We start from the raw sequence: 230686 nt of genomic DNA, 5'->3' as shown, positions 1-230686 counted from the left end.
CCACGCGTTAAAGCGGCGGTCGCCTGATTTGTTGTCAGACGCCGCTCTTTTTCTTGTCAGCCATTGCTCGGGTCAGGCAGCGCGGTACTGGCGCCGAGCTTGTTCAGGAAGAACAGGTACACCAGACCCAGTGCGATCCAGATCAGGCCGAGTTTCTGTGCATCGACGCCCATGTTGTACATGATGGCCGCAACGATGATGAAGCCGATCACCGGGCAGATCAGGTGACGGATCACCTGGCCGGATTTCTGCCTGCGCCAGTAGTAATTGATCACGGTCAGGTGCAGCAGCATGAAGCCGCTCAGGGCACCGAAGTTGACCAGCGAAGTCAGGGTGTCCACCGAATTGATGAACAGGTAGCAGATCACCAGCGACAGCACAGCCACCAGATAGATGCTCAGGTACGGCGTGTTGTGTTTCGGATGCACCTTGGCCAGCACTTTCGGCAGCTTGCCGTCGCGGGCCATGCCGAACAGCAGGCGCGAGACCGCCGCTTGCGAAGTGATCGCCACCGCCACGCCCCAGGCCAGGGCTGTGGCCACGCCGGTCAGGGTCGCCAGCCAGCTGCCGGCAGCGATTTCGGCGATTTCATAGAACGCGGTGTCGGCGGACTTGAAGCCCATGCCCGCTGCCAGATCGGTAGCGATCCAGGTTTGCGCGACGAAAATCACACCCATCACTACCAGAGTGATCAGTGCCGCTTTGCCGACGCTGCGGCCCGGATCGCCCTTGATCTCTTCGGCGAGGGTGGAGATCGCATCGAAGCCGAGGAACGACAGCACCGCAATCGACACCGCTTGCATCAGCAGGGCGAAGTTGAAGGTTTCCGGGTGATACAGCGGCGCGAGGGTCAACTGGCCGTTGCCGCCACCGTTGTGCAGGGCATTCCAGGCGTAGAACAGGAAAATCCCCAGGACAACAAGCTGCGCCAGCAGGAACACAATGTTCATGCGAGCGGTGAAAGTGATACCCCGCAAGTTGACGAACGTCGCGCTGACCAGGAACGCCAGAATGAAACCGACTTTCGGGATGTCCGGGTACAAATGGTTGAGCGCCATCGCCGCATAGACGTAAAGCAGCGGCGGAATCAGCAGGTAATCGAGCAGCATCAGCCAACCGGCGATGAAGCCGACGTGTTGATTCAGGCCCCGTTGCGCGTAGGAATAAACCGATCCGGCAATCGGAAAGGCTCGGGCCATGCTGCCGTAACTCAGCGCGGTGAAGACCATCGCCACCATGCCGATGATGTACGCCAGAGGCACCATCCCCGGTGCCTCGGCGTTGACGTAGCCATACACGCCGAACGGGGCGATGGGGATCATGAAGATCATCCCGTACACCACCAGATCGGTCAGTGTCAGGCTACGTTTCAACTCCTGTTTGTAGCCGAACTCTTCTATTTCCATGAAGCGCAACTCCTTGTCAGCCAATCGGTCGTTTTAGTTGTTATATCGGTCCGTCGTTTACAGCGTCAGCAGTGGTTACAGCAATCCTTACAGCAATGGAGCCAGATAATTCGCCCAGCGGGTCACCGCTTCCGGGCTGCGCAGCAGATCGTTGCGCACTTCGATCAACACCGACTCCAGGCCCCGGGCATCGCCGTGCACCGGCACGGTCATGTCGCCCAGCGGGTCGATCCTGTACGGCTGGTTGCCGGCGACTTTCAGCGGGTGTCGTTCCAGACCGTCGAGCATTCGTTGGGCATAGGCCCTGGCCTGACCGAACAGCACGCCGACTTCCAGCTCGCGCGGCTGGCCGTAGTACACCGGGGTGAAACTGTGAATCCCTACCACCCGTACCGGCCGACCTTCGGCCAGACGTGCATCGATCAGTTGTTGCAGCCGCGTGTGAAACGGCTTGAACAGGCACTGGCGACGGTATTCGCGAGTGGCCTCGTCGAGCTCGCGGTTGCCCGGCACCTGATAGATCTCGCTCTGCGCCGGAATGCTGTCGGGCGCATGCCGGGGGCGGTTGAGGTCGATCAGCAGGCGCGAATAGTTGGCGCTCAACAGCGTGGCGCCCAGTTGCTCCGACAGTTGCTCGGCCAGCGCCAGGGCACCAATGTCCCAGGCAATGTGTTCGCGCGCAGCCACGTCATCCAGGCCCAGATTGTTCAGGGCCTCGGGGATGTAGCGGCTGGCGTGTTCGCACACCAGAATCAGTGGGTGCGTCGAATCTTCACGGCTCAGGTTGTAGACCGGTCGGGTGTACAACCCAAGCTCGGCGGATTCAGTACAGGCGTGCATAGTGCTCACAAAGGTCAGCGGGCGAGAGCTGTTCCGTCAGCGCCAGTTCCTCGGTTTTAAGGGCGAAAAAGGTTTCGAGCAACGCGCTTGGCAGCGCTTCGACCAGCGCTTCACTGCGACGCAGGCAATCCAGTGCCTGGGCCAGAGAGGCGGGCAGGGCAACGATGCCCCGGGCCTTGCGTTGTTCGTCGTTGAGTGAATCGGGGATTTCATCGGTGATCGCGTTCAGCGCCAGACGCTGCTCGATCCCCAGGCGTCCGGCGATCAGCAGCGCGGCCATTGCCAGATGCGGCGAGGCGGTGGCGTCCATGGCGCGGAATTCCAGGTTGTATTGCTTCGCCACGGGCTTGTTGCCCAGGCTCACGGTCGGGCAGATGCGCAGCGCCGCTTCGCGATTCTGCTGGCCGAGGCAGGCGTAGGACGCGCTCCAGTGGTGCGGCTGCAAGCGTTCATACGACACCGGCGTCGGTGCAGTGAACGCGCACAGCGCCGGCAAATAATGCAGCACACCCGCCGCCCAGTGCTGGCCGAGCGTCGACAAACCATTGCTGGTGCCGGCGTCGTAAAGCATTGGCTGACCGGCCAGATCGAGCAGGCTGATGTGCAGGTGTACCCCGTTGCACACCGCGTCGGCGGCGGTCTTCGGCGCAAAGCTCAGATCCAGACCCATCTGCCGCGCGATTTCGCGGGTGATCTCGCGCACGTTGACCGCGCGATCCGCAGCCGCCACGCCAAGGGTCGGGCGGCAGGTGATTTCGTATTGGTGTTTGCCGTATTCGGGCAGGAACATTTCCGGCTCGACACCCCCGGCGCGTAACGCGCTGAGCAGCCAGCCACCGAATTCGGCGCCCTGGCGTTGGGCTTCCAGCGAAAACGCCAGGTGTTCGGCAAACCCGGCGTGCAGATTGAATTCGTGTTCGAACGCGGCGTTGACCTGTAAGCCGAGCTCATCGCGATAGCGCTCGACCTCGTTGCGCAACAGTGTGCGCGGGCACGCCGCCCATGGCCGGCCATCGGTTTCGCGGATATCGCCGTGAATGAAATCCAGTGCTGGTGCTGCGGCGTCCGGGCCATTGCCGACGGTGACGCGGCTGGCCAGATCGGGAATCAGCCGCAGGTCGCCATAAGCGCCCCACGGACTGGTCGAAGCGATGATGTCCTGCGGCGTCAGCGCGCTGTTGGCTGGCACCCAGCCGCAACCGGCGGCCTGATAGTGCTCCAGCTCATCGGTGGGAAACGAACGGCCACGGGTGACACCGATCAGGTCGGTGGTGACGATGGTGGTCATTGGCAACGGCAACAGGCGTTCGCTCATGGCTGCATCTCCTGCAACCGGCCGAGCACGATGTCGGTGTCGGTGATCCAGCAGTAGCCCTTGATCGCGTTCAGGCAGGCGTCGTGGCGTGCTTCGGTGTAGGTCGCGCAGGCGTCCGCCACCAGTGTGACGAGATAGCCACGGTCGGCGGCGTCGCGCACGGCCATGTCCACGCACTGGTCGGTGACGATGCCGGCGATGATCAGATGACGGGTTTCCAGATTGCGCAGCACGTAGTCGATGTTGGTCGAGTTGAAGACCCCGGAGGATGTCTTCGGCAGCACGATTTCGTTTTCCGCCGGGGTCAGTTCAGCGATGACCTGTGCCTGCGGGCTGCCCTTGGGCAGGTGCATGTCCGACAGCTTGTGATCCAGCGAGCGGTCACGGCCGTCGGCGGTCAGGCTTTCGATCAGGGTGTGCAGTACGTTCTGCCGTGCGTCACGGAAAGCGTTGAGCAGGCGAACCTGATTGGGCACCACTTGCGAGAGCGTGCGGTTGAGGAAGTACGCGGCGTCCGGGCCTTCGAGGTGCGGGTCGAACTGCGGCTCGAGCCAGGCGCGCTGCATGTCCACCAGCAACAGGGCGGTGTGGTCGGTGACAAACGGCAGGTCCCGTGGCGAGCGATGGGGAAGGCTGAACATCCTTATTTATCCTCCAGCAAGTGGGTGTCGAAGTCGTTGCGCAGGGCATCGATGCCTTCCAGGCGATCGGCCAGGTCCGGGCTGCGCAGGGTCAGGCAGGCAATCAATGCCTCGACCTGGGCCAGCGCCGGGACCATGGTGTCGAACGGCGAGGCCGACTCCACCGGAGCGCTGATGATCATGTCGGCCAGTTCGCGCAGCGGCGAGGCATAGATATCGGTGAACAGCACGACGCGGGCGTTGCCGTTCTTCGCCGCACTTGCCACGCGCAGGGCCTGGGTCTGGTAGCGGCGATAGTCGAACACCAGCACCACGTCCTGACGTTGCAGGTCGAACAGGCGATCGGGCAGTTGCGCGTTGTCTTCCAGCGCAAAGCAACCGGGACGCAGCAGACGCAAATGATTGAGCAGGTAAGTGGCCATCAGGCTGCTGAAGCGCCCGCCGAAGCAGTAGACCTGATGTCGGGTGTCGAGCAGCCAGTCAGCGAGGATCCGCACGTCTTCGGGCTGGGTCAGGGCCTGGGTTTCGGCCAGCAGGTTGTGGCTGTGAGCCAGGTAATGACTCCAGGCATCGTCCTTGTTCTGATGCGAGCGCGGTTGCAACAGGGTGCGCGGCGAGCGCAGGCGATGGTCCATGTCGCTGAGCAGGGCGTCCTGGAATTCGGCGTAACCACCGAAGCCGAGCTTTTTCACCAGCCGCACGATGGTCGGATCGCTGACACCGGCATGTTCGGCCAGGCGCGCCATCGGGCCAAGCCCGTTGCGTGGATACTGATCGAGCAAGGCGCGAACGACTTTGCGCTCCGACGGCGTCAGGTCAAGGCCGGGGTCGGTGATCAGGTCTCTGAGAGGGGGCATCCGGGCTCCTGCTGGATGGGGTGTTGAATTCGCTTCACAATCCGTTAAAACAGTATTTATGTAACTGACGCTACATGTCTAGCGAATTTTTCGGCGTTTAAACCAGGCCCCAAAATGGGGCGGGATGCCCGTAACGCAAGGGTTACACGGATGTCGATCAGTGTTGTAGTCCATTGCCCATAGTGGTGTCAGACATTGCCGCTTTTACACGCTCGGGTTGCCCAATCGACTTGCCCGGAACCTCCCGGTTTACGGCACAATTGCCGCTCCATCAGCTCTTTCACCGATGACCTTCACCTATTCCGACCGAGTGACCTACCCGTGCAGACCACCCGTTTGACATTGATCTGCCATGCCAGAACCGTCGCACAAAAATTGGCGTGTTTTCCTACGAACGAACCTGTTGAAGAAACGGCGCTGGCGTCCTGCTCGCTGGCTTCGCGTTTCGACACGGCATCCCGTCTGATTTGCGGCCCAGAGCTGCGCACCCGCCAGACGGCGGCATGGTTTGGCCCTGAAGCGCACATCGATCAGGCCCTGCGTGATTGCGATTGGGGACGCTGGCAAGGTCAGTCGATCAAGGACTTGCAACGAAACGAACCCGAGGCATTGCAAGCCTGGCTCGAAGATCCGCACGCCGCCCCCCATGGCGGTGAATCGGTGGCGCAACTGCTTGAACGGGTGGCGGCGTGGCTGGTTGCACTGCAAGCCACGCCGGGCCACGTGGTGGCGGTTACCCATCCGTTCGTGATTCGAGCTGCATTGATGCAGGTCGTGCAGGGCGAGGCGTTTCACAGCCTTGATGTCGAGCCGCTGGCGGCGGTCGATCTGCGGTTTACCGGGCGCTGGCGGCTACGCTTGTCATGCATCAACCTCGAAGGAGCGGAGCAATGAAGCGATTGCTGGTGATCGGCATCGGTGCCGGCAACCCGGACTACATCACGATGCAGGCGGTGAAGGCGCTGAATCGGGTGGACGTGTTTTTCCTGATGGACAAGGGCCAGAGCAAGGACAAGCTGATCGACCTGCGGCGAGAAATCTGCGAGCGCTACATCACCGATCGTACGTATCGTTTCGCCGAAGCCCACAGCCCGGAACGCGAGCGCGGCGATGTGGACTACAGCGCCAGCGTCGATGATCTGAACCGCGCCAAGCAGCAAACCTTCGAACGCCTGATCAATGACGAATTGGCTGACGGGCAGTGCGGCGGTTTTCTGGTGTGGGGGGATCCGGCGTTGTACGACAGCACCATTCGTATTCTGCAGGTGATTTTGGCCTCGGGGCGATGTGAGTTTGAATTCGACGTGATTCCCGGCATCACCAGCGTTCAGGCCCTGGCGGCGCAGCACAAGGTGCCGTTGAACACCATCGGCCGCTCGATTGAAATCACCACTGGCCGACGCCTGGCGGCGGGGCAGGTGAGTGACACGGACAGTCTGGTGGTGATGCTCGATGCCGAAGACTCCTACCACCGAGTGGCGGATCAAGAGACCGAGATTTACTGGGGCGCCTACCTCGGCACGCCGGACGAAATCCTCATCCATGGCAAGCTCGGCGACGTTGCCGATGAGATCGAACGGGTCCGCAAGGCTGCCCGGGCCGAGCATGGCTGGATCATGGACACCTATCTGTTGCGCAAGCCTTGATCTCACGACCAAAGCGCTCGCGATACACCGACGGCGGCACCCCGACCACGCTGCGAAACGCCACACGAAAGCTTTCCACCGAGCGATAGCCACAGCGCAGGGCGATCTGCTCGGTGTTCTGCGGTGTGCTTTCCAGTAGTTCCCGGGCCCGGGCCAGCCGTTCGTGTTGCAGCCAGGCCTTGGGTGACTGGCCGCTGGCTTCGGTAAATTTGCGCAGGAAAGTGCGCTCGCTCATCGCCGCTTCGCTGGCCAGATCGCGCACTTCCAGTGGTTCGTGCAAGCGCTCGCGGGCCCACTGCATCACACGCGACAGGTCGCTGCGCGGCGTCGGGCTGACCGGTGTCGGAATGAATTGCGCCTGGCCGCCGGTGCGTTGCGGCGACATCACCAGCCGTCGCGCCACCGAGTTGGCGATCTGGGTGCCGAAGTCCCGCGCCACCAGATGCAGGCAGGCATCGATCCCGGCCGCGCTGCCGGCCGAAGTAATCAATTGGCCGGAATCGACGTAAAGCACGTCCGGGTCGACATCGATGGCCGGGAATCGCTCGGCCAGCTCCGAGGTGTAGCGCCAGTGAGTGGTGGCGCCGTGTCCGTCGAGCAGGCCGCTGGCGGCCAGCACAAACACGCCCGAGCAGATCGACAGCAACCGGGCGCCGCGTGAATGGGCACCACGCAATGCTTCCAGCAAGGCCTCGGGCACCGGCGCACTGCGGTCGCGCCAGCCGGGAATGATGATGGTGCGCGCATCGGCCAACAATTCCATACCACCGTCCGCCAGCACCTGAATCCCGCCCATGGCGCGCATCGGGCCTTGATCCACCGCTGCAATGCAGTGCTCGTACCACGGAAAATCGAACTCCGGTCGGGCCAGGCCGAAGATCTCCACGGCGATGCCGAACTCGAATGTGCAGAGGCCGTCGTAGGCCAGAATCGCGACCAGTCCAGGTGAATCAGGCATTTGGCGGAAAATTCCCGGTGAGTGTCTTGTGCGCCACTTTAGCGGCAAGCGGCGGCTCGATAAAGTCTGTTCATCCCTTCACAGACGTAGGAGCAACACAACATGCCCAGCCTGGTTCGCGAAATTCCTGCCGCCCCTTCGGCGATTGCCCTGATGCACTTCAGCAACCGTCTGACCTTCGAAACCGATTGTTCCGACGTCTTCAGCAGCCAGGAAGCCGGCGAGATCGATTTCGTGCTGGTGGACGTGCGCGGGCCACTGGCCTTCGAGCGCGGCCATGTGCCGGGGGCGATCAATATTCCCGGGCGTTTGCTGACAGCGGAAGGGCTGGTGGCCTACTCGAAAAACACGCTTTTCGTGGTTTATTGCGCCGGCCCCCACTGCAATGGCGCCAACAAGGCTGCGGTGAAGCTGGCGGCGCTGGGTTATCCGGTCAAGGAGATGATCGGCGGGGTGACCGGGTGGCTGGATGAAGGCTTTCAGTTGAGTATCGCGACACCGCGCGTCGCCACCGCGCCGATCGCTTGCGACTGCTGATAGCTGGAGGGTTGCCGCTTCGGCGGCACCTTTTGTCGGCTTTGTCCTACAACCCTTGCACCGCTCTGGCGCACACTTTTCCCACGTGATGGTACTCGCCGATTTTCTGTAAGTATTTGTCGCTTAAACACAATTTGCCCCGTGCGCGCCGCCATAGACTGCCGGCCACTTCGGTTTCTTTGCGCTACACAGCCCAAGGCCGAACCTGACAATCGAAAGCTGCCAATAAAAGCCTCCGCACACGGGAGTAATAAATGAAAAAGCTGGTTATGTTCGGTGCCCTGGCACTGTCGATGTTGTCCCTGACCGCCGTGGCCGAAGACGCCAAACCGATCCGTATCGGTATCGAAGCCGGTTACCCGCCATTCTCGATGAAAACCCCTGACGGCAAACTGGCCGGTTTCGACGTGGACATCGGCGACGCGCTGTGTGAGCAGATGAAAGTCAAATGCACCTGGGTCGAGCAAGAGTTCGACGGCCTGATCCCGGCGCTGAAAGTGAAGAAGATCGACGCGATCCTGTCCTCGATGACCATCACTGACGACCGCAAGAAAAACGTCGATTTCACCATCAAGTACTACCACACCCCGGCGCGCTTCGTGATGAAGGCAGGCTCCGGCGTGAAAGACCCGCTGGTCGAGCTCAAAGGCAAGAAAGTCGGCGTGCTGCGTGCCAGTACCCACGACCGTTACGCCACCGAAGTGCTGGTACCGGCCGGCATCGAACTGGTGCGTTACGGCTCGCAGCAGGAAGCCAACCTGGACATGGTTTCCGGTCGTATCGACGCGATGCTGGCCGACTCGGTCAACCTGAGCGACGGCTTCCTGAAAACCGACGCCGGCAAAGGCTTCGAATTCGTCGGCCCGACCTACGAAGACGCCAAGTACTTCGGCGGCGGCGCCGGTATCGCAGTGCGTAAAGGCGATACCGAGCTGGCGGAGAAATTCAACACCGCCATCAACGAAATCCGCGCCAACGGCAAGTACAAGCAAGTGCAGGACAAGTACTTCGACTTTGACGTGTACGGCCATTAATACGCCGTAGAAAAAAGTGGCCCCGTTTGCGCGGTGGCCACTTTTTTTTCGCCCGTGATTTATCCTGTCAGCACATTTCCAATGCGGTCACTGCGTTGGCAGCGACCACAGAATTTCCGGAGTTCCCCATGCAACGCATCGACCATCTTCTGCCCTGGAGCCACCTGGGCAGCGAACGTTCCCTGAGCGTGTTCCGTTATGGCGCCGGCCCGCGCAAGGTTTACATCCAGGCCAGCCTGCACGCCGATGAACTGCCGGGCATGCGTACCGCGTGGGAACTGAAAAAACGCCTGGCCGAGCTGGAAAGCAACGGTCAGTTGCAAGGCGTGATCGAACTGGTGCCGGTGGCCAACCCGATCGGCCTCGATCAGCACCTGCAAGGTAGCCACATGGGGCGTTTCGAGCTCGGCAGCGGCAAAAATTTCAACCGCTCCTTCGTCGAACTCAGTGGGCCGGTGGCCGAGCGCATCGGGAGTCAGTTGGGTGGTGATGCCCAAGCCAACATTGCGTTGATTCGCCAGACCATGGGTCAGGTCCTCGACGAACTGCCAGCCCCGGCCTCTCAACTGGAAGCGCTGCACCGCCTGTTGCTGCGCCACGCCTGCGAGGCCGACATCACCCTCGATCTGCATTGCGATTTCGACGCCGCGATTCATATTTACGCACTGCCGCAACACTGGCCGCAGTGGCAATCCCTCGCCGCACGCCTGAAGGCTGGCGTGGCGCTGTTGTGTGAAGATTCCGGCGGCAGTTCGTTCGATGAATCCTGCTCTTCGCCGTGGTTGCGCCTGGCCCGGGCCTTCCCGAACGCGGCGATTCCACCGGCCAACCTCGCCACCACCCTGGAACTGGGCAGCATGGGCGACACCCGCGTCGATCAGGCTCAGGCCAATTGCGAGGCGATCCTGGGCTTCTTGGCTGAGCAGGGTTTCATCAGTGGCGAATGGCCGAAAGCGCCGGAAGAATGCTGCGAAGGCATGCCGTTCGAAGGCACCGAATACCTGTTCGCCCCGCACCACGGCGTGGTGAGTTTCCTGCGCGATGCCGGTGAGTGGGTCGAGCGCGGCGATGCGCTGTTCGAAGTGGTCGATCCGTTGAACGATCGCGTGACCACCGTGCGCGCCGGCACCAGTGGCGTGTTGTTCGCCATTGATCGCGGACGTTACACCCAGCCGGGCATCTGGCAGGCGAAGGTGGCGGGGCGCGAGCCGATTCGAGTCGGGAAGCTGATCAACGACTGATACCCCATCCTCCGGATCACAGTGTTAGGCTCTGCCCCGAACCCTGCACTGTGTGAAGGAAGGCTTATGTTGAAGGTGTTTGCGCTGTTGACGCTGCTGGCGTCCACTGCCGTTCAGGCTCAGACCTCGCTGCAAAACGATCTGCCGCTCAATTACCTGGCCCAGGTGCACCCGGACGCCGAACCGCGTCCGCTGGTGATTTTCCTGCATGGCTATGGCAGCAACGAAGCCGACTTGATCGGTATGAAATTTCAGCTGCCCAAGCAGTACAACTACCTGTCGGTGCAGGCACCGATGGCGTTGGGGGAAGGGCGTTTCCAGTGGTTTCGCAAGAAAGGCGAAGGTGCCTACAACGGCGAGACCGATGATCTGAAGGCCAGCAGCCAGAAACTGCGGGCCTTTATCGCCGCTGCGGCGCAGAAATATCACGCGCAACCGGAGAAGGTGTACCTGATCGGCTTTAGCCAGGGCGCGATGATGACCTACGAGGTCGGGCTGCGGCAGCCGGCGGCGGTGGGTGGCATTGCCGCGTTGAGCGGGCGGGTGTTGCCGGTGCTCAAGAGCGAGCTGAAGTCGGAGCAACAGCATCCGCCGCTGGAGATCTTCATCGGCCACGGCACGGCGGATGACCGGGTGCCGTACAGCGGTGGCACCGAGGCCGATGCTTTATTGCAGAAGTTGTCGTACAAACCGCAATTTCATGCCTATCCCGGCGTCGGCCACAGCATCAGCGCGGCCGAACTTCGGGATCTGAACGACTGGTTGCAGCAACTCAACCCGTGAAGATCACTTTTCCTTGAGAATGGTTTTCACCAATGCTTCGTGACCGCTCTTGTCGCTGGCCCGGGAAATCACCTGGACCAGCGCCATGCGCGTGCCGGAGCCGGCCAGCAACGTGGTGTTGAGGGTCTGGCCGCCGCCCTGGGTGGCGGTGCTGTCGACCTGGCGCAGGCCCAGGCCATTGCCTTTCTGGGTCAGGCTCTTTTCGCTGAGTTTGTTGAAGTCCGGCAGGGCCTTGCGCTGGGCTTCGATGAAATCGGAGACGGTGCCGTCGAGGAACGTGCTGTCGTTGTCCTTGACGTTGTTGCCTTCGGGAATCTGGTTTTCGGCGACGATGACCACCGTCTTGGTGGCGTCGTTGCTGTACATGGTGCCCTTGGCACCGGTCGGACCGGCCGGCAGCGGGTCGCCGACAAAGCCCTTGGGCAGGACAAAACTGAATTTGCCGTCGAGCATCGAGACTTTCTCGGTGACAGCCTTTTCTTTGGCCTTGGCTGCCTGAGCATTGATGGCGCCGAAACCGGCCACCGCCGCCAACAACAGGACGACGGCTTTCTTGCTAAGCAATGACATTCGAATCTCCGAGGGATGGTCGCGCTTGGGCGGCGATCATCCCATGGAGCGTGCATGGCACTCCAGCGCGGTTTGTCCGGTCGGGATCAGTTCGGCGACGGTGCCGGCGCGGGTTTGGCCAGCAACTGCCGGGTGACGCCCAGCATCGCCACCGAAACGGCCACGGCCACGACGAAGCCGCCAAAACCCAGGCTTGGGACTGTCAGCGCCAACACCAGGCAGAACGCCGAAAACGAATACATCCCCGTCGCCGTTGCCCGCAACAACGCAGCGGTGAACGCCGGACCACGGGTCTGCTGGGAAAACACTGCCATCACGCTGCCGAGCACCGGGAACACCGCGAGCAATCCGCTCCAGCGTTCGCCGACGGTGCTGGCCAGCATGGTTACCACCAACGTCAACGCCGCCCCGGCGATCATCCGCCACACCAGTTTGTCCGACTTCGGCGCCGGGCCGCTGACCACCGGTTGCACCTTGGGAAACAGGTATGGCGCGGCAAGAAGGGCAGTTGCAGCGGCGGCAATCGAGAAGGGCAGAGAGGCCGGTATCACCGACAGAATCAACGCCAGCACGGCCCAGACCGATAAGGAAACCAGCAATGCCAGCGGCCAGTTCGTCCGCTGGGCCACCTGCGCATAAGTGACGCAAAACGCGATCATCGCAAACATGGCCGACAGCGCTGCGACCGCCGATTGCGCGGCAAATGCCGGGCCTTGCTCGATGGCGAGGAAAAACAGAATCGGCCCGACCACCACCGGCAACCCCGACAGCCACCCGGCAACGCTGGGGCCCCAACGCTTGCCCGCGAGGGAAATCAGCAGCAGGAAACCGGGAATCAGCAGCAGTTTGAGGATCAGCACGCAGGTGTCTCCGTGGGGGTGAATGAGGGCCACGTTAGCATTGTCGTTCACGGATTGCTGCATATGCATGCAAAACATGTATGCAAAATGCCGGGGGCGATAGCGGACTATGCTCTGAGTATCAGGGTTTACCGGAGTCGATGCCGCGATGAGCAGTACACCGAAGGTGTTGCGTGGATGCTGCGGAATTGGCTTGTGGGCCTTGTTGCTGACACCCACCTGGGCCAGTTGGCAGGACGCGGTGCCCGGCGCACAGATCATCGGCACCGGTGATTTCAGTGTGTTCGGTTTCGACGTCTACAACGCCCGGTTGTGGAGCGCGGCGCGACCGCTGGCCGATGGGCAACCCTTTGCTCTGGAGCTGATCTACCGGCGTTCCATTTCCCGCGATGACCTGGTGAAGGCCAGCGTCGACGAGATCAGGCGCCTGGCCGGTGCCTCCCTCAGCCCGGTGCAACTGGCCGTGTGGCAAACCCAGATGCAGCAATCGTTCGTTGATGTTCAGGCCGGCACGCGGATCACCGGGGTGTATTTGCCGGGGCAGGGCGCGCGGTTCTTTGTCGGCCAACAGTTGCAGCATGAAATCGATGACCCGCAGTTTGCCCGGGCGTTTTTCGACATCTGGCTCGACCCGCGCACGCGCAGTCCCGAGCTGCGCCAGCAACTGCTCGGCAACGGCAAACCCTGAGCGCAGCACATCGGCGCTTGGGCACGTCGACTGAAACGTCTAAGCTGCGTCTTTCGACTTGTTTCTGGATGTGTGCGTGAAATTCAGCTTGCCCAAAATCGCCACCGCGCCGTTCTGCCCGCCGGAAGTGGCCGGCAGTGTTCCGGTCGATCCCAACGCCTCGTTCTTCAAACGCGTGCTGCGCTTTGCCGGCCCCGGTTTGCTGGTGTCGATCGGTTACATGGATCCGGGCAACTGGGCCACCGCGATCGAGGCCGGTTCGCGCTTCGGCTACAGCCTGTTGTTTGTGGTGTTGCTGGCGAGTCTGGCGGGCATGGTCGTGCAATGCCTGTGCTCGCGGCTGGGCATCGCCACCGGGCGCGATCTGGCGCAGCTGTCCCGCGAACGCTACAGCACTCCGACGGCGCGGTTGCAATGGGTGCTGGCGGAAATCTCGATCATTGCCACTGACCTGGCTGAAGTGCTCGGCTGTGCGCTGGCGTTTCACCTGTTGCTGGGCTGTTCGCTGACGTTCGGCATCGCCCTGACCGCATTCGATACGCTGCTGGTGCTGGCCCTGCAAAACCGTGGTTTCCGCCGGCTGGAGGCGATCATGCTGGTGCTGGTGGGCACCATCGGCGCGTGTTTCTTCGTCGAGCTGTTGCTGATCAAACCGTACTGGCCGGACGTCGCCCAAGGCTTCAAACCGTCGCTGTCGGCGATCAGTGATGCCGCGCCGTTGTATCTGGCTATCGGCATCCTCGGCGCCACCGTCATGCCGCACAATCTGTACCTGCATACTTCGATCGTGCAGACGCGGCTGATCGGCAAGGATCTGGCCAGCAAGCAGGACGCGGTAAAACTGGCGCGCATCGACACCATTGGTTCGCTGGCGCTGGCGTTGCTGGTCAACGCGGCGATCCTGATTCTCGCGGCGGCAGCCTTTCATCAGTCCGGGCACACCGACGTGGTCGATATCCAGGATGCCTATCACTTGCTCGACCCACTGGTGGGCGGCGCGCTGGCCAGTGTGCTGTTCGGCGTGGCGTTGCTGGCGTCGGGGCAGAGCTCGACCTTCACCGGCACCATCGCCGGGCAAGTGATCATGGAAGGCTATCTGAACCTGCGAATCCCATGCTGGCAGCGGCGCCTGATCACCCGTGGGCTGGCGCTGATTCCGGCGTTCATCGGCGTGTGGCTGATGGGCGACGGCGCGGTGGGCAAGTTGCTGGTGCTGAGTCAGGTGGTGTTGAGCCTGCAACTGCCGTTTGCGCTGTATCCGCTGATTCGCATGACCAACGACAAACAGCTGATGGGACCGTTTGTGAACCGGTTACCGACCAAGGTGCTGGCGTGGGGATTATTTGTGGTGATCAGCGGCGCGAATGCCTGGCTGATTCTGCAGTTGGCCGCCTAACGGCCGAAGGCATCCACCACAAAATCAATGAACACCCGAGTCTTGGCCGGCAGCAAGGTTCGGCTCGGGTAGTACAGCGATATCGCCCCGGCATCGCACTGCCAGTCGGGCAGCAGCCGCACCAGTTCACCGCGTTCGATCTGGGCGCTGACATCGGGTAGCACCAGCATCGTCACGCCCAGACCCAACAACGCAGCGGTGCGCATGGCCATCGGATCATTCAGCACGATGTTCGGGTTGAGCAGGGCGCTGGCCTGTTCGCCGGCTTCGTTGTGCATCTGCCATTGGCGCAGGCGCCCGGTGCGCAGGCCGCGCATGACGATGCCGTGGTGATCGGCAAGATCAGCCGGATGTCGCGGCAGGGCGCGTCCGACCAGATACGCCGGCGACGCCACCGCCAGCACTTCGGCGGACGACAATGGCCGGGCGACCACGCCGGGCGTCAACTCGAATCCGCCGCCAATCGCCACGTCATAACCCTCGGCGATCAGATCCACCTGACGATTTTCGAAGTGCCATTCCGGGCGAATCAGCGGATAGCGCGCCAGAAACTCCGGCAGCAGCGGCAGCATGTGATCGATGCCGAACGTCGGCGGCAGGCTGATCTTGAGCACACCCGCCGGCTCGCCGCGCTCGGTCGCCACCGTCGCGATCGCGGCCTGCAAGGCGTCGAGGTTGCCGCCGATACTCGCCAGAAAACCTTCACCGGCCTCAGTCAGCGACAGCTTGCGGGTCGAACGCTGAAACAGCCGCACGCCGAGGTTGCGTTCAAGAATCGCCACGTTACGGCTGACCGCCGCCGGAGTCAGCGCCAGCAACCGTGCAGCGGCAGAGAAGCTGCCGGTCTCGGCGCTGCGGACGAAGGATTCAAGATTGGCAAGGGTTTCCATGGGTTCGACCTGATAGCGATGCTTGAAGATCATTCAAGGCATTACCGGCTAATCAAGTGGGAATGGCAAGCGCAAGATTCGTTTCGAGTCTTACCCCACTTTGAGGAAAACATCATGAGCACTATTGGAATCATCGGCGCTGGCGCCATCGGTTCAGCGTTTGCCAAAGCCCTTTCGCGTCAGGGCATCCCGTTGGTCATCGCCAACAGTCGCGGGCCGGACACTTTGTCCGGACTGGTCGCAGAACTCGGCCCGACTGCCCGCGCCGTTACCCGTGAAGAGGCCGCCGCTCAGGACATCGTGCTGGTCGCAGTGAACTGGTCGAAACTGCCGACGGCGCTGGCCGGGTTGCCGGACTTCGGTGGACGGATCGTCATCGATGCCAACAACTCGATTGAAGCGCCATCGTTCAAACCGGTGGATTTGCAGGGGCGGCCGTCCAGCGAAGTGTTCGCCGAATGGGTGCCGGGCGCGCGGGTGGTCAAGGCGTTCAACCATTTGCTGGCGCGTTTGCTGGAAGCGGATCCGGCGTCGGAGGGCGGCAAGCGTGTGCTGTTCCTGTCCGGGGATGATGCGCAGGCCAAGGCTGAAGTCGGCGCGCTGATCGATCAGCTAGGCTTCTTCGGTATCGATCTGGGGGAGTTGAGCGTAGGCGCGCGGCTGGTGCAGTTCCCGGGCGGGCCGTTGCCAGTGCTGAATCTGGTGAAGTTCGCCTGACCTTCAGGCAAAAAAATACCCGGTGCGACGTGAGTCGTACCGGGTTTGTTGCCAACGGGCAGTGGATGTCGTGGATCCGCCGCCCGCTGTTGAACCTCTTTTGCGTTTAAGCGCGTTCCAGCGCCAGAGCCACGCCTTGACCGCCGCCGATGCACAGGGTCGCCAGACCCTTCTTCGCATCACGCTTGATCATTTCGTGCAGCAGGGTCACCAGCACACGGCAGCCGGATGCACCGATCGGGTGACCGAGGGCGATGGCGCCACCGTTGACGTTGACCTTGTCCAGATCCCATTGCAGATCCTTGGCCACCGCCAGCGATTGTGCGGCGAAGGCTTCGTTGGCCTCGATCAGGTCGAGCTGGCCGATGTTCCAGCCAGCCTTGTCCAGGCAGCGGCGGGTGGCCGACACCGGGCCGATGCCCATGATCGCCGGGTCAACGCCCGCGTTGGCGTAAGCAGCGATTTTCGCCAGTACCGGCAGGCCCAGGGCCTTGGCTTTTTCGGCGCTCATCAGAATCACGGCAGCCGCACCGTCGTTCAGCGACGAAGCGTTGCCGGCGGTGACGCTGCCGTCCTTCTTGAAGGCCGGACGCAGTTTGGCCAGGGATTCGGCGGTGGTGTCGCCGCGTGGCTGCTCGTCGACCTTGAACGCCACCGGATCGCCTTTGCGCTGCGGGATCAGGATCGGGGTGATTTCATCGACAAAACGACCGGCCTCGATGGCCGCGGCGGCTTTCTGTTGCGACGCGGCAGCGAAGGCGTCCTGCTGCTCGCGGCTGATCTCGTACTTCTCGACCAGGTTCTCGGCGGTAATGCCCATGTGGTAATCGTTGAATGCATCCCACAGGCCATCGCTGATCATGGTGTCGACGATTTGCGCGTGACCCATGCGCAGACCGGTGCGCGCGCCCGGCATCACATAGTTGGCCAGGCTCATGTTTTCCTGGCCGCCGGCAATGATCACGTCCGCGTCGCCGCAACGGATCGCCTGGGCGCCGAGGTGCAGGGCCTTGAGGCCCGAGCCGCAAACCTTGTTCAGGGTCATGGCCGGTACGGCGTGGGGCAGACCGGCCTTGATCGCCGACTGGCGCGCCGGGTTCTGGCCGGCGCCGGCGGTCAGCACCTGGCCCATGATCACTTCATCGACCTGAGCACCGTCCAGACCGGTCTGCTCAAGCAACTGGCGGATGACCGCTGCGCCCAGATCCACGGCGGAGACGGTGGCCAGCGAACCCTGGAAACTGCCGATCGCGGTACGCGTGGCGGCAACAATGACGACGTCTTGCATTTTCGAATTCCTCACTCGGCAGCGAACTGCATTTCCGGTACGTGATCCGGGACGATCAGTTTACCAGCGGTTTTGGCGACGATTTCCTCGACGCTGACGCCAGGTGCGCGTTCCTTGAGGACAAAAGCGCCATTTTCGATTTCCAGGTAGGCAAGGTCAGTCAGCACGCGCTTGATGCAACCGGCGCCGGTCAGCGGCAGGCTGCACTGGCTCAGCAACTTGGACTCACCGTCCTTGGACGCGTGGGTCATGATGACGATGATGTTGTCGGCGCCGGCCACCAGGTCCATCGCGCCGCCCATGCCCTTGACCAGTTTGCCGGGGATCATCCACGAGGCGATGTTGCCTTGCACGTCCACTTCGAACGCGCCCAGCACGGTCAGGTCGACGTGACCGCCACGGATCATTGCGAAGGATTCGGCCGAGGAAAAGATCGAAGCGCCGATGCGCGCAGTCACGGTTTGCTTGCCGGCGTTGATCATGTCGGCATCGATGGTTTCTTCAGTCGGGAAAGGGCCCATGCCGAGCAGGCCGTTTTCCGATTGCAGCATGACTTCCATGCCTTCGGGGATGTAGTTGGCGACCAGGGTCGGAATGCCGATGCCGAGGTTCACGTAGTAGCCGTCCTGCATTTCGCGGGCGACGCGTTGAGCCATTTGTTCGCGGGTAAGTGCCATGTTCTTGTTCTCCGTCAGCCTGGATTATTTGCGGATGGTGCGTTGTTCGATGCGTTTTTCGAACGTGCCGCAAATGACCCGGTCGACGTAGATGCCGGGCGTGTGGATGTGTGCGGGATCCAGTTCGCCGGGTTCGACGATTTCTTCGACTTCGACCACGGTGATCTTGCCGGCGGTGGCGGCCAGCGGGTTGAAGTTCTGGGCGGTGTGGCGATAGATGACGTTGCCGAAGTGGTCGGCTTTCCAGCCTTTGACGATGGCGAAGTCGCCGGTGATGGATTCTTCCATCAGGTACTTGCGACCGTGGAATTCACGCACTTCCTTGCCTTCGGCGACCGGGGTGCCGACGCCGGTTGCGGTGAAGAACGCCGGGATGCCGGCACCGCCTGCGCGCATTTTTTCGGCGAGGGTGCCTTGCGGGGTCAGGACGACTTCGATGTCGCCTTTGAGCAGTTGCTCTTCGAACAGTTTGTTTTCGCCGACGTAGGAGGCGACCACCTTGCTGATCTGGCGGTCGGTCAGCAGAACGCCGAGGCCGAAGCCATCAACACCGCAGTTGTTGGAGACGACGGTGAGGTCGCGGGTGCCCTTGCGCTTGATCTCGGCGATCAGATTTTCCGGAATGCCACAAAGGCCGAAGCCGCCGGCGATCACGGTCATGCCGTCTTCAAGACCTGCCATGGCTTCCTCGTAGGAATACACGCGCTTGTCGAAACCTGCCATATGCACCTCTTTTATTGTTTGTCGGGCGGCTGGCTAGCCGAATGACTGGAGTGTCGCGCTGAAGGATATATTTGTTAAGTTGATTTTTAAGGTTGATTGATTGATAAAGCTCATTAAATGTCCGCCATGGCTGGCGGGCGGATATTCAGCTTAGCCCTTCAAGTGACACGACCATGACCATCAAGCAGATCCGCGCGTTTCTCGCCGTCGCCCAGAGCCTGAGCTTTGCTGTGGCCTGCGAGCGCCTGCACCTCTCGCAATCGGCGTTGAGCCTGACCATCAAGGCGCTGGAAGAAGGCCTGGGCGGGCGCCTGTTCAGCCGCAACACGCGAAACGTGGCGCTGACTCCGGAAGGCGAATCGCTGCTGCCGCTGGCCCGGCGCCTGATCGCCGACTGGGACAACGCCGAAGACGAAATGCGCCAGCGCTTCAGCCTCCAGCGCGGACGGGTCACGCTGGCGGCGATGCCGTCGTTTGCCGGCAACCTGCTGCCGCCGATCCTCAAGACCTTCCGCGCGCGTTATCCGAACGTCAACGTCACGGTCAACGACGTGATCAATGAGCAAGTGCTGGAGATGGTCCGCGATCGCCAGGTCGAACTCGGCGTGGCCTTCGAGCCGATGCAGAACACCTCGCTGACGTTCACGCCGCTTTACCGGGATCGTTTCGTCGCCGTGGTGCCGCAGGATTCGCCACTGGCCGATCGGAGCGACATTGATTGGCAGACCTTGCTGCAGGAACCGTTCATCACCCTGCAACGACCGTCCACGGTTCGGGTGATGCTGGAAGAACACTTGCAGGCCCGAGGGATGAAGCTGCCGGTGGAGTTTGAAAGCCATCAACTGGCGACGGTGGGGCGGATGGTGGCGAGCGGGCTGGGCGTCAGTGCGGTGCCGGCGTTGTGTGCCGGGCAGATGCGAGAACTGGGCGCGCATTGCCTGACCTTGCACGAGCCGGTGGTGGAGCGGGCGATTGGCGTGCTGACGGATCCGGGGAATGAACTGTCGGCGGCGGCGCAGGCGCTTTTTGACATTCTCAAGGCTGAGGATTTTGAGTGTCAGTGAGTCCGCTACCCTCACCCCAGCCCTCTCCCGGAGGGAGAGGGAGCCGACCGAGTCGTGCTGTTAAATTCATCGACCTGAAACACCGAGTCGATTATGGATTCAGCCTTTCAACTCTTGAGTTCAACTCGGTCCGTTCCCTCTCCCCCAAGAGGGAGAGGGGAAAGGGAGCCGATCTTCATGCCTTCCAAAACCTGAGCTCAACTCGGTAATCCAGGTCGATGTACTTCGAAAGTAAAACACGGTCAGTTCCCTCTCCCTTGGGAGAGGGCTAGGGTGAGGGGTTGGGATCTCAAGCCGGACACCTCCCTCCCGGCATCAACCATTCATCGCTTGAGCCAACAGCGGCAATAACGCCTCACAAGACGCTTCAATCTTCAAATCCAGCAACTCATCCGCCCGCGTTTTCCCTAGGTTGATCGCAATCAGCGGCTTGCCCCGATCCGCAATCACCCGGCACAGGCGAAACGCCGAATACGCCATCAACGACGAACCAACCACCAGCATCCCGGCGGCATTTTCCGCCAGCGCCATGGCCCGCGCCGCCGTTGGCTGCGCCACGTTCTCCCCAAAAAACACCACGTCCGGTTTCATCCGTTCGCCTGCGCAATGCGGGCAGTGCGGCACCTGAAAGCGCGCCTCGAAGGCCGGGTCGAGCAAGGTGTCGCCGTCCGGTGCCTGGACGGCATCGACACCCGCCAGATACGGGTTCTGCGTTTCCATCAATTGCTGAATCGAATCCCGCTCGCTGCGCTGCCCGCAATCCAGACACAGCACCCGGTGCAGGCTGCCGTGAAGTTCGATGACGTCGTGACTGCCGGCCTGATCGTGCAGGGTGTCGACATTCTGGGTGATCAAACCGCCGATCCGGCCGTGGCTTTGCAGACTGGCCAGCGCCTCATGGGCGGCGTTCGGCTGCGCCTGGCGCACGCGCGGCCAGCCGAGCATCGCCCGGGCCCAGTAGCGGCGGCGCGATTCCGGGGCGGCGAGGAATTCCTGGTACATCATCGGCTGCCGGCCACGGCGCACGCCGTCGGTATCGCGGTAGTCCGGAATGCCTGACGGCGTGCTGATGCCGGCGCCGGTCAGCACAATGAAGTCGCCGTCGGCCATGACCTGTTGCAGATAGTCGAGCGGGTCGGGGAGGGGACGGTCGAGCATGATCAGCGCTCCGCAGGCGGTAAGTGCCTTGCAGGTTAGCACCGACGGACGCCTCTTTTCAGAGGCGTCCGCTGCCCGAGGTTACTTGCGTGCCTCCAGAATCAGGTTGAACGGCGTCTGCGTCGCCCGCCGAAAGTGTTTGAAGCCTGCTTCGGTAAACACCTTGCGCAAGCGCGACTCGCCGGCCTGCGCACCGAGGCCGAGTCCCACTTCCTGGGACAGCGAGTTCGGCGTGCAGATGAACGTTGACGCGGCATAGAACAAGCGCCCGACCGGCGTGATGTTTTCGTCCAGGGTGTCATTGGCGAACGGCTCGACCAGCAGCACCGTGCCGTCGTCTTTCAGGGATTCAAACGCATGCTTCGCCGCCCCGACCGGATCGCCCATGTCGTGCAGGCAGTCGAAATAGCAGATCAGGTCATAGTCATCGCCGGGATAGCTTTTCGCCGTGCCCTGGAAGAACCGCGCGCGACTGCTGACGCCGCCTTCTTCGGCCCGTTGGGTGGCCACGGTGATCGAAGGCGCGTGATAGTCGAAGCCGACGAACCGCGAGTTGGGATAGGCCTGGGCCATGATGACCGTGGACGCACCGTGACCGCAGCCGATGTCGGCGACCTTGGCGCCTTCTTCGAGTTTGGCCACCACGCCGTCCAGCGCCGGCAGCCATTCGGCGATCAAATGCCCCTTGTAGCCGGGACGAAAGAAGCGCTCGGTGCCAGTGAACATGCACGGATGGTGATCACCCCAGGGCAGGGCGCCGTTGCCGCGCATGGCTTTGACCAGTTTGTCCTTGTCATGGAAAAACGACGCCACCACGCCGAGCCCGCCGGCCACGTACACCGGCGAGTCCTCCTTGGCCAGGGCCAGCGCCTGTTCTTCCGGCAGACGAAACTTGCCGTCGTGATGTTCCATGTAGCCGGACGCCGCGTGGGCGCTCAGCCATTCGCGCACCAGGCGCGGGTTGCAGGTGGTTTTTGCTGCGAGGGATTCGGCGCTGATCGGCTGGCTGTCGGCCATTGCCCGATACAGGCCGAGTTCTTCGCCGACAATGACATTGGCCAGCATCGCCGCGCCGCCCATGTCGTTGACCAGTTTGCCCATGAATTCGTTGAGTCTGGCCTCGTCCATTTCATGTGCTCCTTTGACAGGATCACAGTCCGGTGGCGTTGGGGGTCGAGGCATTCACCACCGGGCGGTGGTCGTGGAAACGGGCAGGGCGACACTGCTGTCCTGCGTCCCCCTCGACTGGGTACTGATTGAGTCTAGCCGCTGTTGGCGCCGGCGGGAGCGGGCTGTGTGGATTTCGAGGCTGTGAATCGTTGTGTGTCGCGATGGTGCGCTCTTCCACCTTAGCGTGGGCTCCCGAATTTGATTCCGCTAAGAGGCCAAGACAAAGCGCCGGCCCATGTCCGCCTGGAGCAAATGATGGGCGAAAAAAAACCGCCTTGCGGGGCGGTTTTTTAGCAAGCCTCAGATTGCGGCTGAGGCTTAGTGCGTCTCACCGGAAGCACTGGCGTAGAGGTCATGTTATTGAGCTTTGCCTATCCTTGCAACGTAATTTTTACCCGCCATGAGTGGGTGTATTTGAGATCCTGGACCGTGTTTTCAGTGCCTGATGTAGGAGAGCAGTGCTGACAGAAATAACGGTTTACAAAATGCGCGCTTCTTTCATTTAAGAATCACTGGGCCGAGACTTACCACCTGCGATTCTGGGTTAATATGCCCGCGCTCACACCCTGGTGCAGCGGTAGGGTTTGGCTGGTGGCCTAACGGTTTCACGCCCTCTGACACGGTTTTGCACCCGTGCCGGAATGATGATTCGGAGGGATTTCAACCGGCCGCCTCACCGGAAGTACTGGCGTGTTCTTCCGAAGGTACGCGTGATCCGGTAAGTGCGCTGGAGGTTTGGCCCCCAACCTTGGAGGCCAAAACGTATGAAGCTTTTGTTGCGTACGTTGAGCCTCGTATGGAGATTGTTGAAAGCGTTTCGCTTTTACGAGTTCCTGCGAGACCACTTTGACGACCTGAAGTAACTGTCGTTGATGTGGGGGAGAACCCGTGTCAGTTTCGGCTGATACGGGTTTTTTTTTTTGCTTCATTAATCTGTCAAAAATGATAATTCAATCAGCCGGTTCTCGTGTGAGGGTAGGGCATTTCGCCGGCATCTGTAGGTGCCTTCCGTAAGCTCTGGATAAACAGGGTTGTATGTGCAGTTTTTGAGTTGGTTTAAACCGATGAATTCGCCGCTCACGAAGAAGGCAGCGAGTCTGTATCCCATTGTGTACAGGCCTGCCGCCGATACAAAACCCGCCACTTCCTGCGCATTGCCCACACAGCCGCGATACACCCGCCGGTTTAACTGAGCCTGTCAGTCGCCGCACCAGGCGGCTCCTCAGCAGAGACCTTGCCCATGCAGATTCCCCACCCCTCCTTGCAGGCCAGCGTCGGGCTCGGCCTGCGTCGCGGCCTGATGAAAGACCTGCAGGCCGCTCGCACCGGCGATTTCGACTTTCTTGAAGTCGCCCCGGAAAACTGGATCGGCGTCGGCGGTGCCCATGGCGCCGCGCTGCGCGAGCTGGCCGAGCGATATCCGTTGTCCTGCCACGGGCTGTCGTTGTCGCTCGGTGGCTCGGCGCCGCTGGACGTCGGTTTTCTCCGGGAAGTGCGGACCTTTCTCGATCATCACAAAGTGCCGCTGTACAGCGAACACCTGAGTTATTGCAGCGACGACGGCCACCTCTATGACCTGCTGCCGTTGCCGTTCACCGAAGAGGCGGTGCACCACGTCGCCGCGCGGATCCGCCAGGCCCAGGACATTCTCGGCCGGCGGCTGGCGGTGGAAAACGTTTCCTACTACGCCGCGCCCCGGCAGGACATGGACGAAGTGACCTTCACCAACGCCGTGCTGCGCGAGGCCGATTGCGACCTGCTGCTGGACGTCAACAACGTCTACGTCAACTCGATCAACCACGGTTTCGATCCGCAGACATTTCTGGCCGCCATCGAGCCGGGCCGGGTGGTCGGGATGCACGTGGCGGGGCACTTTGATGAGTCCGACACGCTGAAGATCGACACCCATGGCGCCTCGGTCAAACCGGTGGTCTGGGCGTTGCTGGCCGACGCCTATGGCCGATTCGGCGCGCAGCCGACCTTGCTGGAGCGGGATTTCAATTTCCCGGCGTTTTCTGAACTGGTGGCCGAACTGCAAACCATCCGCCGCCTGCAAACCGAAGGAGGCTCGCGTGGATAATCTTCTGCTGCAACAACAGGCGCTGACCCGCTATTTGCGCGATCCAGAACATGAAGCGCCGCCCGCCGACATGAACGCTGCGCGGGTCAATGTCTATCGCGACCTGGTGTTCAACAACGTCACGCAACTGCTGGGTAGCACATTTCCGGTGTTGATCCGGATCATCGGTCAGGAACGCTGGCGCACGTTGATCCGCGGCTTTCTGCGGGACTACCGCGCGCAGACGCCGAAATTCGGTGAGATCGCCGAGGAGTTCGTCGGTTACCTCGCGTCGGAGCCGGCGGTGTTGAATGACGGAAAATGGCCGACGTTTCTGGTGGAGCTGGCGCACTACGAGTGGGTGGAAATGGTGTTGCAGCAGTCCGACGCCGAACCTTTGCCCGCGAGTGATCCGGCGCGGTTGCTGGATCAGCCGTTGCAGGTTTCGGCACTGGCCTGGCCGTTGGCGTACACATGGCCGGTGCAAATTCTCAGCCCTGACCATCAACCGTCTACACCACCGGCCCAGCCAACGTTGTTGCTGGTACGGCGTGCGGTAGATTTCAGTGTGAAGTTTTCCGAGCTGAGCCCGCTGGCCTGGCGGTTGTTGCAGCGCATTGGCGAGTTCCCTGCGCTGAACGGTCGTGAACAATTGGAAGGGCTGGCGATGGAGGCGGGTTTGCCGGTAACGGCATCGTTCATGGACAGTGGTTTGGCGTTGTTGCGGCAGATGCATGAGGACGGTGTGTTAGGCATTACCTGATTTCGCAAACACCGCAAATCCTGTGGGAGCGGGCTTGCCCGCGAAGAGGCCGGTACAGCCAATATATTCATCGACTGAACGGACGCCTTCGCGGGCAAGCCCGCTCCCACAGGGATTTATGTTTTCTTCAGGTGTGCAGGGGCAACTTCAGCTCCGCACACAACCCGCCACCGTCGCGATTGCTCAACGTCAGCGAACCACCCAGCGCCATCGCCAGTTGCTGGGCAATCGCCAGCCCCAACCCGGTGCCGCCGGTGCTGCGGTTGCGCGAGTTTTCCACGCGGTAGAACGGCTCCATCACCTGGGCCAGTTCCTCTTCGGCGATGCCCGGGCCGCGATCCATGACCTTGATCGACAGGCCGCTTTTGTCCCGCTGAATCAGCAACTCGGCAGCCCCGGCGAATTTCAGCGCGTTGTCGGTCAGGTTGACCAGCACCCGGCGCAACGCGTGGGGGCGCGTGTCGATGACCGCCTCACTCTTGCCGCTCAACTGCACCTCCTTGCCCATGTCCTGATAGTCGAACACCAGGCTGTCGAGGAATGAATCCAGGTTGGTGCGCCGGCTTTCTTCGGTCGAGCCGTGGATGCTGCGGGCGTAGGCCACGCCTTCGCGCACCAGATGCTCCATCTCGCCGAGGTCGTTCCACAGTTTGTCTTTCTCGGCCGAATCGTCCATGAACTCTGCCCGCAGTTTCATGCGGGTGATCGGGGTTTGCAGGTCGTGGGAGATCGCCGCCAGCAGTTGCATGCGTTCCTTCAGGTACGCGGCGATGCGCGCCTGCATCGAGTTGAAGGCGCGGGCGGCGTAGGCCACTTCGTTCGGGCCTTTTTCGTCGAGGTTGATCGGGTGGGCGTTGGGGTCGAGGGTTTCCACCGCGTTGGCGAGGCGGGTGAGGGGGCGGATGGCGATGCGCACCGCCAGCCAGGTGCACGCGAGCATCAGCGCCAGTTGCCCGAGCAACACCACCGGCAGCCACGGCGACAGCGGCACCATCGACGGACGCACATCGATGGTCACCGGGCTGCCGTCGCTCAGGCGCAGGTGGCCCTGAAAGTGTTTTTTCGGGCCGGGAATGTCGGTGAAGGTCAGCGGGTACGCTTCGCCGATCGCATCAGTGATCGAGGTCACCGCAATTGGCACTTCACCCGGACCGATCGGGGTGCCCGGTTCGCCTTCGCTCAGCAGGTAACCGTAGTTGTTGCGGGCCAGGCGCTTGAGCCACATCGGGCGCTCTTCGGCGGGCAGGCGGTCGAGGATGGCAATCGAGGTCGAGACGTCGGTTTCGAGGTTGCCGAGCATGGTGTTCTTCGCACTTTCGTAGCGCTCGTAATATTGCGCACCGAACGACAGCGCCTGAGCGAGGATCAGGCCGATCAGGAAAATCAGCGACAACCGGGAGGCAAGGGTGCGCGGCCAGCGCAGGGCGACATTCATGCGGGGGCTCCGAGGACTTCGACCGGCAGCGAGAACACATAGCCTTCGCTGCGCACGGTCTTGATGTAGGCCGGTTCGCGGGCGTCATCCAGCAGGCGCTGGCGCAGACGGCTGACCAGCAGATCGATGGAACGGTCGAACAGATCAGCGTCGCGGCCCTGGGTCAGGTTGAGCAATTGATCGCGGCTCAGCACCCGTTGCGGATGGTCGAGGAACACTCGCAGCAATCGGTATTCCGCGCCACTGAGCGCGACCATGGTGCCGTCCTTGTCCAGCAGATGCCGGGCCGACGTGTCGAGCTGCCAGCGACCGAACGCCAGCAGCCGGCCGCTTTCGGTCACCACCAGATTCGGCGGCAGCATCCGTGTGCGTCGCAGCACGGCATTGATCCGTGCCAGCAGTTCGCGGGCGGCGAACGGTTTGGTCAGGTAGTCGTCGGCGCCCATTTCCAGGCCGAGGATGCGGTCGGTTTCATCATTGCGTGCGGTGAGCATCAGGATCGGCGTCGCCCTGTGTTTGCCCGAGCGCAATTCGCGGCACAGCAGCAGGCCGTCGTCGCCGGGCATCATGATGTCGAGCACGATCAGGTCGACGGTGTTGGCTTCCAGAAAACTGCGCATCTGCCGGCCATCGGCAACTACCGTGGTGCGCAGGCCGTTCTTCTTCAGATAATTGCCGACCAGTTCGCGAATCTCGCGGTCGTCGTCGACGATCAGGATGTGATCGACATGTTCCATGGGGCCAAACCTCAATCAAAGGGGATTGCCGGGCAGTCTATCGAGCCTGCGTGAGGCCGCCTGCCTGCCTTTGTATTGCAGTGTATCCAGCGCTGTGACGGATACACGCCGACGCAAAAAGCGGATTTTTACAGGGTTTTGTATCGCTGTGTATCCCGGGCGCGCGCGGATACGTAGCGATTTATACACGGCATTTGCCGACACATGCGCGATACCTCGCGAGCTTTAAATGAGCTCCATCGAGGCACACACAGAACGCCTCGGCCCACTCAACGATTCAACCATTGAAGCCCCGAGGAAAACGCCATGAACACCAAGACCAAATCGATCGCTGCCGCCTGCCTGTTTGCCGCTTTGAACATCTGCACCCTGTCGGCCCGCGCCGAAGCCGATGTCACTCCGCAAACCTACTCCTACGGCAATCATCTGGACATCCAGAAAGTGGTGTCGCTGAAACAGGACAACTCGATGACCTGCGGCATCGTCGACGCTCGCCTGACCTACCTCGATTCGGCCGGCAAGACCCAGGTGCTCGACTACCGCAAATTCGCCGACGGCTGCAACGAAGACAACTGATTACCCACCTCTATAAAAGGAACATCGCCATGAACAACGTATCGCGCTATCTGACCGCTGTTGCCTTCTCCCTCGCCGGTGTCGCGGCCCACGCCAACGCTGCCGTCGAACAGAACAGCTGTGGCAGCAGCACCTGCTTCCAACTGGCCCCGGTGGCCAAGCCGGGCAGCGACGGCCTGATCGCTGCCGACGGCGCCAGCCGCACACCGCAGGGGCAGAGGGTCGCCGCCGACGGTTCCAGCCATACGCCGCAAGGTCAGATGGTGGCTGAAAACGGTGCCAGCCGTACGCCGCAAAGCCAATGGCTGGACAGCCAGACGGCTTGAGGATTGAAGGGGGCTGCTCGTAACGAGCGGCCCCCGACCCAGTCAACAGACCACCCCTCATTCAAAAGGTGAACCTCATGTTTCTCATCGCTTTCCTGGGCGGTCTGTTGACTGTCCTCAGTCCGTGCATTCTCCCGGTGGTGCCGTTTCTGTTCGCCGGAGCCGACCGTACCCGTTCTTCGATCCTGCTGACCCTCGGCGGCATGGCCCTGACCTTTGCCCTGATCTCCAGCCTGGCGGTGGTCAGCAGCGAGTGGGTGATCGAGGCCAGCAACACCGGTCGCCACATTGCGCTGGCGGTGATGGTGCTGTTTGCGTTGTCGCTGATTTCCGCGCGCATCGGTGACTGGCTGGCCCGGCCCTTCGTGCTGCTGGGCAATCGCCTCGACCCGGACAGTCGGAAAAAGGCCGGCCCGATGGCGTCGATCATGATTGGTGTCGCCACCGGTCTGTTGTGGGCGCCGTGCGCCGGCCCGATCCTCGGCGTGATCCTCACCGGCGCCATGCTGCAAGGCGCCAACGCCCAGACCAGCCTGTTGCTGCTGGCCTACGGCGCGGGCAGTGCGCTGTCGCTGGGGACGCTGATCTTCGCCGGTCGCGGCCTGGTCAACCGGCTGAAACCGTCGATTCCGTTCACCGGCTGGTTCCGCCGCGGTGTGGGTGTCGCGGTGCTGGCGACGGCGGCGGTGATCGCCACCGGTGCCGATAACCTGCTGTTGGCCAACACCTCATCCCAAGGCGTGGCGTCGGTCGAGAAAAGCGTGCTGGAAAACGTGCCGAAGGTGGTGGACTACTTCGTCAGCAAAGTCCGTGCGGACTCGACCGAAGACGAAGCCGGCAAAGGCGCGATGCCGTCGCTGTCCGGCGCGGTGCAATGGCTGAACTCGCCGGAACTGACGGCGCAATCCCTGCGCGGCAAAGTGGTGCTGGTGGACTTCTGGACCTACGACTGCATCAACTGCCAGCACACCCTGCCGTACGTGAAGGAGTGGGAGAAGAAGTACGGCAAGGACGGCCTGGTGGTGATCGGCGTGCACACCCCGGAATACGGCTACGAGCGGATCATCGACAACGTCAAGGATCAGGTGCAGAAGCTCGGCATCACCTACCCGGTGGCCGTCGACAATAACTACGCGATCTGGCGCAACTTCGATAACCAGTACTGGCCGGCGCATTACCTGGTCGACGCCAAGGGGCAGGTGCGTTACACCCACTTCGGCGAAGGCAGTTACCAGGCGCAGGAGCAGATGATTCAGCAACTGCTCAAAGAGGCCAAGGCGCCGGCTGCGTAAACCGCAAAATTCAATGGCTCACAGGTCGCGCACCATGAGCCATTGTTCGTTGCCCCAGGCGTGAAAACGCTCCAGCACCGTCCAGCCGCGTTTGGCGTAATAGTCCTGTTTGCTTTGGGTGTGCAGGTAGAAACGCGGCAGGCCCCGGTGTTTCGCTTCTTCAGCAATTCCCTCGATCAGCCTTTCTGCCAGACCCTGGCCGCGTGACTCAGGGCTGACCAGCACACAGGCCAGCCACGGCCCCAGATCCGGTCGAAGGGCAAGGTCCGCCCGTGCCAATGCCGCACCGCCCAGCAGTCGATCCCCGTCCAGCGCAATCAGGCAATGCCAGTCGCCATTGGTCTGGCCCTCGGCAAATTCGCGCTGCCATTCGGCCAGGGGCTGCTCGGCATATTCGTAATGAAACTGTTGGTGGATCCACGCCGCGTAAGTGTCGCTGTGTTGCATGTGATCGGCGAGCCATTCGATGCGCAAGGACATGATCGAATTCCGTTCCGGGGGAGGGCCTGCATGAGAGCCGATCCTCCGGCGCGTTGGCAACCCCCCGGCAGTGTTTCGGGGCCTTTACAAAATCCCGCCATTCATCGGCCAGCGCCCGGTTTTACGGGCTCTCCGGACGATTGGCAGGGACGCCGCACAGCGCCCGCGCGATAGTGGGCGAGCAGGGCCGCCACGGCTCTGACATCCATAAAAAGAAAGCGAGGTTGCCATGCCGAAGTTCGTGATTGAACGCGAGATTCCAGGAGCCGGAAAGCTATCGGAGCAAGAACTCAAGGCCGTATCGCAAACGTCCTGCAACGTGCTGCGTGAACTGGGGCCGGAGGTGCAGTGGCTGCAGAGTTATGTGACTGCCGACAAGATCTATTGCGTGTACATCGCACCCAACGAAGAGCTGGTGCGCGAACACGCCAAACGTGGGGGATTTCCGGCCAACAGCGTGTCCCGGGTGACGAGCATCATCGACCCGACCACCGCCGATTGACCCCTCTGCCGCGGAGCACCTATTCATGAGTACCCCCATTGATCTCACTGCCCTGAAGGAACGCCAGAAAGTCGCCTGGGCCAGTGGCGACTACGCCGTGATCGGCACCACCTTGCAGATCGTCGGCGAAACCCTCGCTGAAGCCTGCGACCTGCGCTGCGATGAAGAAGTACTGGACGTCGCCGCCGGCAACGGCAATGCCACGCTGGCGGCGGCACGCCGGGGTTGTCTGGTGACGTCCACCGACTATGTCGCGGCGCTGCTGGAGCGCGGCCAGGACCGGGCGCGCGCCGAGCATCTGGACGTGACCTTTCAGGTCGCCGATGCCGAAGCGCTGCCGTTTGCCGACTCCAGTTTCGACGCGGTGCTGTCGACCTTCGGCGTGATGTTCGCCCCGGATCAGGCGAAAGCGGCCAAGGAGCTGGCGCGGGTCTGTCGCCGTGGTGGCCGGATCGGTCTGGCCAACTGGACACCGGAAGGCTTCGTCGGCCAGATGTTCAAGACCCTCGGCCGGCACCTGCCACCGCCACCCGGTGCGCAACCACCCTCGAACTGGGGCGCGGAAGCCTGGCTGCATTCGCACTTCGACGATCGCCAGTTCCAGGTGCAGGTGACTCGCCGCCACTTCAACTTCCGCTATCGCTCGGCGGCGCATTTCATTGATGTGTTTCGCCACTGGTACGGCCCGGTGCACAAGGCGTTCGCGGCCTTGCCGCCGGAGAGCGGGCAGGCGCTGGAAGGGGATTTGACGCAACTGATCGACGGACTGAATCGGGCGGGGGCGGAATCGATGGTGCTGCCGAGTGAGTATCTGGAGGTAGTGATTACCAAACGCTGAAGCCATTGTGGGAGCGAGCCGGCTCGCTCCCACAGGTTTTTCTATTTCAGATGCGCACTGTCAAACCACTCCAGCGCCGTGCGCCAGATGCAGATGCCGAGGAAGTACGCCGACGCCAGCAGCCACAGGCCCATCACCAGCGGGTTGATTACCGGGTGGTTCAGCACCAGCGACAGACTGCACAGCAGCCAGATCGCCGTCACCGCAATGTTGATCGGCATGAACCGGCGTACCCGGAACGGGTGCAGGAATTTCATCCGGGTCACGGTCAGCAGCGCCAGGCCAATCACCGTCAGGAAGGTGATCCACGGCCCCGGATCGATGATGTACAGACACAAGGCAACCACGTTCCACGCGGCAGGGAAGCCGACGAAGTAGTTGTCCTTGCTCTTCATGTTGACGTTGCAGAAGCAGAACAGCGACGACACCAGAATCAGCGACACGGTCAGCAGCAGGGTGTAGTCGGGCAGGGGAATGTAGCGATAGATGAACAGCGCGGGAATGAACACGTAGGTCAGGTAATCGATCACCAGATCGAGGATCGATCCGTCGAAACTCGGCAGCACCGACTGCACGTTGACCTTGCGCGCCAGCGCCCCGTCGAGGCCGTCGACGATCAGCGCCACGCCCAGCCACATCAGGCAGTGGGTCGGCTGGTTTTCCAGCAGGGCAAGGGTGGCCAGAAAGGCGGTGACCACGCCGGTCGCGGTGAAACCATGGGCGCCCCAGGCCTTGAGCCTGGCGATGTGGACGGTCGATATCACGAAGGCGTTCTCCAGAAAGTGCAGCAAGCCGCATAAACCCTTGGGCAGCAAGGGTGGCGACTAACCGGGTCGGGGTTGCAGCTATCGACCGGTCGGGCCGGGTCAAGGTTCACCCATTCTTGAAGATTAGCTGGCCCTGAAAAAAATACCCCGACAGGGCCGGGGCATTTTTATGTGACATCGGTAACCGTCAGAGCGCGGCTTCCGGACTGCGCCCGAACACCCGATTGTATTCAGCCTTGGCGGTCTGCTCGGTGAACTCGCCTGACCACTTCGACACCACCACGGTGGCCACACTGTTGCCGATGGTGTTGCAGGTGGCGATGGCCATCGACATGAAGCGGTAGACGCCGAACAGCAGCGCCAGACCTTCCACCGGCAGTACGCCAATCGCCGTAACGGTCGCGGCGAACACCACGAAGCTGCCACCGGATACCGCCGCCGCGCCTTTTGAGGTCACCAGCATGATCGCGATGGTGCCCAGTTGTTGCTCCCAGCTCATCGGCACCCCGTAGGCATTGGCGATGAACAGCACGCACAGCGACATATAGATGGACGTGCCGTCGAGGTTGAAGGCATAACCGGTAGGCAGCACCAGACCGACGCTCTGTTTCGAGCAACCGAACTTCTCGAGTTTCTGCAGCAGGCGCGGCAGGGCGCTTTCCGACGAAGCAGTGCCGAGCACGATGAAAATCTCATCCTTGATGTACTTGAGGAACCGCCACAGGCTGAACCCGGAAATACGGCAGACCGCACCCAGTACGACAAAGATGAAAAACGCCACGCCGACGTAGAACATCAGCACCAGATTGGCCAGTGACATCAGCACCGCCGAACCGTTGCTGCCAACCGCGTACGCCACCGAACCGAACGCACCGAGCGGAGCGAACTTCATGATCAGGTTGATGAACTCGAAGAAGCACTCCGAGACCCGGCTCAGGCCATCCTCGATCACGCTGCGGCGTTCCGGTTTCAGCGCCAGCAGGGCGAAGCCGAACAGCACCGAAATCACCAACACTTGCAGCAATTGACCACCGGCAAAGGCGCCGACGAAGTTGTCCGGGAAAATCCCGTAGATGAAGTCCAGGGTCGACGCCGGGGCATGGCCCTTGGCGACGGCGGCACTGGCGGCTGCGGCGGTGGCGCTGCTCGGGTGAGCGTCGTGCATGCCGGAGCCGATGTTCAGCAAATTGCCCCAGAGCAGGCCGATGGCCAGGGCGATGGTCGATACCACTTCAAAGTAGATCAACGCACGCAGGCCGACTTTGCCCACGCGTTTGATGTCGCCGGCCGAGGCGATGCCGTGGACCACGGTGAAAAACACCAGCGGCGCGACGGCGGTCTTGATCAGCTTGAGGAATATGTCGCCGAGGATCTTGAAGCTGGCCGCCAGTTCCGGCGCGAGGAAGCCAAAGGCAATCCCCAGCAGCATGGCGGCGATCACCTGAAAGGTCAGGTCCTTGTACAGCGGTTTTTTGTCGGGGGTGGTCATGTCTGCGGTCTCGTTGTTGTTATTGGCGAGCGATGGGCAGAGGGCTCGCGCGCGGCGAGCCCGGTGAGGATCAGCGTTTGACCGAACCCTCACGTGCCAGGGCGATGTCGACCATCTGCGGCGCAAGGCCCAGGTAGTTGGCCGGATCGGTCAGGCGCTTGAGTTCCTCGACATCCAGTTGCGCGGTGGCTTCACCCTGGGCCAGCAGCGCGTCGAGCAGGCTGGTGCCCTGATCGTTGGCCATGCGGCAGGCGGCATAGACCACGTCATGCGCAACCTGACGACCGAGTGCCGGCGCCAGCCCCATCATTACGGCTTCGGCGACGATCAGGCCCTGGGTCATGTCGAGGTTTTTGCGCATGCGCTCGGTGCGCACTTCAAGGCCGGCGAGCATGAACTTCGCCTGACCCAGCGAGGCAGCGCTGAGGGCAAAGGCTTCCGGGATGGCGATCCATTCGGCTTGCCATGGGCCGGTGGAGCGCTCGAAGTCCTGAATCATCGCGTCGAGCATCAGACCCGCCTGCTGGCGTACGCCTTTGGCAGCGGCATACATCAGCTCGCAGGAAATCGGATTGCGCTTTTGCGGCATGGTGCTGCTGGCGCCACGGCCCTTGACGAACGGCTCGTACACTTCGCCCAGTTCGCTGGTCATCATCATCATGACGTCGAGGGCGATCTTGCCCAGCGAGCCGGTGACCAGACCGAGGAAGTTCAGGGTTTCTGCCAGACCATCGCGGGCGACGTGCCAGGTGGCTTGAGGCACGCCCAGGCCCAGTTCGGCCATCAGTGCTTCCTGCACTTCCAGGCCTTTGTCGCCAAGGGAGGCGAGGGTGCCCGCCGCACCGGCGAACTGGCCGAATTCCACTCGTGGACGCAGCTCCACCAGACGTTCGGCGTGGCGGTCGAACATGCTCAGCCACACCGCGCACTTGTAGCCGAAAGTGATCGGCAGTGCGTGCTGCAAATGCGTGCGGCCGGCCATCGGCGTGTCGCGATAGCGCTTGGCAAGGTCGGCGAGCAAGCCGCGTACCGCTTGAATGTCGCGCTCGACGATGGCCAGCGCAGCGCGGACTTGCAGGACGACCGCAGTGTCCATGATGTCCTGGGTGGTCGCGCCCCAGTGCACGTAACGGCCGGCTTCACCGCAGGTTTTCGACAGCTGCTCCACCAGTGGCAGGATCGGGTAGCCGACGATTTCGGTCTCGTGCTGCATCAATGCCAGATCGAGCGAGGCATAGGTCGCCAGCTCGGCAATCTGTTCGGCGGCATCCGCCGGGATCACGCCGCAGCGCGCTTCGGCCCGGGCCAGGGCGACTTCCACTTCAATGTAGCGTTCGATCAGGGCTTGGTCGGAAAACACGCTGCGCATCTCGGCGGTGCCGAACATGTCGCGGAACAGGGCGGAGTCGAAGACAGTGCTGGACATGAGGGAATCCTGAATATGTTTGTTATTGATCGGACATATTTATTATGTCCGTACATAATTCTTGCGCCCTCGCTGATACACTGTCAACTCGCTTAACCATCGGGACTGATGAAAGGTATGAACACGCGCTATGCGGTCGTTGCAAAAGACTTGATGGAGGGCATCTCCAGCGGTCGCTATCCGCTCGGATCGCTGCTGCCGACCGAGTTCGAACTGTGCGAGCTGTACGACGTGAGCCGGCACACCGTGCGGGCGGCCATTACGCAGTTGCAGAATCAGGGGCTGGTCTCGCGGCGCAAGCGGGTCGGCACCCGCGTCGAGTCCGTCTCGCCCAAGGGCGGGTACTCGCAGTCGCTGGCCTCGGTGTCCGACCTGGTGCACCTGGCGGAAACCCAGATGCGCAGCATTCAGAACGTCTCCCGTTTTGTCGCCGACATCGCCCAGGCCCGACGCCTGGGCATGGAGCCGGGGGAGCATTATTTTTGCGTGTCGAGCATTCGCGTCGACGAACAGAACCGGCGGGCGCCGCTGTGCTGGACCGATGTCTACGCGCAGGAAACCTACGCCGAGGTCATCGAACTGGCCGAACAGCATCCGGACGAACTGATCGCCGCCCTGATCGAGCGCCATTTCGGCCGGCACATCGACGTGGTCGACCAACAGGTGCGCGCGGTGTTGCTGAGTCCGGAGATCGCCAAAAGCCTTAACGCCGAAGCCGGGTCGCCGGGGCTGAACATCATTCGCCAGTACCGTGACGAGGACGGCGCCCTGATGGTGGTATCGGAAACCACGCACCCCGAAGACCGCTTCACGCTGGTGACACAGATGCGCCGGGAAAAGAGTCCGGGTTGATGCCCGGTGTCAGCCCAACGGTGCTGGCACATCGCATCAAGAGGACTATCGTTGCCTGACGCAGTCATACCCCTTTGCCTGAGGACGACGTCATGAACACCAGTGATCTACTCGAACAACTGCTGCGAGGCCAGGCCTCGGCGGGACAACAAGGTGGCGCGTCGGCCGGCGGGGGACTGGGCGGGCTGGGTGGATTGCTCGGTGGTCTGCTGGGCGGTGGCGGCACCAGCGGCGGCGGTTCTCCCGCTGGCGGGCTCGGTGGTCTGGGTGGGTTGCTCGGTGGACTGCTCGGCGGTGGCGGGGCGTTGGGCGGCGGGACGCAGAGTCGTTCCGGCGGCACCAATTATGCGGCGCTGGCCTCGCTGGGCATGATGGCGTTCCAGGCGTATCAAGCCTGGCAACGCAGCCAGGCGTCCGCTGCGCCGCAGCAAACCCCGCAAACCGCGGATCTGCTGTCTGGCCCGCAAGTCGAAGAACACAGCCACGCCGTCCTGCGTGCGTTGATCGCGGCGGCCAAGGCTGACGGGCGGATCGACGAGTCGGAAAAGCACCTGATCAGCAGCGAAATCGGCAAGCACACCAATGACCCTAACCTGCAGCAATGGCTCGACGACGAAGTCGCCAAACCGCTGGACCCCACCGAAGTGGCCCAGGCGGCACAGAACGATCCGGCCATGGCTGCTGAAATGTACCTGGCCAGCGTGATGCTGGTGGACGATCAGCAGGACGCCGAGCGCAATTATCTGGATGAACTGGCGGCGGCGTTGCAGATCGACCCCGACTTGCAGGTTCACCTGGAACAGCAGGCCAAGGGCACGGCCTGACCGCAAAACCTCGCAGCCTTCGACCGCTTCTGTTCAAACCAGTGGCGTGCCGAAGGCTCCGTCCGTCCGGGCAAATTTAACGTCGATTGAATTTTCGGCAGGCGCCGCCTCTCTGCTGCAGTAGAGGCGAGTGACTCAGCGTCCTGCCAATCGATCGAGAACATTGCCATGACTGTCCTGACACGCCTGCAAGGTGCATCTGCCCAATCGCAACCGCTCGATTCACTGGGTGAGTGGCGACGTATCCATGAAGCACTTCTGTCCGACGAGCATCCGCAGCCGCTGGCACGCGCCTTTCTGCAACACCATCTCCAGCACGCCGCGCAATTGAAGGAAGAACTGCCGTCAGATCCAGCGCTCTGGCACGCCTGGGTGGCGCAGCACTGTGCCAATGTTGCCCGGCAATATGCCGACTACCTGCAACAACGCAAGGCTGGAGGAGCTCGGCAGTTCTTCAGTTGCAAGGCTCATGCGCTGTATTTCCTGCAAGCGGTGGCGCCCACCAAACTGGTTGATGGCGCCTGGCTTTACGGCTTGCTGGCCCAATGGCGCGATCCGCGATTCAGCAGTCTGATCAGCACTTATCTGGAGGAACTGGGCGAGGGCAATCCGGCGCAGAATCACGTCGTGATCTACCGGCAGCTGCTCGCCGAAAACGGTCTTGAGCCCGGCAGTCCTCTGCCTGACGAGCGCTACCTGCAAGGCGCGCTGCAATTGGCCCTCGGTGCCGGCGGCATGGATTTTTTGCCGGAGGTGATAGGTTACAACCTGGGTTACGAGCAACTGCCGTTGCATCTGTTGATCAGCAGTTACGAACTCAGTGAACTGGGGATCGATCCTTACTATTTCACCCTGCACGTGACCATCGATAACGCCAGCACCGGCCATGCGCAAAAAGCCGTTCAGGCCGTGCTTGATCTGCTGCCTCTGGAGGCTGATCGCAGTGATTTTCTGCGCCGGGTCTCGCTGGGCTATCGACTCAATGATCTGGGGCAGGGCAGCCGCGCAATCATCGAGGGGTTCGATCTGGAGCGCGAATTGTTGGCGATGCTTGAGCGCAAGTGTCCGTTCGCTCAGCACATGCACTCCGACTATTGCCGCTTCGAGGGCAAGACCGTCAATCAATGGCTGGCCGATCCGCAGCAGGTGCCCGGGTTCCTGCAAGCCTTGCAAGACAAGGGCTGGATCAAACGCAACGAAGATCCGCAGGGCAGCCGCTTTTGGCAATTGATCGATGGCGATGGTGCGGCGATGTTCGGCGTGTTCAGCGCCTATGAAAAGCAACTGGTTCACGACTGGATTGCCGGTGACTGGGTTTCTGCAGACAAACCCGTCGCGTTCCGCCGCCGTCCCTCAGTCCCTGCGCCGATCGAAGTGCCCGAACAGGACCCCGATGTGCAGCGCCTGAATGCGGCACTTCAGGAGCAGGACGCTCACACCCAAATCGCAACGTTGATCCCGTGGCTGGCACCGGCACGCCATGCGCATCCGGCCGGACTGCTCGCCACTCGCCGATTCATCCAACTCAAATCCGGCCTGCGCTAAGGAAGTCATCAATGAATCAGGAAGAACAACTGTCCGCCAACGATCGGGTGCTGCTGCAACTGGGGCGGCGCTTGCAGGCCGACGGCTATCGTTTCATCACCCCGACGCCGCTGACCCATCAACGGGTCAACCAGCGCGACGAAGGGCAGACCGCGGATTGTCTGCGGGATGTGTTCGGATGGTCGCGGCCGTTCGAACCGGGCCTGCTGTCTGCCGATGAACAGCGGCAATTGCAGGAAGCTCAGGTGATCGATGAGTTCGACGGGCGCTTGAAGAGCCGGGTGCGCTGGTCGAGCCTGGATGACCTGCTTTTCGTGCATTCCGGATTTCCCACCGACGCATCCGACTCGGTGTTCTTCGGCCCGGACACCTATCGCTTTGCTCAACTGATTCACAGCCATTTGCAGCAGAACTTTGCGCCCATCCAGCGGGCGGTGGACATCGGTTGCGGCGCCGGAGTGGGCGCGATCCTGATTGGCCGTGCCCGGCGAGAAGCGCAAGTGCTGGCGGTGGATATCAATCCCGCCGCGTTGCGCCTGACCACGATCAACGCGGCATTGGCTGAAGTGGCCAATGTCGAAGTGCGCGCCAGTGATGTGCTGCAAGGCGTCGACGGCGAATTCGACCTGATCGTCGCCAACCCGCCCTACATGGCCGATCCGGCCGGGCGAGCTTACCGCCACGGTGGCGGGACGCTGGGGGCGGGCCTGTCGCTGCGGATCGTCGAACAGGCGCTCAATCGCCTGACGCCCGGCGGCTCGTTGCTGCTGTACACCGGTGTGGCGATGGTCGATGGCCGCGATCCCTTCCTCGACACCGTATTGCCACGGCTGGATGAAAAACGCTTCGGCTGGACCTACCGCGAACTCGATCCCGATGTGTTCGGTGAAGAGTTGCTCAATCCAGGCTATCAGCGCGTCGACCGGATTGCCGTGGTCGCACTGGCTGTGACTCGAACAGGCTGAAACAAGGCAGGTGCAGGATGAGCAGGAATCTCGACGACTACAACCGGATGCGCGACTTTTCGGCGACCTCTGAACCGGCGGCTGAACGTCGTCGGGGCAAGAAATCCGCCGGCGACCATGCCCTGCAATTCTGTATTCAAAAGCACGATGCCTCGCACCTGCATTACGACTTTCGCCTGGAACTCGACGGCGCGCTCAAGAGCTGGGCGGTGCCCAAGGGGCCGTCGCTGGATCCCAAGGTCAAGCGGCTGGCCGTGCACGTCGAAGACCATCCGCTGGACTACGCGACGTTCGAGGGCAGCATTCCCGAGGGGCATTACGGCGCCGGCGATGTGATCGTCTGGGATCGCGGTGTGTGGATTCCGCTGGAAGACCCGGAGAAAGCCTACGCCAAGGGCAAACTCAAATTCGAACTGCAAGGCGAGAAGCTCGCCGGGGTGTGGAACCTGGTGCGCACCCACATGCCGGGCAAGAAAGAGCAGTGGTTTCTGATCAAGCATCAGGACAGCGCTGCGCGCCCGCAAAGCGATTACGACGTGCTGGTCGCCGAGCCCGACAGCGTGCTCAGTGAACGCACGATCGTCGACAAACCCAACCTCAGTGCGAAGCAGGTCAAGCCGCTGAAAGCCTCGCCGAAAGCATCTCGCAAGCCAGCCTCGGGAAAACTTGCCGGGGCGCACAAGGCCAGGATTCCCGCGCAGCTCAAACCGCAACTGGCCACCCTGGTGGAGAGTGCGCCGGAAGGGGATTGGCAGTACGAAATCAAGTTCGACGGCTATCGGATCATGGCTCGCATCGATCAGGACGAGGTGCAGTTGTTCACCCGCAATGGTCATGACTGGACGCACAAATTACCGAAACAGGCGCAAGCCCTCGCGGCACTGGGTCTGGAGTCGGCGTGGCTTGACGGTGAGATGGTCGTCGCCGACGCGGACGGCGTGCCGGATTTCCAGGCTCTGCAAAACGCGTTCGATGCGGGCCGCAGCGAAAACATCCTTTATTACCTGTTCGATCTGCCGTATCTCAACGGTGTCGATCTGCGTGAAGTGCCGGTGCAGGAACGGCGCGCTGCGCTGGCCACGGTGCTGAAAGCCCATGAAGATCCGCTGCTGCGCTTTTCCGAAGCGTTCGACGAAACGCCGCAGGCGTTGCTCAACAGCGCCTGCCAGATGCGCATGGAAGGGCTGATCGGCAAACGTCTCGGCTCGCCTTACGTGTCGCGCCGCAGCAGCGACTGGATCAAGCTCAAGTGCAAGCATCGGCAGGAATTCGTGATCGTCGGCTACACCGATCCGAAAGGCGCGCGCAGTTCGTTCGGCGCGTTGCTGCTGGGTTTGCATGATCGTGACAGCGGCGAGTTGCGGTACGCCGGCAAGGTCGGCACCGGGTTCAACGAAACCACCCTCAAGAGCATCCTCGCGCAACTCAAACCGTTGCGTGTGAAGAAACCGGCGGTGGTCAATCCGCCCACGGGGTTCGAGGCCAAGGGTGTGCACTGGCTCAAGCCGAGTCTGCTGGCGGAAGTGGCGTTTGCCGAAATGACCCAGGACGGCTCGGTGCGCCACGCCGTGTTCCATGGCCTGCGCGAGGACAAACCGGCCAAGGACATCACCGAGGAGCGCGCCAAACCGATGAAGACTTCAAAGGCTCAATCTACCGCGCCGTCCCAATCCGATCTGGCCGACGGCAAGGTTCGGATCACTCACCCCGACCGGGTGATCGACGCCAGCAGTGGCACCACCAAAATGCAGCTGGCCGAGTATTACGCCAGCGTCGCCGAATGGATTCTGCCGCAGCTCAAGGATCGCCCGGTGGCGCTGGTGCGTGCGCCAGACGGTATCGCCGGTGATCTGTTCTTCCAGAAGAACGCCGAGAACCTGGCGATCCCCGGCATCCGCACGCTCGACAAGGAGCTGACCGGCCAGCCGGTGATGCTGATCAACAACGCCGAAGCCTTGATCGGCGCGGTGCAGATGGGCACGGTCGAACTGCATACCTGGAACGCCACCACGACGGATCTGGACAAGCCCGACCGCTTTGTCCTCGACCTCGACCCTGATCCCGCGCTGCCCTGGAAAAGCATGGTCGAAGCCACGGCGCTGACCCTGACCGTGCTGGACGAGCTGGGCCTCAAGGCGTTCCTCAAGACCAGCGGCGGCAAGGGCATTCATCTGGTGGTGCCGCTGACCCGCAAGCATGGCTGGGACGAGGTCAAGGATTTCAGCCACGCCATCGTCACTCATATGGCGAAGTTGTTGCCGGAGCGTTTTTCCGCGGTGTCCGGGCCGAAAAATCGGGTGGGGCGGATCTTCATCGATTACCTGCGCAACGGTCTGGGCGCCACCACTATCTGCGCCTACGCAGCGCGCACCCGCGAAGGGTTGCCGGTGTCGGTGCCGCTGTTTCGAGAAGAGGTCGGGGAGATCAAGGGCGCCGATCAATGGAACGTGCGCAACGTTCACGAACGACTGGCGGAAGTGGGCGATAAACCCTGGGCGGACATGAAGAAAACCCGGCAAAGCATCACGGCCGAGATGCGCAAGCGGGTGGGCATGAAGAAATGATCAGGTGCCGCGCAGCAAGTCGTGGGCGTTGAGCAGGTCGAAAGCGACTTGCGGATTGTTTTCCAGGCCACGGCGGATGGCGGCGGGGATGGTTTTGCGGGTTTTGCGGCAAAGTCCCGGCAGGTCCTGGACCTCGATTTCGATACCGCCGCGCACTGTCCGCACTTCACCGAACTTGGGTGCGATCAGCACGCGAATCCCCAGCTGATCGAACATCTTGCCCTGCAGGCGCTCGAGGTCGGCGAGGTCTTTCAGGTTTTCCAGACGCTCAAGCAGACGCTTCTCTTCTTCGCGGGTCAGCAGCAGGATGCGCACGTCCGCGCCGGGTGTATCCAGCAGCGGATCACGCCCGCAGATGCAAAGACCCGGCGGGCAAGGGGAGCGAAGGGAGGCGGAAATCGTCATGGCCTCCATCATAGAGGCCGTTCGACGGTTTTGCCCATGGTCGTTCGCCAGCCGTCCATCGGCAGGGCACAACGGTGGCGAGTCCGTCAGCCACCATCATCGAACGTGCCGTGGTTACTGCGACAGACCTTCGTAGTGAACCAGGATGGCATTGGCCAGCTCTTCATCGCTGGCGTTCAGGCCGGGATTGTCCTGACGCACCTGTTGCAGCACCGATTCCAGATACACGCCACGGATCGTTCCGCCGCTGGCGACGAATGCGGACAAGTCGTCACGGGCCGGAATCACCATTTTGTGATCCTTGAAGGTCGAGTACAGCGAGGCCGAAACCCCCGCCGAAGTGGCGACATCCCCTGCGTCCACGCGGGCAAGGGCCGAGCCGAACGGCAGGCACAGCATGAGAGACGAAACGAGTAATAAACGGCGCATGACGGTGTTCCTCCAGCAGCGTAAAGCGAAAAGGAAGTACCACATAATGTGAGAGGTGCCGGACAGCGCGGGAGTTCCATGCGCCGGGCCGGGCGGTAGCGGGCACAGAACGAGAACCGCCGCACAGTCCTCATTTTTACCGGATGTAACGACACACCCTGCGACGCTCTAAAGCGGCGGATTCACCCAAATAGGCTTAACTGAAGCGTTGAAAGGCGCCGTGTGGCGCGACCAGGGAGGAAATCACGGTGTCGATCAAACTGCGTTTGGTGTTGCTGATTGCGACCAGCCTGCTGACGGCGCTGATCGTGAGCCTGGTCAGTTATGTCGGCAATCAGCGGATGGCTTCGGCGGTCAGTGACAACGCGGTCAGCATGAGCGCGCTGCGCAACCACATGGAAGCCGACATGATGCACGACGCCCTGCGTGCCGATGTGTATTCGGCAATGCTGGTGGGGCTGGGCAAAAGCACGAGTACGGCGGAGGAGGTGCGCAGTTCGGTCGAAGAGCATGCGGCGCATTTTCGCGAGGTGCTGGGTGAAAACCTCAAGCTGCCGGTGAACCCGACGATCCGGTCCGCGCTGGAGCAGATCAAGCCCAGCCTCGACACCTACATCAGCGCCGGCGAGCAGATCGTCGGTCTTGCACTGGAAAACCCGGACAGCGCCCAGCAGCATCTCGGCACCTTCAGCACCGCGTTCAGCCAGCTCGAAGAACAGATGGCCGCCCTCAGCGAGCTGATCGAAACCAATACCCGCCAGACCAGCGAAGGCACCGAGGCGGCGATCCACAACGCCAATGTCGCGCTCGGCATCGTTCTGATCGCCAGCCTGTTCCTGCTGTTGGCTCAGGGTCGCTGGGTGATCCTGAGCATCATGGGGCCGCTGAAATCCGCCAGCCGCATCGCCGAAAGCATCGCCCACGGCAACCTCAGCGAACCGATCGCCGAACCATCCGGCAAGGACGAAGCCAGTGCGCTGATCCGCACGCTGGCCACCATGCAGCGCGACCTGCGGGACATGATCGACGTGGTGCGACGCAACGCCCATGGCGTCAGCGGCATGAGCGAACAACTGAGCCACGGCTGCCATCAGGTGGCCGACAGCAGCCAGCAGCAAAGCACCGCCGCCGGGACCATGGCTGCCGCTGCGAGCCAGATGACCGCGAGCATCGAGGAAATCACCCGTCACGCCGAGCGCGCGCTGAACATGGCCAGCCAGGCCGAGTCACTGGCGAAAAATGGCGGGCAGGTGATCCATCAAGTGGTCAGCGACATGGACGATATCGCCCGTTCCGCCCAGCAATCGGCGCAGGTGATCCGCACCCTCGATCAGGAATCCGAAGGCATCTTCAACATCATTCAGGTGATCAAGAGCATCGCCGACCAGACCAACCTGCTGGCGCTCAACGCGGCCATCGAGGCAGCCCGGGCGGGCGAGCAGGGCAGGGGCTTTGCGGTGGTGGCCGATGAGGTGCGCAGTCTGGCTGCGCGCACCAGCGCCTCGACCCAGGAAATCGCCGCGATGGTCGCGCGCATCCAGAACAGCACCCGCGAGGCCGTCAGCAGCATGGAGGCCGGTGTCGCCCAGGTCGACAAGGGCATGGCGGTCACCGCCGACGTCGAACGCGCCATCCGCGAAATCCTCGACGCCACCCTCAGCACCACGCAACTGGTCAACGACATCACCCGTACCATCGGCGAACAGAGCCAGGCGAGCAACGAGATTGCCCATCAGGTAGAGATGATCGCGGGCATGTCGGAGGGCAACAGCAAGGTGATCGGTCAGACGGCCAATACCACGGACGAACTGTCGAGTCTGGCGGGGCGGCTGGCGCAGTCGGTGGATCGGTTTCGGTTGTGAGAGCAGGCTCTGCCGCCGCATTGGCGGCAGAGCTCATGCATCAGAACTTGTACGCCTGACGCCCCACCAGCAGCCACTTGCCAGCCTGCTTCTGCCAGATCTGGAAATTCTCGATTTCAGTCGGCACGACTTCGGTGCCTTTGATGGCCTGTCCCGAAAAGTGATGGCGTACCAGCGCGGTGTCTCCGGACAGGGTGATGGTCTGGTTTTGCATTTCCAGGGTCTTGAACGCGCTCTTGCCGGTTTCGATATCGGCAATGAAGGCTTTCTTGTCCTGGATCTTGCCGCTGGAGTGACCGTAGGTGAGGTTGTCGGCGGTCAGGGCGTTCAGTTCGGCGACGTCCTTGTGCAGCATCGCCTGGGTCAGGTGGTCGACGGCCTGGGCGACGTCCTTTTCCGCCGGGGCGGCGGCGACGTAGCCGCTGAAGAGGCAGACGAGACTGAGTAGAATTCTGTTTTTGTTCATGGGTATTCCTTGTTGTTGTAGGTAATGAGCACGACTGGATAATTTGTCAGTCGTCGTACAACTTAACAGGAAAGCGTTGGCGTTAGAAAGCGCCTGAGGAACCTATTGAAAACTATCCGGTCGCGAACAGACGCGCGGGTTTGCCATGACGTGATATTCTTCGCCCCACTTGGTTTGACCTAATTCAGTCTGGCGCGCTTTTCGGCGGGCCAGACAGAACCCCTGTCGCTCAAGTAGCTGAAGCCAATAATGATAAGAAGTCAGTTCAGAAGGGACATATAACTGAGGTCGACGCAGCCTGTCGGCCTTGTGTGCCCACCCGTCAAAATTGAAGTGTGCCGGAACCCGCGATGCTGGCCTGAGTGTCGCGCAAAAGGGGACCTCATACGTACAACAGCGGCGGGCGGAAGGCGTTTTATCATAGGTGCAACAGATGTTTAAAAAAGTGAACACAGCCTTGCTGGGGCTGGCTTTGGCGATGGGGATGTCGTCTGCCAATGCCGAAGAAGCAAAGAAAGTCGACGTCCTGCTGATCGGCGGCGGCATCATGAGCACCACCCTCGGTGTGTGGATCAATGAGCTGGAACCGACCTGGTCGATGGAAATGGTCGAGCGCCTCGACGGCGTCGCCCTCGAAAGCTCCAACGGCTGGAACAACGCCGGTACCGGTCACTCCGCCCTGGCCGAGCTGAACTACACCCCGGAAGACGACAAGGGCAACGTCACGATCCCGAAAGCGGTCGAGATCAACGAAGCGTTCCAGGTCTCCCGTCAATTCTGGGCCTGGCAGGTTCGTCAAGGCGTCCTGAAGGACCCTCGTTCGTTCATCAACACCACTCCGCACATGAGCTTCGTGTGGGGCGATGACAACATCAAGTTCCTGAAAAAGCGCTACGAAGCCCTGCAAGCGAGCCCGCTGTTCGCCGGCATGCAGTACTCCGAAGACCCGGCTGTGATCAAGAAGTGGGTTCCGCTGATGATGGAAGGGCGTGACCCGAACCAGAAAATCGCGGCCACCTGGAGCCCGCTGGGTACCGACATGAACTTCGGCGAAATCACCCGCCAGTTCGCCGGTTACCTGCAGACCAAGCCTAACTTCAGCATGAAGTTGTCCAGCGAAGTACAGGACATCACCAAGAATGCCGATGGCACCTGGCGCGTCAGCTACAAGAACCTGAAAGACGGCACCAAGACTGAAACCGACGCCAAGTTCGTGTTCATCGGCGCCGGCGGCGGTGCACTGCACCTGCTGCAGAAGTCCGGTATCGAAGAAGCCAAGGAATACGCTGGCTTCCCGGTAGGCGGCTCGTTCCTGGTGACCGATAACCCGGCCATCGCCGAACAGCACCTGGCCAAGGCCTACGGTAAAGCTTCGGTTGGCGCGCCTCCGATGTCCGTTCCGCACCTGGACACCCGTGTCCTGGACGGCAAGCGCGTCATCCTGTTTGGCCCGTTCGCGACTTTCAGCACCAAGTTCCTGAAAGAAGGTTCGTACCTGGACCTGCTGACCAGCACCACCACCCACAACATCTGGCCTATGACCAAGGTCGGCATCAAGGAATACCCGCTGGTCGAGTACCTGGCCGGTCAACTGATGCTGTCGGATGAAGACCGTCTGAACGCGCTGAAGGAATACTTCCCGAACGCCAAGGCCGAAGACTGGCGTCTGTGGCAAGCCGGCCAGCGCGTGCAAATCATCAAGCGTGATGAAGCCGCTGGCGGCGTGCTGAAACTGGGCACCGAAATCGTTGCTTCCAAGGACGGCTCCATCGCCGGTCTGCTGGGCGCATCCCCAGGTGCGTCGACCGCTGCACCGATCATGCTGAGCGTGCTGCAGAAAGTCTTCAAAGACAAAGTCGCCAGCCCTGAGTGGCAAGCCAAGCTGCACCAGATCGTTCCAAGCTACGGCACCCAGCTGAACAACGATCCAGCCAAAGTGGCTGAAGAGTGGGCCTACACCGCCAAGATCCTGCAACTGCCAACCCCTCCGGTGATTGGCCAGGCTGCAGCTCCGGCGGCGGACGCCTCGGCTGAAAAAGCCCCGGCTCCGAAAGAAAGCGCTGCACGTGACATGGCTCTGTAACCAGACGCCTGACACACGAAGCCCACTGAACCGGTGACGGTCAGTGGGCTTTTTTGTGTCCGGATTTCAGGCCTTGGCGGCAGCCAGATAAGCCCCCAGCCGCCGGCCCATTTCCTCGCCCAGCGCCTGCAACCCGCTCAACGGCCGCACCATCACCTCGAACTCGACGATCTTGCCCTGTTCATCGAAGCGGATCATGTCGATGCCCTTGAGCTCTTTCGTTCCGACTTTGGCGCTGAATTCCAGCACCACATTCAAGCCATCGGCCGTCGCCAGTTCACGGTGATATTTGAAATCTTCAAACACCTCGAACACGGTATTCAGGATCATCGAGACCACCGGTGCGCCGGGATAAGGCGTATGGGCCATCGGCGAGCGGAAAACCGCTTTGGAATCGAGCAGCTCGGGCAGGGCCTTGAGGTTGCCGGTGCGGATCATCTCGTGCCAGCGGTTCAGGGATTCGGCGGCGTTGGGGTGCAGCTTCAGGTCGGACATGGTTTTACTCCTGTATTTTTTGTTGTTCTTTGCGCGGCGCCCATGACTCTAGATCAAAGCGGCGCAATGGAAACCATCTGTACCGATCTGAATATCGACCCATGCGCCAGCCCGATCCATCTGATCCGCTTTTTCCTGTCGAATCTGCATCTGTAACCATCTCAGCCACGGGCCCAAAATACCCCTGCCGTTCGGCCATACGCGACGCGCTTCATTCCGGAGCGCCCGGTGCGCCGGACATTCAGTATTCAGGAGGCCTTCATGGCTAAGATGGCGATTTTCCTCGGCGGCTTTCTTGTGTTGACCATCATGATTGGCGTCCTTGCCACGATTTCTCCGGTCTGAGATCAACTGCAGCGCGATCCCTGTGGGGTGTGATCTAATCGCCGGCCTTTTTTCCAGCAAACGGATTTCACCCCATGGCCGAGCAGCGTATCCGCGCACTTGCACTGTGTGTCTTTCACCATCAGGGCAAGATTCTGGTTAACCGGTTCCACGACCCGGTCGCAGACAAATCCTTCTATCGGCCTATCGGTGGCGGTATCGAATTTGGCGAAAACAGCCGCGAGGCGATCGTGCGCGAAGTGCAGGAAGAGCTGGGGCTTTCAATGAAGGATCTGCGCCTGCTCGGTACGCTTGAAAGCCTCTTCGTCTACAACGGCAAGCCGGGGCATGAAATTGTCCAGGTGTATGACGCCCGTTTCGAAGACGCGCAGGTGTACGAGCAACTGCAGATCGACGGCCACGAAAGCGACGGTGCTCCGTTCACCGTGAGCTGGCAGGACAGTTCAAGCTTCACGGAGCAGTCGCCGCTGGTGCCGGTGGGTTTGCAGGCGCTGCTCAAGAGCGCTGCGATCCTCGACTGAGCGTGCGAAGTAACACGACCCACCAGACAAAACCGCATTCGGTATTAGACTCCACTCACGTTCTGATACCGGAATGCCTTGCATGTCGGACTTCCCATGGACTCGCTGATCAACGCCGCCGGCCGCGCACTGGCGGTGGGGGATCCGTTGGCGGCGCTGAATTTCGTTGCCCTGCGCGAAGACCCTCCAGCGCTGGCCCTGCGTGGGATCGCGATGGCGCAGCTCGGCGACATGACGCGGGCCAAGACGTTGTTGCAACGGGCAGTAAAGGCGTTCGGTGCCAACGAGCCTCTGTCCCGGGCGCGCTGCGTGGTGGCCGAGGCCGAGGTGGCGCTGGCGGCGCGGGATCTGGGCTGGCCGGTGGAAGCGCTGGAAGCGGCGCGACAAGTCTTGCAGGATCATGGCGACGGCGTAAATGCAGCCCACGCACGCTGTTTGCAGATCCGTCGGCTACTTCTGATCGGCCAGTTGGAAAAGGCGGAAGATCTGCTCGGTGAACTTGATCCTGCACCGTTACCCCCGGCCCTGCACACCGTCCATGAATTGATGACCGCCGGAATCGCCTTGCGCCGGGTGCAGGCACACAAGGCGCAGGCGGCGTTGGAACGCGCGCAACGGGCGGCGCAGCAGGCTGCCATTCCATCGCTGTCGGCAGAGGTCGCTCACGCCCTGCAATTTCTTCATGAGCCGGCAGCCCGATTGATCGTTGCGGGCCAGGAGAAAGCGGTCACGCTCGCACAAGTGGAAGCGTTGTTCGCCTCGCCGACGCTGGTGGTTGATGCCTGTCGTTACAGCCTGCGCGGTGCTGGAATGACCGTGGCGCTGGCCACGCGGCCGGTGTTGTTCAACCTCGCTCGGCGGCTTGCCGAAGCCTGGCCCGAAGAGGTGTTCCGAGAGACGCTGATCGCCGAAGCCTTTCGCTTGAAACTCGATGATGAATCCCACCGCGTCCGATTGCGGGTCGAGATCGGTCGGTTGCGTGCGGCGCTGCGCCCGCTGGCCGGAATCATCGCAACCCCTCGCGGCTATGCGCTGGTTGCACAGGACGTCGCGCTGCTCACGCTACCAAACGAGGACAGACACGCCGGGTTGCTGGCCCTGTTGTCCGATGGCGAGGCATGGTCGAGTTCAGCACTGGCGCTTGCGTCGGGAAGCAGCCAGCGGCAAGTCCAGCGAGCGCTGGAAACACTGGCGGCACAAGACAAGGTCCAGGCGTTCGGTGGTGGCCGTGCACGGCGTTGGCTGACGCCGCCGGTGCCGGGTTTCGCGACGATCTTGTTACTCCCGGTGTCGTTGGGCAATGGCTAGGCTGGACTCACCCACTCAACGAGGAAACCAGCATGAAACAGGCAAACGCAGAAATCCTTCGGGAATACGGCCCGTTTGAAGGTGTCGACGGTATTCACGGCGTGACCTTCGATGGCCGGCAAGTCTGGTTCGCCAGCGATGGTCAGCTCAATGCACTCGACCCGGCCAGCGGCGAAACCGTGCGTACGATCAAGGTTGGCGCCGATGGCGGGACCGCGTTCGATGGCCAGCACCTGTACCAGATTGCCGACCGCCGAATTCACAAGATCGACCCCGCCACCGGGCGCGTACTCCATACCATTCCCGCTCCGGGCGACGGCGGCGACTCGGGCATGGCCTGGGCCGAGGGCTCGTTGTGGGTGGGGCAATACCGCGACCGCAAGATTCACCAGATCGATCCGGACACCGGGAAAATCCTCCGCACCCTCGAATCCAATCGTTTTGTCACCGGCGTCACCTGGGTCGACGGCGCGTTGTGGCATGGCACCTGGGAAGGCGATGAAAGCGAGATTCGGCGAGTCGACCCGAGCAACGGCGAGGTTCTGGAAAGCCTGGCGTTGCCCAGCGGAGTCGGCGTCTCCGGACTGGAGGCCGATGGCGCTGAGCGCTTCTATTGTGGCGGCGGGAACAGCGGCAGGGTGCGGGCGGTGCGCCGGCCGAAATGAGCGCTCAAGGCGCCCCGAACAGCATCGTCCAGTAAACCCCTTCATCACTGCGCGCCTCACTGGCATACCCGGCGCCGACCTGGGTGAACATCGGGTTCATCAGGTTGGCGCAGTGTCCGGGGCTGGCCAGCCAGCCGGCCATGGCCTTGCCCGGTGAGCTTTGCCCGGCAGCGATGTTTTCGCCGATCTGCCGGCCACGGTAGCCGGCCGCCCGGGCGCGATCTGCCGGGCCGTCGCCGTCCGGGTCGCGGTGGGCGAAATAGTTGCCGTAGGCCATGTCCTTGCTGTGCCCCTGGGCGGCGGCGCCGAGTGCCGGGTTCCAGCTCAAGGGGCGGGCGGCGGCGAAGCGCTGGCGACCGCACATGCGCGGTCGGGCGCGGGCGGCGTTGACCTCGGCCAGCAAGGCCTTGCCGACACTGCGGTTGTCGCCGACGCGGCTGTCGAGCACTGGCCGCGCCAGCACCACTTGCCATTCGCTGCGGGCGCGGCTGATGCCGATGTCGGCGTATTGACCGTCGAGCAACGCGCCGCAGTAATCGCTTTGCAGCAGATCGAACGCCTCTTCGGCGTCCTGTGCGCCGACGATCCGGATGCTGCGCACCGCCACGGCCGCGTAGCCGGAGTCTTTCAATCGTTCGCGCAACCCACCGCCGTAGCCATAGCCGACCGGCAACGCCAGGTTCGACTTCAGCGTCAGCGGCGCCAGCCGTTGGGCCGGGCGCCGGTCACAACGTTGCGGATGGGCGCGGTAGTCGTTGATGGCGGCCACCAGTTGCCGCTCGGCACCGGCGTGGGCAGTGGGAGAAAGCAGGGGAGAAAGGATCAACAGGCACAGCGAAACGAAGCGAGACGAACGAACGGCGTGGCGCATGGGACGCAAAGCTCTGAAAAAGGACAACACAGAAGGGGAGTGAACCGCAGAACGCGGCGCGGGTAGGACTGGCCTTTTTGCACTTGGTTCACGAAGCAGCGCCGGGTTTTAACGGCCGCCGACGAAGTGCTCAGCGATTCAACACATCCTCGATCCATTGCAGGTATTGCGGCCGTTCGGAAATCGAATTGTGTGCCGAGTCCTTCACCACTTTGAGCGTGGCCACTCCGTCGGGAAAACTGTGCAGCAAGCGTTCGGTGCTGGCCCGAGGAATCACCTCGTCATCGCTCGCCGCCAGCAGCAGCGTCGGCACGCGGATATGCGCCGCGTACTGGCCGGAACGGAAGCGATCCTTGAGTAACCACTGCACCGGCACCCACGGGTATTGGCGGGCGGCGATTTCTTCGAGGCTGTTGTAGGGCGTGACCAGAATCAGCCGCTCCACCGGCCGCTGGCTGGCCAGCCGCACCGCGACCCCGGAACCGAGGCTGCGCCCCAGCAGCGCGACCTGCGGATGACTGGCATACACCTGATCGAACAGCGCCAGCGCATCCTCGGCGATCGCCTCTTCGGAGGGCGAGCCACCGCTGCCGCCAAAACCCCGGTAATGCAGCAAATACAACGAATAGTCAGGAAACGCCTCGGAAAACTCCGGCAGATTGCGCGAAACGTCCTCGGCATTGCCGCCGAAATAGATCAGCGCCCTGGGCCCGGCGCGCTCGCGCACCGATACGCGGATCTCGGCGTCGGGCATGGCCAGCGTCAACCGAGACTCCGGTGAATCAAGGCTGGCGGGCTGGGGGAAATAGATCAGCGCGCGCTGAAACACGAACAGCGCCGCGCACAGGATCAGGTACACGGCGACGATCAATGCGACGAGTGACAACAGGGTTCTGGACATTCGACTAACTTTAACCGGGCGCGCAGGTTGGCTGTCGCAGTGTAGTCCAACGGTTTTGCGGGCTGCGTCAAAACACAAGGTGCAACAGATCCACAGGGCAAGGGCGCCAGCATGAACCACACTGAGGGATATTCCCGCCGCCGGTTTCTGACGCTGGCAACCGGGGTGTCAGCGGTTTTCACCTTTGACCGGGCGCTGGCCGCCATTACGTCGCCGAACGCCACAGGAGCCCAGACCATGCAGACCCGCGCCATCCCTTCGAGCTCCGAGCCACTGCCGCTGGTGGGGTTGGGCACTTATCGCGGTTTCGACGTCGCCCCCGGCGATCCGGTCTACAAACAATTGCCGGCGGTGCTCGGCGAGCTGTTCAAGAAGGGCGGAACGGTAATCGACAGCTCGCCCATGTACGGCCGCGCCGAGGAAACCACCGGTGAATTACTGTCGATCCACGAACCGCGCTCACCGGCGTTTCTGGCGACCAAGGTCTGGACCCGTGGCCGCGAGGAGGGAATCGCGCAGATGGAGCAGTCGTTCAGCCTGCTGCGCACCGAGCGCATCGATCTGATGCAGATCCACAACCTGTTGGACTGGCAAACTCATCTGCCGACCATTCGCGACTGGAAAGAGCAGGGCCGCATCCGCTACATCGGCATCACACACTACACGCCGTCGGCCTATGAGGAGGTGGAAGCGGTGCTCAAAGCCGAGCCGCTGGACTTCCTGCAAATCAACTACGCCCTGGATGATCGCGGGGTCGAGAAGCGCATCCTCCCGCTGTGCCGCGAGCGTGGGGTGGCAGTGATCTGCAACCGGCCGTTCGGTGGCGGCGACCTGCTCGCGCGGCTCAAGGGCAAACCGCTGCCGGGCTGGGCCGCGCAAGTCGGGGCCAAGAGCTGGCCGCAACTGGCGCTGAAATTCCTGCTGGCGCACCCGGCGGTGACCTGCGTGATTCCCGGCACCAGCAATCCGCTGTACATGGCCAATAACGCCGGGGCCGGGTTCGGGCTGATGCTGACCGATGCACAGCGTCAGCAGTTGATTGCGCTGGTGAGTTAGTCATCTCCCGGTGTGAGTCGCGCACCAGCACCCCCATGCTGGGGGCTGAAGCGACCTAACTACCTGTTTTACAAGAATATAGGCCCATTCAAGGCCTAGCAAAACATCCGTTTTTTTATGCTTATGCAAACGGAAACACGCGGCCCCCAGGGAAGGTTTTGCGCACAACTATCAGCGCGCGTGCGCAGCTAGTCCCGCTTACAAAACAACGCCTATGCTTGTTAGCCAGATCGGTCAAAACAAGAAAAGGAAAAAATCATGAAATTAGTCGCAGGTTTTCTTTTTACCGCTTTAAGTATGGGCATCGCTCACGCTGAGACGGTGGTGGTGCGAGCTCAGGATTTTGTAAGCAATCAGAATGTCGAATCTGGCGGACCGTATGGCTATGGTGATTGCATTGTCACTAGGAGACCGGGAAATATACCCACATCAGCCGAGTACAGATTTAGTGTGAAGGACGGCGGCCAGTATCAATTGACGATTAGCTATGCAGCTTTGGATCCGCGACCAATATCCATCACCGTAAACGGGCAAAATATTTCGAGCAATGCTGCAGCCGCCTCAACGGGAGGCTGGTTTGAAGGCAATCGTATTGACTCTAATGAGGGGATGATTTCGCTGAAACCAGGAGAAAATCGAATCTTAGTTTCACGCAGTTCCGACATTCCCCATATCCACACACTGACCGTTAAGGGCCCCTAGCACCTTGCCTGTGAGAGCGATTCGCGATGGCTCATGAGTCTGCGATTGTCGGCGCGCAGACCTCAATGAGCACCACCATGTCAAGGTGACCATTAAATAGGTGCAAGATATTGATTTTAAAGGGAAAAATAGCAAAATCTGCATGATAGAAAATAGGTATTACTGCCTATAAGAATCAACAATTTAGCGCTGGATTTTCCTACGGTGCCTTGCCCCTACCCGGCGTTCTGCCGATTGAGCACCAGTCTAAACTCCTACACCTCGTCGTCTCACTCTCGCCGCTCCCCGGGGTCTCGATTACTGTGTATATAAGCAGTATTGAGCAAGGCGCTCCTCGTGGATCCCCTCTATATAGAAGAAACCGACGACTGGCTCGGATGCCCGACACCGCTTGAAAGCTTCCGGCAACAGCTCAGGCTCTACGAAAATGAATTCGAGGAATTGAACCGGCAACTGCGCGAAGAGCGGGAGTGAATATTCAAGCTGGTCACGCGATTGTTCTTTTGGGTCCATACACACAACCAGCGTCCGGCCATTTCTTCCCTGAAGGGTGCAGTTCGCAGTCTTCCCCAGCAAAAGCGCCAAGAAAGCATCCGAAGGCGTTCCCTTTGTCGCTGAGGATACCGGGGAAGTTTTCGCAGACGACAACGCAAGCGGGTTTTCGCTGGCCGGCGCGAACATAGTCAACTGCATCTGCAAGCTCCACGTATTTGATTGTGAGGGAGCCGCGCGGGTCGGTGAGGCCTTCGCGCATTCCGACTACGCTGAACGCCTGGCATGGGGTGCCGCCGACGAGGATGTCCGGTGCGGCGATCTTGCCGGCCAGCACCTGGGCACCGACTTTGGTCATGTCGCCGAGGTTCGGCGTATTCGGGGAGTGGTGGGCCAGTACCGCGCTGGGAAGGCTTCGATCTCGGCGAACCAGGTCGCCCGCATGCCTAGCGGCTTCTATGCAAGTGTTGCCGCCTCGATGCGGGCGCAGACCGAGCCGTAAGTGATGGCCATATGTTGTATCCTTCGCCAAAAGGGAGGCGTGATGGAAATATTTGATAAATTCGAGCTAGACGCAAAGGGGTTAAGCTTTAGCGGCCATCGCTTAATCGATGATCATAAGGTTGAAGCTCAATTCGGATCAAAAGAGCAGCCACTTTACGTATTCACTCAATCCGATACCGATTGGGCAACCGTTTCACCTTCAATTGCTGGTGTAGTGGTTGCAATAATTGTTGCTTGGCTCACAGTAAGAGTGCAGAAGAATCAGATTAAAGCGAACCTCAGTGGCTTTAGAAATCAATGGATGAGCGAGCTACGAGCGTGCGGATCAGAATATCTGATGGCGATGCTTGATATGGCACTAAAGACTGAAATGGATCCGAAGTTTTATAATTCAGGAGAGCGCTTTCAGGCTTATCGGCAAGTAAATTCGTTAGGTTTAAAGTTTGAGTTGCTTCTTACAAGAGATGATAAGGATGCAACAAAAATTAGAGATTTGGATGAAGTGACTGCGAAAATTCTTTTTGCTATGAAGCTTGGCGATGACAGTCAGCCTGTGATTGATAATATTAATAAATTAAAGTCACTTCTTAGGGTTGAGCTTGAAGATGCATGGACTGACATTAAGAGAGATGTCGGTAAGATTAGATAAACATCGTCGAATATTTCTCCAGTCAGGCGTCGCCCTCCGTGACTGGTGGTGGCAATTTGGTTTGGGTTGGGGTATTACGGGTGACCGGCATGGGGCCGGCTCAAGGAGGTAGCAGATGTTCGAACCATATGGTCAAGACGGTCCCACTAACGCCTTTCGGTATCGAAGTGTCCCGGTCCGCTTTACTTATCTTTTAGATGCTGGCGCGGATCATGTAGCCCAGGTCGATATCGACGGGGTTCTTCCGGAAGACACGGAAGAAACAAGATTCCATCGTCTGCGCGGTCCTTGGAAAACACGAGAGGAAGCCTTGGCGGCTGCTCAAGACTGGGCAAAAACTTGGCTCGACATCGTGCTAGGGAAGGGTGCTAAAGAGGTGTAACTACCTCGTCGTCAGGCTCTGGCGGATCGTCGGCGAGCAACTTCATGCCTGCGGCCCGAATCATGCGCGACACCTTTTCAGTAACAACAGAAGGTGTCGTGACACACTTTAGCATCTTGGCCTTGGTTTCGAAGTCGGCCACGATCAGGTTCCGCAGCAAGTTCTGATACGCCTGCTGCTGGTTGTTGAAGCCGTGGGCGGCCATGACCCGCTTGAGGTCTGGCTTGAACACGCCGGTGACCTCAACCGTAAACTTCTCGATGCCCAATGCAGCGTCCTTCGCAGCTGCCTTCTCGCGCTTCTTGCGCTGCTTGATGGCTTCCGCTGTCAGTTCCAGCTCTTCGGCCATGGTCTACTTCTTAATTCCGCTGGCCGGCAAGTTGTCAACTGATGTATTTATCTTTCAACTCACACTGGCAGGAGGCCGACATGAGGTTGCAAAGCGGTGTGGATGCGCTAGCGGTTATCGAATACGACGCTAAAGCTATGCTGAAACGGATATGGCTACCGGACGACGCATTGAAGCTGGAGATGGCCGTGTTCCTTCGGGAGGTCATCGACCTAGCCGGCTACATGGAGTCGTGGCATCGAATCGTTGAGCCGCCGAGCTTTGCCTGAGCTGGCGCAACGCCGGTATTTGCGGTATTCGTGTTCGGCTCGGCATGGAGTCGGAAGAGGAGATTCAGATGGCGGATTCGCCTTGGGATATGTGGTCGGCTATCGGCACCTTGGCCGCGGTTGCTGTTGCCTTGGGCGTTTCTGGGCACGCGGCATACGTAAGCCGACGGGCGGACAAGGATCGCGCCGAACTGGTCGCTGCTAGGATGCTGAGTCCGATCACGGCACTGGAGCAAAAAGCTTCTTACCTATTCGCCTGGTTTTGCTTCAATGACGAGGAGCCAGCTGACGGACATATGAATGTCCTGCGGGGCATACAAGAGCTTGATGTCATGGCCAACGCCATTTCGATTGACGATCTGTATCCGTTACTACTTTTGAAAGGTCACGCCGCCAAAAGATCAGCGCGAGCGCTAGGGCTAATCCAAAGTTTTTCCGCCGATGCAGTTGCGACAATTTCACACCATTCGTGGAGCGATATCGGGCGGCGAAAGGTTCACTATGAAAGGTGGGTCGTGACGCTTTCTGAGATTAAAGATCATCTTGCTATCGCCGCGCTTGCTTGTGAGTCGGCGGCCTCTACTGGCGCACCACGACCAACCGCAGAAGAAATACAAGGGTGACCGCCGCCCTCCGTGACCGGTCGTGGTAATTTGGTTTTATTGGTAATACGTTTATAAAAACCTATCAAGGAAATTGAATTGAATAAACCTTCTGGTGTTGGATTCTTAATACTTATTGCTGTTCTAGCCATTTTGGGGCTGTACGGATGTTATTACTATTTTTTAGTTCAAGGGTTTTCTGAAGCAAACCAGCAAGGATTAGTTGGAGTGAGAGCGGGTACATTCGGTGATGCTTTCGGTACATTAAATGCGCTTTTTTCCGCGCTTGCCTGTTGTGGCGTCGTGGCAACACTTCTGCTGCAGAGGCGTGATCTGAAGCAGACACACGAAAAAGCAGACCGGCAGCAATTTGAATCTCATTTTTATAGCAGGCTATCTTTGCAGCAAAATATTGTGGATCGACTGGATTTGGTAAACAAAGAGTCGAAACAAACTGTAGCGACTGGTAGGGATTGCTTGAAACAAATTTATAAAAGCATGTCGGAAAGATGTTTAGGTGACACGAAAAGGACTGATCAAAAGACCAAGATCGACTATTGGTATGACTGGGTCTGGGTTAATTTTCATAGTGATCTTGGCTTGTATTTTAGATCCCTATATAGTCTTTTGAAATTTTTATCTGAAAGTGAGTATCAGGATAAGGCAAAGTTGGGAGTTGTGGTTAGGTCGCTGTTGTCCGATTACGAGTTGGCTATAATTTTTTATAATTGCATGAGCTCTCGGGGGGAAAATTTCAAAAAATATGCAGAAGAGTACGCATTGTTTGATAATTTGGATGTCAACATATTGATTGATCAAAAAGATTTGCTAAGAGTGTCTAGAGTGTCATTCGGCAAAAATAAAGTAGCTCTGGATATATTTGATAGACATTGCCTTGATGAAAAAACCTCTCTTAGCTAAGTGAACAAGAGCCTCCCGCAGAACCTGTACTTCGATTCGCGGCGCTCGACCTATCGCTACCGCCGGCCTACCGACGGTAAGTGGTTCCAGTTCGGATTCGATCGAATCAAAGCGATCGATGCTGGAAGCAGTTGAACCTGGAGTTCATGCGCGGCGCTGACCTGATCGGCGCCGTAATGGGCAGCACATCCGAATCGTTCGCCGGCTTCCTGGACACATACGAGCGCGAAGTACTGCCGCTGCGCGAACTGGCCAAGGGCACGCTCGGGCTTTACGCCTCCCACTTCCGCCGTTTCCGAAAGCAGTTCGAAGGCAAGCGGTCGACCAGATCACTATCCGCATGATCGCCGAGATGCTGGACGCCCTCACGCCGCGCACTGCCAACCAGTGCCGCGCCCTGCTAATCGACATCTTCAACCACGCAGCGGCCGAAGGCCTTTTTCCGGTTAACCCGGCGGCCAGCACCATCAACCGAATTGATAAGAAGCAGCGCAAGCGGCACACCATCAAAGGCCTGAAAGCCATTCGGGAAAAGTCGCCGTTCAGGCTGCAGAACGCGATCGATCTGGCGTTGATCACCGCACAGCGGCGCACCGACATTCTCAACATGCGATTCGACGGGGTTCGGGAAGGGTTTCTGTATGTGGTGCAGCAGAAGACGACCAAGGCCAGCGATGCAGCGTGGATCCGGTTCAAGGTGACCGAAGAACTCTAGGCCGTGATAGCCGGTGCTGGGATGACATCGTTTCGCCTTACCTGATTCACCGCCGGCCCGATCGCAAAAAGCAAAAGCAGGCGCAGACGAAGGATCACTGGACACAGGTCGAAGAACGATATTTGACGCGGGCCTTCAAAGAGGCCCGGGAAGCGGCGGGTTGTTACAAGGGATGGAAAGAAGAGGAAATGCCGGGCTTTCACGAAGTGCGTGCTCTATCGCTGCACTTATACCAGAAGGCCGGAAAAGACGGTCAGAAGGTCGCCGGCCACGCCAGCGAAACCATGACCAAAAACTACCACAAGAACCACGCCGAAATGGTCTGCTCAGAGGCAATTTCAGACCTGAATATCAGCGAAATTATCGGGTAGTTTTGCGCAAATTTTGCGCAGGAACAAAAAAGCCGATTCAGTTGATCGGCTTAACTGTATGATTTTAATCAGGAATAATGGTCGGGGCGGAGTGATTCGAACACTCGACCCCTAGCACCCCATTCTAGTGCGCTACCGATTTCAGATCATCGGCGGCAATGCATCGAGAATCTTGTCCAAGGTAATCGGATACTCCCGCACCCGCGCACCCGTGGCGTTGTAGATCGCATTCGCTACCGCCGCACTCACGCCGCAAATCCCCAGCTCACCGACCCCCTTGGCTTTCATCGGCGATGAAATCGGGTCGGTTTCATCAAGGAAGATCACTTCCTGATGCGGGATGTCGGCATGCACCGGCACTTCGTAGCCCGCCAGGTCATGGTTAACGAAAAAGCCCTGGCGCTCGTCAACCGCGAGTTCTTCCATCAGTGCCGCGCCGACGCCCATGGTCATCGCGCCGATCACCTGGCTGCGGGCCGATTTCGGATTGAGAATCCGCCCGGCGGCGCAGACTGCGAGCATGCGCCGCACGCGGACTTCGCCGGTGGCGGCATCGACGGCGACTTCGACGAAGTGCGCGCCGAAGGTCGATTGCTGGTACTGCTTGGCGAGGTCGGCGAATTCGATGCTGTCCTCGACTTCGATTGCGGCGTGTTGCGCGGCCTCACGTAACGGCACGTGCTTGCTGCCCAGCCGCACGTGGCCGTCGGCAAACTGCGCTTCACCTGCGCTCATGCCGAGTTTGGCCGTGACCGCTTCGCGCAGTTTCATGCACGCCGCGTAGACCCCGGCGGTCGAGCAGTTGGCGCCGAACTGGCCGCCGGAGCCGGACGACACCGGAAAATTCGAATCGCCCAAATGCACAACCACATCGTCGAGACGCACGCCCATCACTTCGGCGGCGGTCTGGGCAATGATCGTGTAGCTGCCGGTGCCGATGTCCGTCATGTCGGTTTCAACGGTGATCTTGCCGTCGCGCTCCAGCCGCACTCGCGCACCGGACTTCACCAGCAGGTTGTTGCGAATCGCCGCCGCGACGCCCATGCCGATCAGCCAGCGACCTTCGCGACGGCTGCCAGGAGTTGCATTGCGCTTGTCCCAGCCAAAGCGCTCGGCGCCGGTTTGCAGGCATTCGACCAGACGCCGCTGGGAGAACGGCCGCTCGGTTTTCACCGGATCGACCTGGGTGTCGTTGAGGATGCGGAACTGGATCGGATCGAGTTTGAGCTGTTCCGCCATCTCGTCCATGGCGATCTCCAGCGCCATCAACCCCGGCGTTTCACCTGGCGCGCGCATGGCGTTGCCTTCCGGCAGATCCAGCGGTGCCAGGCGCATGCTCACCAGGCGATTTTCTGCGGCGTAGAGCAACTGGCTCGGCTGCGCCGCGACTTCGACCTTGCCGTCGGCGAGGTTGCCCGACCAGCCTTCATGGGCGATGGCGGTGAGTTTGCCGTCCGCCGTGGCGCCCATGCGGATGCGCTGGACGGTGGCGGGGCGGTGGGTGGTGTTGTTGGCGATCTGCGGGCGCGCGAGGGCGACCTTCACTGGCCGGTTCGCCAAGCGTGCGCCAAGGGCGGCGAGGATCGCGTCGGCGCGAATGAACAGCTTGCCGCCGAATCCGCCGCCAATGTACGGCGAGATCAACCGTACGTTTTCCTTGGGCAGGCCGAGGGTGGCGGCGATGTCGCCGACGCTCCAGGCGATCATCTGGTTGGAGGTCCAGAGCGTCACGTGATCACCTTTCCAGGCGGCGAGTGTTGCGTGGGGCTCCATCATCGCGTGGGACTGATCCGGCGTGGTGTAGGTCTGGTCGAACTGCACGGGCGCGGCGGCAAAAGCGCTGGCGAAATCGCCGTGGGTGACGTCCGGCAGTTCGTCTTTGGGCTCCACACCCTGGTCGCGCACGCTGGCCAGATCAAACTGACCTTTGTCGGCCGCGTATTCGACGTTGACCAATTGCGCGGCGGCCCGTGCCTGTTCGAAGGTTTCGGCGACCACCAGCGCCACGGCCTGGTGATAGTGCTGCACTTGCGGCCCGGCCAGCAGGTGCGCGGCGTTGTATTTGCCTTTGCCGAGCTTGCCGGCATTGGCGGCGGTGACGATGGTCAGCACCCCCGGCGCGGCGCGGGCGGCATCCAGATCGATGCGGGTGATGCGGCCCTTGGCGATGGCCGAACCGACCATCACGCCGTAGGCCTGATTCTTCACGGCTTCATGTTGCTCGTAGGCGTAAGGCGCCTGGCCGCTGGTCTTCAGCGGGCCTTCGATGCGGTCGGTGGGTTTGCCGATGACGTTCAGCTGATCAATCGGGTTGGTCGTGGCGGGCGTGTCGAATTTCATGCTTCGTCCCTCGCTTGGGCCAGCACCGAGGCAATCGTGCGCTCGACCAGCGTCACTTTGAACTGGTTGTCCGGGGTCGGCGTGGCGCCGTCGAGCAGGCGCGCGCTGACAGCTTTCGCGCCTTGCGGCAACAGCGCTTCCGCCGCTTCGACCCGCCAGGGTTTCGGCGCGATGCCACCGACGGCGAGGCGACCGCTGCCATCCTTCTGCAGGATCAGACCTACGGAAACCAGGGCGAAGGCGTACGACGAGCGGTCGCGCACCTTGTGATAGACATGGGTGCCGCCCACCGGCGAGGGCAGGGTGACGGCGGTAATCAGTTCGCCGGGCGTCAGATTGGTTTCGACATTCGGCGTGGTGCCGGGCAATTGATGGAAATCCACCATGGCGATGCGCCGGGTGCTGCCATCGGCCTTGATCGTTTCGACCTGCGCATCCAGCGCACGCATCGCAATCGCCATGTCACTCGGATGGGTCGCAATGCAGGCGTCGCTGACGCCGATGATCCCGAGTTGTCGACTGACGCCGCCAATCGCCGCGCAACCACTGCCGGGACTGCGTTTATTGCAGGCCTGATTGGTGTCGTAGAAATACGGGCAGCGGGTGCGCTGGAGCAGATTGCCGGCGGTGGTCGCCATATTGCGCAACTGGCCCGATGCGCCGGCAAGCAAGGCGCGAGCGAGCAGCGCGTAGTCTTTCCGGACGCGGTTGTCCGCTGCCAGATCGGTGTTGCGCACCAGTGCGCCGATGCGCAAGCCGCCGTCGTCGGTGGCTTCGATCTGGTCGAGGCCCAGGTGGTTGACGTCAATCAGCTGCTGCGGCGTTTCGATGTCGAGTTTCATCAAGTCCAGCAAGTTGGTGCCGCCGGCGATGAAACGCGCACCTTCGATTTGCGCAGCTTGGGCAGCGGCTGCGGCAGGGGAGTCAGCGCGGCTGTAATTGAACGCTCTCATGCTGGCACCTCCGCGACTTCGCTGATGGCTTCGATGATGTTCGAGTAGGCGCCGCAGCGGCAGATGTTGCCGCTCATGCGTTCCTGCAATTCACTGGCGATCAGTTGCGGCGGTTCGGTGAGGCTGGCGCTGGCGTGGCTGGGGATGCCGTCGCGGATTTCCTGAAGCACCGCCACCGCCGAACAGATCTGCCCCGGCGTGCAGTAGCCGCACTGGTAACCGTCATGCTTGATGAACGCCGCCTGCATCGGATGCAGGTGGTCCGGCATGCCGAGGCCTTCGATGGTGGTGACGTTGGCGCCGTCCTGCATCACCGCCAGGGTCAGGCACGAATTGATTCGCCGGCCATCGACGATCACCGTGCAGGCGCCGCACTGGCCGTGGTCGCAGCCCTTTTTGCTGCCGGTCAGGTGCAGGTGTTCGCGCAGGGCGTCGAGCAGGGTGGTGCGGGTGTCGATCTCCAGCGTCTGCGGCTTGCCGTTGACTTCAAGGGTCACTTTGGCCATGGCCGGTTGCTCCAGAGTGGCCGCGTAGGCCTTGAGGCTGATGAAGGGCGGCATTGCGAACGCAGTCGCGGTCACGGCCCCGAGAATCAGGAAACGGCGTCGGGAAATCGCCAACGGCGGATGGTCGTTCATGGCTGGGCTTCCTCTGATCAGGTCGGCAGGCTGCAAATGACCCGCCAGGGCACGCCGGCGTGGTTGCCAGTCTTGGTCTGTTCTAGGAGTGACCGCAGGGGGGAGGAAAAGGTTTTGTCGGATTTCGCCCCACTCAAAGCCATCAAACGGCCACTGGATGGACAGGAAGGGCGCGGCAAACAGGGCGATGAACGGTCGTTGATGGCCACTGAATCAAAGCCTTTTTCCCCGGTCGTATCTGCGCCAGCGCGCACCCGCGCTGACAGTTTCCGTCGTCAAGACCTTGGTTTTAGGGAAAATCTGAATGATGCGTGCAACAAGCCTGCTGCTGACTGTTTCCGCCGCCGTATTGCTGGGCGGCTGTGTGGCGGATTTCGATGATGACCATCGCCATGGCCGGCATTACGACCGCGATCATGGCCGTTATTACGATCACGACCGACGCTGGGACGACCGCGACGACGACCGCCGCGACGGGCGTCGTTATCACCGCGACCGGGATGATGACTGATTGAAACGAAGAGGGCGTTCCCCGACGGGAACGCCCTCTGGCATTAAAAATGAGCGCTCGCCCGGACGCTGGATCGCGCAGGCACGGAGGCCTCGATGTCCAGCAAATGGGTGGCGAGAATGTCGCTCAGAAAACGGAACTGATCGTTGAGGCCGACCACTTCATTGCTGAAATGATTGCTGGCGGCGGGCATCAACAGATCTTCGAAGGCTTCGTCGAACACCAGCGCCTGAGTCTTGCGCGACACGGCGTGCTGATCGTAATAGTTGCTGCCGAAGACCGGGAAACTCACGGCGAGGGTGACGTTGCTGATCATGATGTGAACTCCTCGTGCTGTGTGTTTCGGATGGGTTAATCGTGCCTTTGGCGAGCGGTCGGCGGAAGGCAATCGTCGCAATGGTGAATATCGACGCCATTGATGGTTGGACGGATGCAGCCCTGACCAGCGGATAAACGGCGCACCGCACGCACCTATACTCATGTCATCTCCCCCGGATTCTTCAGGTTCCCGCCCGAAGAACAGATAAGGACCGCCACCGTGAACCTGCGTGCGCTGCTCGTCGCCGCACTGGTGTTGCTGGCCGGCTGCGCCACCACGGCGCGGGCCCCGGTGAGCGCGCCGGCAGTGGTGGTCTCGCCGGCCACCTGGCAGCAGATCGACCGGGAAATCGTCAGCGCCTCGAAGCAGGCCACCGAGCAGGTCAAGCTGTTCGCCCGTGGCTCGATGGAACATTGGCGCATTCGGGTCTATGAGCAAACTGAAGAAAATTTCATCCCGTGGTTCAGCAGTTACTGGACCCAGGAATGGCTGTCGATGAAGGTCAGCTGGTACACGATCAGTGCCAGCGGCGAGCAGGATGCCTCGGCCAAACGTCTGGCGGCCTATCTGCTGGAGCAATATCAGGAACGGGTGCTGGCGCCAGTGGCGGTGGAGATCGACCCGGACGCGATCCTCGGCCAGTCCACCGCGTTCTACGCGCAACTGATGGCGCAGCAGATGCCGGTCATCGCCCAGCGTCACGGCGTGCCTATCGCCCAGCTCAACGGGCGGTTGCAGAAAATCCCCGCCATCGCCCTTGGGCCGCCGCCGGCCCGGGACGCTTCGCTGTACCAGATCGTCAGCACTGAACCGTTGAACACGCTGCCGGCCTACGCCGCGTTGATCGACAAGATCCACACCGACGGCGGCTCGAAAGGCGTGGCCTCGACCGATACGGCGATGGCGCCGGTGGCCAAACGCGCCAGCCAGCGCATGGAGGCGGAAATGGCCCCGCGCGGTGCTGCCAGCGCGGTGGCGGCAGCGGCAGGCAAACTGGCCGGGGCGCTGATTTCGGTCGGTGTGGCGGGCATCCGCGCGATCATTCAGGCCAACGACCGCCCTGACAGCGAAGCCCTGATCCGCAGCAGCCTGGGCAACACCTTCGACAAGGCCTGGGTGAAACTGGTGCAGAACCCGACCACCGGCGTGATGGCCGGCACGCTGCACATGGCGGCGCAGGTCGAGGGCAATCTGGGCGGGCGGGACGAGCCGTCGGTCGGGTTGGGCGTCAACCGTGTCGAATGGCGGCCCCCCGAGTCGACTACTCAGCAGATCGAACCCACCCTGCAAGGAGAATGATCATGGCTTACATCGATGTTTTCGTGGCGCCCGTGCCGAATGCCAATCGTGAGCAGTACAAAAAACACTGCGAAATTGCCGCCAAACTGTTCAAGGAATACGGCGCGCTGGAGGTGATTCAGGGCTGGGGCGATGACGTGCCGGACGGCAAGGTCACCTCATTCCCGATGGCGGTGAAACTAAAGGAAGGCGAAACCGTATCGGCGGGCTGGCTGGTCTGGCCAGACAAGGCCACCCGCGACGCCGGCATGGCGAAAATGATGGAAGACCCGCGCATGCAGCCGGACGTGAATCCGATGCCGTTCGATGGGCAGCGGATGATCTTCGGTGGCTTCAAGGACATTCTCGAGCCTTGATGCCTCGTTGCCGGGTCACTCCGCCGACGGGGTGATCCGGCAGCCTTTGCGGTTGCGGATCTGCTCGTCCGTCGGCCGCTCGCGGACGAATTCGAAACGCGGCTCACCTTCGCTGTAATGCACCAGCCAGCCCCATTCCAGTTCGCCTTCATCCTGTCCGGGATTCGGCGGTCGGGCCCACCAGGGTTCTTTGCTGAGGATCTCGCGCATGACGTCCTCCGGTTGATGGCAATCGTTGAACTATAAACCCCATGCCGAGAGTCGCCAGAAAACGGGCGTGTAGAATCCACGGATCTCGACGAACGAAGGAGCGTAGCCATGACGGACGAAGCGCGCGGGGATCAACCGTTCAAGCGGCTGTTCTTCGCCCTGGACTGCCCGCCGGCGCAGCGCAAGGCGATTGCTCAGTGGCGCAGCGAACTGGGTTTGCGCACCTGCAAACCGGTGCCAGCGGACAACTTTCACCTGACGCTGCTGTTTCTCGGTGCGGTGCCGTTGGCGCAGATTGGCGAAGTCTGTGAGGCGGCGGCGAAAGTGCGCACGCCGGGCGAGGCGCTGAGGATTTCACTGGATCGGTTGCAGGTCTGGCGGCGCGCCGGGGTGTTGTCGCTGGCGCCGGAGCAGGCGCCGCAAGGATTGCTGCGGTTGGTGTATGCGCTGGAGCAGGCGATGTTGCCGTTCGGGTTTGAAGAGGCGACGCGTGAGTATCGCCCGCACCTGACATTGGCCCGGGACTATCGCGCGCCGGAGCCGGAATCCGCCACGCCGCCGGAGTTTTTCCTGCGGGCTGAACGCTTTGCGCTGTTCGAATCCCACAAGGGCCGCTACCGCTCGCTGGCCGACTGGCCACTGATCTGAGCCCACAAAAAAAGGCGCCCGAGGGCGCCTGAATTCACCTGAACCGAGGAAGCCAGGTGAGGCCGTTCAGAGCAGGGGGCAGCGGTGGTAAGGCGCTGCATGAACGGAAATTTGTAACTGTGATCGTCTGACTCTGATCGTTCCCACGCGGAGCGTGGGAACGATCGCGGTGAGGTTATTTGCCGAGTTTCACCCGGGTCCAGCCCCGGGTCATGATCCGTTGCGTGGCAATCGGCTGATCCGGCACCGCATACAGCGTGGCCATCACCGCTTGCGGCGGGTACGAGCCCGGATCGTTGCGGATCGCTTCATCCACCAGCGGCGTCGCGGCTTCGTTGGCGTTGCTGTAACCGATGCTGTTGGTGACTTCGGCGATGATGTCCGGGCGCATCAGGAAGTTCATGAACAGGTAGGCGTTCTCGACGTTGGCGGCATCGCGCGGGATCGCGACCATGTCATAGAAACTGCCGGCGCCTTCCTTGGGAATGCTGTAGTCGATCTCGACCTTGTTACCCGATTCCACCGCGCGGGCCTTGGCCTGCAACACGTCGCCCGAGTAACCGACTGCCACGCAGATGTTGCCGTTGGCCAGATCGGAGATGTACTTGGACGAATGGAAGTACGCCACCGACGGCCGGATCTTCATGAACAGCGCTTCGGCTTCGGCGATGTGCTTCACGTCCTTGTCGTTCACCGGGTAGCCCAGGTAGTGCAGGGCGGCCGGGAGCATTTCGGTCGGCGAATCGAGGAAGCTGATGCCGCAGGCCTTCAGCTTCTCGGCGTTCTCCGGTTTGAACAGCAGGTCCCAGGAATTGGTCGGCGCATTCTTGCCGAGCACTTCGCGGACCTTGTCCGGGTTGAAGCCGATGCCGATCGAGCCCCACATGTACGGGAACGCGTGGGCGTTGTCCGGATCACTGGCGGAGGCGTTTTTCAGCAGCACCGGGTTGAGGTTTTTCCAGTTTGGCAGCTTCGATTTGTCCAGGGTCTGATAGACCCCGGCCTTGATCTGCTTGGCCAGGAAACTGTTGGACGGCACCACGATGTCGTAGCCGGATTTACCCGCGAGCAAACGTGCTTCGAGGGTCTCATTGCTGTCGAACACATCGTAGGTCACGCGAATGCCGGTCTCGTCCTCGAACTTCTTGACGGTGTCCGGGGCGATGTAATCCGACCAGTTGTAAACGCGCAGCACCTTGTCGTTGGCCTGGGCGCCCGTGGCGATTGCGCCCAATAAGGACAGTGTCAGCAGAGTCCTGCCAAACATTTTCATCGGTGAAACTCCATTCTTTTTATTCAAAAGCTTTTAAGCAAAAGCGCAAAGCCGTAAAACGCGACGGCCCTAGGCCGTCGCTGCCACTCGTTGAGGTTGCGGTTGCTGCCACGATTCGTTGGCGGTCTGATCCATCGCTTCCTGAATCGCACGCTTGCGGTTGGCTTCTGCCTTGCGGCCGAAGTACCAGACCAGGAAAGTCACCAGCGACACTGCCAGCAGAATCAGGCTGGCCACGGCGTTGATCTCGGGCTTAACGCCCAGACGCACGGCCGAGAACACTTCCATCGGCAGGGTGGTGGAACCCGGGCCGGATACGAAGCTCGCGAGCACCAGATCGTCCAGCGACAGGGCGAACGACATCATGCCGCCCGCCGCCAGCGACGGCGCGATCATCGGGATGGTGATCAGGAAAAACACCTTGAACGGTTTCGCGCCCAGATCCATCGCCGCTTCTTCGATCGACAGGTCCAGCTCGCGCAAGCGGGCGGAGACTACCACCGCCACATAAGCGGCACAAAACGTGGTGTGAGCGATCCAGATCGTGACGATGCCACGCTCCTGCGGCCAGCCGATCAGTTGCGCCATCGCCACGAACAGCAGCAACAGCGACAGACCGGTGATCACCTCAGGCATCACCAGCGGCGCGGTGACCAGACCACCGAACAACGTGCGACCTTTGAAGCGTGTTACGCGGGTCAGCACGAACGCGGCGAGGGTGCCCAGCGCCACGGCGGCAATCGCGGTGTAGCAGGCGATTTCCAGCGAGCGCACCACCGAGCCCATCAGTTGGGTGTTGTCGAGCAGGCCGACGTACCACTTCACCGACCAGCCGCCCCAGACCGTTACCAGTTTCGAGGCGTTGAACGAGTAGATCACCAGAATCAGCATCGGCAGATAAATGAACGTCAGGCCGAAGATCAACATGAACTTTGCAAAACCGAAGCGTTTCATCCCCGTGCCTCCATCTCTTTGGCCTGGCTGCGGTTGAACAGCAGAATCGGCACAATCAGGATCAACAGCATCACCACCGCCAGAGCAGACGCCACCGGCCAGTCGCGGTTATTGAAGAACTCTTGCCACAGCACGCGACCGATCATCAGGGTCTCCGGGCCGCCCAGCAGTTCCGGAATCACGAACTCGCCCACCACCGGAATGAACACAAGCATGCAGCCGGCGATGATGCCGTTCTTGGCCAGCGGCACAGTGATTTTCCAAAAGTTGTTGAAGTTGCTCGAACCCAGATCCTGCGCGGCTTCCAGCAGGCTGCCGTCGTGCTTCACCAGGTTGGCGTAGAGCGGCAGCACCATGAATGGCAGATAGGCATACACGACCCCAATGTAGACCGCCGTGTTGGTGTTGAGGATCTCGATCGGGTGATCGGTGAGCCCGGTCCACATCAGGAACGCGTTGAGCAGGCCGTTGTTGCTGAGGATGCCCATCCACGCGTAAACGCGGATCAGGATTGCAGTCCAGGTCGGCATCATGATCAACAGCAGCAGGACGTTTTGCGTTTCCTTGCCGGTTTTGGTGATCGCGTAGGCCATCGGGAAACCGATCACCAGGCACATCAGCGTACTGAGCAGCGCCACCTTCAGCGAACCGAGGTAGGCCGACAGGTACAGCTCGTCTTCGCCGAGCATGGTGTAGTTGCCGATGTTCAGGAACAGCTGGAATTTCTGTTCGGCGTAGGTGTAGATCTCCGAGTACGGCGGGATCGACAGCGCGGCTTCCGAGAAGCTGATCTTCATCACCAGAAAGAACGGCAGCATGAAGAACAGGAACAGCCAGATGAACGGGATGCCGATGACGAACTTTCGCCCGCTGGGCACCAGGCGCAGGAATTGCTGATTGAAGGTTCTCATGAGCGCAGTACCACGCCGCTGTCGTCTTCCCACCAGACGTAGACCTTGTCGTCCCAGGTCGGACGCGCGCCACGGCGTTCGGCGTTGGCCATGAACGACTGGACGATCTTGCCGCTCGGCAATTCGACGTAGAACACCGAGTGACCGCCGAGGTAGGCGATGTCATGCACCTTGCCTTCGGACCAGTTGTAGCGGGTCTCTGGCTTGATCGTGCTGACGAGCATTTTTTCCGGGCGGATCGCGTAGGTGATCGACTTGTCCTGCACCGAAGTGCTGACGCCATGACCGACGTAGATCTTTTGCTGCAAGTCCGGGCTGTGAATGATCGCGTGACCTTCGAGGTCCTCGACCACGGTGCCGTCGAAGGCGTTCACGTTGCCGATGAATTCGCAGACCATGCGGCTGACCGGCGCTTCATAAATGTCGACCGGGCTGCCGATCTGGGCGATCCAGCCCAGGTGCATGATCGCGATGCGCTCGGCCATGGTCATGGCCTCTTCCTGGTCGTGGGTCACCATCACGCAGGTCACGCCGACGCGTTCGATGATTTCCACCAGTTCCAGCTGCATCTGCGAGCGCAGCTTTTTATCCAGTGCGCCCATCGGTTCGTCGAGCAGCAACAGCTTCGGACGTTTGGCCAGGGAGCGGGCGAGGGCCACGCGCTGCCGCTGGCCGCCGGACAGTTGATGGGGGCGGCGCTTGGCGTATTGGGTCATGTGGACGAGGCGCAGCATTTCTTCGACGCGGGCGTCGATTTCGCTGGCCGGCAAACGGTCCTGCTTGAGGCCGAAGGCGATGTTCTGCGCCACGGTCATGTGCGGGAACAGGGCGTAGGACTGGAACATCATGTTGATCGGCCGCTCGTACGGCGGCATGTCGGTGATGTCGACACCGTCGAGCAGAATGCGTCCTTCAGTCGGCCGTTCGAAACCGGCGAGCATGCGCAGCAGGGTCGATTTACCCGAGCCGGAGCCGCCGAGCAGGGCGAAGATTTCGCCCTGATGGATCTCCAGGGACACATCGTCCACCGCAGTGGTTTCGTCGAACTTCTTGGTGACTCGATCGACCTTCACCAGAACCTTTTTCGGTTGCTGATGACCTTCAAGAGCCTTCCTGTAAGTGCTGGAGGCGTTTGCCATGTGAAACTCCCAACAGGTTTCAGTCGCCGGGCCAACGCGGCCTGGCTTAAGAGTGGATTGCAGACCCGCACCGTGCGGGTTGTTCGGCGCCGCCGTCCTGGCTGCCGGGTGGTGCTTTTTGTTTTCGCGGTGTGTTGCTGATCGCGGATGACGGATGCGCAAACGCGCAGCCGCCGACCCCGCGGGGGCAGTAAATGGTTTTGCAATCGTTGGGTGGCGTCAGCGCTGGTTGCGTCGCGCCGCACGCTGGCGGCAGGCCTCGCCGAACGCCTGGAAAATCCGCAGGTAGTTCGGGTTGTCCAGCACTTGCCATTCGGGGTGCCATTGCACGCCGAGGGCGAAGGTCGGGCTGTGCTCCACCGAGACCGCCTCGATCAGGCCGTCCGGCGCCACGGCTTCGGCGCGCAGGCCGGGAGCGAGGCGGTCGATGCCCTGACTGTGAATCGAGTTGACCTGGAATTCACCCGGCAGCTCCAGCGCTTCGAACACGCCGCCGGCCAGCACCGTCACGGCATGGGCCGGGGCGTACTGCACGGCGACATCCGGGCTGTCGGCTTCGCGGTGATCGAGCATGCCCGGCAGCTCATGCACCTTCTGGTGCAGGCTGCCGCCGAACGCCACGTTCATTTCCTGGAAACCCCGGCAGATGCCGAGTACCGGAACGCCCGCCGCGATGGCTGCACGCAATAGAGGAAGGGTAGTGGCATCCCGCGCCGGATCGTGATCCGTGCCGGGAGCGCTGTCCGGGCCCTGATAGTGGAAAGGTTCCACGTTGGACGGCGAGCCGGTCAGCAACAGACCGTCGAGTTGACCGAGCAGGTCTTCGATTTCAGTCAGTTTGCCAAGGGAAGGAATGACGACGGGCAACCCCAGCGCCGCAACGCTGACAGCGCGAACGTACTTGTCGCCGCTGATGTGATAGGGGTGCAGGCCAATCTGTTTGACGCACGCAGTAACGCCGATCAATGGCTTGAATGCCATTTTTATTCACCTCGAAGTTTGACACTTGAACGAGCTTTTCCGGAGCTTAGCCTCGTTGATTTTAATTAACAACTCCCATGTAAAAAATTCTAAACGCCGTTCATCAAATCTTCATCAAGACCGGGGCTCTGGCGCCTGCTTTGGCATGAGAGTGTTAAAAAAAGCCCGAAAAATAAACGCTGAGCGGCCCTATGTTCGCTATTGACTTCACTTTGCCGTTCGGGTTGACTGGCTCGGCGAAACAGCAGTGAACATAATAATTAACAGCTAAATAGGTGCATCATGTCGGTCCCTCTGCGTGCCGTTCAACTCAACGAAGCAAACGCATTCCTTAAGAAACATCCTGAGGTTTTGTACGTCGACCTTCTGATTGCAGACATGAACGGTGTGGTGCGCGGCAAGCGCATCGAGCGCACCAGTCTTCATAAGGTTTACGAGAAAGGCATCAACTTGCCGGCCTCGCTCTTTGCCCTCGACATCAATGGCTCCACGGTGGAAAGCACCGGTCTGGGCCTGGACATCGGCGACTCCGACCGTATCTGTTACCCGATCCCCGGCACCCTGAGCATCGAGCCCTGGCAGAAGCGCCCGACCGCACAACTGCTGATGACCATGCACGAACTGGAAGGCGAGCCGTTCTTCGCCGACCCGCGTGAAGTGCTGGCCAACGTGGTGCGCAAGTTCGACGAAATGGGCCTGACCATCTGCGCCGCGTTCGAACTCGAGTTCTACCTGATCGACCAGGACAACGTGAACGGCCGTCCGCAATCGCCGCGTTCGCCGGTTTCGGGCAAGCGTCCGGTGTCGACCCAGGTCTACCTGATCGACGATCTCGACGAATACGTCGACTGCCTGCAAGACATCCTTGAAGGCGCGAAAGAGCAGGGCATTCCTGCCGACGCCATCGTCAAGGAAAGCGCCCCGGCGCAGTTCGAAGTCAACCTGCACCACGTCTCCGATCCGATCAAGGCGTGCGACTACGCCGTCCTGCTCAAGCGTCTGGTGAAGAACATCGCCTACGACCACGAGATGGACACCACCTTCATGGCCAAGCCGTATCCGGGCCAGGCGGGCAACGGTCTGCACGTGCACATTTCGATTCTGGACAAAGAAGGCAACAACATCTTCGCCAGCGAGGATCCCGAGCAGAACGCTGCGCTACGCCACGCGATCGGCGGTGTGCTGGAGACCCTGCCTGCGCAAATGGCTTTCCTGTGCCCGAACGTCAACTCGTACCGCCGCTTCGGCGCGCAGTTCTACGTGCCGAACTCGCCGAGCTGGGGCATCGACAACCGTACCGTGGCCGTCCGCGTGCCGACCGGTTCGCCGGACGCCGTGCGCATCGAGCACCGTGTCGCCGGTGCCGACGCCAACCCGTACCTGCTGATGGCTTCCGTGCTGGCCGGTATTCACCACGGCCTGACCAACGAAATCGAGCCGGGCGCCCCGGTCGAAGGCAACAGCTACGAGCAGAACGAACAGAGCCTGCCGAACAACCTGCGCGACGCCCTGCGTGAGCTGGACGACAGCGAAGTCATGGCCCGCTACATCGACCCGATGTACATCGACGTGTTTGTCGCGTGCAAGGAAAGCGAGCTGGCCGAGTTCGAAAACTCGATCTCTGACCTTGAGTACAACTGGTATCTGCATACCGTCTGACGCTCAAGCGCTCACCTCACAAGCATCGCCGCTCCCATGTGAGCGGCGGTCACCTCTTTCTCTGTGTGAGTCACCCCCATGACCATGACCCGCAACGACTGGGAACAACGCTTCCAGTCCCTGACCCTCGAATCCCGTGCCTTCATCAACGGCGAATACCGCCCGGCCATCAGCGGCGAAACCTTCGAATGTCTGAGCCCCGTCGACGGCCGTTTCCTGGCCTCCGTCGCCAGCACCGATGAAGCCGACGCCAACCTCGCCGTCGAAGCCGCGCGCCAATCCTTCAACTCCGGCGTGTGGGCCAACAAAGCCCCGGCCGAGCGCAAGCGCATCCTGATCCGCTTCGCCGACCTGATCCTGCAACACCAGGAAGAACTGGCGCTGCTCGAAACCCTCGACATGGGCAAGCCGATCAGCGACTCGATGAGCATCGACATCCCCGCGACCGCCAACGCGATCCGCTGGAGTGCCGAAGCCATCGACAAGATCTACGACGAAGTCGCCGCCACTCCGCACGACCAGCTCGGTCTGGTCACCCGCGAGCCGTCCGGCGTAGTTGCTGCGATCGTGCCGTGGAACTTCCCGCTGATCATGGCCAGCTGGAAATTCGCCCCGGCGCTGGCGGCGGGTAACTCGTTCATCCTCAAACCTTCGGAAAAATCGCCGCTGACCGCGATCCGCATCGCTCAGCTGGCGCTGGACGCGGGCATTCCGAAAGGCGTGTTCAACGTCCTGCCAGGCTTCGGCCACACCGTCGGCAAGGCGCTGGCGCTGCACATGGACGTTGACGTGCTGGCCTTCACCGGCTCCACGGCGATTGCCAAGCAACTGATGATTTATGCCGGCCAAAGCAACATGAAACGCGTCTGGCTCGAAGCAGGGGGCAAGAGCCCGAACGTGGTGTTTGCCGACGCACCGGACTTGCGCGCGGCAGCACAAGCGGCGGCCGGCGCCATTGCGTTCAACCAGGGCGAAGTCTGCACCGCCGGTTCGCGCCTGCTGGTGGAGCGTTCGATCCGCGAGCAGTTCATCCCGCTGCTGGTGGAAGCGCTGCAAGCGTGGAAACCGGGTCACGCCCTGGATCCGGCGACCACCGTCGGCGCCGTGGTCGATCAGCGTCAACTGGACAACGTGCTGCGTTACATCAGCATCGGCCGCGAGCAGGGTGCCGAGCTGATCGCCGGCGGTCAGCGCACCCTCGAAGAAACCGGCGGCACCTACATCGAGCCGACGATTTTCGACGGCGTGACCAACGCGATGACCATCGCCAAGGAAGAAATCTTCGGCCCGGTGCTGTCGCTGATCACCTTCGACACCGTTGAAGAAGCACTGCACATCGCCAACGACAGCATCTTCGGCCTCGCCGCCGGGGTCTGGACCAGCAACCTGAGCAAGGCTCACACCTTCGCCCGTGGCCTGCGCGCCGGCAGCGTGTGGGTCAACCAGTACGACGGCGGCGACATGACCGCGCCGTTCGGTGGCTTCAAACAGTCGGGCAACGGTCGCGACAAATCGCTGCACGCGTTCGACAAGTACACCGAGCTGAAAGCGACCTGGATCAAGCTCTGACTCTTTTACAGCGGTGGTCGCCTGCAACCGGCGACCCTCGGAGAATAAAAAAATGAAACAACAACACGTGAACAGCTACTACGCCGCCACCCGCAACGAAGTGATCGATTTCCCGGTCCTCGAAGAGTCGGTGGAGTGCGATGTCTGCATCATCGGCGCCGGCTACACCGGCCTGTCTTCGGCACTGTTCCTGAGCGAAGCCGGCTACAAGGTGACGGTGCTGGAAGCGGCGAAAGTCGGCTACGGCGCCAGCGGTCGCAACGGCGGTCAACTGGTCAACTCCTACAGCCGCGACGTCGACGTGATCGAAGCGCGCTACGGCGACAAGACTGCCGAAATCCTCGGCAGCATGATCTTCGAAGGCGCCGACATCATCCGTTCGCGCATCAAGGAATACGACATTAAATGCGACTACCGCCCGGGCGGCATTTTCGCAGCGATGAACAACAAACAGCTCAAGGGACTCGCCGAACAAAAACGTAGCTGGGAACGTTACGGCAATAAAAACCTGAAGATGCTCGACGCTGCGGACATCCGCCGCGAAGTCGGTTCCGACGCCTACGTCGGCGGTCTGTTGGACATGCAGGGCGGCCACATCCACCCGCTGAACCTGGCCCTCGGCGAAGCCGCGGCCATCGTGCGTCTGGGCGGCAAGATCTACGAGCAATCCGCCGCCGTGGAAATCAAATACGGCGAGCCCAACGTCGTGCGCACCGCCAAAGGCCAGGTCCGCGCCAAGTACCTGCTGATCGCCGGCAACGCCTACTTGCCGCAAGGCCTCGACAACCGCGTGACGGCCAAGAGCATGCCGTGCGGTTCGCAGATCTGCGTCACCGAACCGTTGACCGAGAAACAGGCCCGCAGCCTGATCACCAACAACTACTGCGTCGAGGACTGCAACTACCTGCTCGACTACTACCGCCTCACCGCCGACAACCGTCTGCTCTACGGCGGCGGCGTGGTCTACGGCGCCCGTGAACCGGACGACATCGAAACCCTGATCCGCCCGAAGATCCTCAAGACCTTCCCGCAGCTCAAGGACGTGAAAATCGACTACCGCTGGACCGGCAACTTCCTGCTGACCATGTCACGCATGCCGCAATTCGGCCGCATCGAGAAAAACGCCTACTACATGCAGGGCTACAGCGGCCACGGCGTCACCTGCTCGCACCTGGCCGGCAAACTGATCTCGGAAATGATCCGCGGCGACGCCGAACGCTTCGACGCCTTCGCCTCCCTGCCACACATGCCGATGCTCGGCGGCCGCACCTTCTCCGCGCCACTGACCGCCCTCGGCGCCGTGTACTACTCGCTGCGCGACCGTTTCGGCATCTGATTAACCTCGCCGGCGACGCCCCCAAAAAGGGCGCCGCCGGCTTTTTCATGTGCCGTCCATCGAACCTGCTGAGCAACACCAACAAACGTGATTTAATAGCCGCCTTTCACGGTTCCGGGACACGGGAGCAACGTGATCCGCGCGACCTGCGCGGCACCCGCCACCCACCCCCATTGCCCTTAAGTCGTTCTCACATAAGGCTGTCATGGATACGGGTTCTCGACTCAAACTAGTACGCGAAAGCTACAAACTCTCCCAGCGCGAGCTGGCCCGGCGTAGCGGCGTGACCAATGCCACCATCTCCCTGATCGAACAGAATCGTGTCAGTCCTTCCGTCAGCTCACTGAAAAAGCTGCTCGAAGGCATCCCGATGTCCCTGGCCGACTTCTTCACCTTCGACCAGCCCCCCCGCGAACACCAATACGTCTTCCGCGCCAACGAACAACCCGACCTCGGCCGCCACGGCCTGCGCCTGCTGCTGATCGGCGCCTCGGTCCCCAGCCGCCAGATGCGCTTGCTGCGCGAGCAATACGCGCCGGGCGCGAGTTCGGGGGAAGAGCCGATTGTTCACTCGGAAGGTGAGGAGTGTGGGTTGGTGACGCGTGGGACTGTGGAGTTGACGGTGGATGGGCAGGTGAGTGTGTTGAGTGCGGGGGATGGTTATTACTTTCCGACGACGCTGCCGCACAAGTTCCGGAATATTGGAGCGGATGAGGCGGAGATTATTAGTGCGAATACGCCGGCGAATTTTTGAGTTCGGATTTTATCAGTCCGTAGTGCATGTAATAAGTACTCTAGAGAAACCGCAAAAGTGCGGTTTCTCTTTTTCGTCTATCGTTATTTTTGAGTACATTTTCCGTCGATTTTGTCCTCTTCTGCGCATTGCTCTGCATAAATCACTTTTTGCTCTTTCACAGACAACTCGGTGCTTGCAAGGCTAGCCAATGCTGTGCCTGCGTAGCCGATACCACTCATTGCGAAGAAAAGTGAGGGAAGGATGATAGATTTTTTATTGATTTTCATAATTTTTCCTTAATTAGAATTATCCTGCTTTTTGCGAAGTGATCTTGTTATTCGCCAATATAGAGTCGATGAAGTTGGTAGAGATGGCACCTGTTGGAACTGACAGGTTTTTAGAGTTTTTTATAATTAAAGAGTAATTTTTAAGATGTTAATTGACGTTGTGACGTGCGCTCGTATTTCAAGAGGGCTGTTTCAATAGAAAACTTTCTTGAAACGTTGTGAGTTAAATGTCAAATCCGCCTTCGCTCAATCACCCCAAAAACATCCTTCACTTCTTGCACAATGATTCTTGCGAGGGTGGTGACGGTGTTGATGTCTTGTTCGGCATGGTCTTGGAGTTGAATGCACAACCATGATTTGCGCGCTCGGCTTGAATCCAAACGCAAAAGGGACACCCAACGGTGTCCCTTTTTTGTGGCCGACTGAAACGGATTTCCCGGACTACCCAGTCAAACCTTTCACTTGTCACAACCCGGCTCATCACCAAAGGTTCCCCCCATCGGCACCACGTCGTAGACTGCGAAACAAGTTGTAACGCCTCTCCCACGGACGGAACCGCGCATGATTCACATCGGCAGCCGCAACAACGCCCCCACGCCGCAGCACAAAACCCAGGACATCTACATCTTCAGCATCGATCTGTCCCGCCCGGCGACGCCGTTCTGCTTCGAGCAATCGATTGGCGGCGGGCATGTCGAGCAGGGCGGTGCGCGGTGGTTGGCGCTGGATGAGCTGGATGGCTGGCCGGGCGAGTGGCGGGAGCATTTGAAGAAGGCTGGATGCGCCTGGGTGGCCGAGTTGATGGACGCGCATTCGGGAGAGAGTCAGGCTGATCTGGTCTCGCTGATCCTCCAGCGCTATGCCGAGCCGGCGCAGCCAGCCGGGCGTTTGCAGGCGATTGGGCGCTGGTTCAAGCGTCACTTCTACATTGGCGGCCGGTACGGCGTCTGACCCGAGGAATCCCCCCATGACTCAGACTCTGGAACGCGCCATCGCGATTGCCGCCACGGCCCACGCGGGGCAGGTGGACAAGGGCGGCGCGCCGTATATTTTGCATCCGCTGAAGGTCATGTTGCGCATGAGTAGCCTGGAAGAGCGCATCGTCGCGGTGTTGCACGATGTGGTCGAGGACTGCGGCATCAGCCTTGAGGATTTGCGCAAGGAAGGCTTCAGCGAGGAAGTCTTGTCAGCCATCGAGTCGGTGACCAAAGTGCCGGGTGAATCCTACGAGGACTTCGTCGAGCGCGCGGCGCAGAACCCGATCGGGCGGGTGGTGAAGCTGGCGGATCTGGAAGAGAACAGCGACCTGTCGCGGATTGCCTCGCCGAGTTGGGAGGATCTGGAGCGGATCGAAAAATACCGGCGGGCGATCGGACGGCTGCGCGCCTGACTTAACTGAAAAGCACCTTGAATAGCCAGGAAGGCGACCATGAAATCGATTCTGTGTTTGTTGATTGCTGCCGGCTTCGGCGCACTGTTGCAGTTCGAAGGCGTGCCCCACGGTTTGCTGTTGGGCTCGATTCTTGTGACGGCACTGGTCGTCACCAAATTCAAATTCGCGCCAGCGACGCCCTATGGCCTGGGCTACATCCAGGTAACGCTGGGCATCGCCACCGGGTTGATGTTCGAAGCCTGGGACAGCGCGACGGTCTCGACGATGTTGCCGAGCCTCGGCGTGTTGCTGCTGTGTCTGGCAGTGCAAGTGGCGCTGGCCGCGTGGTGGCTGTCGCGCGGGGCGGGGTGGAATCGCACGGATGCCTTGCTGGCGGTGTATCCGGGCGCGCTGGCGGCGGTGTTTGATTTGCTGGAATCGCATCAGGCGTCGAGCAAGGTGATCATCGTGCACTTGATGCGGCTGCTGCTGATCACGGTGCTGGTGAGTTTGCTGATTCCCGGAACGGCACCGGTTGCGGCGGCCGAAGTTGGTCCGCTGTCGACGGGCATGGCGTTGACCGTGCTGTCGGTGATCGGTTTGAGCGTGGTGGTCGGGCGTTTGCTGCTGGCCGTTGGCGTGCCGGCGCCGTTCATGTTGACGGCAATCATCATCACCGCCGTGTTCGTGAAATCGGGATGGCTTCAGGGTTTTCACATGCCGGACTGGAGTTTGAATCTGGCGGCGCTGATTCTCGGAGTACGGATCGGCTCGCGATTCCAGGGATTGGGTCTCGCGGAACTGGGACGTCATGGCCGCACGGCATTGGTGTCGGTGGGTTTGATGATTCTGGTCGCGGCGGTTTTTGCATTGGCGGCGGCACGGTTGCTGGGCAGCGATGCGTTGTCGCTGTGGCTCGCCTACATGCCGGGGGCCATCGAAACCATCGCAATCGTGGCGTTCGCCGGCGGGCTGAATGTGGTGTTTATCCTGACTCACCATCTGGCACGAATGGTGGTGCTGCACTTTGCGCCGGCGTTGCTGGTGCAGGTGCGGCGGGTGCGGGAGGACGCTTGAACACGGGCATTGCGCCCCGTGAACTACACTCCCAGATTACCCCGCCCCACAGGCAACCCCGCCGCGTCGGAGGTCATCATGTTCCGCCATTCACTGTTCATCGCAGCTTGCCTGTGCGCCACACAGGCCAGCGCCGAATCCGTCGTCCCGCTCAAGGGCCAGACTTCCCAGCAAACCCAGATCGACATCAATGACTGCCACTCCATCGCGTCCACCTCAACCACGTCGACACCTCAGGCCGGCGGTCGGTTGAAGGGCGCTGCTGTGGGTGCGGCTGCCGGCGCCACCGCCGCGGAAGTGCGCGGTCGTCAGCACGACGAGTTCTACGAAGCTGTGGACGATGACCGCAAGCAGGATTACCGCCAGAACCGAGCCAAAGAGACGGCTGCCGCCGGTGCGGTAGTCGGCGGTGCGCGGCAGCGACAGGATCGGCGCGAGCAGCGCCGGAACGATGCTTCAGCCAGTTCAAGCGCCTACACCGGTTGCCTGCAAGGGCGGGGTTATCAGGTCACGCCCTGACGGCTTTCCCGGTGCGCGACGAGCAGGTGCATCATCACGCCGCTGTAGAGCGTCACCAGAATGAACAACCCCATGCGCACCGCGAAGGCGGTGTAGACGTCCTTGCCCGCCGCGCTGTCCTCAACGGATTGGCCGAGCAGGATGATCATGGTGATCAGGGTGTTGAGCCAGAACCCCGGCGTCAGTTGCGTCGGGTGCAGCCGATAGAGTTTGCGCGCTACAAACAGCCCGAACAGCAGCATCCACAGAAAGAACATCCACAGGTGCACGAACAGGCTCAACGCACACCAGAACAACACCGCCAGCAGTCCGCCCAATAAAGTCGAGCCGAGCAATTCGCGCCCGGCGTGATGGGTGCGGGTGGTGGTACTTTGCTGGCCGAGGCTGACGGCTTTGAGAATGATCGGCAGGTAGCTCGCCGGGTCGATCAGCACCAGCAGGAAGGTTGGCAGCACGATCAATGTTGCGCGCATCGCTACGCGGGGCACGTCTTCGGCGGGCAGGGCGGGAGCGGATGGTGGCGCGGGGCTGTTGGCCGGTTCCGGGAACAGGACGTGGCTCAGGCCGACGATGACGACGGCCAGCAACAGGCCTTTGACCAGCGCGCCGATCACCGCCATCGCCAGCTCGAATGAGGCGTAGCCCGCGGCGGAGATCATGGTCATGCCGATCACCAGAAACGTCATGATCAGCACGTTGCCGCCGCGCAAGCCGTAGGTAAACACCAGAAACAGCCCGACACCGATCAGCAGCACGCCGCACACCGGGTAATAACGCAGCAACGGCACCAGCAACAGGCCGAGACTGGTGGTAAACGCGGCGACCAATGTCAGCACCAGCGCCATTTTGACTGGCAACGGTCGAGGCATGCTGGCCAGCAGCAACAACGCTAACACCGGCGATAGAAACGACAGCGGCAGAGCGAGGCCGTAACTGGCGGCGGTGCACAACGCCGTGCCGCAGGCCAGGCGCAAGGCCCGTTGCGCCGGGATTCTGCGTTCAATAGGCATACGACAGCCAGCTCATCAGCCAGACAAACACCCGCCCCAGCGGATTGAGCAGATTGCCCTCACTGGGAAACGCCATGACTTCCGCCTGCCCGCCGGCACGAATCGAACGGCTCTCGAACAGGCGCTTTTTCGCCTCTTCGCTGAACTCGATGATCACCGGAAAACGCTGGGCCGGACGCAACCAGTCGCGGCTGTTCTGGATCGTCGGCAGGGTGCCGGGCGGCGGCGTCTGGCCGACGCTGACGCCATACCCGACGCTGCGCACCCGGCCGTCGAGCACTTCGCCGGGCAGGGCGTCGAGGATGATCGACACCGGCGTGCCGGGCTTGATCCGGCCAAGATTGTTTTCGGTGAGGTCGGCGCTGACCCACACGTCCTGGATCGTGATCAGCGTCATCACCGGACTGCCGACAGCGGCGAACTGGCCGACGTCGGTGCGCAGGTCGGTGATCAGGCCCGCCGAACGCGCGCCGATGCGAGTGTTGGCCAGATCCAGTTCGGCCTTGGCCAGCGTGGCGGCGGCGCTGAGCAGTTTGGCGTTGGTGTCGGTATTGCCGCCTTCCTGCTCCTGCGCACGCAGCACTTCGGCCCGGGCGGCGGCGACCTTGCTGACCGCCGCTTCGTGGTTGGCCCGGGAGACTTCCAAAAGCCTTACAGACACCGTGCCCGGATCCTCTTTGTACAGGCCCTCAAGCCGTCGATTGTCCTGGCGCGCCTTGAGTTCATTGGCTTGCGCGGCCCGCAAGGACGCCTGGGCCGACGCGATGCCGGCGGTGCTGGCGCCGACCGTACGCCGGGTGTTTTCCAGATCGGCGCGAGCCCGGTCGACGGCGATTTGCAGCGGCTGTGGATCGAGCTCGAAGAGGATATCGCCGGCCTGCACGTCCTGATTGTTGCGCACGTTGACCTTGATCACCCGGCCCGCGACTTCCGCCGCCACCGGGATCACGAATGCGCCGACCCGCGCCTGCTGGGTGTAGGGCGTAAAGCGGTCGGCCAGCAGATACCAGACCAGGCTCAGCACTATCACCAACAGCACCCAGCGGATGCCTTTTTTCGCCGGATCCGGCGGCGCTTCATCACTCATGGCGGTCTACCTGCGAGGGAATCGGATAGGTCGGTTTCGGCGGCGGGGCGCTCAACAGATCACCCCAGTCGGTGCGTTGCTGCATCTGCTGCCGGGTCGCTGGATCGATCTGCGGCCCGGCGCTTTGCCAGCCGCCACCGACGGCGCGGTACAAAGCGATCAGATTGCTCACGGCGTTGCTGCGGCTGACCAGATAGTTGTCCTGTAGCTCCAGCAACGCACGCTGGGCGTCGAGCACCCGCTGAAAGTCTGAATAACCTTCGCGATATTGGGTGTTGGCCAGCACCAGCGAACGCCGCGCCGCGCCTTCGGCCTCGCCGAGAATGCGTTCGCGTTCCAGCGCTTTGGTCAGGCCGCTGGCGGCGTCGTCGGCCTCGCGGGCAGCCTGGCGAACCTTGTCGCGATAGGCCTCGATCAGTTGCTGCAAGCGCGCGTCCTGCACGCGGATGTTGTTGTGGATGCGGCCGTAATCGAACAGGTTCCAGCGCAGGCTCGGGCCGCCGATCAGGTCGAGGCTGCGCGGGGTGGCGCCGAGGGTGTCGCTGGACCAGACGATGCTGCCGAGCAAGGTCAGCGAGGGGTACAGGTCGGTTTCGGCCACGCCGACCAGCGCCGATTGCGCGGCAACGTTCAGCTCCGCGGCGCGCACATCGGGACGGCGCAGCAGCAGGTTGGCCGGAACGTCCTGCAACACGGCGCGATCCACCAGCGGAATCAGCCCCGGTTGTTCGGCCAGAAACGCCGCACCACCGGGCGGCTGGCCGACCAGCACCGCCAGCGCATTGCGGGTGCGCAGCAATTGGTCTTCGAACGCCGGAATGCTGCTCAGGGTGCCGAGGTATTGGGTTCTGGCCTGTTGCAGGTCGAGTTCGGCGGTCTGGCCGCTGCGGAAGAGTTTTTCGGTGATCTCGAAATTGCGTTTTTGCTGGGCGGCGTTTTCCCGGGCGACCCGCAGCCGGGCTTCTGTGGTGCGCAAGGCAAAGTAGGTGTCGGCCACTTGGGCGCGCAGCAGCACGAGGGCGTCTTCGTAGTTGGCCTGGGCGGCGAAGTAGCTGGCGTCGGCGGATTCGATGGCGCGGCTGAAACGGCCCCAGAAATCCAGTTCCCAGCCGACATCGAACGCGGCGCTGTGCTGCCAGAAGTGCAAGTCCTGCGGGTTGTTGCCGCCGGACTGATGGCGGTCGATGTACAGGCTGTCGGCGCTGGCCTGTTGCAGTTGCGGGTAGCGACCGCTGTCGGCGATGCCCAGTTGCGCGCGGGCTTCGAGGACCCGCAGGCCGGCGATTTTCAGGCTGCTGTTGCGGGCTTCGGCGTCGCTGATCAAGCGGTCGAGCACCGGATCGGCAAACACCTGCCACCATTGGCGCAGGTCCGGCAGCGTGCCGCGTTCGCTGGCCTGCTCCAGTGCCGGACTTTGCCATTGCTTGCTCCAGTCCTCGGCCGGCGGCTGGAAATCCGGGCCCAGCCGCAGGCAGCCGCCAAGGCTCAGCACACCGAGCAGCAGCAGGTGGCCGGGACGGATCAGCAGGGCTGGCGTTGCAGGCATACCGGGAGGCCCCAGCGGGAAATGTCACTGGAGCATAGACCGCAGATTGCGGGTTGATCGAAGCAATCAGCTGCTACGCTTTTTCAGGCGAACTCCCCTGAACCGCCCCCGACGAAAAGGTAGGAAGCCATGGACACTGCTCAAGAACCGCTTGCCCCCACCAGCGCCAGCTGGCGTTTCAAGGTCGGCGTGGCAATCATCTGCCTGATGCTCGGTTCGTGGCTGATGGTGCCGATTGCCGCCGCCCTCGATGTGCCGGGCTCGAAAGTCGCGGCGCTGACCGGGGTGTTGTTCATCAGCAATAAAGTGCTGTTGCTGCTGGTAATCGCGGTGATGGGCAAGGCCGGGTTCGCCGAGCTCAAGCGCACGATCGGCCACTATATTTCCGGCGTGATTCCGACCCCGGTGGCCGAAGTCAGCCCGATGCGCCACAAGATCGGCGTGGTGATGTTCTGCCTGCCGCTGCTGTCGTCCTTCCTGGAACCGTATTTCGACAACTTCTTCCCGGGCGTGCGGCCCAACCTCTGGCAGATGCAGGCGCTGGGCGACCTGATGTTCGTCGGCAGCTTTTTCGTGCTGGGCGGCAATTTCTGGGACAAGGTGCATGCGCTGTTCGTGCGCAAGGCGCGGGTGGTGGTGGAATAAAAAAAACAGGGGGCCATGCCCCCTGCTTTTTTGAGGGGAGCGGCTATTTCAGGTGGGCGGCGAAGCCTTCGCTGCCCGGCGCAATATCGTCCTTCAAGGTCAGCGCCGGAATCTTGTAATCCCCGGCATTCTGCCGCCGAAATCCGATCGGCCGCGTACTCCACAACTCATCCAGCCGCGCGCCCAGTTCTTCGCACGTCTGGGCAAACCGCACCTCATCCATCTTCCCGGTGCGATACACCACGAACGGCGGCAGCACCTCGAAGCCCGGGTAATACAGAATCCCGTGATGAATCGGGAACAGCAGATCATCGATCGGGCCGTTGATTCCGCGCGGGCTGTAGTGCGATTCCCAGCCGCCGGCGGTCACCATCAGCATCGCCCGTTTGCCTTTCAAGGTGCCTTCGCCGTAGCGGTCGCCCCAACGAGAATCGGAGTGTTCGCCGACACCGTAGGCAAATCCGTAGGCGTACACGCGCTCGACCCAGCCCTTGAGGATCGCCGGCATGGAAAACCACCACAGCGGGAACTGCAGGATCAGGGTGTCGGCCCACAGCAGTTTGGCCTGCTCGGCGATGATGTCGGCGGCTTGCCGGCCTTGCTCGAAGGCGAGTTTCGAATCGAGGGACGCGTCGAACGGGCGAGTGCTGTCGCGACCCGGGCTGTCATCGGCGTCGAGGCTGGCTTTCCAGTTCATGGCGTAGAGATCGGAAACCTGCAAGGTGTGGCCGGCGGCTTCCAGGCGCTGGACGGTGAAGTCCTTGAGCGCGCCGTTGAGCGATTGCGGTTCGGGGTGGGCGTAGACCAGTAGCACATTCATGGTGAGACTCCGTTGCTGAGTGACAGCAGGATCGGCGCCCGGCAGGTATATTGGAAATGAATGTCTGATATGTCTGGTATAGCCATGAATAATTTGAGACGGCTGGATATCAACCTGCTGCTGACCCTCGATGTGCTGCTGTCCGAGCACAACGTCACCCGCGCCGCGCAACGGCTGCACCTGTCGCAGCCCTCGGTGAGCGTGCATCTGGCCCGGTTACGGGAGATTTTTGGCGATCCACTGTTGCTGCCGGGCCCCCGTGGCATGCGCCCGACGGCGCGGGCCGATGAATTGCGCGAACCGTTGCGCGAGGCGCTGGAAGCGTTGGAGCGGGCGGTGGCGCCGGCCAGTCCGTTCGATCCGGCGCAGGCGACCCATACCTGGAAAGTCGCAGCCTCGGATTACGGCGAGTCGACCATTCTGCTGCCGGCCCTCGGCGGGCTGCGCACCCAGGCGCCGGGCACGCGGCTGGCGGTGCTCGATCTGTCGCCCCGGCAATTGGTCAAGCAGGCGGAGCAGGGTGTGATCGATCTGGCGCTGCACACCAGCGAGGACGCGCCGCTGGAACTGCACCGGCGTGCACTATTCACCGAACGCTATGTGCTGGCCGGTCGCGCCGGGCACCCGAAACTGCAACGCAAGCCAACCCGCGCGCAATTCTGCGAGCTGGAGCATGTGCTGGTGTCGCCGGAGGGCGGAGGTTTTTTCGGGGTGACGGACAAGGCGCTGGCGGAGGTGGGGCTTACGCGAAAAGTGGTGCTGTCGGTGCCGCACTTTCTGTTGCTGATGTCGGTGCTGGCCAGCACCGATCTGGTGGCGATGCTGCCGTCACGGCTGGCGCGCGGCAATGCCGCGCTGCAAGTGGTCGAGCCGCCGCTGGAAGTGCCGGGCTACGAAATGGCCATGCTCTGGGCCGAGCGTTCGCACCGCGACCCGGCGCACAAATGGTTTCGCGAGCATCTGGCGGCGTCGGTCTGATCAGGCATGCCCGAGCGCGATGGCAAACGACACGACGACCATGCAGGCGAAAGCGAAATTGAGGTTCATGGGGTGTTCATCCTGGTCCTTTTGAAAGTGGGGCCATTCTGCCGGGGGCGGGTCAAAAGAAAAAATTCGGCTTCGTGATTCCAATGATCGAAGCCATTGATACCGGCATTGTGTTTGCAGGTTTGCTTGGCTAAGCTCGCGCAAACCTGCAATTAAAAGCACAAACAGGCAAAACCATGCACGACCATTCCGCTTCCGAGCTTCCTTCCTTGCGCCGGCAGAAAATCCTGCTGATCCTTGAACGTGACGGCAAGGTCATGGCGTCCGAGTTGAGCCAGCATTTTGCGGTGTCGGAAGACACCATCCGCCGCGATCTGGCCGAGCTGGACAGCGCCGGACTGGTGCAGCGGGTGCACGGCGGCGCGCTGCCGAGGCCCAAGGACACCGGCAAGGATTACTTCACCCGGCTGGACGAGATCGACGAGGTGAAGATTCGTCTGGCGCAGTTGGCGGCGCAGCAGATTCGGAATGGGCAAACGGTGATGTTCGACTCCGGTTCCACTTCGTTGCAGGTGGCGCGCTCGTTGCCCAGGGACATCAGCCTAACGGCGGTCACGGCCTCACCGATGACGGCGATCGCGTTGTCCGAATATCCGGGCATCAAGGTGATTCTGGCGGGCGGGCAGTTGAACCCGAAAACCATGTCGGCTGGCGGTCATGAGGCGTTGCGGCTGCTGTCGGGGATCAAGGCGGATCTGGCGATCACCGGGGTCTGCGCGATTCATCCGGAGGTGGGCATCACCTCGCTGCATTTCGATGAGGTGCCGGTCAAGCAGGCGCTGCTCGACTGTGCGGCGCGGGTGATTGCCGTGACCACGGCGGACAAGCTCGGGGCGGTGGAGCCGTTTGTGGTGGCGCCGTGCGAGCGCTTGCACACGCTGATCACCGAACGGCATGTGGCGTCGGGGAGTGTCGAGGATTATCGGCGGTTGGGGATTGAGGTGGAGCAGTTGCCTGACTGAGGTTTTGCGGCAAAAAAAGGGCCCCATCACTGGAGATGGGGCCTGTTCGATCAGCGCAGTTTTTCGAGCATCTGGTAGTACCACATGCCCGCCGCCAGCATTGGATTCCCCAGCAGATCGCCCATCGGCACGCGAATGTGCGAGCACGCGGCGAACGTGTCGAACTGCTGCATCTGCCCGGTGATCGCCCGACTCATGATTTCACCCATGATGTGGGTCGTGGCGATGCCGTGGCCCGAGTAGCCCTGGCAATACCAGACGTTGTCCGAGAGCTTGCCCAGTTGCGGGATGCGGTTGATGACGATGCCCATCGCGCAGCTCCACTGGTAATCGATCTTCACCCCTTTGAGCGCCGGGAAAGTCTGTTCGATGCATGGCCGCAGTTCGCCGGCGATGTCCCGTGAGTCCTTGCCGCTGTAGTTGGCGCCGCCGCCGAACAGCAGGCGGCCGTCGGCGGTGAGGCGGTAGTAGTCGAGGACGAAGCGGCAGTCGTAAACGGCCAGGTCTTCAGGGTTGATCTGCTTGGCTAGATCCCCCAGCGGTTCGGTGGTGACGATGCCGCCCATGGCCGGGAAGATCTTGCCCTTGAGCTGGCCCGGTTCGAGCTTGTGGTAGACGTCGCCGGCCAGCAGCACCTGATTGGCGTCGATCCGGCCGTGAGCGGTGCGCACGCCGGGGCTGTCGCCATGAATGATCTCCAGCACTTCGCTGTTTTCGAAGATCAGCGCGCCGAGACTTTCCGCCGCCCGCGCCTCGCCGATGCACAGGTTGAGCGGGTGCAGGTGCATGTTGCGGGTGTTCTTGATTGCGCCGTGATAGAGCTCGCTTTGCAGCAGATCGCGCACCTGGCTGCGGTCGAGCAGGCTGACTTCATCACCCATGCCGCGACGCACGGCTTCGTCGTAATCGCTGCGCAAACCGGCCATGTGGCTCGGCTTGTACGCGGCGTGCAAGTGGCCGTGCTTGAGGTCGCAATCGATGGCGTATTTCTCGACCCGCTGCTTGATGATTTCGTGGCCGCGCCAGCGCAGGTGCCAGATGAAATCGTCGACCTCATCGCCCAAGGTGTTGCGCATCTGTTTGCGCATCGCACCGTCGCCGGACAGGCTGCCGGTGACCTGCCCACCATTGCGCCCGGTGGCGCCCCAGCCGATCTTGTGGCTTTCGACGATGGCGACTTTCAGGCCTTTTTCGGCCAACTCGACGGCTGTGGCGACGCCGGTGAAACCGCCGCCGATGATCACCACATCGACCTTGTGCCGGCCTTGCAGGGTCGGGTAGTCGGTGTCGCGGTTGAGGGTCGCGGTGTAGTAGGAATTGCTGCGTTCAGTCATGTCGGTATCCAGGGCAAAAAGAGGAAAAAAGGATCAGGCTTCGGTCAGATACCAGCGCCAGTCCTGCTCACCCACTTCGGCCATGAACTGCCGGTATTCCGCACGTTTCACCGCCAGATACACGCCGAGGAATTCCTGCCCCAGCGCGTCCCGTGCCCACACCGAATTTTCCAGTGCTGTGAGCGAAGTCAGCCAGTCGGTCGGCAGCAATTCTTTCGCCTGCGCGTAACCGTTGCCTTCCACCGGTTCACCCGGATCGATGTCTTCTATTATCCCGCGATGAATGCCCGCCAGGATCGCCGCCGCTGCCAGATACGGGTTGGCATCGGCGCCGCAGATGCGGTGTTCGATATGCCGGGTGTTGGCCGGGCCGCCGGGCACGCGCAGGCTGACAGTACGGTTGTCGACGCCCCAGGTCGGCGCCAGTGGCGCATAGCTGTTGGCCTGGAAGCGGCGGTAGGAGTTGGCGTTCGGGCAGAACAACAGCAGCGAATCGAGCAACGAGGCGAGCATCCCGCCAATCGCCGTGCGCAGCAGCGGGGTGCCGGCCGGGTCTTCGGAGGCAAACAGATTGCGTCCCTCGGCATCGGCGAGGCTGACGTGCATGTGCATGCCGGTGCCGGCCAGGTGATCGAACGGCTTGGCCATGAACGTCGCCTGCATCCCGTGCTTGTGCGCCACGGCTTTGACCAGCCGTTTGTAGCGCACAGCCTGGTCCATCGCCTCCAGTGCATCGCCGTGTTCGAGGGTGATTTCCACCTGGCCCGGCGCGTATTCCGAGATCGCCGTGCGTGCCGGAATGCCGTGCAGTTTGCAGGCGCTATAAAGATCGGCGAGGAACGGTTCGATCTGTTCCAGCTCGCGCAAACCGTAGACCTGCGTGTGTCTCGGTCGACCACCGTCGGCATCCAGAGCCGGTTGCGGGCGACCGTTGTGATCGCGTTTGGCGTCGAGCAGATAGAACTCCAGCTCGCAGGCCATTACCGGGTGGTAACCCTCGGCTTTCAAGCGGTCGATGACCTTGATCAACAGGTGACGCGGGTCGGCAATGCTCGCCGGCATGCCTTGTTCCGGGTGCATGCTGACCTGCACCGCAGCGGTCGGAATCTGCCGCCACGGCAGGCGCACCAGACTGCCTTCCAGCGGATAGGCGCGGCAGTCGATGTCGCCGACGTCCCAGACCAGACCGGAGTTTTCCACGTCTTCGCCATGCACGGTCAGGCCGAGAATCGTGCTTGGCAGCGGGCGACCGCTTTCGTACACGGCGAGCAGTTCTTCGCGGTGCAACAGCTTGCCGCGCGGCACGCCGTTGGCGTCGAGGATGAACAGCTCGATCATGTCGATGTCGGGGTTCTGCTCGAGAAAGCGACGGGCGTCTTCAATGGCTGCGAATTTCATAATCAATCACTCACGATGGCGCCGCACAGGCGCGCAGATTCGGGCCGGACGCAGCTCGGCAAAAGGCGCGGGCGTCCTGGCAGGGATATCGAAAAAAAGGGGGAGCTGTCGCGGTTTTTAACGGCGCGATCAGACGGGCAGGCAGATATCCGGCGGGCGTGCGGAGTGACGCAGCTTGGAGCGGCTCAGGGCCATGGGGAGATTGACGATGCGATTCATGCGCGGCCCCTGTGAAGGAGGGCGCACAGTGCAGAGACGTTCAACGATTCTGATTGTTGTAGTGACGTGCTCATGACGCGTGTTTCCGTTGGCGGAAAACGTCGGCGGCGGGAGAGTCCCGCCATGCCGGTGTGGCTGGATAGTAAGGGGGAATCCCCGGATAAGTAAACGCCTGATTCCGCGAGCGGTGGCATGCCCCCCGGTTCAGCGCAGCAGGTAAAACCCCAGCCCGACGAGGGCGCAAACGATCAACACCTCGATCACACCGCGCTTGAAAAAGAACAGGGCGAGGGCGGCCACGAGGGCCAGTACGATCGAGAAAACATCGGGCTGACCGGCAAAACCGACGGGCCAGAACACGTGATAAGCAAAGAAACACGCCAGATTGAGGATCACCCCGACCACCGCTGCGGTGATCGCGGTCAGTGGCGCAGTGAATTTCAGTTCGTTGTGCGTCGACTCCACCAACGGCCCGCCGGCGAGGATGAACAGGAACGAGGGCAGGAAGGTGAACCAGGTCACCAGCGTCGCGGCCAGCGCGCCGGCGGCGAACGCGTGTTCCGGGCCGAATGTCGGTTGCACGTAAGCGCCGACAAACCCGACAAACGCCACCACCATGATCAACGGCCCCGGCGTGGTTTCGCCCAGCGCCAGGCCGTCGATCATCTGCGTCGGCGTCAGCCAGCCGTAATGCCCGACCGCACCTTGATACACGTAGGGCAGGACAGCGTAAGCGCCGCCGAAGGTGAGCAGCGCCGCTTTGGTGAAGAACCAGCCCATCTGCGTGAAGGTGCCGTCCCAACCGAACAATATTGTCAGCAACGCCATCGGCAGGCACCACAGCAACGCGCCGATCAGCACCAGACGCAGCAGCCTCGGCAGGCTGAACCGTGCATGTTCGGGTGGCGGGGTGTCGTCATCGATCAGGGCCGGGCCGAAGGACTTTTCGCTGCCACGATGACCGCCGTTGCTGAACCGCTGCGGTGCCCAACGTCCACCGAAATAGCCGATCAATGCCGCGCCGAGGACGATCAGCGGGAACGGCACGTTGAAAGCAAAGATCGCCACGAACGCGGCCCCGGCAATTGCCCACAGCCAGTTGTTCTTCAAGGCTCGCGAACCGATGCGATGGGCCGCGTGCAACACGATTGCGGTCACCGCCGGTTTGATCCCGTAAAACACACCGGCCACCGCTGGCAGGTCGCCAAGCGCAATATAAATCCAGGAAAGAGCGATCAGGATCAGCAGCGACGGCAACACAAACAGCGCCCCGGCCAGCACGCCGCCACGGGTGCGGTGCAGCAGCCAGCCGATGTAGGTCGCCAGTTGCTGGGCCTCGGGACCGGGCAGCAACATGCAGTAGTTGAGCGCATGCAGGAAACGCCGCTCGGAGATCCAGCGCCGGCGCTCCACCAGTTCCTGATGCATGATCGCGATCTGCCCTGCGGGGCCGCCGAAGCCGATGCAGCCGAGTTTCAGCCAGAAGGGCCAGGCCTGGCGCAGGGTGATGGGTTGAGGGCGGGGCAAGTCCTTTGGCGTTTCGCTCAAGTGCGGCTCCACGTTCGAATCGGCGGGAGTCGCTATCTAATCAGGCTTTTGTTGCATTCGACAGTACCCGGTCAGGCATGCGCCAGACTCCAGCGAAACGCCGCATTCTGATCACTCTCCCGCGCCTCGACCCAATGCGAACCCTCCTGCGTAGTCTCACGCTTCCAGAACGGCGCCCGCGTCTTCAGCACATCCATGATGAACGCACAGGCCTCGAACGCTGCATGCCGATGCTTGCTGCTGACGCCAACAAACACGATCGGCTCGGTCACCGACAGCGCGCCGACCCGATGCACAATCTCCACCGCCAATAGCGGCCACCGCTCGCGAGCCTGCTCGGCAATCTGCTCCAAAGCCTTCTCGGTCATGCCCGGATAGTGCTCCAGAAACAGCTCGGTCACCGACTGCCCGACGTTCAGATCCCGCACATAGCCAATGAAATTCACCACCGCGCCGACCCGTGGATTGCGCGCATGCAGGTCGGCAATCAACTGACCGGCATCGAAGCCTTTACGCTGGACTCGAACACCCATGCCTCAACCCCCCGTAACTGGCGGGAAAAACGCAATCTCGTCGAAATCCTCGATCGCCTGATCCGGCTGACACAGCTCCTGATTCACCGCGCACATCAGGTTGCCGGCGCCGAGCACTTCACGCCAGACATCGCCGCGCTGCATCAGCATCTGCCGCACGTCCTCGACACAAGCGAGGGTGCCGCTGGCCGGAATCTTTTCACCGCCCAGGTTGAGCCGGTCACGGTAGCTGGCGAAGTAGTTGATCAGAATCATTGCGGGTTCTCCCATTGAAAGTGGCCGGAGCGGCCGCCCTGTTTGCTCAGCAGGCGGATGTCGCCGATGACCATCGCCCGGTCCACCGCTTTGCACATGTCGTAGATGGTCAGCGCGGCGACGCTGGCGGCGGTCAGGGCTTCGAGTTCGACGCCGGTCTGGCCGGTGAGGCGGCAGGTGCTGGTGATCTGCACGCGGTCCGGTTCGCAGGCCTTGAGCTCGACGTGGATCGAACTGAGCAGCAGCGCGTGACACAGCGGAATCAACTCGTGGGTACGCTTGGCGGCCTGAATCCCGGCGATCCGCGCGACGGCGAACACATCGCCCTTGGGGTGGCCGTTGGACTGGATCATTTGCAGGGTTTCCGGGCGCATCTGCACCCAGGCCTGCGCAGTGGCTTCGCGGCGGGTCGCGGCTTTGTCGCTGACGTCGACCATGTTGGCTCGGCCCTGATCGTCGAGGTGGGTGAGGGTGTTGCTCATGCGGTGGGCTCCTGGATCGGACTGTAGATTCGGGGGGCATTGCGGTGCGGGACGTGGATCAGGTTCAAGCGGTGTTTGAGCGCCCAGCGCACGGTCAACGCGGTGGGGGCGGACAGGCTGACGAGGGTGCCGAGGCGGGCGCGCACGGCTTTGTGGATCAGTTCGAGGCTGCAACGGCTGGTGACCACGACGAAGCCCTGACGCGCATCGAGGCCTTCGAATTGCAGGGCGCCGATCAGTTTGTCGAGGGCGTTGTGGCGGCCGATGTCTTCGCGGCACAGCAACGCTTCGCCGTCGGCATCGAAGTACAACGCCGCGTGCAGGGCGCCGCTGCTGCGGGCCAGTTGCTGGGCCTGTTCGATGCGCTGGCGGATGCCCTCGAAATGCGCGGCCGGTGGCAGCAGCGTCGGGTTCAGAATCTCCAGTTGCGGCAGCGCCTGCTCAAGGGCTTCCACGCCGCAGAGGCCGCAACCGCTGGTGCCCGCCATCTGCCGTCGGTGATCTTTCAGAGCCCAGAACGCACGGCTGGAAATCTGCACGTCGGCCTGGCAGGCCTGGTCGAAATGGGTCAGGCGAATGTCGTGGATATCGTCGAGTCGGTCGACGATGGCGTTGCTGAGGCTGAAGCCGCGAATGAAGTCCTCGATGTTGCCTGGCGAGACCATCATCACGGCCTGATTCAGGCCGTTGTAGCTGATGGCCAAAGCGATTTCGGCCGCCAGCGCCGCGTGGGACACCGGCGCATCGTCGAGGTATTCGCGGTAGGCCACTTGCGCCGGTTGTGGCGCGGGGGCGTTGGCGTCGCCCGGTTCGATGAGTTGTTCAACTTGGCACAGCATCTTGAAAAGTCCCCGAAGCGCTGAAGTGGGTTCAGGCTACGGGGCAGGGAAAAGTGCGTCCAATCGCTTGTTCCGATGCAGTGATTGGATTGGTCGATGACCGCAGGCGAACCTGAAGACGCTGCACCGAAGTGCAACGTTTCAGGCAACGTGGGGAGGGTTAAACGGCAGGCGCCTCGATCCCGAACATCTTGCGCGCCTCGGCAAAACACTTCTCGGCAATCGCCGAACGCGGTTCGGTCTTGCGCATCACCAGCCCCAGCGGCGCAAGTACGCTGGCATCCGGCAGGTTGATAAAGGCCAGATGTTCGATTGGTTCTTCCAGACCGCTGTCCAGCGGCATGATCGAGCAGCAGAAGCCTTGGTGAATCGCCTGCAGCAATTGATAGGTCGAATCGCTTTCCATGATCGGCTGCGGATTCAGTCCGCGGCTGCGGAAACTCAGGTCGATGGACTTTCGGTAGTGCATGCCGGTGGTGATCATCCCCAGCGGCAGTTCGGCGGCGTCTTCCCAGCTCATTTCCGGGCCTTCGAAATGAAAGTGGCGGGTGTCGTAGAGCAGGCCGACGCGGGTCTCGCCGATCTCGAAGAACTCGAAATAGTTCGGGTTGACGTGGTCCAGATAACACACGCCCAGGTCCAGCTGATTGTTGCCCAGGCCTTCGATGATTTCGTCCGAACTCAGCGACGACAGGCTGTATTTCAGTTCCGGATAAGTCCCGGACAAACCCTGAATGTAATTCACCGGATTGAAGTTGCTCAGCGGCACCAGCCCCAGGCGCAGGCTACCGACCAGTTGCCCCCGGCAGGCCGCGGCTTCGGCAAACAACCCGTCGTGGGCCGCCAGCAGGGTGCGGGCCCAGGCCAGTACGCGCTCGCCGGCCTGGGTGAACCCTTCGAAGCGCTGGCCGCGATTGACCAGCACCAGATCCAGCTCGTCTTCCAGATTGCGCAGGCGCATCGACAGGGTCGGCTGGGTGATGTGGCAGCGCGCGGCGGCCTGGCCGAAGTGGCGGGTTTCGTCCAGCGCGATCAGGAACTTGAGTTGTTTGATGTCCACGACGGCACCTGCTCGATAAGGAATTTTGATTGAGTATTGACGCAGATGCGTACGGCGCACGTAAAGCGCAGGGAGCGACGATCCCATTGAGGGCTTTTTTCGTCCAATCGGCAGTGTTTAAGAGCTTATCGAGGGTTTCGATGACGCCCGGTTTCATTGGGCCGGACAGCGGTCGAGGGACTGAAAAAATTCACCGATAGAGCAGGTCGATAGTGTGGTTGGCCAGAGTGATTAGACAGCCCTCACAAGCGGCACTTAGGCTCGTCACCCATTGAATTGACGACGGCCGGAGAGTGCCATGAGTGTTAAATCGGATGCCTTGTTCGTTCCCCTGAATATTGCCGTGCTGACGGTCAGCGATACCCGCGATTACGCCAGCGACACCTCCGGCCAGTTGCTGGTCAGCCGTCTGCTGGAAGCCGGCCACACCTTGAGCGAACGCAACCTGCTCAAGGATGATCTGTACAAGATCCGCGCCCAGGTCGCGCAGTGGATCGCCGACGACAACATTCAAGTGGTGCTGATCACCGGCGGCACCGGTTTCACCGGGCGCGACAGCACCCCGGAAGCCGTGGCCTGCCTGCTGGACAAGCAGATCGACGGCTTTGGCGAGCTGTTCCGCGCCATCTCGATTCTCGACATCGGCACCTCGACCGTGCAAAGCCGCGCGCTGGCCGGCCTGTCCAACGGCACACTGGTGTGCTGCCTGCCGGGTTCCACCGGCGCCTGCCGCACCGCGTGGGAAGGCATCCTCGCCGAACAACTGGATAACCGCCATCGCCCGTGCAACTTCGTCCCGCACCTCAAACCGGTGCAAGCCTGCGGGCCGCGCGGATGAGCAAGCCGGGTTTGATGCCGGTCGAGGACGCCCTCGACCAACTGTTGGCGATGGCCGATGAGCAACGTCTGCCGGACAGTGAATCGATGCCGCTCAATGAAGCGCGTGGACGCGTGCTGGCCAGCGATCTGGTCGCCACCCTCGACCTGCCGCCGTGGCCGAACAGCGCCATGGACGGTTACGCCCTGAACCTCGCTGACCTGCATCGCCAGCCATTGAGCGTTTCACAACGGGTCTACGCCGGGCTGGCGCCGGATGCGTTGCTGCCCGGCACCTGTGCACGAATCTTCACCGGCGCGCCGTTGCCCACCGGCGCCAATTGCGTGGAGATGCAGGAAAACGTCGAGGTGCTCGAAGACGGCCGCGTCCGTTTCCTGCAACCGCTGAAAGTCGGCCAGAACATCCGCGCCCAGGGCCAGGAAAATCGCGTCGGCGACACCTTGCTGCGCGCCGGCAAACGCCTCGGCCCGTTCGAACTGGCCGTCGCCGCAGGGCAGGGGATGACCCATTTGCCGGTGGTGCGTCGCCCGCGCGTGGCGTTGCTGTCGACTGGTGATGAACTGGTGGAACCAGGGCAACCGCTGCGCCCCGGCAGCATCTACAACAGCAATCGCACCTTGCTCGACCACTGGTTACGCGAATTGGGTTGCGAAGTGATCGACGCCGGGATCCTTCCCGATCGTCCGGCGCAGACCCGGCTCAAACTCGAGCAACTGCAGGTCGCGGCCGACTTGATTCTGACTACGGGAGGCGTGTCTGCCGGTGATGCCGATTGCCTCGGTCAGGTGCTGCGTGACAATGGCAAACCGCTGCTGTGGAAACTCGCGATCAAACCCGGCAAACCGCTGACGGTCGGCCATTTCGGCACGGTGCCGGTGATCGGTCTGCCGGGCAATCCGACCTCGGCACTGGTGACCTTCGGCCTGCTGGCGCGCCCGTACCTGCTGCGGATTCAAGGCGTGGAAGAGGTGATGCCGCTGAGCTTCATGGTCAACGCCGGCTTCGACTGGCCGAAACCCGGCAGCCGTCGCGAATACCTGCGCGTGCGTCTGGAGGGCGGGCAGGCGGCGCTGTATCCGAATCAGAGTTCCGGGGTTCTGCTCGGCGCGACCTGGGCCGACGGGCTGGTGGAAATCCCCGAGAACAGCACCTTGCAGATTGGCGATCCGCTGCGTTTCATCCCGTTCAGCGAGCTGTTCTGAGCACGATCAAAAGGTGTAGACCACTTGCCCGGCGAGTGAGGTCTGCAAGCGGCGCTCGACAATCGGGCTGTCGGCCGCTTCGTGGCTCAGGTACTGCACCGCCAGAACGGTCGACACGCTCCATTGTTCATCCAGCGGCAACGACCAGGTCAGATCCGCACCGCGACTGACCAACCCGGCCCGGGCCTTGTACGCGTGGAACTGGCTGCGCGTGGCCTGGGCGTCGCTGACGCCGTACCAGGTGCGCATGTAGTTGCTGTCGCCGAACTGGCTGTTGAGGCCGCCGGTAACCTTGCCGTAACGCCCTTCGTAGAACGGCGCGCTGATGCTCAGCTTGAGGCGATTCCACGACGATCCGGTGTCGTGGTCATCGTCGTCCTTTTCCAGCGCATGTTCGAAGCTCGCGCCGAGGATTATCGGGCCCATGTGATAGGTGCCGTCGAGCCCGATCACCGGACGCGACTTGATCGAACCCATGCCGTTGAGCTCGTCCGAGCCTTTGAATCCGGTCTTGCGATCCTTGCGCACGTCGCTGGCGCCGACGTATACGCTGAGGCCGAAATCCTCTTCGTCGAAGCCCCAGCCAAGGCCTCGACTGCTGTCGAGAAACACGCCGTAAGGGCTGACGATTTCGACCCCCACCAACGGCGCTACCACCCGCTCATCACTGCCGCTGTAACGCGGCGCACTGGCCGCACCGGCGCGCAGGGTCGCGTGCCAGTCTTCGGCGCGCAGCGAATCGCCCGGCAGCAGCAGGCAAAGGGAGGTCAGGGACAGCGAAAATGTGCGTAACGAAACCGGCATGGGGCACCCGAGGGGGAGGTTGGATGCGCCCATGCTAGTGAGGTGGCGGCCGGCAATCTTTGGCAGCTTTGTCGGGAAACTGTCAAAGACTGTGAAGCCGCCGTTGGCGCGGAATCAGAAGTCCCATTTGGTGGTGAGCATCAGGTTGCGCGGCTCGCCGTAGAACGTGGTGTCGAAGTTGCCAAGGCCCGTCAGGTACTTCTTGTCGAACACGTTGTTGGCGTTGACGGTGAAGCTCAGGTGCTCGTTGTACTGATAGCGGGTCATCAGGTCGACCAGGGTGTAGCCGCCCTGTTTGATGCGCGTGTAGTCACCGGCCGGAGCGCTGTAGATCTTGCCGTAGAATGCGCTCTGCCAGCTGATGCCGCCACCGACGGTGACCTTGTCGAGCATGCCCGGCAGGCGATAGGTGGTGAAGGTGCGCACCACGTGTTCCGGTTTGGTGGTGGATAGCGGGTAGCCGTAGATCCGCTGTTCGTCGGCATCGCGGGTGCGGGCGTAGGTGTAGCCGGCGGAGACGTTCCAGCCGTCGGCCAGTTCGCCGGCCAGTTCCATCTCCACGCCTTTGGTGGTGGCGCCGTCGATGGCTTTGTAGATGCCTTCGTTGGTGACGGCGTTGGTGCCGATCGACTCGGCGACACCGTCCTGTTCGATACGGAAAAACGCCAGGCTGGCGTTCAGGCGACCGTCGAAGTACGCGGCTTTCAGACCGGCTTCATAGCTGTCGCCTTCCACCGGGGCCAGGGTCGAGCCGTTGATGTCCTTGTAGGTCTGCGGCTGGTAGATGCGGGTGTAGCTGGTGTACACGGAGTAGGTGTCGTCGAGGTCATAGACCAGCCCCGCGTACGGCGTGACCACGCCGTGTTCCTTGTAGCTGGCATGCGTGTCGCTCAGGCCGGCACCGGCGTTGTAGCGGTAGTCTTCGTTGTATTTAAAGGTGCTCAGGCGGCTGCCGAGGATCACCGACAAATCGTCGGTCGGGTGCAGGCGGGTGGCCAGGTAAACGCCGTTCTGGCTCTGGGTGCGTTCGTATTTGCCGTTCTTCGGGAAGTCCTGTTTCGGCAGGTCGCCGTTCCAGTCGTAGATGCTGCCCGGTACTTGTGAGAAGGCACTGGTGTCGTAGGTCGAACCGGTCTGGCGCGAGTGCGAGGTCATCACGCCGGCGATCAGCTCATGCTCGCGGCCGCCGAGGGTGAACGGGCCGGAGACATTGACGTCAGCGGTGTTCTGCACCCGATGACCTTCCCAGCGGCCCCAGTACAGGAACATGCCTTCGCCGGTGGTGCGATCCGGGTTGCCGCCACTGGCAGACGCCAGTCGAGTGTCGTGGTCGGTGGTTTTCTGGTCGAGGCTGACCTTGAATTTCCAGTCGTTGGCCAGCGCCTGCTCCAGCGAGGCGAAGTAGGTGATGTTGTCGAAATCGCGACGGCTCCAGTCGGCGCCGTTGTTGAAGTGGCGCGGGAAATCGGTGCGGCCGCCGTCGGCGAAGTACACCGGGTTGCCGGTCCACGAGGTGCCGCGTGGGGTGGTGCTGGACTTGTCGATGCCGAAGGTCAGCAGGGTGTCGTCGGTCAGGTCGGCTTCGAGGATGCCGTAGAACAGATCCTTCTTCTGGCTGTAGTGATCGAGGTAGGAATTCTTGTCCGAATACGCGCCGACAAAACGCCCGCGCACATTGCCCGAATCGGTCAGCGAACCGGAAATATCGCCGACGGTGCGATAGGCATCCCACGAACCGACGGTGCCACTGATCGAGGCCTTGAACTCTTTGGTCGGCTTCTTGCGGATCAAATTGACCGTGGCCGACGGATCGCCCGAACCGGTCATCAGGCCGGTGGCGCCCTTGATCACTTCCACACGGTCGATGCTGGAGGCGTCGTCGCCGTTGTTCGGGTTCTCGCCGTAGACGCCGTCGTAGGGCAGGTTGACGCCGTCGTACTGGAAGTTGGTGATGGCAAAACCGCGAGCGGAAAACTCGGTGCGGTCGCTGTCGTATTTCTGGGTCGAAATGCCCGGTGTGTTGCGCAGCGCATCGCCGACGCTCTGTACGCCACGGTCGTCCATTTGCTGGCGGGTGATCACCGTCACCGATTGCGGGGTTTCGCGCAGCGACAGCGGTAGGCCGGTGGCCGAGGACGTCGCGCCGGTGGTGTAAGACTGCGTGCCTTCGGTGGTGGCACCCAGCCCCTGGGCGGAAATATTGGTCGCGCCCAGTTGCAGGGTTTCTTTTTTGGCCGGGACTTCAGCGGCGTTGGCGGTGGCGGCAAAACTCACAACGGCCAGCGCCAGCGGGCGCAAGGCAAAACGGAAACGGACGTGCGACATGGAGATCCCTTTGCATCGAATCGATCGGTGTTGAAGTGCTTCTGGTGGGTTAACCGAACGAGCGATGCAAAAGGGAACCCGGGTGTGGAATTATTCGCAGTCTGGCCTACAAGAAGAGGATCAACCCCGATGCGCCGACTACCTTCCCTGGCCGCCCTGCGAACCTTCGAATGCGCCGCCCGTCACGCGCACTTCGGCCGGGCCGCCGCCGAGCTGTGCGTCACCGACAGCGCCGTCAGCCATCAGATCCGCCAGCTCGAAGAGCAACTGGGCGTGCCGCTGTTCATCCGCGAGGGCCGGCAGATTCGCCCGACCATCGCCGCCGGGCGCTTGATGCAGAGCCTGCAACAGGCCTTCGAACTGATCGGCGATGCCTGCGACGAGTTGCGTGATCCGTCTTCGCTCGCGGTGTTGCGGCTGGCGGTGACGGCGGAGCTGGCGCAGAAGTGGCTGATGAACCGTCTCACCGATTTCTACGCGCGTTATCCGCACATCACCTTGCACCTCTACGAACAACCGATCGACGCCACCGCGCCCGGCGAAGACATCGATCTGGCGATCACCTACGGCACCGGCCCGGTGGACAGCAGTGCGTATTTCGTTCGCCCGTTGCCGGCGTTGCAGTTTTTCCCGGTGTGCAGCCCCGGCCTGTTCAACCAGGGCAACCTGAAAACCCCCAAGGATCTGGCCCGGCACTGTCTGCTGCACGACGATCAGGACGGCAAGACCTGGACCGCGTGGCTCACCAGCCATGCCGGCGACCTGCGCCCGGAACGCCAGTTGTATTTCGCCCACGCCGGTCTGGCGCTGGAAGCGGCGGCACAAGGGCAGGGCGTTGCCATGGGCGACAACCTCACCGCGCAGGAAGATTTGCAGAACGGGCGTCTGGTGCGGCCGTTCACCTCCAGCATGACCGCGCTGGGCCAATACGCACTGGTCTGTGAGCGGGTGCGGCTGGAGCGCCCGGCGGTGACGCAGATGCTGGAATGGTTCAACGATCAGCTGGCGGATTGATGAGTTGAATTCAACTGTTCCGAAATAATCATCGTTGGCGGCGCGACCGCCCGCGACCGTAGCCTGAGGTCATTCCCATCCCGATGACGAGGTTTGACCATGGCACGTTTGCTCGACACCACCCCGAAACAGGACGGCTTTCGTCTGCCCGGCGAATTCGAAGCCAAGTCCGGCTGCTGGCTCGGCTGGCCGGAGCGCACCGACGTCTGGCGCAACGGCGCCAAGCCTGCGCAGAAAGTCTGGGTGCAGATCGTCACCGCGATCTCCCACAGCGAACCGGTGACGGTCTGCGCTTCGGCCTCCCAGTTCGCCACCGCCCGCCGTCAGTTGCCGCCGCAAGTGCGGGTGGTGGAGATGACCTGCAACGACACCTGGTTCCGCGACAGCGGCCCGTGCTTTGTGGTCAACGACCAGAGCGGTGAAGTGCGTGGCGTCGATTTTGAGTTCAACGCCTACGGCGGCCTCGATGGCGGGCTCTACTACCCGTGGGACAAGGACGATCAGATCGCCAGCAAGATCCTCGAAATCGAGCGTTTCGACCGCTATCGCGCGCCATTGATTGCCGAACTCGGCGGCATCCAGAGTGACGGCCAAGGCAGCATCCTCACCACCGAACAATGCCTGCTCAACCGCAATCGCAACCAGCACCTGGGCAAGGACGAAGTCACCCGCCGGCTGACCGATTACCTCGGTGCCGAGCAAGTGATCTGGCTGCCACGCGGTTGCAAGTTCGACGAAACCGACGGCCATGTCGACGACCTCGCGTGCTTCGTGCGCCCCGGCGAAGTGGTGCTGCAATGGACCGACAACCGCGACGATCCGCAGTGGGAAATCTATCAAGAGGCCTACGACATCCTGCGCAGCACCCGCGACAGCCGTGGCCGCGAACTGATCGTGCACAAACTGCCGCAACCGGACGTGCTGGAGTGGACCGCCGAAGAAGCCGAAGGCCTCGATCAGCAGGACAGCACTCACACCCGCCAGGCCGGCACCAAAATCTGTGCCTCGTACATCAACTACTACGCCGGCAACAGCTCGATCGTGGTGCCGCTGTTCGGTGATCGCAACGATCAGGTGGCGCTGGCGACCCTCGCCGAACTGTTCCCGCAGCACAAGATCGTCGGCATCGAAAACTCCCGGGAAATCCTGCTCGGTGGCGGCAACGTCGCGTGCATCACCATGCCGCAATACGCCGGCCAGAAAAAAGGAGCCTGACCATGGGCCTGCACAAACTGAGTAAAGCGTTATTGCTGGTGCTTGCACCCCTGTGTGTGCAGGCTGCCGAAACGGCGAAACCGGTGGTCAACCTGTACATCTGGGGCGAGTATCTGGCCCCGGATACCCTGAAGAATTTCGAGGCGAAAACCGGGATCCGGGTGGTCGCCGATCACTTCGATTCGCTGGAAACCGTCGAGACCAAACTGCTCACCGGCCGCAGCGGCTACGACCTGGTGCTGACCGCCGGCCAGCACCTGTCGCGGGCCATCGAGAGCGGCGCGATCCAGACGTTGAACAAGCAGCAGCTCCCGCATTTTGCCGGGGTTGGTGACGAGTTCCGTCAGCATATGGCGGTGTTCGATCCGGGCAACCGCTACGCCGGGATCTACGCCTGGGGTACCACCGGCGTCGGCTATCAGGAGGAGGCCGTGAAGCAGCGCCTGCCGGACGCGCCACGGGACAGTTGGGCGATGCTGTTCGATCCGGCGGTGGTGTCGAAATTCGCCGATTGCGGGGTGAGCCTGCTCAACGATCCGAACGAAGTGTTCGCGGCGGTCATGAAGTACATGGGTCTGGACATCAACCGCCAGAGCCTCGACGACCTGAAACTCGCCGAGCAGCAGCTGGCGAAGATCCGCCCGTACATCCGCTACTTCGACAATGACCTGAACATCAGCGACCTGGCCAACGGCAACACCTGTGTGGCGATGTCGTGGAACGGCAACGTTGCCATCGCGGTCGGTCAGGCTGAAGCGGCGAAAAAGCCGTTCAAGTTGAACTACCGGATCCCGAAGGAGGGCACGCTGATCTGGTTCGATGCCATGGTCATTCCCAAGGATGCACCGCATCCCGAGGCCGGGCTGGCATTGATGGATTATTTGATGACGCCTGAAGTGATTGCACCGATCACTGACACCATTCACTACGCCAACGCGATTACGGCGGCGGACGGGTTGATTGATCCGGCGATTCGTAATGATCCGGGGACCTATCCACCGCAGGCGGTGAGGGCTTCGCTGTACAGCAAGAACGACAATGGCAAGGCGTTCAACCGGGCGTTGATTCGGGCATTCAGCCGGTTGAAGTCAGGGTTGTGAGCGGGCGCCGGGAATCATCTTGAAGCGGTTTGTGCGTGGGCGTGTGGGGGCGAGTCTGGTAGTTTTTTCGCCATGAATCTGCACCGGCAATGACGCCGGATGCCATCTCGGCTCCTGATTGTTCAGGATCCGGGACGGCCACTTTTCAAGGAAGAAAAACATGCCAATCAAACCACCGGTCAAGGGCACAGGCCCGGGCGATGTTCATTTGAAACCTTCCACCGACGGCTCTGTGTCGGGGCCGGTGATTCGACCGGATGTTCACATCACTCTGCCAGAGCCGCACGCATTTCCCGGTGGCGTGCGGACGCCCCATCACAGCGGCGCAGAGGTCCTCAGCCCTCCGTCATCGATCACCTTGCGCGACGCACTGCCGGTGCTGGAGGTCGCGCCCACCGTCGGGCAACCGCCGCTGGAGGCGTATCACGTCCCGGCGGCGAGCCGGCTGACCGACATCGACGCCGACGGCTTCAGATCGTTCAAGGGGCGTCAGTTCGCCGAATTGCCCAATCAGGGCATCGTTCAGGTCGGCGCCGACCCGCAAACCGGTTTGTACCGGGCCAGACTGGCCAGCGAACTCAATCCTTCCGGCCCGGTGCTGGAGCGCGACAGCGACGGCAAGCTTTGGCACCCGCTGGAAGAATTTGCCACCGACCGTTTTCGCACCCCCGACCCGCGTAGCGAAGCCGCCTCGACACTGGAGGCCATGCCGCATCCGGAGGGCGACGAAGGACGGGCTCGTGCGGACGACGCCGACGACGAATTCGAGCTTGCCTCCGAATCAATGCCGGTCAAGCCCTACACCGACCAGGAACTGGCGACCATGCGCGAAGAAGTGCGCTATTCCTTCCGGGGCAATCGCCTGGGCACCTACGACCGTGCCAACAACGGCAAATACCCGCTGCGCGACACCCTGGGCAGACCCGTGCGGATCCGCAAGCTGGAGACATTGGTCACCCTGACCACCGGGGAGCGATTCCGCTCGGAGCCGATCAAGCCCTACATCAAGTTCGAAGGCTATGAGGACGTCGCCAGGCTTTACGAAGAAAAACTCGAATTGCGCACCTTTACCGAGGCCGACATGAGGGTGCCGGGCGAGAAAGCGCTGATCGGACAGCTCATGGTGGTCGCCAACAAGCGAATAGCCAAAGGCGAGGCTCTGGGCCTCTACGGCGGGACGCTGAGCCCGGTGCGTCTGGTGCGGCGCGAAGAGCAGACGTTCACCATGCTCGCCGGGGCCTACCTGCATTACGGCCCGGGAAAACTGATTGAAGAGCCGGTGGTGGTCATCGGCGACAACATCATTTCGCGGATCAACTCGAACTTCGAATACGACGCCACCGGCAAACCGATCCATCAATCACCGGACGGCTATAACGTGCAGATCATCGGGTTCAAAGTCGAAGCGGACATGCTGATCGGCGACCGGCTGGTCAACCGGCCCTATATGTTGAACGCGTTGTTTGCCTCGGAGGATATTGCGGCGGGAACCGAGTTGCGCTGGAACTACAACTATTCGGACAGAGAGATGAAGATGATCTTCCCGTAAGGGGCCAAAGCCCTCTCCCGAAGGGTGAGGGCTACAGCGAGGGGCTTTTCGGCACCCGCCACAAATACCAGGCCGCCACCGTCCGAAACGGCTTCCAGTCCAACCCGATCTCAATCATCTGCTTGCGCGCAGGCTGCACCTCCAGCCCCTTCAACCGCCGATACCCCTCGCGCACCCCAAAGTCATCGGCCGGCAGAATATCCGGTCGCTCCAGACTGTAGATCAGCAACATTTCGACCGTCCAACGCCCGACCCCGCGCAGGCTGACCAGCCGCTCAATCAGCGCCTCATCCTCCATCGCCAGCGCGGTGGCGTAATCCGGCACCACACCGTCCAGAGTCGCCTGGGCAATCCCCTGAATCGTCGCAATCTTGCCCGCCGAAAACCCGCAACCGCGCAATTGATCGAAGTCCGTCGCCAGAACCTGCTCCGGACGCGGAAACGACTGCCCGGGAAACAACCCCACCAACCGCCCGACAATCGCATCGCCCGCCTTGGCATGCAGTTGCTGATAGGCAATCGCCCGCACCAGCGACTCATAAGGATCGCGCGCCGGGTGCGGCTGATGCAGGCAAGGACCGACCGCAGCAATGTGGCGCTGCCAGTCGGCGTCGAGGCTGGCCAGAAATTCGCTGGCCGGTTGGTAGGGATCAGGCATGGCTTACTTCAGCAGACCGTTGACTTCGCCATAGGTGAAGGCCTTGAGGTCATGGGTATCGAGCTTGCCGCTGGCGAGAAAGCTTTTCACCAGCGAACCCATGGCGCCGTACATGAATTCGGCGATCCCGGAACCGGCGCTCAAGCGGCGCACGCCGAGGGCTATCAGTTCTTCGGGGGAGGGCAGGCAAGCAAAACCAAGGACGTTGACCGGCAACGTCGTGCCCTTGCAGATCGCTTCGATTTCGTAGGCCGACGTCACCCCGGCAGCGAACAATCCATCCGCCCCGGCTGCCTGATACAGCGCGGCACGACGCAGGGTTTCGGCGACACGATCCTCGGCCGGCACCAGACCTTTGAGGTAAACGTCGGTTCGGGCGTTGATGAACAGCTTCACATTGCGCTTGTCGGCCAGTTGTCGCGCGACTTCGATCTTGCGCACCAGCAGTTCCGGCGCGCCGCTGCCGTCTTCGATATTGATCCCGACCGCACCCGCTGCGATCACGGCATCGATCACTTCAGCAACCCGGTCGAGGTCATCGGAATAACCGGCCTCGATGTCCACGCTCAACGGCACCTCGATGACTCGGGCAATCGATTCCACGGTGCTGATCAAACGCTCCAGCGGCAGGGTGTTGCCATCCGGATAACCGTGGGCCCAGGCGACAGCGGCGCTGCTGGTGGCGACGGCTTTGCCACCCAGTTGCTCGACCAGTCGCGCACCGGTGGCGTCGGCGACGTTGGTCAGGATCAGCAGGCCATCGTGGTGCAACTGGTGAAACTGAGTGTCGAGCGCGTTCATCGAGATCCCTTCTTGTCGGTTGTTCAGAAAGCCAGTGGTTGCGTCAGCTGCACGGCGGCGTTTTCCAGCCGGAGCAAGAACGCCTTGCGCGGTTGCCCACCACCATAGCCGGTCAATGAGCCGTCCGCACCGATCACCCGATGGCACGGCACCACGATCGACAGCCGATTGTGCCCGTTGGCCAGCCCCACCGCGCGACTGGCGCCGGGTTTGCCCAGCCGCGCGGCGATGGCGCCGTAAGTGCTGGTGTGGCCGTAGGGGATTTGCCGCAGTTCGCTCCAGACCTGCCGGGCAAACTCGCTGCCGGGCAGGTGCAGCGGCACGCTGAATTCGCTCAGCTTGCCGGCGAAGTACAGCGCCAGTTCGTTTTCGATCTGCTGCAAATGCGCGTTGTGCCCCGGTGCGACCACGTAGCCGTAGCGGTTCTGCAGTTCTTCAACTTCGCGGGTCAGCGCCGGACGGTCGAGAAATTCCAGCAATACCAGTCCGCGTCGCTCGGCCATGGCGATCATCGGCCCCAGCGGCGTGGTCAAGCGGGTGAACAGCAGCGGCTCGCTGGCTGCCGCGCGTCCCGGCGTGATGTGGAACGACTTCTGGAACGCATCGCGAAAACCGCTGAGGGATTCATAACCGGAATCGAACGCCGCGTGGTCGATGGACGTGCCTTGCTTGATCCCGCCCAACGCCATCCCGAGCCGGCGGGTGCGCAGCCAGGCATGGAAGGTCATGCCGAAATGCTGCTTGAACCAGCGCCGCAATTTCAGCGGTTCGATGCCCTCGGCGAGCAACTGCGCATCGCTCCAGCGCAACTCGGGATCGGCGTCGACGGCTTTGAGCAGCCGCTGCACCCAGTCCGGGGCGATGGCCGCAGCGTCCAGCGGTTTGCAGCGCAAACAGGCGCGGTAGCCGGCGGACAGACAGTCGTCAGCGTGGGCGAAGAACTCGACGTTTTCCGGTTTCGGCTTGCGCGCCGTGCAGGTAGGGCGGCAAAAGATCCCGGTGGTTTTCACGGCCGTGAAGAACACGCCTTCATAGGCAGTGTCGCTTGCGAGCATGGCGCGAACCATTTCGGCGTGGGGCGGCAGGACAGCGGTCTGTATGTTCATGGGCCGAGGATAAAACCAGTTATTCGATGGCTCCACCGAAAAATCGACAGTGAATTTTCGGGCCGCTGCACTACAGTGATCGGGTCGCTACAACTCGGGAAATGAAGGTATGCCACCGTTCACGATTCAACACATCGATCACATCGTGCTGCGCGTTGCCGATCTGCAACGCAGCATTGATTTCTACGACCGGGTCTTCGGTGCCGAAGTGGTCAAGCGCAACGAAAAGTTCGGTCTGGTGCACCTGCGCGCCGGCACGTCGATGATCGATCTGGTCGACCTTGAAGGCGAAATCGGCCGCAAGGGCGGCGCGGCTGCCGGCAGCGAGCGGCGCAACGTCGATCACTTCTGCCTGCGCATCGAGCCGTTCGATGAGGCGGCACTGGTCAGCCACCTGCAAGCCTGCGGCCTGACCGTCGAAAAAGCCGCCACCCGTTTTGGCGCCGAGGGCTACGGCCTGTCGCTGTACTGCTTCGACCCGGACGGCAATCAGGTCGAACTCAAAGGCCCGTCCGAAGCTTAGGCCCGTTTGGCCATCAGCAACACCGAAGCCGCCGCCGACAGCAGCCCCGCGCAGCAACGGTTGAAAATCCGCTTGCCGCGCGGCTCGGCGAACCAGCGGCGCATGTGCAGGCCCATGTAGGCGTAGGCGCTGATGGCGATCCACTCCAGCAGCAGGAACAGCACGCCCAGCAGCATGAACTGCGGGGTGATGGCGCGGGCCGGGTCGACGAATTGCGGCAGGAAGGCGGTGAAGATCAGTATTGCTTTGGGATTGCCCGCTGCCACCAGGAATTCCTGACGCGCCAGGGCCAAAAGCCCGTTTGCCGGCGCTGCAACGGCGTCTTCGGCGGCAGGATTGGCCCGCCACAGCTGCCACGCCAGATACAGCAGATACCCCGCGCCGACAATCTTGATCCCATAGAACAACAGCTCGGACGTTTGCAGCACCACCGCCAGCCCCGCCGCCGCGAGGGCGATCATCCCGGCGAACGCCAGCAAGCGTCCGATCCCGGCAACGCAGGCGCGACGATAGCCGTAACGGGTGGCGTTGCTGACCGACAGCAGGTTGTTCGGCCCCGGCGCCATGTTCAAGGCAAAGCAGGCGGGCAGAAACAGGGAGAGGGTGGCGAGATCCATGGCTCAGGGCTCCGGTGACGGGAGCGGAATTTTTATCATGCGGGTGTGCGGCCCTGAACCGTACAGTCACGCAGCAGTGTCGCGGTACAGCGATGATCGGGCGTAAATCCGTTCGAACTTTCTGCCGTCCCGTCAACTCTGAAACCGTCACAGGGTGATGAATCCGCCAGAAAAAACCATCTGTCGGGTCAGAAAGGACAATTGCCGTGTAAGCTTTCGCGCAATGCTTTTCCATTCCCCCATGGCCGCAGGCGGCCCACTGTACGAGCGACCTACATGCAAGCAAAGGCCCGCGAGGTTCATGTACCACCGGTGTTGCAGGATCTGCGCGCCGGCACGGCCGAACTGCACATTGCACTGGAAAAACGCCTTCCTTTCTTCTCCGACACCCTTGATCTGCAGGCTTTCGAACGACTGATGCGCGCCTATTACGGCTTCTATCAGCCACTGGAAAGCGCATTGCAGGACAGCGGCGAGATACCGGCCGATTTCGATCTGGTTTCGCGCCTCAAGGCGCCGACCCTGCAACGCGATCTGCAAGCGCTGGGCGCGAATGGCGGAGCGTTTTCGCTCTGCCGCCAGTTGCCCGCCATCGACTCCGCCGCCGCCTGCCTGGGCGTGCTGTACGTGCTGGAAGGCGCAACCCTCGGCGGACAGATCCTGCGCCGGGAGATCGCCGCACGCCTGAGCCTGGACGCGGACAACGGCGCCGCGTTTCTGGATATCTACGGCGCTGCCACCGGCCGCCGCTGGCGCGATTTCATCGAATACCTGGGCAGTCGCCCGATGGACGCCGACGAGCGTGAAGCCGTCGTGGCGGCCGCCCACACTACATTCAGCTGTTTCGAGCGCTGGCTCGAAAGCCAGGAGGTTCTGGTATGACCCCGCAAGACAAAGAAGCCTTTGAAGAGTTGCTGGCCAACTGCGCCGACGAGCCGATCCGCTTTCCCGGCGCGATCCAGCCGCACGGTTTGCTGCTGACCCTGAGCGAGCCGGACCTTTCGATCATCCAGATCAGTGCCAACGTCGAGACCTTGCTCGCACGCCCGGCACAAGAGCTGATCGGCCAGCCACTGCAAAGCCTGATCGGCGATGCCCATGCCGCGCAGGTTCGCGAGGCCTTGCAGCAACCGGCCTTGTCCGATGCGCCGCCGCTGCACTTTCGCCTGAATGGCACGGCGTTCGAAGGCTTGCTGCACCGGCATCAGGATGTGCTGATTCTGGAACTGGAAATCCACGTCGAGAACTTCCAGCCGCGCAACGTTGCCGGCACCGAAACCCACCTGGGGCGGATGCTCGCGCGCCTGCAAAAGGCCCAGAGCCTGCAAGCGCTGTACGACATCAGCGTCAAGGAAATCCAGGCCATGACCGGTTACGACCGGGTGCTGATCTATCGCTTCGAGGAGGAGGGCCACGGTCAGGTCATCGCCGAAGCGTCCGATCCGTCGATGGAAGTCTTCAACGGTCTGTTTTTCCCGGCCTCCGACATCCCCGAGCAGGCCCGCGAGCTGTACCGCACCAACTGGCTGCGGATCATCCCGAATGCCGACTACCAACCGGTGCCGCTGGTGCCCAAGTTGCGCCCGGACACCCAGACCCCGCTGGACCTGAGTTTCGCGACGTTGCGCAGCGTGTCGCCGATCCACTGCCAGTACATGAAGAACATGGGCGTGCTGTCCTCGATGAGCATTTCCCTGCTCAAGGGCGACCGGCTCTGGGGCCTGATCAGTTGCGGCAACCGCCAGCCGCTGCACGTGCCGCACGAGTTGCGCACCGCATGCCAGACCATCGGCCAGGTGCTGTCGTTGCAGATCAGCGCGATGGAAGCACTGGAAGTCAGTCGCCAACGCGAGGAAAAGGTCGAGGCGCTGGCGCTGCTCAATCAGGCGATGATCGATTCGCCACAGAACGTCTTCGATGGCCTGGCCAACCAGCCGCAAGTCCTGATGGCGCTGGCCAATGCCGGCGGCATCGCGATCATCGAAGACAAGCAATTGCACCGCTACGGCAACTGCCCGGAGCCGGAAGAGATTCGCGCCCTGCACAAGTGGTTGCAGGAGCGTGGCGAGCCGGTCTTTGCCAGTCATCACCTCGCCAGCGTTTATCCGCCGGCCGCGCAGTATCAGCAGGTCGCCAGCGGCGTGCTCGCCATGAGCCTGCCGAAACCGGTGGACAATGGCGTGCTGTGGTTCCGCCCGGAAGTCAAAGAGAACATCAACTGGAGCGGCGACCCGCGCAAGCCGCTGGACCTGGAAAACTCCGACGCCGGCCTGCGCCTGCGGCCGCGTACTTCGTTCGAAATCTGGAAGGTCGAGATGGCCGGGATTTCCACCAAGTGGAGCCACGGCGATCTGTTTGCCGCCAACGACCTGCGTCGCTCGGCGCTGGAAAATGATCTGGCCCGTCAGGTGCGCCGCGAACAGGAAGCGGTGCGCGCCCGTGATGAATTGGTGGCGGTGGTCTCCCACGATCTGCGCAACCCGATGACCGTGATCTCGATGCTGTGCGGCATGATGCAGAAGGCTTTCAGCTCGGACGGGCCGCACACTTCGCGGCGCATCTCCACCGCCATCGACACCATGCAGCAAGCCGCCGGACGCATGAACACGCTGCTGGAGGACTTGCTCGACACTTCGAAAATCGACGCCGGGCGCTACACCATCGCGCCGCAGAAACTCGATGTCGCGCAGATGTTCGAAGAGGCGCAGTCACTGCTCGCGCCGCTGGCGCTGGACAAGGACATCAGCATCTCGTTTGAGGCCGATCCCGACCTGAGCATCCACGCCGACCCGGAGCGGTTGTTTCAGGTGCTGTCGAATCTGGTCGGCAATGCGATCAAGTTCACTCCGCGCCTGGGCACGGTCGATGTGTATGCCAAATCGGTCGGTGACGACATTGTCTTTACGGTACGTGACAGCGGCGAAGGCATTCCCAAGGATCACTTGCCGCACGTGTTCGACCGCTACTGGACGGTGAAGGAAGGCAATCCGACCGGCACCGGGCTGGGGCTGTACATCACGCAAGGCATCGTCGAGGCCCACGGCGGGCGGATCGTTGCCGAGAGTGAGCCGGGGCAGGGCAGCGAGTTTCGCTTCACTGTGCCGCGTCAGGACTGAAAAAGCCGATCAGCGCTGGGGGGCCTGCAACATGGCCACCCATTCTGCGGCGAATCGATGGCAATCGCCGGGCCAGCGCGCTGTCAGCAGTTGGCCGTCGCGCACCACAAATCCCGTTTGAAGTTTATTCGCGCCATCGCGTTTGGCAATCAGCGGCCCGCGTTTGAAGTCGGCTTTGCTGGCCAGCGCGGTCTTCACTTCCGCCTCGACGGTCTGCTTGTAGGTGCGGTAGTAGCGCCCCAGCCAGGCAGCTGTCATCAGCCACGCCGGCAATTCCATGGTTGCCGCGAGCAACGCCGTCACCTTGCGCCCGAACAACACGGAACGCCCGGTATCGGGATCAAGCGTTCGGGCCAGCAACAGCACGCCATGACACACCGCCGCCACGGGTTTCTCTGTCTTGAAAAATTGCAGGGCGATCTGCTGAGCCTGTGTGGATTCCAACAGCGTGCGCATCCCCTTGGCATGACCACCGGGGATCAGGAGACCGTCAAATTGGTTCGTGTTGACATCGGCATACGCCAGCGGCTGCCTGAACGCTTCGGACTTGATCATCTGCGTGTAGCTGTCCAGATCGGCCTTGCGCGTCATCAGCATCGAACTCAACAGGCCGAAGCCTACATCCACCAATCGTGGATCGGCATGGGCAGGCAAACCTTGCGGCGTGGCAAAACGTACTTCGATCCCCGCATCGCAAAGCGCCTTCCAGGGCACGCTGCTTTCGGTGGGGTCGTAATCGGCAGATGGCAGCAGAATCAGAATCATCGAGGGCAGACTTCCTGGTCAAAAGTGGTCGCATAGCCAGAGCGTAGTGGGTCTGCGCGAGCGGGGGTAATTTCCTTCAATACCGCCTGCCGGGTGCCGGCTACCGTGAGCGCCTTGTTCCTCGATTTGAAGCAGGTGTGCGATGAGTCTGATTGTGTCGATGGCGGCGTTTGCCCTGGCCGCGTCCATAACCCCGGGACCGGTGAATATCGTGGCGTTGAGCTCGGGGGCGCAGTTCGGCTTTCGCGCCAGTCAACGGCATGTAGCCGGGGCGACGCTGGGGTTTGTGTTGTTGCTGGTGTTGATGGGGTTGGGGCTGCATGAAGTGTTGAAGCTGTGGCCCTCGCTGACCCGTGTGGTGCAACTGACCGGGGTGGCGTTTCTGCTGTTCATGGCCTGGAAACTGGCTACCGATGACGGCCGGTTGAATGCGGGAGAATCGGGCAGGGCGCCGTCGATGCTCTACGGCGCGGTGATGCAATGGCTCAATCCCAAGGCCTGGCTTGCCTGCGTGGCGGGGATGGGCGCGTTTGTCGCCGATGGCGAGGCGCGGCTGGTGTGGCAGTTTGCGGCGGTGTATCTGGTGATCTGTTATCTGTCGGTCGGGTGCTGGGTGTATGCCGGGACGTTTTTGCGCGGCTATCTGCATAATCCGGCGGGGATGCGCTTGTTCAACCGGGTGATGGCGTTGCTGTTGGCGGTGAGTGCGGGGTATTTGCTGCTGCCCTGATCCGTACTCCGGCAGGCGGAGTACGGAGGTGTTGCAGTCAGTTCAACCGGGCATCGTCAGAAAATACCGTTGAGCTCCCTGAATACATGGGGTGGCATGGCCGTGAACTGGTTGTTGCGCAACTGGCTGATCGAGTACAGCGCACTGGCGGTACGGCCATTGCCATCACCGAAACCCTGGAAACCGACCACGGCCCCCAGCACCTGCTTGTCAAAGTGCGGATGGCTTGGATCGAGCTTCTTCAAATGCTGCTCCAGTAACGCGAACCCGGTCGGGCTGCTGCCATATTGGGTCGGGGCGCCGGCGTCGCGCACTTTGTCGACGGCTTCCGGTACCAGTTTGCGATGGATGTCCCGGATCACGTTCGGATCGGTCAGGGAGGCCTTGTTCGCGGTGTACTCGTGCAACACGCCAAGGATGTTATCGAAATCGTTGCCGTTGGACGTCGAGCCTTTCAACATCCAGGCGGTCGCTCGTTGTGCGGGATCGGTAAAGCCCGAGGGATTGAACAGTGAATCGGGCATCACGTCGTTGTAAGGCGGTTTACCCAGATCCAGTTTCAGAATGTCTTGCTGATAGCCCTTCATGTATCGGGCTTTCTTGCTTTCCAGTTCGTACAGCACTGCCAGTGTTTCGCTGTAACCCTGCGCCGTGCTGCGCGCATCGTTGAGTTGGACGGGGTGACCTTTGATGAATGCTTCCGTCAGCTCCTCCATGGCTCCTCGCCCGATCAGCGACTCCAGATCGCCGGCCTGTTTTGACTGGTACGCGGTTTCCTTCACAGCATTGTTCGCAAGATGCCGTAATTCTGTTTCGGAAACCCCTTTGGGCAATTTGAAGTGTTTGTCGCTCAAGTGAGTGACGATGTGTTGAGCGTTTTCGATGGCATCGCTTTTCAGCAGCGCCCGCGCATGGGAAACCGTGTCCAGTGACATCCGCACCTGTGCCGCAGAGCCTGTGTGATCAATGACTTTGAACAGGTCGTAGCTGTTTGCGCCGGTCAGGAACCTGAGTTGCTGTTTCGCCTGATGCACCAGTGAGAGCGCCCCTCCGCTCAGTTTCGTAACACCTCGACCGAGCAGTTTGCCACCCGCCTTGAGCAGTTGCGGCAAGCCCGATAACGGGTTGAACAAGCTCAGGGCCGTCTTTGCCAGAACCCGCGAAGCGGACAGCAGTTTGCCGGCGATAGTCGCGGCTTTGCTGGCGGCGGCAGCGATCGCCACGGGCGCGGCGAAAATAGTCATCGCCAGTACAGCGGCATCGACAATGCAGTCGAAGATTGCGCCGCCGTGCTTCTTCGGATCCCCGGAGGTCAATCCTTCCACGCAACCCTTGAAGGGAATGATCAGGTTGAGAATCATGTTGAAGATGGCATCGGTCTTTTCAATCGCCTTTTCCCGTACGGTTTGCTGCAGGCCCAACTGGTGAATCTCTTGTTCGGTGATGTACGGATTTTTCCTGGCGACCAGCCAACCCAGTGTCTCCATGCGAGAGGATCGATAAAGGGGGATTTGATTATCCCGGTCGCTGTGGTCGGCGGGTGCTTCAAGGACACCGATCCTGCGGACCTGGATTCTGGACTGGACGCCGGTTTTGGGCGGCACGTTTTGCAGGTAGGCCTGTAGATCGATGGGGACCTTCTCAAGTTGTTTCTCGTCGGCGAAACGAGTGTCGAGCTGGTAGAAGTTTCCGGATACCAGCGGCTCGAAGAACGCTTCGAGATCCGGGTTGTAGCGACACTCCATCCTGAGTGGAAGCAGCTCAAAGCACTTGACGGCGTAACCGTGCTTCACACAGAGAATGACACCGTAACGACCGGTCTCTCCCGGAAGGTACGTAGCTGGACTGATGCCGCCGCGGCCGTTGGTCCGCGCGGGTCTGTAGTTCATTTTCTGAACGCAATAGACCCCGATCGCACCGTATTCGAGGGACGCTGCATCTTCCGGGAGCACCTGTGAAATGGCGATCTGGATATTGCGCGCCAGCCCCCCGAGCACAGCGTCGAAATGACGGGTGGTCGCCGACTCGTAAAGCTCGGCAACGGGATAGAGATAGGGCAGCTCCGGGAAGGATTTGTAGATACTGGTGCCTCTGATGCGATCCCAGTCCTGGGTGTGCAGTTCGTCACCCATGTAGAGATCCAGCACCGACACTTTGCGACCGGCGCCACCGCCCGAGCCGCGATGTTTGACCAACAGCTCATCGGGGTCGCAATCGCGTTCCTGGGTCTTCAGCTCTTTCAATGCGAGCTGTCTGCGATCGGGAAACGGCCTGGAAAAGTGTTCGGCGGCTTCGAGCGTCAAGCCAATGTAATGATCGTATTCGCGCATGGCGCGCTCGATCTCTTGCGCGCCGAGTTCACCTTGCGCATCTCGCGTGATGAAGCCGTTCATCCAGGCCCAGGTCACCACCGGGTCCACTGAGCCTTCAGCCTGCAGTGCTGCCAGTGGCGCGAGCGCTTTTGTCGACTGGCTGAACCCCATCAAATGTTGATAAGTCATTTTGCGGCTGGCGCCAGGCGCCAACGCTTCGACCAGATGCACGGCCTGCGTGGCGATCACCCAGGCCGGCGTCCCCATCAACAGGCTGAACGGCCAATCGCTAAAGAGATATTCCGGTGCCATCCCCGCCAGAACCATCTGCGATACCAGAGGGGCGAGCGAGGGTTCGACGTACAGGTTCTTGATCAGATGCGCTTCCAGGTCTGCCCGAACCCGGGAAGGATGTTGTTTGAAGTAACGTCTGGAATACAGATCGAAACCGGCGAAGTGGGTATTGGCGATATCGAGCGCGGGGTCGAGGTCAAGCAAGATCACGGCAACCGCCAGTTGCTCCATGAGCTCCGTCGATTGTTTTGTTTCTGCTTGTTCATTAAGCCAGCCCAATCTGGACAGGTAATATTGCCCGTGCCGGGACGCAGCACTTTCGATCAATTGCTGCAGGCGATAGTCCGTGCTGGTTATAGCGCCGTCACCCGATGTGCTTTCAATCAGCAAACGTCTGCCGAGGACATTGACAATGGCTTCAAAATCCAGGGTGCAACTTTGTATCAGATCAAGAATTAATGCCCGGTTATTTCCCTCAAGCTTGAACGGTGACTCGTCGGAAGCGTCCAGAAGTTGCCAATAGTTTCCGTACTTCGGCGGCGCGGGCAATGTCGAGAAGTTCAACAGATCAAGCAGGTTGCGGGTGTCCTGTTCGTTGTCCGGCACTTGCAGCCCGTTGAAACGCAGCCACTGACCGACCGTAACTTCGTCTCCCGTAATGATCCAGCCACCACTGGCGGCGGCGACCTTGGCCAATAGCGGAAGGTTGTCGGCGAAGTCAGCCAGACCTGCTATATCAGCGGTGATCTCTCGCAGAGAAACAAACGGGGTAGCGGGCCGGCCTCCGCTGGAGACCATGTTTCGATAGCTGGAATAGAGTCGAGCATTCTCATCCAGCAGAAAAACAGCGTTGTCCGAAATCTTGCGGCGAGCGCGTATAAAGTGAAAATCGTCGTGGCGCAGAAGTATGGCAAGCGAGATTTTGCCGCTGCGATGAATTCGGTCGAATGTGCTGTCCTCCACGCACGGAACCAGAATTTCATCCCATTTCCAGCCAAGGCGTTCAATGGCGTATTCATCGCTGATAAAGTTTGTAATGGTCTGGCTTACTGCCTTTTTCTGAAGTGTGTTTGTGGAGTCGTAAACATAGTTGTCCATTGGCTTCATGATTCGGAATCCATTCTCTAATAGCGAAATAAATGAGGTGTGGTGGTTGTTTATTGATTGTCGTGTTTGTGCGGTAGACAGGTTTTTAGAGTAAAGATCCAGGGCGAAAAGTTGATGTGGATTAATGTTCGAAGTGTTTCTTTGGTTTGGCGTGAATGAGAGGGGAGGCTGTTTTTAAAGGCCTGAAGCTTTGTTGGCGATAAATATGTATATCTTTCCGGGTATGTAGACTTATGAAAGTGACCGGGTGTAACCAGTTGATCGTTCTGAATACAGATTTTATATGGCACGAAAAGTGTGAGGGAGTAATCAGCTGTGTCGAAACGAAGGGGGGGCTGGGGCGGTTTAAAGGTGTTCAAGAATACTTCCGGCAAACCACAACACCTTGCGCCGTTGCCTACGCATCCGCCAGAATCCGCTGGCTTGTGCGCCTTGGGGGCGGGTTCTATCGTGTGTCGGTCGCTGACGAATCAGCGATCGGGTTTAGCGACTCGAATCATAAATAGGTGCATCAGCGCTCCATGCTTTGTCGCAGACTCAATGTCTGAAACTCCGCTATGGTGGCTGTATGCGGGAGACCCTCGGGTCTGCCGGGTGCCTATAACCGGTTCGCTAACCTGCGTACAGCCGCCTCCTTCCTGTTTAGCGACAGTTCCGGGCGGCTCCACTCTTATAGGAGCTTCACGATGATCAAGCCAACACCCAACCCACCCGAAACCGACACTACCTCGCCCTACGAAACCCTCGACTCCAAGAAATTCCACGAAGCCGCCGAACGCGCCCTCGACCACTACCTCAATCCGCTGCTCCCCAGAAAACCGCTGCTCAAACCCAACACCCGCTACCTCATCGCCCCGGGCATCGACAGCGAAGAACTGCTGGCCGATGCCTGCGAAACCCTGACCTCGGCCAAAATCATGGCCACCGACTTCGCCGGCCTGTTGGACGGCTCGCATCGGCATGTGCTGCTGGGCATTGCGCAATTGATCATGCTGGGGGAACTGGCGGTGAATCGAGCGCTGGATAATCTGGAATTGAAGGCTGAGGCAGCCCAGTAACCTGATCGCTTGATCTGATCGTTCCCACGCTCTGCGTGGGAATGCAGCCCGGGTCGCTCCGCGTCCCTTCCGGAGCTGGAACGCAGAGCGTCCGTTAAAGCATTCCCATGCGGACGGTTCAACGCCTCGATGTGGGAACGATCCAAATCCAAACGGCCCATTGCGGGCCGTTTTTGCTTTTAGCCGCGATACTGCCCCGGCGTAGCCGCCAGATGCTGTTTAAACGCCCGCTGAAAATGCGCCTGATCGGCAAACCCGGCCTCTAGCGCCACATCCGCAATCAACTGCCCGCGCCGCAGACACTCGCGGGCAAACTGAATACGCTGGTTGACCACAAACGCATGGGGCGTCATGCCGAAGTGTTGTTTGAAGGCGCGGATCAAATAGGACGGTGACAGTTCGGCAGCGGCGCAGATGTCGTCAAGGCTGAGCAGGTCAGTGCAATGCTGGCGGATATAGTCGGCGGCGCGTTCGAGTTTAAAGTTCGGCTCGCGCAACGGTTGTTCGATGGGATTCAGGCGCAGTTGCAAGTCACTGAAAAACTCCACCGCCGCGCTCTGTTTGCGCAGCACGTCTTGCTGCTCGTCGACCAGTACCGCGTACAACGCATTCAAGTCGCGAAACAGGCGGGCGTCATTCAAATGGGTATCGGAAAACCGCCGAAACTCAAGTTCCGCACTGAACCCCAGCTGATGCTGCAGATCCGTCAGCCACGGCGTTTCCACATACAACATCAAATACGACCACGGCTGATCATCGATCGGGTTACACGCATGCACGTCCCCCGGGTTCATCAGCACCACGGTGCCGGCCGCCACTTCGAACGAGGATTGTTCATGCACGTAAGTGCTGCGCCCGGCGGTGATTGCGCCGATGGAAAAGTGCGCGTGGGAGTGCCGTGAATAGCAGACCTCACGCCCGTCGGCGATGGCCCGCGCCTCGATGAAGGGCAGGGCGTCGTCGCGCCAGAAGCGCGGGGCTTGTTCAGGGTTCTTGGCGGCAGTGTGTTTCATTGTTGGGTTCTCGGCAGGCCAGTGCCCGAGTGTATTAGCTCTGCCCGGCGAAGGCTCGTTCCAGTTCGGCGATGTCGAGTTTTTTCATCCCGAACATGGCCTGCATCGCCCGCTGGGCCTTGGTCTGGTCGGGGTCGGTCATCATGTGCATGAACGCCACCGGCACGATCTGCCACGACACGCCGAACTTGTCCTTGAGCCAGCCGCATTGCTGCGCTTCCACCGGCCCGCCGGCGCTCAGGTTGCCCCAGAAATGGTCGACCTCTTCCTGGTTCTGGCAATTGACCTGAAACGAAATCGCCTCATTGAACGTGAACACCGGCCCGCCATTGAGCCCGGTGAAGGTATGGCCGTCGAGTTCGAAGCTGACGGTCATCACCGAGCCTTCCGGGCGGCCGTGAAACTCCTGGCCGACCTTGCTGTAGTGGGTGAGGGCGGTGATTTTCGAATGATCGAAGATCGAGCAGTAAAACTTCGCCGCAGCTTCCGCCTGATCGTCGAACCACAGGCACGGAGTCAGCTTTTGAAAACGTTGCATGGCAGTCATCCTCGGCAGGTTAGACACGCTGGATAACAGCGTAGTCAGTCTGCCGGTGACAGGGGCTGCCGTAGATCGGCCAGTGGCCGGAAATCAGAAATCCCAGCGGGTGCTCAGTTGCAGGCTGCGCGGTTCGCCATAGAAGCCGGTACCGAAGTTGCCGAGGCCGGTGTAGTAGGTCTTGTCGAACAGGTTCTTGATATTGAACGTGGTGCTCAGATGTTCGTTGAAACGGTAGCGGGCCATGGCGTCCACCAGGTAGTAGCTGCCCTGGGTGATGCGTACGTTCTGGCCGCTGCCGGTCGGGTCGGGTTGGAACACGTTGCCGAAGAACTCGCTTTGCCAGCTCACGCCGCCGCCCACGGTGAGGTTTTGCAGGGTGCCCGGCAGGCGATAGCTGCTGAACACTCGCACGATCTGTTCGGGCGCAGTGGTTTGCAGGATCGCGCCGTAGACCGGATCGCCTTTGGCGTCGCGGGTGTGGTTGAAGGCGTAACCGGCGGAGAGGTTCCAGCCTTCGCGCAGTTCGCCGGCCAGTTCGAATTCGAAACCTTCGGTGGTTGCGCCTTGCACGGTGCGGTAGACGGACTGGCTGTCGAAACCGCTGACGTATTCGGCGATGTTGTCCTGTTCGATGCGGAACACCGCGAAACTGGCGTTGAGCCGACCGTCGAAGAACCCGGCTTTCACTCCCGCTTCCAGGCTGTTGCCCTGCACCGGGTCGAGCACGTGGCGCGAGGCGTCCTTGCTGGTTTGCGGCTGGTAGATGCGGGTGTAGCTGGAATACAAAGACCAGGTTTCATCGAGGTCATAGACCACGCCGGCGTAGGGTGTGACGACGCCGGTCTGTCGGTAGCCGTCGCGTACGTCCGGGGTGTTCGGGTCGCTGTAATCGAGGTGATCGCTGGCAGTGAAATCGCTGACCCGGCCACCGAGAATCAGTGCGAGATCGTCGGTGGGTTTGAGGCGGGTGGCGAGGTAGGCGCCGGTCTGGCGTTGTTCGATGTGGTCACGGCCGACCTGCGGAATGTCCGGTTTGGGAAACTCGCCGCGCCAGTCGAAGATGCTGCCGTTCAGCGCCGGGTAGACCGAGCCGTAGACCGGAATGTCCTGGCGGGTGTTCATCAACATGAAACCGGCGATCAACTGGTGTTCGCGGCCCAGCAGGCTGAAGGGGCCGCTGAGGTTGAGGTCGATGTTGTCCTGAACCTCGTCGCCCTTGAATTTGCCCATGTACAGGAACATACCGTCGCCGCTCACCGGGTCGGGATTGCCGCCGCTGGCGGAGCCGAGGAGTGTGTCGTGCTGGCGGTGTTTGCGGTCGTAGCTGAGCTTCAGCGTCCAGTCGTTGGCGAGTTGCCGGTTGAGGGAAGCGAACAGCGTCTGGTTGGTGAAATCGCGGCGGCTCCAGTCTGTGGCCGGGTTGAACGAGCGCGCGAAATTCGTTCGCGAACCGTCGCTGTAGAACATCGGGAAACCGGTCCAGCTGGCGCCGCGCGAGCGGGTGTTCTGCTGGTCGAAACCGAGGGTCAGCAAGGTGTCCGGCGTGAGGTCTGCTTCGAGGATGCCGTAGGCGATGTCCCGGGTGTTTTGATAATGGTCGGCATGGGCGCGGCGCTGTTGATGGACGCCGACGAAGCGCCCGCGCAGATTGCCGCTGTCGGTCAGCGGCCCGGCGATATCGGCTTCGCTGCGGTAGTTGTCCCATGAGCCGACGGTGCCGCTGAGCGAGGCCTTGAATGCCGGGGTCGGACGTTTGCGGATCAGGTTGACCGTGGCCGAAGGGTCGCCGGAACCGGTCATCAACCCGGTGGCGCCCTTGATGATTTCGATCCGGTCGTAGGGCGCCATGTCGGTGCTGGTGGTGCCGTAATCGTAGACGCCGTCGTAGTCGGTGTTGACCCCGTCGTACTGGAAGTTGGTGATCGGCGCGCCTCGGGCGGAGAACTCCCAGCGCTCGCTGTCGTAGTTCTGCACGCTGATGCCGGGCGCGCGGCGCAGGATGTCGGCGATGCCGGTGGCGCCCTGATCGTCGAGTTGCTGGCGGGTGATGACAGTGACCGACTGCGGGGTTTCGCGCAGAGATAGCGGCAGGCCGGTGGCCGATGCGGTCGAGCCGGTGGTGTAGGTGCCGGTGTCTTCGGTGATGGCGCCGAGCTGTCGGCCGGAAACGGTGGTGGCGTCCAGCTCCAGCGGACCTTGCCCGGCCGGCGCGGCCCGCAACACGTAACCGCCCGCGCTCTGCGCCTGGGCCTGCAGGCCGCTGCCTTGCAACAGGCGTTGCAGGGCTTGTTGTTCGGTGAAGTCGCCGGTCAGGCCGGGGCTGCGCTTGTCGGCGGCGAGGTCATTGTGGCCGGCGAGGAACACGCCACTTTGTTCGGCAAAACGGTTGAGGACGCTGACCAACGGGCCGGGGGCGATGTTGTAGCGATGGGTTGCTGCGTGCAGGGCTTCGGCCACGGCATTCGGCGCGCACAGCCCCGGCGTGGCGAACGCCAGGGCCAGGGTGAAGCGGGTGCGGGCAAGCGTGGAGCGCAGCATGGAGTTCCCGAAGGCAGAAAAGGGGCTACTGAGAATCAACCGAACGAGACGGCCAAAAGGGAACCGTGAAATGAAAAATAATCAGCCTCTGGGTCCGACGTTGACCCACCAGCTCAATGTCTTGTCGACCCGGATCGGCAACGCCGCCTCGAGCAATCGCAGCGCCTGATCGGTGTCCTTGAGCGGGAACGAACCCATCACCGGCAACCGCGCAACGGCCGGATCGCAATGCAGATGCCCCGGTCGATAGCGGCTGAGTTCTTCGATCAGTTCGCCCAGCGGCAGGTTGTCCGCCAGCAGCAGGCCCTGACGCCAGGCTTCGCGGGATGGATTGGCCGGGGTTGTGGCGTGCAGTTGCTCAGCGTTGAACGCCAGTTGCCGTCCGGCCTGCACCACTTCGATCTGGTCGTTGTGATTGCGCACTTCCACCGCGCCTTCGAACACGTTGAGCACCGTTTGCTGATCGCTCTGACGGACGCTGAATCGCGTGCCGAGGGCGCGCATCCGGCCATGAACGGTGTCCACCAGAAACGCTCGGTCGGGATCTTTCGCGGTGTCGATCAGCACTTCACCGGCGCGCAGTTGCAGCCGCCGTTGCGTGGCATCGAAACGTACGTTGACGGCGCTGAGGGCGTTGAGCCAGATCCGACTGCCGTCGGCGAGCGTGGTTTCAAGGGTATCCCCGGTGCCGGTGGACAGGTCGGCGCTCAGGCGTTCGAAGGTGCCCGGCAACGGCGTGCCGCGCCATACGGCCCAGCCGCTGAGTCCGGTGGCGGCGAGGATCAACAAGCCCTTGAGCGACTGACGACGGCTGATCGAAGCGCGCGGGCTGCTGCGCAAAGTGTGGCTGACGGCAAGGGCATCGTTCTCGCCCTGCAGCGGCGCGAAACGCTGGCCGACCCGTTCCACGTAGCGCCACGCTTCCTGATGCTCGGCGCTTTGCGCCAGCCAGGCTTTCCAGCGTTGGCGTTCGTGGTCGGCGACGTGTTCGTCGTGCAGTTGCACGTACCACTGCGCGGCCTGTTCGAGGCTGGCGTGACTGAGTCGGTTCATGACCTTACTCAATCAGCAGGCCGTCGAGTTCGGCTTCGAGCATTGCGCAATGCATCATCGCCTGGGCCAGGTATTTCTTGATCATCCGTTCGCTGACGCCGATCTGTTCGGCGATCAATCGGTAAGGCATGTCGTGCAGTTGCGCGAGGATGAACGCCTCGCTGACTCGTTGCGGCAGACGCGCGAGCATGGCGTCCACTTCGTGCAGGGTCTCGACGATGATCGCCTGTTGTTCCGGCGACGGTTGCAGGGCAGGCGGGCGGTTGGCCAGGGTTTCCAGCCAGGTCTGCTCCAGTTGCCGGCGGCGCCAGTGATCCACGCACAGGCCACGGGCGATGGTCGCCAGGTGCGAGCGTTCATGCACTTCGCCGTTGAACGCCTGTGGACGTTTGAGTACCCGGATGAACGTGTCGTGCGCCAGATCGGCAGCATCCATCGCGTTGTTCAGGCGCCGACGCAATAGCTCGTGCAGCCAGCGGTGATGGCTGACGTAGAGGTTTTGCACGAGAGAGGTGTCGGCGACCGTCATTCTGAGCAAGCGTCCAGGGCGACCGTTGTCAGCGGTCCAAATAAGAATGGGTCGCGATTAAAGCAAATGGGTCGAAGCTGCGCAAATGATATTGGTTTGCTTTTGGGAGGGGTGTCGGGTGGTGGCGTTTATTTGTAGTCAATTGGACTTCGTTGTTGGTCGTTATGACTAATCTTGCGTGATGTCTGATTGACTACGTAGCTATCAACCTGCTGATTCTGTTGGGTTAAAAATCTGGCACGAGAGTTGATACATCCAAAGTACCCACTGAACCGATCAGGAGTACGCCACCATGTTCGCTTTCTTCGAAAGTCCGCTGAACGTTCTGCACCTGTCGAGCAAGATCCTCGTCGCCGGTCTGGTGATGCTGCTGGCAGGCATCTACGGCGCCTACCTTTACCAGGGCCACATGCCGATTGCGCTGCTGGTAGCGATGCACGCCATGACCATCATCGGCCCGACCCTGCTGAAAATCGTCTATGTGATGCGGCTCCTGTCTCAATATCGGCTGGGCCCACATCACGCCGCCGTGGTGGCTTGACCATGCGCAGACTCGTCGATGCGCCGCTGTTCAGCCTGGGCTTCCGGCCGCTGTTTCTGGCCGGGGCCGGATTCGCCGCGCTGGCGATCCTGATCTGGGGCCTGTGGCTTTACGGCCATTGGTTCGATCTGCAACCGGCGGGCGGCATGCTTGCCTGGCACCGGCATGAAATGCCCTTCGGTTTCGCGGCGGCAATCGTTGCCGGGTTCCTGCTGACGGCGGTGCCCAACTGGACCGGGATTCCAGGCGTGCGCGGCGGGGCGTTGATTGCCCTGGTGTCGGTCTGGCTGCTCGGGCGTGTGGCCTGGTGGCTGCCGTTGCCGACCGGGCTGATTCTGGCGCTGCAATGGGGTTTTCTGCCGCTGCTGGCGGTGATGCTGGGACGCGATCTGGTCGCCGCCCGCAAGCGCGACAACTATCCGATTGTGTTGGTGCTTGGGTTGATGGCGGGTTGTCAGGCGCTGACTTTGATCGGCCTGTACAACGACGACGCCGGCCTGCAACGCCAGGGTGTGCTGGGCGCGTTGTGGCTGGTGGCGGCGCTGATGACCGTGATTGGCGGGCGGGTGATTCCGTTCTTTATCCAGCGCGGCTTGAACCGTCCGCCCGCACCCGTCGCCAATCCACTGCCAACCCGCTTGCTGTTGATCGGCAGCCTGCTGACCGCTGTCACTTTTGCAGCAGGCCTCAATGATTCGCCCCGGCTATGGCTGGCAAGCCTGTTCGTGCTGACCGGCAGTTTGCAGTTGATGCGGCTGATCCGCTGGCATGATCGCGGGATGTGGCGGGCGCCGCTGCTGTGGTCGTTGTACCTGGCTTACGGCTGGATGGCGCTGGCAACCTGGGCCATGGCGCTGTGGCATCTGGGCTTGATCGGCCAGCAGAGCCTGGCGACCCATGCATTGGCGGTCGGCGGGGTGGGCGGGTTGATCCTGGCGATGATCGCGCGGGTCAGCCTTGGGCACACCGGCCGGTTGTTGCAGCCCTCGAAAGGCATGGTGCTGGGCTTTGCGCTGGTGCTGTTCGCGGCAGGTTGCCGGGTGTTGCTGGTGCCGTTTTCCAGTCTGGGACTGGGGTTGTCCGTGGTGCTCTGGTGCGCGGGGTTCGCGCTGTTTTTGCGGCACTACACCGGGTTTCTGCTCAAGCCGAGGCTGTAGCGTTTTAACTGCGACGCTCGGCAATCATCAGCAACGATTGCGGCACCGGGCTTTGCGGATGCTGCGGCTCGCGCAGGCCGGTCAACTGCAGGCCGGCCATGTCCAGCGCATTCAGCCAACTGGACAGGGTGCGGAAATACCACGGCATCGGCTGCCACTCGCCCTGAAACCCGTCGAAGGTTTCCTCCCGCCAGCCATCCTGATAATCACCGGCGGCCACCGACCATGGATGCAGCGTCTGGATTATCAGCGCACCGCCGGGCACGAGCAGGGCATTCATCGCCGCGAGCAGCGGGATGATGTCCTGATGCAGCAGGGAAAAGTTGGCGCAGATCAGGTCGTAATCACGGCCGATGTCGACTTTCGCTTCAACCAAATCTTCGTAGCTGGCGACATGCACGGGCGATGAACCGGCCACCCGCGCGGCCTCGACCAGCGTCGCATCGCCGTCCACGCCGACTATCTCGAATCCTCGCTCGGCCAGTGCCCGCAACAGCCAGCCTTCGCCGCATCCCAGATCGAGCACGCGCTCCGGCTGACGCCCCATCACCGCCAGCAGAATGGCCTGATCGGTCACCTGCCGGCGACTCTCGATGGCGCCGCTGCGCACGGCTTCGGTCCAGGCCCGGGCGTTGTGGTGCCAGCTCTGGAGGAGGATGGATTCAGGCGAGGACATGACGGGCTCCGGGATCGCGGGATGCAGGCAAGGATAGGTCAGGTGTAGTCGGCCAGTTGAATCCGGTTGCGACCGCCGCGCTTGGATTCGTAGAGCGCGCTGTCACCTTGCTCGATCAATGCCGCGAGGCTGGTCGGCGGTTGATCGAACACCTTGGCGCCGATGCTCAGGGTGACGGCCTGCGGGGTGGTGTAGGTCTGGGAAGTCATCTGCTGAAACTGTTCACGCAGCGCACTGCCCAGCACCATGATCTGTGCGTGGGACGCATCGCCCAGCAACATCACGAACTCGTCGCCGCCCAGCCGTGCCGCCAGTGCACCTTTGGGCAGCGCTGCGCGGATCATTTCGCTGAGGGCGATGAGCAAGCGGTCGCCGGCGGTGTGGCCGTACAGGTCGTTGATCAGTTTGAAGTTGTCGATGTCGATCAGCAGCAGGGCGCCGGGGCGGGCGCTGGAGACTTCATCGAGCAGACGCGGTGCGCGGACTTCGAGGGCGCGGCGGTTGTACAGCGCGGTCAACGGGGCTCGGGCGGCCAGTTCGGCAATCTGCTTTTCCCGGCGATAGCGCTCGGTGCCGGTCATCGACAGCGCGATCAGCATGATCGCCATCGCGCCTTCGACCAGGGAAATCTGAATGATCTCGCCGCGCAACGACGCCAGATCGATCAGCGTGCCCGGAATCACCGCGATGATCGCCTTGGCGAAATAGAACGCGCCGTGGATCAGCAACACATAACGCAATTGCACCGCGCCGACGCTCAACGATTTGCCGTGCGGGCGCAGCAACAGGCTGGCCCGCAGCATCAGCGCGGCCACCAGCAGCGAGTTGGCCATCAGCATGATCTTCGACCACGACGGATCTTCCGGTAACAGCAGCAACGAAAGCCAGAGCAGGAACATCAAGTACCAGGCCCGCGACAACCGCTGCTGGGTAAACCGCGCGACCCCCAGCAGAAACAGCCAGTGCGCAACCACCAGCAAGCCGTTGGCGAACCAGATGCCGATCAGCGGATAACCATTGGCGCGCAACAGGGCCAGGCTCGAGCCGACGGTGATGGTGGCGAAACCGGCGCTCCAGAACAGCAGGGAAGGTTCGCGGATGCTGCGCCATTCGACCGCCAGATACAGGGCGGCCGCCGCGGCCAGGGCGGTGGAAATGGTGAGCATCGTGAGAGGATCGAGCGCCATGAAAGAACGGTTCTGCCTGAATAGTATTAATGGGCCACGATTGTAAGCGTTCCCCCAGTGGGCTGCTATTTTCACTCACCGGATATTCCATTTTCAGACGAGGTGTCCCATGGACCGATTGACCGGCGGTTGTCTGTGCGGCGAAGTGCGGATCGAGGCGTCAGGGCGACCCTACAGGGTTGGCGTTTGCCATTGTCTGGATTGCCGCAAACACCATGGCGCGCTGTTTGCCGCGTCGGCGATCTTTCCCGAGGACGCGGTGACGATCAGCGGCGAAACCCATGACTATGCGGGGCGACATTTCTGTCCGCGCTGTGGCTCGTCGGTGTTCGGCCGCAGTGGCGATGAAGTCGAGGTCAATCTCGGCGCGCTGGATGCACCGGATCAATGCCAGCCCACTTACGAGCTGTGGACGGTGCGTCGCGAGTTGTGGCTGCCGGACTTCCCCTTGGCCCGACATTACGCGCGTGATCGCGAGGGAACGGGGCGAACCGAAGAGTAGTCGGGGTCAGGCAGGGCGCCTGACCCCGACTAATATCAGTCGCGAATGAACGCCAGCAGATCCGCGTTGATCGTCGGCGCCTCGGTGGTCGGCATCCCATGGGGGAAGCCCGGATAGATCTTCAGCGTGCTGTTTTTCAGCAGTTTGGCCGACAGCACACCGGCGTTTTCATACGGCACGATCTGGTCGTCGTCGCCGTGCATCACCAGCACCGGGATCGAGATGCTTTTCAGGTCGGCGGTGAAGTCGGTCTGCGAGAAAGCAACGATCCCGTCGTAGTGCGCCTTGGCGCCGCCCATCATGCCCTGACGCCACCAGTTCAGGACCACGGCCTCTGAAGGCTTCGCCCCCGGCCGGTTGTAACCGTAGAACGGGCCGGCCGGCACGTCGTGATAGAACTGCGAGCGATTGGCCGCCAGTTGCGCCTGAAGATCGTCGAACACCGACTTCGGCAGACCGCCCGGATTGCTCTCGGTTTTCACCATCAGCGGCGGCACGGCGCTGATGATCGCGGCTTTCGACACCCGATCCTCGCCATGCCGGGCGATGTAATGAATCACTTCGCCGCCACCGGTGGAGTGACCGACATGCACGGCTTTCTGCGTTCCCAGATGATTGACCACCGCCGCCACATCGTCGGCGTAATGATCCATGTCGTGGCCGTCCCAGACCTGGCTCGAACGCCCGTGACCCCGTCGGTCATGGGCCACGACCCGGAAGCCCTGGGCGAGGAAGAACAGCATCTGTGCATCCCAGTCGTCCGCGCTGAGCGGCCAGCCGTGGTGGAAGTGGATCACCGGAGCGTCTTTCGGGCCCCAGTCCTTGTAGAAGATCTCGACGCCGTCTTTCGTTGTGACATATCCCATGTTCGCGACTCCTGGAAAATGCGGAACGTGACCCCGAAGGGAGTGATGACAAGCGTTATCAACTCTAGGATTGAAGTGCACTTCAAGGTCAAGCAAGTTCCGAACGGTCATCGCTGGCGTGAATGGTGGGTCATAGGCGTTGTGCGCTTGACCTTAAAGTTTGGTTGAACCTTAGAGTCGTGTTCACCGGCCATCCGCCGGGTCAATCAGCGAGAAGGTCAGCGAACATGAACAAGCGCTTTACAGAGGTGGAATTCGGAACGCACAAGGTCGAGGTGCTGGAGGGCGGCTACTACGACCGATTCCGGATGAACCCCAACCTCGACGAAGTGGCCCGGGACAAGGCAGCAGGCAACATCGACTTCTTCCGGCGCATTCCCAAGCAACAGGTCGCGTCGAGAGTCGGGCCGACCTGGGCGCCGAACTTCTATTACCGTTCCGGCAGCGTGCAGTTGCTGTTCCTGGCGCCGCTCGACCGACTGCGCGCCACCTTGCCTGCGCCGCTTGAACCGCTGCGGGCGTTTCCCGGTTACGGACTGGTGGCGCTGACGTTTTTCTCCTACTCGGTTTGCGACAACGACCCGTACGACGAAATCTCCGTGGCGATTGTCGTGCGTCGCCCCGGCGCCCGTGGCTCCCACGCGCGGGAACTGATGGACGCCATGCGTCGACGCAGTTTCACCGCCCATGTGCTGGCGCTGCCGGTGAACACCGAAATCGCCCGGGTGCGCGGCGTGCACGGCTATCAACTGCCCAAGTGGCGCGCCGACATCAACGTGAACATCGGCACCAGCGTCAGTGCCCGCATCGACGGGCCCAAGGGCTTGCCGGACCTGGTGCTGAAAGCGCCGCTGCCGACCCTGAAAAACGTCACGCCGCAATCGCGCATGAGCACCGCCACCATGATTCATCAGGTCGATGGCCTGTGGCATCAGAGCGTGGTGCAGAGCAACACACTATCCTTTGCCCAGCGCCTGTTTCCCCGCGATGTGCAGCTGGATCGCAACGGCGGCCCGCTGAGTCAGTTGCTCGATGGCCTCGGGGCTACGCGGATCCTGCGCCTGGACGTGATCAAGGACGCGCAGATCGTGCTGAACCTGCCGGTGCCGCTCACCAAACAGCCATGACCGGTGGTCGCAGCGGCTGGTCGTCGGGTCAAAATGCGCTTAGCTGAAAGGGATAAGCCGAGGCGCGCACGGCCATCGAGAGCCGTAGCAGCGCCCTTCAGAACACCGTGAGTCTGAGGAAGTCCCCGATGCTGACCTTGAACATCAATGGCAAGGATCAGGAGCTCGATGTCCCCGCGGACATGCCGTTGCTCTGGGTCCTGCGCGATATCGCGCACCTGACCGGTACCAAATTCGGTTGCGGCATGGCCCAGTGCGGTGCCTGCACCGTGCACGTCGATGGCGCACCGTTGCGCTCGTGTATCACGCCGGCCACGGCCGTCGCCCATGGCCAGAAAATCCTCACCATCGAAGGCCTGTCGAGCGACGGCTCGCACCCGGTGCAGCAGGCCTGGGCCGAGCTGGACGTGGTGCAATGTGGTTATTGCCAGTCCGGGCAGATCATGTCCGCTGCCGCGTTACTGGCGAAAATCCCCAAACCCAACGACAGCGATATCGATCAGGCGCTCTCCGGCAACATCTGCCGCTGCGGCACGTATCCAAGAATCCGCGCGGCGGTCAAACGTGCCGCCGACATCGGCTGAGCGAGGGGAGGTGAGTGATGAACAGTCCTGTATCCCGTCGCGGATTTCTCAAGGGCAGCGCCGTGCTTGGCGGTGGTCTGGTGGTGGCGTTCGTGGTGCCCGGCGGCAACCGGTTTGCCATGGCAGCCGAGAATGAAGGCAAGGTGTTTGCGCCGAACGCGTTCCTGCGGATTGCGGCGGACAACAGCGTCACCGTGCTGCTCGGCCATTCGGAAATGGGCCAGGGCATCTGGACCGGCCTGACCATGTTGATCGCCGAAGAACTCGACGCTGACTGGTCGAAGATTCGCGTCGAGCACTCGCCAGCCTCGGCGGCCGATTACGGCATGCCAGGTTTTGGCGGGATGCAGATTACCGGCGGCTCCACTTCAACCTGGATGGAGTTCGACCGCTACCGCCTCGCCGGCGCCACGGCGCGGCAGATGTTGATCGAGGCGGCGGCCAAGCGTTTCAACGTGGCGCCGTCGACGATCCGCACCGAATCCGGCGTGGTGATTGCCGGCGACAACCGCGCCACCTACGGCGAACTGGCGGACGCCGCCGGGCAACTGCCGGTGCCGGATCCGAAGTCGATCACCTTTAAAGAAGCCAAGGACTGGAAAGTCATCGGCAAACCCACCAAGCGCCTCGACACTCCTGAAAAAATCACCGGCCGGGCCAAGTTCGGCATGGACGTGCAGTTCGACGGGCTGATGACGGCAATGGTCGCGCGCGCCCCGGCGTTTGGCGCCACGGTGAAATCCTTCGAAGGCGCAGAAGCCCTGGCGATTCCCGGCGTGCACAAAGTGGTGCAGGTGCCGACCGGTGTGGCGGTGGTCGCCGAGCATTACTGGGCGGCGAAGCTCGGGCGCGATGCGCTGAAGGTCGATTGGGACCTGGGGCCGAACGCTGATCTGAGCAGTGAAAAGCTGTTGGCAAGTTTCCGCAAACTGGCGGCCACGCCGGGCACTTCGGCGGCGCAGGCCGGCGATGCCAAGGGCAACTTCGGCAAGGCTGCGAAGAAAATCGAAGTCGAATACAGCGTGCCGTATCTGGCCCATGCGCCGATGGAACCGCTGAACTGCACGGTGAAGATCAGCGCCGACAAGTGCGAGATCTGGACCGGCACCCAGTTCCAGACGCTGGACCAGATGGTCGCCGGCAAGATCACCGGGCTCAAACCGGAGCAGGTGGAGATCCACACCGAATTCCTCGGTGGTGGTTTCGGTCGTCGGGCCAATCCGACCTCGGACTTTGTCGCCGAGGCGGTGCAAGTGGCCAAGGCTGCCGCGATGCCGGTGAAAACCGTGTGGTCGCGCGAAGACGATATTCGCGGCGGTTACTACCGCTCGATGTTCCTGCATCAGGCGAAGATCGGACTCGGCACCGACGGCATGCCGCTGGCCTGGCAGCATGTGCTGGTCGGGCAATCGATCATGGCCGGCACCATGCTCGAGAAAACCATGGTCAAGAACGGCGTCGACCAGACGTCGGTCGAAGGCGTTTCGGACAGCCCGTACATCAAGGGACTGGCCCATCATCAGGTCGATCTGCACTCGCCGACCACCGGGATCAACGTGCTCTGGCTGCGTTCGGTGGGTCATAGCCACACGGCGTTTGTCATGGAGTCGCTGATCGATGAAATGGCCACCGCGGCGGGCAAGGATCCGGTGGAGTACCGACGAACGCTGCTCAAGGATCATGCCCGGCATCTCGGCGTGCTGAACCTGGCGGTGGAGAAGGCCAACTGGAAAGCCCCGCTGCCGGACGGCCATGCGCTGGGCGTGGCGGTGCACGAATCGTTCGGCAGTTACGTGGCGCAGGTGGCCGAGGTGTCCCAGGACAATCTGGCGATCCGCGTGCATCGGGTGGTGTGCGCGGTGGACTGCGGGATTGCAGTCAACCCGCAGAGCATCGCGGCGCAGATGGAGTCGTGTATCACCTTTGGCCTGGGCATGGCGCTGCACAGCAAACTGACCCTCAAGGACGGCCATGTCGTGCAGTCCAACTATCACGATTATCAGGTGTTGCGGCTCAATGAAATGCCGGTGGTCGAGGTGCACATCGTGCCGAGCAGCGACAAACCCGGCGGTATCGGCGAGGCCGGTGTGCCGCCCACGGCGCCGGCAGTGGCCAACGCGGTGTTTGCCCTGACCGGGCAACGACTGCGGGAACTGCCGCTGCTATTGTCGGGGGTGTGAGATGAAACGACATCTGTTGTTGGGCACGGTGATTCTGCTTGGGCTGGGCGGTTACGCGTCGGATCTGTTCGCTGACGATCAGGAAGCTTTGAAGGCCTTCGACACGGTGCAGAAAGTCTTCCAGAGCCCTCGCTGCCAGAACTGCCACATTCCCGGCGATTCGCCGTTGCAGTTCGATGCCGGCATTCCCCACGCCATGAGCGTGGTACGCGGCATGGATGGCAAGGGCGCGGCCGGTTTGCCCTGTGCCACCTGCCACGCCGAAAGCAATCCGCCGGCCAGTTACGGCCCTCACGCGCCACCGGGGGCGCCGCACTGGAGCCTGCCGCCAGCCGCGCACAAAATGGCCTGGATCGGCCTGCCGCCGGATCGCTTGTGCGCGATGATCAAGGACCGCGCCAGCAACGGTGACCGGGACTTTGCCGCGCTGATCAAACACGTCAACGAGGACAAACTGGTGCTCTGGGGCTGGAATCCCGGGGCCGGGCGCGCGCCGGTGCCGGTGCCGCACGACATCTTCGTGACCCAGTTCAAACTGTGGGCCGATGCAGGCGGGCCGTGTCCGGTGGCCGGCGGATGAGAAGTTGAGTCATTGCTGATTCGGTCTACGCTCAAGTGCATCGACGACAAAGGAGTGTGTGATGCTGGTACCCGGCAAACCCGCCAATGAAGCTGTGCGCATTCAAGCGCTGCAGGACCTGAAGCTGCTCGACACCGCACCGGAGGAGCGTTTCGACCGGCTGACGCGACTGGCCAAACGTCTGTTCAACGTGCCGATCGCACTGGTCACGCTGGTGGACAAGGATCGGCAGTGGTTCAAGTCCTGCGTGGGTCTGGACGCCACCGAAACCCCACGAGACGTTTCGTTCTGCGGCCACGCGATTCTCAAGGACGAACTGCTGCTGGTGCGCGATGCCCGCGAGGACGAGCGCTTTCACGACAATCCGCTGGTGATCGGCGATCCGAACATCCGCTTCTACGCCGGTTATCCGCTGACCGTGCCCAACGGCAACAAGATGGGCACCTTGTGCCTGATCGACACCAAACCCCGCGAACTCGACGACGAAGAACGGGACCTGTTGCGCGATCTCGCCGGCATGGCCGAACAGGAATTGATGGCCGTGCAGATGGCGAGCATGGACGAGCTGACGCTGCTGTCCAACCGGCGCGGCTTCAAGATGCTCGCCCAGCACGCGCTCGACGCCTGCGCACGCCTGGAAAAACCGGCGACGCTGCTGTTTTTCGACCTCAATGACTTCAAGCAGATCAACGACCTTTATGGGCATGCCGAGGGCGACAGCGCGCTGAAGAACTTCGCCGATGTGCTGCGCATCGCTTTCCGCGAGAGCGATGTGGTCGGGCGGTTGGGCGGCGATGAGTTCGTGGCGCTGCTGACTGGCTCAAGCCACGTTGAAACCACGGCGATCATGGCGCGCCTCAAGGAAATCCTCGAAGAACGCAATGCCACGTTGCACCGCGGTTACGCGATTCGCTTCAGCGTCGGCCAGATCGAATACAACCCGCAGCGCCATGACACCGTGGACAAGCTGCTGGCGGATGCGGATGGGGCGATGTATGCCCACAAGCAAGCCCTGAAGCGAATCTGACGCTTATTTGGCAAACAACTGCCCGATGTCCTTGAACGCCTTGAACTCCAGGGCGTTACCGCAGGGGTCGAACAAAAACATCGTGGCCTGTTCGCCCACCAGTCCCTGAAAGCGAATCCCCGGTTCGATCACAAACCGCGTGCCCAGTGATTTCAGGCGATCGGCCAGTGCGTGCCATTCCTCCATCCCCAGCACCACACCGAAATGCGGCACCGGCACGTCATGCCCGTCCACGGCGTTGGTGTGCGCGGCTTCCTGTGAGGCGTTTTTCGGCGCCAGGTGAATCACCAGTTGATGGCCGAAGAAATTGAAGTCGACCCAGTGATCGCTGGAACGACCCTCTTCGAGTCCGAACACTTCACGGTAAAAATGCCGGGCGGCGGCGAGGTCGTACACCGGAATGGCCAGGTGGAAAGGACTGAGTGACATAGGCGCGGTCTCTATCAACGGTTGGGATGAACTGAGTCTAGCGCTGTGCTTTTCGATTGAAAGACGATAGTTTTTGCGCCGAGCTCAAATTATTTCGATCAGTCGAGGCGCCCATGCTGCGTGAACTGAAAACCTTTCTGGCGGTGGCGCGGCATGGCACGTTTGCCGCCGCCGGTCTGCATATCGGCCTGACGCAATCGGCGGTCAGCGCGCAGATTCGCAATCTGGAGCAGGCTTTGGGCGTGCGACTGTTCGATCGCACCGGGCGACAGGCGATCCTTAATCCGGCCGGGCAGCGCGCAGTGCCGATGGCGCAGGAAATGCTCGCCACCTTCAGCCGCATGGCGGTCAGCGAAGATGTCAGCGAGTTTCGCGGTGAGCTGAAAATCGGCGCTGTGGCGACCGCCCAAACCGGGTTGTTGCCTCAGGCCTTGTTGCGCTTGCGGCAACAGGCGCCGGGCGTGGAGCCGAAGCTGGTGCCGGGTGTGTCGCTGAACCTGCTGAGCCAGGTGGATGCCGGGGAAGTCGATCTGGCGATCATGATCAGGCCACCGTTCGAATTGCCCAAGGAGCTGTCGTCGCAGGTGATCCGTCGCGAGCCGTTTGTGCTGATCGTGCCGACAACGGTCGAGGGCGATGATCCGCTGCAACTGCTGGCCGAGCATCCTCACGTGCGTTATGACCGCAACTCGTTTGGTGGCCGGCTGGTGACGCAGTTTCTGCGCGAGCAGCGCATTGATGTCCACGTAGCGCTTGAGCTGGATGAGCTCGAAGCGATCGTGAAGATGGTCGAGTGCGGGCTCGGGGTTTCGTTGTTGCCCAGGGCCGGGCTATGGCTGGAGCATCCGCTGAAGGTGAGGGTGATCGAACTGGGAGAACTGACGTTCTATCGGGAAATGGTGGTGCTGCAGCGCTACAGCCAGCGTTCTCAACCGATTCAACAATTGTTCACCCGTTGCCTGGAATCGCAGGCATGAAAAAGCCCGCCTGAATAGGCGGGCTTTTTATCGGCAGCGCGAAGATTACTCTTCGATGTTGCCCATGGCGGTGGTGTTGAAGCCGCCGTCCACGTACATGATTTCACCGCTGATGCCCGACGCCAGGTCGGAGCACAGGAAGGCGCCGGCGTTGCCGACTTCTTCGATGGTGACGTTGCGACGCAGTGGGGTTTGCGCTTCGTTGGCCGCCAGCATCTTGCGGAAGTTCTTGATGCCCGACGCTGCCAGGGTGCGGATCGGACCGGCCGATACGCAGTTGACGCGGGTGCCGTCCGGGCCCAGGGAACCGGCCAGGTAACGTACGCCGGCTTCCAGCGAAGCCTTGGCCATGCCCATCACGTTGTAGTTAGGCATGGTGCGCTCGGCGCCCAGGTACGACAGGGTCAGCAGGCTGCCGTTGCGGCCTTTCATCATTTCGCGGCCAGCTTTGGCCAGGGCCACGAAGCTGTAGGCGCTGATGTCGTGAGCGATGCGGAAACCGTCACGGGTGGTGGCTTCGGTGAAGTCGCCGTCCAGTTGGTCGCCCGGGGCGAAGCCGACGGAGTGCACGATGCAGTCCAGGCCGTCCCACTTCTTGCTCAGTTCTTCGAAGACCTTGGCGATTTCTTCATCGCTGGCCACGTCGCACGGGAAGCACAGCTCAGGGCTCGAACCCCAGCCCTGTGCGAACTCTTCCACGCGACCTTTCAGTTTGTCGTTCTGATAAGTGAAGGCAAGCTCAGCGCCCTCGCGATGCATGGCGGCAGCGATGCCGGATGCGATGGACAGCTTGCTGGCGACACCGACGATCAGTACGCGCTTACCGGCGAGAAAACCCATGTGTTGCTCCTCTTTCAGGTTATTGCGCAGTGGCTGGTGCCAGAAAAGCGGCCTCCAGCAACTGCTGTGTATACGGATGTTGGGGGGCGGCAAAGATACTTTGCGCGTCTCCCTGTTCGACCACGTGGCCATGCTTGACCACCATCAGCTGGTGGCTCAGCGCTTTCACAACAGCCAGGTCATGGCTGATGAACAAATACGTCAGGTTGTACTTGGCTTGCAGTGAACGCAACAGCTCCACCACTTGCCGCTGCACCGTCCGGTCGAGCGCCGAAGTCGGCTCGTCCAGCAGGATCAGCGCCGGTTTGAGCACCAAAGCCCGGGCTATGGCAATTCGCTGCCGTTGCCCACCGGAAAATTCGTGGGGGTAGCGGTGCCGGGTTTCCGGATCCAGACCTACCTCCTTCAATGCCGCAATAATCGCCGCTTCCTGCTCGGCGGCGGTGCCCATCTTGTGGATCCGCAGGCCTTCGCCAACGATGTCATTCACGCACATCCGCGGGCTCAGGCTGCCAAACGGATCCTGAAACACCACCTGCATCTCCCGACGCAACGGCCGGACTTCGCTTTGCGTCAGGCAGTCTAGCTGCTTGCCTTCAAAACGGATCGCACCTTTGCTGCCGATCAACCGCAGGATCGCCAGACCCAGGGTGGATTTACCGGAACCGCTTTCCCCCACGATCCCGAGAGTCTGACCCTGAGGCAGGCTGAAATTGATGCCGTCCACTGCCTTGACGTGATCCACCGTGCGTTTGAGCAGGCCTTTCTTGATCGGGAACCAGACTTTCAGATCCTCGACTTCAAGCAGCGGCGCGCCGATTTTATTGCTCGCCGGGCCTCCGCTGGGCTCCGCGCCAAGCAGTTCCCGAGTGTACGGATGCTGTGGCGAACGGAACAGCTCTTCGCACGATGCCTGTTCGACGATGCAACCGCGCTGCATGACACATACTCGATGCGCAATTCTTCGCACGAGGTTCAAATCGTGACTGATCAGTAACAGCGCCATGCCCAATCGGGCCTGCAATTCCTTGAGCAGGTCGAGGATTTTCAGCTGAACGGTCACGTCCAGCGCGGTGGTCGGTTCGTCGGCAATCAGCAGTTCCGGCTCGTTGGCCAGGGCCATGGCGATCATCACGCGCTGGCGCTGGCCGCCGGACAATTCGTGGGGCAGGGCCTTGAGGCGCTTGTGCGGCTCGGGGATGCCGACCATCTCCAGCAGCTCCAGCGTGCGCTTGGTCGCGACCTTGCCGGTCAGGCCCTTGTGGATGCCCAGCACTTCGTTGATCTGCTTCTCGATCGAGTGCAGCGGGTTGAGCGAAGTCATCGGCTCCTGAAAGATCATCGCGATCCGGTTGCCGCGAATGTGACGGATGGTCTTTTCGCCCAGTTCCAGCAGGTTTTGCCCGGAATAATTGATGCTGCCGGCCGGATGCCGCGCCAGCGGGTAGGGCAGCAGGCGCAGGATCGAATGCGCCGTCACCGACTTGCCCGAGCCTGACTCGCCCACCAGCGCCAGGGTTTCGCCGCGCTTGATGTCGAAACTCACGCCTTCGACCACCCGTTGCACGCGATCACCGATGCCGAATTCGACGGCCAGGTCGCGGATTTCGATCAGATTGTCCTGATTCATGTCACTTCCTCGGGTCGAAGGCATCGCGAGCGGACTCGCCGATGAACACCAGCAAACTCAACATCAGCGCCAGCACCGCAAACGCGCTCATGCCCAGCCACGGCGCCTGCAGGTTGGATTTGCCCTGAGCCACCAGCTCGCCCAGCGACGGACTGCCGGCCGGCAAGCCGAAACCGAGGAAGTCCAGCGCAGTGAGGGTGCCGATGGCGCCGGTCAGGATGAACGGCATGAAGGTCATGGTCGAAACCATCGCGTTGGGCAGAATGTGGCGGAACATGATCGCGCCGTTCTGCATGCCCAGCGCCCGGGCTGCGCGCACGTATTCGAGGTTGCGCCCGCGCAGGAACTCGGCGCGCACCACGTCCACCAGGCTCATCCACGAGAACAGCAGCATGATCCCCAGCAGCCACCAGAAATTCGGCTGGACGAAGCTGGCGAGGATGATCAGCAGGTACAGCACCGGCAGGCCCGACCAGATCTCCAGAAAGCGCTGGCCGGCCAGATCGACCCAGCCGCCATAGAAGCCCTGCAAGGCGCCGGCGATCACGCCGATGATCGAGCTGAGGACGGTCAGGGTCAGGGCGAACAGCACCGACACCCGAAAGCCGTAGATGACCCGTGCCAGCACATCGCGGCCCTGATCGTCGGTGCCCAGCAGGTTGTCCGCCGACGGCGGGGCGGGGGCCGGGACTTTCAGGTCGTAGTTGATGCTCTGGTAGCTGAACGGAATCGGCGCCCACAGCACCCACGCGTCCTTGGCCTTGAGCAGTTCGCGGATGTACGGGCTCTTGTAGTTGGCTTCCAGCGGGAATTCGCCGCCGAAGGTGGTTTCCGGGTAACGCTTGATCGCCGGGAAGTACCAGTTGTTGTCGTAGTGCACCACCAGCGGTTTGTCGTTGGCGATCAGCTCGGCACCGAGGCTCAGGCCGAACAGGATCAGGAACAGCCACAGCGACCACCAGCCACGCTTGTTGGCCTTGAACAGTTCGAAGCGCCGGCGGTTGAGAGGGGACAGGTTCATCTCAATGCTCCCGGCTGGCAAAGTCGATACGCGGATCGACAAGGGTGTAGGTGAGGTCGCCGATCAGTTTCACCACCAGCCCCAGCAGGGTGAAGATGAACAGGGTGCCGAACACCACCGGGTAATCGCGGTTGATCGCCGCTTCGAAACTCATCAGACCAAGGCCGTCGAGGGAGAAGATCACTTCCACCAGCAACGAACCGGTAAAGAAGATGCCGATGAATGCCGAGGGGAAACCTGCGATCACCAGCAGCATCGCATTGCGGAACACATGGCCGTAGAGCACACGGTGGCGGGTCAGGCCCTTGGCCTTGGCGGTGACCACGTACTGCTTGTTGATTTCGTCGAGGAAGCTGTTTTTGGTCAGCAGGGTCATGGTCGCGAAGTTGCCGATCACCAGCGCCGTCACCGGCAGCGCCAGGTGCCAGAAGTAATCGAGAACCTTGCCGCCCAGGCTCAGCTCATCGAAGTTGTTCGAGGTCAGTCCGCGTAACGGAAACCAGTCCAGATAACTGCCGCCGGCAAACACCACGATCAGCAGAATCGCAAACAGGAACGCCGGGATCGCATAGCCGACAATGATCGCCGAACTGGTCCAGACGTCGAAATGACTGCCGTGCCGCGTGGCCTTGGCGATCCCCAGCGGGATCGACACCAGATACATGATCAGCGTGCTCCACAGCCCGAGGGAGATCGACACCGGCATCTTTTCCTTGATCAGGTCGATGACCTTGGCGTCGCGGAAGAAGCTGTCGCCGAAATCCAGCCGGGCGTAGTTCTTGACCATGATCCACAGACGTTCCGGGGCCGACTTGTCGAACCCGTACATCTTCTCGATTTCCTTGATCAGCGCCGGGTCCAGGCCCTGCGCTCCGCGATAGGAAGAGCCGGCCACCGACACCTCGGAACCACCGCCGGCAATGCGGCTGGTGGCGCCTTCGAAACCTTCGAGCTTGGCGATCATCTGTTCCACCGGCCCGCCGGGCGCGGCCTGGATGATCACGAAGTTGATCAGCAGAATGCCGAACAGGGTCGGGATGATCAGCAGCAGTCGCCGAAAAATGTACGCCAGCATCTGATTACTCCGTGCCCGCAGGGTCGGCTTGCAGTTGGGTTTCGACTTCTACCGCAGGTGGAGTATCGGGTTTGACCCACCAGGTGTTAATGCCGATGTCGTATTTGGGGGAGACTTTCGGGTGGCCGATGTGGTTCCAGTACGCCACGCGCCAGGTCTTGATGTGCCAGTTCGGGACCACGTAGTAACCCCATTGCAGCACACGGTCGAGGGCGCGGGCGTGGGCCACCAGGCTTTTGCGCGAATCGGCGTTGATCAGGTTTTCCACCAGATGATCGACCACCGGGTCCTTGAGCCCGATCGAATTGCGGCTGCTGGACTTGTCGGCGGCGGCGCTCATCCAGAATTCGCGCTGCTCGTTGCCTGGCGAGTTGGACTGCGGAAAGCTGCCGACCATCATGTCGAAGTCTCGCGAGCGCACGCGATTGACGTATTGCGAGACGTCGACGCGGCGAATCACCAGATCGATGCCGAGGTCGCTGAGGTTGCGTTTGAACGGCAACAACACGCGTTCGAATTCGGTCTGCGCCAGGAGGAACTCGATGACCACCGGTTTGCCGGTCGCGTCGACCATTTTGTCGTCGACGATCTTCCAGCCAGCCTCTTGCAGCAACTGATACGCCTCGCGCTGTTGCGTGCGGATCATGCCGCTGGCGTCGGTTTTCGGATTCTCGAAGGCTTCGCTGAACACCTGCGCCGGCAGCTTGCTGCGGAACGGATCGAGGATCGCCACCTGCTCTGCATCAGGCAGGCCGGTAGCGGCCATTTCCGAGTTTTCGAAGTAACTGCGGGTGCGCGCATAAGCGCCGTTGAACAATTGCTTGTTGGTCCATTCGAAGTCGAACAGCAGGCCGAGGGCCTGGCGTACTCGCACGTCCTGAAACACCGGGCGGCGCAAATTGAAGACGAAGCCCTGCATGCCGGTCGGGTTGCTGTTGACAATCTGTTCCTTGATCAGCCGCCCTTCAGTCACTGCCGGCACGTTGTAGGCGTTGGCCCAGTTTTTCGCGGCCATTTCCAGCCAGTAATCGAACTGCCCGGCTTTCAAGGCTTCCAGTGCGACGGTGTTGTCGCGGTAATAGTCGGTGGTCATCACGTCGAAGTTGTAAAAGCCGCGATTGACCGGCAAATCCTTGCCCCAGTAATCCTTGACCCGCTCATAACGCACGGAGCGTCCGGCCTTCACTTCGGTGACCTTGTACGGGCCGCTGCCCAGCGGGATTTCCAGGTTGCCCTTGTTGAAATCACGCTCGGCCCACCAGTGTTTCGGCAGCACCGGCAATTGGCCGAGAATCAGCGGCAGTTCGCGGTTGTTGGTGTGCTTGAACTTGAAGAGCACCTTGAGCGGATCTTCGGCGATCACTTCTTCAACGTCGGCGTAGTAGCCGCGATACATCGGTGCGCCTTCCTTGGTCAGGGTCTGGAAGCTGAACACCACGTCATCGGCGCGTACCGGGTGGCCGTCGTGAAACTTCGCTTCGGGACGCAGGTAGAAGCGCACCCAGCTGTTGTCCGGGGCTTTTTCGATCTTGCTGGCGATCAGGCCGTATTCGGTGAACGGCTCGTCCAGACCCTGTTTGGCCAGGGTGTCGTAGATCAGGCCGATATCGTCCGCCGGCACGCCTTTGCTGATGAACGGGTTGAGGCTGTCGAAGCCGCCGAAACCGGCCTGGCGGAAGATCCCGCCCTTGGGTGCGTCGGGGTTCACGTAATCGAAGTGCTTGAAGTCGGCGGGGTATTTCGGCGGCTCGTTGTACAGGGTCACGGCGTGTTGCGGGGCGGCAAAGGCCAGCCCGGCGAACAGCAGACCGCTGGCCTGCACGAGCAGGGCGCGGATAGGCTTCATCGATCTTTCTCCGAAGATTTCAGCCACCACGCGCTCAGGCCCAGGGTGTAGGGCGGCGTGGTGACGAAGGCGAACCGGTTGCGGTACGCCAGACGGTGATAATTGAGGTACCAGTTGGGAATGCTGTAGTGCTGCCAGAGCAGCACGCGGTCCAGTGCCTTGCCGGCGGCGACCTGTTCATCGCGGGTGCGGGCGGCGAGCAGTTGCTCGAGCAGGTGATCGACCACCGGGTTGGCGATGCCCGCGTAATTCTTGCTGCCCTTGACCCCGACCTGGCTGGAGTGGAAGTACTGCCACTGTTCCAGCCCCGGGCTGAGAGTCTGGTTGAGGGTCATCAGGATCATGTCGAAATCGAACTGGTCCAGACGCTGTTTGTACTGGGCGCGATCCACCGTGCGCAGGCGCGCGTCGATGCCGATGCTGTTGAGGTTCTCGATGTACGGCTGGAGGATTCGCTCAAGGTTCGGATTGACCAGCAGCAACTCGAAACGCAGCGGCTGGCCGGCGGCGTCCTGCAGACGCTGGCCGTTGAGCTTCCAGCCGGCCTCGGCCAGCAGCGCCAGGGCCTTGCGCATGGTTTCCCGGGGAATGCCGCGCCCATCGGTCTGCGGCAGCGTGAACGGTTCGGTGAAGAGGCGCGCCGGCAGTTGATCCTTGTACGGTTTGAGCATCAGCCATTCATGGCCGACCGGCAGGCCGACGGCGCTGAATTCGCTGTTGGGGTAGTAGCTGGTGGTGCGTTTGTAGGCGTCGCTGAACAGCGCGCGATTGGTCCATTCGAAGTCGAACATCAGGCCCAGGGCTTCGCGCACCTTGATATCGGCAAAGGCCGGGCGCCGGGTGTTCGTGAACAGACCCTGGCTCTGGGTCGGGATCTGGTGCGGGATCTGCGCCTTGATCACGTCGCCGCGACGGATTGCCGGGAAGTTGTAGCCGTTGGCCCAGTTCTTCGCCTGGTGCTCGATATAGATGTCGAACTCGCCGGCCTTGAAGGCTTCGAAGGCCACATCGCTGTCGCGGTAGAACTCGACTTCCATGCGGTCGACGTTGTACTTGCCGCGATTGACCGGCAGGTCCTTGCCCCAGTAGTCCTTGACCCGCTCGAAAATCAACTGCCGCCCCGGCGTGACCGAGGTGATGCGGTACGGCCCGCTGCCCAGCGGCGGCTCGAAGGTGGTCGCCTTGAAGTCGCGGCCCTTCCAGTAATGCTGGGGCAGCACCGGCAACTCGCCAAGGCGCAGGATGAGCAGCGGATTGCCGCTGCGCTTGAGCACAAACCGGATGCGCTGCGGGTTGAGGATATCGACGCGGAGCACTTCCTGAAGGGCGGTGCGATACAGCGGATGACCTTCCTTGAGCAGCAGGCGATAGGAGAACGCCACGTCGTACGCGGTGATCGGCGTGCCGTCGTGGAAGCGCGCTTGCGGGCGCAGATTGAACACCACCCAGCTGCGATCTTCGCTGTACTCCACCGATTGGGCGATCAGGCCGTAACTGGAGGCCGGCTCGTCCCCGGACGGCGAATACTGCCCGGTGCCGACCATCAACGGCTCGTTCAGCTCGTTGATGCCGTACTGCAGGAAATTGGGGGTGGTAACCGGGCTGGTGCCCTTGAAGGTATAGGGATTGAGCGTATCGAAGGTGCCAAACGCCATCACCCGCAAGGTGCCGCCCTTGGGCGCTTGCGGGTTGACCCAGTCGAAGTGGGTAAATCTGGCCGGGTACTTGAGCGTGCCGAACTGCGCATAACCGTGGCTTTCGGTGATCGTCGCGCTGACGGGGGAGCTCAAGGCCAGGCTGATCAGGAGCAGGAGGAGGGGACGCTTCAAGTCAGATCCGATCCAGGCGGCTTGGGCTTTGTGGGCCGTACAGTAACAGCTTGTATGGACAGGAAAAAGACAGGGACTTAATGCGCGGTTAATTGTGGGAGCTGTCTGTGCCGATCTACGGAAATATCAAAAAATGACAGGCGAAAAAAAGCCCCTGAAGTTCAGGGGCTCTTTGTCAGTGCGGCTGGTAGACCGTGAGCATCTGCCCAGGCTTGAGCGCCTTGCCAGCGCCGGGGTTCCAGCGCTTGAGGTGCTGCATCTCGACGTTGAAGCGCTTGGCCACCACGTACAGCGTGTCGCCACGTTTGACCTTGTACTGGGTCTGCTGCTTGGTGTCGTCCTTGTCTTTGGCCTTGCTGCTGGTCTTGCTGTTGGCAGCGACGACCGTATTGATGCGTCCGCTACTCTTGCGGGTAGGCGTGGGCTGTGTGGTGTCGCGCATGACCAGGGTCTGGCCGACCTTGAGGTTCTTGCCGGTCAGCTTGTTCCAGCGTTGCAGGTCCTTGACCTCGACCTTGTTGGCCTTGGCGATGGAGCCGAGGTTGTCGCCACGCTTGACCCGATAGGCGCGCTTGGCCTGGGCGATCTCGCTCGGATCGGCGCCTTCGAACACCGGTTTCAGCGAACGCGGGCTGATCAGCTCTTCAGGACGCATGGTCTGCAGGCTGGCGGTCAGCAGTTGCGCCTTCGACGTCGGCACCAGCAGGTGCTGCGGGCCGTCGATGGTGGTGCGCTGCTTGAATGCCGGGTTGAGCTGGAACAGCTCGTCTTCGTCGATGTTGGCCACCGCCGCGACCTTGGACAGGTCCATGCGCTGGTTGATTTCGACGACCTGGAAATACGGTTCGTTGGCGATCGGGTTGAGGTTCACGCCATAGGCTTCAGGCGTCAGCACCACTTGCGAGAGCGCCAGCAGTTTCGGCACGTAAGCCTGGGTTTCCGCCGGCAGCGGCAGGTTCCAGTAGTCGGTCGGCAGGCCGAGCTTTTCGTTGCGCTCGATGGCGCGGCTGACCGTGCCTTCACCGGCGTTGTACGCGGCCAGGGCCAGCAGCCAGTCACCGTTGAACATGTCGTGCAGGCGGGTCAGGTAGTCCATCGCTGCCGTGGTCGACGCGGTAATGTCGCGACGGCCATCGTAGAAACGGGTCTGACGCAGGTTGAAGTAACGCCCGGTGGATGGGATGAACTGCCAGAGGCCCACCGCGTCGGCCCGGGAATAGGCCATCGGGTTGTAGGCGCTTTCGATGACCGGCAGCAGCGCCAGTTCCAGCGGCATGTTGCGTTCTTCGAGGCGCTCGACGATGTAATGAATGTAGAGGCTGCCGCGTTCGCCGGCGTTCTCGAGGAAGGAAGGGTTACTGGCGAACCACAGGCGCTGTTGCTCGATGCGCGGGTTCACGCCCAGACCTTCCTGCAGCTGGAAACCGCCGCGCATGCGCTCCCAGATGTCCTGAGGCACCTGCGGGCTGGGCTTTTCCGACAACCAGATAGGCTTCTGCTTGGCTCGCGCAGCAATGTTCGGCGTATGTGTCGCTTCAGTCTGCGGAGCATGGCTGGAACAGCCCGCCAGTGTGGCGGACACAGCCACCGCGATGGCTTGCGCCAGGCGGGTCAATGCATCTGAATTGACGGACTTACGTATGGATGACGACATTGGCTGGAAGTAAGTTCCGGGCAAAAATGTCGGGCGATTCTAGAAAGCGCACCCCCTGCGGTCAACCATTCAGAATTTTTGTACCAAGCAGTAAGCCACTTAGAACGTATCTTTCCATGCCCGCAGGGCCGCAAAAACCTCACTCGGCGCCCGGTTTTGAGGACCGTTCCGTTCGTCCACTTTTTGTGTAACTAATATTTCACCGGTGCGCAAAAAGGGGTTTGTGAGCTTTTCCAGCGCCAGGGTCGAGGGCAGGGTCATCACGCCGCTGGCTCGTTGCTGGCTGACTTTTTCCAGACGGGCGGCGATGTCTCGGTTGCCCGGCTCCACGGCGGCGGCGAATTTCAGGTTGCTCAGGGTGTATTCGTGGGTGCAGTAGACCAGCGTGTCTTCCGGCAGCGCTGCCAGACGGCTCAACGACTGGTGCATCTGTTGCGGCGTGCCTTCGAACAGGCGGCCGCAGCCGGCAGCGAACAGGGTGTCGCCACAGAACAGCAGGCCGTGATGGTAGTAGGCGATGTGTCCCAGGGTGTGGCCGGGCACGGCATAGACGTCGAAGTCCCAGCCGAGCACGCGCACTGTGTCGTTGTCCTTGAGGGCCACGTCGCGCCCCGGAATGCTTTCGCTGGCCGGTCCGTAGACCGTGGCGCCGGTGGCCTTTTTCAGCGTCTCGACGCCGCCGACATGGTCGTGGTGATGGTGAGTGATGAGGATGTCGCCGAGCACCCAGCCCGGATGCGCGTCGAGCCACGCCTGCACGGGGGCGGCATCCCCCGGATCGACCACCGCGCAACGCTGGGTGGCATGATCCTGTAACAACCAGATGTAGTTGTCGGTGAAGGCGGGCAGGGCACTGATCTGTATCATCGTCGAATTCGCCAAGCGGGTAACATTGGCGCATCTTAGAGGTTCCTGGCGTGTTGGAGAATGCAATGATCGATAAAGCGTTCGCTCAGGCCGATCCTGACTGGCTCGCGCTGATCGGTGCAGCCCGTGAATGGCTGTCCGGCCCCCTCGGGCAATTTCTGCTGGACGAAGAACGGCGCATGCTCGAAGACGAGCTGGGGCGGTTCTTCGGCGGCTATCTGGTGCATTACGGCCCGTCCGCCGAAACACCGCCGTCGGCGCCGCAGGTGCAGCGCAATGTGCGGCTCGGTGCGCCGTTGCCGGGCGTGGAGATCGTCTGCGAAGAACAGGCCTGGCCGTTGAGCGAGCACGCCGCCGATGTGGTGGTGTTGCAGCATGGCCTGGATTTCTGCCTGTCGCCCCACGGCTTGCTGCGTGAAGCGGCCAGCAGCGTGCGCCCCGGCGGGCATCTGCTGATCGTCGGCATCAACCCCTGGAGCACCTGGGGGCTGCGCCATGTGTTCGCCCACGATGCGTTGCGTCAGGCGCGCTGCATCTCGCCGTCACGGGTGGCCGACTGGCTCAACCTGCTGGGCTTCGCGCTGGAGAAACGCCGCTTCGGGTGCTATCGTCCGCCGCTCGCGTCACCCAAGTGGCAGGCCCGTCTGGCCGGCTGGGAACGCAAGGCCGGCGACTGGCAACTGTCGGGCGGCGGCTTCTATCTGCTGGTCGCGCGCAAGATCGTGGTCGGCCTGCGTCCGGTGCGTCAGGAACGCCGCGAGCCGATGGGCAAGCTGATTCCGCTGCCGATGGCCAAGGTCAACCGCCGGCGCATCGAACCGTAAACCTTCTTTTATTGATGGCCGGGTGTATCCCGGCCTCGGCCATTGTCGATCCGTGATCGGCGAGGCCACGCATTTTTCTGGATAGACTGGCATGAGCGAAAGCGTCGATAGCGTAGAACTGTTCACAGACGGCGCCTGCAAGGGCAACCCCGGCCCGGGCGGCTGGGGCGCCTTGCTGGTATGCAAGGGCGTCGAAAAGGAACTGTGGGGCGGCGAAGCCAATACCACCAACAACCGCATGGAGCTGCTCGGCGCGATTCGCGGCCTGGAAGCCCTCAAGCGTCCGTGCGAAGTGCTACTGGTGACCGACTCGCAATACGTGATGAAAGGCATCAACGAGTGGATGGCCAACTGGAAGAAGCGCGGCTGGAAAACCGCTGCCAAGGAACCAGTGAAAAACGCCGATCTGTGGAAAGAGCTCGACGAGCAGGTCAATCGCCACAAGGTCACCTGGAAATGGGTCCGCGGCCACGTCGGCCACCACGGCAACGAACGCGCCGACCAGTTGGCCAACCGCGGTGTGGATGAGATTCGCGGCTACAAGCAGGACTGATCACAACATCAGGATGGCCGTGGCCAGTTGCAGGTCGGTATACGACTGACCTGGCAGCAGGCTGCGGATTCGCGTCAGCGCCGCTTCCATTTGCGCACCGCGAATGTCCCCGTTGCTGGCTACGAATGCCGCTGCATCATCCTTGGCCGCCAGCACGATCTTGTCGTCCTTGAACGAACCGCTGGTGCCTTTGCTGGAGCTGAGCGTGAGGCTCATGGTGATGTCGGTGCTGATGACAAAACTGGTGGCGTGCGCCTCGGCCGCCAGCAGGCAGCCGCCGAGCAGTAAAACGTATGGAGTCTTCATGACGCGTTCAAATCCGCTGGAAACAAGCCGCGCACGCTAACAAGGCCGTTTGCCGCTGACTTTATGAACATTGCTAATGATTGTTAAAAACTGCATGAGCGCCGGTCACCTGACGGCGCGCGACGCGTACCGCGAGCGTGTTAACATCGCCGCTTTTGCACGATTGACCCCGTTGAGAGCTGAACACTGATGGCCACCAGATCCGTTGTACTCGATACCGAAACCACCGGCATGCCGGTGACCGACGGCCACCGGATTATCGAAATCGGTTGTGTCGAGCTGATCGGTCGACGCCTGACGGGCCGGCACTTTCACGTTTACCTGCAACCGGATCGCGAGAGTGACGAGGGCGCGATCGGCGTTCACGGCATCACCAACGAATTCCTGGTCGGCAAGCCGCGTTTCGCCGAAGTGGCCGACGAATTCTTCGAGTTCATCAACGGCGCGCAGCTGATCATCCATAACGCGGCGTTCGACGTTGGCTTCATCAACAACGAATTCGCCCTGATGGGCCAACAGGATCGCGCGGACATCACGCAGCACTGCACGATCCTCGACACCCTGATGATGGCCCGGGAACGTCACCCGGGTCAGCGCAACAGCCTCGATGCCTTGTGCAAACGCTACGGCGTCGACAACTCCGGCCGTGAGCTGCACGGCGCATTGCTCGACTCGGAGATTCTCGCCGACGTCTACCTGACCATGACCGGTGGCCAGACCAGCCTGTCGCTGGCCGGCAACGCCTCCGACGGCAATGGCACGGGAGAGGGCGCGGACAACTCCGCCACCGAAATCCGTCGTCTGCCGGCAGATCGTCAGCCGGGGCGAATCATTCGCGCCACCGAAGCCGAGCTGGCCGAACATCAGGTGCGTCTGGAAATCATCGCCAAGTCGGCCGGCGCCCCGGCGCTGTGGACTCAGCTGCTGGAAGCCGAAGCCCAGGCGTAATACAAAAAAGGATCGTCCAGACACCCACGCCGTGTCCGGACGATCCTTTGTTTTTGGCAGTACTGACAACTGGCCACCCTCGCCACATTTGCTCCGACCCTCTACCCTGAGGACATTGGCAGATCACTCTCCGCCGCCTCAGGACACTGAGCCCCATGTACAAAGATCTGAAGTTCCCGGTATTGATCGTCCACCGCGACATCAAGGCCGACACGGTTGCCGGTGACCGCATCCGCGGAATCGCCCGAGAGCTGGAGCTGGAAGGTTTCAGTATCGTTTCGGCCACAGACTACACCGAAGGCCGGCTGGTGGCGTCGACCCACCATGGTCTGGCGTGCATGCTGATCGCCGCCGAAGACGCCAGCACCAATTCCCACCTGTTGCAGAACATGGCCGAACTGATCGGTCTGGCCCGGGTGCGGGCGCCGGATCTGCCGATCTTCGCCCTCGGCGAGCAAGTCACCCTGGAAAACGCCCCGGCCGATGCCATGGCCGAGCTCAATCAGTTGCGCGGCATTCTCTACCTGTTCGAAGACACCGTGCCGTTTCTCGCCCGGCAAGTGGCGCGGGCGGCGCGTAAATATCTGGACGGCCTGTTGCCGCCATTCTTCAAGGCGCTGGTGCAGCACACCGCTGATTCCAACTATTCCTGGCACACTCCCGGCCACGGCGGCGGGGTGGCTTATCACAAGAGCCCGGTGGGGCAGGCGTTTCACCAGTTCTTCGGAGAAAACACCCTGCGCTCGGACTTGTCGGTGTCGGTGCCGGAGCTGGGTTCCTTGCTCGACCACACCGGGCCACTCGCCGAGGCGGAAGCGCGAGCCGCGCGCAATTTCGGCGCCGATCACACCTTTTTCGTGATCAATGGCACCTCGACCGCCAACAAGATCGTCTGGCACTCGATGGTCGGGCGCGATGATCTGGTTCTGGTGGATCGCAACTGTCACAAGTCGGTGTTGCACGCGATCATCATGACCGGTGCGATTCCACTGTACCTGTGCCCGGAGCGCAATGAGCTGGGGATCATCGGCCCGATTCCGCTCAGTGAATTCAGTCGCGAATCGATCCAGGCCAAGATCGACGCCAGTCCGCTGACCAAGGGCCGCGAGCCGAAAGTCAAACTGGCGGTGATCACCAACTCGACCTACGACGGCCTCTGCTACAACGCCGAGCTGATCAAGCAGAGTCTGGGCAATAGCGTCGAAGTCCTGCATTTCGACGAAGCCTGGTACGCCTATGCGGCGTTTCACGAATTCTTCGCCGGCCGATACGGCATGGCCACCTCGCGCAGCGAGGACAGTCCGCTGGTGTTCACCACCCATTCCACCCACAAGCTGCTGGCGGCGTTCAGTCAGGCGTCGATGATTCATGTGCAGGACGGCGGCGCGCGGCAACTGGATCGCGACCGGTTCAACGAAGCGTTCATGATGCACATCTCGACGTCGCCGCAGTACAGCATCATCGCCTCGCTGGACGTGGCGTCGGCGATGATGGAAGGACCGGCTGGGCGCTCGCTGTTGCAGGAAACCTTCGACGAAGCCCTGAGCTTTCGCCGGGCCCTGGCCAATCTGCGCCAGCACATCGCCGCTGACGATTGGTGGTTCTCGATCTGGCAGCCGCCGGGCGTCGAGGGTATCGACCGGGTACAGACCGAGGACTGGCTGCTGAAGCCCGATGCGGACTGGCACGGGTTCGGCGAGGTCAGCGATGACTACGTACTGCTCGACCCGATCAAGGTCACTCTGGTCATGCCGGGCCTGACCGCTGGCGGCGCTTTGAGCGACAAGGGCATCCCGGCGGCAGTGGTCAGCCGCTTCCTCTGGGAGCGCGGGCTGGTGGTGGAGAAAACCGGTCTGTATTCGTTTCTGGTGCTGTTCTCCATGGGCATCACCAAGGGCAAGTGGAGCACGCTGCTGACCGAACTGTTGGAGTTCAAGCGCAGCTACGACGCCAACGTCAGCCTCGACACCTGCCTCAAGTGTGTCGCCCAGGAAGATCCTGTGCGCTATCGCGGCATGGGCCTGCGCGATCTGTGCGATCAGCTTCACGCCTGCTATCGCAGCAACGCCACCGCCAAACACCTCAAGCGCATGTACACCGTGCTACCGGAAATCGCCATGAAACCGGCCCACGCTTACGATCAACTGGTGCGCGGTGAAGTCGAGGCGGTGCCGATCGATGAGTTGGAAGGCCGGGTGGCGGCGGTGATGCTGGTGCCGTACCCGCCGGGGATTCCGCTGATCATGCCCGGCGAACGTTTTACCGAATCCACGCGCTCGATCATTGAATACCTCAGGTTTGCCCGCACGTTCGACGCAACGTTTCCGGGGTTCGTGGTCGATGTGCACGGTCTGCAACACGAAGATGAGGGCAATGGGCGGCAATACACCGTCGATTGCGTCAAGGAATGAGGGCTTTTCCGAGTATGCAACCGGTCATGAATCCGAAATACCCAGGGCTGTCGGTGCGGGTCGCCGACGAGGGTTTTGCCGAATATATCTGGGGCAGCGATTTCAGCTTCGAGGTGGCCGCCTACGGCGCGGCCGAAATCGGCAAGCCCGTGGCGCAATGGGCCGTGACGTCCATCGTGCCGTATCGCAAGTGCTACGGCATCGATCCGGAGGAGTTCAGCAGTTTTCGCGATGCCGCCGACAGCGCGATCTTTATGGCGTATCTGGAGGACGAACCGGTCGGTCATCTGGTGATCAGCACCAACTGGAACGGCTTCGCCCATATCGATGAACTGGCGGTGCACGCTCCGGCGCGGCGCCATGGTGTGGCCAAGGCTTTGCTCGACGTGGCGCAGTTCTGGAGCCGCAAGAAGAAGCTGCCGGGGATCATGCTGGAAACCCAGAACAACAACCTCGGCGCCTGCCGCCTGTATGAGCGTTGCGGGTATGTGATCGGCGGCATCGACCACCTGCGATATCGCGGCATCGATCCGAACACCGCCGAAGTGGCGTTGTTCTGGTATCGATTGTTCGATAACCCGCTGGAAAATCCGATCAGTTCGCCAGCATCGCCTCGGCTTGTTCCGTGACGATCCCGAGCAGCGTCTGAATCGCCGCTGACGGCGTGGCGTGTTTGAAGGTCAGGGCATAGAGGCTGATCGGTACCGCCGGCGACAGCGGGCAGACATCGAGACCGCCCGCCCGTGCGCCGAGGGCGGTGAACGGGTCGACGATCGCCAGCCCTTCGCCGGCCTCGACCATGCTGCGCATCATCTGGTGGGTTTGCACCCGGGTCTGGATGGTCGGCGCCGGGCGCAGGGCCTGGAGCTTGTTTTCCAGGGCCGGGCTCAGCGGGTCCTGGCCTTCGAGGCCGACCATCGCCTGGCCGGCCAGATCCTGCAGGGAAATGTACTTCTGCTTCGGTTGCAGCCAGCCATGGGGTGCGAGCAACTGCAATTTGCCCTGGGCCAGTGGCTGGCAATCAATGTCGGGATGTTGTGGATCGTGCAGGCTCAGGCCCAGATCGCTGTCGCGCAGCAGCAGGTGGCGGACGATGTCGCGGGTCGGTTCGCTGAGCAGGGTGCAGGGCACGTCGGGCAAGCGACGGCGCAGGGCGGCAAGGCTTTGTGGCAGCAGTTGCTGGGCCAGCGGCGGGGTGCCGATGATCCGCAGGGGTGGGGCGAGGTATTGCTTGAGGCTGCTGGCCAGCCGTTGCACCGGCTCCAGTGCTTCATAGATGTGGCCGATCTCGACTTGCAGCGCCCGGGCCTCCGGGGTTGGCTGAAGTCGTCCGCGTACGCTGGCGAACAGCATGAACCCGAGCTGACTCTCGGCTTCGCGCAAACGCTCCTCGACCTCGGGCGCCGGAAGTTGCAGCCATTCGGCGGCGGTGCCCACGTGACCGGTCTGCAATAGCGCCTGAATCACTTCGATATGACGTAAACGCATGCGTGAAGTCCATGTCCGGCCGTTGGGGTCAGTGGCTGAATCCTACCCCAACTCGGCGCGGATGACTTCTGCTCATAACGATCGGTTATGAAGCGACCGATGGCTCGGGTTCGCGGATCAGGGTGATGCCCGACTGAACCAGCAAAAACTCGTTGTCGTCGATCTTGTTGACGCGGTCGCCAATCGCCAGTTTGTAGGTGGTAACGGGCTCCGTGCCGGTGAAACCGTCTGCCGACGGGTTGGATTCCTGGAACTCATGCACGGAATAAACGCGGCCTTCCGCATCTCTTGCATGGAACTGACCGACGAGTACTGCTGCCATCTGCTTAGAACCTCTGGAGATAAAACGCTTGATTTGCGGCTTGGTAGACCGTCATCGAGCTTGGTAAGTTTTCCTACAGGAAAAAAATATTCCAGACGCGGGAAATAACGTTCGGCGTCTGGTGGAATCGTCGTCGGATCATCTATAACTACTGGCTCCTCCCACGGACAGTCGAGAGTCTTCCAATGAGCAATGTCTATAACGTCGCCGTAGTGGTCGGCAGCCTGCGCAAGGCGTCCATCAACCGCAAGGTCGCCCTGGCGCTGGCGGAACTGGCACCGGCCAATCTCAAGCTGAACATTGTCGAAATTGGCGATCTGCCACTCTACAACGAAGACATCGACGGCGATTCACCGCCGGCAGCCTACAGCACTTTCCGGCAAAAAGTGGGTTCATCCGACGCTCTGCTGTTTGTCACCCCGGAGTACAACCGCTCGGTGCCGGCGCCTTTGAAGAACGCGATCGACGTCGGTTCGCGGCCTTACGGCAAGAGTGTCTGGAGCGGCAAGCCGGGTGCGGTGATCAGCGTTTCGCCGGGTGCCATCGGCGGTTTCGGCGCCAACCAGCATCTGCGTCAGTCCTTTGTTTTCCTCAACGTGCCGTGCATGCAGCAGCCGGAAGCCTACCTGGGCGGCGCGGGCACGGCGTTCGATGAGGCGGGCAAGCTGAACGAGTCGGTGAAGCCGTTCCTGCAAAGTTTCATCAATGCCTTTGGTGAGTGGGTGGCGCAGCACAAGAAGTGATCTGGCAATATTTCTGACACGATAACGAACCTGTGGGGGCTGGCTTCCACAGGTTTTTTTGTGTGGTCTGATTCTTTCCCTTTTATTTAAGGCTGTCGCGAATGCTCGCTGCGTCACTGATTTTCCTGCTGACCATTACCCTGGTGATCTGGCAACCCAAAGGCCTCGGGGTCGGCTGGAGTGCAACGTTCGGCGCCATCATCGCGCTGATTTTCGGTGTGGTGCACCTGAGCGACATCCCGCTGGTGTGGCAGATCATCTGGAACGCCACCGGCACGTTTGTAGCGCTGATCATCATCAGTCTGCTGCTCGACGAAGCCGGGTTTTTCGCCTGGGCCGCGTTGCACGTAGCACGTTGGGGGCGGGGCAGCGGGCGCAAGCTGTTTGCCTTCATGGTGCTGCTCGGCGCGCTGGTGTCGGCGCTGTTCGCCAATGACGGCGCCGCGCTGATCCTCACGCCGATCGTGATTTCGATGCTGCTGGCTTTGCGCTTTTCCCCGGCGGCGACCCTGGCGTTCGTCATGGGCGCGGGGTTCATTGCCGACACCGCGAGCCTGCCGCTGGTGGTGTCGAACCTGGTGAACATCGTCTCGGCCGACTTTTTCCACATCGGTTTCAACCGCTATGCGGCGGTGATGGTGCCGGTCAACTTCGTCAGCGTCGCGGCCACGCTGGGCATGTTGCTGTGGTTCTTCCGCCGTGACATTCCCAAGAGTTACGACCCGGAACAGCTTGAGCACCCGGAAACCGCCATTCACGACAAGGCCACGTTCTATGCCGGGTGGGTGGTGTTGCTGATTCTGTTGATCGGCTGTTTCGCGCTGGAACCGCTGGGGATTCCGATCAGCGCGATCTCGGCGGTGTGCGCGGCGTTGTTGCTGGCGATTGCCGCGCGCGGGCACAAGATCTCCACGCGCAAGGTGATGAAAGAGGCGCCGTGGCAGATCGTGATTTTCTCGCTGGGCATGTACCTGGTGGTCTACGGTCTGCGCAATGCCGGGCTCACCGATTATCTGGCCGGGTGGCTCGATGTGTTTGCCGGTCACGGCGTGTGGGGCGCGGCGATGGGCACCGGGGTGCTGACGGCCTTGCTGTCATCGATCATGAACAACTTGCCGACGGTGCTGGTCGGGTTGCTGTCGATCGATGCCAGCCAGGCCAGCGGTGTGGTGAAGGAAGCGATGATCTACGCCAACGTGATCGGCAGCGACCTGGGGCCGAAAATTACCCCGATCGGCAGTCTCGCGACCTTGCTCTGGCTGCATGTGCTGGAGCGCAAGAACATCAAGATCGGCTGGGGGTATTACTTCAAGGTCGGGATCGTGTTGACGGTGCCGGTGTTGCTGGTGACGCTGGCCGCACTGGCGGTGCGGCTGTCGGTTTAATTCTGCCCCGGCACGTTTGGCCACAGATCCGACACCAGAAACAGCCGCTCGGCTTCTTCCCACTCGCCCCTGGCATTTTCAGTCAGGCGCACCATCAGTTGCGCCGGGGCCAGCGGTTCGAGTTCATCGAGCCATGCCTGCAAGTGTCCGTTGCTCCAGGTCTGGTCCGCTGGATAGTGCGCCGGCGCCAGCCAGGCGTGGCGGGGCAGGGGTTGCCAGCGTCCGTCCGGGCGCTGGGCGACAAACGCCGGCCAGTCTTTCTGATGCAGCCAGCTGCCGCGCAAATGCTGCGGGTGGGCGCCGCTGGGCGGCACGGACTGACCGGGCCACGGATACAACAGATACCCGCCAAGCCACAATTGCGCACTGAACGACCCGACATCCAGCGCCGCCAGCACTTCGCGGCTTTCCGGGCGCGCGGAGATTGGCAGTTGATGCTCGCTCAAATGCGCCAGTTTGCGATCCAGCCGATCATGACAACCCGGTCCCAGCCATGAGGCCGGATCATGACCGTCGCCGTTCTGCGGGCCGAGGTAGAGCTTGATCGCCAGTTCCAGGTGATGCACGCCGTCGCGGTCGCGCAGCAGCATGTCCAGCTCGCCGAGGGTGTGGCCTTCGCGACGGATCGGCAGGTTGGCGGCGATCAGTTCGATGCCCGGCGCGTGCTCCACCGCAAATTGCCACAACCGCTCGTAATACAGGCCCAGGCGCCGGGTGCGGGCCTGGGACAGCCAGTGCAGCAGGCCGTAACTGTCGCGGTCGAGCTGGCGCAGCCAATGTTCCAGGCGCTCGGGGTCACTGACCCAGTCGCTGCCCGCCAGTGGATGGCGCTGCGGCCACGGGGTAGCGGCAAGCATCGGCGGGGCGAGGATCACCCACGCCAGATCGCGCACCTCGGGGTGGCGTAACTGGTGGGGCAACTGCAGCAAATCGGGAAATAGGATCATCTTGCGAGCATAGCCTCAAACACCGGTGCATCCTCGGGGCTGAAAGGGTTTTGTCTATCCGGCGCTTTCGCCCATAATCGTGCTTTTCGCCGTCTCAGTCCCCCGCAGGAGTCCCATGGAGCAATTTCGTAATATCGGCATCATCGGTCGCCTGGGCAGCTCCCAGGTGCTGGATACCGTCCGCCGACTGAAACGCTTCCTGCTCGATCGTCACCTGCATGTGATTCTCGAAGACACCATCGCCGAAGTTCTGCCGGGCCATGGCCTGCAAACCTCGTCGCGCAAGATGCTCGGCGAAGTCTGCGACATGGTCATCGTGGTCGGCGGTGACGGCAGCCTGCTCGGCGCGGCACGGGCACTGGCCAAACACAATATTCCGGTGCTCGGGATCAACCGTGGCAGCCTCGGCTTTCTCACCGACATCCGCCCCGACGAGCTGGAAATCAAGGTCGCCGAAGTGCTCGACGGCCATTATCTGGTGGAAAACCGCTTCCTGCTGCAAGCCGAAGTCCGCCGCCACGCCGAGGCCATCGGCCAGGGCGATGCGCTGAACGACGTGGTGCTGCACCCGGGCAAATCGACGCGGATGATCGAGTTCGAGCTGTACATCGACGGCCAGTTCGTCTGCAGCCAGAAGGCCGACGGCCTGATCGTGTCGACCCCGACCGGTTCCACCGCGTACGCACTGTCCGCCGGCGGCCCGATCATGCATCCCAAGCTTGACGCTATTGTGATTGTGCCGATGTACCCCCATACCTTGTCGGGCAGACCGATCGTGGTCGATGGCAACAGTGAGCTGAAAATCGTCGTGTCCAAAGATATGCAGATCTACCCGCAAGTCTCCTGCGACGGGCAGAACCATTTCACCTGCGCGCCGGGCGACACCATTACCGTCAGCAAGAAAGCGCAGAAGCTGCGGCTGATCCATCCGCTCGACCACAACTACTACGAAGTCTGCCGCACCAAGCTCGGCTGGGGCAGCAAGTTGGGTGGTGGAGGCGACTGATGCTCGATCCCGCGCGCAGTTATGACCTGATTGGTGACGTGCACGGATGCGCCCTGACCCTGGAACACCTGCTGGACCGTCTCGGTTACCACAAGCAGGGCGGGGTCTGGCGGCATCCATCGCGCATGGCCGTGTTTGTCGGCGACATCATCGACCGTGGCCCGCGGATTCGCGAGGCGCTGCACATCGTCCACGACATGGTCGAGGCCGGTCAGGCGTTGTGCATCATGGGCAACCACGAATTCAACGCCCTCGGCTGGAGCACTCCGGCGCCTCCGGGCAGCGGCAAGCAGTTCGTCCGTGAACACACGCCGCGCCATGCCCGTCTGCTGCATGAAACCCTGACCCAGTTCGAAGACCATCCCGGCGACTGGCACGACTTCCAGCAATGGTTCTACCAACTGCCGCTGTTCGTCGATGCCGGACGTTTCCGCGTGGTGCATGCCTGCTGGGATGCCGGCCTGATCGAGCCGCTGCGCGCGCTGTTCCCCGATGGCTGCATCGACGAACACTTCCTCCAGGCCTCGGCGGTGCCGGGCAGTTTCGCCTGCACCGTGTTCGATCGCCTGCTGCGCGGCACCGACATGCGCCTGCCGGATGGCCTGACCATGACCAGCGGCGACGGCCTGGTGCGTTCGTTTTTCCGCACCAAGTTCTGGGAGGACGATCCGCAAACCTACGGCGACATCGTGTTCCAGCCCGATGCATTGCCGGAACCGGTGGCACAAAAGCCGCTGACCTCCAGCGAAAAGAATTCCCTGCTGCGCTACGGCGTCGATGAGCCCTTGCTGTTCGTCGGCCACTATTGGCGCAGCGGCAAACCGGCACCGATCCGGCCGAACCTCGCGTGCCTGGATTACAGCGCGGTGCTGTACGGAAAACTGGTGGCCTATCGTCTGGATCAGGAAACCCGCCTCGATCCGCATAAATTTGTCTGGGTCGACGTCGAGCGGCCGGAGGTGCTGCGATGAGTGCCATAGCCGTCTTGCGTGTGCCGTTGGCGGCGGACCTGAGTGGTTTCGTCAAACTGCTGCAACGCATGCAAGTGCCTCATCGGGTCAGTGAAGAGGCGGGCGAGCAGGTGTTGTGGGTGCCCTCGGAAATCAGCGACGACGTACGTTCGCTGTACGAGCGTTTCCCGGCGGGCGACCCGGATCAGCAACTGGAAATTCCGGCGGCGCCGACATTCAAGCGCCCGAGCTTTGCCGAGCAACTGAAACATGCCAAAGCCACCGGGTTCATTCTGCTGCTGAGCCTGATCGTCGGCGGGTTGACCTTTCTCGGCGATAACCTCGAGACGATGCGCTGGCTGACCTTCCTCGATTTCCGCGTGGTTGGCGACTACATCCACTTCACACCGCTGGCCGACAGCCTGGCGGCGGGGCAGTGGTGGCGCCTGTTTACGCCGATGCTGATTCACTTCGGCATCCTGCACCTGGCCATGAACGGCATGTGGTACTGGGAGCTGGGGCGGCGCATCGAGTCGCGCCAGGGCAGCGTCAACCTGATCGGCCTGACGCTGCTGTTCGGCCTCGTTTCCAATTATGCGCAGTTCGCGTGGGGCGGCCCGAGCCTGTTCGGCGGCCTGTCCGGCGTACTTTACGGATTGCTCGGTCACTGCTGGATTTTCCAGCTGCTGGCGCCGAACCCGGCCTATCGCCTGCCGCGCGGCGTGCTGGTGATGATGCTGGTGTGGTTGCTGGTGTGCATGTCCGGGCTGATCTCGATGATCGGTTTCGGCGAAATCGCCAACGCCGCCCACGTCGGCGGGTTACTCATCGGATGCTTCACCGGTTTGTTGGGCGGTTTGTACAACCGCCGTAAACTGGCCGCCTGAATTTTTTGAATAAAGAGCACGGAGACCCTGATGTCCTCTTTTAACGATTTGATCAAGAACATCACCCCGGATATCTACCAGAGCCTGAAACTGGCCGTAGAGATCGGCAAATGGTCGGACGGTGGCAAACTCACCGCCGAACAGCGTGAACTGTCGTTGCAGGCGATGATCGCCTGGGAAATGCAGAACCTGCCCGAGGAAGAGCGCACCGGTTACATGGGCCCGCAGGAGTGTGCGTCGAAGTCGATCGAAGTGCCGAACATCCTGTTCAAGTCGGACGCCATCCATTGATCGAGATCGGCCGCGGTGCAATCAGCAAAATGTCGGCGCGCCTGGACGGGCCGAACGTGCAGTACGCGTTTCGTCTGGATGACGTCGAGGTGCCGGTCAACCCGTTGATCGGCACGACGGTGCGTCTGGAATACCTGGGGGCGATTCACTGCATCCATTGCGGGCGCAAGACCAAGACCAGTTTCAGTCAGGGTTATTGCTACCCGTGCATGACCAAACTGGCCCAGTGCGACATCTGCATCATGAGCCCGGAGCGCTGCCACTTCGAGGCCGGCACCTGCCGGGAGCCTGAGTGGGGCGAGAAATTCTGCATGACCGACCACGTCGTTTACCTGGCCAATTCGTCGGGGATCAAGGTCGGCATCACCCGCGCCACCCAGTTACCGACCCGCTGGCTCGATCAGGGCGCCAGTCAGGCGTTGCCGATCATGCGCGTTTCCACGCGGCAGCAATCGGGGTTCGTCGAAGACCTGTTCCGCAGTCAGGTGGCCGACAAGACCAACTGGCGCGCCTTGCTCAAGGGCGATGCGGCGGCGGTGGATCTGGCGCAGGTGCGCGATCAGTTGTTCGACAGCTGCGCCGAAGGCCTGCAAGGCTTGCAGGAACGTTTCGGTCTGCAGGCGATTCAGCCGGTCACCGACGTCGAGCCGCTGGAAATCCGTTACCCGGTCGAGCAGTACCCGGCCAAGATCGTCAGCTTCAACCTGGACAAGAACCCGATTGCCGAAGGCACGCTGCTGGGGATCAAGGGCCAGTACCTGATCTTCGACACCGGCGTGATCAACATTCGCAAGTACACGGCCTATCAGCTCGCCGTGCATCAATAAGGACTTCAGCATGCGCACCGAACAACCGAAGATGATTTACCTGAAGGACTATCAGGCGCCCGAGTACCTGATCGATGAAACACACCTGACCTTCGAGTTGTTCGAGGACCACAGTCTGGTCCACGCGCAACTGGTGATGCGCCGCAACCCGGCCCGTGGCCCGGGCCTGCCGCCGCTGGTGCTCGATGGCCAGCAGCTGGAATTGCTCTCGGTGACCCTGGCAGACCAGGAACTGAGCGCTGACGACTACCAGCTCACTGAAAACCACCTGACCCTGCAACCGGCCAGCGAAACCTTCACGGTCGACACCAGCGTCAAGATCCACCCGGAAACCAACACCGCACTGGAAGGCCTGTACAAGTCCGGCACGATGTTCTGCACCCAGTGCGAGGCCGAAGGCTTCCGCAAGATCACCTATTACCTCGACCGCCCGGACGTGATGAGCAAATTCACCACCACCGTGGTCGCCGAGCAGCACAGCTATCCGGTGTTGCTGTCCAACGGCAACCCGATCGCCAGCGGCCCCGGCGAAGACGGCCGGCACTGGGCGACCTGGGAAGACCCGTTCATGAAACCGGCCTATCTGTTTGCGCTGGTGGCCGGTGACTTGTGGTGCGTTGAAGACTCTTTCACCACCATGACCGATCGCAACGTGGCGCTGCGCATTTACGTCGAGCCGGAAAACATCGACAAGTGCCAGCACGCCATGAACAGCCTGAAGAAGTCGATGCGCTGGGACGAAGAGGTCTACGGTCGCGAGTACGATCTGGACATCTTCATGATCGTCGCCGTGAACGACTTCAACATGGGCGCCATGGAGAACAAGGGCCTCAACATCTTCAACTCCAGCGCCGTGCTGGCCCGCGCCGAAACCGCCACCGACGCCGCACACCAGCGCGTTGAAGCGATCGTCGCTCACGAATACTTCCACAACTGGTCGGGCAACCGCGTGACCTGCCGTGACTGGTTCCAGCTGTCGCTCAAAGAAGGCTTCACCGTCTTCCGCGATTCCGGCTTCTCCGCCGACATGAACTCGGCCACGGTCAAGCGCATTCAGGACGTGGCGTATCTGCGTACCCACCAGTTCGCCGAAGATGCCGGCCCGATGGCCCACGCGGTGCGCCCGGACAGCTTCATCGAAATTTCCAACTTCTACACCCTGACCGTGTACGAAAAGGGCTCGGAAGTGGTCGGCATGATCCACACCCTGCTGGGCGCCGAAGGTTTCCGCAAGGGCAGCGACCTGTACTTTGAACGTCATGACGGCCAGGCCGTGACCTGCGACGATTTCATCAAGGCCATGGAAGATGCCAACGGCGTCGATCTGACCCAGTTCAAGCGCTGGTACAGCCAGGCCGGCACACCGCGTCTGGCGGTGAGCGAGTCTTACGACGCCGCAGCGAAAACCTACAGCCTGACCTTCCGTCAGAGCTGCCCGGAAACCCCGGACAAGGTTGAAAAGCTGCCGTTCGTGATACCGGTGGAGCTGGGCCTGCTCGACCGCCAGGGCAACGAGATCGCCCTGCGTCTGGCCGGCGAAGCCTCGGCCCAGGGCACCACCCGAGTGATCTCGGTGACCGAAGCCGAGCAGACTTTCACCTTCGTCGATATCGCCGAACAACCGCTGCCATCCTTGCTGCGTGGCTTCTCGGCGCCGGTGAAACTGAGCTTCCCGTACAACCGCGATCAGTTGATGTTCCTGATGCAGCACGACAGCGACGGTTTCAACCGCTGGGATGCCGGCCAGCAACTGTCGGTGCAGGTGCTTCAGGAATTGATCGGCCAGCAGCAGAAGGGCGAAAGCCTGGTGCTCGACTCACGTCTGGTTTCCGCGCTGAGCACCGTGCTGTCGGATGAGTCGCTGGATCAGGCGATGGTCGCGGAAATGCTTTCGCTGCCAAGCGAAGCGTACCTGACCGAAATCAGCGAAGTCGCCGACGTCGACGCGATCCACACCGCCCGCGAGTTCGCCCGTCAGCAACTGGCGGACAACCTGTTCGAGGCGCTGTGGCTGCGTTATCAGGCCAACCGCGACCTGTCGAAAAAGACTCCGTACGTGGCCGAGGCCGAGCACTTCGCCCGTCGCGCGTTGCAGAACATCGCGCTGTCGTACCTGATGCTCAGCGGCAAGCCGGAAGTGCTGGCGGCAACGCTGGAACAGTTCGACAGCTGCGACAACATGACCGAACGCCTGACCGCGCTGGCGGTGCTGGTCAACTCGCCGTTCGACGAGCAGAAAGCGACCGCGCTGGCCAGTTTCGCCGAGCACTTCAAGGACAATCCGCTGGTCATGGATCAGTGGTTCAGCGTGCAGGCCGGCAGCACGTTGCCGGGCGGTCTGGAACGCGTGAAAGCGCTGATGCAGCACCCGGCGTTCAACATCAAGAACCCGAACAAGGTGCGCGCGCTGGTCGGTGCTTTTGCCGGGCAGAACCTGATCAACTTCCATGCGGCGGATGGTTCGGGTTATCGCTTCCTCGCGGATCTGGTGATCGAGCTGAACGGCTTCAACCCGCAGATCGCTTCGCGTCAATTGGCGCCGCTGACGCGCTGGCGCAAGTATGACGGCGCTCGTCAGGCGCTGATGAAGGCGGAGCTGGAGCGGATTCTGGCTTCGGGGCAGCTGTCCAGTGATGTGTATGAAGTAGTCAGCAAAAGCCTTGCCTGACTCTGTCTCAGGGCAATGAAAAACGCCGCTCAATGAGCGGCGTTTTTTGTGGGTGGATGAAAAAGGCTTATTGGCGCAAATCAAATCGATCCAGATCCATCACCTTCGCCCACGCAGCAACGAAGTCGGTGACGAACTGTTCCTTCGCATCGGAGCTGGCATACACCTCGGCCAGCGCCCGCAGTACCGCGTTGGAACCGAACACCAGATCGACCCGGGTCGCCGTCCATTTCACGCTGCCCGTCTTGCGGTCGCGACCTTCGAACTCGGTTTTGGACGTCGGTTTCCATTCCACGCCCATGTCCAGCAGGTTGCGGAAGAAGTCGTTGGTCAGTGAACCGGGTTTGTCGGTAAACACCCCGTGCTTTGTCTTGCCGACGTTGGTGTCCAGCACCCGCAGGCCGCCGATCAACACGGTCAATTCCGGTGCCGAAAGGGTCAGCAGTTGCGCCTTGTCGATCAGCAACGCCTCCGCCGGTACGCGATAGGTGCTGGCGGCGTAGTTGCGGAAGCCGTCGGTGTGCGGTTCAAGGAAACCGAACGACTCGACGTCGGTTTGCTCCTGAGTGGCGTCCGTGCGCCCTGGATTGAACGGCACTGTCACCGTGTGCCCGGCGTTTTTCGCCGCTTGTTCGACCCCGGCATTACCGGCCAGCACGATCAGGTCCGCCAGCGAGACTTGCTTGCCTGCCGCCCCGGCGTTGAACTCGTTCTGAATGCCTTCGAGGACTTTCAGCACCTTGTCCAGTTGCTCCGGCTGGTTGGCCTGCCAGAACTTTTGCGGTGCCAGACGCAGACGCCCGCCATTGGCGCCGCCACGTTTGTCCGAACCGCGGAAGGTCGATGCGGCCGCCCACGCAGTGGAGACCAGTTCCGAAACGGACAGCCCCGACGCGAGTACTTTGCCTTTCAGCGCCCTGATATCGCTGTCGTCCACCAGTGGATGCTTGGCCTCGGGAATCGGGTCTTGCCACAGCAGTTCTTCCTGGGGCAATTCCGGGCCGAGATAACGTGACAGCGGGCCCATGTCGCGGTGAATCAGTTTGTACCAGGCGCGAGCGAAGGCGTCCGCCAGTTGATCGGGATTTGCCAGGAAGCGCCGCGAAATCTTCTCGTAGGCCGGGTCGAAACGCAGGGCCAGGTCGGAGGTGAGCATGGTCGGGTCGATGCGTTTGTTCGGGTCGTGGGCGTGGGGAATGGTGCCGGCCCCGGCGCCGTTTTTCGGTTTCCACTGATGGGCACCGGCCGGGCTCTTGGTCAGTTCCCACTCGAAGCCGAACAGGTTTTCCAGGTAGTTGTTGCTCCACTTGGTCGGGGTGGTGGTCCAGGTCACTTCCAGGCCGCTGGTGATGGTATCGGCGCCCTTGCCGGTGCCGAAGGTGCTTTTCCAGCCCAGGCCTTGTTCTTCGAGGCCGGCGGCTTCCGGTTCCGGGCCGACGTTATCGGCGGGGCCTGCGCCGTGGGTCTTGCCGAAGGCGTGGCCGCCGGCGATCAGGGCGACGGTTTCCTCGTCGTTCATGGCCATGCGGCCGAAGGTTTCGCGGATGTCCTTGGCCGAGGCCACCGGGTCGGGATTGCCTTCCGGACCTTCCGGGTTCACGTAGATCAGGCCCATCTGCACGGCGGCGAGCGGGTTCTCGAGGTTGCGTTCGCCCTGGTTGGTGCGGCTTTCCTCATTACCGTGTTCGGCGGGTTCCGCGACCAGTGTGCCTTCGCCTGGCGGCTGCATGGATTCCGGATCCTTGCCGTAGCGGTTGTCGCCGCCCAGCCATTTGTTTTCCGAGCCCCAGTACACGTCTTCATCCGGCTCCCAGACGTCCGCGCGGCCACCGGAGAAACCGAAGGTCTTGAAGCCCATCGACTCCAGCGCGACGTTGCCGGTGAGAACGATCAGGTCGGCCCAGGAAATGTTGCGGCCATATTTCTGCTTGATCGGCCACAGCAGGCGGCGGGCCTTGTCGAGGCTGACGTTGTCCGGCCAGCTGTTGAGCGGGGCGAAGCGTTGCTGGCCGGAGCCGGCGCCGCCACGGCCATCAGCGGTGCGATAGGTGCCGGCGCTGTGCCAGGCCATGCGGATGAAGAGCGGGCCGTAGTGGCCGAAGTCCGCTGGCCACCACTCCTGGGAGTCGGTCATCAGCGCCGTCAGATCGCGTTTGAGGGCCTGGAAATCCAGGCTTTTGAAAGCCTTGGCGTAGTCGAAGTCCTTGCCCAGCGGATCGGATGCGGGCGAGTGCTGACTCAGGATTTTCAGGTTCAGTTGATTCGGCCACCAATCGCGGTTCGTCGTGCCACCGCCGGCGGCGTGATTGAACGGGCATTTCGATTCATTTGCCATGTTCGGGTCCTTATCAGGTCTTCTGCGGCCGGCTCGTGCCGACTTCGGAGTAGTAAGGCTAGACCCGACTCGACGAGTCAGCTAATAGGCCGACTATTGGTGCGTGATAGGCGCAGTCTCTTACGCGACGGGCCGGGAGCGTATGCCGGGAAGGGCGCTGAAATGCCCGTGCTTGAGCGATGGTTTGCAATTTTGTGGAAGAAACGTGATGGCCATTGGAAATGTTATTGTATAACATAAAAATGATTTCATCTGATCGATGCCGGCAACACACCCTCTGTAGCGCCGGCATCGATCCTCACTTTTCTGCCTGACGGATTTCTGAAATGCCTTCCCGTTTCCACACCTTCCAACCCCGCCTGACGCTCATGGCCTCGGCGCTGCTGATCGCCTCGCCCGCATTCGCCGCCCACCCGCTGGAGCTGCAACCGCAAGTCATCACCGGCAATCCGCTGGGCATTCAGACCCTGGCCTCGCCCTCGACCGTGTTGAGCGGCGATGACCTGACGCTGCAGCAAAAGGGCAGCCTCGGCGAAACCCTGAACAAGCAGCCGGGCGTGTCGTCGTCCTACTTCGGCCCGGGTGCCAGTCGCCCGATCATTCGCGGGCAGGACGGCGATCGCATTCGCATCCTGCGCAACGGCGTCGGCGCGCTGGACGCCTCGTCGCTGTCCTACGATCACGCGGTGCCGCTGGACCCGGTCAACGTCGAACGCATCGAAATCGTCCGTGGTCCGGCGGCCTTGCTGTACGGCGGCAGCGCCATCGGCGGGGTGGTCAACACTTTCGACAACCGCATCCCGACCGAAGCCATCGAAGGCATTCACGGTGCCGGTGAGTTGCGCTACGGCGGCGCCGACACCACCCGCAGCAGCGCCGGCAAACTCGAAGCCGGTAACGGTCAGTTCGCCTTGCACCTGGACGCCAGCGCCCGCGAATTTAATGACCTGAAGATTCCCGGCTACGCCAAGACCGGTCGTGAACGGGCGAACGACGATGGCGATTCGAAGAAACATCGGCTGGCCAACAGCGACGGTCGCCAGGACGGCGGTGCGGTGGGCGGGTCGTACACCTGGGATGACGGTTACGCGGGGCTCTCGTACAGCAATTACGACTCCAACTACGGCTCGCCGGCCGAAGACGATGTGCGCATCCGCATGGAGCAGGAGCACTACGCGTTCGCCTCGGAAATCCGCAACCTCGACGGCCCGTTCAGCTCGGTCAAATTCGATGCCGGCTACACCGATTACCAGCACCGGGAAATCGAGGGCGGCGAGGTCGGCACCACGTTCAAGAACAAGGGCTACGAGGCGCGGGTCGAGGCCCGGCATCAGCCGCTGGGGCCGTTCAACGGGGTGATTGGCGCGCAAGTCAGTCGCAACGAATTCTCGGCGCTGGGTGAAGAAGCCTTCGTGCCGCACACCGATACCGACGCCGGTGCACTGTTCATTCTCGAAGAGCTGCAAGCCACGGATCGTCTGCTGTTCACCCTCGGCGGACGCCTGGAACACACCACCGTCGACCCGGACGCCAAAGGCAATGAGCGTTTCGCCAATGCCGATCGCTCCAGCAGTTTCACCGCCGGCAGCCTCTCGTCCGGTGCGGTGTACACGCTGACGCCGGTCTGGTCGATCGCCGCCACGCTCGGATACACGGAACGCGCGCCGACGTTCTATGAGCTTTACGCCAACGGCGCCCACGTTGCCACCGGCACTTATGAAGTCGGGGATGCGGGGCTGTCGAAAGAGAAAGCCGTCTCCAGCGACCTGGCCCTGCGTTTCGACAACGGTACGCACAAGGGCAGCGTCGGCGTCTTCTATAGCCATTTCTCCAACTACATCGGCCTGCTCGGGACAGGGCGCACGCTGAATGACGAAGGGGAGGAGGACGCCGACGGCATCCCCGAATACACCTACTCCGGCGTGCGGGCGCGCTTCAGCGGTATCGAAGCGCAGGATCGCTGGACGCTGGGCGAAAACGCCTACGGCAAGTTTGCGCTGGAGCTGTCGGGGGATTACACCCGCGCCAAAAACCTCGACAACGGCCAGGACCTGCCGCGCATCGCACCGCTGCGGTTGAACACCGGTCTGTTGTGGGAGCTGGATCGCTGGCAGGCGCGCATCGATGTGGAACACGCCAGTTCCCAGCACCGGGTGCCGGACAACGAAAGCAGCACCGACGGCTACACCATGCTGGGGGCGAATGTGGGTTATCACTTTGATGTTGGCCAGAGCAAATGGCTGGCCTTCGTCAACGCGGAAAACCTGACCAACCAGACCGTGCGTTATGCCAGCTCGATCCTGCGGGATATTGCGCCGGCAGAAGGGCGCAGCATTCAGGTCGGTCTGCGCACCACGTTCTGATCGTTCACACCGGACGGGCGCCAGCGTCGTTGCGACGCTGGCGTTGATCTCAACTCGATTGAGCGGTGTCTTCTTCCGGGATCTCGTCCAGCAGATCCTGTTGCCCCGGCAGTTCGGTGATCACGCTGAAATCACTGACTTCCACGGCGCCCAGGCCATACCCCAACAAGTGAAACGAGAACGCCTTGCGCGGTTGCGGGTTGTCGAAACTGAAATCCATCTCCAGCGGCTGATCCGCCGTGGCGACCATCTCGGTCGGCAGGCCCAACTGCACGTCTTGCTCGAACTCCTTGGCCTTGAGCTGAATGTACGCCGCCTGCTGCGGATCGACCGAGCGCACGGTCAGGCGTACGCGGGTGTGGGAGCCTTTTGGCATCTCCAGGTATTGCGCGCCGATCAGGTTGTCGGCCCAGTCGTCCTTGATCTGCGCTTGCAGCGGGATGACGTTGGCGCTGCCGAACTGATAGCGCTGGTTCAGCGGGGTGCGCAGCAGCGACAGATCCAGGGCGGAGGCGCGGGCGGCGATGTCCCGGGCATTCTGGCCGCTGGCGTTGCCCTTGAACGTGGCGCTTTCGGCAATGAAGCCTTCGCTGGCGTAATTGCGGCATCGGCGCGGCATGTCGCATTCGGTCAGTAGGCCGCGACCGTCGTGATAGCGCAGCTTGCCGTTGGTGAACGACATGATTTCGCGGCCCGAATCGTAATCGCGAAACAGCGAGCGACCGCTGAGGGCGGAGGGCACCGGAAAGTCGAAGTAATCCAGAATCGACGCGCTCAGATCGACGTGACCGTAGACCCCGGCGTTCAGGCGCGGCAGTTGCGCCTGCTCCGGCGCGAGGGTCAGGTTGAAGCCCCAGGACGACGCGAGGCGGACACCGTCGATGCCGTGGGATTCGTCCGAGGTGATCACCACCAGCGTGTCCTTCAGCACGCCCTGGCGTTCGAGGCCGCTGAGAAACTGTTCCAGCGCATCGTCCAGATAACCGACGGCGGCCTGCTTCGGCGTGTCGTAGCGTTGCAGGTAGTCCTCGGGCGCGGAGTAGGGCTGGTGAGTGCCGACGGTCAGCAGCGTGAGCATCCACGGCTGTTTCTGCTTTTTCAGGTCGCCGACGTATTTCAGCGCGCCTTCAAAGAACGCCTTGTCATCCTTGCCCCACGGGAATTCAAGGTAGTTGGCGTTGGTGAACCACTCCAGGCCATGGGTCGCATCGAAACCGATGTGCGGCATGATCTTGTCTTTGGCCATGAACCGCAGCCCTGCGCCTTGCAGGTAATGCGTGGCAAAACCGTGCTGACGCAATTGCGCCGGCAGACAGGCCTGATTGCGCTCGTGCTGGGTCAGCATTTCCACGCCTTTGGGCGTGCCGTTGTCGAGCTTGTCGTAATCGCCGCAGAGCATGGCGTACAGACCGCGAATGGTCTGGTGGGTGTGCAGCACGTAATCCGGGGTGTTCATGCCGCGCTCGGCCCAGCGGCTGAGGTTGGGCATCAGGTCTTCCTGATAATGGCTGCCGATGGCCCGGCGATTGGCGCCGATGTAGGCGCCGGGAATGCCTTCGAGGGCAACGATCAGCACATTGCGCGCCTGGCCCTTGGCGGCCAGCAACGGGTGACCGTTCAGATCGACATCGGTGAGCCCGGCCATCGGAGGGGGAGCGACTTGAGTGTCGCCGTCCAGCCATTCTTCAGCCTGCATCTGCACGTCGGCGACCTGCGCGGCCAACAGTTGGTGCGGCAGGTTGTACAGACGCCACGGGTCGGCATCGCTCGGGTTCAGGTGCTGCGCGCCCCAGTATGCGGAGAACAGCAGAATCGGCGTCGCCCAGGCTGCGCGGGGCAGAGCCGGGGCGGTTGTCGCGCGTCGAGCCCAATGACTCAGCAACCACAAGGCCAGAGCCACCAGCAGCGCAACCGCCACGCCGGGGTGGGCGAAACCGCCGCCGGTGGAGTTTTCGACGAACTGCGGGTCGATCAGGTAATGCAGGTCTGCCACGGTCGGCAGGCGGCCGACCGCGCTGACCAGTTCAGCGGTCGCCACCGCCAGCAGTCCCCAGAACAGCAGCACCGGCAGCGCCAGCCACCAGGGGCGACGATGCAACAGCACCACCAGCAGACTGCCGATGGCCAGATCCGACAGATAACCGAACAGGCTCGACCAGCCAAGTGCCGCCCGCAGGCACACCGGCACGATCAGTACCAGGAAAACCAGAGAAAGAAGACGGGCATCCAGGCGCCGCAACAGTTGAAAAAGAGCGCTCACAAAAAGACCTTCCAGCCATCAAATCGTCATAAAAGTGTGGGCGATGATACCAAGGGTGGGCTGTCTGATCGCCTTTTTAAACGGCTGGGTGATCGGGTCCCGGAGGGCGCTGTTAGCCTCCCGGATGAGCTGGGGCCTTGATCGGCGACCGTCCTAGCGGTTTTCCGCCCCGAGCGCGGCGGCGGTTTTATTGTTTCAGGCTGTTTAACCGGCCTTTGATCCGTTCGTGCTGCATTTGCGAACCAGTGCGATTTACAATGCGCGACCTCTGATGGAGATCAAGCTCCGTGGATGTCCTCACGCAACTCTTTGCGCAGCTCAGCCGCTGGGTGATCGATCCGGTCATCGAGCAGTTCCTTGGCCTGTTCGATTTGAACGGTCGCCTTGGTGTGGTGTTTCTGCTCACGTCCTATGGCGTGGCTTACGGCCTTTATCGCCACCGAAAATCCCGACATCTGACGCAGGCCCGATCCTTCTGGCAATTTGTCGGCGGCGGGCGTGTCCACGGGCATCGTTCGGCCTGGCTGGATTACCGTTATTACTTCATCAAGGCGATTCTTCGGGTGACGCTGGTGTTGCCCGTGGTCGGCCTCGTCGATCCGCATATTCTGCGTTCGGGCGACTACGCACAGTTTTTCACTCAGCTCTGGGGCGCGCGCGAGCAAGTGCCGGATCACCCGATGATCGCGCTGTTCTACGGACTGGGTGTGTTCCTGTTCAGGGATTTTCTGCATTACTGGATTCACCGCGCCTTCCACTCCCGCTATCTGTGGGAATTTCACAAGGTTCACCATTCGGCGCCGGTGCTGGTGCCGGCCACCGCCAGCCGGATTCACATTGTCGAATCGATCGTTGAACGAATCGTCATCACCGCCGGCCTCGGCGCGTTTGCCGGAGTGGTCTGGTACGCCTGCGGCGGCGAGGTCAGCCGCTATACGCTGTTCGGCGTGACGTGGCTGGTGCTGATCATCAACAGCCTGGGTTCCAATCTGCGGCACAGCCATGTCTGGCTGTCGTTCGGGCCGGCGGTCGAACATGTACTCAACAGCCCGGCCCAGCACCAGATCCACCACAGCGACGCCCCGCGACATTTCAACAAGAACTTCGCGATCAATCTGTCACTGTGGGACTGGCTGTTCGGCACGCTGTACGTCACCACTTCAAAGCCCGAAGTCCTGCGCTTCGGCACGGGCGAGCAAGACCGCACACGTTATCTGACGCTGTACAGCCTGATCGTCACGCCGTTCGTGGACACCGCGAAGCGCTTGTCGTCGAACGCTGACGGGCTCAGAACCCGGTTCAACCAGCGTACGCCATGAGGACTTCGCCGAAGGCCTGCGGGGTCGGGCTCTGCGGCCAGCTTGGCAACTCCTCGGGCAGCGTCATCCAAGGCTGTTTGTGACTGACCCAGATGTGCGCCATCGGTTGCAGTGAGCGACTTTCATCGAGCGTGCCGGCGCGCAGCACTTTCATCCCCGGCGCGGCCGTTGTGGTGTTGCACAGACGCGTGTGGCAGACGCTGCACACCTGATGTTCGGCGTGCTGGCCATTGAGGTCATAGGCGTAAGTGGTCAGCGGTCCGCTCAGCGTCAGGGCGTCGGCGGGCAGCAGGGCGTGCAGGGCAAAGGCGCTGCCGCTCCAGGTCTGGCAATCCGTGCAATGGCAGGCGTAGATCGCCGGCGGCACGTCGGTGTTCAACTGATAGCGGACGGCACTGCAGCGACATTGGCCGGTGAGTGTCATGGGCAAGGCTCCTTCAACTGCGGGTTCGATGCCGGGCGCAAGGCCCGTGCGGTATGCTCGCGCAGCATGCCGCAGACCCCGGTGAATGAACATCGGCCAAAACTGCCCAACCGCTCACAGGAAATGTATGAACGCTCCACAACTTCAATGGGAAACCCAGCGCGCCTTTCTCGCGGTACTGCGCACCGGCAGTCTGTCGGGCGCCGCGCGCTTGCTGGGAATCGCCCAGGCCACGGCGCGACGGCGGATCGAGGCGCTGGAGCAGAGCGTCGGTGTCAGTCTGTTCATTCGCTCGCCGTCGGGACTGTTGCCGACCGAGACCGCCAGGGAGTTGATCGGCCACGTGGAAGCCATGGCCCTGGCCGCCAACGCCTTCAACCGCGCTGCTTCCGCCGACGTGGCGCAAACCGGCGGCACCGTGCGCCTGACGGCCGGCAAGCTGTTGGGCGTCGAGATCCTCCCGCCGATGTTGCGCCGCCTGCGTCAGCAGCACCCGCAATTGGCGCTGGAACTGAACGTGTCGAATCGTCTGCAAACCCTCTCACAGCAAGAGGCCGACGTCGCCGTGCGCATCCGCCGCCCGAGCGAAGCTTCGGTGGTGGCGCGCAAGGTCGGCGATCTGCACGTCGGCCTGTACGCCACACCCGAATTGCTGGCGGAGCAGGGCGTGCCCGAAACGCCGGAGGACTTGCGCCGTTTTTCGCTGATCGGCCCGGATCGCCATGCAGGCGAGATCGAGTTTCTGCGCGAACGTGGCTTCGATTGTTCAGCCGAGCACACGGCGATCCGCACCGATGATCATCTGGCGCAATGGGCGGCGTTGCGCGCGGGGCTGGGGATTGGCGTGAGTTCCCGGCAACTGGCCCAGCGTCAGGGCTTGGTCCGAGTCCTGCCCGAGTTCGTGGATTTTACGGTGGATGTGTGGATCGCCATGCATCAGGACATGCGCCGGGTGCAGCGGGTTTCTGCGGTGTTCGATGGCTTGGGCGCGGACTTGCAGGTGTATCTGGAAGGCTGACATTCAGGTGATATCAATATGCGATAACGGTATTTAAATTTCGTTTTTTATAGCGATAGAGTCCGGCCTCACAGATTTCCCTGTAAATCCCTGCGAGGTTGTCATGGCCCTACCGTTCAAACGTTCTGCACTGACGCTGCTGGCGGCTTCGCTGGCTGGTTCGCTGCTCGGCAATACCGCTCAAGCCGAAGGCAAGATCAGCATCGCCCAGCAATTCGGTATCGGTTATCTGATTCTGGATGTGGTGCGCGATCAGCACTTGATCGAGAAGCACGGTAAAGCCCAAGGGCTCGACATCAAGGTCGACTGGAACAGCATTTCCGGCGCCACCGCCATGAACGAAGCGCTGCTCACCGGATCGCTGGACGTGGTCTCGGCCGGCGTGCCGCCGATGCTCACCGTGTGGGATCGCACCAAGGGCAAGCAGAACGTCAAGGCCATCGCTTCGCTGGGCTCGATGCCCAACTACCTGCTGACCAATAACCCGAACGTGAAAACCCTCAAGGACTTCAGCGACAGGGATCGCATCGCCGTTCCGGCGGCGGGCGTGGGCTTCCAGTCACGCACGCTGCAGATCGAAACGGCCAAAGAATTCGGCAATGACCAGTACAAGAAATTCGACGACATCTCCGTCAGCCTGCCGCACCCCGATGCCACGGCCGCGTTGATCGCCGGCGGCTCGGAAATCAACGCGCATTTCTCCAGCCCGCCGTTCCAGTACCAGGCGTTGCAGAATCCCAACGTGCATAAAGTGCTCAGTTCCTACGACGTGCTCGGCGGCCAGGCCACGTTCAACGTGCTCTACACCACTGAAAAATTCCACGACGAAAACCCGAAAACCTACAAGGCGTTCTACGACGCATTGGCCGAGGCCGAGAAGATCATCAAGGCCGACAAGCCTGCGGCAGCCCAGGCCTATATCCGTGTCGAGCAGTCGAAACTGCCGCTGGCGCTGGTTGAGAAAATCGTCACCGACCCGGAAATCGATTTCACCGTGGTGCCGCAGCGCACCTTTATCTATGCAGAGAAATTGCAGGAGTTGGGCGTGCTGAAAAACAAGGCGGACAGCTGGAAGGATTATTTCTTTGAAGAGGCGCATGGCGGGGCGGGGAGTTGAACAGTCGTCATTTGTGAACAGTCCGCCCGGCAGCCTGTGCTGACGGGCGGACTTTTCGTATCAACTCACCGAGTCATCAAAGATGCTCTCAATCGGCATCTCGAACGCCCGGGCAATCTGGAACGCCAGAGGCAGGCTCGGGTCGTAGCGTTCGTTTTCAATCGCATTGATGGTCTGGCGCGAAACGTTCAGGCGTTCGGCCAGATCCACTTGCGACCATTGGCGTTCGGCGCGCAGTTCCTTGAGGCGGTTCTTCATTGGTAGCGGCGCCGCGCGATGCGCAGGCCGATCATCCACATCGCGCCCATCACCGGCCAGACCCAGAACCACGGGATATGGGGGGCGCCGACGTTCTCCAGAAAACCGTAGCTGAAGGTCAGCAAGGCCGAGGCAGCGAAGGCGAAGCCGAGGGCTTCGAACTGGATACGCAGATACATTTCGTCCAGACGCCTCATGTCGCGTACCACGCTCCAGCACACCAGTGCGGCCGGAATCATCGGCGTCAGAACAATGAGCGTGCGCAGGTAAATGTTGGTGTCCCCCAACGACTGCAGCGCAACCGTCGAGGCAATCAGCACGACGGCATACAGCACCAGCGCGCCGCCCATTTCGAGATGGAATCGATTCATGCTTCACTTCCTGTGTAAAAGACCCTTTACATAGTCACTGAAGCCACTACTAATGTAAAGCACACTTTCCATCAGGACTCGATTACCCCTCGCCATTCATCGACCGGATCAGGTTGTTGCGCAACGTGACGATCGATTTCTGCATCTGGGTGAATTCCTCCGTTGTCAGCCCCGTCGCCTCGAACAGGCTCGTGCCCGAGGACACGTTGCGCAGGTCTCGGCCGCTCTGGGTCAGGCTGATGCGCACCTGACGTTCGTCGGCCGGGTCACGCTGGCGCTGCACGTAGCCCATGGCCTGAAGTTTTTTCAGGATCGGGGTGAGGGTGTTGGACTCCAGGAACAGTTTCTCGCCGAGGCCGCCGACGGTCTGGTTGTCCTGCTCCCAGAGGGAAACGATGGTGATGTATTGGGTGTACGTGAGGCCGAGCCGTTCGAGGATCGGTTTGTAGGCCTTGCCGAATGCCAGGTTGGTGGAGTAGACGGCAAAGCACAGGAAATCGCTGAGTTTCAGATCCGTTGGTGCGGTGTTCGCGGTCGAATTCATGTTCATCCTCGTGGGTCAGTGACCGGTGAAACGTATGGGGCGAACTATACGTCGGATGCGATTCTATCGGGAGGGTTGATCATGTTGCCTGAGGTAACCGATTCGCCATTCGCAAGCGCGAACCGGTCACTTGTTTCTTATGCGCCTACATCGTATGCGATGTATTTGGTACGGAAAAATTACTCAGTGATGACGTTCAGTGCCACCTCGATGTTGCCGCGAGTCGCCTTGGAGTACGGGCAGATCTGGTCAGCGGTGTGAGCCAGGTTTTTCGCGATGTCCTCGGCGATACCCGGGACGCGCAGGGTCAGGCGGGCTTGCAGGAAGTAGGCAGGACCGGTCTGGCCCAGGTCCACTTCGATGTCCACCGACATGTCGGCCGGCAGCACCACGCCCAGGTCATTGGCCACCAGGCCGACGGCGGCGGTGTAGCAGGACGACCAGGCACCGGCGAACAGTTGCTCGGCGGTCGGGTGGGGCAAGACGTTGGCAAACACGTGCGCCGGTTTGGCACTGCCGGGCGTCGAGAGCTGAATGTCGAGATTGCCATTGTGACCACGGGAGGTGAGGCCGGCGCTGCTGGCGGTGGTGTGGGTCTTGCCGGTGGCCAGGACTTTTTCGATTTTGCTCATGGGGGAAATCCTCAAGGTGTTGTAATGGCTTGTTGTCGTATACGGTTAGATCGTATGCGATGTAATAATAATCCTCTCGCACTCTGGTTCTGTCAACCCGCTCGGTGTTGCTCATACGACGGGCGGTTGCCCGCACGTCCGCCCGCCGGGTGAGCGACAAACCCGCGTCTATAGTGAGAAAGCTGTGTGAAACGGGTGGCGCACCTCAAGGCTGAGACGGGAGGCGCCGAGTGAACAATCTGCTGTTTTTCATTCAGGAGATCGCCATGAGTCAGATCGAAAAAGTCCTCTACACCGCGAAAACCCACACCACCGGCGGACGTGACGGCGCATCGCGCAGTTCCGACGGGATCCTCGATGTAAAACTGTCGTCGCCCGGTTCCAGTGGCGGCGGGACCAATCCGGAGCAACTGTTCGCCGCAGGCTGGTCGGCGTGTTTCATCGGCGCGATGAAAGCGGTGGCGGGGCAGCAGAAAATCAGCCTGCCGGCAGACCTGGCGGTGGATGCCGAAGTGGACCTGGGTACTAATTCGGGAGGGTATCTGTTGCAGGCGCGACTGAATGTAAGCCTGCCGGGCATGGAGCGTGGCGCGGCGCAGCAGCTGGTGGATGCGGCGCATCAGGTGTGCCCGTACTCCAAGGCCACGCGCAACAATATCGAGGTCGAATTGAAACTGGTCTGATATCCAGATGCAAAAGGGGCGGCATGATCATCGATCATGCCGCCCCTGTTGTTTTTTGAAGCCGTAAATCTGTCAGTCAGCGATCAATGCATCTTGCTGTGATCGTGGCCTTCCATGGTCAGCGCCTTGACCGGTGCTTTGACTTCAACGGTTTCCTTTTCGCCCTTGGCGTTTTCCACGGTCAGGGTCAGCGGCACGCTGTCGCCTTCCTTCAACTGAGCGGTCAGGCCCATCAGCATCACGTGGTAGCCATTCGGGTCGAAGTTGACGGCTTTGCCGGCGGGCAGGTCGACCGACTTCACCGGGCCCATGCTCATCACGTCGTTCTTCATGGTCATCTCATGAATCTGCACGTCCTTGGCGGCTGGCGAGGCAACGCTGAGCAGCTTGCTGTCGCTGTCGGCGGTGACGGTCATGAACGCGCCGCTGGCCGACTGGTTCGGCACGGTCGCACGCACCCAGGCGTCATCGACCCTGGTCTGCGCCGATACCTGGAAAGCCAGGCCCAGCAGGGACAGGCCCAGTGCGGCACGTTTGATGTTGTTCAGAAAAGGGTTCATCAGCAGACCTCCATGACGGTAAGCAGATCTTCCGTGCACTCTTGTGCAGAAAGCGATTGAGACAGGCCCACACGCAGCGTGCCCCGGGTGTCGTAGACATAGCTGGTGGCGGTGTGGGAAAGGGTATAGGTGTCGCCGGCCGGGACTTTTTCGTAGAACACGTCGAATTCCTTGGCGGTGGCCTTGGTTTCTTCGAGGGTGCCGTACAGCGCGACGAAGCTTGGATCGAAGGTCTTGACGTAGGCGTCGAGGATTTCCGGGGTGTCGCGTTCCGGGTCGAGGGTGATGAACACCACTTGCAGAATGTCGCCGTCCTTGCCCATCAGCTTCTTGATTTTCGCGGCGCGGGCCAGCGTCGTCGGGCAGATCGCCGGGCACTGGGTGAAGCCGAAGAAGATCATCGGCATCAGGCCGCGAAAGCTCGACAGCGACACGGTGTTGCCTTCGGTGTCCTTGAGCTTGAAGGTGCGTCCGAGGATCTTGTCGCTCAGATCCTTGCCGTACTTGTACGACAGTTCGCCGCGGGTGTCGCAGCCGGCGAGCAGGCCGAGACCGAGTACGCCCATTCCCGCAAGCACCTTGCGGCGAGTCAACAAAGCCGTCATTTCATACCGCCCTTTGGAGCCCGCCAGTCGGCAGGACAGGCGGGCGGGTTAACCGTAAAAGCGGCGCATGATACCAAAATGATCCGCTGCGCCGGTTTTGGATCGCCGGGCAATGTGGGATCTGGCGACAAAAGGTGTAAGAAAAAATGACTCAGGGTGATGGCGGAAGCGGCTCCACCGGGCTCCAGCCACCGCCCAGCGCGGTGTACAGGTTCACTTGCGCCACCAGTTGCGCCAACCGGTCGGTAATCAGTCCTTGTTGGGAACTGAACAGCGAACGCTGGGCATCGAGGAACGTCAGGCTGCTGTCGACGCCGCTCCGATAGCGGTGCTGCGCCATGTCGTAATAATCCTGGGTCGCCTGCACCAGATCGCGTTGGGCCTGGAGTTGCTGTTCGTAAGTCTGGCGCGCCGCGAGGCCGTCGGACACTTCCTGGAATGCCGTCTGAATGGTCTTTTCGTACTCGGCGACGGTGATGTCTTTTTGCAGCTTCGCGTAATCCAGGCTGGCGCGCAGACTGCCGGCATTGAAGATAGGCAGGTTGATCTGCGGCTGGAACGTCCAGGCCCCGGAGCCGCCCTTGAACAGCCCGGACAGATCGCGGCTGGACGTCCCGGCATTGGCCGTCAGGCTGACACTCGGAAAAAACGCCGCCCGCGCCGCGCCGATGTTGGCATTGGCGGCGCGCAGTTTGTACTCGGCCTGGAGAATGTCCGGCCGACGTTGCAGCAGATCCGACGGCAACCCGGCCGGCACGGTGGCCACCAGATCACTGTCCAGCGGACGCGCCGGCAGGTTTTCCGACACTGGCGCGCCCACCAGCAGCGTCAGGCTGTTCAAGTCCTGGGCGACCTGACGCTGATAACGGGCCAGGCTCGCGCGGGTGCTGTCGACACTGGTCTGCGCCTGAATCTGATCCAGCGCCGAAGACTTGCCGGCCTCGCGGTTGCGGGTGGTCAGGTGCAGGCTTCGCTCGTCGGCGGCCAGCGTCTCCCGGGCCAGCGCCAGCAACTCCTGATCGGCGCGCCAGGTCAGGTAGGCATTGGCGACATTTGCCACCAGACTCAATTGCGCACTGCGCCGGGCCTCTTCGGTGGACAACCAGGTCAACAACGCCTGCTCGCTGAGGCTGCGCACCCGGCCAAAAAAGTCCAGTTCATAGGCGCTGATGCCCAGGTTCACCGAATAGGTCGAGGTGATCGCCGCCTTGGTGCGGGTCACGCTGGACGGCACCCGCTGACGCAGTTCGTTGGCGTTGGCCGACACCGCCGGCAGCAGATCGGCGCGCTGAATGCGGTATTGCGCCTGAAACGCCTCGACGTTCAGCGCCGCCACCCGCAGATCACGGTTGTTGACCAGCGCGCTTTCGATCAATTGCTGCAACGCCGGGTCATTGAACAGCGCGCGCCAATCTTCAACGCTGGGTGTGGCCGGTGATTGTGCGGCATACGCCGGACCTTGCGGATACTGCGCCGCGCTCGGCGATGCCGGTCGCTGGTAATCGGGAATCAACGAGCAACCGCCCAGCAGCAGCGCGGCGGACAGCAGGGAAATCGGCAACCTGGACATCAAACAGCCTCGTTCACGAATGAGAGCGGACGCCGGGCGCCCGAGATGAGAAAAACGCCGGATCAGGCCCCGGCCATCCATTTCGCCAGACCGTGACGGCCGCTGACCCCAAGCTTGGCGGCCGCGCGCTTGAGGTAGGTCTCGATCGAGCTGTTCTTGACCCGCAGCTTTTCTGCCATTTGCGGCACGGTGCCGCCGGTCAGCAGACCCAGGCAGACCTCTTTTTCGCGCACCGACAGGGTGATGTCGCCCAACGCCAGGCGTTCGTCGAACACTTGTTGCAACGGCGTCTGGGGTTGATCGGCTTGTGGCGCGCGAGGTTGGCGGGCGATGGCTTGTCGACTGATGTGCGCGTGGCGCTCGATCAAGGGCAACAGGGTGTCGGACAGGCGCTTGAGGAACGACAGCTCCGGCAGGGAAAACACCCGATGCGTGTGGGGACGGTAGAACGAGATGACGCAACGGCGGTTGGACGTGCGAGACACCAGATTGCATTGGTGGACGCTGTGGTGCGGGTGTCGATGCTGGAGCGAGGCTTTCAATTGAATCAGTAACGAGTCGTTCATCTCGATCATCTGTTGCAGCAGCGGATGGTCGTCCGGGTGCTGCAGCGGATCCGGGGGCGGGAAGGTGTCCGGCAAACCGGCACTGCCCAACGCCTTGATCTCGACCACGCTGGATTCGCGTTCATCCAGGGTCCACTCACTGAGATGGACGCGATTGACCGGCACGAGGTTGTCCACCAGTTGGAACATGTTCGTGGCAAAACGCTCGTTGCCCGTGCTGGCGATCAACTCCCCCAGCTGCCAATAAAAGTGCGGATTTTCCATGTTGCGAAGACTGCCGGTCAGATTCATATCCTTGTCATCCTTGATTTAGAGCCATTGCCGAATCGTCTGCCGTGCATGCACCCGTGAAACGCCCACCCAGTCTTTTCTCCTTGAAATCGATCTGGAGCGGGATTTAAGCCTATGCATTTGTCCTACGTCTGTAGGGGAAAACAGGGACACAAAGTGCCACCATTTCCGAAAAAATGGCGTCACGTTTCTGTCAGATCAATGTGTAAGGTCGTGTAGTCCGTGACTGTACGGTCTAGTGCGAACCCCGGAATCCGGGGCTTGAGCCGCCATGTCCCACAATTGCGAGGCGCTAGTCGGTAGCAGCGAGTGGCGATTGTCCTACAGGATTTTCAGCAATTTCTTTCCGAACTTTTAGGGGGATCGCTGACCTGTCCGGCCCTGTTGGGTCGCAGGACGGTGCGAAGTGGGCAGGGTTGTCCGGGTTTCACGTGTCACGCGGGTTTCGGGGCCGATGCTTGAATACGCGCCAAATCACGTGAGATGGATCTTATGAACCAATTTGCTGCCGACGCGGCGGACGGTCTGTCCGCGATTTCCGAGGCCTTCCCGCTGACTGCCGCCCAGCGCGACATCTGGCTCGATCAACTGCGTCAGGGAAATTCGCCGATGTACAACATCGGTGGCTATGTCGAACTGACCGGGCCGCTGGATCCGGCGCTGATGCAGGCAGCTCTTGAAGGGCTCGTGGCCCGGCATGACGCCATGCGCACCAGCCTGCTGCCGGGGGCCGGCGAGCATGGGCTGCCGTTGCAGCGTTTCGCGCAATCCATGCCGGTGCCGATGCCGGTACACGACTTTCGCAGCCATCCCGACCCTTATTCCGCCGCGCGGCAACTGACTCAGGAATGCATCGAGCAGCGGTTCACACTGGACGGCGGGCCGTTGTTCCGGTTTCGCCTGATCTGGCTCGATGACGACTGCCATTGGCTGTCACTCCAGGCTCATCACCTGATCGTCGATGGCTGGGGTTTCGGCGAGATGCTCAAATCCCTCGACGAGATCTACAACGCGCTGGCGCTGGGGCAGCAGCCACCCGATTCGGCGCCGTCCTATGTCGATTTCATCCGTGACGATGCGCGGTATTTTCAGTCCGCCCGTTATGCCCGTGACCGTGCGTACTGGCTGGACAAATACCAGCACCGACCCGAACCGCTGTTGTTGCCGCGTTATCAGGAGCGCTTTGCCGGCTCGGCGGCACCGACGCGGATTTTCTCGCAGATGTTTCCGGCACGCCTGCATGAGCGCATGAAGCAGGTGGCCCGGGAGTACGGCGCGTCGGCGTTTCACGTGTTGCTGGCAGCGATCCATGTGTACTTCAGCCGCAGCGCCCAGCGTGACGAATGGGTGGTGGGCGTGCCGCTGCTCAACCGTTCCGGCGCCCGGTTCAAATCGACCCTGGGGCTGTTCACCCAGGTCAGTGCGGTGCGCATGGGGTTCGGCCGCGGGTTGTCGTTCCAGGCGCTGATCAAGGCGATTGGCGATGAGCTGAAACAGGATTTCCGCCATCAGCGTTTCCCCCTCAGCGAGATGAACCGCGCACTCGGTCTGCTGCGCGAGGATCGTTCGCAGCTGTTCGAGGTAACCGTGTCCTATGAGCGCGACGCGCATGAGTACCGCTACGGCGATGCGCAGGGGCGGGTGGTCAAAGTGTCGAACCACGAAGAGGGCACGCCGCTGTCCGTGCACCTGCTGAGCAGCCGGGGCGACGACGAGGACAGTCTGTACATGGTGTACAACGAGGCCTACTTCGACGCCGATGAAATCGCGGCGCTGAGCGGGCGCTTGCTGTGGGTGCTGGAACAGGGGCTTGAAGAACCCGCGCTGGCGGTGGGCGATTTCAGCCTGAGCCTGCCGGCCGAAACGGCGTTGCTGCAGCAGTGGAATGACACGCGCGTTGAATTCCCCAAAGACCTGACCATCCACCAGCGCATCGAAGCGCAAGCAGCGACGCGACCGGATGCGCTGGCGGCAGAGTTCCAGGGCTTGCGGCTGACCTATGCCGAGCTGAACCGACAGGCCAACGCCCTGGCCCATCATTTGATCGGGCTCGGCGTGCGACCCGATGACCGCGTGGCGCTCGTCGCTCGCCGAGGGCTGGACACACTGGTCGCGCTGCTGGCGATCCTCAAGTCCGGCGCCGGTTACGTGCCGGTCGATCCGGCCCATCCTGCGGAACGGTTGAGCTATTTATTGAGCGACAGCGCTCCGGTCGTGGTCCTGACCCAGCGCGATCTACGCGAACGCTTGCCGGTGCTGGACGTGCCGATGATCGACATCGACCCGCGCACCTGGCCGGTCAATGATCTCAACCCCGAAGTCTCGGGCCTGACCACCGCGCATCTGGCCTACGTGATCTACACCTCCGGCTCCACCGGCCAGCCCAAAGGCGTGATGGTCGAACATCACACGTTATCGAACCTGGTTGACTGGCATTGCACGGCCTTCGATCTGTGTGCCGGTCGTCACACCTCAAGCCTCGCCGGCTTCGGTTTCGACGCCATGGCCTGGGAAGTCTGGCCCGCGCTGTGTTCCGGCGCGACCCTGCACCTGGCGCCGTCTCGTGACGGCGGCGAAGACATCGACGCGCTGCTCGACTGGTGGCGTGCGCAACCGCTGGACGTGAGTTTCCTGCCGACCCCGATTGCCGAGTACGCCTTCAGCCGTCACCTCGAACACCCGACCCTGCGCACACTGCTGATCGGCGGTGATCGCCTGCGTCAGTTCAATCGCGAGCAGACGTTCGCGGTGATCAACAACTACGGCCCGACCGAAGCCACAGTCGTCGCCACCTCGGGCCGAATCGAGCCGGGCCGGACGCTGCACATCGGCAAACCCGTGAGCAATGCCACGGCCTATCTGCTGGATGACCGACAGCGTCCGGTGCCGATTGGCGTGGCCGGCGAGCTGTACGTCGGTGGCGCCGGTGTGGCGCGGGGTTACTTCAATCGCCCTGAGCTGACTGCGGAACGCTTTCTCGACGATCCATTCAGCCGCCAGCCCAACGCGCGGATGTACCGCACTGGCGACCTCGCGCGCTGGCGTCCGGACGGTACTATCGAATACCTGGGCCGCAACGACGATCAGGTGAAGATCCGTGGCGTGCGCATCGAGCCCGGCGAAATCGAAGCCGCGTTGAGCAGCCACGAATCGGTGCGCGATGCGGTGGTGCAGGTGCGCGACGGGCAGTTGCTGGCCTGGTTCACCGAACGCCAGCCGCTGGAGATCACTCAGCTGCATGCTCACCTCAAGACCCGTCTGCCCAGCGCGATGCTGCCATCGGCCTACGTGCGCCTGACGGCGCTACCGCTGACAGCCAACGGCAAACTGGATCGCCAGGCGTTGCCGGCGCCGGGGCCGGAAGCGTTGATCCGCCGCGAGTATGAAGCGCCGCAAGGCGACGTCGAAATCCTGCTGGCGCAGATCTGGGCCGAGGTGCTGCAAGTCGAAAAGGTCGGGCGTCACGATCACTTCTTCGAGCTGGGCGGGCATTCGTTGCTGGCGGTCAACCTGATCGAGCGTATGCGTCAGCTCGGCATGAGCAGCGATGTGCGCGTGCTGTTCGGCCAGCCGACATTGGCGGCGCTGGCCGCGTCGGTGGGCAGTGGCCGCGAGGTCGAAGTGCCGGCCAACCGCATTCCGCCAGGTTGCACGCAGATCACGCCGGACCTGTTGCCGTTGGTAGAACTGGATCAGGCCACCCTCGACCGGATCATCGCCACGGTGCCGGGCGGGGCGGCCAACGTGCAGGACATTTATCCTCTCGCGCCGTTGCAGGAAGGCATCCTTTATCACCACATCACCGCCGCGCAGGGCGATCCGTACCTGCTGCAATCGCAGCTGGCGTTCGACAGCGTCGAGCGGGTCGAGGCCTATGCGGCGGCGTTGCGTCAGGTCATGGCGCGCCACGACATCCTGCGCACTGCGGTGGTCTGGGAAGGCTTGACCACCCCGGTGCAGGTCGTCTGGCGCGAAGCCGAACTGCCGGTGCAGGAAATCACCCTCGATCCGGCCGAGGGCGATGTCCTTGCGCAACTGCACGCGCGCTTCGATGCTCGTCGCTATCGCATCGACGTCAGTCAGGCGCCGCTGATCCGGCTGATGTATGCCCGCGACCCGGCTCATGGGCGGATCGTGGCGATTCTGTTGTTCCATCACCTGGCGCTGGATCACATCGCGCTGGAAGTCCTGCGCCATGAAATGCGTGCCAATCTGCTGGGCCAGAGTGAGCCGCTGCCGCCAGCGGTGCCCTATCGCAATTACGTGGCCCAGACCCGACTCGGTGTCAGCGAACAGGAACATGAAGCGTTCTTCCGCGAAATGCTCGCCGACATCGACGAGCCGACCTTGCCGTTCGGTTTGCAGGACGTGCAGGGAGACGGTCGCGGCATCGACGAAGCCGTGCGTACGCTTGCGCCTGAACTGGACCGGCGTTTGCGTCTTCAGGCACGGCAGGCAGGCGTCAGCGTGGCCAGTCTGATTCACCTGGCCTGGGCGCAGGTACTGGCGGCGACCTCGGGGCAGGATCGCGTGGTGTTCGGCAGCGTTTTTATGGGCCGAATGCAAGGCGGCGAGGGCGCGGACCGGGCGCTGGGGGTGTTCATCAACACCTTGCCATTGCGGGTGGACATGGACCGTGGCGCGCGCGATGCGGTGCTGCTGACCCACGCCCGACTGACCGATCTGCTCGGGCACGAACATGCGTCACTGGCGCTGGCCCAGCGTTGCAGCGGGGTCGCGTCACCGGCTCCGCTGTTCAGTGCGTTGCTCAACTATCGGCACACCGACCTTGAGGCGCAGGAGTCGGCGTCAGATGAAGCCTGGCAAGGCATCCAGACCCTGGAAAATGAAGAACGCACCAACTACCCGCTGACCCTGAGCGTCGATGATCTGGGCAGCGCCTTGCAGATCACCACGCGGACCCTGATGAGCATCGGTGCGCAGCGCATCGGCGACTACGTGAAAACCGCGTTGCAGACGCTGGTGGATGCGTTGGAGCAAACCCCGCAACAGCCGTTGAATCGCTTGCCGATCCTGCCGGCGACGGAGCTTGAGCAATTGCTGGTCGAGTTCAATGCCAGCGAAGTCGATTGCCCGCTCGATCAGCCGCTTCAGGTGCTGTTCGAACAGCAAGCGCAACGCAGACCCGACGCCATCGCGTTGCAGGCTGGCGAGCAACAACTGACCTATCGCCAGCTGAACGAACAGGCCAACCGTCTGGCGCATCATCTACGCGAGCACGGTGTGCAGCCCGATTCGCGGGTGGCGATCTGCGTCGAACGCAGCCTGGACCTGGTGGTCGGCCTGCTCGGCATTCTCAAGGCCGGCGGCGCTTACGTGCCGCTGGATCCGGACTATCCGCTGGAACGCCTGCATTACATGCTGCAGGACAGCGCGCCGGTTGCGGTGCTGGTACACGAGGCCACCCGCAATCTGTTAGGCGAGCCGGGTGTGCCGGTCATCGATTTCGACCGTTGCACCTGGCAGCACGCGTCCGCGGACAATCTGCAAATACCGGGTTTGAGCGCATCAAACCTGGCCTACATGATCTACACCTCGGGCTCCACCGGCACGCCGAAGGGCGTGATGATCGAACATCGAAGCGCCTGCAACATGGTGCACTGGGGCTCGCAGATCAGCCCGCCGACCGAACATGGCGCGCTGTTGCAGAAGGCGCCGTTCAGCTTCGACAGTTCGGTGTGGGAGATTTTCTGGCCGCTGTGTTCCGGCCTGCGGCTGGTGCTGGCGCGTCCCGACGGCAACCGGGATTCGGCCTATGTGACCCAGGTGATTCGCGAACGGCAGATCACCGTGGTCAAGTTCGTGCCGGCGCTGCTGCAACAGTTCATCGAGCAGGACGATGTCAGCCAGTGCACCAGCCTGACCGACGTGCTCAACGGTGGCGGTGAACTGACTGCCGCACTGGCCCGTCGCGTCCGCGAGCGCCTGCCGTGGGTGCGTCTGCACAACGTTTACGGCCCGACCGAAACCACGGTCGACAGCACCGGTTGGACGCTGGAACCGGATCAACCGGTGCCGGAGGCCGTGGTGCCGATCGGCAAGGCCCTGAGCAACACTCGGCTCTATGTGCTGGACGCCCACGATCAACCGGTGCCGTTCGGTGTCAGCGGTCACCTGCACATCGGCGGGGTCGGGGTCGCACGGGGTTATCTGGGGTTGCCGGAGATGCAGGCCGAACGCTTCATCGACAGCCCGTTCGTGGCCGGTGATCGCCTGTACCGCACCGGCGATCTGGTGCGCTACCGGGCGGACGGCAACCTTGAATTCCTCGGGCGCAACGACTTCCAGATCAAGCTGCGCGGCCTGCGTCTGGAACCGGGGGAAATCGAAGCGCGGCTGATCGAGCACCCGGCGGTGCGTGAAGCGGTGGTGCTGGTGCGGGACGAGCGGCTGGTGGCGTATTTCACCGTGCGCGAAGGCTTCGACGCGCCTCCCATCGAAACCTTGCGTGCCCATGTGCTCGAGCGTTTGCCGGAGTACATGGCGCCGGGCGCTTACATGAAACTTGACGCGTTGCCCCTGACCCCCAACGACAAGGTCGACCGCAAAGCCTTGCCGGTACCGGGGGCGGAGGCGGTGCTCAGTCGCCGCTATGAGGCGCCCGAGGGCGAAGTCGAAATCCGGCTGGCGCGAATTTGGGCCGAAGTGCTGCAACTGGAGCAGGTCGGGCGCAACGATCACTTCTTTGAACTCGGCGGGCATTCGTTGCTGGCGGTCAGTCTGGTGGCGCGCATGCGTCAGGCCGGGCTGCACGTCGATGCGCGGACGCTGTTCAGCCAGCCGACCCTGGCCGCGCTGGCGGCGCAGACTTCGGACCAGGCCAAACAGGTCGAAGTCCCGCAAACCACCATACCGACGCTCAACCGCAAACGGCGGCTCTGAGGCGACATCGGCGTCGATTCGCGGTTCCCGCGGATCGACGCCATGACTGTCCGGTCACGGGGCTTGTCCCTGCTTCCCATGTCAGACACCCAAGCCCCGATGTTTTAGCTTTTCCAGGCTGCGCGCGGCCGCACGGACTCGCCGCTGCGCGCTCCTTTTTCCCGAATTTACAGCAGGTTACCCCCCATGCAATTTCGCGAGCTGATGGCTGTTATTTCCACCCATGCGATCCGCCTTCAACAGGACGATGAAGACCTGGTCATTCTGGGCAACGACGACGCGCTGGACGACGCGTTGTGGGACAGCCTCGCCAAGCACAAGGCGCAGTTGCTGGAGCTGGTGGCGAGCCACGGCGGCGACTGGTCGAGCCCGGCGCTGCGCATCACCCCGGACATGTTGCCGCTGGTGCAACTGGATCAGCCGGCCATCGACCGCATCGTCGCCACCGTGCCGGGCGGCGTGGCGAATGTGCAGGACATCTATCCGCTAGCGCCATTGCAGGAAGGCATGCTGTATCTGCACCTCGCGGCCGGCGAAGGCGATCTGTATGTGCAACAGGCGCAGTTCACCTTCGACAATCACCCGCGCCTCGATGCATTTGCCCAGGCGTTGCAATGGGTGATCGATCGTCACGACATTCTGCGTACCTCGTTTGTCTGGGAGCGTCTGGACGAGCCGGTGCAAGTGGTCTGGCGTCAGGCGCCGCTGGTCTGCGAAGAGGTGCAGCTCGACACGTCCACGGACGTGTTCAGTCAGTTGCAGGCGCGCTTTGATGCCCGTCATTTGCGCCTCGATCTGCAACAGGCACCGCTGCTGCGCCTGGTGTACGCGCGGGATCCGGCGCAGGGACGGATCGTTGCGTTGCTGCTGTTCCATCACATGATCATCGACCACGTTGCGCTGGACGTGGTGCGCCGGGAAATCCAGGCCTGGCTGCAAGGGCAGACCGAACAGGTCGCGGCGGCGGTGCCGTTTCGCAATCATCTGGCGCGGGCGCGCATGGCCCTCGATGAAGAGGCCCACGAAGCGTTCTTCCGCGAGATGCTCGGTGACATCGACGAGCCGACGTTGCCGTGGGGCTTGCAGGATGTTCACGGCGGTGGACAGGACTTCGAAGACGCGCAGTTGACGCTCAGCGACGCACTGAACCTGCGACTGCGCACCCAGGCGCGGCAACTCGGTGTGAGCGTGGCGAGCCTGATGCACCTGGCGCTGGCGCGGGTATTGGGCCAGTTGTCCGGGCGCACCTCGGTGGTGTTCGGCACGGTGTTGCTGGGGCGGATGGAGGCGGGCGACGGCGGCGAGCAGGCGTTGGGTATGTTCATCAACACCTTGCCGCTGCGGGTCGACGTCGGTGCGCAAAGCGTCCACGACGGCGTACTCGCCACGCACCGTCGACTGAGCGCCTTGCTCGCCCACGAACAGGCTTCGCTGGCACTGGCCCAGCGTTGCAGCGCCTTGAATGCGCAGACGCCGTTGTTCAGCGCCATGCTCAACTATCGCCATAGTGCTGTCGGTGACGTTGCCGAGGTGATCGAACTGGCCCCCGGCGTCCGGGTCTTGAGTGGCAAGGAACCGACCAACTATCCGCTGACCCTGAGCGTGGATGATCTGGGCAGTGGTTTCCGCCTATCCGCCATTGCCCCGAGCGGTATTGGCGCGGAACGCGTTTGCGGTTACGTACAAACCGCGCTCGGCGCCTTGCTCGATGCCCTGGAGCAATCGCCTGAGACGCGAATCAACCAGTTGCCGATTTTGCCAGCGCACGAGCGGCAACAATTGCTGGTGGGTTTCAATGACAGTCGCGTCGATCTCGATCTGGAGCAGACCGTTCACAGTCTGTTCGGGGCTCAAGTCGAGCGCACGCCGCAGGCCGTCGCGTTGCAGGCTGATGAACAAACACTGACGTACTTTGAGCTTAATGCGCGGGCCAATCGCCTGGCTCACCGATTGCGTGAGCTGGGTGTCGGGCCGGATACGCCGGTGGCGATCTGCGTCGAGCGCGGGCCTGAACTGGTGATCGGCCTGCTGGGCATTCTCAAGGCGGGTGGCGCTTATGTGCCGCTGGATCCGGCCTACCCGGCGGAACGCCTGAACTACATGCTCAAGGACAGTGCGCCGATGGCGCTGCTGGCCCACGGCGCGACCCGGGCGATGTTCGAGGCGGGCGGCGTGCCGTTGCTCGATTTCGATCAGGATCACTGGCAGAACTATCCCGAGCACAATCCTCAGGTGCCGGGCCTGAACGCTTCGAACCTGGCCTACGTGATCTACACCTCCGGCTCCACCGGCACGCCGAAAGGGGTGATGGTCGAGCACCGTGGCCTGGCCAACCTGCTTCATTGGAGCTCGCAGGTTTGCCCGCCCGTGGCGGACGGCGCCCTGTTGCAGAAAACCCCTTACAGTTTCGACGCCTCGGTCTGGGAGCTGTTCTGGCCGCTGACGGCCGGCCTGCGTCTGGTGCTGGCGCGCCCCGATGCGCACTTCGAACCGGCGTATCTGACGCAAGTGGTGCGCGAGCAACGCATCAGCGTGATCCAGTTCGTCCCGGCGTTGCTGCAACAGTTCCTCGACGTGGAAGACGTCAGCCGGTGCATCAGCCTCACGGATGTCTTCTGTGGCGGCGGCGAGCTGACGCCAGCGTTGGCCCGTCAGGTACGCGAGTGTCTGCCACAGGTGCGGTTGCACAACGTCTACGGCCCGACCGAAACCACGGTCGACAGCACGGTGTGGACACTGGAGCAATCGATGCCGGTGCCAGAGACGTTGTTGCCCATCGGCCGGCCAGTCAGCAACACCCGCTTGTACATTCTCGATGAACAGTTGCAGCCGCTGCCGCTGGGCGTGGCCGGTGAGTTGTATATCGGCGGCGTGCAAGTGGCGCGTGGATACCTGAATCTCGCGGCGCTCACTGCGGAGCGCTTCCTCGACGATCCGTTCAGCGATCAGCCGAACGCGCGGCTTTACCGCACGGGCGACCTTTGCCGCTACCGGGCCGACGGCAACCTTGAATACCTCGGTCGCAATGACGATCAGGTAAAGATTCGCGGCTTGCGCATCGAACTCGGGGAAATCCAGACGCGCCTGACTCAACTCGCCACCGTGCTCACGGCCGAAGTGCTGGTGCGCGAAGACGTGGCTGACGATCCTCGGCTGGTGGCGTACTACACCGGTGAGCCGCTGGAGATCGGCGAACTGCGCAGCCATCTGCTGGAGCAGTTGCCGGATTACATGGTGCCGACGGCGTTCGTCCATCTCGACGCCATGCCACTGAGCCCCAATGGCAAGCTCGACCGCAAGGCCTTGCCGGCACCGGATCAAAGCGGTCAGTTGTTGCGCGGTTATGAGGCGCCGGTCGGTGATGTGGAATGCCGCATCGCAGAGATCTGGCAAACCCTGCTGAACGTCGAGCAGGTCGGGCGCCATGACAATTTCTTCGAACTGGGCGGTCATTCCCTGCTGGCCGTGAAACTGGTCGAGCGCATGCGCCAGCAGGAATTGAGTTGCGACGTACGCGTCCTGTTCGGCCGTCCAACCGTGGCGGGACTGGCGGCAACCCTGGGCGCGTCGTCCAGCGTTCAAGTGCCGGTCAATCGCATCAGCCCTGACTGCCAACACATCACACCAGACATGCTGCCCCTGGCCTCGCTGGATCAGGCCGGCATCGACCGGGTGCTGGAAAGCGTCCCCGGTGGCGTCGCCAATGTGCAGGACATCTATGCGCTGGCGCCGTTGCAGGCGGGGATTCTGTATCACCACATGGCGGCAACTGCGGGCGATCCTTACGTGTTGCAGGCGCAGTTCGTGTTTGACGGGATCAAGTCGATCAAGGCGTTCGTGCGCGCCGTCAATGTGGTGATCGCGCGCCACGACATCCTGCGTTCCAGCGTGGTCTGGGAAGGCCTCGAAGAGCCGGTGCAAGTGGTCTGGCGGGCGGCGCCACTGGCGCTTGAGCGAGTTGATGCCGACCCGCAGGACGGCGACGTGCTGCAACAGATGCAGGCGCGTTTCGACCCGCGTCACTACCGTCTGAATCTCGGCCGCGCACCGATGATGCGCTTTGCCTACACCGAGGATCCGCAGCAACAACGCTGGGTCGGCATCCTGCTGATGCACCACCTGATGCTCGATCACACCGCGCTGGAAGTGCTGGTGAGCGAGATGAACAGCGTGCTGCACGGCCACGCCGGCGAACTGGCGATCCCGGTGCAGTATCGCAACTATGTCGCGCAGGCACGGCTCGGCGCGGATGCCGAAGTGCACGAAGAGTTTTTCCGCGACATGCTCGGTGACATCGACGAGCCGACGCTGGCGTTCGGCGTGCAGGACGTGCACGGCGACGGCAGCGCTGTGGTTGACAGCCAGCTCACGCTGGACACCGCACTGGCCTTGCGTCTGCGTGAGCAGGCGCGGCGGCTCGGCATCAGCGTGGCAAGTCTGGCGCACCAGGCCTGGGCGCAGGTGCTGGCGCAGATCAGCGGCCGCGACGAGGTGGTATTCGGCACGGTGCTGCTGGGGCGGATGCAGGGCGGCGAGGGCGCCGACCGCGCGTTGGGCCTGTTCATCAACACCTTGCCGCTGCGGGTCAGCGTGACCGCCACAGCGGTTCGCGACAGCGTGCTCGCCACCCATGAACGGCTGGCGCAATTGCTCGCGCATGAGCAAGCGTCACTGGCGCTGGCCCAGCGTTGCAGCGGGGTTTCCGGTTCGCTGCCGCTGTTCGGCACGTTGCTCAACTATCGCCACAGCGCACCGCAGGCTGCCGGCTTGACTCTGGACGGCATTGAATTGCTCAGCTCCCGCGAGCGCAGCAACTATCCGCTGGTGGTCAGCGTCGATGACCTTGGCGAAGGCTTGCGTCTGAGTGTGCAAGCGGTGCCGGGCATCGATGGTGCGCGGGTCTGCGAGTACATCAATATTGCCTTCGACAGTCTGGTGCAGGCGCTGGAGCAGACGCCGCAACTGGGCGTCGATCAGTTGTCGATTTTGCCGCCGGATGAGCGACGGGAGTTGCTGGTCGGGTTCAATGCTACCCAGCGGGATTATCCGTCGGGGTCGACGGTTCATGGCCTGTTCGAGCAGCAAGTGAAACTGCATCCGCAGGCCGTGGCGGCGGTGCATGGCAATGCAGCGTTGACCTTTGAAGAGCTGAATCAACGGGCCAACCGACTGGCCCATTATCTGATCGGGCAGGGCGTGCAACCGGGTGATCATGTGGCGATTCTGCTGCCGCGTTCGCTGGATCTGCTGGTCGCGCAACTGGCCATCGGCAAGTGTGCGGCGGCTTATGTGCCGCTGGATATCAACGCCCCGGCTGAGCGTCAGGCGTTCATGGTTGAGGACAGCTCGGCGAAAGCGCTGTTGACCTTGAGCACTGAAACGGTTGATTACGCGGTGCGCCGGATTGATCTGGAGACGCTTCATCTTGACGCGCAACCGGTCCACAACCCGGACTTGCCGCAGTCCTCCGAATCCGTGGCCTACATCATGTACACCTCCGGTTCCACTGGCACGCCGAAGGGTGTGATGGTGCCGCACCGGGCCATCGGCCGATTGGTGATCAACAGCGGCTATGCCGATTTCAACCCGCAGGATCGCGTGGCGTTTGCCTCCAACCCGGCGTTCGACGCCAGCACGATGGACGTCTGGGGGCCACTGCTCAACGGTGGGCGAGTGGTGGTGATCGATCACGACACCTTGCTTGATCCAAACGTGTTCGGGCAGGTCTTGGCGGCTTCGGGCGTCACGATCCTGTTCGTCACCACCGCACTGTTCAACCAGTACGTGCAGTTGATTCCCGAAGCCCTCAAAGGCCTGCGCATTGTGCTGTGCGGCGGTGAACGCGCTGACCCTGCCGCCTTCCGCCGCTTGCTGGCCGAAGCGCCAAACCTGCGCATCGTCCACTGCTACGGCCCGACCGAAACCACCACCTACGCCACAAGCTTCGAAGTGCGCGAGGTCGCGGACGATGCCGACAGCGTGCCAATCGGCGGCCCGATCTCCAACACCCAGGTCTACGTACTCGACATCCGCCAGCAACCCGTACCGATGGGTGTCACCGGCGAGCTGTACATCGGCGGCCAAGGCGTGGCGCTGGGCTATTTGAACCGCCCGGACCTGACCGCCGAGAAATTCCTGCAAGACCCGTTCAGCGAGCAACCGGGCGCATTGCTGTACCGCACCGGCGACCTCGCACGCTGGCTCGCACCGGGCCAACTGGAATGCATCGGCCGTAACGACGATCAGGTGAAAATCCGAGGCTTCCGCATCGAACTGGGGGAAATCGAAAACCGCCTGCTGAACTGCGAAGGGGTCAGAGAAGCCATCGTGCTGGCCCGTCAGGAAGGCCAGGAGCCGCTGCGTCTGGTGGCGTATTTCACGGCCGAAGAGGGCGTGGACAGCGCCAGCCTGCGCGAACAATTGCAAGCGCGCCTGCCGGAATACATGGTGCCCTCGGCCTGGGTGCAACTCGACGCCTTGCCGCTGAACAACAACGGCAAGGTCGACCGCAAAGCCTTGCCGCTGCCTGATCCGAGCGCCTGGCTCAGCCGCGAATACGAAGCCCCGCAAGGCCCGGTGGAAACTGCGCTGGCGCAGATCTGGGCCGATGTCCTGAAGCTGGAAAAAGTCGGTCGCCACGACAACTTCTTCGAACTGGGCGGCCATTCACTGCTGGCGGTGAGCCTGATCGAGCGCCTGCGCCGGATCGGCCTGAGCACCGACGTGCGCGTGCTGTTCAGCCAACCCACTCTGGCTGCACTGGCGGCAGCGGTGGGCAGCGGTAGCGAAATCGAAGTGCCGGCCAACCGCATTCCTGCTGACTGCACTCACATCACCCCGGACCTGCTGAGTCTGACCGAGCTGGATCAGGCCAGCATCGACCGGATCGTCGCCAGCGTGCCGGGCGGCGCCGCCAACGTGCAGGAAATCTATCCGCTGGCGCCGTTGCAGGAAGGCATCCTTTATCACCACTTGAGCGCGGAACAGGGCGACCCGTATCTGCTGCAATCGCGGCTGGCCTTCGACAGCGTCGAACGTCTGCGGACCTTCACCGACACATTGCAGCAGGTCATCGCACGCCACGACATCCTGCGCACCAGCGTTGTCCACGAAGGCCTGGCGAACCCTCATCAAGTGGTGTGGCGTCATGCCGAACTGGTGGTGCAGCACGTAACGCTGGACCCGGCGCAGGGCGACATCCTCGAGCAGTTGCACGAGCGTTTCGACGCCCGTCACTACCGCCTCGACATCAGCCAGGCACCGTTGCTGCGCATGGTGTATGCCGAAGATCCGAAGCAGCAGCGCGTGGTGGCGATCCTGCTGTCCCATCACCTGATCCTCGATCACACCGCGCTGGAAGTGATCGTCGAGGAAATGCGCGGTGTGATGTTCGGTGAGGTCGAAAACCTTTCGGTGCCGATCCCTTATCGAAACTACGTGGCCCAGGCACGCCTGGGGCTCGGCGAGCAGGAGCACGAAACGTTCTTCCGCGAAATGCTCGGCGACATCGACGAGCCGACCCTGCCACTCGGTCTGCGGGATGTGCAGGGCGACGGTCACGGCGTCGAGGAAGCGCTGCAACCGGTAGCGGACGAGCTCAACGGGCGCCTGCGTGAACAGGCACGGCAATTGGGCGTGAGCGCGGCCAGCCTGATGCACCTGGCTTGGGCCCAAGTGCTGGGCGTGCTGTCGAACCGCCGCGATGTGGTGTTCGGCACGGTGATGATGGGGCGGATGCAGGGTGGCGATGGCGCCGACCGGGCGCTGGGGGTGTTCATCAACACCTTGCCGCTGCGCATCGATGTCGGCGCCGGTGCGCGCGATGGGGTCAAGGCGACCCACGCACGGCTGACGGCATTGCTCGGGCATGAACATGCTTCGCTGGCACTGGCCCAGCGTTGCAGTGGTGTCGCCGCGTCGTCGCCATTGTTCAGTGCCTTGTTCAACTACCGTCACAGTGCGCCTGCGCAGTCGTCGCAGAACGGGCAGGGCATATGGGAGGGTGTGCAGAAACTCGGCGGTGAAGAACGCACCAACTATCCGCTGACCCTGAGCGTGGACGATCTGGGCGAAGGCTTCGCCTTGTCGGTATTGGCGGTCAGCCAGATCGGCGCGCAGCGGATTTGCAGTTACATGCACACGGCCCTGGAACAACTGGTGCAGGCGCTGGAGCAAACACCGCAAAAGCCGCTGAACCGTTTGCCGATCCTTTCGACTGCCGAACTGGAGCGTCTGGTCGAGGGCTTCAATCCGCCGGTCACGGCCTACCCCCGTGGCGCGACGATTCACGCACTGGTCCAGGCGCAGGCCGAGCGTAATCCGCATGCCCTCGCGGTGATTCAAGGTGCGCAACAGCTGACCTACGGGCAGCTCAATCAGCGCGCCAACCGACTGGCTCATCACCTGATCGGTCTCGGCGTGCAACCGGACGACCGCGTCGCGCTCTGCGTGCGTCGTGGCCCGCAGATGCTGGTCGGATTGCTGGCGATTCTCAAGGCCGGCGCCGGTTATGTGCCGGTGGATCCTGCGCATCCGGCGGAGCGCATCGCGTACCTGTTGCAGGACAGCGATCCGGTGGCCGTGCTCGCACAGGCTTCGACCCGGGATCTGCTGGGCATGATGCCGGTGATCGATCTGGACAGCGACGCCTGGCGTCACCTGCCCGACAGCAATCCACAACTGCCGTACCTGACTCCGGCGCACTTGGCGTACGTGATCTACACCTCGGGCTCCACCGGCCAGCCGAAAGGCGTGATGGTCGAACATGCGACTTTGGAAAACCTCGCGCACTGGCACGCCGAAGCTTTTGACCTGCACGCCGGCAGCCACACCGCCAGCGTTGCCGGGTTCGGTTTCGATGCGATGGCCTGGGAAGTCTGGCCGGCGTTGTGCGTCGGCGCGACCTTGCACCTGCCGCCGGAATCGGTGAGCAACGAGCACCTGGACGAACTGCTCGACTGGTGGCGAGCGCAGCCGTTGCAAGTCAGCTTCCTGCCGACGCCGGTGGCCGAATATGCGTTCAGCCGCGAGCTACAACATCCGACCCTGCGCACCTTGCTGATCGGTGGCGACAAGCTGCGTCAGTTCAACCGTGAGCAGACCTTCGCGGTGATCAACAACTACGGCCCGACTGAAGCCACGGTGGTCGCGACGTCCGGCCCGGTGGAGGTTGGTCAGCCGCTGCACATCGGCCGGCCGATGGCCAACGCCCGAATCTATCTGCTCGACGACCAACAACGCCCGGTGCCAGTAGGTGTGACGGGCGAGTTGTACGTCGCCGGAGCTGGCGTGGCGCGCGGTTATCTGAACCGTCCCGATCTGACCGCCGAACGCTTCCTTACTGACCCGTTCAGCGATCAGCCGCAGGCGCGGATGTACCGCACCGGCGACCTCGCACGCTGGCTGGCGGACGGCAACATCGAGTACCTGGGCCGCAACGACGATCAGGTGAAACTGCGCGGCGTGCGGGTCGAACTGGGGGAAATCGAAGCGGCGCTGGCCAGCCATCCGGCGGTGCAGGACGCGGTGGCGCTGGTGCGCGACGGGCAATTGCTGGTGTGGTTCACCGAGCGAGCGCCGACCGACATCGAAGCCCTGCGCAATCATCTGCAAACGCTTCTGCCGCAGGCCCTGATCCCGGCGGCTTACGTCCGACTGGACGCGTTGCCGCTGACCGCCAACGGCAAACTCGACCGCAAGGCCTTGCCGGAACCGGATCAGAACGCTTGGCTCAGCCGCGAATACGCAGCCCCGCAAGGCCCGGTGGAAACTGCGCTGGCGCAGATCTGGGCCGATGTCCTGAAACTGGAAAGAGTCGGACGCCACGACAATTTCTTCGAACTGGGCGGCCATTCGCTACTGGCGGTCAGCCTGATCGAACGCCTGCGCCAGATCGGCCTGAACACCGATGTGCGTGTGCTGTTCAGCCAGCCAACGCTGGCTGCACTGGCCGCAGCGGTGGGCAGTGGTCGCGAAATCGAAGTGCCGGCCAACCGCATTCCTGCTGATTGCGCTTATATCACCCCGGACCTGCTGAGCCTGGCCGAACTGGATCAGCCGAGCATCGACCGAATCGTCGCCACGGTGCCCGGTGGCGCCGCCAACGTGCAGGACATTTATCCGCTGGCGCCGTTGCAGGAAGGCATCCTTTATCACCACTTGAGCGCCGAACAGGGCGACCCGTACCTGCTGCAATCGCGGCTGGCCTTCGACAACATCGAGCGTGTGGAAGCGTTCGCGGCAGCGCTGCGTCAGGTCGTTGCCCGACACGACATCCTGCGCACGGCGGTGATCTGGCAGGAACTGGCCGAGCCGATGCAAGTGGTCTGGCGTCACGTCGAGCTGCCGGTGCAGGAGATCCTGCTCGACCCGGCGGATGGCGACGTCCTCGAGCAGTTGCACGGGCGTTTCGATGCCCGGCACTACCGCCTCGACATCAGTCAGGCACCGTTGCTGCGTCTGGTGTATGCCCGTGATCCGGCCCACGACCGGGTGGTTGCGATGTTGCTGTTCCACCATGTAGTGCTCGATCACACCGCGCTGGACGTGGTGCAGCACGAAATGCTCGCCTGCCTGCAAGGACGCGAAGCCTCGCTGGGCGCGGCCGTGCCTTACCGCAACTACGTGGCGCAGGCACGGCTGGGTGTCAGCGAGCAGGAGCACGAAGCGTTCTTCCGCGACATGCTCGGCAACATCGACGAGCCGACCCTGCCGTTCGGCTTGCAGGATGTGCAAGGTGACGGTCGCGACATCGAGGAAACGCAACTGGCCTTGTCCGCCGCCACCGGTCAGCGTCTGCGCAGTCTGGCCCGGCAACTGGGCATCAGCGTGGCCAGCCTGTTCCACCTCGCTTGGGCGCAGGTGTTGGCGGCGACGTCCGGGCACGAACAGGTGGTGTTCGGCACGGTGTTGATGGGCCGGATGCAGGGCGGCGAGGGTGCCGACCGGGCGTTGGGGATGTTCATCAACACCTTGCCGCTGCGGGTCGATCTGGGGGCAACCCCGGTGCGCGAAGGGGCTCGGGCGACGCATGCGCGGCTCAGCGCGCTGCTCGGTCATGAACACGCGTCGCTGGCGCTGGCCCAGCGTTGCAGCGGCGTGGCCGCGCCGTCGCCGCTGTTCAGTTCGATGCTCAACTACCGTCACAGCGCCGACGAGGCGCAACAGCAAAACCTGCGTCAGGCCTGGCAAGGCATCGAGACCCTGAGCAGCGAAGAACGCACCAACTATCCGCTGAGCCTGGGCATCGATGATCTGGGCAACGGGTTCGTGCTCACCGCCATGACCCCGGCGAGCGTTGGTTCGCAGCGGATCTGCGACTACATGCAGACCGCGCTGGAGGCACTGGCGGATGCTCTGGAGCAGGCACCGGATCAGCCGCTGAACCGCTTGCCGATCCTTGGAGGCGCTGAACGTCAGCAGGTGCTGTACGACCTCAACGTCACCGGCACCGCAGACAATCTGGAGCAAACCGTTCACGGGCTGTTCGAGGCGCAAGTGCAACGCACGCCGCAAGCCATCGCGTTGCAGGCCGGTGAACAGCGGCTGACCTACGCCGAACTCAACGCACAGGCCAACCGTCTGGCCCATCACCTGCGCGAACTGGGTGTGGGGCCGGATTCGAGAGTGGCGATCTGTGTCGAGCGCGGGCCGGAACTGATGGTCGGTCTGCTCGGCATCCTCAAGGCGGGCGGTGCCTATGTGCCGCTGGATCCGGCGTATCCGGCGGAACGTCTGGATTACATGCTCAAGGACAGCGCGCCGGTGGCGGTGCTGGTTCATGGGGCGACGCGTGAGTTGCTGGGCGAGAGCACTGCACTGGTGATCGATCTGGACCAGGATCACCGGACATTCAACCCGGAGGACAACCCGCAAGTACCCAACCTGAGCGCTTCGAACCTGGCCTACGTGATCTACACCTCCGGTTCGACCGGTGCGCCGAAAGGCGTGATGGTCGAGCATCGCGGCGTCGGCAATTTGTTGCACTGGAGTTCTCAGCTGTGTCCCGCCGTGACGGACGGCGCGCTTTTGCAGAAAACCCCGTTCAGTTTCGATGCCTCGGTCTGGGAGCTGTTCTGGCCATTGAGCGCCGGTTTGCGTCTGGTGCTGGCGCGCTCTGACGGACACCGCGAGCCGGCGTATCTGGCGCAGGTGATTCGCGAGCAGCGGATCAGCGTGATCCAGTTTGTGCCGGTGCTGTTGCAACAGTTCCTCGAGCAAGATGACGTCAGCCAGTGCAGCAGCCTCACCGATGTGTTCTGTGGCGGTGGCGACCTCACCCCGGCGCTGGCTCGTCTCGTGCGTGAGCGTTTGCCGCAAGTGCGCTTGCACAACGTCTATGGCCCGACCGAAGCCACGGTCGACAGCACGGTGTGGACGCTGGAACCGTCGATGGCGGTGCCAGACAGCGCGTTGCCGATCGGACGGCCGATCAACAACACCCGTCTGTACGTACTCGATGCCGCCGAACGGCCGGTGCCGATGGGCGTCATCGGTCAGTTGTTCATTGGCGGTGCCGGGGTCGCACGGGGCTATCTGGGCCTGCCGCAGTTGATGGCCGAACGGTTTATCCCGAGCCCGTTCGTGGAGGGTGACCGTTTGTACGCCACGGGCGATCTGGTGCGTTACCGCGCTGATGGCCAGCTCGAATTCATCGGGCGCAACGACTTCCAGGTCAAGTTGCGTGGCCTGCGCCTGGAGCCGGGCGAAATCGAAGCGCAATTGTTGAGTCATCCGGCGCTGCGCGAAGCCGTGGTGCTGGTGCGTGAGGAGCGTCTGGTGGCGTACTTCACCTGGCACGCCGAGGCCGGGCAGCCGGGGATCGAGGCGTTGCGCGAACACTTGCTCGCACGCCTGCCCGATTACATGGTGCCGTCAGCCTTTGTCGCGCTCGACAGCCTGCCACTGAGCCCCAACGGCAAGGTGGATCGCAAGGCGCTGCCGGCTCCCGGTGCCGAGTCGGTGCTGGTGCGCGAGTACGAGGCTCCGCTCGGCGAGACCGAAATCGCCCTGGCCCGACTGTGGGGCGAGGTGCTGAAGGTCGAACGGGTGGGGCGCCACGATCACTTCTTTGAACTGGGCGGGCACTCGCTGCTGGCGGTGAGCCTGATCGAACGCATGCGCCAGATCGGCCTGAGCACCGATGTGCGCGTGCTGTTCAGTCAACCGACCCTGGCCGCGCTGGCTGCAGCTGTGGGCAGCGGTCGTGAAATCGAAGTGCCGGCCAATCGCATCGCGGCCGGTTGCACCCGAATTACCCCGGAGATGCTGACGCTGGTGTCGCTGGATCAGGCCGCTATCGAGCGCGTAGTGTCCAGCGTGCCGGGCGGCGCCGCGAACGTGCAGGATATTTATCCGTTGGCGCCGTTGCAGGAAGGCATTCTTTACCACCACTTGAGTGCGGGCGAGGGCGATCCTTACCTGCTGCAATCGCGTATCGCGTTCGATAGCCTTGAACGTATGCAGCGATTCAGCGCGGCGTTGCAACACGTCATCGACCGCCATGACGTTCTGCGCACGGGCGTGGTGTGGGAAGGCTTGAGCGTGCCGGTGCAGGTCGTGTGGCGTCGGGCTGAACTGGTGGTGCAGGAGGTCATGCTCGAAGCTGCGGCCGGCGACATTCTTGAACAACTGCATGCCCGGTTCGATGCGCGGCATTACCGCCTCGACATCGCTCAGGCGCCATTGCTGCGGTTGGTGTACGCCCGCGATCCAGTCCATGACCGGGTGGTGGCGATGCTGCTGTTCCATCACATCGTGCTCGACCACACCGCGCTGGAAGTGGTGCGCCATGAAATGCAGGCGTACCTGCGCAGGGCTGACGAGCCGCTGCCGGCGGCGGTGCCGTATCGCAATTACGTGGCGCAGGCGCGGCTGGGTGTCACCGAGCAGGAGCATGAAGCGTTTTTCCGCGACATGCTCGGCGACATCGACGAGCCGACCCTGCCGTTCAGCCTGCGCGATGTGCGTGGTGATGGGCGCGGCATCGAGGAAGTGCAGCAGGCGCTCGACAACGGACTGAACCTGCGTCTGCGCAGTCAGGCACGGCAGCTGGGCATCAGTGTGGCCAGCCTGTTCCACCTCGCATGGGCCCAGGTATTGGCGGCGACGTCCGGGCAGGACAATGTGGTGTTCGGCACGGTGCTGATGGGCCGGATGCAGGGCGGTCAGGGCGCCGACCGTGCGCTCGGGATGTTCATCAACACCTTGCCGCTGCGGGTGGATCTGGGCGAAACCCCGGTGCGCGAAGCGGTCAAGGCGACGCATCAGCGTCTCACCGCGTTGCTGGGGCATGAGCATGCTTCGCTGGCATTGGCCCAGCGTTGCAGCGGGATCGCGGCACCGTCGCCGTTGTTCAGCGCGATGCTCAACTATCGACACAGCCACGGCGCCGAGCATGCGGACAGCGTGGTTCAGGCCTGGAAGGGCATCGAGACCCTGAGCAGTGAAGAGCGCACCAACTACCCGCTGAGCCTGAACGTCGATGACCTGGGCAACGGCTTCTCGCTGATTGCCATGGTGCCGGCGGACATTGGCGCGCAGCGGATTTGCGGTTACATGCAGACGGCGTTGTTGGCGTTGGTGGAGGCATTGGAGCAGGCACCGACGCAGGCCATGAATCGCTTGCCGATTCTTGAGGGGGCGGAGCGGCAGCGGTTGTTGTTCGACTTTAATGCTACGGACGTCGGCTACGACCTTGAGCAGAGCATTCATGGTTTGTTCGAGGCGCAGGTCGCGCGGTCGCCGCAGGCTGTGGCGGTACTTTCCGGTGAACAGCGACTGAGTTATGCCGAGCTGAATGCTCGGGCCAATCGACTGGCTCATCACTTGCGCAGCTTGGGCGTTGGCCCGGATGCGCGGGTGGCGATTTGCGTCGAGCGGGGGCTGGAGATGGTGGTCGGGTTGCTGGCGATTCTGAAGGCCGGCGGCGGTTATGTGCCGCTGGATCCGGCGTATCCGCTGGAACGTCTGGCCTACATGCTGGAGGACAGCGCACCGTCGGCGGTGTTGGTGCAGGGCTCGACTCGCGCCTTGCTGGGTGAGGTGGCGGTGCCGGTGGTCGATCTGGATCACCAAACCTGGCAAACGTTGTCGGCCGATAACCCTTCGGTCGATGGACTGACTCCGCAGCACACGGCCTACGTGATTTATACCTCGGGCTCCACCGGTCAGCCGAAAGGCGTGATCAACGAGCATTCCGGGGTGGTCAACCGCTTGCTGTGGATGCAGGACGCTTATTGCCTGACGGCTGAAGATTCAGTGCTTCAGAAAACACCGTTCAGCTTCGACGTCTCGGTCTGGGAGTTCTTCTGGCCATTGATGACTGGCGCCCGATTGGTCATGGCTCGTCCGGGCGGGCATAAGGATCCGCTGTACCTGAGCGAAGTCATCGAACGCGAGCAGATCACTACGCTGCACTTCGTACCGTCGATGCTCGACGTGTTCCTCGCCCATGGCGACACCGCACGTTGCAACGGCTTGCGTCAGGTGATGTGCAGCGGTGAAGCGTTGCCGGGCAGTCTGGTACGGCGCTTCAAGCAGCAATTGTCGGGCTCTGGATTGCACAACCTCTACGGCCCGACCGAAGCGGCGGTGGACGTTACCGCGTGGGATTGCGCCGGGCCAATCGACACCACACCGGACAACACGCCCATCGGCAAACCAATCGCCAACACCCGTATGTACATCCTCGATGCCCAGCAACAACCGGTACCGCAAGGCGTGGTGGGCGAGCTGTACATCGGCGGCGTGCAAGTGGCGCGCGGTTACCTGAATCGCCCTGAACTCAGCGCCGAGCGTTTCCTTCAGGATCCATTCCAGCCCAAGGGCCGGATGTACCGCACCGGCGACGTCGCCCGCTATCTGGCCGACGGCAACATCGAATACCTGGGCCGCAACGACGACCAAGTAAAGATCCGTGGCCTGCGCATCGAACTCGGTGAAATCCAGTCCCGCCTGACCGACATCGGCGGCGTGCAGGAAGCGGCGGTGCTGGCCCGCGAGGACGTACCGGGAGACAAGCGCCTGGTCGCTTACTACACCGGCGCCCGGCTGGAAATCGATGTGCTGCGTGGTCACCTGCTCGAGCACCTGCCGGATTACATGGTGCCCGCAGTGTTCGTGCATCTGGACGCACTGCCACTGAGCCCGAACGGCAAGCTCGACCGCAAGGCCCTGCCAGCACCGGATCAGGCCTCAGTCATCACCCGCGAATACGAAGCCCCGGTCGGCGAAGTGGAAATTCTCCTCGCAGGCCTCTGGGCCGAACTGCTCAACGTGGAGCGAGTAGGGCGCCACGACAACTTTTTTGAACTGGGCGGGCACTCATTGCTGGCGGTCAGTCTGATCGGCCGGTTACGTCAGGAAGGCATGGAAGCCGAGGTCAGGGCGTTGTTCGAACAACCGACCCTGGCCGGTTACGCCGCAATTACGGAAAGAATGGAGATCGTCCTGTGAACGTGATCGAACTGTTGGCAACACTCAAGGCTAAAGACATCCAGTTGGCGGTCACCGACGACCAGTTGCGCGTACAGGGCAACAAACAGGCGCTGAGCGATCCGGCGGTGCTGGCGCTGTTGCGCGAGCACAAACCGGCGCTGATCGAACTGATCAAGGCCGGGCAATATTCAGCAACCAAGAGCGGCCAGGTCGAGGTGCCGGCCAATGGCATTGCACCCGGCACCACGCGCATTACCCCGGCAATGCTGACCCTGGCCGAACTCGATCAAACAACCATCGACCGTCTGGTCGCCGACGTGCCGGGTGGCGCCGCCAATGTGCAGGACATCTACCCGCTGGCGCCGTTGCAGGAAGGCATTCTTTACCACCATGTCAGCGCCACGCAGGGTGATCCCTACGTGATGCAGGCGCATTTCGCTTTTGCCGATCGCGGGCGCTTGGACGCGTTCGTTGAGGCTTTGCAGGCCGTGATCGATCGCCACGACATTCTGCGTACGGCGGTGGTGTGGGATGGACTGGATACACCGCAGCAAGTGGTCTGGCGTCAGGCCGAATTGCCGGTGGAAGAGATCGATGCCGAAGGCGATGCACTGGCGTACTTGCACGAGTGTTTCGACGCCCGGGAGTTCCGCATGGATGTGGGCCGGGCGCCGATGATGCGCCTGGCCCATGCCTGGGACGAAACCGGACAACGAGTCGTTGCGACGCTGCTGTTCCACCACATGGCGCTGGATCACTCGGCACTCGATGTGGTGCGGCATGAGATGCGCGCGTTCCTCACGGGGCAGGGCGATCTGCTGGGGCGGCCGGTCGCGTTCCGTGACTACGTGGCGCAGGCGCGGCTGGGTGTCAGCGAAACCGAGCACGAGGCGTTCTTCCGCGACATGCTCGGTGATATCGACGAACCAACCTTGCCGTTCGGCCTGCAGGATGTGCAAGGCGACGGGCACGGCATCACCGAGTTGAGCGTGCCGGTGGAGTCAGCATTGGGCCAACGCCTGCGGGGGCAGGCGCGGCAGCTTGGGGTGAGCGCGGCCAGTCTGTTCCACCTGGCCTGGGCGCAGGTGCTGGCCACGCTTGCCGGCAAGCAATGCGTGGTGTTCGGCACAGTGTTGATGGGCCGTCTGCAAGGCGCCGAAGCCACCGACCGTGCGCTGGGCATCTTCATCAACACCTTGCCGGTGCGGGTCGATGTCGACACCCAGAGCGTGCGCAACGCCGTGCAGGCGACCCACGCGCGCCTGACCACCTTGATGCGCCATGAACACGCGCCGCTGGCGCTGGCCCAGCGTTGCAGCAGCGTGGCCGCACCGACGCCGCTGTTCAGCGCTTTGCTCAATTACCGTCACAGCCATGGCGTCGGATCGGCCAGCGCACAAACCCTGTCCGCGTGGGAGGGCATCACCACCCTGCATTCGGAAGAACGCACCAATTATCCGCTGACCCTGAGTATCGATGACCTGGGCGACGCCTTCAGCCTGACCTTGCTCGCCACCACTGAGGTCGATCCGCAACGGGTGTGCGATTACATGCTCGGTGCCCTGAACGGTCTGGTGTCAGCGCTGGAACAGGCTCCGGATTCGCCGATCAGCCAGGTGCCGATCCTGCCGGACGCGGAGCGCGAGCAGATCCTGCGCGGCTTCAATGCGACCCAGGCCGACTATCCGCAAGGGCTGACGATTCACCAACGTTTCGAGGCGCAAGTCATCGAACGACCGGAAGTGGTGGCGGCGGTGTTCTTGGGTGAGCAAGTCACCTACGCCGAACTGAACCTGCACGCCAACGCCCTGGCCCATCATCTGATCAGCCTGGGCGTTCGCCCCGATGATCGTGTGGCCATCGTTGCCCGCCGAGGGCTGGATACGCTGGCGGGGTTGCTGGCGATTCTCAAGGCCGGCGCCGGTTACGTGCCGGTCGACCCGGCGCATCCGGCCGAGCGCCTGAGCTACCTGCTCAGCGACAGCGCTCCGGTGGTGGTGCTGACCCAGAGCGATCTGCGTGATCGGTTGCCGACGCTGGACGTCCCGGTGATCGACCTCGACCGCCGCACCTGGCCGCTGAGCCCGGCCCTCGACCCGCAGCTGCCGGGGCTGACCAACGAGCATCTGGCTTACGTGATCTACACCTCGGGCTCGACCGGTCTGCCCAAGGGCGTGATGGTCGAACACCGCACCCTGTCCAACCTCGTCGACTGGCACTGTGGCGCGTTCGATCTGTGCGCCGGCCGCCACACTTCAAGCCTTGCCGGCTTCGGCTTCGACGCCATGGCCTGGGAAGTCTGGCCGGCCCTGTGTGCTGGTGCGACCCTGCACCTGGCGCCGACCCGCGACGGCAACGAAGACATCGACGCCTTGCTCGGCTGGTGGTGCGCGCAGCCGCTGGACGTGAGCTTCCTGCCCACGCCGGTGGCCGAATACGCCTTCAGTCAAAACCTCGAACACCCGACCTTGCGCACACTGCTGATCGGCGGCGATCGCCTGCGGCAGTTCAGCCGTCACCAGCATTTCGATGTGATCAACAACTACGGCCCGACCGAAGCCACGGTGGTGGCGACCTCGGGCAAGGTCGACGCCGGGCAGGCGCTGCACATCGGTCGGCCGGTGAGCAATGCCACGGTCTATCTGCTGGATGAGCAGCAACGCCCGGTGCCCATCGGCGTGGCGGGGGAGTTGTATGTCGGTGGCGCCGGGGTTGCCCGGGGCTATCTGAATCGTCCGGAACTGACGGCTGAACGCTTTCTGGACGATCCGTTCAACAGCGGGCGCATGTACCGCACCGGTGACCTCGCACGTTGGCAAAGCGACGGCACTCTCGAATACCTGGGACGCAACGACGACCAGGTGAAAATTCGCGGCGTGCGCATCGAGCTGGGCGAGATTGAAACCCGGCTCAACCAGCTCCCCGGTATTCAGGAAGCGGTATTGCTGGCCCGTGAAGACGAACCCGGCCAGCCACGCCTTGTCGCCTATTACACCGAACAGGCTCAGGTCGAACCGCAACCGGTGGCTGAGCTGCGCGCCTGCTTGCTGGCGCAGTTGCCCGAGTACATGGTGCCGACGGCGTTCGTGCGACTGGACGCGTTGCCGCTGACCGCCAACGGCAAGGTTGACCGCAAGGCCTTGCCGGCGCCGGATCGCGCGGCGCTGTTCACTCGCGAGTACGAAGCACCGCAAGGCGAACTGGAAACCGCGCTGGCGCGGATCTGGGGCGAAGTGTTGCAGGTCGAGCGGGTCGGGCGCCGGGATCACTTCTTCGAACTGGGGGGGCATTCGCTGCTGGCGATGCGCATGGTGTCCCAGATTCGCCAACGCCTGGGCGTTGAACTGGCCCTGAGCGAGTTGTTCGCCAATGCCGAACTGGCGGCGGTCGCCGAGGTGCTGGCCCAGGCCGGGCGCAGCTCGCAACCGGCGATGGTTCCAGTGCCTCGCGACGGTTCACTGCCGCTGTCCTTTGCCCAGCAACGGCTGTGGTTTCTGGCGCGGATGGAAGGGGTCAACACGGCCTACAACATTCCGTTGGGCCTGCGCCTGCGCGGCCATCTCGACGAGGCGGCGCTGCAACGGGCACTGGTGCGGATCGTCGAGCGTCATGAAACCCTGCGCAGCCGTTTTGTCCCGCACCACGATGACGTGCAAGTGACGATCGCGGCGCTCGACAGCGCAGTGCTGCTGCGGGTCGAGGATCTGCGTCAGCATCCACACGCCGACGAAGCCTTGCAGGCGTTGATCCGTGAACAGGCTTCGACCCCGTTCGATCTGCAGCACGATCCTTTGATTCGCGGGCGACTGGTGCGGTTGGCAGACGATCACCATGTGTTGCTGCTGACCCTGCATCACATCATCTCCGATGGCTGGTCGATGGGCGTGCTGACCCGTGAACTGATGGCGCTGTATCAGGCGTTCAGCCATGGCGAAGCCGATCCGCTGCCGCCACTGGCGCTGCAATATGCCGACTACGCGATCTGGCAACGCCGCTGGTTGAGCGGTGAAGTGCTGCAACGGCAGAGCGATTACTGGCAGCAGAATCTGGCCGGGGTCCCGACCTTGCTGGTGCTGCCGACCGATCGTCCGCGTCCGGCGCAACAGGATTACACCGGCAGCAGTGTCGAGTTCCGGCTCGACGAGCCACTGAGCGCCGGGCTCAAGGCGCTGAGTCAGCGGCACGGCGTGACGATGTACATGACGATGGTAAGCGCCTGGGCGGTGTTGCTCGGTCGCTTGTCCGGGCAGTCGGACGTTGTGATCGGCTCGCCGATTGCCAATCGTGGCCGGGCGGAAATCGAAGGGCTGATCGGGTTGTTCATCAATACCCTGGCCCTGCGCATCGACACCTCCGGCGGGCTCAGCGTCGAGGCACTGCTGGCGCGGGTCAAGGCGTGCACGCTTGAGGCGCAGGCTCATCAGGATCTGCCATTCGAGCAGGTGGTGGAAGTCACCCGGCCGGCGCGCAGTCTGTCCCACAGCCCGTTGTTCCAGAACACCTTGAGCTGGGAAAACAGCGTCGGACCTGCGCTGGAGTTGGGTGAGCTGGCGCTGGAAAGCGTGGCCGGCCCGACCCGTTTCGCCAAGTTCGACCTGTCGCTGACCCTGGGCGAAACCCGCGAGGGCATTCGCGGCGTGCTGGAATACGCCACGGCGTTGTTCGATGAGTCGACCATCCAGCGTTACGCCGGCTACTTCGAGCAGTTGCTGCGCGGGATGGTTGCCAACGATCAGGTGGCGCTGGAACAGCTCGACATGGTTCAGGCTCACGAGCGCGAGCAGTTGCTGGTTGCGTTCAACGACACGCACGCTGAGTTTGTGTCGGGGTTGACCATTGCGCAGCGGTTCGAAGCGCAAGTGATCGAGCGACCCGAAGCGGTTGCGGCGGTCAGCCAGGGGCAGGCGTTGACCTTTGCCGAACTGAACCGACAGGCCAACACGTTGGCCCATCACCTGATCGGGATGGGTGTTCGCCCCGATGATCGGGTGGCCATCGTTGCCCGGCGCGGGCTCGACACGTTGGTCGGGCTGGTGGCTGTTCTCAAGGCCGGGGCCGGTTATGTGCCAGCGGACCCGGCACACCCGGCGGAGCGCTTGAACTATCTGTTGAGCGACAGTGCGCCAGTGGCCGTGTTGTGCCTGAGTAATTTGCGTGAACGCCTGCCGGAGCTGGACGTGCCAGTGATCGACCTCGATCTGCAGGTCTGGCCGGACTCCGAGACCGGCAATCCGCAAGTGCCTGACATGACCAGCGAACACCTGGCCTACGTCATCTACACCTCGGGCTCCACCGGTCTGCCCAAGGGCGTGATGGTCGAACACCACACCTTGAGCAACCTCGTCGACTGGCACTGCAAGGCGTTCGACCTGTGCGCCGGGCGCCACACTTCAAGCCTTGCCGGTTTCGGCTTCGACGCCATGGCATGGGAAGTCTGGCCGGCCCTGTGTGCCGGCGCGACCCTGCATCTGGCGCCGGCCCGTGACGGCAGCGAAGACGTGGACGCGTTGCTTGACTGGTGGTGCGCGCAACCGCTGGATGTGAGTTTCCTGCCGACACCGGTGGCCGAATACGCCTTCAGCCAGAACCTGGAACACCCGACCCTGCGCACGCTGCTGATCGGCGGCGACCGTCTGCGTCAGTTCAACCGTCAGCAGTCGTTCGATGTGGTCAACAACTACGGTCCGACCGAGGCCACGGTGGTTGCCACCTCGGGCATTGTCGAAGCGGGGCAGGCGCTGCACATCGGCAAGCCGATCGCCAACGCGACGGTGTACCTGCTCGATGAACAGCAGCGCCCGGTGCCGGTTGGCGTGGCGGGGGAACTGTATGTGGGTGGCGCTGGTGTGGCCCGGGGTTATCTGAATCGTCCGGATCTGACCGAAGAACGATTCCTGCGCGACCCGTTCAACCACGGCCGGATGTATCGCACCGGCGACCTGGCGCGCTGGCGCGCCGACGGTTCCATCGAGTACCTGGGGCGCAACGACGATCAGGTGAAAATCCGCGGTGTGCGTGTCGAACTCGGCGAAATCGAAACCCGCCTCAATCAGTTGTCCGGTATTCAGGAAGCGGTGCTGGTAGCCCGCGAAGACGAACCGGGTCAGGTGCGACTAGTGGCGTATTTCACCGAACAGACGCAGGTCGAACCGCTGGCCGTGGCTGACCTGCGGGCGCACCTGCTGAGTCAATTGCCGGAATACATGGTGCCGGCGGCGTTCGTAAGACTCGATGCATTGCCGCTGACCGCCAACGGCAAGGTCGACCGCAAGGCACTGCCGGCGCCGGATCGCAGCGCCTTGTTCACCCGCGACTATCAGGCGCCGCAAGGTGAGCTTGAAATCACCTTGGCGCAGATCTGGGCCGAGGTGCTGCAGGTCGAGCAGGTCGGACGTCAGGATCACTTTTTCGAGCTGGGCGGCCACTCGTTACTGGCGATGCGCATGCTGTCTCAGGTGCGCCAGCGACTGGGGGTGGAACTGACCCTCGCCGAGCTGTTCGCCAACGCCGAACTCGCCGCTGTGGCCGAAGTGCTGGCCGAGGCCGGACGCTGCACGCAACCGGTAATCAGGCCGGCGCCACGCGAGGGCGCGCTGCCGTTGTCGTTCGCCCAGCAACGCCTGTGGTTCATGTCCCAGCTGGAAGGCGCCAACACCGCTTACAACATTCCGCTCGGCCTGCGCCTGCGTGGTCGCCTCGATGAAGCGGCCCTGCAACAGGCACTGGTGCGAATCGTCGAGCGTCACGAAACCCTGCGCAGCCGTTTTGCCCAGTTCAACGAGGAAGCCCAGGTGCTGATCGCGCCGCTCGACAGCGGTGTGCTGCTGCGGGTCGAAGACTTGCGCCAGCACCCGCAGGCCGACGAAGCCTTGCAGGCGCTGATTCAGGGCGAAGCGTCGGGGCCGTTCGATTTGCAGGACGATCCGCTGATTCGCGGGCGTCTGGTGCGACTCGCCGATGATCATCATGTGCTGTTGCTGACCCTGCACCACATCGTCTCCGATGGCTGGTCGATGGGTGTGCTGACCCGCGAACTGATGGCGCTGTATCAGGCGTTCAGCCATGGCGAGGCCGATCCGCTGCCGCCGCTGGCGTTGCAGTACACCGATTACGCCGTGTGGCAGCGCCGCTGGCTGAGCGGCGAAGTGTTGCAGCGTCAGAGCGATTACTGGCAGCAGACCCTGGCCGGTGCGCCGGCACTGTTGATGTTGCCGACCGATCGTCCACGTCCGGCCCAGCAGGATTATGCGGGCAGCAGTGTCGACATCCGGCTGGATGAACATTTGAGCGCGGGCCTGAAGGCGCTGTGCCAACGCCACGGCGTGACGCCGTACATGGCGGTGATGAGCGCGTGGGCGATGTTGCTCGGTCGCTTGTCCGGGCAGTCGGATGTGGTGATCGGCTCGCCGGTCGCGAACCGTAACCGGGCGGAAATCGAAGGGCTGATCGGGTTGTTCGTCAACACGCTCGCCGTGCGCATCGACACCTCGGGCGCGCTGAGCGTCGAGGCGCTGCTGGCGCGGGTCAAGGCGTGCACGCTTGCGGCGCAGGCCCATCAGGATCTGCCGTTCGAGCAGGTGGTGGAAATCACCCGGCCAGTGCGCAGCCTGTCCCACAGCCCGTTATTCCAGACGCTGCTGAGCTGGGACAGCGGCAGCGGTGCAACGCTGGCCCTCGGTGACCTGACGCTGGAAGGCGTGGCCGAGCCGAGCCACTTTGCCAAGTTTGATCTGTCGCTGACGTTGGGCGAGGCGCAAGGCGTGATCCGGGGTTCGCTGGAATACGCCACGGCGCTGTTCGACGAATCGACGGTTCAGCGTTATGCCGGTTATTTGCAGCGGCTGTTGCAGGCCATGGTCGGCAACGATCAGGCGCTGCTGGAGCAGGTGGGTGTGCTGGCGGAGGATGAGCGTCGGCATTTGTTGTATGGCTTCAATGCCACTGACGTTGATTACGACCTTCAGCAGAGCATTCATGGTTTGTTCGAGGCGCAGGTCGCGCGGTCGCCGCAGGCTGTGGCGGTGCTTTCCGGCGAACAGCGAATGAGTTATGCCGAGCTGAATGCTCGGGCCAATCGTTTGGCGCATCACTTGCGCGGACTGGGCGTTGGCCCGGATGCGCGGGTGGCGATCTGTGTCGAGCGGGGGCTGGAGATGGTGGTCGGGTTGCTGGCCATTTTGAAGGCCGGCGGTGGTTATGTGCCGCTGGATCCGGCGTATCCGCTGGAGCGTCTGGCGTACATGCTGGAGGACAGTGCGCCGTCGGCGGTGTTGGTGCAGGGTTCGACTCGGGCCTTGCTGGGGGAAGTTTCGGTGCCGGTGGTCGATCTGGAACACGACACTTGGCAATCGTTGTCGGCCGATAATCTTTCGGTCGATGGACTGACGTCGCAGCACACGGCTTACGTGATCTACACCTCGGGCTCCACCGGTCAGCCGAAAGGCGTGATCAACGAGCACAGTGGGGTTGTCAATCGCTTGCTGTGGATGCAGGACGCTTATTGCCTGACGGCTGAAGATTCAGTGCTGCAAAAGACGCCGTTCAGCTTCGACGTGTCGGTGTGGGAGTTCTTCTGGCCACTGATGACTGGCGCCCGATTGGTCATGGCGCGTCCTGGCGGCCACAAGGATCCGCTGTACCTGAGTGAAGTGATCGAGCGCGAGCAGATCACTACGCTGCACTTCGTGCCGTCGATGCTCGATGTGTTCCTTGCCCATGGCGACACCGCGCGTTGCAACGGTTTGCGTCAGGTGATGTGCAGCGGCGAAGCGTTGCCGGGCAGTCTGGTGCGGCGCTTCAAGCAGCAATTGTTGGGTAGCGGCTTGCATAACCTGTACGGCCCGACCGAAGCGGCAGTGGACGTTACGGCTTGGGATTGCGCCGGACCAATTGACACCACACCGGACAACACCCCGATCGGCAAACCGATCGCCAACACCCGCATGTACATCCTCGATGCCCAGCAGCAACCAGTACCGCAAGGCGTGGTCGGCGAGCTGTACATCGGTGGCGTGCAAGTGGCGCGCGGTTACCTGAATCGCCCAGAGCTGAGCGCCGAGCGTTTCCTCAACGATCCGTTCCAGCCCAACGGCCGCATGTACCGCACCGGCGACGTCGCCCGTTATCTGGCCGACGGCAACATCGAATACCTGGGCCGCAATGACGATCAAGTGAAGATCCGTGGCCTGCGCATCGAACTCGGTGAAATCCAGTCCCGCCTCACCGACATCGGAGGCGTGCAGGAAGCGGCCGTGCTGGCTCGCGAAGATGTGCCGGGAGACAAACGTCTGGTCGCCTATTACACCGGCGCCCGACTGGAAATCGACGTACTGCGCAGCCATCTGCTGGAACACCTGCCGGATTACATGGTGCCCGCAGTGTTCGTGCATCTGGAGACGCTGCCGCTGAGCCCCAACGGCAAGCTCGACCGCAAGGCCTTGCCGGCACCAGATCAGAGTGCAGTCATCACCCGCGAATACGAAGCCCCGGTCGGCGAGGTGGAAATCCTCCTCGCCGGACTCTGGGCCGAACTGCTCAAGGTGGAGCGAGTAGGGCGCCACGACAACTTCTTCGAGTTGGGCGGGCATTCGCTGATGGCCGTCAACCTGGTGGCGCGGATGCGCCATGTCGGTCTGGCCGCCGACGTGCGCGTGCTGTTCAATCAGCCGACGCTCGCTGCACTGGCTGCCGCGGTCGGCGATGAAACGGAGAGCGAAATCCCGGCCAACCGTATTGCACCGGACTGCAAACACATCACCCCGGACATGCTGCCGCTGGTTGCACTGGACCAGCCCGCCATCGACCGCATCGTCGCCAGCATCCCCGGCGGCGCGGCCAATGTGCAGGACATTTACCCGCTGGCGCCGTTGCAGGCCGGCATTTTGTTCCATCACTTGTCGGCGCCACAGGGCGATCCGTATGTGCTGCAGGCGCAGTTCGCCTTTGCCGACGAGTCACGTCTGCGGGTATTCGCCGAAGCCCTGCAGGCCGTGATCGAACGCCATGACATCCTGCGTACGTCGCTGTTCTGGGACGGTCTGCAAGAGCCGGTGCAAGTGGTCTGGCGCCAGGCATCGCTGGTGTGTGAAACGGTCGAACTGGACGTTGGTGAAGTCGATGCGCTGAGCCAGTTGCGCAGCCGCTTCGATGCCCGGCAGTACCGCATGGCCGTCACGCAGGCGCCGCTGATGCGCGTGGTGCACGGCTGGGATGCGGTAAACCGGCGCGTGGTGGCGCTGTTGCTGTTCCATCACCTGGTCATGGATCACATTGCACTGGAAGTGCTGCGCCACGAGATGCAGGCGGTTCTGTCAGGTCAGGTTCGGCATCTGGCCGAACCGGTGCCGTATCGCACTTACGTCGCCCGCACGCGCTCGGGGCTGAGCGAGGAGGAGCATGAAACGTTCTTCCGCGACATGCTCGGCGATATCGACGAACCGACCCTGCCGTATGGCCAGGGCTCTGTCGCGGACAACGGCAACGGGCATGCGCAGCGGTTGCTGGACACCGCGTTGAGCCAGCGGGTCAGGGCCAAGGCCAGACGTCTGGGCGTCAGCGCCGCGAGCCTGATGCACCTGGCCTGGGCCAACGTGCTGGGGCAACTGTCGGGGCGTGAAAACGTGGTGTTCGGCACGGTGTTGCTCGGCCGCTTGCACGGCGGTGAAGGGGCCGAGCGGGCGCTGGGGGTGTTCATCAATACCTTGCCGCTGCGCATCGATCTGGGCGGGCAATCGGTAAGAGAGGCCGTGCTGGCGACCCATCAGCGCTTGAACCGCTTGCTGCATCACGAACACGCGCCGCTGGCGCTGGTGCAGCGTTGCAGCGCCATGGCGCCGGGGGCGTCGCTGTTCAATGCGTTGTTCAATTACCGCCACAGTGGTGGCGGAGGCACGCCGTCCGCTGAGGTCCTGGCGGCATGGCAAGGCATGCAGTTGCTCGATGCCGAAGAACGCAGCAACTACCGCCTGAGCCTGAGCGTCGATGATCTGGGCGAAGACTTCAGCCTGACCGCGTTGACCACGGCCGGGATTGATGCCGGGCGAATCTGTGACTACATGCACCTTGCGGTTGGCAGCCTGTTGCAGGCTTTGGAGCAGACGCCGCAACTGGGCGTCGATCAGTTGTCGATTTTGCCGCCGGATGAACGTCGGGAGTTGCTGGTCGGGTTCAATGCCACCCAGCGGGAATACCCGTCGGGGTCGACGGTTCATGGACTGTTTGAGCAGCAAGTGAAACTGCATCCGCGAGCGGTGGCGGCGGTGCATGGCCGCGCGGCGTTGACCTATGAAGAGCTGAATCAACGGGCCAACCGACTGGCCCATTATCTGATCGGGCAGGGCGTGCAACCGGGTGATCATGTGGCGATTCTGCTGCCGCGTTCGCTGGATCTGGTGGTCGCGCAACTGGCCATCGGCAAGTGCGCGGCGGCTTATGTGCCGCTGGACATCAACGCACCGGCCGAGCGTCAGGCGTTCATGGTTGAGGATTGCGGGGCGAAAGCACTGCTGACCTTGAGCGCTGAGGCGGTTGATTACGCGGTGCACCGGATTGATCTGGATTTGCTGTCGTTGGACGCACAACCGGTCCACAACCCGGATCTGCCGCAGTCTTCCGAATCTCTGGCTTACATCATGTACACCTCCGGTTCCACCGGCACGCCGAAAGGGGTGATGGTGCCGCACCGGGCGATCGGCCGGCTGGTGATCAACAACGGTTATGCGGATTTCAACCCGCAGGACCGTGTGGCGTTTGCCTCCAATCCGGCGTTTGACGCCAGCACCATGGACGTCTGGGGGCCGCTGCTCAACGGCGGGCGAGTGGTAGTGATCGACCATGCGACCTTGCTTGATCCGCAGGCCTTCGGACGTGAACTGGCCAACACCGGCGCCACAATCCTGTTCGTCACCACGGCGCTGTTCAACCAGTACGTACAACTGATCCCCGAGGCACTGAGGGGCCTGCGCATTGTGCTCTGCGGCGGCGAACGCGCTGATCCGGCAGCTTTCCGCCGCTTGCTGGCCGAGGCGCCAAACCTGCGCATCGTCCACTGCTACGGCCCGACTGAAACCACCACCTACGCCACAACCTTCGAAGTGCGCGAAGTGGCGGACGATGCCGAAAGCGTGCCAATTGGCAGCCCGATCTCCAACACCCAGGTCTACGTACTCGACGCCCGCCAGCAACCGGTGCCAATGGGCGTGACCGGCGAGCTGTACATCGGCGGCCAGGGCGTGGCGTTGGGGTATCTGAACCGCCCGGATCTGACCGCCGAGAAATTCCTGCAAGATCCTTTCAGTGACCAACCGGGTGCGCTGCTGTACCGCACCGGCGACTTGGCCCGCTGGCTCGCACCGGGCCAACTGGAGTGCATCGGCCGTAACGACGATCAGGTGAAAATCCGCGGCTTCCGCATCGAACTCGGCGAAATCGAAAACCGTCTGCTGAATTGCAAAGGGGTCAAGGAAGCTATCGTGCTGGCCCGTCAGGACGGCCAGGAACCGCTGCGCCTCGTGGCGTATTTCACGGCCGAAGAGGGCGTCGACAGCGCCAGTTTGCGGGGGCAACTGCAAGCACGTCTGCCGGAGTACATGGTGCCCTCGGCCTGGGTTCAACTCGACGTCTTGCCGCTGAACAACAACGGCAAAGTCGACCGCAAGGCTTTGCCGATCCCAGCACAGGACGCACTGCTCAGCCGCGTTTACGAAGCCCCGGCCAACCCGCTGGAGGAAAAACTGGCGCAGATGTGGGCCGAGGTGTTGCAGGTCGAACAGGTCGGTCGTCACGACAACTTCTTCGAACTCGGCGGGCACTCGTTGCTGGCGATTCGTCTGGTCAACCTGATGCAACAGAACGGCCTGGAGGTGACGCTGGCCGAGCTGTTCCAGCACGCCAGCATCGAGTCGCTCGGCACCTTGCTCAGCCAGCGTACGGGCATCGAGCAGCAGGACGACGGGTTGGTCGTGGTGCGTGCCGGTGGCACCGGTGTGCCGTTGTTCCTGGTCCATGAATTCAGCGGGCTGGACGCCTACTTCCCGGCGCTGGGGTTGCACATCGACGGCGATTTCCCGATCTACGGCCTGCCAGGCATTCCGTTCGGCAAGGCACCGCTGCGCACCATGGAATGCCTCGCCGCACGCATGGTGGAAATCATCCGTTCGGTGCAGCCGCAAGGGCCTTATCGCCTGGCCGGCTGGTCGTTCGGCGGGGTGCTGGCCTATGAAGTGGCGATGCAGTTGCTGGGCATGGATGAGGCAGTGGCGTTCGTTGGTCTGATCGACAGCTTCGTGCCGCGCCTGACCGATCAGGGCAAGGCGCGCTGGAGCGACGAGCATGCGCACAAGCGCCAGTTGCTGCAGCATTGCACGATGTACTGGGCCACGCGCGGCGAGGCGGGACAAACCGCGCTGGCGCATCTGGCGCTGTTGCAGACCGAGCTGGAACAGATCGACTTCCAGCCGCTGTTGAGCCGTTGCCGGGAAGAACAACTGCTGCACCCGGACATGGCCGCCGCCGCGCCTCAAGACCTCTGGCACTACCTCGACCGCGAGGTCGCCCACGGGCATGCGCTGGCGCATTACCGGATCAATCCGTTGGGCTTGCCGCTGCATTTGTTCCGGGCGCAGGAGCATCCGACGGAGTTGTCTCGTCGTCACCCGACTCTGGGCTGGTCGGACGAGATTGCATCCACGCTGTTGCGCTGCATCGATGTGCCGGGCGATCACCAGAGCATGATGCAGGCGCCGCATGTGCACGTGCTCGGTCAGGCACTCAGTCAGGCATTGCAGGCTTCGACAGCCATCGAATCCCGAACCTATCAGCCGCTGCTGACGATCCAGACCGGTCACGCCGGGCATGCGCCGATTTTTTGTGTGCCGGGGGCTGGCGACAGTGTTACCGGGTTCATCCATCTGACCGAAGCGCTGGGGCCGGAGTGGCCGATTTACGGGCTGCAACCCCGAGGTCTCGACGGCGCGACGGTGCCGCACAGCCGGGTCGAAAGCGCCGCCACCTTCTACTTGCGGGCACTTGAGCAGTTGTACCCGCAAGGGCCGGTGCATCTGATCGGGCATTCGTTCGGTGGCTGGGTGGCTTACGCGATGGCAGCGCAGTTGCAGGCGGCGGGGCGCGAGGTGGCGTCCCTGACCTTGATCGACAGCGAATCACCGGGCGGCAACAGCGTCGTGGGCAAGCCTTACACCACGACAGCGGCGTTGTTGCGGCTGATCGAGTCGCTTCAGTTGTCCAGTGGCAAGTCTCTGTGCATCGATGCGCTGGCCTTCGCCGAAGCCGACGACGCCACGCAAATGCGCCTGCTGCATGACGGGATGGTGCACGCGGGTGTGCTGTCCGAACGCGCGTCATTCGACGCGATGCAGGGCCCGGTGCGCACCTTCGCCACCGCGTTGCGCACGGTCTATCGGCCGGCGCTGGCCTACACCGGGCCGGTGCGTCTGGCGCTGGTGGACGACCCGACGCTGGACGCATCAGGCAACCAGCGCGAACAGGCGGCGATGCTCGAAGGCTGGCAGCGCGAGGCCAGGGATCTGGCGGTGTGGTACGGCCCCGGCAACCACTTCACGATTCTCAAGGCGCCCAACGTCTTCAGTCTCGCGGCGTGGTGGCATGACGGGCTGACGGTGGCGGCGGGTCAAGTGTTGTCCTGATTGAAGTTTTTATCCTGGAACCCGGCCGCTGGCCGGGCTCAACCCTGAACGGAATTGTGGTCATTTATGGAACAGTCGAAGTTGCGCAAAGTCGGTCTGGGTATCGCGTTGACGCTGGTGGCCGGGTTGGTGTTCTACACGGTGCAGGCGCCGGCCGAGGCGCCGCAATACCTGACCGCCACGGTCGAACGTGGTGACATTGAAAACGCAGTGCTGGCCACCGGTTTGCTGGAGGGCATCAAGCAGGTGGACGTCGGTGCCCAGGTTTCGGGGCAGTTGAAGTCGCTCAAGGTCAAGGTCGGCGACAAGGTCAAGAAGGGCCAGTGGCTGGCGGAAATCGACCCGCTGGTGCTGCAGAACACGCTGCGTCAGGCACAGGTCGATGAGGAGAATCTGCAAGCCCAGCGCCGGGCGACTCAGGCTCAGCTGCGCCAGACCAAGGCGATCTACGAGCGCTATCAGAATCTGCAGGAGGACGCCTCGATTTCGCGGCAGGATTTCGAAACCGCGCAATCGAACTACGAAGTGCAGCAGGCCAATCTGTTGTCGCTGGACGCGCAGATCAAGAGTGCACATATCCAGATCGACACGGCCAAGGTCAACCTGGCCTACACGCGAATCGTCGCGCCCATCGACGGCGATGTGGTGGGCATCGTGACCCAGGAAGGCCAGACCGTGATCGCCAACCAGCTGGCGCCGATCCTGCTCAAACTGGCGGACCTGGACACCATGACCGTCAAGGCCCAAGTGTCGGAGGCCGACGTCATTCACATCGCGCCGGGGCAGGAGGTGTACTTCACCATTCTCGGCGAGGACAAGCGTTATTACGGCAAGCTGCGCGGCACTGAGCCTGCGCCGCAGAACTTCCTGGAAACCCCGCCCGCCGGCACGCCGAAGCAGAACACGGCGGTGTTCTACAACGCGCTGTTCGAGGTGCCCAACCCCGATCACCGTTTGCGCATTTCCATGACGGCTCAGGTGCGGGTGGTGCTCGATACCGCCAAATCGGTGCTGACGATTCCGGTGGCGGCGCTGGGTCCGCGCAACAACGACGGCAGTTTCCCGGTGCGGGTGCTGGACGCCAAGGGCCAGGCGCAGTCGCGCAATGTGCAGACCGGGATCAACAACAACGTCAAGGTGCAGGTCAACGACGGTCTGGCCGAAGGTGACCGGGTGGTGATCGGTGATCCGGTGACGAAAGTGGCAGGGGCATGAGCATGAGCGAACCTCTGCTGCAACTGACCGAAATCAGCCGCAGTTTCACTGCGGGCGACCGTGAATTTCTGGCGCTGAAGAACATCAACCTGACGATCCATGCCGGGGAAATGGTGGCGATCATCGGCGCCTCGGGCTCCGGCAAATCGACATTGATGAACATCCTCGGCTGCCTCGATTACGCCACGGCCGGCAGCTACAAGATCAATGGCCGGGAGACACGGGATCTGGACAATCAGGCGCTGGCCGAACTGCGTCGTGACTATTTCGGTTTCATCTTCCAGCGCTACCACTTGCTGCCGCATCTGAGCGCGATGCACAACGTCGAGATGCCGGCGATCTACGCCGGCACGCCGGAGCCACAACGGCATGCTCGAGCCCGTGAGTTGTTGGCGCGCCTTGGGCTGGAAGGGCACCTGACCCATCGCCCGAGCCAGCTATCGGGCGGTCAGCAGCAGCGGGTGAGTATCGCCCGTGCGCTGATGAATGGCGGCGAAGTGATCCTCGCGGACGAGCCGACCGGCGCCCTCGACACCACCAGCGGCAAGGAGGTGATGCGGATTCTGCTGGAGCTGCACGCGGCCGGGCACACGGTGATTCTGGTGACCCACGACCCCAAGGTCGCGGCCAACGCCGAGCGCATCATCGAAGTCAGCGACGGCGAAATCCTCAGCGACCGCCGTAACGAGCGCGACACCACGGCACTGACCAATGAGGACGCGGTCCCCAAATCCACGGCAGCGCGGCGTCTGGTGGCCAGCCTCGGGTTGTTCAAGGAAGCCTTCAACATGGCCTGGGTCGCGCTGATCTCCCATCGCATGCGCACCTTGCTGACGATGCTCGGGATCGTCATCGGCATCACCTCGGTGGTGTCGATCTCGGCCATCGGCGAAGGGGCCAAGCGCTATGTGCTCAAAGATATTCAAGCCATCGGCAGCAACACCATCGATATCTATTCCGGCACCAGTTTCGGCGATAGCCGTTCGGCGGCCATCGAAACCCTGGTGCCGGCGGACGTGACGGCGCTTAATCAGCTGTATTACGTCGACAGCGCCACGCCGGTGGTCGGGCGCAATCTGTTGCTGCGCTATCGCAACATCGACCTCGATGCCCAGGTCAACGGCGTCAGCGATCTGTACTTTCAGGTGCGCGGGATCAAGATGGAGTCGGGCATTGCGTTCAGCGAAAGCGATGCCCGGCGCCAGGCGCAGGTGGTGGTGATCGATCACAACACCCGCCATCGATTGTTCGGCGAAGGAGTCGATCCGCTGGGGCAGGTGATTCTGATCGGCAATTTGCCGTGCACCGTGATCGGCGTGGCGGCGGAGAACAAGAACATTTTTTCGTCGAGCAAATCGCTCAACGTCTGGGTGCCCTATGAAACCGCAGCCGGGCGGCTGTTGGGCCAGCGTTATCTGGACAGCATCAGTGTGCGGATCAAGGACGGCCAGCCGAGCAAAGTGGTGGAAGACAACGTCAATAAACTGATGCTGCAGCGCCACGGCACCAAGGACTTCTTCACCAACAACCTCGACAGCGTCATGCAGACTGTGCAGAAAACCAGTCGCTCGCTGGCGTTGTTGCTGTCGCTGATTGCGGTGATTTCGCTGGTGGTCGGGGGCATCGGGGTGATGAACATCATGCTGGTGTCGGTTACTGAGCGTACCCGTGAAATCGGCATTCGCATGGCGGTGGGGGCGCGGCAGTCGGACATCCGGCAGCAGTTTCTGGTGGAGGCGGTGATGGTCTGTCTGCTGGGCGGCGCTATCGGTATCTCCCTGAGTTATGCGATCGGCCACCTGTTTTCGCTGTTCATCAAGGAGTGGGAAATGGTGTTCTCGCTGACCTCGGTGCTCACGGCGGTGATCTGCTCGACGCTGATCGGCATCGTGTTCGGCTTCGTGCCGGCGCGCAATGCGTCGCGGCTCGACCCTATCGAGGCGTTGGCGCGGGACTGACCGGCGGGTATGAAAAAAAAACCGCCGTCCCTGGCAAGGCGGCGGTTTTTTTACAGGCGTGCGAACGATCAGGCCGCGTTGGACGGGTCGCAGGCGGCCGGGCAGTCTTCAGGTGAATACATCCAGCGCATCAGTGAATGGCGGCCGCTGATTCCCAATTTGATGGCGGCGCGCTTGAGGTAGCTCTCGACGGTATTGACCTTCAGTTGCAACTGTTCGGCCAGTTCTGGCGCGGTGCGGCCAGCGAGGAGGCCGACGCACACTTCCATTTCCCGATTGGACAGGCTCAGGCCCAGTTGCTGCACGCGCTCGCAAAAACGCAATCGCAGGGTTTCCAGGCCTTGCAGCGAGGCTTCGGTCGCTGCGGCTTGCGCCTCGGGATCCGCATTCGCCGGTTGCAGCGCGTGGATGTGCTTTTCCACCATCGGCAGCAATACCGGGGAGATGTCCTGCAACAGACTGCGCTCCCGGGCGGAAAACCGCTTCGACGGGCCGCAGCGGTACACGGAAATCACATAACGGTAACCGTCCTTGCGCCGGGTCAGGTGCAACTGCGAAGCATCGGTGACCGTGGAGGGTTCGGGGGAGGGCACGTCGCTGCTGCCGGGATCGGTGCTCAGTTCGGAATATACCGTCTCGGCCGCCAGTGTCGCCTCTTTGGGGCATTCAGGGTCGGTGCGCGGTTGCGCACGTCCGACCGGCTCCACGCGCATCTGCCGGATATGCGTGGCATCCACGGCCAGTTGGGTGAGGATCAGGTCATGCAGCATCCGGGGAAAATGCCGGCTGCCGGTGCTGGCGATAACCTTGCCGATGTGAGGGAACAGATGTGAGTTCATGTGTTTCATCCATGAGTAGCAATGGGGGAATTGCGCTTTCCCGACTCTCCGGCTGATGTCCTTGGCCGGCGACCACAAATCGGGAAATTGGATCCTATCCTAGTACAACGTTTGAGCGACGGTTTAATGAAGGGGCTATTAGCTCATAACCAGGGTGAGTGACGTGACACGTGGGTCGATGCCCGTGCTACGGCAACAAGTTTGAAGGTGTTCGAAGTGATTGGTGAAATGTCCTGCAGGGACTTTCAGAGAAATCCTACTTATGACAGCTATTAACGCGCATAAAAAAGCCCGTTTCAGCCGAAAACTGAAACGGGCTTCTTCCCGCATCAACGACCGGTTATTTCAGGTCGTTGAAATGGTCTCGCAGGAATTCGTAAAAGCGGAACGCTTGAAACGATCTCCATACGAGGCTCAGCGTACGCAGCAATAGCTTCATACGTTTTGGCCTCCAGGTCGGGGGCCAAACCTCCAGCGCACTTACCGGATCATGTGTGCCTTCGGACAAGCACGTCAGTGTTATCCATGAGGCGGCCGGTTGTGATCCCTCCGAGCCATCATTCCGGCACGGGTGCAAAACCGTGTCGAAGGGCATGAAACCGTTATGGTTCCAGCCAAACCTCACGGATGCACTGGCGAGTGAGCGCGGGCATATTAACCCGTCTCATGGCGTGATTTTGAGGTTCCTGGAAAAAGACTCTGTGTGTTTTGTAATTCGTTATTTCTGTCAGCATGATCTGGTGTGTTAAAGGCCCGGCAGGTCTGCCCTTGTATGAGCAGATCGTCGTTAAATACACGCAAAATAACGTTGCAAGGAAAACCAAAGATTAATAGTATTCCCGCACGTCAGTGTTGTCCGTGAGCCATCAAGCCTCAGCCGCAAACTGAGGCTTGTCGAAAAAACCGCCCCGCAAAGGCGGTTTTTTTTCGCCCATCGTTTGGCCCTCGCCAGCGATCCTACGCCTCGGTCATCGACGGCAACGCGGCATCTACCAGCGCGATCCAGTGCCGGACCGGCGTGCGCCCCGCACCGTCGAGGTGGGCCTGACAGCCGATATTGGCGGTGACGATGATGTCCGGATGGCCGCTTTCCAGGGCGTTGAGTTTTTGCTCGCGCAACTGCCGGGCCAGTGTTGGCTGAGTCAGCGAGTAGGTGCCCGCCGAGCCACAGCACAGATGTGCGTCCGGCACAGCCGTGAGGGTGAAGCCCAGTCGAGTCAGCACCGACTCCACCGCACCGCCCAGTTTCTGCGCGTGCTGCAACGTACAGGGACAGTGAAAGGCCAAGCGTTGATCGGCGTGGATGTCGAGGGATTCAAGCGGTTCGTCTCTTAGCACTTCCACCAGATCCCGGGCCAGCGTGCTGACACGTCTTGCCTTCTCGGCGTAGACCGGATCGGCGCCGAGCAAATGCCCGTAATCCTTGATGAACGCACCGCAACCGCTGGCGGTCTGCACGATCGCCTCGGCACCCTGTTCGATGGCCGGCCACCACGCATCAATATTGTGGCGGGCGCGGTCAAGGCCGGTGGCTTGAGCGTCGAGGTGATAATCTACCGCACCGCAACAGCCAGCTTCGCGGGCCGGGATCACGCTGATGCCCAGACGATCCAGCACCCGTGCCGTTGCCGCATTGGTATTGGGTGACAAAACCGGCTGCACGCAACCCTCCAGCATCAGCACTTGCCGTGCATGGGAGATGGCGGGACGTGATGCAGGCATCACCGCGCTGCGTGGCAATTTGTCTTGCAGGGCATCGGGCAGTAGCGCCCGGAATATCTGACCGCCATTGACCAACCCTTTGAACAACCGTGGATTGGGCACGATGTTTCGCAACCCTTCACGCAACAGGCGTTGCCCGAGCGGCCGCGGGACGGCGGCGTCGACCACTGCCCGACCGATGTCGAGCAGGTTGTGATAATCCACGCCGGAAGGGCAGGTGGTTTCACAGCTTCGGCAGGACAGGCAGCGATCCAGGTGTTGCTGGGTTTTGGCCGTAACTTCGTTGCCTTCGAGCACTTGCTTGATCAAATAGATGCGCCCGCGCGGGCCGTCCAGTTCATCGCCGAGCAATTGATAAGTCGGGCAGGTTGCGTTGCAGAATCCGCAATGAACGCACGTGCGCAGGATGCTTTCGGCCTCTTCGGCGCGGGGCAGTTGTCGGGCTTGCGGGCTGAGGGTGGTCTGCATGGCTCAAAGCTCCGCGTACTGACGCCCGGGATTGAAAATGCCCCGGGGGTCGAGTTGTCGTTTGAGTTGGCGGTGATAGTGCAGCAGGGCGGGCGCCAGAGGATGGAACGGTTCATCGATCAGGCCGTGGCTGTAGCAGGTCGCATGCCCGCCGACATCGCCGACGACTTTGCGAATGATCGCCGCTTCGGCCGTGGATTTGAGCCAGCGTTGCGCGCCGCCCCAGTCGAGCCACTGTTCGCCGGGCAGGTTCAGCGGCGGCGTGTTGAGCGGCACGGACAGGCGCCAGAGCGGTTGGTCTTCATCGAAGAAGCCCAGGCGTTGCTCGTTGAGGTCGGCCCAGAACGAACTGTCGATCAATTCGCCGCCAAGGCGATCATGGGCGGCCGCCACTGAACCTTCGCCACCCTCCAGACGCAAGCGCAATTGCCGGCCATCGTGACACGCGGCGCTGATCGGCAACGGTTGCTGGCCCCATTCGGCCAGACGCTGCAAAGCTTGTTCACCGGTCATTTCCAGGCCGAGGCTCAGGCACGCTCGCGGTTTGGGCAGCACCTTGAGCGAGACTTCCGTGATGACTCCCAACGAGCCGTAACTGCCGGTCATCAGGCGCGACAGGTCGTAGCCGGCGACGTTTTTCATGACTTCGCCGCCGAAGCGCAGATGTTTGCCATGTCCGGTGATGATCCGCGTGCCCAGCACGAAATCGCGCACCGATCCCGACCACGGTCGGCGCGGCCCGGACAGGCCCGTGGCAATTGTGCCGCCGACCGTGGCGTCGTCGGCGAAGGCGGGTGGTTCACACGCCAGCATCTGTTGCGAGGCGTCCAGCACGGCCAGCAATTCTGCCAGCGGAGTGCCGCAGCGCGCGGTGATCGCCAGTTCGGTCGGATCGTAGCTGACGATGCCGCGATGGGCACGGGTATCAAGAATCTCGCCACCGACGATGCGTCCGAGAAACGCCTTGCTGTTCGCCCCCTGGATGCGCAGCGGCGTAGCGTTTTCCAGTGCCCGGTTGACCTGTTCGAGCAGCGCGGCGCTGTCATCGAAATCCTTGGTGTCACCCATCAGAACCGCTCCAGTTCAGGGAAGGGCAATTGCCCGTGGTGCACGTGCAGGGCACCGAATTCTGCGCAGCGATGCAGCGTCGGAATGTTTTTGCCGGGATTGAGCAGGCCACCGGGGTCGAAGGCTGCCTTTACGGCGTGGAACAGGGTCAGCTCATCACGGTTGAACTGCGCGCACATCTGGTTGATTTTTTCCCGGCCCACGCCGTGTTCGCCGGTGATGCTGCCGCCAACCTTCACGCACAATTCGAGGATGTTGCCGCCCAGCGCCTCGGCACGTTCCAGTTCGCCGGGCTGATTGGCATCGAACAGAATCAGTGGATGCATGTTGCCGTCGCCGGCGTGGAATACGTTGGCGACCCGCAAGCCATATTCGGCTGAAAGCTGCGCAATCGCTTGCAGTACGCCGGGTAGCTCGCGGCGTGGAATGGTGCCGTCCATGCAGTAATAGTCCGGAGATAACCGTCCTACGGCGGGGAAGGCATTCTTGCGTCCGGCCCAGAATCGCACGCGCTCGGCTTCGTCCCGGGCCTGACGCAGTTCGGTGGCACCGGCGTGTTCGAGCACCTGTCGGACCCGCGCGCAATCATCGTGGACATCCGCTTCAACGCCATCGAGTTCGCAGAGCAGAATGGCCTCGGCATCCACCGGATAACCCGCGTGGATAAAATCTTCGGCGGCGCGGATCGCCAGGTTGTCCATCATCTCCAGACCACCGGGAATAATGCCGGCTGCGATGATGTCAGCCACGGCGCGCCCCGCCTTTTCCACGGAGTCGAATGCCGCCAGCAGCACTTTGGCAGTCTGCGGTTTGGGCAAGAGTTTGACCGTGACTTCGGTGATGACGCCGAGCAGTCCTTCGGAGCCGGTGAACAGTGCCAACAGGTCGAAACCGGGGGAATCCAGCGCGTTCGATCCCAGCGTCAGGTGTTCGCCATCGACGGTAAGGATCTCGACCTTGAGTAGATTGTGCACGGTCAGACCGTACTTGAGGCAGTGCACGCCGCCGGCGTTTTCCGCCACGTTGCCGCCGATGGAGCAGGCGATTTGCGAAGACGGATCGGGCGCGTAATACAGCCCGAACGGCGCAGCAGCCTGGGAAATCGCCAGGTTGCGCACCCCGGGTTGAACCCGTGCGGTGCGGGCTTCGGGGTCGATCTGCAGGATATTGTTGAAGCGCGCCATCACCAGCAGCACACCTTTTTCCAGCGGCAGGGCACCGCCGGACAAACCGGTTCCGGCGCCCCGGGCCACCACCGGTACCCGCCGTTCGTGGCAAATCCGCAACACACCTTGAACTTCATCGATGTGCCGTGGCAGTACCACCAGCAGCGGCGTGGTGCGATAGGCGGAGAGGCCATCGCATTCATACGGCTTGAGTTCTTCAAGCTGATGCAGGATTTCCAGATCCGGCCACTGGCGCTGCAGGGCCTGCAACAGTGCGGCTTTGTCGACGTCGGGCAAAACGCCGTCGACCTGTTCGTCGTAGAGAATGTTCATGATCGGTGGACGACCCTCCGTTGTCGTTATTCGAGGTCGGTGCCGTTTTCCATCATTGGGCCGCTGACCCCGAGAAGTAAAGCGTAGCGGCCGGTGGCCCGTTGTCCCGCGTGCTCCTGTAATATGCGGCCACCTCACCTCAACGAGCATGGAAAATGGATTCTCACTCGATTCTGGCCTTTACCCTGGTTGCCGCGATTGCCATCGCAAGCCCGGGGCCTGCGACCCTGATGGCGATCAACAATAGCCTGGCCCATGGTCAGCGCAGCGCGATCTGGTCATCCCTCGGTAATGCCAGCGGTCTGTTCTGTCTGTCGGCGGCGGCGATGCTGGGACTTGGGGCGTTGCTGGCCAGTTCCGAAATGTTGTTCAACGCGGTGAAAATCATCGGTGCCGGTTATCTGTTCTACCTCGGGATCCGGCAGTTGTTCAAAAAGGGTTCGATGCTCCCCGAGAGCGTTGAAGATGACTCGAAAAAGGTCCGGCCTACTCGCAGCAAACTGTACAAGTCAGCGTTCCTGACGGCCGTAACCAATCCCAAGGCGACAATGTTCTTCACCGCACTGTTCCCGCAGTTCATCGATCAGGGCGCGGCATTGCTGCCGCAGTTTCTGATCCTTACCTCGATTTTCATGGGGTTGTCGGTGATGTCGCTGACGCTTTATGCAGCGCTCGCCTCGCGGGCCAAGGGCGTGCTGACCCGGCCTGCGCTGTCCCGCTGGGTCAGTCGCGTAGTGGGGACTACGTTTATCGGTTTCGGGGCTGCGATTCTGACGATGCGTCGGCAGGCGGCCTGAGTGGCGAGGATGCCACCAGTAAGGAGGTGACGAACACAACGCCCGAGCTGCGCAGGCGTTGTGTGGTATCAGCCGAACTTCAGTCCAGATCGTCTGTTTGATGGCGTTCCGGAACCTGGCTGGCTTCATCGCCCCACGTCCGGTTGACACGCTGGCCACGAATTACCGCAGGCCGTTCGGCAATCTCTTGCGCCCAGCGCTGCACGTGGGTGTACTCGTGAGCGGAAAGAAACTCGGCGGCGGAGTACACGTTGTTGCGCACCAGTTGTCCGTACCACGGCCAGACCGCGATGTCGGCGATGGTGTAGTCATTGCCGGCAAGGTAGGGGCTTTCACTCAGACGGCGATCGAGCACATCCAGCTGCCGCTTGGTTTCCATGGTGAACCGGTTGATCGGGTATTCGAGCTTTTCTGGCGCATACGCATAGAAATGCCCGAAACCGCCGCCCAGGTAAGGGGCCGAGCCCATCTGCCAGAACAGCCAGTTCAGGGTTTCGGTGCGTCCCGCCAGATCGGTGGGCAGGAAGGCGCCGAATTTTTCCGCCAGATAGAGCAGGATCGAGCCGGATTCGAAGACGCGAATGGCCGGTTCTACGCTGCGATCCAGCAACGCCGGAATTTTCGAGTTGGGGGTGATCTCGACAAAGCCGCTGGAGAACTGGTCGCCCTCGTTGATGCGGATCAGCCAGGCATCGTACTCGGCGTCGGTGCGTCCGAGCGCCAGCAACTCCTCAAGCAGGATGGTCACTTTCACGCCGTTGGGCGTGGCCAGTGAATACAGCTGCAACGGATGTTTGCCAATTGGCAGCGTCTTGTCGTGCGTCGGCCCGGCAATCGGGCGATTGATGCTGGCGAACTGGCCGCCGGACGGAGCGATGTGTTTCCAGACCTTGGGTGGAACGTAGGGCGCCTTGCTCATGAAACGGACCTCATCGGTTGCGAGGAATATCATGTGGCCACATCGTCGCCGGCCACTCCCTCTATATAGAAGAATACTGTTCGTCAGCGGCAGAGCGTGGGCGCGAACCCGTGCGCAATTGCGCCGGACTCACGCCGAGGCGCTGTTTGAAGGCTGTGGTCATATGCGCCTGTGAGTTGAAGCCGCAAGCGAGGGCGATCTGCGAGAGGCTGGCCGTTGTATCGCACATTGATGCTCGGGCTTTGGCCAGTCGTCTGTCGATCAGGTAACTGTGAGGGCTTTTGCCTGTCGCCTGCTTGAAGGCGCGCATGAAGTAGCCCTCGGACAACTCCAGTAGCTGCGCCATCGCCGGGACACTGATCGGGCCGTCGAGGCGGGCGTGGATGAATTCATCCAGCAGCCGCATTCGGTTGTCGGTGATCGAGCCTTGAGGCACCACAGCCTCATGACCTTCTATCCGTGTCGCCAGCTCGAACGCCCAGCTTTCCCAGTCATCCTCCGGAGAGGCCAGCAACAGCGCACTGCGCATTCGTGATGCTAGATGAATGGCTTGCGGGTCGATGCGATTGTTGAACGCGCGGTCACCGGCCAGTGCTGTGCCATCGGTACGTATCACCCGCAGATACTCGCCACCCATGGGCGACTCGGACATCACGTCACATCCAGCCGGAACAAACGCCAGGCCATTGGGCATCGCATCGAAAGGGCGTATTCGGTCAGTACCAATCGCGTGTACGCCGCGCTGGCTGTCGAAGGCAAAGCCGATCGCTGACTGGGTCGCCACGTACCGCGCCGAGTAGGCTGCGCCCGGCAGCAGCTCGATCGCCCACGGGCCGGCTTCGACACGACGTATCGGTTCATCAACGGTTATGGGATGGCGACGGTTTCGATGGTTCATGAGCACCATAGTAGAGAAGAGGTCGGATAAAAGTCAGGTCAGTTTTTTGAAAGCCGACGTGGTGTGTCCGTGCCTAGACTGGGCCAAAGTCCAAGGAGCCACTTATATGCACGCATTCACTCGCGACGACATCGAAAACGCTGCCCGCCAGGTTTATCAGGTGATGCCGCCTACCGCCCAATACCGTTGGCCGTTGCTGGCTGAGCGGTTGGGTTGCACTGTCTGGGTCAAGCATGAAAATCACACGCCGACCGGCGCCTTCAAGGTGCGTGGCGGCATTACCTTTATGCACTGGCTGCGGCGTGAGCATCCGGCTGTCAAAGGCATCGTCTCTGCAACGCGCGGCAATCACGGTCAGAGTCTGGCGCTGGCAGCGCGGACCGCGGGCCTGAAAGCGTTGATCGTGGTGCCGCAGGGCAATTCGCTGGAAAAGAACAACGCCATGCGTGGCTTTGGTGGTGAAGTGGTCGAATACGGGCGCGATTTTGACGAGGCGCGTGAAGAGGCGGCGCGCCTGGCACTGGAGCATGACCTTTTTCTGGTGCCACCGTTTCACGTTGAACTGGTCAAGGGCGTGGCGACCTATGCGCTGGAGCTGTTCGGTGCGGCGCCGGATCTGGACACGGTTTACGTGCCCATTGGTTGCGGATCGGGGATCTGCGGGGTGATCGCTGCCCGCGACGCGCTAGGACTGAATGCTGAAGTGGTGGGGGTGGTGTCGACAGAGGCCGCGGCCGCCAAGCTGTCGTTCGAAGCGAACGCGATCTGCGAAACCGCGTTGGCGAATACGTTCGCGGATGGTCTGGCTGTCCGCAAGCCGATTGCGCAGGCGTTCGACATCTATAAGGAAGGGGCAGCGAGGATTCTCTCGGTCAGCGAAGGAGAGATTGCCGAAGCCATGCGCGTCTATTACACCGATACCCACAACCTTGCGGAGGGCGCGGGCGCGTCAGCGCTGGCGGCGTTGATGCAGGAGCGTGAGAGGATGCGAGGGGAAAAGGTTGGGGTGATTCTGTCCGGGGGGAATATTGACCGGTCGGTGTATGCGAAGGTGATTGGTTGATTGGTTGCTGATGTGCTGGCGGGCTCGGCATTCAGTGACTGCGATAGCCGGTGTGTCGCTGGGCAATATAGTGCGCACTCGCTGCGTTCGCGTCTATATGGAAGCGGCCTTTTCCCCCTCTTGATAGAAAACGCAAATTAAGGGTTGACGACAGATTCTGAGTCTCTATAATTCGCCCCACTTCCGGCGCGGTCGAAACGGAAAACTCCTTGGGATTCAATGAGTTAA

The 230686-nt window shown here is 61.9% G+C and carries 192 protein-coding genes and 3 pseudogenes; 97 read left to right on the top strand and 98 right to left on the bottom strand.

What is annotated here, in order from left to right; translation table 11 throughout:
- Positions 1-56 precede the first annotated feature (56 nt).
- The 5 genes from AC1RT4_RS19460 to AC1RT4_RS19440 all read right to left on the bottom strand — a co-directional run bounded on the left by AC1RT4_RS19460 (position 57) and on the right by AC1RT4_RS19440 (position 5059).
- Complete coding sequence (locus tag AC1RT4_RS19460) at positions 57-1406, bottom strand: APC family permease (RefSeq protein WP_011333496.1); 1350 nt, start codon at positions 1404-1406, stop codon at positions 57-59.
- A gap of 87 nt (positions 1407-1493) precedes the next feature.
- The gene (locus AC1RT4_RS19455; RefSeq protein WP_493087147.1) at positions 1494-2246 is read right to left on the bottom strand and encodes an N-formylglutamate amidohydrolase; all 753 of its coding nucleotides are present in this window, start codon (positions 2244-2246) and stop codon (positions 1494-1496) included.
- Complete coding sequence (locus AC1RT4_RS19450; protein WP_493087145.1) at positions 2230-3561, bottom strand: type I glutamate--ammonia ligase; 1332 nt, start codon at positions 3559-3561, stop codon at positions 2230-2232. The genes AC1RT4_RS19455 and AC1RT4_RS19450 overlap by 17 nt, the downstream gene beginning before the upstream one ends.
- A complete protein-coding gene (locus tag AC1RT4_RS19445) occupies positions 3558-4202 on the bottom strand; it encodes a cysteine hydrolase family protein (protein WP_493087143.1) in 645 nt (214 codons plus the stop codon). The genes AC1RT4_RS19450 and AC1RT4_RS19445 overlap by 4 nt, the downstream gene beginning before the upstream one ends.
- Positions 4203-4204: 2 nt before the next feature.
- Positions 4205-5059, bottom strand: coding sequence for a MurR/RpiR family transcriptional regulator (locus AC1RT4_RS19440; protein WP_493087141.1), 855 nt, complete (start codon positions 5057-5059; stop codon positions 4205-4207).
- A gap of 321 nt (positions 5060-5380) precedes the next feature.
- Here AC1RT4_RS19440 and AC1RT4_RS19435 point away from each other — a divergent pair, with 321 nt between their 5' ends.
- Together AC1RT4_RS19435 and cobF are read left to right on the top strand one after the other, a co-directional pair.
- Positions 5381-5953 carry a histidine phosphatase family protein gene (locus tag AC1RT4_RS19435; protein ID WP_493087138.1) on the top strand — a complete coding sequence of 191 codons (573 nt, stop codon included), beginning with the start codon at positions 5381-5383 and terminating at the stop codon, positions 5951-5953.
- Positions 5950-6705, top strand: a complete 756-nt coding sequence (gene cobF / locus AC1RT4_RS19430; protein ID WP_493087134.1) for a precorrin-6A synthase (deacetylating) — start codon at positions 5950-5952, stop codon at positions 6703-6705. The genes AC1RT4_RS19435 and cobF overlap by 4 nt, the downstream gene beginning before the upstream one ends.
- Here cobF and ftrA read toward each other — a convergent pair.
- A complete protein-coding gene (ftrA, locus tag AC1RT4_RS19425) occupies positions 6674-7663 on the bottom strand; it encodes a transcriptional regulator FtrA (protein ID WP_493087132.1) in 990 nt (329 codons plus the stop codon). The two genes, cobF and ftrA, sit on opposite strands and share 32 nt — an antisense overlap.
- A 102-nt stretch (positions 7664-7765) precedes the next feature.
- On the opposite strand from ftrA, the gene AC1RT4_RS19420 reads away from it, so the two are divergent.
- The 4 genes from AC1RT4_RS19420 (at position 7766) to AC1RT4_RS19405 (ending at position 11258) form a co-directional block, all read left to right on the top strand.
- A complete protein-coding gene (locus AC1RT4_RS19420; RefSeq protein ID WP_493087130.1) occupies positions 7766-8200 on the top strand; it encodes a rhodanese-like domain-containing protein in 435 nt (144 codons plus the stop codon).
- Between the two features lie 254 nt (positions 8201-8454).
- Complete coding sequence (locus AC1RT4_RS19415; RefSeq protein WP_007956251.1) at positions 8455-9234, top strand: ABC transporter substrate-binding protein; 780 nt, start codon at positions 8455-8457, stop codon at positions 9232-9234.
- 128 nt (positions 9235-9362) lie between these two features.
- Positions 9363-10475, top strand: coding sequence for a succinylglutamate desuccinylase/aspartoacylase family protein (locus AC1RT4_RS19410; RefSeq protein WP_493087127.1), 1113 nt, complete (start codon positions 9363-9365; stop codon positions 10473-10475).
- 66 nt (positions 10476-10541) lie between these two features.
- On the top strand, positions 10542-11258 hold the full coding sequence (locus AC1RT4_RS19405; RefSeq protein WP_115077322.1) for an alpha/beta hydrolase: 717 nt from the start codon (positions 10542-10544) through the stop codon (positions 11256-11258).
- Between the two features lie 3 nt (positions 11259-11261).
- Here AC1RT4_RS19405 and AC1RT4_RS19400 read toward each other — a convergent pair whose 3' ends face one another.
- Positions 11262-11828 (bottom strand): DcrB/PsbP domain-containing protein, encoded by a 567-nt coding sequence (locus tag AC1RT4_RS19400; protein WP_493087125.1) that lies wholly within the window; start codon positions 11826-11828, stop codon positions 11262-11264.
- An 86-nt stretch (positions 11829-11914) separates the two neighbouring features.
- A complete protein-coding gene (locus AC1RT4_RS19395; RefSeq protein ID WP_493087121.1) occupies positions 11915-12688 on the bottom strand; it encodes a hypothetical protein in 774 nt (257 codons plus the stop codon).
- Positions 12689-12836: 148 nt separating this feature from the next.
- Between AC1RT4_RS19395 and AC1RT4_RS19390 the strand changes: the two genes are divergently transcribed.
- Entirely contained in the window at positions 12837-13376 is a 540-nt protein-coding gene (locus AC1RT4_RS19390; protein WP_221535097.1) for a chalcone isomerase family protein, read from the top strand.
- Between the two features lie 127 nt (positions 13377-13503).
- Positions 13504-14772: an Nramp family divalent metal transporter gene (locus AC1RT4_RS19385; RefSeq protein ID WP_431768360.1), complete on the top strand. Its 1269-nt coding sequence runs from the start codon at positions 13504-13506 to the stop codon at positions 14770-14772.
- Here the strand turns inward: AC1RT4_RS19385 and AC1RT4_RS19380 are convergent.
- Entirely contained in the window at positions 14769-15662 is an 894-nt protein-coding gene (locus AC1RT4_RS19380) for a LysR family transcriptional regulator (protein WP_493087384.1), read from the bottom strand. The two genes, AC1RT4_RS19385 and AC1RT4_RS19380, sit on opposite strands and share 4 nt — an antisense overlap.
- A gap of 114 nt (positions 15663-15776) precedes the next feature.
- On the opposite strand from AC1RT4_RS19380, the gene AC1RT4_RS19375 reads away from it, so the two are divergent.
- The gene (locus AC1RT4_RS19375; RefSeq protein ID WP_493087119.1) at positions 15777-16379 is read left to right on the top strand and encodes an NADPH-dependent F420 reductase; all 603 of its coding nucleotides are present in this window, start codon (positions 15777-15779) and stop codon (positions 16377-16379) included.
- Positions 16380-16485: 106 nt separating this feature from the next.
- Here AC1RT4_RS19375 and AC1RT4_RS19370 read toward each other — a convergent pair whose 3' ends face one another.
- The 3 genes from AC1RT4_RS19370 to AC1RT4_RS19360 are packed head-to-tail and all read right to left on the bottom strand — an operon-like array spanning position 16486 to position 19067.
- Positions 16486-17667 carry an acetyl-CoA C-acetyltransferase gene (locus tag AC1RT4_RS19370; RefSeq protein ID WP_085733159.1) on the bottom strand — a complete coding sequence of 394 codons (1182 nt, stop codon included), beginning with the start codon at positions 17665-17667 and terminating at the stop codon, positions 16486-16488.
- An 11-nt stretch (positions 17668-17678) separates the two neighbouring features.
- Entirely contained in the window at positions 17679-18344 is a 666-nt protein-coding gene (locus AC1RT4_RS19365; protein WP_115077327.1) for a CoA transferase subunit B, read from the bottom strand.
- 24 nt (positions 18345-18368) lie between these two features.
- The gene (locus AC1RT4_RS19360; RefSeq protein ID WP_007956274.1) at positions 18369-19067 is read right to left on the bottom strand and encodes a CoA transferase subunit A; all 699 of its coding nucleotides are present in this window, start codon (positions 19065-19067) and stop codon (positions 18369-18371) included.
- Between the two features lie 173 nt (positions 19068-19240).
- Between AC1RT4_RS19360 and AC1RT4_RS19355 the strand changes: the two genes are divergently transcribed.
- The gene (locus AC1RT4_RS19355; RefSeq protein ID WP_493087116.1) at positions 19241-20131 is read left to right on the top strand and encodes a LysR family transcriptional regulator; all 891 of its coding nucleotides are present in this window, start codon (positions 19241-19243) and stop codon (positions 20129-20131) included.
- Between the two features lie 315 nt (positions 20132-20446).
- Here AC1RT4_RS19355 and AC1RT4_RS19350 read toward each other — a convergent pair whose 3' ends face one another.
- A complete protein-coding gene (locus AC1RT4_RS19350) occupies positions 20447-21289 on the bottom strand; it encodes an NAD-dependent protein deacetylase (RefSeq protein ID WP_493087114.1) in 843 nt (280 codons plus the stop codon).
- Positions 21290-21370: 81 nt separating this feature from the next.
- A complete protein-coding gene (locus AC1RT4_RS19345) occupies positions 21371-22417 on the bottom strand; it encodes a class I SAM-dependent methyltransferase (protein ID WP_493087111.1) in 1047 nt (348 codons plus the stop codon).
- A gap of 1282 nt (positions 22418-23699) precedes the next feature.
- Between AC1RT4_RS19345 and AC1RT4_RS19340 the strand changes: the two genes are divergently transcribed.
- Positions 23700-24539 carry an HvfB family MNIO-type RiPP peptide maturase gene (locus AC1RT4_RS19340; RefSeq protein ID WP_493087109.1) on the top strand — a complete coding sequence of 280 codons (840 nt, stop codon included), beginning with the start codon at positions 23700-23702 and terminating at the stop codon, positions 24537-24539.
- Positions 24532-25281, top strand: a complete 750-nt coding sequence (locus AC1RT4_RS19335; protein WP_493087107.1) for an HvfC family RiPP maturation protein — start codon at positions 24532-24534, stop codon at positions 25279-25281. Before AC1RT4_RS19340 ends, AC1RT4_RS19335 begins: the two co-directional genes overlap by 8 nt.
- Before the next feature lie 127 nt (positions 25282-25408).
- Here the strand turns inward: AC1RT4_RS19335 and AC1RT4_RS19330 are convergent, their stop codons facing one another.
- Entirely contained in the window at positions 25409-26716 is a 1308-nt protein-coding gene (locus tag AC1RT4_RS19330) for an ATP-binding protein (protein ID WP_493087106.1), read from the bottom strand.
- Positions 26713-27453, bottom strand: a complete 741-nt coding sequence (locus AC1RT4_RS19325; RefSeq protein ID WP_007956289.1) for a response regulator — start codon at positions 27451-27453, stop codon at positions 26713-26715. Before AC1RT4_RS19325 ends, AC1RT4_RS19330 begins: the two co-directional genes overlap by 4 nt.
- Before the next feature lie 306 nt (positions 27454-27759).
- Between AC1RT4_RS19325 and AC1RT4_RS19320 the strand changes: the two genes are divergently transcribed.
- The 3 genes from AC1RT4_RS19320 (at position 27760) to AC1RT4_RS19310 (ending at position 29647) form a co-directional block, all read left to right on the top strand.
- Complete coding sequence (locus AC1RT4_RS19320; RefSeq protein ID WP_493087105.1) at positions 27760-28029, top strand: DUF2790 domain-containing protein; 270 nt, start codon at positions 27760-27762, stop codon at positions 28027-28029.
- A 29-nt stretch (positions 28030-28058) separates the two neighbouring features.
- Positions 28059-28355: a hypothetical protein gene (locus AC1RT4_RS19315; protein ID WP_493087104.1), complete on the top strand. Its 297-nt coding sequence runs from the start codon at positions 28059-28061 to the stop codon at positions 28353-28355.
- A gap of 77 nt (positions 28356-28432) precedes the next feature.
- Positions 28433-29647, top strand: coding sequence for a cytochrome c biogenesis protein DipZ (locus AC1RT4_RS19310; RefSeq protein ID WP_493087103.1), 1215 nt, complete (start codon positions 28433-28435; stop codon positions 29645-29647).
- Between the two features lie 18 nt (positions 29648-29665).
- Here the strand turns inward: AC1RT4_RS19310 and AC1RT4_RS19305 are convergent, their stop codons facing one another.
- The gene (locus AC1RT4_RS19305) at positions 29666-30127 is read right to left on the bottom strand and encodes a GNAT family N-acetyltransferase (RefSeq protein ID WP_493087102.1); all 462 of its coding nucleotides are present in this window, start codon (positions 30125-30127) and stop codon (positions 29666-29668) included.
- A gap of 229 nt (positions 30128-30356) precedes the next feature.
- On the opposite strand from AC1RT4_RS19305, the gene AC1RT4_RS19300 reads away from it, so the two are divergent.
- Complete coding sequence (locus tag AC1RT4_RS19300) at positions 30357-30629, top strand: DUF4242 domain-containing protein (RefSeq protein WP_007957179.1); 273 nt, start codon at positions 30357-30359, stop codon at positions 30627-30629.
- A gap of 25 nt (positions 30630-30654) precedes the next feature.
- Positions 30655-31467 carry a class I SAM-dependent methyltransferase gene (locus AC1RT4_RS19295; protein WP_007957178.1) on the top strand — a complete coding sequence of 271 codons (813 nt, stop codon included), beginning with the start codon at positions 30655-30657 and terminating at the stop codon, positions 31465-31467.
- Positions 31468-31508: 41 nt separating this feature from the next.
- Here AC1RT4_RS19295 and pcsA read toward each other — a convergent pair whose 3' ends face one another.
- The 3 genes from pcsA to pcaB all read right to left on the bottom strand — a co-directional run bounded on the left by pcsA (position 31509) and on the right by pcaB (position 35149).
- Positions 31509-32231, bottom strand: coding sequence for a phosphatidylcholine synthase (pcsA, locus tag AC1RT4_RS19290; protein WP_115079921.1), 723 nt, complete (start codon positions 32229-32231; stop codon positions 31509-31511).
- A gap of 190 nt (positions 32232-32421) precedes the next feature.
- Positions 32422-33723, bottom strand: a complete 1302-nt coding sequence (locus tag AC1RT4_RS19285) for a cation:dicarboxylate symporter family transporter (protein ID WP_221535110.1) — start codon at positions 33721-33723, stop codon at positions 32422-32424.
- 70 nt (positions 33724-33793) lie between these two features.
- Entirely contained in the window at positions 33794-35149 is a 1356-nt protein-coding gene (gene pcaB / locus AC1RT4_RS19280) for a 3-carboxy-cis,cis-muconate cycloisomerase (RefSeq protein WP_493087101.1), read from the bottom strand.
- A gap of 117 nt (positions 35150-35266) precedes the next feature.
- On the opposite strand from pcaB, the gene AC1RT4_RS19275 reads away from it, so the two are divergent.
- The 5 genes from AC1RT4_RS19275 to ligD all read left to right on the top strand — a co-directional run bounded on the left by AC1RT4_RS19275 (position 35267) and on the right by ligD (position 41899).
- Positions 35267-36001, top strand: a complete 735-nt coding sequence (locus tag AC1RT4_RS19275; protein WP_007957169.1) for a GntR family transcriptional regulator — start codon at positions 35267-35269, stop codon at positions 35999-36001.
- Between the two features lie 92 nt (positions 36002-36093).
- Positions 36094-36825 carry a tellurite resistance TerB family protein gene (locus tag AC1RT4_RS19270; protein ID WP_493087098.1) on the top strand — a complete coding sequence of 244 codons (732 nt, stop codon included), beginning with the start codon at positions 36094-36096 and terminating at the stop codon, positions 36823-36825.
- A 168-nt stretch (positions 36826-36993) separates the two neighbouring features.
- Positions 36994-38370, top strand: a complete 1377-nt coding sequence (locus AC1RT4_RS19265; protein WP_493087096.1) for an iron-containing redox enzyme family protein — start codon at positions 36994-36996, stop codon at positions 38368-38370.
- 11 nt (positions 38371-38381) lie between these two features.
- Positions 38382-39335: a methyltransferase gene (locus tag AC1RT4_RS19260; RefSeq protein WP_493087094.1), complete on the top strand. Its 954-nt coding sequence runs from the start codon at positions 38382-38384 to the stop codon at positions 39333-39335.
- Positions 39336-39352: 17 nt separating this feature from the next.
- Complete coding sequence (gene ligD / locus AC1RT4_RS19255; RefSeq protein WP_493087092.1) at positions 39353-41899, top strand: DNA ligase D; 2547 nt, start codon at positions 39353-39355, stop codon at positions 41897-41899.
- Here ligD and AC1RT4_RS19250 read toward each other — a convergent pair whose 3' ends face one another.
- Together AC1RT4_RS19250 and AC1RT4_RS19245 are read right to left on the bottom strand one after the other, a co-directional pair.
- Positions 41900-42304 (bottom strand): hypothetical protein, encoded by a 405-nt coding sequence (locus AC1RT4_RS19250; RefSeq protein WP_170929433.1) that lies wholly within the window; start codon positions 42302-42304, stop codon positions 41900-41902. It lies immediately after the preceding gene.
- A 114-nt stretch (positions 42305-42418) separates the two neighbouring features.
- Positions 42419-42733, bottom strand: a complete 315-nt coding sequence (locus AC1RT4_RS19245) for a DUF2388 domain-containing protein (RefSeq protein ID WP_085698689.1) — start codon at positions 42731-42733, stop codon at positions 42419-42421.
- Between the two features lie 248 nt (positions 42734-42981).
- Here AC1RT4_RS19245 and AC1RT4_RS19240 point away from each other — a divergent pair.
- Positions 42982-43740: pseudogene (locus AC1RT4_RS19240) on the top strand (MCP four helix bundle domain-containing protein); the annotation flags it as partial.
- Complete coding sequence (locus tag AC1RT4_RS19235; protein ID WP_371915880.1) at positions 43732-44595, top strand: methyl-accepting chemotaxis protein; 864 nt, start codon at positions 43732-43734, stop codon at positions 44593-44595. The pseudogene AC1RT4_RS19240 and the gene AC1RT4_RS19235, both read left to right, overlap by 9 nt.
- Before the next feature lie 40 nt (positions 44596-44635).
- On the opposite strand, the gene AC1RT4_RS19230 is transcribed toward AC1RT4_RS19235, so the two are convergent.
- A complete protein-coding gene (locus AC1RT4_RS19230) occupies positions 44636-45061 on the bottom strand; it encodes a nuclear transport factor 2 family protein (RefSeq protein ID WP_493087089.1) in 426 nt (141 codons plus the stop codon).
- Between the two features lie 433 nt (positions 45062-45494).
- Here AC1RT4_RS19230 and mqo point away from each other — a divergent pair, with 433 nt between their 5' ends.
- Complete coding sequence (gene mqo / locus AC1RT4_RS19225) at positions 45495-47144, top strand: malate dehydrogenase (quinone) (RefSeq protein WP_007957153.1); 1650 nt, start codon at positions 45495-45497, stop codon at positions 47142-47144.
- A gap of 66 nt (positions 47145-47210) precedes the next feature.
- Here mqo and AC1RT4_RS19220 read toward each other — a convergent pair whose 3' ends face one another.
- Entirely contained in the window at positions 47211-47639 is a 429-nt protein-coding gene (locus tag AC1RT4_RS19220) for a nuclear transport factor 2 family protein (RefSeq protein WP_493087086.1), read from the bottom strand.
- A gap of 419 nt (positions 47640-48058) precedes the next feature.
- Between AC1RT4_RS19220 and AC1RT4_RS19215 the strand changes: the two genes are divergently transcribed.
- From AC1RT4_RS19215 to AC1RT4_RS19205, 3 genes are all read left to right on the top strand, one after another.
- Positions 48059-48505, top strand: a complete 447-nt coding sequence (locus tag AC1RT4_RS19215; RefSeq protein WP_493087084.1) for an NUDIX hydrolase — start codon at positions 48059-48061, stop codon at positions 48503-48505.
- 96 nt (positions 48506-48601) lie between these two features.
- Positions 48602-49813: a helix-turn-helix domain-containing protein gene (locus AC1RT4_RS19210; RefSeq protein ID WP_493087082.1), complete on the top strand. Its 1212-nt coding sequence runs from the start codon at positions 48602-48604 to the stop codon at positions 49811-49813.
- A gap of 32 nt (positions 49814-49845) precedes the next feature.
- Positions 49846-50478 (top strand): Vgb family protein, encoded by a 633-nt coding sequence (locus AC1RT4_RS19205; RefSeq protein WP_493087080.1) that lies wholly within the window; start codon positions 49846-49848, stop codon positions 50476-50478.
- 4 nt (positions 50479-50482) lie between these two features.
- On the opposite strand, the gene AC1RT4_RS19200 is transcribed toward AC1RT4_RS19205, so the two are convergent.
- Both AC1RT4_RS19200 and AC1RT4_RS19195 read right to left on the bottom strand, forming a co-directional pair.
- A complete protein-coding gene (locus AC1RT4_RS19200; protein WP_493087078.1) occupies positions 50483-51349 on the bottom strand; it encodes a CAP domain-containing protein in 867 nt (288 codons plus the stop codon).
- Positions 51350-51479: 130 nt separating this feature from the next.
- The gene (locus AC1RT4_RS19195) at positions 51480-52250 is read right to left on the bottom strand and encodes an alpha/beta hydrolase (RefSeq protein ID WP_493087076.1); all 771 of its coding nucleotides are present in this window, start codon (positions 52248-52250) and stop codon (positions 51480-51482) included.
- A gap of 111 nt (positions 52251-52361) precedes the next feature.
- On the opposite strand from AC1RT4_RS19195, the gene AC1RT4_RS19190 reads away from it, so the two are divergent.
- The 3 genes from AC1RT4_RS19190 (at position 52362) to AC1RT4_RS19180 (ending at position 54482) form a co-directional block, all read left to right on the top strand.
- On the top strand, positions 52362-53306 hold the full coding sequence (locus AC1RT4_RS19190) for an aldo/keto reductase (RefSeq protein WP_493087074.1): 945 nt from the start codon (positions 52362-52364) through the stop codon (positions 53304-53306).
- Between the two features lie 258 nt (positions 53307-53564).
- Complete coding sequence (locus tag AC1RT4_RS19185) at positions 53565-54008, top strand: carbohydrate-binding protein (protein WP_493087072.1); 444 nt, start codon at positions 53565-53567, stop codon at positions 54006-54008.
- 336 nt (positions 54009-54344) lie between these two features.
- Positions 54345-54482, top strand: coding sequence for a hypothetical protein (locus AC1RT4_RS19180; RefSeq protein WP_493087070.1), 138 nt, complete (start codon positions 54345-54347; stop codon positions 54480-54482).
- Between the two features lie 16 nt (positions 54483-54498).
- Here AC1RT4_RS19180 and AC1RT4_RS19175 read toward each other — a convergent pair.
- Positions 54499-55013: pseudogene (locus AC1RT4_RS19175) on the bottom strand (DNA cytosine methyltransferase); the annotation flags it as partial.
- A 31-nt stretch (positions 55014-55044) separates the two neighbouring features.
- Between AC1RT4_RS19175 and AC1RT4_RS19170 the strand changes: the two are divergent.
- A complete protein-coding gene (locus tag AC1RT4_RS19170) occupies positions 55045-55653 on the top strand; it encodes a hypothetical protein (RefSeq protein ID WP_493087068.1) in 609 nt (202 codons plus the stop codon).
- A gap of 115 nt (positions 55654-55768) precedes the next feature.
- Entirely contained in the window at positions 55769-56035 is a 267-nt protein-coding gene (locus AC1RT4_RS19165; protein ID WP_493087066.1) for a hypothetical protein, read from the top strand.
- Here the strand turns inward: AC1RT4_RS19165 and AC1RT4_RS19160 are convergent.
- Positions 56022-56384 (bottom strand): hypothetical protein, encoded by a 363-nt coding sequence (locus AC1RT4_RS19160; protein ID WP_493087064.1) that lies wholly within the window; start codon positions 56382-56384, stop codon positions 56022-56024. The two genes, AC1RT4_RS19165 and AC1RT4_RS19160, sit on opposite strands and share 14 nt — an antisense overlap.
- An 80-nt stretch (positions 56385-56464) precedes the next feature.
- Between AC1RT4_RS19160 and AC1RT4_RS19155 the strand changes: the two genes are divergently transcribed.
- The 4 genes and pseudogenes from AC1RT4_RS19155 (at position 56465) to AC1RT4_RS19140 (ending at position 59262) form a co-directional block, all read left to right on the top strand.
- Positions 56465-56653, top strand: coding sequence for a hypothetical protein (locus AC1RT4_RS19155; protein ID WP_493087062.1), 189 nt, complete (start codon positions 56465-56467; stop codon positions 56651-56653).
- Between the two features lie 68 nt (positions 56654-56721).
- Complete coding sequence (locus tag AC1RT4_RS19150) at positions 56722-57276, top strand: hypothetical protein (RefSeq protein WP_493087060.1); 555 nt, start codon at positions 56722-56724, stop codon at positions 57274-57276.
- Positions 57277-57354: 78 nt separating this feature from the next.
- Complete coding sequence (locus AC1RT4_RS19145) at positions 57355-58176, top strand: putative phage abortive infection protein (RefSeq protein WP_493087058.1); 822 nt, start codon at positions 57355-57357, stop codon at positions 58174-58176.
- A pseudogene (locus AC1RT4_RS19140) lies at positions 58177-59262 on the top strand (tyrosine-type recombinase/integrase).
- 141 nt (positions 59263-59403) lie between these two features.
- Here the strand turns inward: AC1RT4_RS19140 and paoC are convergent.
- From paoC to paoA, 3 genes are read right to left on the bottom strand one after another with little or no spacing between them, the layout of a single operon-like run.
- On the bottom strand, positions 59404-61602 hold the full coding sequence (gene paoC / locus AC1RT4_RS19135) for an aldehyde oxidoreductase molybdenum-binding subunit PaoC (protein ID WP_493087056.1): 2199 nt from the start codon (positions 61600-61602) through the stop codon (positions 59404-59406).
- The gene (locus AC1RT4_RS19130) at positions 61599-62555 is read right to left on the bottom strand and encodes an FAD binding domain-containing protein (RefSeq protein WP_493087054.1); all 957 of its coding nucleotides are present in this window, start codon (positions 62553-62555) and stop codon (positions 61599-61601) included. The genes paoC and AC1RT4_RS19130 overlap by 4 nt, the downstream gene beginning before the upstream one ends.
- Positions 62552-63193: an aldehyde dehydrogenase iron-sulfur subunit PaoA gene (paoA, locus tag AC1RT4_RS19125; protein WP_493087052.1), complete on the bottom strand. Its 642-nt coding sequence runs from the start codon at positions 63191-63193 to the stop codon at positions 62552-62554. Before paoA ends, AC1RT4_RS19130 begins: the two co-directional genes overlap by 4 nt.
- A gap of 304 nt (positions 63194-63497) precedes the next feature.
- Between paoA and AC1RT4_RS19120 the strand changes: the two genes are divergently transcribed.
- Positions 63498-63704, top strand: coding sequence for a hypothetical protein (locus tag AC1RT4_RS19120; RefSeq protein WP_064382340.1), 207 nt, complete (start codon positions 63498-63500; stop codon positions 63702-63704).
- A gap of 43 nt (positions 63705-63747) precedes the next feature.
- Here the strand turns inward: AC1RT4_RS19120 and AC1RT4_RS19115 are convergent, their stop codons facing one another.
- Complete coding sequence (locus tag AC1RT4_RS19115; RefSeq protein ID WP_007957131.1) at positions 63748-64020, bottom strand: hypothetical protein; 273 nt, start codon at positions 64018-64020, stop codon at positions 63748-63750.
- Positions 64021-64242: 222 nt separating this feature from the next.
- Between AC1RT4_RS19115 and AC1RT4_RS19110 the strand changes: the two genes are divergently transcribed.
- A complete protein-coding gene (locus tag AC1RT4_RS19110; RefSeq protein ID WP_493087046.1) occupies positions 64243-65322 on the top strand; it encodes a hypothetical protein in 1080 nt (359 codons plus the stop codon).
- A gap of 2 nt (positions 65323-65324) precedes the next feature.
- Entirely contained in the window at positions 65325-65678 is a 354-nt protein-coding gene (locus AC1RT4_RS19105; RefSeq protein ID WP_085748278.1) for a DUF1428 domain-containing protein, read from the top strand.
- Positions 65679-65693: 15 nt separating this feature from the next.
- On the opposite strand, the gene AC1RT4_RS19100 is transcribed toward AC1RT4_RS19105, so the two are convergent.
- A complete protein-coding gene (locus AC1RT4_RS19100) occupies positions 65694-65888 on the bottom strand; it encodes a hypothetical protein (protein ID WP_493087044.1) in 195 nt (64 codons plus the stop codon).
- Positions 65889-65996: 108 nt separating this feature from the next.
- Here AC1RT4_RS19100 and thpR point away from each other — a divergent pair, with 108 nt between their 5' ends.
- Positions 65997-66536, top strand: a complete 540-nt coding sequence (gene thpR, locus AC1RT4_RS19095) for an RNA 2',3'-cyclic phosphodiesterase (RefSeq protein ID WP_493087042.1) — start codon at positions 65997-65999, stop codon at positions 66534-66536.
- Positions 66537-66711: 175 nt separating this feature from the next.
- On the opposite strand, the gene AC1RT4_RS19090 is transcribed toward thpR, so the two are convergent.
- From AC1RT4_RS19090 to AC1RT4_RS19070, 5 genes are all read right to left on the bottom strand, one after another.
- Positions 66712-67809, bottom strand: a complete 1098-nt coding sequence (locus tag AC1RT4_RS19090) for a polyamine ABC transporter substrate-binding protein (protein WP_007957121.1) — start codon at positions 67807-67809, stop codon at positions 66712-66714.
- A 69-nt stretch (positions 67810-67878) separates the two neighbouring features.
- The gene (locus AC1RT4_RS19085; RefSeq protein ID WP_007957119.1) at positions 67879-68763 is read right to left on the bottom strand and encodes an ABC transporter permease subunit; all 885 of its coding nucleotides are present in this window, start codon (positions 68761-68763) and stop codon (positions 67879-67881) included.
- On the bottom strand, positions 68760-69674 hold the full coding sequence (locus AC1RT4_RS19080; protein WP_007957117.1) for an ABC transporter permease subunit: 915 nt from the start codon (positions 69672-69674) through the stop codon (positions 68760-68762). Before AC1RT4_RS19080 ends, AC1RT4_RS19085 begins: the two co-directional genes overlap by 4 nt.
- Positions 69671-70813: a polyamine ABC transporter ATP-binding protein gene (potA, locus tag AC1RT4_RS19075; protein WP_007957110.1), complete on the bottom strand. Its 1143-nt coding sequence runs from the start codon at positions 70811-70813 to the stop codon at positions 69671-69673. Before potA ends, AC1RT4_RS19080 begins: the two co-directional genes overlap by 4 nt.
- Positions 70814-71032: 219 nt before the next feature.
- Positions 71033-71794 (bottom strand): gamma-glutamyl-gamma-aminobutyrate hydrolase family protein, encoded by a 762-nt coding sequence (locus AC1RT4_RS19070; RefSeq protein WP_007957108.1) that lies wholly within the window; start codon positions 71792-71794, stop codon positions 71033-71035.
- 282 nt (positions 71795-72076) lie between these two features.
- Here AC1RT4_RS19070 and AC1RT4_RS19065 point away from each other — a divergent pair, with 282 nt between their 5' ends.
- The 4 genes from AC1RT4_RS19065 (at position 72077) to AC1RT4_RS19050 (ending at position 77112) form a co-directional block, all read left to right on the top strand.
- Positions 72077-73453, top strand: a complete 1377-nt coding sequence (locus tag AC1RT4_RS19065) for a glutamine synthetase family protein (protein WP_007957099.1) — start codon at positions 72077-72079, stop codon at positions 73451-73453.
- Between the two features lie 78 nt (positions 73454-73531).
- A complete protein-coding gene (locus tag AC1RT4_RS19060) occupies positions 73532-75022 on the top strand; it encodes an aldehyde dehydrogenase (protein ID WP_127797639.1) in 1491 nt (496 codons plus the stop codon).
- 52 nt (positions 75023-75074) lie between these two features.
- Positions 75075-76358: an NAD(P)/FAD-dependent oxidoreductase gene (locus tag AC1RT4_RS19055; protein ID WP_439821153.1), complete on the top strand. Its 1284-nt coding sequence runs from the start codon at positions 75075-75077 to the stop codon at positions 76356-76358.
- Positions 76359-76563: 205 nt separating this feature from the next.
- Entirely contained in the window at positions 76564-77112 is a 549-nt protein-coding gene (locus AC1RT4_RS19050) for a cupin domain-containing protein (protein ID WP_007957093.1), read from the top strand.
- Between the two features lie 83 nt (positions 77113-77195).
- Here AC1RT4_RS19050 and AC1RT4_RS19045 read toward each other — a convergent pair whose 3' ends face one another.
- Positions 77196-77381 (bottom strand): hypothetical protein, encoded by a 186-nt coding sequence (locus AC1RT4_RS19045; RefSeq protein WP_493087038.1) that lies wholly within the window; start codon positions 77379-77381, stop codon positions 77196-77198.
- A 561-nt stretch (positions 77382-77942) separates the two neighbouring features.
- On the opposite strand from AC1RT4_RS19045, the gene AC1RT4_RS19040 reads away from it, so the two are divergent.
- From AC1RT4_RS19040 to AC1RT4_RS19025, 4 genes are all read left to right on the top strand, one after another.
- The gene (locus AC1RT4_RS19040; protein WP_493087036.1) at positions 77943-78332 is read left to right on the top strand and encodes a hypothetical protein; all 390 of its coding nucleotides are present in this window, start codon (positions 77943-77945) and stop codon (positions 78330-78332) included.
- 16 nt (positions 78333-78348) lie between these two features.
- Positions 78349-78771, top strand: coding sequence for an HD domain-containing protein (locus AC1RT4_RS19035; protein ID WP_260523093.1), 423 nt, complete (start codon positions 78349-78351; stop codon positions 78769-78771).
- A 39-nt stretch (positions 78772-78810) separates the two neighbouring features.
- On the top strand, positions 78811-79830 hold the full coding sequence (locus AC1RT4_RS19030) for an AbrB family transcriptional regulator (RefSeq protein ID WP_493087033.1): 1020 nt from the start codon (positions 78811-78813) through the stop codon (positions 79828-79830).
- A 78-nt stretch (positions 79831-79908) separates the two neighbouring features.
- Complete coding sequence (locus tag AC1RT4_RS19025) at positions 79909-80349, top strand: hypothetical protein (protein WP_493087031.1); 441 nt, start codon at positions 79909-79911, stop codon at positions 80347-80349.
- Here the strand turns inward: AC1RT4_RS19025 and AC1RT4_RS19020 are convergent.
- Genes AC1RT4_RS19020 through AC1RT4_RS19010 form a run of 3 tightly spaced genes read right to left on the bottom strand, consistent with a single transcriptional unit; the run spans position 80334 to position 83992 of the window.
- Positions 80334-81359 carry a DUF2955 domain-containing protein gene (locus tag AC1RT4_RS19020; RefSeq protein ID WP_493087029.1) on the bottom strand — a complete coding sequence of 342 codons (1026 nt, stop codon included), beginning with the start codon at positions 81357-81359 and terminating at the stop codon, positions 80334-80336. The genes AC1RT4_RS19025 and AC1RT4_RS19020 overlap by 16 nt on opposite strands.
- On the bottom strand, positions 81349-82446 hold the full coding sequence (locus AC1RT4_RS19015; RefSeq protein WP_480401498.1) for an HlyD family secretion protein: 1098 nt from the start codon (positions 82444-82446) through the stop codon (positions 81349-81351). The genes AC1RT4_RS19020 and AC1RT4_RS19015 overlap by 11 nt, the downstream gene beginning before the upstream one ends.
- Positions 82439-83992, bottom strand: coding sequence for a TolC family protein (locus AC1RT4_RS19010; RefSeq protein WP_493087027.1), 1554 nt, complete (start codon positions 83990-83992; stop codon positions 82439-82441). Before AC1RT4_RS19010 ends, AC1RT4_RS19015 begins: the two co-directional genes overlap by 8 nt.
- Before the next feature lie 129 nt (positions 83993-84121).
- Here AC1RT4_RS19010 and AC1RT4_RS19005 point away from each other — a divergent pair, with 129 nt between their 5' ends.
- Entirely contained in the window at positions 84122-84637 is a 516-nt protein-coding gene (locus tag AC1RT4_RS19005; protein WP_007957055.1) for a transporter suffix domain-containing protein, read from the top strand.
- A gap of 43 nt (positions 84638-84680) precedes the next feature.
- On the opposite strand, the gene AC1RT4_RS19000 is transcribed toward AC1RT4_RS19005, so the two are convergent.
- A complete protein-coding gene (locus AC1RT4_RS19000; protein WP_493087024.1) occupies positions 84681-85457 on the bottom strand; it encodes an NAD(P)H-dependent oxidoreductase in 777 nt (258 codons plus the stop codon).
- Between the two features lie 84 nt (positions 85458-85541).
- Between AC1RT4_RS19000 and AC1RT4_RS18995 the strand changes: the two genes are divergently transcribed.
- Together AC1RT4_RS18995 and AC1RT4_RS18990 are read left to right on the top strand one after the other, a co-directional pair.
- Positions 85542-86435, top strand: a complete 894-nt coding sequence (locus tag AC1RT4_RS18995) for a LysR family transcriptional regulator (protein ID WP_493087022.1) — start codon at positions 85542-85544, stop codon at positions 86433-86435.
- 245 nt (positions 86436-86680) lie between these two features.
- The gene (locus AC1RT4_RS18990; protein WP_493087020.1) at positions 86681-87466 is read left to right on the top strand and encodes a DeoR/GlpR family DNA-binding transcription regulator; all 786 of its coding nucleotides are present in this window, start codon (positions 86681-86683) and stop codon (positions 87464-87466) included.
- 50 nt (positions 87467-87516) lie between these two features.
- Here the strand turns inward: AC1RT4_RS18990 and AC1RT4_RS18985 are convergent, their stop codons facing one another.
- The 8 genes from AC1RT4_RS18985 to AC1RT4_RS18950 form a co-directional block, all read right to left on the bottom strand.
- On the bottom strand, positions 87517-88800 hold the full coding sequence (locus AC1RT4_RS18985) for an NAD(P)/FAD-dependent oxidoreductase (RefSeq protein ID WP_493087018.1): 1284 nt from the start codon (positions 88798-88800) through the stop codon (positions 87517-87519).
- A 33-nt stretch (positions 88801-88833) separates the two neighbouring features.
- Positions 88834-90198: a glutamine synthetase family protein gene (locus tag AC1RT4_RS18980; RefSeq protein ID WP_493087016.1), complete on the bottom strand. Its 1365-nt coding sequence runs from the start codon at positions 90196-90198 to the stop codon at positions 88834-88836.
- A 423-nt stretch (positions 90199-90621) separates the two neighbouring features.
- The gene (gene chrA, locus AC1RT4_RS18975; RefSeq protein WP_493087014.1) at positions 90622-91965 is read right to left on the bottom strand and encodes a chromate efflux transporter; all 1344 of its coding nucleotides are present in this window, start codon (positions 91963-91965) and stop codon (positions 90622-90624) included.
- 71 nt (positions 91966-92036) lie between these two features.
- Entirely contained in the window at positions 92037-92498 is a 462-nt protein-coding gene (gene moaE, locus AC1RT4_RS18970; RefSeq protein WP_493087012.1) for a molybdopterin synthase catalytic subunit MoaE, read from the bottom strand.
- A gap of 3 nt (positions 92499-92501) precedes the next feature.
- Positions 92502-92753: a MoaD/ThiS family protein gene (locus AC1RT4_RS18965; RefSeq protein ID WP_493087010.1), complete on the bottom strand. Its 252-nt coding sequence runs from the start codon at positions 92751-92753 to the stop codon at positions 92502-92504.
- Positions 92750-93235 (bottom strand): cyclic pyranopterin monophosphate synthase MoaC, encoded by a 486-nt coding sequence (moaC, locus tag AC1RT4_RS18960; protein ID WP_039770876.1) that lies wholly within the window; start codon positions 93233-93235, stop codon positions 92750-92752. The genes AC1RT4_RS18965 and moaC overlap by 4 nt, the downstream gene beginning before the upstream one ends.
- Positions 93232-94074, bottom strand: a complete 843-nt coding sequence (fdhD, locus tag AC1RT4_RS18955) for a formate dehydrogenase accessory sulfurtransferase FdhD (protein WP_493087007.1) — start codon at positions 94072-94074, stop codon at positions 93232-93234. Before fdhD ends, moaC begins: the two co-directional genes overlap by 4 nt.
- Before the next feature lie 160 nt (positions 94075-94234).
- Positions 94235-95134 (bottom strand): LysR family transcriptional regulator, encoded by a 900-nt coding sequence (locus AC1RT4_RS18950; protein ID WP_007957027.1) that lies wholly within the window; start codon positions 95132-95134, stop codon positions 94235-94237.
- Between the two features lie 298 nt (positions 95135-95432).
- Between AC1RT4_RS18950 and moaB the strand changes: the two genes are divergently transcribed.
- Both moaB and AC1RT4_RS18940 read left to right on the top strand, forming a co-directional pair.
- A complete protein-coding gene (gene moaB / locus AC1RT4_RS18945) occupies positions 95433-95972 on the top strand; it encodes a molybdenum cofactor biosynthesis protein B (protein ID WP_085608999.1) in 540 nt (179 codons plus the stop codon).
- Positions 95969-97174: a molybdopterin molybdotransferase MoeA gene (locus tag AC1RT4_RS18940; RefSeq protein WP_493087002.1), complete on the top strand. Its 1206-nt coding sequence runs from the start codon at positions 95969-95971 to the stop codon at positions 97172-97174. Before moaB ends, AC1RT4_RS18940 begins: the two co-directional genes overlap by 4 nt.
- A 6-nt stretch (positions 97175-97180) precedes the next feature.
- On the opposite strand, the gene AC1RT4_RS18935 is transcribed toward AC1RT4_RS18940, so the two are convergent.
- Both AC1RT4_RS18935 and AC1RT4_RS18930 read right to left on the bottom strand, forming a co-directional pair.
- A complete protein-coding gene (locus tag AC1RT4_RS18935; protein ID WP_493087000.1) occupies positions 97181-97978 on the bottom strand; it encodes a MipA/OmpV family protein in 798 nt (265 codons plus the stop codon).
- A gap of 114 nt (positions 97979-98092) precedes the next feature.
- A complete protein-coding gene (locus tag AC1RT4_RS18930) occupies positions 98093-100303 on the bottom strand; it encodes a TonB-dependent siderophore receptor (RefSeq protein ID WP_493086998.1) in 2211 nt (736 codons plus the stop codon).
- A gap of 129 nt (positions 100304-100432) precedes the next feature.
- Here AC1RT4_RS18930 and AC1RT4_RS18925 point away from each other — a divergent pair, with 129 nt between their 5' ends.
- The 4 genes from AC1RT4_RS18925 to AC1RT4_RS18910 all read left to right on the top strand — a co-directional run bounded on the left by AC1RT4_RS18925 (position 100433) and on the right by AC1RT4_RS18910 (position 105181).
- Entirely contained in the window at positions 100433-101317 is an 885-nt protein-coding gene (locus AC1RT4_RS18925) for a LysR substrate-binding domain-containing protein (RefSeq protein WP_493086994.1), read from the top strand.
- Positions 101318-101416: 99 nt separating this feature from the next.
- On the top strand, positions 101417-102532 hold the full coding sequence (aguA, locus tag AC1RT4_RS18920) for an agmatine deiminase (protein ID WP_085708631.1): 1116 nt from the start codon (positions 101417-101419) through the stop codon (positions 102530-102532).
- A 2-nt stretch (positions 102533-102534) separates the two neighbouring features.
- Entirely contained in the window at positions 102535-103632 is a 1098-nt protein-coding gene (locus AC1RT4_RS18915; protein WP_493086992.1) for an extracellular solute-binding protein, read from the top strand.
- Positions 103633-103792: 160 nt separating this feature from the next.
- The gene (locus tag AC1RT4_RS18910; protein WP_493086990.1) at positions 103793-105181 is read left to right on the top strand and encodes a hypothetical protein; all 1389 of its coding nucleotides are present in this window, start codon (positions 103793-103795) and stop codon (positions 105179-105181) included.
- A gap of 31 nt (positions 105182-105212) precedes the next feature.
- Here the strand turns inward: AC1RT4_RS18910 and AC1RT4_RS18905 are convergent, their stop codons facing one another.
- The 3 genes from AC1RT4_RS18905 to AC1RT4_RS18895 are packed head-to-tail and all read right to left on the bottom strand — an operon-like array spanning position 105213 to position 107746.
- A complete protein-coding gene (locus AC1RT4_RS18905) occupies positions 105213-105839 on the bottom strand; it encodes a DNA-3-methyladenine glycosylase family protein (RefSeq protein WP_493086988.1) in 627 nt (208 codons plus the stop codon).
- A 3-nt stretch (positions 105840-105842) separates the two neighbouring features.
- Positions 105843-106640 (bottom strand): isocitrate lyase/PEP mutase family protein, encoded by a 798-nt coding sequence (locus AC1RT4_RS18900; protein WP_493086986.1) that lies wholly within the window; start codon positions 106638-106640, stop codon positions 105843-105845.
- Positions 106641-106663: 23 nt separating this feature from the next.
- Positions 106664-107746 (bottom strand): bifunctional transcriptional activator/DNA repair enzyme AdaA, encoded by a 1083-nt coding sequence (locus AC1RT4_RS18895; protein ID WP_493086984.1) that lies wholly within the window; start codon positions 107744-107746, stop codon positions 106664-106666.
- Between the two features lie 109 nt (positions 107747-107855).
- On the opposite strand from AC1RT4_RS18895, the gene AC1RT4_RS18890 reads away from it, so the two are divergent.
- Positions 107856-108269: a VOC family protein gene (locus AC1RT4_RS18890; protein WP_163974707.1), complete on the top strand. Its 414-nt coding sequence runs from the start codon at positions 107856-107858 to the stop codon at positions 108267-108269.
- Here AC1RT4_RS18890 and AC1RT4_RS18885 read toward each other — a convergent pair.
- Positions 108266-108886 carry a LysE family translocator gene (locus AC1RT4_RS18885; RefSeq protein WP_493086982.1) on the bottom strand — a complete coding sequence of 207 codons (621 nt, stop codon included), beginning with the start codon at positions 108884-108886 and terminating at the stop codon, positions 108266-108268. The genes AC1RT4_RS18890 and AC1RT4_RS18885 overlap by 4 nt on opposite strands.
- A gap of 276 nt (positions 108887-109162) precedes the next feature.
- Between AC1RT4_RS18885 and AC1RT4_RS18880 the strand changes: the two genes are divergently transcribed.
- Positions 109163-109768, top strand: coding sequence for a biliverdin-producing heme oxygenase (locus AC1RT4_RS18880; protein ID WP_493086980.1), 606 nt, complete (start codon positions 109163-109165; stop codon positions 109766-109768).
- A complete protein-coding gene (locus tag AC1RT4_RS18875) occupies positions 109765-112002 on the top strand; it encodes an ATP-binding protein (protein ID WP_493086978.1) in 2238 nt (745 codons plus the stop codon). The genes AC1RT4_RS18880 and AC1RT4_RS18875 overlap by 4 nt, the downstream gene beginning before the upstream one ends.
- Before the next feature lie 9 nt (positions 112003-112011).
- On the opposite strand, the gene AC1RT4_RS18870 is transcribed toward AC1RT4_RS18875, so the two are convergent.
- Positions 112012-112767: a type 1 glutamine amidotransferase domain-containing protein gene (locus AC1RT4_RS18870; RefSeq protein WP_493086976.1), complete on the bottom strand. Its 756-nt coding sequence runs from the start codon at positions 112765-112767 to the stop codon at positions 112012-112014.
- 142 nt (positions 112768-112909) lie between these two features.
- On the opposite strand from AC1RT4_RS18870, the gene AC1RT4_RS18865 reads away from it, so the two are divergent.
- Complete coding sequence (locus tag AC1RT4_RS18865) at positions 112910-113497, top strand: LysE family translocator (protein WP_493086974.1); 588 nt, start codon at positions 112910-112912, stop codon at positions 113495-113497.
- 56 nt (positions 113498-113553) lie between these two features.
- On the opposite strand, the gene AC1RT4_RS18860 is transcribed toward AC1RT4_RS18865, so the two are convergent.
- Positions 113554-117210, bottom strand: a complete 3657-nt coding sequence (locus tag AC1RT4_RS18860; protein WP_493086972.1) for a hypothetical protein — start codon at positions 117208-117210, stop codon at positions 113554-113556.
- 686 nt (positions 117211-117896) lie between these two features.
- Here AC1RT4_RS18860 and AC1RT4_RS18855 point away from each other — a divergent pair.
- Positions 117897-118268: a DUF6124 family protein gene (locus AC1RT4_RS18855; protein ID WP_493086970.1), complete on the top strand. Its 372-nt coding sequence runs from the start codon at positions 117897-117899 to the stop codon at positions 118266-118268.
- A gap of 179 nt (positions 118269-118447) precedes the next feature.
- On the opposite strand, the gene AC1RT4_RS18850 is transcribed toward AC1RT4_RS18855, so the two are convergent.
- From AC1RT4_RS18850 to AC1RT4_RS18830, 5 genes are all read right to left on the bottom strand, one after another.
- A complete protein-coding gene (locus AC1RT4_RS18850; protein ID WP_493086967.1) occupies positions 118448-119281 on the bottom strand; it encodes an AraC family ligand binding domain-containing protein in 834 nt (277 codons plus the stop codon).
- Between the two features lie 34 nt (positions 119282-119315).
- Entirely contained in the window at positions 119316-119819 is a 504-nt protein-coding gene (locus AC1RT4_RS18845; RefSeq protein ID WP_493086965.1) for a VOC family protein, read from the bottom strand.
- Positions 119820-119912: 93 nt separating this feature from the next.
- On the bottom strand, positions 119913-122360 hold the full coding sequence (locus AC1RT4_RS18840; RefSeq protein ID WP_493086963.1) for a TonB-dependent siderophore receptor: 2448 nt from the start codon (positions 122358-122360) through the stop codon (positions 119913-119915).
- 81 nt (positions 122361-122441) lie between these two features.
- Positions 122442-123413 (bottom strand): FecR domain-containing protein, encoded by a 972-nt coding sequence (locus AC1RT4_RS18835; RefSeq protein ID WP_493086961.1) that lies wholly within the window; start codon positions 123411-123413, stop codon positions 122442-122444.
- 4 nt (positions 123414-123417) lie between these two features.
- Positions 123418-123942 (bottom strand): sigma-70 family RNA polymerase sigma factor, encoded by a 525-nt coding sequence (locus AC1RT4_RS18830; RefSeq protein ID WP_273904568.1) that lies wholly within the window; start codon positions 123940-123942, stop codon positions 123418-123420.
- Positions 123943-124234: 292 nt separating this feature from the next.
- Between AC1RT4_RS18830 and AC1RT4_RS18825 the strand changes: the two genes are divergently transcribed.
- Together AC1RT4_RS18825 and AC1RT4_RS18820 are read left to right on the top strand one after the other, a co-directional pair.
- A complete protein-coding gene (locus AC1RT4_RS18825; RefSeq protein ID WP_493086958.1) occupies positions 124235-124483 on the top strand; it encodes a transmembrane sensor/regulator PpyR in 249 nt (82 codons plus the stop codon).
- A 2-nt stretch (positions 124484-124485) separates the two neighbouring features.
- Positions 124486-125640, top strand: a complete 1155-nt coding sequence (locus AC1RT4_RS18820) for an NnrS family protein (protein WP_493086956.1) — start codon at positions 124486-124488, stop codon at positions 125638-125640.
- Between the two features lie 4 nt (positions 125641-125644).
- Here the strand turns inward: AC1RT4_RS18820 and AC1RT4_RS18815 are convergent, their stop codons facing one another.
- Positions 125645-126316, bottom strand: coding sequence for a class I SAM-dependent methyltransferase (locus AC1RT4_RS18815; protein ID WP_493086954.1), 672 nt, complete (start codon positions 126314-126316; stop codon positions 125645-125647).
- Between the two features lie 38 nt (positions 126317-126354).
- Positions 126355-127503 carry a GGDEF domain-containing protein gene (locus AC1RT4_RS18810; protein ID WP_493086952.1) on the bottom strand — a complete coding sequence of 383 codons (1149 nt, stop codon included), beginning with the start codon at positions 127501-127503 and terminating at the stop codon, positions 126355-126357.
- 109 nt (positions 127504-127612) lie between these two features.
- On the opposite strand from AC1RT4_RS18810, the gene AC1RT4_RS18805 reads away from it, so the two are divergent.
- On the top strand, positions 127613-128005 hold the full coding sequence (locus AC1RT4_RS18805) for a GFA family protein (protein WP_493086950.1): 393 nt from the start codon (positions 127613-127615) through the stop codon (positions 128003-128005).
- A 35-nt stretch (positions 128006-128040) separates the two neighbouring features.
- Here AC1RT4_RS18805 and AC1RT4_RS18800 read toward each other — a convergent pair whose 3' ends face one another.
- Positions 128041-128871: an alpha/beta fold hydrolase gene (locus AC1RT4_RS18800; RefSeq protein WP_493086948.1), complete on the bottom strand. Its 831-nt coding sequence runs from the start codon at positions 128869-128871 to the stop codon at positions 128041-128043.
- A gap of 227 nt (positions 128872-129098) precedes the next feature.
- Between AC1RT4_RS18800 and AC1RT4_RS18795 the strand changes: the two genes are divergently transcribed.
- The 5 genes from AC1RT4_RS18795 (at position 129099) to AC1RT4_RS18775 (ending at position 134369) form a co-directional block, all read left to right on the top strand.
- Positions 129099-129998: an acetoacetate decarboxylase gene (locus AC1RT4_RS18795; protein ID WP_493086946.1), complete on the top strand. Its 900-nt coding sequence runs from the start codon at positions 129099-129101 to the stop codon at positions 129996-129998.
- Between the two features lie 128 nt (positions 129999-130126).
- The gene (locus AC1RT4_RS18790; RefSeq protein WP_493086944.1) at positions 130127-130582 is read left to right on the top strand and encodes a (2Fe-2S)-binding protein; all 456 of its coding nucleotides are present in this window, start codon (positions 130127-130129) and stop codon (positions 130580-130582) included.
- 17 nt (positions 130583-130599) lie between these two features.
- The gene (locus AC1RT4_RS18785; protein ID WP_493086942.1) at positions 130600-132762 is read left to right on the top strand and encodes a xanthine dehydrogenase family protein molybdopterin-binding subunit; all 2163 of its coding nucleotides are present in this window, start codon (positions 130600-130602) and stop codon (positions 132760-132762) included.
- Between the two features lies 1 nt (position 132763).
- Positions 132764-133342 (top strand): hypothetical protein, encoded by a 579-nt coding sequence (locus AC1RT4_RS18780; protein ID WP_493086940.1) that lies wholly within the window; start codon positions 132764-132766, stop codon positions 133340-133342.
- Between the two features lie 61 nt (positions 133343-133403).
- The gene (locus AC1RT4_RS18775) at positions 133404-134369 is read left to right on the top strand and encodes a sensor domain-containing diguanylate cyclase (protein WP_493086938.1); all 966 of its coding nucleotides are present in this window, start codon (positions 133404-133406) and stop codon (positions 134367-134369) included.
- Between the two features lie 3 nt (positions 134370-134372).
- On the opposite strand, the gene AC1RT4_RS18770 is transcribed toward AC1RT4_RS18775, so the two are convergent.
- The gene (locus tag AC1RT4_RS18770; protein WP_493086936.1) at positions 134373-134798 is read right to left on the bottom strand and encodes a VOC family protein; all 426 of its coding nucleotides are present in this window, start codon (positions 134796-134798) and stop codon (positions 134373-134375) included.
- A 113-nt stretch (positions 134799-134911) separates the two neighbouring features.
- On the opposite strand from AC1RT4_RS18770, the gene AC1RT4_RS18765 reads away from it, so the two are divergent.
- Positions 134912-135775 carry a LysR family transcriptional regulator gene (locus tag AC1RT4_RS18765; RefSeq protein WP_493086934.1) on the top strand — a complete coding sequence of 288 codons (864 nt, stop codon included), beginning with the start codon at positions 134912-134914 and terminating at the stop codon, positions 135773-135775.
- Between the two features lie 45 nt (positions 135776-135820).
- Here AC1RT4_RS18765 and fabI read toward each other — a convergent pair whose 3' ends face one another.
- The 8 genes from fabI to gloB form a co-directional block, all read right to left on the bottom strand.
- A complete protein-coding gene (gene fabI, locus AC1RT4_RS18760; RefSeq protein ID WP_007956947.1) occupies positions 135821-136615 on the bottom strand; it encodes an enoyl-ACP reductase FabI in 795 nt (264 codons plus the stop codon).
- A gap of 19 nt (positions 136616-136634) precedes the next feature.
- A complete protein-coding gene (locus AC1RT4_RS18755) occupies positions 136635-138245 on the bottom strand; it encodes an ABC transporter ATP-binding protein (RefSeq protein WP_493086931.1) in 1611 nt (536 codons plus the stop codon).
- A gap of 1 nt (position 138246) precedes the next feature.
- A complete protein-coding gene (locus tag AC1RT4_RS18750; RefSeq protein WP_007956945.1) occupies positions 138247-139266 on the bottom strand; it encodes an ABC transporter permease in 1020 nt (339 codons plus the stop codon).
- Position 139267: 1 nt separating this feature from the next.
- A complete protein-coding gene (locus AC1RT4_RS18745; RefSeq protein WP_493086929.1) occupies positions 139268-140341 on the bottom strand; it encodes a microcin C ABC transporter permease YejB in 1074 nt (357 codons plus the stop codon).
- A 4-nt stretch (positions 140342-140345) separates the two neighbouring features.
- A complete protein-coding gene (locus AC1RT4_RS18740; RefSeq protein WP_493086927.1) occupies positions 140346-142187 on the bottom strand; it encodes an extracellular solute-binding protein in 1842 nt (613 codons plus the stop codon).
- Positions 142184-144016 (bottom strand): extracellular solute-binding protein, encoded by a 1833-nt coding sequence (locus tag AC1RT4_RS18735; protein WP_493086925.1) that lies wholly within the window; start codon positions 144014-144016, stop codon positions 142184-142186. Before AC1RT4_RS18735 ends, AC1RT4_RS18740 begins: the two co-directional genes overlap by 4 nt.
- Positions 144017-144191: 175 nt before the next feature.
- Positions 144192-145670, bottom strand: coding sequence for a transglycosylase SLT domain-containing protein (locus AC1RT4_RS18730; RefSeq protein WP_493086923.1), 1479 nt, complete (start codon positions 145668-145670; stop codon positions 144192-144194).
- 99 nt (positions 145671-145769) lie between these two features.
- Entirely contained in the window at positions 145770-146537 is a 768-nt protein-coding gene (gene gloB, locus AC1RT4_RS18725) for a hydroxyacylglutathione hydrolase (protein WP_179695485.1), read from the bottom strand.
- A gap of 65 nt (positions 146538-146602) precedes the next feature.
- Between gloB and AC1RT4_RS18720 the strand changes: the two genes are divergently transcribed.
- Both AC1RT4_RS18720 and rnhA read left to right on the top strand, forming a co-directional pair.
- Positions 146603-147361, top strand: a complete 759-nt coding sequence (locus AC1RT4_RS18720; protein WP_007956935.1) for a methyltransferase domain-containing protein — start codon at positions 146603-146605, stop codon at positions 147359-147361.
- Positions 147362-147452: 91 nt separating this feature from the next.
- On the top strand, positions 147453-147914 hold the full coding sequence (gene rnhA, locus AC1RT4_RS18715) for a ribonuclease HI (protein WP_493086920.1): 462 nt from the start codon (positions 147453-147455) through the stop codon (positions 147912-147914).
- Here rnhA and AC1RT4_RS18710 read toward each other — a convergent pair whose 3' ends face one another.
- Positions 147915-148220: a DUF2388 domain-containing protein gene (locus tag AC1RT4_RS18710; protein ID WP_493086918.1), complete on the bottom strand. Its 306-nt coding sequence runs from the start codon at positions 148218-148220 to the stop codon at positions 147915-147917.
- 189 nt (positions 148221-148409) lie between these two features.
- Here AC1RT4_RS18710 and dnaQ point away from each other — a divergent pair, with 189 nt between their 5' ends.
- The 3 genes from dnaQ (at position 148410) to AC1RT4_RS18695 (ending at position 152208) form a co-directional block, all read left to right on the top strand.
- Positions 148410-149168, top strand: a complete 759-nt coding sequence (gene dnaQ / locus AC1RT4_RS18705) for a DNA polymerase III subunit epsilon (RefSeq protein WP_115077416.1) — start codon at positions 148410-148412, stop codon at positions 149166-149168.
- A 155-nt stretch (positions 149169-149323) separates the two neighbouring features.
- Positions 149324-151579: an Orn/Lys/Arg family decarboxylase gene (locus AC1RT4_RS18700; protein WP_493086916.1), complete on the top strand. Its 2256-nt coding sequence runs from the start codon at positions 149324-149326 to the stop codon at positions 151577-151579.
- Between the two features lie 14 nt (positions 151580-151593).
- Positions 151594-152208, top strand: a complete 615-nt coding sequence (locus tag AC1RT4_RS18695; RefSeq protein WP_262160261.1) for a GNAT family N-acetyltransferase — start codon at positions 151594-151596, stop codon at positions 152206-152208.
- Here the strand turns inward: AC1RT4_RS18695 and AC1RT4_RS18690 are convergent.
- Both AC1RT4_RS18690 and AC1RT4_RS18685 read right to left on the bottom strand, forming a co-directional pair.
- The gene (locus tag AC1RT4_RS18690; protein ID WP_230737260.1) at positions 152174-153067 is read right to left on the bottom strand and encodes a LysR family transcriptional regulator; all 894 of its coding nucleotides are present in this window, start codon (positions 153065-153067) and stop codon (positions 152174-152176) included. The two genes, AC1RT4_RS18695 and AC1RT4_RS18690, sit on opposite strands and share 35 nt — an antisense overlap.
- Positions 153068-153152: 85 nt before the next feature.
- On the bottom strand, positions 153153-153389 hold the full coding sequence (locus AC1RT4_RS18685) for a hypothetical protein (protein ID WP_007956926.1): 237 nt from the start codon (positions 153387-153389) through the stop codon (positions 153153-153155).
- 185 nt (positions 153390-153574) lie between these two features.
- Here AC1RT4_RS18685 and AC1RT4_RS18680 point away from each other — a divergent pair, with 185 nt between their 5' ends.
- The gene (locus AC1RT4_RS18680) at positions 153575-154132 is read left to right on the top strand and encodes an NADPH-dependent FMN reductase (RefSeq protein WP_007956924.1); all 558 of its coding nucleotides are present in this window, start codon (positions 153575-153577) and stop codon (positions 154130-154132) included.
- A 101-nt stretch (positions 154133-154233) separates the two neighbouring features.
- On the top strand, positions 154234-155517 hold the full coding sequence (locus AC1RT4_RS18675; RefSeq protein WP_493086912.1) for an arsenic transporter: 1284 nt from the start codon (positions 154234-154236) through the stop codon (positions 155515-155517).
- Here AC1RT4_RS18675 and AC1RT4_RS18670 read toward each other — a convergent pair.
- Positions 155514-156464, bottom strand: coding sequence for a DUF1853 family protein (locus AC1RT4_RS18670; protein ID WP_085608954.1), 951 nt, complete (start codon positions 156462-156464; stop codon positions 155514-155516). The two genes, AC1RT4_RS18675 and AC1RT4_RS18670, sit on opposite strands and share 4 nt — an antisense overlap.
- Before the next feature lie 115 nt (positions 156465-156579).
- Between AC1RT4_RS18670 and AC1RT4_RS18665 the strand changes: the two genes are divergently transcribed.
- From AC1RT4_RS18665 to pepN, 6 genes are read left to right on the top strand one after another with little or no spacing between them, the layout of a single operon-like run.
- Entirely contained in the window at positions 156580-157470 is an 891-nt protein-coding gene (locus AC1RT4_RS18665; protein WP_007956919.1) for an NAD(+) kinase, read from the top strand.
- Positions 157467-158441: a metallophosphoesterase gene (locus AC1RT4_RS18660; RefSeq protein WP_169432621.1), complete on the top strand. Its 975-nt coding sequence runs from the start codon at positions 157467-157469 to the stop codon at positions 158439-158441. The genes AC1RT4_RS18665 and AC1RT4_RS18660 overlap by 4 nt, the downstream gene beginning before the upstream one ends.
- Positions 158438-159307, top strand: a complete 870-nt coding sequence (locus AC1RT4_RS18655) for a rhomboid family intramembrane serine protease (protein WP_127797704.1) — start codon at positions 158438-158440, stop codon at positions 159305-159307. Before AC1RT4_RS18660 ends, AC1RT4_RS18655 begins: the two co-directional genes overlap by 4 nt.
- Positions 159308-159337: 30 nt before the next feature.
- Positions 159338-159598 carry a YeaC family protein gene (locus AC1RT4_RS18650; RefSeq protein WP_007956913.1) on the top strand — a complete coding sequence of 87 codons (261 nt, stop codon included), beginning with the start codon at positions 159338-159340 and terminating at the stop codon, positions 159596-159598.
- The gene (locus tag AC1RT4_RS18645; protein ID WP_493086909.1) at positions 159595-160425 is read left to right on the top strand and encodes a DUF2797 domain-containing protein; all 831 of its coding nucleotides are present in this window, start codon (positions 159595-159597) and stop codon (positions 160423-160425) included. The genes AC1RT4_RS18650 and AC1RT4_RS18645 overlap by 4 nt, the downstream gene beginning before the upstream one ends.
- Before the next feature lie 10 nt (positions 160426-160435).
- Positions 160436-163093: an aminopeptidase N gene (gene pepN / locus AC1RT4_RS18640; RefSeq protein WP_493086906.1), complete on the top strand. Its 2658-nt coding sequence runs from the start codon at positions 160436-160438 to the stop codon at positions 163091-163093.
- Positions 163094-163160: 67 nt separating this feature from the next.
- Here pepN and katG read toward each other — a convergent pair whose 3' ends face one another.
- Positions 163161-165428, bottom strand: coding sequence for a catalase/peroxidase HPI (gene katG, locus AC1RT4_RS18635; RefSeq protein ID WP_493086904.1), 2268 nt, complete (start codon positions 165426-165428; stop codon positions 163161-163163).
- Positions 165429-165754: 326 nt separating this feature from the next.
- On the opposite strand from katG, the gene AC1RT4_RS18630 reads away from it, so the two are divergent.
- Positions 165755-167791, top strand: coding sequence for a TonB-dependent receptor (locus AC1RT4_RS18630; RefSeq protein ID WP_493086902.1), 2037 nt, complete (start codon positions 165755-165757; stop codon positions 167789-167791).
- A gap of 49 nt (positions 167792-167840) precedes the next feature.
- Here the strand turns inward: AC1RT4_RS18630 and AC1RT4_RS18625 are convergent, their stop codons facing one another.
- Complete coding sequence (locus AC1RT4_RS18625; RefSeq protein ID WP_493086900.1) at positions 167841-170051, bottom strand: LTA synthase family protein; 2211 nt, start codon at positions 170049-170051, stop codon at positions 167841-167843.
- Positions 170052-170338: 287 nt separating this feature from the next.
- On the opposite strand from AC1RT4_RS18625, the gene AC1RT4_RS18620 reads away from it, so the two are divergent.
- Positions 170339-171370: a sterol desaturase family protein gene (locus tag AC1RT4_RS18620; RefSeq protein ID WP_493086898.1), complete on the top strand. Its 1032-nt coding sequence runs from the start codon at positions 170339-170341 to the stop codon at positions 171368-171370.
- Here the strand turns inward: AC1RT4_RS18620 and AC1RT4_RS18615 are convergent.
- Entirely contained in the window at positions 171351-171794 is a 444-nt protein-coding gene (locus tag AC1RT4_RS18615; protein WP_493086896.1) for a GFA family protein, read from the bottom strand. The genes AC1RT4_RS18620 and AC1RT4_RS18615 overlap by 20 nt on opposite strands.
- 127 nt (positions 171795-171921) lie before the next feature.
- Here AC1RT4_RS18615 and AC1RT4_RS18610 point away from each other — a divergent pair, with 127 nt between their 5' ends.
- Both AC1RT4_RS18610 and AC1RT4_RS18605 read left to right on the top strand, forming a co-directional pair.
- The gene (locus AC1RT4_RS18610; RefSeq protein ID WP_493086894.1) at positions 171922-172812 is read left to right on the top strand and encodes a LysR family transcriptional regulator; all 891 of its coding nucleotides are present in this window, start codon (positions 171922-171924) and stop codon (positions 172810-172812) included.
- A 103-nt stretch (positions 172813-172915) separates the two neighbouring features.
- A complete protein-coding gene (locus AC1RT4_RS18605; protein ID WP_493086892.1) occupies positions 172916-173929 on the top strand; it encodes an ABC transporter substrate-binding protein in 1014 nt (337 codons plus the stop codon).
- A 60-nt stretch (positions 173930-173989) separates the two neighbouring features.
- Here AC1RT4_RS18605 and AC1RT4_RS18600 read toward each other — a convergent pair whose 3' ends face one another.
- The 4 genes from AC1RT4_RS18600 to AC1RT4_RS18585 all read right to left on the bottom strand — a co-directional run bounded on the left by AC1RT4_RS18600 (position 173990) and on the right by AC1RT4_RS18585 (position 175734).
- Positions 173990-174187 carry a helix-turn-helix transcriptional regulator gene (locus tag AC1RT4_RS18600; protein ID WP_493086889.1) on the bottom strand — a complete coding sequence of 66 codons (198 nt, stop codon included), beginning with the start codon at positions 174185-174187 and terminating at the stop codon, positions 173990-173992.
- The gene (locus tag AC1RT4_RS18595; protein ID WP_493086887.1) at positions 174184-174558 is read right to left on the bottom strand and encodes a hypothetical protein; all 375 of its coding nucleotides are present in this window, start codon (positions 174556-174558) and stop codon (positions 174184-174186) included. Before AC1RT4_RS18595 ends, AC1RT4_RS18600 begins: the two co-directional genes overlap by 4 nt.
- 82 nt (positions 174559-174640) lie before the next feature.
- The gene (locus AC1RT4_RS18590) at positions 174641-175102 is read right to left on the bottom strand and encodes a MarR family winged helix-turn-helix transcriptional regulator (RefSeq protein WP_493086885.1); all 462 of its coding nucleotides are present in this window, start codon (positions 175100-175102) and stop codon (positions 174641-174643) included.
- 179 nt (positions 175103-175281) lie between these two features.
- The gene (locus tag AC1RT4_RS18585) at positions 175282-175734 is read right to left on the bottom strand and encodes an Ohr family peroxiredoxin (protein ID WP_007956895.1); all 453 of its coding nucleotides are present in this window, start codon (positions 175732-175734) and stop codon (positions 175282-175284) included.
- Between the two features lie 266 nt (positions 175735-176000).
- Between AC1RT4_RS18585 and AC1RT4_RS18580 the strand changes: the two genes are divergently transcribed.
- Positions 176001-176417, top strand: a complete 417-nt coding sequence (locus AC1RT4_RS18580; protein WP_007956881.1) for an organic hydroperoxide resistance protein — start codon at positions 176001-176003, stop codon at positions 176415-176417.
- Between the two features lie 83 nt (positions 176418-176500).
- Here AC1RT4_RS18580 and AC1RT4_RS18575 read toward each other — a convergent pair whose 3' ends face one another.
- The 4 genes from AC1RT4_RS18575 to AC1RT4_RS18560 form a co-directional block, all read right to left on the bottom strand.
- Positions 176501-176977 (bottom strand): copper chaperone PCu(A)C, encoded by a 477-nt coding sequence (locus AC1RT4_RS18575; RefSeq protein WP_127797715.1) that lies wholly within the window; start codon positions 176975-176977, stop codon positions 176501-176503.
- Entirely contained in the window at positions 176977-177582 is a 606-nt protein-coding gene (locus AC1RT4_RS18570; protein ID WP_179695470.1) for an SCO family protein, read from the bottom strand. The genes AC1RT4_RS18575 and AC1RT4_RS18570 overlap by 1 nt, the downstream gene beginning before the upstream one ends.
- Before the next feature lie 151 nt (positions 177583-177733).
- Positions 177734-179152 carry an AdeC/AdeK/OprM family multidrug efflux complex outer membrane factor gene (gene adeC, locus AC1RT4_RS18565; RefSeq protein ID WP_493086881.1) on the bottom strand — a complete coding sequence of 473 codons (1419 nt, stop codon included), beginning with the start codon at positions 179150-179152 and terminating at the stop codon, positions 177734-177736.
- A gap of 62 nt (positions 179153-179214) precedes the next feature.
- The gene (locus AC1RT4_RS18560) at positions 179215-180009 is read right to left on the bottom strand and encodes a helix-turn-helix transcriptional regulator (protein WP_179695468.1); all 795 of its coding nucleotides are present in this window, start codon (positions 180007-180009) and stop codon (positions 179215-179217) included.
- Between the two features lie 492 nt (positions 180010-180501).
- On the opposite strand from AC1RT4_RS18560, the gene AC1RT4_RS18555 reads away from it, so the two are divergent.
- From AC1RT4_RS18555 to AC1RT4_RS18535, 5 genes are all read left to right on the top strand, one after another.
- On the top strand, positions 180502-186912 hold the full coding sequence (locus AC1RT4_RS18555) for an amino acid adenylation domain-containing protein (RefSeq protein WP_493086879.1): 6411 nt from the start codon (positions 180502-180504) through the stop codon (positions 186910-186912).
- A gap of 186 nt (positions 186913-187098) precedes the next feature.
- Positions 187099-203367, top strand: a complete 16269-nt coding sequence (locus AC1RT4_RS18550) for an amino acid adenylation domain-containing protein (RefSeq protein WP_493086877.1) — start codon at positions 187099-187101, stop codon at positions 203365-203367.
- Positions 203364-218012: an amino acid adenylation domain-containing protein gene (locus AC1RT4_RS18545; protein ID WP_493086875.1), complete on the top strand. Its 14649-nt coding sequence runs from the start codon at positions 203364-203366 to the stop codon at positions 218010-218012. The genes AC1RT4_RS18550 and AC1RT4_RS18545 overlap by 4 nt, the downstream gene beginning before the upstream one ends.
- Before the next feature lie 66 nt (positions 218013-218078).
- A complete protein-coding gene (gene macA / locus AC1RT4_RS18540; RefSeq protein ID WP_230737285.1) occupies positions 218079-219227 on the top strand; it encodes a macrolide transporter subunit MacA in 1149 nt (382 codons plus the stop codon).
- Between the two features lie 2 nt (positions 219228-219229).
- Entirely contained in the window at positions 219230-221185 is a 1956-nt protein-coding gene (locus tag AC1RT4_RS18535) for a MacB family efflux pump subunit (protein ID WP_493086873.1), read from the top strand.
- Between the two features lie 68 nt (positions 221186-221253).
- Here AC1RT4_RS18535 and AC1RT4_RS18530 read toward each other — a convergent pair whose 3' ends face one another.
- From AC1RT4_RS18530 to glcD, 4 genes are all read right to left on the bottom strand, one after another.
- Entirely contained in the window at positions 221254-222024 is a 771-nt protein-coding gene (locus AC1RT4_RS18530) for a helix-turn-helix transcriptional regulator (RefSeq protein ID WP_493086871.1), read from the bottom strand.
- A 957-nt stretch (positions 222025-222981) separates the two neighbouring features.
- Positions 222982-224214 carry a glycolate oxidase subunit GlcF gene (gene glcF / locus AC1RT4_RS18525; protein WP_493086869.1) on the bottom strand — a complete coding sequence of 411 codons (1233 nt, stop codon included), beginning with the start codon at positions 224212-224214 and terminating at the stop codon, positions 222982-222984.
- A gap of 3 nt (positions 224215-224217) precedes the next feature.
- Positions 224218-225282, bottom strand: coding sequence for a glycolate oxidase subunit GlcE (gene glcE, locus AC1RT4_RS18520; protein ID WP_493086867.1), 1065 nt, complete (start codon positions 225280-225282; stop codon positions 224218-224220).
- Positions 225282-226781: a glycolate oxidase subunit GlcD gene (gene glcD / locus AC1RT4_RS18515; protein ID WP_493086865.1), complete on the bottom strand. Its 1500-nt coding sequence runs from the start codon at positions 226779-226781 to the stop codon at positions 225282-225284. Before glcD ends, glcE begins: the two co-directional genes overlap by 1 nt.
- Before the next feature lie 155 nt (positions 226782-226936).
- Here glcD and AC1RT4_RS18510 point away from each other — a divergent pair, with 155 nt between their 5' ends.
- On the top strand, positions 226937-227578 hold the full coding sequence (locus tag AC1RT4_RS18510; RefSeq protein ID WP_493086863.1) for a LysE family translocator: 642 nt from the start codon (positions 226937-226939) through the stop codon (positions 227576-227578).
- 79 nt (positions 227579-227657) lie between these two features.
- On the opposite strand, the gene yghU is transcribed toward AC1RT4_RS18510, so the two are convergent.
- Both yghU and AC1RT4_RS18500 read right to left on the bottom strand, forming a co-directional pair.
- On the bottom strand, positions 227658-228497 hold the full coding sequence (gene yghU, locus AC1RT4_RS18505; protein WP_493086861.1) for a glutathione-dependent disulfide-bond oxidoreductase: 840 nt from the start codon (positions 228495-228497) through the stop codon (positions 227658-227660).
- Between the two features lie 61 nt (positions 228498-228558).
- Positions 228559-229404, bottom strand: coding sequence for a helix-turn-helix transcriptional regulator (locus tag AC1RT4_RS18500; protein ID WP_493086859.1), 846 nt, complete (start codon positions 229402-229404; stop codon positions 228559-228561).
- A 97-nt stretch (positions 229405-229501) separates the two neighbouring features.
- Between AC1RT4_RS18500 and AC1RT4_RS18495 the strand changes: the two genes are divergently transcribed.
- A complete protein-coding gene (locus tag AC1RT4_RS18495) occupies positions 229502-230458 on the top strand; it encodes a threonine dehydratase (RefSeq protein WP_493086857.1) in 957 nt (318 codons plus the stop codon).
- A 31-nt stretch (positions 230459-230489) separates the two neighbouring features.
- Here the strand turns inward: AC1RT4_RS18495 and AC1RT4_RS18490 are convergent.
- On the bottom strand, positions 230490-230686 hold a 197-nt coding region (locus AC1RT4_RS18490; RefSeq protein ID WP_493086855.1), incomplete at its 5' end, for a hypothetical protein.

The organism is Pseudomonas sp. GW821-FHT11D10 (assembly GCF_058808435.1).
The sequence above is the reverse complement of the archived record's forward strand: the minus strand, read 5'-3'. Positions and strand labels throughout refer to the sequence as shown.

Bases quoted from the DNA above. Each gene is read 5' to 3' on its own strand.
- AC1RT4_RS19340 (WP_493087109.1), top strand. From the start codon at position 23,700: ATGCAGATTCCCCACCCCTCCTTGCAGGCCAGCGTCGGGCTCGGCCTG.
- AC1RT4_RS18765 (WP_493086934.1), top strand. From the start codon at position 134,912: ATGCTGCGTGAACTGAAAACCTTTCTGGCGGTGGCGCGGCATGGCACG.
- AC1RT4_RS19380 (WP_493087384.1), bottom strand. From the start codon at position 15,662: ATGGAAACCCTTGCCAATCTTGAATCCTTCGTCCGCAGCGCCGAGACC.
- yghU (WP_493086861.1), bottom strand. From the start codon at position 228,497: ATGAGCAAGGCGCCCTACGTTCCACCCAAGGTCTGGAAACACATCGCT.
- AC1RT4_RS18690 (WP_230737260.1), bottom strand. From the start codon at position 153,067: ATGCGTTTACGTCATATCGAAGTGATTCAGGCGCTATTGCAGACCGGT.
- AC1RT4_RS19030 (WP_493087033.1), top strand. From the start codon at position 78,811: ATGAAATCGATTCTGTGTTTGTTGATTGCTGCCGGCTTCGGCGCACTG.
- thpR (WP_493087042.1), top strand. From the start codon at position 65,997: ATGACGGACGAAGCGCGCGGGGATCAACCGTTCAAGCGGCTGTTCTTC.
- AC1RT4_RS18915 (WP_493086992.1), top strand. From the start codon at position 102,535: ATGGGCCTGCACAAACTGAGTAAAGCGTTATTGCTGGTGCTTGCACCC.
- AC1RT4_RS19360 (WP_007956274.1), bottom strand. From the start codon at position 19,067: ATGGCAGGTTTCGACAAGCGCGTGTATTCCTACGAGGAAGCCATGGCA.
- AC1RT4_RS19130 (WP_493087054.1), bottom strand. From the start codon at position 62,555: ATGAGAGCGTTCAATTACAGCCGCGCTGACTCCCCTGCCGCAGCCGCT.
- ftrA (WP_493087132.1), bottom strand. From the start codon at position 7,663: ATGCCTGATTCACCTGGACTGGTCGCGATTCTGGCCTACGACGGCCTC.
- AC1RT4_RS19215 (WP_493087084.1), top strand. From the start codon at position 48,059: ATGGCCGAGCAGCGTATCCGCGCACTTGCACTGTGTGTCTTTCACCAT.
- AC1RT4_RS19160 (WP_493087064.1), bottom strand. From the start codon at position 56,384: ATGGCCGAAGAGCTGGAACTGACAGCGGAAGCCATCAAGCAGCGCAAG.
- AC1RT4_RS18575 (WP_127797715.1), bottom strand. From the start codon at position 176,977: ATGAACCCTTTTCTGAACAACATCAAACGTGCCGCACTGGGCCTGTCC.
- AC1RT4_RS19115 (WP_007957131.1), bottom strand. From the start codon at position 64,020: ATGATCAGCAACGTCACCCTCGCCGTGAGTTTCCCGGTCTTCGGCAGC.
- AC1RT4_RS18900 (WP_493086986.1), bottom strand. From the start codon at position 106,640: ATGAACGCGCTCGACACTCAGTTTCACCAGTTGCACCACGATGGCCTG.
- AC1RT4_RS18860 (WP_493086972.1), bottom strand. From the start codon at position 117,210: ATGAAGCCAATGGACAACTATGTTTACGACTCCACAAACACACTTCAG.
- AC1RT4_RS19015 (WP_480401498.1), bottom strand. From the start codon at position 82,446: ATGAGTGATGAAGCGCCGCCGGATCCGGCGAAAAAAGGCATCCGCTGG.
- AC1RT4_RS18555 (WP_493086879.1), top strand. From the start codon at position 180,502: ATGAACCAATTTGCTGCCGACGCGGCGGACGGTCTGTCCGCGATTTCC.
- AC1RT4_RS18940 (WP_493087002.1), top strand. From the start codon at position 95,969: ATGAGCAAGCCGGGTTTGATGCCGGTCGAGGACGCCCTCGACCAACTG.
- AC1RT4_RS18850 (WP_493086967.1), bottom strand. From the start codon at position 119,281: ATGAAACACACTGCCGCCAAGAACCCTGAACAAGCCCCGCGCTTCTGG.
- AC1RT4_RS18700 (WP_493086916.1), top strand. From the start codon at position 149,324: ATGTACAAAGATCTGAAGTTCCCGGTATTGATCGTCCACCGCGACATC.
- AC1RT4_RS19040 (WP_493087036.1), top strand. From the start codon at position 77,943: ATGATTCACATCGGCAGCCGCAACAACGCCCCCACGCCGCAGCACAAA.
- AC1RT4_RS18800 (WP_493086948.1), bottom strand. From the start codon at position 128,871: ATGGGATATGTCACAACGAAAGACGGCGTCGAGATCTTCTACAAGGAC.
- AC1RT4_RS18585 (WP_007956895.1), bottom strand. From the start codon at position 175,734: ATGAGCAAAATCGAAAAAGTCCTGGCCACCGGCAAGACCCACACCACC.
- AC1RT4_RS19170 (WP_493087068.1), top strand. From the start codon at position 55,045: ATGGAAATATTTGATAAATTCGAGCTAGACGCAAAGGGGTTAAGCTTT.
- AC1RT4_RS18845 (WP_493086965.1), bottom strand. From the start codon at position 119,819: ATGCAACGTTTTCAAAAGCTGACTCCGTGCCTGTGGTTCGACGATCAG.
- AC1RT4_RS19460 (WP_011333496.1), bottom strand. From the start codon at position 1,406: ATGGAAATAGAAGAGTTCGGCTACAAACAGGAGTTGAAACGTAGCCTG.
- AC1RT4_RS19060 (WP_127797639.1), top strand. From the start codon at position 73,532: ATGACCATGACCCGCAACGACTGGGAACAACGCTTCCAGTCCCTGACC.
- AC1RT4_RS18530 (WP_493086871.1), bottom strand. From the start codon at position 222,024: ATGAACTCACATCTGTTCCCTCACATCGGCAAGGTTATCGCCAGCACC.
- AC1RT4_RS19295 (WP_007957178.1), top strand. From the start codon at position 30,655: ATGAGTACCCCCATTGATCTCACTGCCCTGAAGGAACGCCAGAAAGTC.
- AC1RT4_RS18590 (WP_493086885.1), bottom strand. From the start codon at position 175,102: ATGAATTCGACCGCGAACACCGCACCAACGGATCTGAAACTCAGCGAT.
- AC1RT4_RS19410 (WP_493087127.1), top strand. From the start codon at position 9,363: ATGCAACGCATCGACCATCTTCTGCCCTGGAGCCACCTGGGCAGCGAA.
- AC1RT4_RS18985 (WP_493087018.1), bottom strand. From the start codon at position 88,800: ATGACTGAACGCAGCAATTCCTACTACACCGCGACCCTCAACCGCGAC.
- AC1RT4_RS18580 (WP_007956881.1), top strand. From the start codon at position 176,001: ATGAGTCAGATCGAAAAAGTCCTCTACACCGCGAAAACCCACACCACC.
- AC1RT4_RS19355 (WP_493087116.1), top strand. From the start codon at position 19,241: ATGACCATCAAGCAGATCCGCGCGTTTCTCGCCGTCGCCCAGAGCCTG.
- AC1RT4_RS19320 (WP_493087105.1), top strand. From the start codon at position 27,760: ATGAACACCAAGACCAAATCGATCGCTGCCGCCTGCCTGTTTGCCGCT.
- mqo (WP_007957153.1), top strand. From the start codon at position 45,495: ATGTTTAAAAAAGTGAACACAGCCTTGCTGGGGCTGGCTTTGGCGATG.
- fdhD (WP_493087007.1), bottom strand. From the start codon at position 94,074: ATGCTGTGCCAAGTTGAACAACTCATCGAACCGGGCGACGCCAACGCC.
- rnhA (WP_493086920.1), top strand. From the start codon at position 147,453: ATGAGCGAAAGCGTCGATAGCGTAGAACTGTTCACAGACGGCGCCTGC.
- AC1RT4_RS18990 (WP_493087020.1), top strand. From the start codon at position 86,681: ATGCACGACCATTCCGCTTCCGAGCTTCCTTCCTTGCGCCGGCAGAAA.
- AC1RT4_RS18750 (WP_007956945.1), bottom strand. From the start codon at position 139,266: ATGAACCTGTCCCCTCTCAACCGCCGGCGCTTCGAACTGTTCAAGGCC.
- AC1RT4_RS18890 (WP_163974707.1), top strand. From the start codon at position 107,856: ATGCCACCGTTCACGATTCAACACATCGATCACATCGTGCTGCGCGTT.
- AC1RT4_RS19310 (WP_493087103.1), top strand. From the start codon at position 28,433: ATGTTTCTCATCGCTTTCCTGGGCGGTCTGTTGACTGTCCTCAGTCCG.
- AC1RT4_RS19005 (WP_007957055.1), top strand. From the start codon at position 84,122: ATGGACACTGCTCAAGAACCGCTTGCCCCCACCAGCGCCAGCTGGCGT.
- aguA (WP_085708631.1), top strand. From the start codon at position 101,417: ATGGCACGTTTGCTCGACACCACCCCGAAACAGGACGGCTTTCGTCTG.
- AC1RT4_RS19285 (WP_221535110.1), bottom strand. From the start codon at position 33,723: ATGACCACCCCCGACAAAAAACCGCTGTACAAGGACCTGACCTTTCAG.
- AC1RT4_RS19050 (WP_007957093.1), top strand. From the start codon at position 76,564: ATGGATACGGGTTCTCGACTCAAACTAGTACGCGAAAGCTACAAACTC.
- AC1RT4_RS18770 (WP_493086936.1), bottom strand. From the start codon at position 134,798: ATGTCACTCAGTCCTTTCCACCTGGCCATTCCGGTGTACGACCTCGCC.
- AC1RT4_RS18510 (WP_493086863.1), top strand. From the start codon at position 226,937: ATGGATTCTCACTCGATTCTGGCCTTTACCCTGGTTGCCGCGATTGCC.
- moaC (WP_039770876.1), bottom strand. From the start codon at position 93,235: ATGAGCAACACCCTCACCCACCTCGACGATCAGGGCCGAGCCAACATG.
- AC1RT4_RS18710 (WP_493086918.1), bottom strand. From the start codon at position 148,220: ATGAAGACTCCATACGTTTTACTGCTCGGCGGCTGCCTGCTGGCGGCC.
- AC1RT4_RS18870 (WP_493086976.1), bottom strand. From the start codon at position 112,767: ATGATTCTGATTCTGCTGCCATCTGCCGATTACGACCCCACCGAAAGC.
- AC1RT4_RS18740 (WP_493086927.1), bottom strand. From the start codon at position 142,187: ATGAAGCCTATCCGCGCCCTGCTCGTGCAGGCCAGCGGTCTGCTGTTC.
- AC1RT4_RS19300 (WP_007957179.1), top strand. From the start codon at position 30,357: ATGCCGAAGTTCGTGATTGAACGCGAGATTCCAGGAGCCGGAAAGCTA.
- glcE (WP_493086867.1), bottom strand. From the start codon at position 225,282: ATGGGTGACACCAAGGATTTCGATGACAGCGCCGCGCTGCTCGAACAG.
- AC1RT4_RS18785 (WP_493086942.1), top strand. From the start codon at position 130,600: ATGAACAGTCCTGTATCCCGTCGCGGATTTCTCAAGGGCAGCGCCGTG.
- AC1RT4_RS19390 (WP_221535097.1), top strand. From the start codon at position 12,837: ATGAGCAGTACACCGAAGGTGTTGCGTGGATGCTGCGGAATTGGCTTG.
- AC1RT4_RS19210 (WP_493087082.1), top strand. From the start codon at position 48,602: ATGGACTCGCTGATCAACGCCGCCGGCCGCGCACTGGCGGTGGGGGAT.
- AC1RT4_RS18755 (WP_493086931.1), bottom strand. From the start codon at position 138,245: ATGAATCAGGACAATCTGATCGAAATCCGCGACCTGGCCGTCGAATTC.
- AC1RT4_RS18680 (WP_007956924.1), top strand. From the start codon at position 153,575: ATGAGCAATGTCTATAACGTCGCCGTAGTGGTCGGCAGCCTGCGCAAG.
- AC1RT4_RS18650 (WP_007956913.1), top strand. From the start codon at position 159,338: ATGTCCTCTTTTAACGATTTGATCAAGAACATCACCCCGGATATCTAC.
- AC1RT4_RS18980 (WP_493087016.1), bottom strand. From the start codon at position 90,198: ATGAAATTCGCAGCCATTGAAGACGCCCGTCGCTTTCTCGAGCAGAAC.
- AC1RT4_RS19250 (WP_170929433.1), bottom strand. From the start codon at position 42,304: ATGACGATTTCCGCCTCCCTTCGCTCCCCTTGCCCGCCGGGTCTTTGC.
- AC1RT4_RS19000 (WP_493087024.1), bottom strand. From the start codon at position 85,457: ATGAATGTGCTACTGGTCTACGCCCACCCCGAACCGCAATCGCTCAAC.
- AC1RT4_RS19100 (WP_493087044.1), bottom strand. From the start codon at position 65,888: ATGCGCGAGATCCTCAGCAAAGAACCCTGGTGGGCCCGACCGCCGAAT.
- AC1RT4_RS18885 (WP_493086982.1), bottom strand. From the start codon at position 108,886: ATGGATCTCGCCACCCTCTCCCTGTTTCTGCCCGCCTGCTTTGCCTTG.
- AC1RT4_RS19370 (WP_085733159.1), bottom strand. From the start codon at position 17,667: ATGCAAGACGTCGTCATTGTTGCCGCCACGCGTACCGCGATCGGCAGT.
- moaB (WP_085608999.1), top strand. From the start codon at position 95,433: ATGAGTGTTAAATCGGATGCCTTGTTCGTTCCCCTGAATATTGCCGTG.
- fabI (WP_007956947.1), bottom strand. From the start codon at position 136,615: ATGGGTTTTCTCGCCGGTAAGCGCGTACTGATCGTCGGTGTCGCCAGC.
- AC1RT4_RS18500 (WP_493086859.1), bottom strand. From the start codon at position 229,404: ATGGTGCTCATGAACCATCGAAACCGTCGCCATCCCATAACCGTTGAT.
- AC1RT4_RS19450 (WP_493087145.1), bottom strand. From the start codon at position 3,561: ATGAGCGAACGCCTGTTGCCGTTGCCAATGACCACCATCGTCACCACC.
- AC1RT4_RS18655 (WP_127797704.1), top strand. From the start codon at position 158,438: ATGAGTGCCATAGCCGTCTTGCGTGTGCCGTTGGCGGCGGACCTGAGT.
- AC1RT4_RS19195 (WP_493087076.1), bottom strand. From the start codon at position 52,250: ATGTCCAGAACCCTGTTGTCACTCGTCGCATTGATCGTCGCCGTGTAC.
- AC1RT4_RS18935 (WP_493087000.1), bottom strand. From the start codon at position 97,978: ATGCCGGTTTCGTTACGCACATTTTCGCTGTCCCTGACCTCCCTTTGC.
- AC1RT4_RS18910 (WP_493086990.1), top strand. From the start codon at position 103,793: ATGCCAATCAAACCACCGGTCAAGGGCACAGGCCCGGGCGATGTTCAT.
- AC1RT4_RS18830 (WP_273904568.1), bottom strand. From the start codon at position 123,942: ATGACGGTCGCCGACACCTCTCTCGTGCAAAACCTCTACGTCAGCCAT.
- AC1RT4_RS18695 (WP_262160261.1), top strand. From the start codon at position 151,594: ATGCAACCGGTCATGAATCCGAAATACCCAGGGCTGTCGGTGCGGGTC.
- AC1RT4_RS18675 (WP_493086912.1), top strand. From the start codon at position 154,234: ATGCTCGCTGCGTCACTGATTTTCCTGCTGACCATTACCCTGGTGATC.
- AC1RT4_RS19055 (WP_439821153.1), top strand. From the start codon at position 75,075: ATGAAACAACAACACGTGAACAGCTACTACGCCGCCACCCGCAACGAA.
- paoA (WP_493087052.1), bottom strand. From the start codon at position 63,193: ATGAACGACCATCCGCCGTTGGCGATTTCCCGACGCCGTTTCCTGATT.
- AC1RT4_RS19090 (WP_007957121.1), bottom strand. From the start codon at position 67,809: ATGAAAATGTTTGGCAGGACTCTGCTGACACTGTCCTTATTGGGCGCA.
- pepN (WP_493086906.1), top strand. From the start codon at position 160,436: ATGCGCACCGAACAACCGAAGATGATTTACCTGAAGGACTATCAGGCG.
- AC1RT4_RS18905 (WP_493086988.1), bottom strand. From the start codon at position 105,839: ATGCCTGATCCCTACCAACCGGCCAGCGAATTTCTGGCCAGCCTCGAC.
- potA (WP_007957110.1), bottom strand. From the start codon at position 70,813: ATGGCAAACGCCTCCAGCACTTACAGGAAGGCTCTTGAAGGTCATCAG.
- AC1RT4_RS18600 (WP_493086889.1), bottom strand. From the start codon at position 174,187: ATGAAGAACCGCCTCAAGGAACTGCGCGCCGAACGCCAATGGTCGCAA.
- moaE (WP_493087012.1), bottom strand. From the start codon at position 92,498: ATGGGTGTTCGAGTCCAGCGTAAAGGCTTCGATGCCGGTCAGTTGATT.
- AC1RT4_RS18670 (WP_085608954.1), bottom strand. From the start codon at position 156,464: ATGATCCTATTTCCCGATTTGCTGCAGTTGCCCCACCAGTTACGCCAC.
- AC1RT4_RS19420 (WP_493087130.1), top strand. From the start codon at position 7,766: ATGCCCAGCCTGGTTCGCGAAATTCCTGCCGCCCCTTCGGCGATTGCC.
- paoC (WP_493087056.1), bottom strand. From the start codon at position 61,602: ATGAAATTCGACACGCCCGCCACGACCAACCCGATTGATCAGCTGAAC.
- AC1RT4_RS19190 (WP_493087074.1), top strand. From the start codon at position 52,362: ATGAACCACACTGAGGGATATTCCCGCCGCCGGTTTCTGACGCTGGCA.
- dnaQ (WP_115077416.1), top strand. From the start codon at position 148,410: ATGGCCACCAGATCCGTTGTACTCGATACCGAAACCACCGGCATGCCG.
- AC1RT4_RS18685 (WP_007956926.1), bottom strand. From the start codon at position 153,389: ATGGCAGCAGTACTCGTCGGTCAGTTCCATGCAAGAGATGCGGAAGGC.
- glcF (WP_493086869.1), bottom strand. From the start codon at position 224,214: ATGCAGACCACCCTCAGCCCGCAAGCCCGACAACTGCCCCGCGCCGAA.
- AC1RT4_RS18865 (WP_493086974.1), top strand. From the start codon at position 112,910: ATGAGTCTGATTGTGTCGATGGCGGCGTTTGCCCTGGCCGCGTCCATA.
- AC1RT4_RS19245 (WP_085698689.1), bottom strand. From the start codon at position 42,733: ATGCGCCGTTTATTACTCGTTTCGTCTCTCATGCTGTGCCTGCCGTTC.
- AC1RT4_RS19365 (WP_115077327.1), bottom strand. From the start codon at position 18,344: ATGGCACTTACCCGCGAACAAATGGCTCAACGCGTCGCCCGCGAAATG.
- AC1RT4_RS19440 (WP_493087141.1), bottom strand. From the start codon at position 5,059: ATGCCCCCTCTCAGAGACCTGATCACCGACCCCGGCCTTGACCTGACG.
- AC1RT4_RS19265 (WP_493087096.1), top strand. From the start codon at position 36,994: ATGACTGTCCTGACACGCCTGCAAGGTGCATCTGCCCAATCGCAACCG.
- AC1RT4_RS18610 (WP_493086894.1), top strand. From the start codon at position 171,922: ATGAACGCTCCACAACTTCAATGGGAAACCCAGCGCGCCTTTCTCGCG.
- AC1RT4_RS19200 (WP_493087078.1), bottom strand. From the start codon at position 51,349: ATGCGCCACGCCGTTCGTTCGTCTCGCTTCGTTTCGCTGTGCCTGTTG.
- AC1RT4_RS18595 (WP_493086887.1), bottom strand. From the start codon at position 174,558: ATGAATCGATTCCATCTCGAAATGGGCGGCGCGCTGGTGCTGTATGCC.
- pcaB (WP_493087101.1), bottom strand. From the start codon at position 35,149: ATGTCCAGCACTGTCTTCGACTCCGCCCTGTTCCGCGACATGTTCGGC.
- AC1RT4_RS18550 (WP_493086877.1), top strand. From the start codon at position 187,099: ATGCAATTTCGCGAGCTGATGGCTGTTATTTCCACCCATGCGATCCGC.
- AC1RT4_RS19455 (WP_493087147.1), bottom strand. From the start codon at position 2,246: ATGCACGCCTGTACTGAATCCGCCGAGCTTGGGTTGTACACCCGACCG.
- AC1RT4_RS19275 (WP_007957169.1), top strand. From the start codon at position 35,267: ATGAACACGCGCTATGCGGTCGTTGCAAAAGACTTGATGGAGGGCATC.
- AC1RT4_RS19085 (WP_007957119.1), bottom strand. From the start codon at position 68,763: ATGAAACGCTTCGGTTTTGCAAAGTTCATGTTGATCTTCGGCCTGACG.
- AC1RT4_RS18790 (WP_493086944.1), top strand. From the start codon at position 130,127: ATGCTGACCTTGAACATCAATGGCAAGGATCAGGAGCTCGATGTCCCC.
- AC1RT4_RS19165 (WP_493087066.1), top strand. From the start codon at position 55,769: ATGTTCGAACCATATGGTCAAGACGGTCCCACTAACGCCTTTCGGTAT.
- AC1RT4_RS18815 (WP_493086954.1), bottom strand. From the start codon at position 126,316: ATGTCCTCGCCTGAATCCATCCTCCTCCAGAGCTGGCACCACAACGCC.
- AC1RT4_RS18880 (WP_493086980.1), top strand. From the start codon at position 109,163: ATGCAAGCAAAGGCCCGCGAGGTTCATGTACCACCGGTGTTGCAGGAT.
- AC1RT4_RS18745 (WP_493086929.1), bottom strand. From the start codon at position 140,341: ATGCTGGCGTACATTTTTCGGCGACTGCTGCTGATCATCCCGACCCTG.
- macA (WP_230737285.1), top strand. From the start codon at position 218,079: ATGGAACAGTCGAAGTTGCGCAAAGTCGGTCTGGGTATCGCGTTGACG.
- AC1RT4_RS19235 (WP_371915880.1), top strand. From the start codon at position 43,732: ATGCAGCGCGACCTGCGGGACATGATCGACGTGGTGCGACGCAACGCC.
- AC1RT4_RS18875 (WP_493086978.1), top strand. From the start codon at position 109,765: ATGACCCCGCAAGACAAAGAAGCCTTTGAAGAGTTGCTGGCCAACTGC.
- AC1RT4_RS19035 (WP_260523093.1), top strand. From the start codon at position 78,349: ATGACTCAGACTCTGGAACGCGCCATCGCGATTGCCGCCACGGCCCAC.
- AC1RT4_RS19230 (WP_493087089.1), bottom strand. From the start codon at position 45,061: ATGAACAAAAACAGAATTCTACTCAGTCTCGTCTGCCTCTTCAGCGGC.
- AC1RT4_RS18925 (WP_493086994.1), top strand. From the start codon at position 100,433: ATGCGCCGACTACCTTCCCTGGCCGCCCTGCGAACCTTCGAATGCGCC.
- AC1RT4_RS19400 (WP_493087125.1), bottom strand. From the start codon at position 11,828: ATGTCATTGCTTAGCAAGAAAGCCGTCGTCCTGTTGTTGGCGGCGGTG.
- AC1RT4_RS18775 (WP_493086938.1), top strand. From the start codon at position 133,404: ATGCTGGTACCCGGCAAACCCGCCAATGAAGCTGTGCGCATTCAAGCG.
- AC1RT4_RS19325 (WP_007956289.1), bottom strand. From the start codon at position 27,453: ATGGAACATGTCGATCACATCCTGATCGTCGACGACGACCGCGAGATT.
- katG (WP_493086904.1), bottom strand. From the start codon at position 165,428: ATGGCAAATGAATCGAAATGCCCGTTCAATCACGCCGCCGGCGGTGGC.
- glcD (WP_493086865.1), bottom strand. From the start codon at position 226,781: ATGAACATTCTCTACGACGAACAGGTCGACGGCGTTTTGCCCGACGTC.
- AC1RT4_RS19405 (WP_115077322.1), top strand. From the start codon at position 10,542: ATGTTGAAGGTGTTTGCGCTGTTGACGCTGCTGGCGTCCACTGCCGTT.
- AC1RT4_RS19330 (WP_493087106.1), bottom strand. From the start codon at position 26,716: ATGAATGTCGCCCTGCGCTGGCCGCGCACCCTTGCCTCCCGGTTGTCG.
- adeC (WP_493086881.1), bottom strand. From the start codon at position 179,152: ATGTCCAGGTTGCCGATTTCCCTGCTGTCCGCCGCGCTGCTGCTGGGC.
- AC1RT4_RS19150 (WP_493087060.1), top strand. From the start codon at position 56,722: ATGGCGGATTCGCCTTGGGATATGTGGTCGGCTATCGGCACCTTGGCC.
- AC1RT4_RS18805 (WP_493086950.1), top strand. From the start codon at position 127,613: ATGGACCGATTGACCGGCGGTTGTCTGTGCGGCGAAGTGCGGATCGAG.
- AC1RT4_RS19105 (WP_085748278.1), top strand. From the start codon at position 65,325: ATGGCTTACATCGATGTTTTCGTGGCGCCCGTGCCGAATGCCAATCGT.
- AC1RT4_RS19415 (WP_007956251.1), top strand. From the start codon at position 8,455: ATGAAAAAGCTGGTTATGTTCGGTGCCCTGGCACTGTCGATGTTGTCC.
- AC1RT4_RS18965 (WP_493087010.1), bottom strand. From the start codon at position 92,753: ATGATTCTGATCAACTACTTCGCCAGCTACCGTGACCGGCTCAACCTG.
- AC1RT4_RS18840 (WP_493086963.1), bottom strand. From the start codon at position 122,360: ATGCTGCGCTCCACGCTTGCCCGCACCCGCTTCACCCTGGCCCTGGCG.
- AC1RT4_RS18795 (WP_493086946.1), top strand. From the start codon at position 129,099: ATGAACAAGCGCTTTACAGAGGTGGAATTCGGAACGCACAAGGTCGAG.
- AC1RT4_RS19315 (WP_493087104.1), top strand. From the start codon at position 28,059: ATGAACAACGTATCGCGCTATCTGACCGCTGTTGCCTTCTCCCTCGCC.
- AC1RT4_RS18665 (WP_007956919.1), top strand. From the start codon at position 156,580: ATGGAGCAATTTCGTAATATCGGCATCATCGGTCGCCTGGGCAGCTCC.
- AC1RT4_RS18855 (WP_493086970.1), top strand. From the start codon at position 117,897: ATGATCAAGCCAACACCCAACCCACCCGAAACCGACACTACCTCGCCC.
- AC1RT4_RS19445 (WP_493087143.1), bottom strand. From the start codon at position 4,202: ATGTTCAGCCTTCCCCATCGCTCGCCACGGGACCTGCCGTTTGTCACC.
- AC1RT4_RS19205 (WP_493087080.1), top strand. From the start codon at position 49,846: ATGAAACAGGCAAACGCAGAAATCCTTCGGGAATACGGCCCGTTTGAA.
- AC1RT4_RS19350 (WP_493087114.1), bottom strand. From the start codon at position 21,289: ATGCTCGACCGTCCCCTCCCCGACCCGCTCGACTATCTGCAACAGGTC.
- AC1RT4_RS18780 (WP_493086940.1), top strand. From the start codon at position 132,764: ATGAAACGACATCTGTTGTTGGGCACGGTGATTCTGCTTGGGCTGGGC.
- AC1RT4_RS18535 (WP_493086873.1), top strand. From the start codon at position 219,230: ATGAGCGAACCTCTGCTGCAACTGACCGAAATCAGCCGCAGTTTCACT.
- gloB (WP_179695485.1), bottom strand. From the start codon at position 146,537: ATGATACAGATCAGTGCCCTGCCCGCCTTCACCGACAACTACATCTGG.
- AC1RT4_RS19270 (WP_493087098.1), top strand. From the start codon at position 36,094: ATGAACACCAGTGATCTACTCGAACAACTGCTGCGAGGCCAGGCCTCG.
- AC1RT4_RS18570 (WP_179695470.1), bottom strand. From the start codon at position 177,582: ATGACGGCTTTGTTGACTCGCCGCAAGGTGCTTGCGGGAATGGGCGTA.
- AC1RT4_RS19065 (WP_007957099.1), top strand. From the start codon at position 72,077: ATGTCGGTCCCTCTGCGTGCCGTTCAACTCAACGAAGCAAACGCATTC.
- AC1RT4_RS19155 (WP_493087062.1), top strand. From the start codon at position 56,465: ATGAGGTTGCAAAGCGGTGTGGATGCGCTAGCGGTTATCGAATACGAC.
- AC1RT4_RS19375 (WP_493087119.1), top strand. From the start codon at position 15,777: ATGAGCACTATTGGAATCATCGGCGCTGGCGCCATCGGTTCAGCGTTT.
- AC1RT4_RS19080 (WP_007957117.1), bottom strand. From the start codon at position 69,674: ATGAGAACCTTCAATCAGCAATTCCTGCGCCTGGTGCCCAGCGGGCGA.
- cobF (WP_493087134.1), top strand. From the start codon at position 5,950: ATGAAGCGATTGCTGGTGATCGGCATCGGTGCCGGCAACCCGGACTAC.
- AC1RT4_RS19185 (WP_493087072.1), top strand. From the start codon at position 53,565: ATGAAATTAGTCGCAGGTTTTCTTTTTACCGCTTTAAGTATGGGCATC.
- AC1RT4_RS19010 (WP_493087027.1), bottom strand. From the start codon at position 83,992: ATGCCTGCAACGCCAGCCCTGCTGATCCGTCCCGGCCACCTGCTGCTG.
- AC1RT4_RS19045 (WP_493087038.1), bottom strand. From the start codon at position 77,381: ATGAAAATCAATAAAAAATCTATCATCCTTCCCTCACTTTTCTTCGCA.
- AC1RT4_RS18730 (WP_493086923.1), bottom strand. From the start codon at position 145,670: ATGTCGTCATCCATACGTAAGTCCGTCAATTCAGATGCATTGACCCGC.
- AC1RT4_RS18930 (WP_493086998.1), bottom strand. From the start codon at position 100,303: ATGTCGCACGTCCGTTTCCGTTTTGCCTTGCGCCCGCTGGCGCTGGCC.
- AC1RT4_RS18605 (WP_493086892.1), top strand. From the start codon at position 172,916: ATGGCCCTACCGTTCAAACGTTCTGCACTGACGCTGCTGGCGGCTTCG.
- AC1RT4_RS19025 (WP_493087031.1), top strand. From the start codon at position 79,909: ATGTTCCGCCATTCACTGTTCATCGCAGCTTGCCTGTGCGCCACACAG.
- ligD (WP_493087092.1), top strand. From the start codon at position 39,353: ATGAGCAGGAATCTCGACGACTACAACCGGATGCGCGACTTTTCGGCG.
- AC1RT4_RS19260 (WP_493087094.1), top strand. From the start codon at position 38,382: ATGAATCAGGAAGAACAACTGTCCGCCAACGATCGGGTGCTGCTGCAA.
- AC1RT4_RS18820 (WP_493086956.1), top strand. From the start codon at position 124,486: ATGCGCAGACTCGTCGATGCGCCGCTGTTCAGCCTGGGCTTCCGGCCG.
- AC1RT4_RS19070 (WP_007957108.1), bottom strand. From the start codon at position 71,794: ATGGCATTCAAGCCATTGATCGGCGTTACTGCGTGCGTCAAACAGATT.
- AC1RT4_RS19220 (WP_493087086.1), bottom strand. From the start codon at position 47,639: ATGTCCGACCTGAAGCTGCACCCCAACGCCGCCGAATCCCTGAACCGC.
- AC1RT4_RS18630 (WP_493086902.1), top strand. From the start codon at position 165,755: ATGCCTTCCCGTTTCCACACCTTCCAACCCCGCCTGACGCTCATGGCC.
- AC1RT4_RS18495 (WP_493086857.1), top strand. From the start codon at position 229,502: ATGCACGCATTCACTCGCGACGACATCGAAAACGCTGCCCGCCAGGTT.
- AC1RT4_RS18995 (WP_493087022.1), top strand. From the start codon at position 85,542: ATGAATAATTTGAGACGGCTGGATATCAACCTGCTGCTGACCCTCGAT.
- AC1RT4_RS19020 (WP_493087029.1), bottom strand. From the start codon at position 81,359: ATGCCTATTGAACGCAGAATCCCGGCGCAACGGGCCTTGCGCCTGGCC.
- AC1RT4_RS18825 (WP_493086958.1), top strand. From the start codon at position 124,235: ATGTTCGCTTTCTTCGAAAGTCCGCTGAACGTTCTGCACCTGTCGAGC.
- AC1RT4_RS19305 (WP_493087102.1), bottom strand. From the start codon at position 30,127: ATGTCCTTGCGCATCGAATGGCTCGCCGATCACATGCAACACAGCGAC.
- AC1RT4_RS18720 (WP_007956935.1), top strand. From the start codon at position 146,603: ATGATCGATAAAGCGTTCGCTCAGGCCGATCCTGACTGGCTCGCGCTG.
- AC1RT4_RS18835 (WP_493086961.1), bottom strand. From the start codon at position 123,413: ATGAACCGACTCAGTCACGCCAGCCTCGAACAGGCCGCGCAGTGGTAC.
- AC1RT4_RS18895 (WP_493086984.1), bottom strand. From the start codon at position 107,746: ATGAACATACAGACCGCTGTCCTGCCGCCCCACGCCGAAATGGTTCGC.
- AC1RT4_RS18560 (WP_179695468.1), bottom strand. From the start codon at position 180,009: ATGAATCTGACCGGCAGTCTTCGCAACATGGAAAATCCGCACTTTTAT.
- AC1RT4_RS18615 (WP_493086896.1), bottom strand. From the start codon at position 171,794: ATGACACTCACCGGCCAATGTCGCTGCAGTGCCGTCCGCTATCAGTTG.
- AC1RT4_RS19120 (WP_064382340.1), top strand. From the start codon at position 63,498: ATGATGCGTGCAACAAGCCTGCTGCTGACTGTTTCCGCCGCCGTATTG.
- AC1RT4_RS19345 (WP_493087111.1), bottom strand. From the start codon at position 22,417: ATGGACGAGGCCAGACTCAACGAATTCATGGGCAAACTGGTCAACGAC.
- AC1RT4_RS18810 (WP_493086952.1), bottom strand. From the start codon at position 127,503: ATGGCGCTCGATCCTCTCACGATGCTCACCATTTCCACCGCCCTGGCC.